Below are 230,686 nucleotides of genomic sequence, written 5' to 3' on the forward strand. Positions count from 1 at the left end.
CTTCTTAAGATCGAACCGATAGCGAGGCGGTCAAGCTTCGCTAACAGAGCCGTTTACAACAACACGAAAGCTTCACAGCTTCCGTCTTGCGCCGAAACGGCCCGGAGATAGTGAAGGTCACGCACAGTTTAATGCCGAAAGCTCCCGCTCGATTGCTCGAGTGAATGCCCTCAGCCTGCACGATCCCAACTCGGATCGATCTCCTCTTCACGATGTCAGATAACACGCAGCCTCAAGTCCTGGTGAGGACAATGAGATGCGAATTGGTGTCTCGCGGACGATGTCGAACCTGCGCTCTCTCAAGCTGCCGACCGGCAATCAAACCATCTGGTGGAGCCAGACGGGATCGAACCGACGACCTCATGCTTGCAAAGCACGCGCTCTCCCAGCTGAGCTATGGCCCCGTAACCAGAAGACGAATGCCATGCTGCGCCAGAAAAGTGGTGGGCCTGGGAAGACTTGAACTTCCGACCTCACGCTTATCAAGCGCGCGCTCTAACCAACTGAGCTACAAGCCCTTAACGCTTAACGAGGCTTGCGGTGCCGCGATCCACGACGCTGTCGCGCCCGATCGTTGCGCTCAGCCCCTGGCGCGTGTTCGTCCGCGAAGAAAGAGAAACGAAGACGGCGAAATCCCGCCAATGGAGCTCATCAGGATCTGGCGATCGTGATGGCCCCTGAATGTTTCTAAAACGATCCGATAGTGAACGTGATGTTCACTGAAGGATCATCCTTAGAAAGGAGGTGATCCAGCCGCAGGTTCCCCTACGGCTACCTTGTTACGACTTCACCCCAGTCGCTGACCCTACCGTGGTCGGCTGCCTCCATTGCTGGTTAGCGCACCGCCTTCAGGTAAAGCCAACTCCCATGGTGTGACGGGCGGTGTGTACAAGGCCCGGGAACGTATTCACCGTGGCGTGCTGATCCACGATTACTAGCGATTCCAACTTCATGGGCTCGAGTTGCAGAGCCCAATCCGAACTGAGACGGCTTTTTGAGATTTGCGAAGGGTTGCCCCTTAGCTTCCCACTGTCACCGCCATTGTAGCACGTGTGTAGCCCAGCCCGTAAGGGCCATGAGGACTTGACGTCATCCCCACCTTCCTCGCGGCTTATCACCGGCAGTCTCCTTAGAGTGCTCAACTAAATGGTAGCAACTAAGGACGGGGGTTGCGCTCGTTGCGGGACTTAACCCAACATCTCACGACACGAGCTGACGACAGCCATGCAGCACCTGTGTTCCGGGCTCCGAAGAGAAGGTCACATCTCTGCGACCGGTCCCAGACATGTCAAGGGCTGGTAAGGTTCTGCGCGTTGCGTCGAATTAAACCACATGCTCCACCGCTTGTGCGGGCCCCCGTCAATTCCTTTGAGTTTTAATCTTGCGACCGTACTCCCCAGGCGGAATGCTTAAAGCGTTAGCTGCGCCACTGGTGAGTAAACCCACCAACGGCTGGCATTCATCGTTTACGGCGTGGACTACCAGGGTATCTAATCCTGTTTGCTCCCCACGCTTTCGTGCCTCAGCGTCAGTATCGGGCCAGTGAGCCGCCTTCGCCACTGGTGTTCTTGCGAATATCTACGAATTTCACCTCTACACTCGCAGTTCCACTCACCTCTCCCGAACTCAAGATCTTCAGTATCAAAGGCAGTTCTGGAGTTGAGCTCCAGGATTTCACCCCTGACTTAAAGACCCGCCTACGCACCCTTTACGCCCAGTGATTCCGAGCAACGCTAGCCCCCTTCGTATTACCGCGGCTGCTGGCACGAAGTTAGCCGGGGCTTATTCTTGCGGTACCGTCATTATCTTCCCGCACAAAAGAGCTTTACAACCCTAGGGCCTTCATCACTCACGCGGCATGGCTGGATCAGGCTTGCGCCCATTGTCCAATATTCCCCACTGCTGCCTCCCGTAGGAGTTTGGGCCGTGTCTCAGTCCCAATGTGGCTGATCATCCTCTCAGACCAGCTACTGATCGTCGCCTTGGTGGGCCTTTACCCCACCAACTAGCTAATCAGACGCGGGCCGATCTTTCGGCGATAAATCTTTCCCCGTAAGGGCTTATCCGGTATTAGCACAAGTTTCCCTGTGTTGTTCCGAACCAAAAGGTACGTTCCCACGCGTTACTCACCCGTCTGCCGCTGACGTATTGCTACGCCCGCTCGACTTGCATGTGTTAAGCCTGCCGCCAGCGTTCGCTCTGAGCCAGGATCAAACTCTCAAGTTGAACTTGAAGCTTTGAACCGGCTGATCACAACGTTTGACGAGGTCCCACCTATCAATCACCCACGCTTCACAGCGCAAATGATCATGGTGTTACCTTTGAAACATTGTCCGCCGAAGTCTTCTCGTCCGATCTCAGAACCAAAAGCCGAAGCTCTCAACCCCAAGACCCGCAAGGACTCCGCCGTCCACGTTTCTCTTTCTTCATCTTCACTTGTCAAACAGCCTGGAACCGAAGTTCCACCTCCGCGAAGGAGGGTCGCTCAACCTTATTCGACGACGATGGGCAACCGGGTTCTACCGGTTGTGCACCACTCATCAAAAGTGAGGAGCAGAACGGGCGCGAGTGCTTGCCCCGGTCAGTTCCGAAGCAGCGCCGCGCTCAGTGGTCGTGCTTATAGGGGGGTCCGATCCGGGTGTCAACGACCAATGTCAACAAATCGTCGCATCGAATCATTTTTCTTCAGGCCGCCCGACGCCGTGTCGTTTTGCCGTGGTCTCCCGGCGCGGCGCCGCACTTGGGCCACAATCCTGCGACGATTTGTTAATATGTACTTGATTCACCGGCGCCAGCGGGGACTGCCGGTGGTCTATCTCAAGGAAATGGCGAGCCCTTCGCCTGATCCTGACGGCCGAGACAACATCGAGAGATCCTGAACAAGCCTCATGGTTCGTGTTTCCGGCTTCTGAAGCGCCAGAATCCCGGACCACCTGCAGCATGCCATCATCTTGAGCCGTTTCTGTTGAACGGTGCGGAGGCCGGCCGCTGCAGCTGACGAGGCTCAGCTTGGGATGTTCGGTGTCGGGCGGTGAATTTGGGGGACGAGCGGTTGAACCATCGGACGTCACGCGGGGGGCATGGGCGCGAGATCGGCATGATCGATCTCGGTCATGAACCGCCGCTGTCGGTCGACGGCTCCGAAGCAGCGGTGATCGATCGCCGCCGGGTTTCCGTCCAATGGTTTTCAGGCACGATCCTGACCGGGCTTTGCGGCGCGGCCCTGATCGGCGGCGCCGTTTTCGCCTCCCTTGATGGTGAGCTGACGTTCGCGCGCATGCCGGAACGGGTCGAAACCGCCTTGCGGGGCGCCTTTGGCGGCGGCGACCGGGTTACGACGCTGCGCAAGAGCGACCGGCTGCCGCCGCCGAGCGAGGCCGCCGCAGCCCGCAGCGTGGTCCGCGTCTCGACGGTGACCCGGGTCGGCGCCCGCGACGTCGTCAAGGTTCGGCCGTTCGTGCGCGTCTCCGGCAACCTCGCGATGGCGACCAGCGATCTGTCGGCCAAGATCCCGCCCTTCAACGCCCAGCGCCTGTTGAGCGATGCCGATTCGAACGCGAACGGAACCGCTGCGGATCCGAACAATCCGGAAGCGGTCGAGCCCGACGCCGAGGTCTCCTTCGTGACCAAGGATCTTGCCGCCGTCCTGCCGAAGGCCAAGATCGCCGCCGTCGTGCCGCTCGATGAAATCATGATGCGCGTCCGCGACACCGCCAATTGGCGCGGCAATGGCGGCGGCGTCCGCTACGCCGCCCTCGCCAATGCGGCGGCGGATGCGACCGGCGCCCAGGGTGACCTGAAATTGGCCTATGCCAGCGACGGCAGCGTTCCCGACCCCTATGCCGGCTTCGAGACCCGCATCGTGCCGGAAAACGTCACCCTGCTGCCGAAGACCAAGGAGCAGATCACCGGCGGTAATCCGATCGGCGAGCGCATCCATCTGGTCAAGAAGGGCGACACGGTCACATCGATCCTGCGCGACCAGGGAGCGACGCCCGACGAGGCGAAAACCATCGCCGCGACACTGGGGCCGCGTGGCCGCGACGGCGGTTTGAAGGAAGGCGAGAAGGTGCGGATCCTGATGGGTCCCTCCAGTCCCGCGCCTGGCGCCCGGCTGCAGCCGTTCCGCGTGATCGTCGCTAACGATACGGTGGTCGAGGCCGTGGCTGCGCTGTCCGACCTCGGCAAATATGTCGCCGTGGACGTGCAGAGCATGAACACGGTGACCGATACGGCCGAGAGCACCAATGACGAGGAGGACGACGGCTCGGGCGTCCGGCTCTATCAGAGCATTTATGAGACCGCGTTGCGCAACAAGGTGCCGAACCCGGTCATCGACGAGATGATCCGAATCTACTCCTACGACGTCGACTTCCAGCGCAAGGTCCAGCCCGGCGATTCCTTCGACGTGTTCTATTCCGGCGACGACGACGAAAAGACCCCTGACAAAGGCGACGTGCTCTTCGCCTCCCTCACCGTCGGGGGCGAGACCAAGAAGTATTACAAGTTCATCACCCCTGACGACGGCGTGGTCGACTACTATGACGAGACCGGCAAGAGCGCGAAGAAGTTCCTGGTGCGCAAGCCGGTCAACAACGCCATCATGCGCTCCGGCTTCGGCGGCCGCCGCCATCCGATCCTCGGCTATGTGAAGATGCACACCGGCGTCGACTGGGCCACCGCCTACGGCACGCCGATCTTCGCCGCCGGCAACGGCGTGATCGAGACGGCCGGCCTCGAGGGCGGCTACGGCAAATATATCCGCATCAAGCACAACAACGGCTATGAGACCGCCTATGGCCACATGTCGGCCTTCGCCAAGGGCATGGAGCAGGGCAAGCGGGTGCGCCAGGGCCAGGTAATCGGCTTCGTCGGATCCACCGGCATGTCGACCGGCCCGCACGTGCACTACGAGATCCTGGTCAACGGCCGCTTCGTCGACCCGATGCGGGTGAAGCTGCCGCGCGGCCGTTCGCTCGAAGGAACGCTGATGGCGAATTTCGAGAAGGAGCGCGACCGCGTCGACCAGATGATGGCCGGCCGCAACGGTGGCTCCCGCCTCTCGGATGCCGGCCCATTGCAGATGCAGCAGGTGAGCAACAGGTAGCGTCCATTGCCCTTCCGCACCGGTGGGTGCCGGGGCTCAGCCGCAATCACTGGCCATCCGGTCGACAGCACGCGGGATAGGCGGCTGATGAGGCCGAAATACCAACCGTAACGCGGTCGAGCCGGGCATTCATCGCCTCCCTCGTCGGCGACCTGCATACTTCCTCCACTCCAGGCCGCCGCAAATTCGCCAAACAATTTCCGCGATCTTTCCCCGATCACGTAAGTCTGACGAAAGCTGAGCTTTGTCTGTTCCGCGCCATCTTCAATGAAGAGCGAGCGGAAATGGAAACCGTGCATGTCGTCGAGCGCTGCGATCCTCAGCGGTCCGAGGCAGAAGCGTTCGTCCGGGACGTCTACCGTCGCGAGTACGGTGCCAAGGTCACCGATTTCGCCAACCGGTTGATCTGCCGGTTCGGGCCCGGCGGACAGATCTCATGCGTGGCCGGCCTTCGGCTCGCCGAGGAAGGTTTCTTCTCCGAGCGATATCTCTCCGATCCGGTCGAGACGGCCCTGTCGCGCGCCGCCGGGTGCAGCGTCAATCGCGGCGACATCTACGAGGTCACGACGCTGGCCAGTCGCTCGCCGCGCGAGATCGCTGCCTTCATCAACGACATCATCACGTTCGGAACGGAGCGCGGCCTCTCATGGTCGTTCTTCACGCTGACGCGCCGCCTCAACCTGCTGCTCACGCGGCTTCACCTCGCACCGATCTACCTGGCCGACGCCACCTCGGATCGCGTGGCCGATCCGTCGGCATGGGGCCGCTATTACGAGACCGAGCCGAAGGTCTACGGCGTATACGATGACGGCCTGCTCCGCACCCGTGCATCCAGCGCTGCGGAGGCTCACCATGCGCACCTTTTTTGAGACGGTCGTGGCCCATGCAGGGCGTGATCCAGCACGAATCGCGTGCAGCGATTCCGAGAGGATGCTGACGCGGTCCAACCTGCTGAGTGAGGCGGCGCGGCTCGCCGCCCGCCTCCCGAAGGCAGCGCGCACCGTTGGACTTCTGATGCCGAATAGCTGCGATCAGGCCATCGCGCAGCTGGCCTGCGTTGCGGCCGGCCGAATCACCGTGCCGCTGCCGACCTTCTTCAGCCCCCAGCAGCTCGAGCACATCGTGCGTGACGCAGGGATCGACTTGGTCCTCACCGGGGCAACCGACACCGATGCCTTGCCTGCAGGGCTGCCGCGAATGCAGGCCACCTCGAACGGCGCTGAGGCAGCTATTCCCGCCTTCGAGCCCGGCTTCGGCGCCATCATCTACACGTCGGGAAGCTCCGGCCAGCCGAAGGGGGTCCGGCACGAGAGCGGCCAGATCGGCTGGTCCGCAGCCGCACTTGCCCGAGCGATCGATGCAACCGAATCCGATTCGTATCTGTCCCTGCTGCCGCTATCGCTTCTGCTCGAGACCATCTGCGCCATCTTCGTTCCTGCACTGGTCGGCGGGCGCGTGCACTTCGACACCGCGGTCGCCGAGGCGATTGGACGCGGCGCTCCGTCCGGCATTGCCGAGTCGTTCGCGCAGCACCGCCCGACCACGGGCGTGCTGGTTCCGGAGCTGCTGCGACTTTGGGTCGCCGAGCTCGCAGCTCTCAGGCGCCGTGCACCAGACAGCCTGCGCTTCGTCGCCGTTGGCGGCGCCGCAGTGCCGGTCGCGGTGGCGGAGGCCGCTTGGCAGTTCGGGATTCCCGTCCACGAAGGATATGGGCTTTCGGAATGCTGCTCGGTGGTGGCCCTGAACCGACCCGGCCAGCGCGTCGGCGGCACCGTCGGACAACCGCTCCCCGGGCTCTCGGTCGCGATCCATGACGGCGAAGTCCATGTCGACGGTCCCTGCGTGACCGATGGCTATCTGAGCGGCGGCCCGTCGCCGCGGCCCTGGCCGACCGGCGATCTCGGCGCCCTGGACGATCAGGGGCGGCTGACCATTTTCGGTCGGCGCGACAATCTCATCGTCACCGCGCTCGGACGCAACATCAGTCCTGAATGGGTCGAAACCACGCTGCTCCAGGACCCGAGCATCGCCTTCTGTGCCGTTGCAGCGGCCGAAGCCGGTCTCGCCGCGCTCATCGTTGCCACACCCCAGGCGGCGGGATGGTTTGCGTCGGCCGGCACGGACGTCGTCCAGGCACGCATCGCCGGCCTCTGTGCCGCACTGCCCGCCTATGCGCGACCGCTACGCGTCGAGGTGATCAGCCTCGCTGACGCAAAGGATGCCGGGCTCCTCACCGACAACGGCCGGATCCGGCGGCGCGTCGCGCGCGACCTTCTGGCCACCCTGTCCACCCCCTCCCCCCTCAGCTCAGAAGAAAGGACCGAACCATGAGCTTTCATGAGCGTCTGACCAGCGCAACTGCCGCCGCACGTGAGCAGTTCCTCGCTATCCCCCTCATCCAGAACGCACCACGCTACGGTGCGCCCAAGAGCCTCTATGTCGCCTTCCTCGCGGAAGCCTATCATCACGTGAAGCACACCTTCCCGCTGCTCGCGCTCGCGGCTTCGCGGACCACCGACGAACGCTATCAGGACGCGCTCGTCGAATACATGGAAGAGGAGCGCGGCCACGAGAAATGGATCCTCGACGACATCAAAGCGATGGGCGGCGACGCCGAGGCTGTGCACAACGGCCAGCCGGGCGCGGCCTGTCGCGTGATGGTCGCCTTTGCCTATCACGCCATCGAGCATGTGAGCCCTTATGCGATGCTCGGCAGCGTCCACGTTCTCGAAGGAATCTCGGTGCTGCTCGCCGATCAGCTCGCCGCGACGCTGCGGCAAAGCTTCGCGGTGGAGGGCGGCGGTGCCGGCTTCTCCTATCTGACCTCGCACGGCAGTCTCGATCAGGAGCACGTGGCTTTCTTCCGAAAAGTCGTCGACCGCATCGAGGATCCGATCGCGCAGGCCATCATCATCGATCATTCGAAGATGTTCTATCGCCTCTATGGCGACATCTTCCGTGATCTTGGCGCCCGTCCGGAACTCAGCCATGCAGCTTGACGGCAAATGCGTCCTGATCACAGGGGGCGGGTCCGGCATCGGCCGGGCTCTCGCCGTCGAGGCGGCACGGCGCGGCATGAAGCTCGCCTTGTGCGGCCGCCGCTACGAGGCCCTGAAGGAGACCGCAACCTCATTGGTGAGCAGCTGCGACCCGCTGGTGATCGAAGCGGACCTCACCGTGCCGGCGCACCGGGCGCGGATCGTGACGCGGTTGAGCAGCGCCTGGGGTCACCTCGACGTGCTGGTCAATAATGCCGGGATCGTGGCTGGCGGAGCCGTCACTCATCTCGACGACCATGCCATGGAGCAGACGTTCCGCACCAACGTCATTGCGCCGATGGCACTGACGCGCGATCTCGCGGGGCTGTTGGCAAGGGCCCGACCGTCACGCGTGGTGAATGTCGGATCGATGTTCGGCGATATCGCCTATCCCGGGTTCGCCGCCTACTCGGCGTCGAAATTCGCACTGCGCGGCTTTTCCAGCGCCCTGCGCCGCGAATGGCGCCAGCTCGGCATCGGTGTGACCTATGCGGCTCCCCGTGCGACGCAGACGGACGCGGCCGCCGCCTTCCAGGACCTGATCACCGCGAACGGCATGCAGCTCGACGACCCGGCCCGCGTCGCAGCCGCGATCTGGCGCGGCGTGGAAGCCGGGCGGGACGACATCTATCCGCGCGGGGCTGAGCGCCTGTTCGTGCTGATCCAGCGCCTTGCCCCTCGGCTCATCGACCGCGCCCTTGCCCGCACCACGGCGCGCTCCGCCGTCTAATCTCCTGAACAACTACGAGAAGGCCAACTCATGCGTGCCCGACTGCACAACCTCGCTTATTGGATCATGCTCGCCACGTCGATCACCGCGGCGCCTGCCCACGCAGCCGAGGATCCATTGATGACATCGATCCGGCAGATCCAGACGCGATGGGAAACCATCAAGTTCACCGTGCCGGAAGGCGACGAGCAGACGCGCCAGATGGACGCGCTCGGGTCGGAGGTCGACGCGCTGGCGGCAAAATATCCCGACCGCGTCGAAGCGCAGATCTGGGACGGTATCGTCACCAGCGAACGAGCCTCCATGTACAGCGCCTTCTCGGCACTGTCGCTCGCCAACCGGGCTCGCGATACGCTGGAGAAGGCGTACAAGATGAGCCCAACCGCGCTCGATGGCGGCGCACCGACGAGCCTCGGCGTGCTGTACTACCGCGTACCCGGTTTTCCGGTCGGCTTCGGCGACAACAGCAAGGCGCGCACCCTTCTGGAGCAGGCGACCGCTTCGGCACCGAACGGGCTCGATGCCTGGTATTTCTATGGCGACTTCCTGGTGTCGCGGGGCGAATATGCGCGGGCGCGCGACGCTTTCATGCACGCTCTCTCGATTCCAGCGCATCCCGACCGGCCGCTCTGGGACAAGAACCGCCGGATCGTCATCAAGGAGAAGCTCGATGACATCAGGGCCAAGCAATGACCGCAGCAGAGAATGCGAGCCGGAGCGGCGGCGGACTGTGGCATCGCTTCGGCCGTCAGCTCGCCCGCCCCAAGGGCCTCACCGGGCTTCTGGTCGGCCGCTTGATGGCCCAGATCAACCGGGCGCCATACCGCTTGGCGCTCGAAGCCCTGGCTCCCCAGCGATCCGACCGGGTCCTTGAGATCGGCTTCGGCCCCGGCGAGGGCATTGCCGCCCTCGCAGTGCAAGTATCTGCCGGCCGCATCATCGGCCTCGACGCGGCGTCGGCGATGCTTGCGCAAGCGTCGCGGCGCAACCGAAAAGCCATCGCCGAGGGACGCGTCGCCCTTGGCATTGGCGAGGCCAGCGACCTGCCCTGGGCGGCGGCCAGCTTCGACCGCGTGCTCGCCGTCAACGTGGCCTACTTCTTCGATTCGCGTGGTGATGCCGCGTCCGAAATCCGTCGCGTGCTCGCGCCAGGCGGCCGGGCCGTTCTCTATGTGACCGATCGCGCGACCATGGCCCACTGGCCGTTCGCGGGACCGCAGACGCACAAGACCTATGATGCGTTCAGCCTCCAGCAGTTGCTCCGGGCCGGAGGCTTCGCGGCAGACAGGATCCGGATCGAGCGGCACCGCCTTCCATTCGGAGCATGGGGTCTGGTTGCGATTGCTTCGGCCTGACGACCCGTCAGCTCACGTGAGCAATCAGCTTCTTCGCTGGGGGAAATCGCATCTCGGCGCATCCACCGCCCGGTGCGTTCGACAGATTGAGTTCACCGCCATGGGCGAGCATGGTCCGCTCGACGATCGATAGGCCCAGGCCCGCACCGTCGCGCCGGTCGCTGCGCACGAGCCCGCTTCTACGCCATTCGGCGTCCAGCACCTGCGCCGGAAATCCCGGCCCGCAATCGCGGACGGCGATTGCCGGCACATTTGTAATCTCGACCGAGATCGTGCCGTTCGCCGGCGAATGCTCCAGCGCGTTCTCAATGAGATTGCGGACAGCGCGGAAGATGTCGTCGCGCCCCCCGGACACGATCACGGGCTGATCGCCGGCAACAACTTCGATCAGACGGCCGCGGGCGACGATCTGAGGGGCGAGAAAGGCCGCCGTCTCGCGCGCCACGTCGCGCAGATCGACCACGTCGCCAGGCTCGATACGGAAGCGGCCGAGCCGGGCGCGGTCGAGCATCTGCTCGACCAGGCGCTCCATGCCGCCCAAATCGGTCTCCAGCAGCCGGGCCTGGGGCACGTCAAGCGCCGCGAGCTGCGCCTTCATGACCGAGAGCGGGGTCCGCAATTCGTGCGCCACGTCGGCGACGAACTCCTCCTGCAACTGATAGGCCTGCCGCAGCCGGATGAACGCCTCGTTGACCGTCCGCACCAGCGCCAGAAGATCGTGCGGCAGGCCCTTCTCGCTGAGAAGCACCGCCACACCACCCGGCTGGATCGCCCTCGCCTGCTCCACCGCCTGGGCCAGCGGGCGCAACGCGAGGCGCGCGACGACGATGTTCGTCAGCAGGAACAGCCCCAGAAACGGAATCCAGAGCCAGGCGATCTTCTTCATGAATTCGTGCAGGACGGATTCGAAGATGATGTCGCCAGAGGGAAAGACGATCTGCAGGGCGGCGAATGACGAGATGTTCGGAATGCGTCCGGTGAGGCCAAACAATTCGGGCTGCGTACCGCTCGCAGGCAGGCGGAAATAGAAGTACGACAAGGACGTCGGATCGAAGGCAATGAATGGGTCGGTCACCTCCGGCGAACCGGCAAGCTTCTGGCCGTCGATATCGAGCAGGATGAACCGGCCACCCGCCTCCGCAATCCGGCGTCTCGTTTCCTCGCTGACCTGCGCCCTCAGCTTGCCATCGCCATCCGTGACGTCCTTGAGGATGTCCGCAGCGAAGCCTTGCAGCGTGCCTTCATAGAAGAGCGAGTGCGGGCCGTGGAAGCGCGTATAGAGGAATAGCGTCGCCACGCCGACGGCACACAGGCTCACCAATACGAGGCCAAGCACGAGACGGCCGAACAGGCCCTGGTGCAAATGTCTCAAGGTCGTCGCTCGGAGAGAAGATAGCCGATGCCGCGCAGGGTGAAGATCTCCCGCTCCGCGCCGGCCTCCGCGAGCTTCTTGCGCAGACGATGCATAAGCACCTCGATGGCGTTGGAGCTGACCTCTTCGCCATAACCATAGAGCGCCTCCTCCAGCGAGGATTTCGGCACGACACGGGGGCGACAGCGCATCAGGAGCTCCAGCGCGCCGACCTCGCGGCGGGTGAGATCCACCACGATACCGTTCACCTTGGCCCGGCGTTCGCCCGGGTCCAGCGCAATGTTGCCGTCGTGAAGGACGCTCTGGAACGTCGTGCCTGGCCGCCGCAGCAGTGCGCGGACCCGCGCGATCAGTTCGTCCGGGTTGAACGGTTTGCGCAGGTAGTCGTCAGCACCGCCATTGAGGCCGCTGATGACGGACGACGCGTCATCCCGAGCGGTCAGCAGCAGGATTGGCGTCGAGGCGCCACGACGCCGGAGCGAATCGAGCAGATCCATGCCATCGCCATCGGGCAGGCCGAGATCGAGCACGATGCAGTCGTAATCGGTCGTCCGCAATGCGACCTCGGCGTCGCCCAGCGTTACGAACGGATCGACGGCAAAGCCGGCGCTGCGCAGCGCGTTGGTCGTCAGCCCGCGCAAGCGTCGATTGTCTTCCAGAAATAAGATCCGCACGTCCGCTTTGACCCGCGTCGCGCATGCCGGGCATGCGCATGAAGTTCCGATGCGCAGGTCGCTAACACACATCCGAGGCGGCATCGACGGATGAGGGGAACACATTCAAATTTCCACGGGGATTTGATCGAGTGATTCATTTGCATATCAGTCGCATTTGCACCCATCATTCTAACGAAAACGCCCCTCACCGCGACACGCGGTAAGGGGCGCAGACTTGTTAGTATCGGGCTCTTCCTGGCGTCGGGTTCACCGACCTCCTGCTGTCGGCGTCCGCCGCGCCCGGATCAGTTCAGCTTGCGCTTCGGGATCGGCGCCTCGAAGGTTGCGATCTCGGCAGTGTGCGGCACCTTGCCGTTGAAGGTCAGCACATTGCCTTCGGCCGAGATCGTCATGTGATCGCCGTCCTTCACGTCGCCCGCCAGGATCATCTCGGCGAGCGGATCCTGCAGGTAACGCTGGATCACGCGCTTCAGGGGACGCGCACCATAGGCCGGATCCCAGCCTTTGACCGCGAGCCAATCGCGCGCCACCTCGTCGAGGGTGAGCTCGATCTTGCGCTCCTCCAGCAGCTTCTGCAGCCGAGTGAACTGAATCTCGACGATCCGCCCCATCTCGCTCTTCTGCAGCCGATGGAACAGGATGATCTCGTCGACGCGGTTCAGGAATTCGGGGCGGAAATGCGCCCGCACCGTACCCATCACCAGATCGCGCACCTCCGATGTATCCTCGCCCTCCGGCTGGTTGACCAGGAACTCGGAGCCGAGATTGCTGGTCATGATGATCAGCGTGTTGCGGAAGTCGACGGTGCGGCCCTGGCCATCGGTCAGGCGGCCGTCGTCGAGCACCTGCAGCAGCACGTTGAACACATCAGGATGCGCCTTCTCGATCTCGTCGAACAGCACGACCTGATAGGGCCGGCGCCGCACGGCTTCGGTCAGCGCCCCGCCCTCGTCATAGCCGACATAGCCGGGAGGCGCGCCGATCAGCCGCGACACCGAATGCTTCTCCATGTACTCGGACATGTCGAGGCGGACCATCGCAGTCTCGTCGTTGAAGAGATACTCCGCCAGCGCCTTGGTCAGCTCGGTCTTGCCGACTCCGGTCGGGCCTAGGAACATGAACGAGCCCATCGGCCGGTTCGGATCCTGCAGGCCTGCGCGCGAGCGGCGCACGGCGGTTGCCACCGCATGCACGGCCTCGGCCTGACCAACAACGCGCTTGGCCAGGCTCTCCTCCATCCGCAGCAGCTTGTCCTTCTCGCCTTCCAGCATCTTATCGACGGGAACGCCGGTCCAGCGCGAGACCACCTGCGCGATGTGGTTGGCGGTGACCGCCTCCTCCATCATCTCGCCGGCATTCTCCTTGGCCTCGATGTCCGCAAGCCGCTTCTCGAGTTCCGGAATGCTGCCATAGGCGAGTTCGCCCGCACGCTGATATTCGCCACGGCGCTGCGCATTGGCGAGTTCGATGCGCAGGGCATCCAGCTCGCTCTTCAGCTTCTGCGCATTCGAGAGCTTGTTCTTTTCCGCGCTCCAGCGCGCGGTCAGGCCTGCCGACTTCTCCGAGAGATCGGCGAGTTCCTTCTCCAGCGTCAGCAGCCGGCTCTTCGAACCGGGATCGGTTTCCTTCTTCAGCGCTTCCTGCTCGATCTTGAGCCGGATGATCTCACGATCCATCGAATCCAGCTCCTCCGGCTTGGAGTCGACCTGCATCTTCAGCCGCGCCGCCGCCTCGTCCATCAGGTCGATGGCCTTGTCGGGCAGGAAGCGGTCGGTGATGTAGCGGTTCGACAGCGTCGCCGACGCCACCAGCGCGGAGTCGGTGATGCGCACGCCGTGGTGCTGCTCGTATTTGTCCTTCAGGCCGCGCAGGATCGAAATCGTATCCTCGACCGAGGGCTCGGAGACGAAGATCGGCTGGAAACGCCGCGCCAGCGCCGCATCCTTCTCGACGTGCTTCTGATACTCGTCGAGCGTGGTGGCGCCGATGCAGTGCAGTTCGCCGCGCGCCAGCGCCGGCTTGAGCAGGTTCGACGCGTCCATCGCACCGTCGGCCTTGCCGGCGCCGATCAGCGTGTGCATCTCGTCGATGAACAGGATGAAGCTGCCTTCGGCCGCGGTGACTTCCTGCAGCACGGCCTTCAGCCGCTCTTCGAACTCGCCGCGATATTTCGCGCCCGCAATCAGCGCGCCGAGATCAAGCGCCAGCAGCCGCTTGTCCTTCAGACTCTCCGGCACGTCGCCGTTGATGATGCGCAGCGCCAGGCCTTCGACGATCGCGGTCTTGCCGACGCCGGGCTCACCGATCAGCACGGGATTGTTCTTGGTGCGGCGGGACAGCACTTGAATGGTGCGGCGGATCTCCTCGTCACGGCCGATCACCGGATCGAGCTTGCCGTCGCGCGCGGCCTGGGTCAGGTCGCGGGCATATTTCTTCAGGGCATCATAGGCGTTCTCGGCGGTCGCCGAATCGGCGGTGCGGCCCTTGCGCAAGGTCTCGATCGCAGCATTGAGGTTCTGCGCCGTCACCCCGCCCTTGCTCAGGATCGTGCCGGCCTCGCTGTTCTTCTCCAGCGCCAGCCCGAGCAGGAGCCGTTCGACCGTGACAAAACTGTCGCCGGCCTTCTCGGCCGCTTTCTCGGCCGCGTCGAAGGCGCGCGCCAGTTCGGGCGACAGGTACACCTGCCCGGCGCCACTGCCCGACACTTTCGGCAACTTGTTCAGGCCATCCTCGGTCGCCTTGAGGATCGCGCGCGAATTGCCGCCGGCGCGATCGATCAGACCAGCCGCCAAGCCTTCAGTGTCGTCGAGCAGAACCTTGAGGAGGTGCAGGGGCGAGAACTGCTGGTGCCCATCGCGCACGGCCAGCGACTGGGCGGATTGGATGAAGCCCCGAGCACGTTCGGTATATTTTTCGATATTCATAACTGGTTTCCCTCAGCCTGCCGCTCACGCCCCGAAAGCACGTTGTCGGCATCTTCACTGGGTTTCGCTCCTCGACGTTGACGCTCGTCAACCTCGCAAGCGGACGCGTCGCCGGCACGTCGCCGGCTTGACGGAAATGTGGGAAGCGAGGTCCGGATTCGGAAGAGGCAGCTTCACAAATTCGTGTGCGCTAGCGAACGGCTGGGGAATCTTTTATCAGGGCTGATGCCTGTGAACCCACCAGCCGAAATCGCCGGCCTCTACCGCTACCCGGTCAAAGGTCTCACCCCGGAACCACTGCAGCAGGCGCCGTTGCGCGTCGGCCAAACCCTGCCCGCCGACCGCCGCTACGCCATCGAGAACGGACCGAGCGGGTTCGACCCGGCGCAACCAGCGTGGAAGGTGAAGACGTTCTACCTGATGCTGATGCGCAATGAGCGCTTGGCGGCCCTGAAGGCTCGGTTCGACGATGCCACCAACCTGCTGACGATCCAGCGGGGTGGCGAGGTGGTCGCGCAGGGCGACCTGGAGACGTCGGAAGGACGCGCCGCGATCGAGGCATTCTTCGCCGCCAACTTCTCCGAGGAACTACGCGGCCCACCGAAGGTCCTGTCCGGCGGCGACCACAGCTTCTCCGACGTGGCGCGCAAGGTGGTCTCGATCATCAATCTGGCAAGCCTGAAAGAGATCGAAGCGATGGTCGGCGCAGCCGTGAACCCGCTGCGCTTCCGCGCCAATCTCTACGTCAAGGATTGGCCGGCCTGGTATGAGGCTGGCCTCGTCGGAGCGACACTGCGCATAGGCACGACCAGGCTGAAGGTGGTCAAGACCATCACCCGCTGCGCAGCCGTCAATGTCGACCCCGACACCGCCGCGCGCGACCTCGACATTCCGCCCGCGATCGTCCGCCATCGCAGCAATAATGAATGCGGCATCTATGCCGAAGTGATCGAGGCCGGTGACATCGCCGTCGGCGATACGCTTATGGTCGAGCAGCCGAGCTTGTTTTGAGGCAGTATTTGCCCGGCTCCCGATCTCGATTTTCGATCGTCATTCCGGGGCAGCCGCGTTCAGCGGCTGAACCCGGAATGACACGAGCGAGAGCCCGAAGCACTTATCAGTTCGGCATCACATAGGCATAGACCCGGCCGCGCGACACCGGCGCCTCGCGCACCCGGTTCCGGTTGTTGCCGGAGATCAGGATCGGATTACCCTGCGCGTCGATGCCGGAGACCACGCCGACATGACCGCCGCCGTGGCGGCTCATCACCGCGATGGCGCCGACCTGCGGCCCTGACACGCGCTGGCCGTAGCTGGCGAAGGAGCGGGCGAGGTCCGACCCGGTACCATGATGTCCGGTGCGCTCCAGCACCATGTTCATGAAGCGCGCGCACCACAGGCTCGCACGGCTGGTCGGGTTGCCGCCGAGATAGCGGCGCGCCTCGGCGACCACACTGCTGTCACCGAAGCCACCCGACGACCCCATGCCGCCGGATGCAGTGCCAGACATCATTTGGTTCGCCTGCACATCATCCACACCGCGCACCTCCAGCCGAGCCACGCGGCGCGACAGGCGAGCATACGATCTGCCGTGACGGATATGATGCTTGGCGTAGTGATGACCGCCATGACTGCGGTGGGCATGATGCCCGGAGCCATGATGGGAACGGGCCGAAGCCGGCGTCGCGGAAGCGGCAAAGGCCGCGGAACACACCGCCAGCGCAACAACGTGAAGCGACCGGCGAACGATAGACACAACCATACTCAATCCTTCTCTTAGTCCCCCTGGCAGTCTGACTTGACACCCCCTGTTCCCTGACTGGCCCCCGTGTGCACAGTCAGCAGCAGCGGCTCGTAAAACGGCAGGATGTGACGAAAACATGACGACATGCTGCACTGCAATGGCGACCAGAGGGAAATTCCGGGCAAGCCCGTTTGTGAATACCGGGGAACCCATCCGCATTGCTGCCCTCAGCATGAACTGCGATGGTCGATGCGCTGAAAGCTGAAACAAGAAGGAGCTCGGCAATGCCCCACGCGGCGACCAAGGATGGCGTACGTCTCTATTTCGAAGAGGCCGGGAGCGGTACGCCAATCCTGTTCCTGCATGAATTCGCGGCCGACTACACCAATTGGGAGCCGCAAATGCGCTACTTCTCGCGCGCGCATCGCTGCATCGTCTTTTCCGCGCGCGGCTATACGCCGTCGGACATCCCACCCTCGCCCGCCGCTTACACCTATGAACATTTTTATACCGATGCCTTGGCCGTGCTCGATCATCTCGGCATCGCGCAAGCGCATTTCGTCGGGCTGTCGATGGGTGCCTATTCCTCCCTGCAGGTCGCGCTGCATGCGCCGCAGCGACTACATTCGATGACGCTCGCCGGTGTCGGCTCCGGCTCGAGCCTCGAACAGTTGGAGAGCTTTCGCGCGCAATGCCGGGCCACAGCCGAGCAGTTCGACACGCTCGGCTCAGTGGAGGTCGCCAAGATCACGCGCGAGGCGCCGGGCCGGATTCCCTTCCTGGTGAAGGACCCGCGCGGCCACGCCGACTTCTATGCGGCGCTGGCGCGGCATGATGCCAAGGGCTCCGCCAACACGATGCGCAGCTTCCAGGGCGGGCGTCCTTCGATCTACACGATGGCGGAGGCGATCAGACAAGTGGCCACACCGGGGCTGATCATCTGCGGCGACGAGGACGACGCCTGCATCGAACCAAGCCTGTTCCTGAAGAAGCACCTGGGAGCGTCGGGACTGACATTCTTCCCGAAGTCGGGGCACGTCCTGAATCTGGAGGAGCCCGCGTTGTTCAACGCGACGGTGGAGCGCTTCATCACCATCGTCGAGGCCGGCCGCTGGAATCAGCGCGATCCAAGGTCGATTGCGGGTTGGTAAGACGCCGGGCACTCGTTCCGGCGTACGCATCTGACCGCCTGCGGGGGGCGGCGGCGCGGTTCGCCGGGACGACTTAGTGAGCCAAACATCGTCACATCGGGGACTGCGGGTCCGGCGCAGTCGTGAGGCTCAACCGCAGATCAGCCAGGGAGGGCGCCCCCTCAATTGAGAGCTTCGACCGGGCATGATTGGGCGCCAGGGCGGCCCACCCCGATACCCTGCCGTCAGGAACTTGCGAGCTGACATAGCGCATTGTGTAACACAGGAGGGATACACGAGTCTGATCGAAGTAACCGCTACCAACAGCTGAAATGGGCTTACGACGATGGAACGCCGCGAGAGCTGGCGCTTTCGCGGACGCTTTTCAGATTGAATTAATCTGCGCCTGCTACCGCTAGGCCCAGACTCCGAAGGGCTGGGTATCGGGCGACCAGGCGAACGCGTTGCAGCGATCGCCACAGCGGCCAGGCAGAACGCGGCATCTCGGAAGGAATGGGGATGCGGAATGGTCGACGTGGCAGCCGGCGACTTGCCTCGAAGCACGCCACGACCACCTTCGCCAGCGCGGCTCTTTCGAGGACCATCGGTGCAGGAGGTTCTCGATCTCAACGGCGGCGCATTTCCGGGGTTCGATACGCTTCGGCTTTGCCTGTCGCTTCTGGTCGTGCTCGTGCATTCGTTTATGCTGTCCTACGGCATGGCCGGCTCTCGCGTGCTGCTGAACGCGCCCTACATCGCCGTCATGCTTTCGCTGCTGCCGCTCTTCTTTGCCTTGAGCGGATTTCTCGTTGCCGGCAGCGCATTCCGATTGCGCGACACGGGCACCTTCCTGCTCTTCCGAAGCCTGCGAATAGTGCCTGCATTGGCTGTCGAAGTTACGATTTCAGCCTTGATCCTCGGCCCTCTGCTGACGACCCGACCGCCGCGAGACTACTTCACGAATGCGGATTTCTTCTCCTATTTCGGCAACATCATCGGTCGCGTTCGATTTGCATTGCCCGGCGTGTTCGAAGGGCTCCCGCTTGATCGCGTCGTCAACGGGAATGTATGGACGCTCAAACCGGAGTTCTTCTGCTACGCCCTCATGGCGCTCTTGATGGTAAGCCGGGCAGCCTACAGCCGGAAACTGACAACGCTGCTCTGGCTGGTCGTGACCGTCGCGATGATCGTGGTGAATCAGGCTACCGACGCGTTCGTGCCTGATGGCTATCTTGGACCAACGCTGCTGGTCTATTCCTTTGCCACCGGCGTCGTCGCCTTTCATTGGCGAGAGCACATCAAGCTGAACGCGTCACTCGCGCTGCTCTCGGCCGCAGCTGCCTATTTGCTGCTGTTGGGGCCGAAGAACGCGTTCTTCTCCATTCCTGCTCTCACCTACCTGATGATTTGGATCGGTGCCCAGCGGCTGCCATCGACGGGCGGAGATTATTCCTACGGCATCTATCTGTTTTCGTATCCGATCCAGCAAACGCTCGTTGCGACGTTCCTGCCGCTGCGCGAATGGTGGCTGCTCTTTCCCATATCTGCCCTGATTGCGATTCTGATCGCGGCGCTATCCTGGCATCTGATCGAGCTCCCTGCGCTCCGGTTGAAAAAGCCGGTCTTGGCGTTGTCCTCTCGCATGACGACCAAACTGATGGCCGCCATTGCCCGATGGCGGGCGGCGTTGCCCGTCCGCCGCATGAGTGGTTCGTGACTGACCTTTTTCGCGCGCCGACGGCCGTAACTGCTCGCTCTCGCCCATCCCGCACAGCCCCGGACGCGTGGCGAGACATTGCTGCCCGGCGGGCATTTTGCGCATGGTCGTCATGCCGCCATTGCCCGTCGTGCCAGGATGTCGCAGGCATCAAGGCTTGTGTCGTCGGGCAAATCAGGAGCACCTTTCTGCGCATCCCGCCTCCACAAGAGGGACGTATCGCGATCGTCACGGACGTCGGAAGCGGGATGCGATGGACGCGGCGTGTCGCAGTGTGTCTCTCACACGGACGAACGACATCGGCGCGGACGTGAAGTCGTGTGGTCCTGGCCTCCCGGTGCTGAGGCCCGTGCAACGCGCAAGCGTTGCGCGACGCGATGATGCTTCGCATCACGCGGACGGGGGCAAGAATGCCGGTCCCCGAGGAGAGCGCGTATAAGCGTTAACACCGTCGCGCAGGGAAGGCCGGATGTGCGGCTCGTACCTGTGGTGACTGCCGCCTGCTTTTTTTGATGCAGGCGGGCCATGGGTGTGAGCTAACACCCGGCCTTTCCTGCGCCCTCTTGCTTTTCGAGGGCGAATGCTTCGCAAAGCTCGGGCGTAACGCGCTGCGAGAATGCGAGCGCACGCCTCGCGCTGTTTGAGATGTGAAGAGCCAGATCGTGCCAACAGGCCGGTCATTCCGGGGCGCGCATGCAATGCGCGAACCCGGAATCTCGAAATGGGTGTGCGCGCCAGACAACTTCGAGATTCCGGGTTCGGGGCCTACGGCCTCGCCCCGGAATGGCAGCCGGAGGCTACCTTCCCTTCCCCGCCCGGCTCAGCAGGAAGATCCCCTGCTCGCCGAACATGTTCCAGAACCACCAGGGCATATTGACCCGCAGCGGCTGGCCGTCGGAATCGAGCGCCACCGCGCGCTCCATCTTGACGTTGATCTCGTCGCAGAGCTGCACGAAGTCCTTGATGGTGCAGAAATGGATGTTCGGCGTGTCGTACCAGGTGAACGGCAGATTCTCGGTACGCGGCATGTGACCGCCGATCAGAAGCTGCAGGCGCAGCCGCCAGAAGCCGAAATTCGGAAAGGCCACGATCGCGCGGCGGCCGATGCGCAGGAGATTTTCGAGCACCGTCCTCGGCTGCCGCGTCGCCTGCAGGGTCTGCGACAGGATCACGTAGTCGAACGCGTCGTCGGGATAATCGACGAGGTCGGTGTCGGCGTCGCCCTGCACCACCGCAAGCCCCTTCGCCACGCAGTGGTTGACGCCTTCGCGCGACAGCTCGATGCCGCGACCGTCGATGCCGCGGCTCTCAAGCAACTGCAGGAGATCGCCGTCGCCACAACCGATGTCGAGCACCTTGGAGCCGCGCTCGACCATCTTGGCAATCAGCAGATGGTCGGGGCGATAGGCGAGCCCTTCGCGCTCCGTAACGCCGTTCAGCGGCAGCACCTCTTGCAGCGCCATGGTCAGACTCCGGGTGTGGTCAGCCCGCGTGCCTTGCCGGCGGACTCGAGGAAGGCACGGGCGATGTCGAAGAACTCGGGGACATCGAGCAGGAAGGCATCATGACCTTTGTCGGTTTCGATCTCCGCGAAAGAGACCCGTGCGCTCGACGCGTTGAGCGCATGCACCAGCGCCCGCGACTCCGGCGTCGGAAACAGCCAGTCGCTGGTGAAGGACACGACGCAGAAACGGGTCTGAATGCCGCGGAAAGCTTCGGCCAGCACGCCATCATGATCGGCGGCGATATCGAAGTAGTCCATCGCGCGGGTCAGATAGAGATAGGCGTTGGCATCGAAGCGCTCCACGAAGGACGAGCCCTGGTAGCGCAGATAGCTCTCGACCTGGAAATCGGCATCGAAGGAAAAGGTCGGCAGGTCGCGGTCCTGCATGCGGCGACCGAACTTGCGATGCAGCGCCGCGTCCGACAAATAAGTGATGTGCGCGGCCATCCGCGCCACCGCGAGCCCGCGATGCGGATGAACGCCCTTGTCGGCATAGCGGCCGTGATCCCAATCCGGATCGGCCATCACCGCCTGCCGGCCGAGCTCATGGAAGGCGATATTCTGCGCCGAGTGACGCGTAGCGCAGGCGATCGCGAGCGCCGCGAACACGCGGGTCGGATAGGCCACAGTCCATTGCAGCACCTGCATGCCGCCCATGGAGCCGCCGACCACCGCAAACAGCGTCTCGATGCCGAGATGGTCGATCAGCATCGCCTGGGCGCGCACCATGTCCGGAATGGTGATGATCGGGAAATCCAGGCCCCAGGCCTTGCCCGTCGCCGGATTGAGCGAGGCGGGGCCGGTCGAACCCATGCAGCCGCCGATCACGTTCGAGCAGATGATGAAGTAACGGTTGGTATCGAGTGGACGGCCCGGGCCGACCAGCGTCTCCCACCAGCCCGGCTTGCCGGTCATCGGATGGCGATTGGCGACATGCTGATCGCCGGTCAGGGCGTGGCAGACCAGGATGGCGTTCGATCTGTCGGCATTGAGCTCGCCATAGGTCTGGTAGGCGATCTGGAACGGCGCGAGATCGACCCCGCAGTCGAGCCGGAGCGGCTGATCGGCGCCGAACTTTGCAACCGGCGAGTTCGGATGATCGACCTCGTGCGAGCGCTCCTCCGGCGGGATCACGCGTCGTGACTTCGGCGAGTTCGATTTGGGCGTCAGGCCTGTCATGTCTCTAGACCCCGGCGGTCGCCGGAGCTCCCGAACCACGTGACATATCAGGCCATAAAAAAACCCGGCCCGAAATTAGGTTCGGCCGGGATCAGAACTGTCCCCGGCCTGTTTAGCGAATTGTTTAACGTGGCTGCAAGCCGGCCGGCTCAAATGACCACGGAATGACCAACAACGTAGTCCGGCGGGCGGCCGACGTCAAGGCAAGCCGGAATCGACGGCACGCCGCCATGTTGCAACTGTAGCGCTTCCGGGCGCTCGATCGGGTAAACTTGATGTTGCACGCGCCTGATCTGTAGGACAGAACGACGCTCGCCTGCACCGCAGGACCAGCCAAGAGATGCCGCAAATGCCCGAGACGCCTCCCGCCCCGCCCTCGCTTGCCGATCTGCGCAAGGAGATCGACGCGATCGACGAGCAGATGCATCGGTTGTTGATGCAGCGCGGCGACATCATCGACCGCCTGATCCAGGTGAAGAAGACGCAGGAGGTCGGCTCGGCCTTCCGGCCGGCGCGCGAGGCCGACATGATGAAGCGCCTGGTGCAGCGCCATCGCGGCATCCTGCCGCTCGATACGGTCGAGAGCATCTGGCGCATCATCGTCTCCAGCTTCACCTACGTGCAGGCGCCGTTCTGCGCGCACGCCGACGTCTCGGTCGGCGAGGCTGCGATGCGGGATTCCGCGCGGTTCCATTTCGGCTTCATCGTGCCCTATGTGGCGCATTTCAGCGCCCAGGCCGCCGTCGAGGCGGCAGCGAAATCGAAGGGCGATCTGGCGCTGGTCTCGGCGACGTCAGGGCATACGCCGTGGTGGATCACGCTCGAGCCGGCCGGCGCGCCGAAGATCATCGCCCGGCTGCCTTTCCTGGAGCGCGCCGACCATCCGGCGGCGCTGCCGGTGTTTGCGATCTCCCGCGTGGCCGACGATGCCCTGCTGTTGGAGGTCGAGACCTGGAGCATCCGCGTGTCGGGCTGGAATGCGCAGGTGGCGCGAGCGCTGTCGCCGCTGGCGGACATCGTAGCGGTGCCGGATACCGCCTTCGACAGCGCGGCCCTGTTGGTCTCCATCGAGGCCCCCTCGAACCTCGAAAAAATCAGGGCAGCCCTGATCGCGGCGGGCGCCTCGGTACGCTCGACGGCCCTCGTCGGCGGCCATGCAAAGCGCTATACGGTGCCGAGCTAGGGTTGATGGCTCTGGCCTGATCCTGCGGTTTCCCGGAGTTGAATGATGTCCCGCCCCGTGCCGAATCCCGGCATCCTCGATATTGCGCCCTACACCCCCGGCAAGAGCCCGAAGCCGGAGCCGGGCCGCAAGGTGTTCAAGCTTTCGGCCAATGAGACCCCGTTTGGCCCCTCGCCGAAGGCGATCGCGGCCTTCACGCACGCGGCGACGCATCTGGAGGACTACCCGGAAGGCACCTCGCGGGTGCTGCGCCAGGCGATCGGCCGCGCCTACGGCCTCGATCCCGATCGGATCATCTGCGGCGCCGGCTCCGACGAGATCCTCAACCTGCTGGCACACACCTTTCTCGGCCACGGCGACGAGGCGATCTCCACCACGCACGGCTTTTTGGTTTATCCGATCGCCACCATGGGCCGCGGCGCCAAGAACGTGATCGCACCGGAGAAGAACCTGACCGCGGATGTCAACGCCATCCTGCAGGCGGTCACGCCGCGCACCAAGCTGGTCTGGCTCGCCAACCCGAACAATCCGACTGGCACCTACATCCCGTTCGACGAGGTCAAGCGGCTGCGCGCCGGCCTGCCCTCCAACGTCGTACTGGTTTTGGACGCGGCCTATTCCGACTACGTGTCGCGCAACGACTATGAGGTCGGCATCGAGCTGGTCGCCACGACCGAGAACACCGTGATGACCCACACTTTTTCCAAGATTCACGGGCTCGCCGCGCTACGCGTCGGCTGGATGTTCGGCCCGGCCCATATCGTCGATGCGGTCAACCGCATCCGTGGACCGTTCAACGTCTCCACGCCGGCCATGCTCGCCGCGGTCGCTGCGATCGAGGACAGTGCGCATGTGCAGACGTCCAAGACGTACACGGAAGAATGGCGCAACAGGCTCAGCGAGGAGATCGGCAAGCTCGGCCTGAAGGTGACGCCGAGCGTGACGAACTTCATCCTGATCCACTTCCCGACCGAGAAGGGCAAGACGGCCGCCGAGGCCGACGAATTCCTGACCCGGCGCGGCCTGGTGCTGCGCGCGCTCAACAACTATCAGCTGCCGCATGCGCTGCGGATGACGATCGGCTCCGAAGAGGCCAATCGCCTGGTGTTGGAGGGTTTGCGCGAATTCATGGGGACGAAGTGACGAGCGCGGCGAAATTCGAGCGCGTCGCGCTGATCGGATTCGGCCTGATCGGCGGCTCGATCGCGCGCGCCGCGCGCCTGCATGGGCTGGCCGGTGAGATCGTCACCACAGCGCGCTCGAAGGAGACGCGGGCTCGTGTCGCCGAGCTCGGCATCGTCGACCGCGTGGTGGAGAGCAATGCGGAGGCGGTGAAGGACGCCGACCTCGTCATCCTCTGCATTCCCGTCGGCGCCTGCGGGCCTGTGGCGCAGGAGATCGCGGGCTCACTGAAGGACGGCGCGATCATCTCCGATGTCGGCTCGGTCAAGGGCGCCATCGTGCGCGACATGGCTCCGCATTTGCCGGCAGGTGTGCATTTCGTGCCGGCGCATCCGGTTGCCGGCACCGAGAATTCCGGCCCCGACTCCGGGTTTGCGGAACTCTTCATCAATCGCTGGTGCATCCTGACGCCGCCGGTCGGCACCGATGCCGATGCGGTCGCGCGCCTCCGCGCGTTCTGGGCTGCGCTCGGCGCCAAGGTCGAGATCATGACACCGGACCATCATGATCTCGTGCTCGCCATCACCAGCCATCTGCCGCATCTGATCGCCTACACGATCGTCGGCACCGCCGAGGAGCTGGCGCAGGTGACGGAATCCGAGGTGATCAAATTTTCCGCGGGCGGCTTCCGCGACTTCACCCGCATCGCCGCGTCGGATCCGACGATGTGGCGCGACGTGTTCTTGAACAACAAGGATGCCGTCCTGGAAATGCTCGGCACCTTCAATGAGGATCTCGCCAAGCTGACACGCGCGATCCGACGCGGCGACGGGCAGGCGTTGTTCGAGCATTTCACCCGGACGCGCGCGATTCGCCGCGGCATCGTCGAGATCGGGCAGGATTCGGCAGCGCCCGATTTCGGCCGGCCGCTACCGCAGATCGAGCCGTCGTAACGGCGGACGGGCCGCGCGCTAGAACAGTGGCGGGATCTGCGCCACTTTGAACGGGCCGAGCACGACCGCCCCATCGGAGATGCGCAATGGAAAGCTGCGCGCCTTACGCCCTTCCAGCACGACTTCCTTGCCCAGTGCATTGATGCCGGCAGCGACGCCGGCATTGGCGTTCTGTTTCACCACCTTGCCAAGCCCTGGAATCGCGCGATCGAGCGCGCCGAAAAGGTTGTTGAGATCCTGCGACTTCACCCCGGGCGCAACGCGGTCGAGCGTCGACTGCGGCACGCCGTTGTCGAGCATCTTGTCGATCCCAAGCGCGGGGATCACCTTGTCGAGCCCAGCGACGGTCATCTGCAACTCGCCATCGATGTTGCCGCTGGCTGTCAGACTGAGCGTGCCGGAAGCGACCGCGAGCAGTTCGCCCTGCTGAATCCGCGATTGCACGATGTCGATGTGGCCGCCGGCAGCCTGGATCTCACGAAATCGCACCGGCCAGGGCTTGGGCCGAAAATCGCTCAATCCCGAAACGCGCGTCTGGATGTCGGCATTGAACGGCTCGGCGAGCAACGGATGACTCCCTTGAATGCTGCCGTTCGCGATCTGCAGCGCGGCTTCGATCACGGGATGATCGGTCGGCGAACCCTCGGCGAGGCGGCCGTGCAGTTCGATGTGATTGGCGCGCGCAAGCGGCGCGCGAGCCGCACCGTCGCTTCGATCGATCGTGGGAGCGTCGAACACCAATGCGCCGCGCTGTGGTGCCACGGGCAGGCCATAGACGCTGGCCTGGCCGAGCTGCCAGTTCACCGCAAACGAGGCGGGATCGCTGCCGTTCGAGATGGTTGCAGGCCCCTTGAATTCCGCGATCAGACGCTTGGGGTCATAGACCTGGGCCACGACCAGAATTTCGCCGAGCTTGGCCGTCATCAGCGGCGTGCCGACGGCTTGCGAGAACAGGGAAACGCTTGGGTCGCCGCAGCGAACCTCGAGGCGGAACGGGAAGCCGGCGACCGAGCGCCGCGCGCAATCATAGACGCGGCCGGACTTCGCCTCTCGCGCACGCCAGGCGTCGGCCTGGACATCGACCTGCGAAGCGGCAAAGAACCAGAACACGCTCCATGCCACCGCGGCGATCAGGAGCAGGACGGGAGCGATGAAGAGCCCCCATAGCGGGCGCCTGCGCGGCGCTGACGTCATATCGGACATGCGGGGACCCTTTGCGGAGCAATTTTGGCGATAAAGCGATCACGGAATGTGTATTTAAGTTAACAAATCGCGACCACCACCCTTATGGCCTCCAACCCGATGTCGGCAATGACTCTGTCTGTCAGTGAACTTCCCCACGGCGATCTCTGGGTCTTCGGCTACGGCTCGCTGATGTGGCGTCCGGGATTCGACTTTATCGAGCAGGTTCCGGCGCGCCTGATCGGTGAGCACCGCGCGCTCTGTGTGTATTCCTTCGTCCATCGTGGCACACCAGAGAAGCCCGGACTGGTGCTCGGGCTTGATCGCGGCGGCGCCTGCCGCGGGATCGCGTTTCGGGTTGCGGAACAGAACCGAGCGGCGGTGGTCGCCTATTTGCGCGCGCGCGAGCAGGTCACATCCGTCTATCGCGAGGTGATGCGATCGGTGTGGCTGGAGGACGAGGCGCGCCAGCGGGTCAGCGCCCTCACCTATGTGGTCGATCGCGGTCATGTGCAATATGCCGGCCGACTGTCGCTGGCCGAGCAGCTGAGCCATGTGAGCCAGGGCCACGGCCAGTCCGGCGCCAATCGCGACTACGTGCTCTCGACGGTGAAAGCAATCGAAGCCCAGGGGTTTCGCGACGCGCAGCTGCACCGGCTGGCGCTGATGCTGCACGGCGAGGGCCATGCGCTGCATTCGGTAGCAGACGACGGAACATAGCCTCAGGCCTTCGCCGCCTGCGGCACACGGCCGAACAGCTGCGCCTGCTCAGCCTGACCGGCGGCGACGAGGCGATCGGTCGCATCCTCGATCGTGGCCTGCATACGCGACAGAAATTCATCCCGCGGCAGGCCCGGCGGCAGCGGATCAAGGAACTCGACGACGAGCGTGCCGGGATAGCGCATGAAGGAATTGCGCGGCCAGAACAGGCCCGAATTGAGCGCGACCGGCAGGCAGGGCACGCCGCAATCGACATAGATCAGGCCGACGCCGGGCTTGTAGTGCGGCGGCGCGCCCGGAGGCCTGCGCGTGCCTTCCGGAAAGATCACGAACTGGCGGCCTCGCTTCACCTCTTCCGATGCGCGGCGCACGATCTTCATCAAGGCGCGCGTGCCGGCGCTGCGGTCGATCGCGACCATGTCGGCCTTGATCAGGAACAGGCCGAAAATCGGAATGCGCCTGAGCTCGCGCTTCAGCACGAAGAACGGCTCGTCGAAGAAGTGCAACAGCGAGATGGTCTCCCACATCGACTGGTGTTTGGCGGCGACGATCAATGGCCCCTTCGGAATCTTTTCGACGCCGCGATATTCGACCCTGATGTTGCAGATGAGGCGCATCAACAGAATGTTGGTCTGCGCCCACCAATTGGCGACCCGTAGCAACGCTTTCCGGGACATCAGAAGCGTCGGCAGCGCGACCAGCGCCCAGAAGACGAACACCGGATAGAACAGGATGTTGAACAGCAGCGAGCGCAGAAAGATCGAAACCATCGCGGATCCTGTTCAATTGGCCTGGGCCGTCGCCGGACGCCGGGATAGCGCGCCGCTCGGCGGCTCGGCCTCCGGCATGAGATCGAGGCCGAAATCGGCCAGACGTACCCTGAGCTCGGCGGCAACATATTTCGCATATTCGGAGAAGAGCAGCCGCAGGGTCGGGCCGCTGGTCCACCACGGCTCGTCCCGCCACCGCTCACCGACCACGGCATAGGGAATGAGATCGATGTCCGGCATCGCGTGCGAGAGCTCCACGATGGCGCGAGGCATGTGATAATTCGAGGTCACCACAATCAGCGACTTGAAGCCGCGCTCATGCGCCCAGCGCCGGGTCTGCGCAGCATTGCTGCGGGTGTTGACCGCGGAATAATCCAGATCGACGCAGCAGGCAATGAAGGACCGCGCCTCCGGCAGCGAGCGCGAGATGTCGTTGGCATCGTTGGTCGGATGCACGCCCGAGATCAACAGCCGCCTGCCATAGCCGCCGGCCAGGAGCTCGACGGCGTCGGACACGCGCGACGAACCGCCGGTGAGGACCACGATGCCGTCGGCCTGGCGCTCCGGCTTGATCTCGGCGCCGCGCAATTGCGAAAGGAAACCGACGAAACCGAACGCGGCCACCAGGAAGCCGAGCGCCAGCACGACCCCCATCCCCGCCACAGCGCAGCCTGCCACCCGATAGCGGGGAGGCTTGGGGCGCATATCGTCGGTCTCAGGCACCATGCGACGTCTGGCAATCCTCTCTTCAAGCGCCGCGACGTCCATTCCGCCGCGCGGCCCTCTGCCCGATGCAGGTGAGCACAGGCGCGATTTGCATCTCCGGCGCAGACGATTTTAAGCAGTTTTCGGTTCAAGTGAAATCCGCCAGCGGGAACTCCGTCCCCGATCAATCGATACTTGCGAGCGTTGTGAACAGGGTTCGACGTGCGGCCCAGCCGGTGACCGCCGCGATCACCACCGCCTGCACCGCGATCACGACATAGCCGAGCGGCCGCAGCGAAAAGGTGCCCAGCAATGCCGCGAACTGGTCGCCGACCGGCGTGCCCGAGAACCAGTTGGCAATCGACTCGGAGAAACCGAAGCCGAGCATGGCAATGCCGCCGCCGATCACGCCGCCCTCGAGACCGAGTTGCAGGAAATGGCGCAGGAAATGATTGGCAATGTAGCGGTCGCCCGCACCGACGAAATGCAGCACCTCCACGATCGGCCGATTCGCGGACATGGCGCCGCGCGTTGCGAAGGATACCGAGATGAAGGTCGCGACAATGACCAGCACGAGAATGCCGACGCCTGCGAGCAGAGTGGCACCGGTCATGGACCGCATCCGGTCGATCCAGGCGCGGTGATCGTCGACGCTGGCATTCGGCGCGATCGCGGTCACGCGGTCGCGCAGCCCGGCAAGGTCGAACGCCGTGCCGGGCTGAACCCGCGCGATGATCACGCGCGGGACCGGCAGTTCGTCGAAAGAAAGGCCGCTGCCGAGCCAAGGCTCCAGCAGCTTGCCGGATTCCTCCTTGGTGAACGGTTTCACCTCGACGATGCCCGGCTGCGCCTTCATCGCCTCCGCCACCGCCGCGGTGTCACGCTCGAGATCGCGGCCGGTCTTGGGGCGCACCTGCACGGTGATCTCGCTCGCAACCTCCGACTGCCATTCGGCGGCCGATTCGCTGATCAGCATCACCGTTCCGGTCGTGATGGAGGCGAGGAAGGTCATGATGGCCACCACCGCCACCAATGCGCGGCCGGCGATCGACGCCCGCGGCACGATGGGAGATACGATGCGCGCCTGCGCCGGCAGTTGCGGGCGGTCGTCGCCAAGGTCGACCAGAAGGCCGCGATCGTCCACGCTACTCATAGATGTGCAGCCGTCCCTGATGCAGCACCAGCCGGCGGGCCTCATACTGGTCCATCAGCGTGATGTCGTGGGTTGCAATGATAACCGCAGTCCCCGATCGGTTGAGCTCGATGAAGAGCCGCAATAGCCGGCGGCCCAAAGTCGGATCGACGTTGCCGGTCGGCTCGTCCGCCAGCAGAAGCTGCGGCCGCGAGATCACGGCGCGCGCGATCGCCGCACGCTGCTTCTCACCACCAGACAGAATGGGCGGAAGTGCGTCCATGCGCTCGCCCAGGCCCACCCATTTCAGGAGATCGATGACTTCCTTGCGGTAGCTCGACTCCTCGCGCCCGATGACACGGAACGGCAGCGCCACGTTTTCATAGGTCGTCATGTGATCGAGCAGGCGGAAATCCTGCAGCACAATGCCGATCCGCTTGCGCAAATCGGCGATCTCGTCCTTGCCGAGCAGCGAGACATCATAACCGAACAGATTGACCAATCCCCGGGTCGGCCGCAGGGACAGGAACAACAGCTTCAAGAGCGAGGTCTTGCCGGCGCCGGATGGTCCGGTCAGGAACTGGAAGGAATGCGCCGGAATCTGGAAGCTGAGGTCGCGGAGAATCTCCGGCCCAAGTCCATAGCGCAGTCCGACATTTTCGAACCGAACCAAGCGTCAGCTCCGTCCGAGGGCGTGCTCGCACAACTCGCGCGCAAGCAGACTTTTGGCAGCGTCAATCAATATGGCTCTCGTTATGGTTTCCGGTTCGTTAACGGTCACCTTGTACCATCCCGGCGGGTTGAGGTTCCGAAGTTCGTCATGCTGCCCTTCTGGTGTTCCAGGCGCGACTTTGCACTCCCTTTTTGGGGCGTTTGCGAATGTCCGCGCCATTGGAACACCAGATAACACATTGATGCCAGTGAAGCTTTGGATTCGACGTTCGCAACCGATTCTCACCCGTCGGGGCCGAACACGAAATCCACGTCCCTGGCCGCGAACTTCCGGACAGAGCGGTTAAGGCCGCTGGTTGGAGACAGGCTGGATGTTCATCGTTTGCCCTCATTGTACGACATCTTACGCCATCGATCTGGCAACATTGGGCGCAAGCGGCCGGACCGTCCGCTGCTCCCGCTGCAAGGAGGTCTGGCTGGCGCATCCTGAAGACGCTGTGGAGGCTCCCGCCCCCATCCCAGCCATGGCGGAAGACAGCCATTCCGGCGGCCTTCCCGATGAGACCGATTGGGAGACACTCGCCCGCAGCGATGCGGACGACCATCCTCCCATTGTCGCAAGCCCGTCCATCGCCGCCGACTGGCCGGAGGAAAGCGCCGCTGCCGGTACCGACTGGCCGACCACGGAGGCTGACGCCGAGACGGAGAACGATGGCAGGCGTCGGCCCTGGTTTCGCAGGGTCCTGAAGAAGCCAAGCTTCGCCGAGACGGGCGGCAAACCAGGCTTCAACCTGCCGGCGCTCACGCTCGCCATGGGCGCCCTTGTCATCGCGCTCGTCGTCTGGCGCGCCGACGTGGTGCGGCTGATGCCGCAGACCGCGGCGTTCTACAGGCTGGTCGGGCTGGATGTGAACCTTCGCGGCGCCATCTTCAAAGACCTGAAAGTCGTCACCGAGACAGTCGACGGCAAGCCGGTCCTGGTGATCGAAGGGGCCGTCGTCGCGACCGGCCGCAAGCCCGTCGATCTCCCCCGCCTGCGCTTCAGCGTCCGCGACGCCCAAGGCGCCGAAATCTACGCCTGGAATGCAGTGCTCGATCAAACCAGGCTCAAGCCCGGCGAGCGAGCGGCATTCAAGTCTCGGCTGGCTTCTCCGCCTCCCGAAGGGCGCAATATCGATATACGATTCTTCAACCGGCGCGATATTACCGCTGGAAATGCGTAGCAACGGATCTCGCGGGCCTCTCGCGAGAGCACGAGAGGAAAAGGCAAGATGATGTCGCGCGTGCTGATCGCCGACGACGAAGAGTCCATGCGGACCTTGGTTGCCCGGGCGATTGCAATGGATGGTCATGACACCGTCACGGCTCAGGACGGCGCCGAAGCGCTGGACATCCTCACGCGGGAAAATGGCGCGTTCGATCTCCTGCTCACCGACATCCAGATGCCGGTCATGGATGGAATTGCGCTGGCGCTGTCGGCGGCGCGCGATTTCCCGAACCTCACGATCCTTCTGATGACCGGCTTTGCACATCAGCGCGAGCGCGCCTCCAACCTGAGCGCGATCGCGCATGACGTGATCACCAAACCGTTCTCCGTGGCCGACATCCGCACCGCGGTGGCGGACGCGCTGGCCGCGAAGAGAGCGTGATTGCAAACTTTGGAAACGCTCGTCATGCACGTCCGCCTCCTCGGGGGCGTTGCGAGAGCAAGCGACCTCTCCGCAGAAGCGCAAACGGCGTAGGCGAAAAGCGATCCAGGAAGCCGTGAAGACTCTGCTTCGGCACATGCGCGCCTCGGAATGACGGAGACATACATCCTCGCTCTCGCGGCGCGATTTGCACCCGAGCTATGCATCTGCTTCACCCTCGAAGGCCGAGGGCGCAGGGAATGCCGGGCTGCTGGCCGCAACCCATGGCCCGCCTGCAAAAGAAAAAGCAGGCGGCAGTCACCACAGGTACAGCCGAACATCCGGCATTCCCTGCGCGATGGTGTTAACGATTATTTCGCGCTCTCCTCGGTGTGCCGGGCTTGTTAGCCACCGTCGTCAGCAGGATCATCACCTGCGGACTTAGCGCCAGCGTCGGGGCGCCAGGACCACGCGACTTCACGTCCGCAAGAGTATCGCTCGTCCGCATCTCCAAAGGACATGCTCCGACATCTCGCGGCCATCGCATCCCCGCCTCACGTGTCGTGACGATCGGCCGAAACGTCCCTCTGCTCGAGGCGGGATGCGCAGATGATCGTTCCGATTTGCCCGACACGGCAAGCGCACAAAGCTGCGGCCGATTGGCACGACGGGCAATTTGCGCATGACCTCATGCGCAAATTGCCCGTCGGGTCGAGACGCCCGGAGGACCGTGAGCTGATTCTAGACGAGCTCCGACCGGCCCCCCCGCGAGCAGCAGACGTTTGTCCAGCCCAAGGAGGAGTCACTCGATGAAGAAGCTGCCATTCGCGCTCGCGGCGTTTCTGTCGGCTCTGCCGTCATTCGGCCATGCGCAAGGCCATATGGGAACGCCGCAGGAGCAGAAGGCCTGCTCACGCGATGCGCGGCGCTTTTGTCGACACCAGCTCGGCGACGACAATGCGGTCGAGCAGTGCCTGATGCAGAACCGCAGCAGGCTGAGCAGGAGCTGTTCCTCCGTTTTCCAGAGTCACGGGATGTAGCTCACTGTGTGCCAGCGATCGAGCCATCGATCGCAAGGCCTGTGCGGCTGTTGAAGCGCCGCACAGACCGCAATTGACAAGGATCTTCTGACGAGGATCTTCGGTGCGCTGCGGAGCGAGCGCCTACCGGAACACATGCCGCGTTCGAAGTTGCGTTTGGCAACCTCTCGGAGCCAGCCTCAAGCCGTGAAGTAACCCGGCTGGCTAATGTCGGCGATCAAACCGATTCCCGTCGGGGACCAGCCCAACCGCTGCTGCGTCAAAGCGCTGGAAGCGGGCATATCCAAACCGGCGAACATCGCCAGTGGCCCGTAATAATCGCCTGCCTCCTCTTTCTTGATCGAAACGACCGGCACATTCAGCGCGCGCCCGACCACTTCGATCATCTCGCGCATGGGGACGCCTTCCTCGCCAACGGCGTGGTAGATTCCGTCGACTGCGCCCTTTTCCAATGCAAGTCGGTATAGGCGGGCGACATCCAGCCTGTGCCCCGCAGGCCAGCGCTCCGCGCCTTCGCCGACATAGGCCGCGGCGCCTTTTTGCCGCGCGAGCTCGACCAGATAACTGATCAACCCGGCCTTTCCGGGAGCGCCATGCACTTGCGGCAGGCGTATTGCCATTGCACGCACGCCACGCGACGCATAGGCCAAACCGGCCTGCTCCGACATGCGCGGAACATGCGGGCTGGCCTCGCGCCGCATATCTTCAGTGACCACCACACCTGGTGCGACGAGCCCCGTTCCCGAGGTGACGATGAAAGGCTTGTTCGTGCCGACCAGCACATCGCCCATTGCTTCGATGGCGGCCTTGTCGATCGCACCATTCTCCGCGAATTTCGTGAAATCGTGGATGAAGGCCAGATGGATCACGCCGTCCGCCTCCCTCGCACCGCGCTTCAGGCTTTCGAGGTCCTGCAGCGAACCGCGATGAACATCTGCGCCTAATTGCTTCAACGTCCTGACATTCTCATCCGAGCGTGCGAGGCCGGCGACCTGATGCCCGTTTGCGATGAGTTCCTTTGTAGTTTCGGTGCCGATAAAGCCCGCGGCGCCGGTGACGAATACCCGCATGAGAACGCTCCCTGTTCAGAACGCCGGGATACTGGTACGTTGCTCATTCAGGTAAAGTAGTGACATCATACTGGTATAATCGCTAACAGGATGACGGACGCGAACTCGCTCGGGACCTATCTTAAGGATCGCCGCGCCAAGCTCGATCCTACGGCATTCGGGTTTCCGCTGAAACGACGGCGCACGCCGGGACTTCGGCGCGAAGAAGTGGCGCAGCGCGCCAATGTCAGTGCCACCTGGTATACTTGGCTGGAACAAGGGCGCGGCGGCGCGCCCTCCGCAGACGTGCTGGATCGCATCGCTCGCGCCATGATGCTGACCGACGTGGAGCGCGAACATCTGTTTCTGCTCGGTCTTGGCCGGCCACCCGAAGTGCGTTATCGCGCGCCCGAGGGCATCTCTCCGCGTCTGCAACGCGTGCTCGACACGCTGGAATACAGTCCCGCCTTTGTGCGTACCGCAACCTGGGATGTGATCGCGTGGAACAGCGCTGCCGCAACGGTCCTGACCGACTACAGCACAGTGCCGGAAGGGCAGCGTAATGTCTTGCGCATGATGTTCCGCGACAGTCGCGTCCGCGCAGCGCAGCCCAACTGGCAAAGCGTTGCACGCTATGTGGTGGCGTCCTTCCGCGCGGATGTGGCGCGCGCCGGTGCAGCGCGCGACGTGCAATCGCTAGTCGATGAGCTCTGTACGACGAGCCCCGAATTCGCGGTGATGTGGCGTGACAACGATGTGCAAGGGTACGGCGATGGCGTGAAGGTCCTGCATCATCCCGTGGCCGGCCCGCTCTCGATGGAATTCTCCGCTTTCGCCGTCGATGGCCGGCCCGACCTCAACATGGTGATCTTCAATCCTGCAACGCCCGCCGATGCGGACAAGATCCGGGCGCTTCTGAATGCTCTTCCGAAGTAGGTGAGAGACGCCCCCGGTGCGCGCGTCGCCGCCGACCGAATCTCCGGACCAAACGATCCGGACCAACGATCCAGACTTGGCGCTGTCGCGATCGACTTCGAGCAGGCGAAATACTGGACGGATCCGGCGTCGGTTATGACTTATGCGTGGGCTTATGTCAGGGCACGCGTGCTCGCGACGGCCAAGCCCCGAAGAGGTGGCCGATACCGGCTCAGTACGGCTTGAGATCATGATGCGATTAGAAGGAATCGCATCATGATCTCATGTCTTTGATTGAGCATGATCTCCGCGCAAACGCCTATGGCGTTTGTCGCGAGGAAAACCGGTTTCCACTTTTCCGGATCATGCTCTAGACCAGACCTCTCCGGCTTCATCGATACGTGATCAGGCCCGCAAAGCCTTCGTCCATATGGTCCTGGTGATGGCAATGGAAGAAAGTCACGCCCGGATCATCGGCGATGAAATCCACTTCGGCGGTCGAAAAGCGTGGCAGGCTGATGGTGTCCTTGATAACGCCTGACGTCGACTTGTCGCCGACCTTGGTGATCTCGAACGAATGCCGGTGCAGATGCACCGGATGCTCGTCGCCGCTGTTGTTGTTGAGGAGCAGGCGGTAACGCCTGCCTTCGAGGACACTGAACAGAGGATTGGTGTCGGGCCAGGACTTGCCGTTGATGGTCCAGCGGTTGTAGCCGCCCCGTCCGCCCGGAACCTTCTCGAATTTGAGGCCGATGGTCTCGTCAGCTGCCGCCGCCTCACTCTGGCGGCCGAAGAGGGTGTAGTCCCATTTGGATTTGGCAGGCGCCGACCAGGCGGGCTCGCCGCTACGATTGGCATATTCGACGACCACGCCCATGCCCATATTGCGGTCCTCGTCGTCCGTGGAGCCGAACACCCAGACGCCGGGATTGTTCATCTCCACGATGACATCGGCCCGCTCGGCGACATCGAGTTTCAGCACGTCGACGGTCGCGGGCGTCGGCACGGGATTGCCGTCGAGCGCAAGTACCTTGAACCTGTGTCCCGGCAGCGCGAGCGAGATGCCCATGTTGCCGCTCGCATTGAGCAGCCGAAACAGCACGCGCTCGCCCTCACGCACCCGGATCGGCTCGCCATGGCCGAGCGTCCGCTCGCCCAGCGTAGCCGCGCGATACATGACTTCGAGGCCGTTGTCCGGCGGCGGTCCCTTCTTGATGTCCTGCAGACTGACCCAGTGGCCCTCCCAATGATGCGCGGCGAGCAGCACCTCGCGATCGTAACTTCCGGGATCGCTGGCAGCAGGCTCCACGATCAGAAAGCCGAACTCGCCGGAATAGGTGCTCTTGTTCAGATCGGTCATCGCCATGGCATGGCTGTGATACCAGCGCGTGCCGGACGGCTTCGGCGTGTAGGAATAGGTCAGCGTCTTGCCGGGTTCGATGATCGGCGAGCCTTCCTCCGTCGCCCCGTCCTGAGACGAGGGGATCATCAGGCCATGCGAATGGACCAGATTGGGATAGCCGGAATTGTTAGTAACCTCGATCCGGACCGGCCGCCCTTCCTTGAGGCGCAGTACAGGGCCAGGCACCGTCCCATTATATGCCGTGGTCCTGATCACCTTGCCGGGCGCGATCTCGAGCGAGAGCGGCGCGATCGTGATCCTGTAATCGGCGGCCTCATCCGGCGCCGTCTGAGCACGAAGGAAAGGCATGGTCCGGGCTGTCGCCACGGACACTGCGCCGGCCTGCGCGCCACGAAGCAGCGCTCTCCGGCTGAGGAGCGGCTGTATCCGGCGTCTCCCGTCGTCTCGATCATACGTCGTCATCGCCTGCTCCGCTCGAATTCGACAGTCGCACGCAATGATCTGATGCGCCAAGAAGCCGGGCAAAGGGGCCGCCGGCCACAAAACAATTTGATGCCGAACGAGCAGCTTTATCGGGAACCGATAATGAATAGAGTGACGGCGCTGCATTCGTGGAGATCCGTATGAAGACCGAAGGAGCCATCGTCGAGGCCGAGCCGGCAGCCGAGGCGCGAGACGATGGTCCCCGATCGGCGGCGGAGGTGCTCCTCATCTTCCTCAAGCTCGGGCTGACCTGTTTCGGCGGGCCGATCGCGCATATCGGCTACTTCCGCGATGAGTTCGTCGTGCGCCGGAGGTGGATCGACGAACATGCCTTCGCCGATCTGGTCGGGCTCTGCCAGTTCCTTCCGGGACCGGCCAGCAGCCAAGTCGGATTTTCGATCGGGCTGATGCGGGCCGGATATCTCGGCGCGCTCGCCGCATGGACCGGCTTCACCCTGCCGTCCGCCGCGGCGCTGATCCTGTTTGCCTACGGGGCCGGAGCGCTCACCGGACCGGTCGGGGCCGGATTGCTGCACGGCCTCAAGCTCACGGCGGTGGCGATCGTGGCGCAGGCGGTGTGGGGCATGGCGCGCACGCTTTGCCCGGATCGCGAGCGCGCATCGATTGCCGTCCTGGCCGCGCTGATCATCCTGTTCAGCGCGTCATCGCCGGCGCAGATCGGCGCAATCCTGCTGGGCGGGATTGCCGGGCTTTGGCTCTGCCGCAGCGGGGCGGCCACGCCGTCCGGACCTATCGAGATGCCGGTGTCGCGCACCGCGGGCGTCGCCGCGCTGGCCGCGTTCTTCCTGCTGCTGATCGGGCTTCCGCTGCTGCATCATCTGACCGGATCGTCCGGCGTGGCCTTGTTTGAAGCCTTCTACCGATCCGGCGCGCTGGTGTTCGGCGGCGGGCACGTGGTCCTGCCGCTGCTGCGCGAGGCCTTCGTCACGCCGGGCTGGCTGAACGACGATGCGTTTCTTGCCGGCTATGGCGCAGCCCAGGCGGTGCCGGGGCCGCTCTTCACCTTCGCGGCGTATCTCGGAACGGTGGTCGCTCCGGAGCCGCACGGACTGGCGGGGGCCGCGTTGGGACTCGTCGGCATCTTTCTGCCGGGAATCCTGATCCTGCTCGGCGTCCTGCCGTTCTGGGATTCGTTCCGCAGACGCTCCGGCGCGCAGGCGATGATGCGCGGCGTCAACGCCGCCGTGGTCGGCGTTCTGGGCGCGGCGCTCTACAGTCCAGTCTGGACCAGCACTGTCCAAGGCCCGCGGGATGTCGGCGTGGCGCTGGTCGGCTTCGTGCTGCTCACCATCTGGCGCGCGCCGCCGCTCATCGTCGTCACTATCAGCGCGCTTGCTGGCGTCCTGCTCGCCGCGGCGGGTTCGTAGATCAGGATACAGTCGCCTTTTGGCGTGTCGTCTCCGGCGGGGAAATATCGAACCGCGCATAGCGCAACGCAAGCGGCGGCAGTACCAGCAGGTTCAGCGCCATCGAGGTCACGAGTCCGCCGACAATGACGATCGCCATCGGCCCTTCGATTTCACGGCCGGGCTCGCCGGCACCGAGCGCCAGCGGCAGCAGGCCGAGGCCCGTCACGAGCGAGGTCATCAGGATCGGAACGAGGCGATCGGCCGCGCCCTCGATCGCCGTCTCGGCTCCCCACGCGCGGCGTTCGACCGTGACCAGATGCTCATAATGCGAGATCATCAGGATCGAGTTGCGGAGCGTGATCCCAAACAGAGTGACGAACCCGACCATCGAGCCGAGGGACAATAAGCTGCCCGTGAGTGCAACCGCGAACACTCCGCCGACGAAGGCAAACGGCAGATTGACGAGGACGAGCACCAGGTTGCGCCAGTGGCCCGTGACGAACGACAGCAGAAGGACGATGCCCACCGCCACCAGCAACGAATTGACCAGAAGATCGCGCCGCGACCGAGCCTGCGCCTCGGCCGCTCCCGCGAACTCGACATGGGCGCCGGGCGGAAGCTTGACGTCGCTGGCGATCTTTCGCCTTGCATCGGCGACGAAGGATTCCAGGTCGCGCCCGCTGACACCAGCGGTGACGGTTTGAACGCGCTGCCCATCGCGATGGAGGACCTGATAACGGCCGGAGGTCCCGTAGACGTCCGCGATCTGCCTCAGCAGAACATAAGCGCCGCTCGGTGTCCGCACCGGCATGTCGCCGATCTGAGACAGGCGGGCGTTCGCACGCGTGTCCATCTTGACGATCACGTTGAAGACCGTGTTGCCTTCATAGGCCTGACCGACGACGTCCCCCTGATACGCCGTCCGGATCAACTCCAGCACATCGACCGCGTCGAGTCCCCATCGCTGCAGATCGGTCGGGCGGAGCGTCACATCGACCTGCGGCATTCCCGGCGGAGCCTGCTGCTGAACCTCGATCGCGCCCCGAACTTCGCCGAGCTCACGTGCAACGTCGCGCGCGGCGCGCTGCAGCGAATCGAGATCGGGACCAAAGACGTTCACGACCACTGCCGCGGTGAAGCCGGACACCGTTTCTTCGATCCGCTCGGTCAAATAGGTCTTGATCGAAAAGACGACGCCGGGGAAATCGGCCAACGCTGCGCGAATGCGCTTCTCCGTTGTTTCCTGGTCCGCCCCGGAAAGCCCGGGCTGGAAGTCGATCTCGAACTCGCTGGAGTGCGGACCGACGGTGTCGATGCCGGCCTCGGCACGTCCGACATGCTGGGCCACGCTGCGCACGCCCGGCACGGTTCGAAGCGCAGAAGTGATCAGCTTGCCGATGCGCAGCGATTCATCGAGCGATGTCCCGGGAATCGCCGATACGTGCAGGATCAGATGGCCTTCCTTCAGATCGGGCAGGAAGGTGCCGCCAAAGAACGGCAACATCCCAGCTCCCAGCATCGTGAGAAGCACCGCGGTCGCGACGACCAGCCGAGGAAACCTCCCGATCCGCCAGAGCAGGCTTTCATAGTGACGGCGTGACCAGCGCACCAAGGGCGGAGGTCTGTGCTTTCGATTGCCAGCCGCCTTTCCGGCCAGCAGCACCATGGACAGGGCCGGCGTGACGGTGAGCGCGACAATGAGCGAAGCCGCGACGGCGAGGATATAAGCGATGCCGAGAGGCCCGAACAGGCGGCCGGCGACGCCCGGAAGGACCAGGATCGGCACGAAGACCAGGAGCGCCGCAAAGGTCGCGTAGACCACGGAGGAGCGGACCTCGAGCATGGCGCCGAGCACGACTTGCGTCTCGGCGCGAGGTGCCGCGGAATGGCGGTTCTCGCGCAAGCGCCGCACCACATTCTCGACGCCGATCACGGCATCGTCGACCACTTCGCCGATGGCGATGGCAAGCCCACCGAGCGTCATCGTATTGAGACTTTCGCCCATCCACTCCAGGGCAAGCACGGCGGCGAGCAGCGATAGCGGAATCGCGGTGCAACTGATGACGGAGGTGCGCCAATCGAACAGGAACAGCAGCAGCACGACGATCACCAGCGCGCCGCCGATCAGCAGCGCGTACAGGACGTTGCTGGTCGCCGCATCGATGAAACTCGCGGGGCGAAACAGGTCGGCATGAAGCTGGACCGCTTCGGCCTCCAGCGCCGGCCGCAAGTCCGTCAGCGCCGCCTCGACCCGCGTCGCGACCTCGCGCGTGTTGGCGCCATATTGCTGACTGATCATCAGCATGATTCCGGGCCGGCCGTTGATCAGCGCGGCGCCGATCGGCGGCTCGGGTGCGGTCGCAACGGTGGCGACATCGCCCAGCACCACGCTGGCGCCGTCATGGTGGAACAGAACCGTGCGCGCGAGCTGCTCGGCCGTCAGCGATTGGCCCTGCGTCTGCAGGACGACGCGCTGATTGGCCGTGTCGACAAACCCGGCGCCGCGGACTCCCGTGGCTTTCCGCGCCGCGGCCAGAACGTCGTTCATGCCGACCTTGAAGCGGACCAGATCATCGGGTCGGACCTGCACTTGCAGCGATCTCGTGTCCCCGCCGTAAGTCGATATTTGCGCGACGCCAGGCACCGCCAGCAGCCGTCTTCCGACCGTCCAGTCCGCAAGCGTGCGCAAATCCATCAGCGAGCGGCGATCGGAGGTCAGGCCGATCACAAGCACGGTCCCGGCCGACGACGTCAGCGGCGTCATGGACGGAGGCTGCACGCCTTGCGGAAGGCGGCTCGCCAGGACCGCGAGGCGCTCGGCAACCAGTTGGCGCGCCCGGTAGATGTCGCTGCCCGGCTGAAAGATCACCGTGAGGACCGACAATCCCTGAATCGAGGACGACCGCATGCTCTCGATGCCGGGCAGGCCGATGATCGATGTTTCGACCGGCTGGGTGACGAGCACCTCGACCTGCTCCGGGCCGAGGCCCGGCGCTTCGGTCTGGACCGAAACCTGCGGCGGGGCGAATTCGGGAAACACCCCGTAGCTCGCATTCCCCAGTGCGAACACGCCGTAACCCGCGACGGCGCATGCCAGCGCGAGCACGATCCCGCGGAAGCGGATGGCGAAGGAGACCAACGCCGCCTGCGGCCCGGTCGGCGTCGGGCCGGGGTCGTCAATCATTGTCGTCGTCGCCCCGAAGCTCGCTCCTCGCCTCCTCCGACAATAGGACCTGCGCGCCTCGCATCACGATCTCGGAGCCGGGCGGAATGTCCTGCACGACGTAGTCGTCGTCGGACACAGGCTGATCCGTGCTGATCGGATGACGCTTGAAGCTGGTAGGCCCGGAGCGGAGATACACCCACGACCGGCCCTGCCATTGAACGATCGCGGTGTCCTCGACGAACACGCCTTGATAGGTCTTGCCCGAGGGGACATAGACCGTGGTGTTCATGCCCGGCAGCAAGCCGCTGTCGCCGGACGCCGCAAAAAAGTAGCTCAGTCCCTGGATCCGCGGGTCCGTTCGCGTCGCCGGGGAGATGTAGGAGAGATCGATGTTGGCGCTCCGCGTCGGCGCTTGCGCCAGTGCGACCTGCGGCTCGCCGGCGAGGACCACGCCCGGCGGCAAGGTGACCTGGACGAGAAACTGGTCGCGCTCGATCAAGCGCACCACCTCTTGGGAGCGCTCGACGATCCACTTTCCGATCACGGAGCCCCATTCCTGCCGCGCCGTCGCGGCGAGGGTCTTGACCTGCGATTCCGCGGCGGCCAGGGAGGCCTGATCGGTTCGGAACGTCCCCTCGGCAGTCTCGACGTCTTTCTTCGGCATCGCCGCGGACTGGACGAGGTTCTGGACCCGCTCAAGTGCGCTCTTCGCCACGTCGAGCTTGGCCTGGGCGGTCTGTAGCTGCGCCTGCGCGTTGGTGTAGCTGTTGGCCAGCTCGGTCACCCGGGCGACGTCCAGGACCGCGCCATAGGCTCGGAATTGCTCGGGATGCGGCGCCGCCTCCAGGACGGCGGTCTGCAGTCCGATCTGCCGCTGCTGCGCGGCGGAAAGCGTCACGGTGCCGGGCGCAGCATGTCCGGCGGAAGATGACGCCGGACTGTCCGGACCGTCATCGCTCGCCTGCAACGGCGCAGCGGCCGCTGGGGCGGCGCCCCAGATCGGAGAACCCGCCGCCAGCATACAAACAGCAGCGGCGAGCACTCGCAGCAATCCGCCATCTCTGGGCAAGAGGACACCTGAAGCTTGTCAGTCCTCAACGATTATCGTCCTGAACCCCGGGCTTCAAGGGGCGACATCAGCACCGGCCCGATGGCCGCCCCCCCAAACGAGCGGGAAGGTATCCCGTGGCTTTCAACCTCCGAGGCAGGCGGCCGCGACGGCCGGACTAATAATCCTTCAACAGCCGCTCGATGTAGTCGAGCTCGATCTGCGGACGGGACGGATCGGCCAGCCGGCGGCGCAGCTCTTCGAGGATGCGGCGAACCCGCTGCACGTCGATCTCGCCGGGGACCTTCTGCGAGAAATCGTCGATATCGGTGCTGGGGTGCATCGGCCGTCCGAGCGGATCGGTCTGGCCGTTGCCCTGCCGACGGCCGGCCCGCGACCCCGGACCATCGCCCTGCTGCTCGCCGTCACCGTCCTTTTGCATCGCCTCGGCAAGCTTCTGCGCGCCCTTGCGGAGCGCGTCGAGCGCCTTGCCCTGGCTCTCCACGGCGGCATCGGCATTGCCGTCGCCGAGCCGGCTGCCGGCATCGCCCATCGCGTTGTCGGCCTGGTCGAGGCCGTCGCCCTGATCGCCATCGTCGCCTTGATCGGCCTGCTCGCCTTGCCCGCCCTGTTGGCCACCCTGGCCTTGCTGGCCCTTTTGGCCCTGCTGCCCCTTCTGGCCGCGCTGCCCCTCGCCCATGCCGCGCTTGGCGAGCTGCTCCTGCAGCTGCTTCAGCCGATCGCGGAGCGCCTGCTGATCCTGCTGCAGATCGCCGAAGCTCTGGTCCTGGTCGCCCTGCTGGCGGCCGCGCATGCGGTCGCGGCGGGAGTCCTGACCCTGCTTGAAGGTCTTGTCGCGCAATTGCTGCTGCTTGCGGATCATGTCGCCGAGCTCGTTCAGCGACTGCTGCATGTCGTTGTCGCCCTGGCCGGGCTGCGCCATCTGCAGATTTTCCAGCATCTGCTGCAGCTGCTCGAGCAGCTCGCGCGCGCCCTCCTTGTCGCCGGAGCGCGACAACCGCTCCATGCGATCGATCATGTTCTGCAGGTCCTGCTGGCGCAGGAATTTGGTGTTGGGATCGAGCGGCCGCTGGGCCATCTGCGGATTGTTGCGCAGCTGCTCGGCGAGCTGGCGCATGTAATTGTCCATGGCCTGGCGCAGGTCCTGCGTCAGCTTCTTGATCTCCTCGTCGCTGGCGCCGCGTTCCAGCGCCTGCTTGAGCGCGTCCTGCGCGGCGCGCAGCGCCTTGTCGACGTCGGTGATGTTGCCGTCCTCGATGGTGACGGCGAGCGCCCACAGGCTGGCGACCACCTCGCGCAGCGCATCGTCGGTGCGCGCAGCTTCGAGCTGGCTGGTGACCGAGCGCAGGCCGAGATACTGCCCCGCCTCCGGCGTGAACAGCTCCGGCGCGATCAGGAGCGCATCGAGCGCGGTGAACACGTCGCCGTTGCGATTGGCATCGAGCGCCAGGATGCGGCGCTGCTCGATCAGCGCCCGCGCCAGCGGCTTGGTGAAGAGACGCTCGGGCAGCCGCATCTCGAACGGCTCGCTCTTGCCCTCATTGCCGGCTTCGTCCTTGGCCGTCAGCGTCACCGTGACGTCGGCGCCGGCATAAGGATCCTCGCTGAGATCCTTGACCGTCTGGCCCACCCCGCTGCGGGTGCGGGCATTCGGCAGCACCAGCGGAAACTCCGGCGGCCGGAACAGCGGCCGCGGCGCCTGCGCGCCGGCGTCCTTGTCGGCAGCCCCCTTGTCGACGGGACGCACCGCCACATGGGCGTGCGCTTCGGTCACGCCGTAATCGTCTTCGAGCTTGTAGGACAGTTTGAGCGCGCCGCGGGCCTGCCGCTCCGGATCCTTCGCGAAGGCAATCGTCGGCGGATGGTCGGGCATCGCCGTGAACGTCCATTGCGGCTGCCCCGATGGCGCGCGGACATGGACCGTGCCGTCGCCGGCGATGGTGAAGTGCTTCTCGATGGCGCCTTGAGGCACCGGTTGGGGCGCCGGCTCGGTGGCGGCCGCCTCGGAGATGCCGCCGCCCGCGACCACGTCGAGATTGGCGCCGCTGGAGCGCACGATCAGGGTGCTGCCGGCCGGCACCGCAAGCACCCCGCTCGGCGGCAAGGCGGCCTCCTTGTTCGCCGCCGACAGGATGACCGGCGGCCGGCCCGTATAGACCGGCGGGTTCACCCAGGCATCGACCCGGACCGTGGCCGGCGCCAGCACGCCGTTCCAGTCGAAGGCCGAGGACACGCGCATGGCGCGCTCGTCGCCGGCCGCGACATAGGTCGCGACCATCAGCACCACGACCAGCGCGCGCAACGCCCAGGGATCATGCAGCGACAGCCGCGGGTGCGGACGCCCGGCGCGGATCCGGTTGATCGAGGCGAGCGTGCGCTCGCGCTGAGCCTGCCACAGGGCCCGCGCGATCGGGTCCTGCGTCGCCAGGGTATCGGTGAGCGCCGTGGCGGGACGATGCGCGATTCCGGAGCTGCGATCGAGCCGGGCCAAGCCCTCTTCGCGGCTCGGCCAGCGGAACCGGAGCGCCGGCACCAGCGCCCCGAGCGCGAACAGAGCGAACAGTCCGACCCCGATGGCGCGCGCGGCAAACGGCAGGGACAGCCACAGGCCGGCCCATGACACCACCAGGAACAGGCCGATGACGAGGAGAACGCGGGCCAGATGCGGCCAGCCGCGCTCCCAGGCGATCGCGAGACGCGCCTGTTGCAGCGCCTGCGTCAGCTTCAGCCGTGCGAGCGCATCGGGGGTGTTTCCCGGCTGGGCCGGGTCAGGAATGGCACCGCTCAACAAACTCTCCAGGTTGCCCAGGCACACAAGCTAGCACAAAAGGCGGCAGTGAGGCATCCGTTCCTGAGGGCCGGGCCCTCCGGCAGCCGCCGATCACACGCGAGTGTGACCGGGCGGGTTCCAGACCATTTCCAGAAACCCCGCGCCCTCGCCTATCGCCGTGATCCCGGCACTGCTCTTTTGTATGTCGCATGGAAATCCGTTCTCGCGGCGTGTTTTCGCCCGAGTTTTCCGAGAACGCGTCACCCTCTGGAAAGTGAGGGCGCAGGGAAGACCGGGCGCCGGCCGGCGCCCATGGTCCGCGTGCAGCAAAAAAGCACGCGGCAGAACCACAGGCTCAGCCGAGATCGCCCGGCCTTCCCTGCGCGATGGTGTTACGATTTATACGCGCTCTTCCCGGGGACCGGCTGTGTTGCCCCCGTCCGCGTGATGCCTTTGGCATCATCGCGTTGCGACAATGCGCTGTCAGCGCATTGCGCAGGCATCAGCACCGGGATGCCAGAACCACGCGACTTCACCGTCGCATCGGGATCGTTCGTCCGCATGGAGACCATGCTGCGACCCGACACGCCCACCGCATCCCGCACCCGACGTCCGTGACGATCGCGAAGCGCCCCCTCAGTGGGACGGGATAAGCAGATTGAACCACGATTTCGGAAAAAACGCAATAGAAGATTTTTGAGTGACGGGCTCAGCAGGGGTGTATCGCGCTGGCAATAGTCCTGAACTTGGCCGCGCCACGCGGCAAAGGGGGCAGGCATTACGATGCTGCGGGGTTGATTTTTCCGAACGGCGCACCACAACATGCACGCAGCAGAGGAGCACGCCGACATGTCAACGATCGTGGTTCGCGCGACCTGGGACCCGGAAGCCAGCTATTGGATCGCCGAAAGCCCTGACGTGCCGGGCCTCGCCACTGGTGCCGCCACCCTCAACGAGCTGGCCGCCAAGATCCCCGGGATCATCCAGGACCTGCTCGAAGGCACCGAGGCTTCCAAGGTCACCGAGACCGAAATTCCCATTGAGATCATCGCCTCGATCTCGACCAAGGTGCGCGCCCACGTGGCCGCATGAAAAGCTTCACGCCCGAGCTGAAGAAAATCTTGCGCGAGGCAGGATGCGAGTTTGTGCGGCATGGGCGCGGCGCGCCATGAGATCTGGCAAAGTCCGATCAACGGCCACCGCTTCGTTGTCGACAATGCGATTCCCTCACGCCATCTTGCCAACGCCGTTCTGAAACAGGCCGGTCTGCCCAAGGCGTTCTGATGCCCAATCAGCACCCTGATCCGCAGGCCGCTGGACCTAATAGCCACGGCGCCGACTGGTCCAGTGCACCAATTGTCGCGTCGCGCCGATTTCACGGCATGAATAGTTAAGTGCACTGTCACCGAAATTGGGCACGCGTGGCCTCGCCGAACGGACCTCACAGACTGACTTGAACACCAGCGGGCCGCAGGCAACAATATCCGGCCGCTCGGGCCAAAGGGCTGAGGGGAAGCCAGCCATAGGAATGTCAGGTGCAAGAACTGTTCAACCGGCAAAGGGTCCTGGAGCACGGTACCCGAAATGTAATGGTGGCGCGCCTGACAGTGCAGTCAATAAATCTCCTGCAATATTGCGGCGCAGATAAGAAGCTATCGGAGCCGATCATAGAGCTTTACACGCGATCGATGATCAAGCGGCTGCTACGTTGCTGGGAGATCGAACAGCGTATTCGCGCCGATATTGAAAAGGCCAAGGCTTCGTTTAAGCCAGGAAGCGGCGAAATTCCTCATGTTCCCAGGCTGAAAGAGGATTGCGAGAATTTCCTCGTCGAATTCAAGGATTTTCTCCGCGAATTGCTGGATGTATTCAATCGCCTCTACGGCACAGATTATGTCGAGGCGAGTGAATGGATATGGCCAACGCGAAAGCATCCGCAGCCTGTCATGGATTTCGCAACGACGACCTTTGGAGCGGATAACCTCAAGACAAGATTCCTGAGTCAGATGAAGCGATGCAATGGACCATTTATCTCGATGCGAAACGCCGCCCAACATCCGGGGAAGAACGCCGGCACGCTAACGATAACTGACTTTACGATCGGAGCCGACGGCAAGCTCGTCGAGCCCACGTGGTCGCGTGAGAAAGATGGGAGCGTTGAGTACGGGCCTGAGCCGATTCAGGTAGACCTCGCAATAGGCGTACATAACCTGCTTATTTCTGGCGAAGACGTGCTGGCGATGTGGGCCATGGATAACCTTGTGCCGCCAGGAGTGACCGCGATTGGTGTCATACCGGAAAAGGATCGCGAGCCCAGTTGTCCGCTAAAATACAGGCTTGTCGAAAGCCCAGTCTGTGCGCCGCGATAGATGCGTTCCTTCAGGGAATTACGGTGAAAGTGCACTTAACCTCTGCATCCCACTGCCATGACATGAATTAAGTGCACCGTAATCCGAATGGCGGTTGAGGCCGGCACCGACTTGCCGGAACATGTCGATCCGAAGGATTGGAAGCCAACGACGGTCGACAAAACCGAACTCGCGGCGTTTGTTCGGCAGAGCTTATGGCCTCTAGGCCGCCGCAATCCTTGCTCTTAGTGCCAAGTGATTTCTTGGCCTTTTGCAGTAAAGGCGCGGGAGGCAACTTCCAGATCGTCAGCGTGGGCAACCCATTCCGGCTTGACATCGATGTCTTTGACGACCTCGTTTCCGGAGAAGTCGATAGCGACGACTTGAAACCGCTTCAGTTGCTTCAGATCCTGAAGGGTAATGCCATCCAGCACAAATACTGCGCTGCCACTGAGCACCGCGCCCGGCGATAGGGTTTTGAATTCGCCAAGCACAGGCCGGAAGTTCTTCCAGTTCATAAGCATTATATTCGCGCCCCGCGAACGCGAATGGATCATTATGCTCTCAACGTTACCCTTAGGGGTCACAACCTCGCCGGGGTCGATTACCGTTGAATCAACTGTCCGCTCACCCGACGCTGTGTGGTAGCGCACCAATATTTGCTTTACCGTGAGGTTGTCATCGGACGAGTTGACGAACTGGAACGTGTAAAACACGAAAGACGGTCTGCCATTGCACTGCGCGCCGAGTATCTGCTGGTAATCTAAGTCAAGCCGCGCCTCCTTGTTGAACGTGATGAACGAAAACGGCTTCAGCAGCGTCTTGCCGACATCGACCTTGCTCGTCCAAAAGAAATAGAGTGCGACGATTGCCCCGACCGTAATGACGGACTTAAACGCAATTTCCAGCATAGTTTGCCCCCTCGGCCGCAACCCCATGAGTTCTTGATCCTCCTCGGGCATCCGAGTGAATCCGCAATTTCGCTGACTTGAGGGTACCGCTAGAAGACCGGAACGACTTCGACCGTCGCCTGTGGCAGCACCTCGCTGTTAGATCGGACCCAACGCAGGGCCTCTTGCTCGTCGGTCGTGAGCACCTTGAAGTGCCAGATCAACGGCTCGCGATCCGGCGGCATTGGAGTCGTCACACGGACTAGGGTCGTTAGCATAGCGGGGTCTCTACCTTTGAGCTACACGCTCAATTTTCGGACTTGTCGCCTTTCAGCAGTTTGACATGTCTCATTGAGCTCCTTGCCACGGATCAGCGTAGCGACGGTTATCGCAGGGAGCCGGAGTTACGGTGATGCCGCACAAAACTCGCCCATCCCGCTTGCATGTGTATGCTTGCATTTCTCTGGATGCAAGCATATTCTTGCATCGTCGGAATGCAAGCATGAGGTTAGGGTGAACGAACCTAAGGACGAATCCAAACAGGCGGGCGGATTTGCCCGCGCTAACGCTCTTTCAAAAGAAGAGCGGTCTGCAATTGCTCGGAGGGCTGCGCTCGCTCGTTTCGGTAAAGACCTGCCGAAGGCGGTTGCCGAAGGCGTGCTCCAGATCGGCGATGTACGGTTGGCGTGCGCTGTTCTGGACGACAAGGACAATACCCGCGTGTTCTCGCAAGAGGGTTTCCTGACTGCGATCGGACGCGCGGGAAAGGCTAAGGGCGGGGAAGGCGCTTCGGTCGACGGAAAGCCTGCATTCTTGCGTGCCAAGAACCTAGAGCCATTTATTTCCAATGACCTAGTTGAGGCGACGGTTCCGCTTGAATTCGTGCCATTCAAGGGCCCAGGCTACCAAGGGCGTGCATTCGGCTACAAAGCCAAGCTCCTACCCGGTGTTTGCTGGGTCTACCAGGATGCGCTTGTGGCAGGGAAGTTGACGGCGCAACAGCGCCATATTGGCCTGGCGTGCCAAGCCCTCCTAAAGGCTCTCACGGACCACGCCATTGAGGACCTAGTCGACAGAGCAACCGGTTTTGATGATGTTCGCAAGCGCGACGCCATCATGCGGATGCTAGAGGCTTACGTAGCGAAGGATCGGCTGCCTTGGGTCCAGATGTTCGATACCGACTTCTATCGTGAAGTATTCAGGCTCAATAAGTGGGCTTTTGATCCTGAAAAAACTGCACGTCCCAGCGTACTCGGGCACTGGACGAACAATATCTATGATCGGTTGGCCCCAGGGATCAGACCGACGTTGCACGCCAAGGTGAGACGCAATGCCGCTGGCCGGCCAACGGAGAAGTTGACGCAATACCTGACCCCCGAGGAGGGCAAGCCACGTTTGAAGGAAATGCTAGAGGGCGTTAAGGCCATTATGCGCCTGTCCAAAGACAAGTACGACTTTTGGGAAAAGATGGATATTGCCTATCCCAAGCTGAACGATGCCAATTTGCTTTTGCCGTTCGATGATCTGCCAAGGCTAGGGAAACCAAAATGAAAGAGGCCGCCAACTGAGGCGGCCTCTTAGATGCTCCTCTCACACCTTCTTAAACGGCTGACCGCCCTGGTTTCGGGGGTAGCCGTGCCAGCAATCACCGTGCGCATCGACAATCACGGATTACGGTGACGCTGGGATTACGGTGACGCTGCACAAAACTGCCCAGCTGCTGGCGCAAACCTCCGTGACGAATAAAGCTCACCACGCAGCAGTGCCCAGCGGGAGCAGCAGGGCAAGGATGGACGCACGAGATATCACGGATAGCCTCCGCTGACAGATTCTCAGCCCGACGACACCACCACTCAGACGCCACACTCCGATGTCATCGACCGGATTAGCTTACTGACGGCCATCTCATGGTTCCGCAGAGACTCTCGCCATGTCTCGGCCGTCCAGGTCAGCTGACCCAGCGGCCCCGAGAGGATGATCGTGGTGAAGGACATCAGGCCCGTCGCCTGCGCATTGGGATGGGCAATGTCGGACCGGCTGACCACCGTCAGGACCCGGCCGCGATAGTCGATCGCCGTGACCGCCATCACGCGCTGCTCGGCGGAACGCTCCTCGCCGGGCGGCGTCTCGTTCCCATCCACGCCAGACGCGGAACCTTCAGGGTCGTTGCGACCGTCCATTGGTCTATCTCCGGATTCTGGGCGGCGCTCCCCTTCCTCGCCCTCGAAAGAATGAGGGACGCCTTACGCCGCAGGACTCTCGCTCTTGCCGATACCGCACCGCATATTCCCTGCCGACCGATTCATGCAGCCATCAGCACGAAACTGAATGTATCTTATAGTCGACATTTTGTTTCTGATATCAGGTCGCCTTAAAGTCGTCAATCGGTTGGATATGCGTTCGTGGACAAGCGAACCCATAGACGGCGAACACGGGAGATCCTGGCGCGCAACATGCGCATGTTGCGTGCGGCCCAAAGCATGAGCCAGGAAGCGCTGTCGCATGAGGCCGGGATCAACCGGACCTATGTCAGCTCGGTCGAGCGGTGCGAACGGAACGTCTCGATCGACAACATCGAGAAGATCGCCAAAGCGTTGAAAACCGAGGCCTGGAAGTTGTTGAAGCCGGATCTGCTGGACGCATAGGCGCCATTGCGCGCCTCGTCGCCGCGCGGCGATAGGCCCAAGCAAAATCAGCAAGCGTAGCCCGCATGAGCGTCAGCGACATGCGGGAGCAGGACCCGGATATCGCTTCGCTCATCCGGACTACGCCTGGCCGCTGCCGTTCAAGGGGGCAGCCGAATTAAGTTGACGTTTCAGGTGCGATGCAGATGCCGCATCAGCTCGAGATTCCGGGTTCAGCCCTGACGGGCTGCCCCGGAATGACGGGGCTCATGGAGAGGTCGGACCAATTCGAGCGTCCGGCCACGTCAACTCACAACCACGGCGCCGGCGTGTCCATGGCAATCAGCGCATCCACGTCGAGCCGCGGCCTAATCACCGCGGCCTGGTCGTCCTTCACCAGCACCTCCGGCACCAGCGGCCGCGTGTTGTAGGTGCCGGCCTGCACCGCGCCATAGGCGCCGGATGTCATGATCGCCAGGAGGTCGCCCGGCTTCGGCTCCGGCAGGGCGCGGTCGAGCGCGAGGTAATCGCCGCTCTCGCAGACCGGGCCGACCACGTCGGCGATCATCTGCGGCGTGCCGGGCGCGGGCGCAACGACCGGCAGGATGTCGTGATGGGCTTCGTACAGCGTCGGGCGGATCAAATCGTTCATCGCGGCATCGATGATGACGAAGTTCTTGGCTTCGCCATGCTTCACATAGATGACCTTGGCGACGAGGATGCCGGCATTGCCGACGATCATCCGCCCCGGCTCGAACAGCAGGGTGCAGCCGAGATTGTGGCTGACGCGCTTGACCATCGCGGCATAGGCGTCCGGCTCCGGCGGCGCGCCGCGGTCCATGTGATAGGGAATGCCGAGGCCACCGCCGAAATCGACGTGGCTGATGGTGTGGCCGTCGGCGCGCAGCGTCTGCACGAACTCGGTGAGGATGCGGAAGGCCGTCTCCATCGGGCCGAGATCGGTGATCTGGCTGCCGATATGCACGTCGACGCCCGAGACCTTGATGCCCGGCAGCGTGGCGGCGCGGGCATAGACCCTGCGCGCGTGCTCCAGCGGAATGCCGAACTTGTTCTCGGACTTGCCGGTCGAGATCTTGGCGTGGGTGCCGGCATCGACGTCCGGGTTCACGCGCACAGAAATGTGCGCCGTATGCCCGGTCTCGGCGGCAAGCTGCGACAGCAGCTCCAGCTCCGGCTCGGACTCGATGTTGATGCAGCGGATGCCGGCCGCGAGCGCCGAGCGCAGCTCGGCCTCGGTCTTGCCGACGCCGGAGAACACGATCTTGCTGCCGGGGATGCCGACGGCCAGCGCGCGCTTCAGCTCGCCGCCCGAGACCACGTCGGCGCCGGCGCCGAGCTTGGCGAGGGTCCGCAGCACCGACTGGTTGGAATTGGCCTTCATCGCGTAGCAGATCAGGACGTCCTCGCCTTTGAAGGCATCGGCGAAGACGCGGTAATGCCGCTCCAGCGTCGCGGTCGAATAGCAATAGAACGGCGTGCCGACCTGGGCGGCGAGGTCGGCGAGGTTGACCGCCTCGGCGTGCAGCACGCCGGAGCGATAGTCGAAATGGTTCATGGGCTGTGATCCGCGCAGCCCTTCGCAAAGGGCTTAGAGTGTCTCGGCGCGACTTGCCGAGAAACCGGAGGGAATGTCAATTCGCGCTGCCACCCTCCCCAGCAGGGGGAGGGTCGACGCTCGTCGCATCAGCGACGGGCTGCGGGGTGGGGTGGGCCAAGGAAACCGGCGCGGGTGGAGAGATCACCCCCCGCCTCACGGCTCGCTTCGCTCACGGTGAGGCGACCCTCCCCCTCCAGGGGGGTGAAGCATCGACCACCCGTCGAGCTTCAGCTCAACCCTATTTATTGCTGTCCAGGAGCGGATCCAGGATGAAGGGCTTCTTGTTGCCGCGCGGCGCAGCCGGGGCAGCGTCGGCGCCGTAGCTGGAGCCGAACACGCTCGGCTTGGCCGCGTTCTCCTGGGCGGTGTCGGTGGGGGCCGACGACAATTGGGGCTGCGGCGGCGAGTTCGGCGGCAGGTCCAGCGGGCCCTTGCGCCCGCAGGACGCGAGCAGCAGCGCGGCAGCACCCACGGCCACAATGGCCCAGCCGGACGAGGTCGGACGACGGCTACGATTCACGTTTCGATATCCCCAATGCGGGCGGCACCATACAGAGAAAGCCCAGCCCTGGCGAGTGCCGGAGTGCCACGCAAGCACGGCGAAATTTGGCGCCGAGACCCTACTTTCGCTGCTTTTCCAACCGCTTCAGCCAGCTCTTGGCCTGCGCGGTCACGTTCTTGGGCGCGGTGCCGCCGAAGCTCGTGCGGCTCTTCACCGAGGATTCGACCGAGAGCACGCCGAACACCTCGGCCGTGATCTTCCGCTCGACCTCCTGCATGGCCTTGAGCGGCAGCTCGTGCAGCGCGACGCCCTGCTTGGCGGCGAGCGCCACGATGCGCCCGGTGACGTGATGGGCCTCGCGGAACGGCATCTTCAGGGTCCGCACCAGCCAGTCGGCGAGATCGGTCGCAGTGGCATAGCCCTCGCCGGCGGCCGCCTTCATCCGCTCCGTCTCGGGCACGAGATCGATCGCCATGCCGGTCATGGCGCGGATCGCCAGCGACAGCGCCGCGAAGGCCTCCATGGCGCCCTGCTTGTCCTCCTGCATGTCCTTTTGATAGGCGAGCGGCAGACCCTTCATGACGATCAAGAGCCCGTTCAGCGCGCCGATCACCCGGCCGGTCTTGGCGCGCACCAGCTCGGCGGCGTCGGGGTTGCGCTTCTGCGGCATGATCGAGGAGCCGGTGGTGAACTTGTCCGACAGCTTGACCAGCCCGACCAGCGGCGAGGTCCAGATCACGATCTCCTCGGCGAAGCGCGACAGGTGCACCGCGCAGATCGAGGCCGCCGACAGCGTCTCCAGCACGAAATCGCGGTCGGACACCGCATCCAGCGAATTGGCCATCGGCCGGTCGAAGCCGAGCGCCTCGGCGGTGGCGTGGCGGTCGATCGGGAACGAGGTGCCGGCGAGCGCGGCCGCCCCCAGCGGCGATTCGTTGAGCCGCTTGCGGGCGTCGGCGAAGCGGCCGCGGTCGCGCGCCGCCATCTCGACATAGGCCAGGAGGTGATGGCCGAAGGTGACGGGCTGGGCGGTCTGCAGATGGGTGAAGCCGGGCATCACAGTGCCGGCATGCTCCAGCGCCCGCTCCGCCAGCGCCTGCTGATAGGCGACAAGCGCGGCATCGACCTCGTCGATGGTGTCGCGCACGAACAGGCGGAAATCGGTCGCCACCTGGTCGTTGCGGGAGCGTGCGGTATGCAGGCGGCCGGCGGCGGGGCCGATCAGCTCGCTCAAACGGCTCTCGACATTCATATGAATGTCTTCGAGCGCGCGCTTGAATTCGAACGAACCCTTAGTGATCTCTGACAAAATCGTGTCTAGACCCTTAGCCAGATTTTTCGCATCACTGGCGGTGATGATGCCCTGCGCGGCAAGCATGGCGGCGTGCGCCTTGGACGCGGCGATGTCCTGGGCGTAGAGGTGGCGGTCGACGTCGATGGAGACGTTGATCTCCTCCATGATCTCATCGGGACGCTCCGAGAACCGGCCGCCCCACATCTTGTTGCTCATGCCTTGTTGCTCTTAAAAACCTTGCCTGATCACCGCCGGGAGACGCCATGTTCGGGCGTGCCCCAATTGGCGCCTCTGATAGCCGCAACCGACCCGAAATGACAAACGATAAGCCCGATCCCTCCCCCGCCCGACCGACCGCCTTGCCGACCGCCTCGCGCCGGATGCCGGCCGTCATCGGCGCGGTGGTCGCCGTCGCTGCGCTCGGTGTGCTCGGCCTTTACGCCGGCGGATGGCTGCACGGGCGTCCGGCCGGCGACCAGTCTTGCCAGCCGGCCGTCGATACCGCCAGGAAGATCGCGCCGCTCGCCCATGGCGAGGTGGCGGCCCTGACCATGGCGACGACGCCGCTCAAGCTGCCGGACCTCGCCTTCGAGGACGCGAACGGCGCACCGAAAAAGCTCTCCGACTTCCGCGGCAAGACGGTGCTGCTGAACCTGTGGGCGACCTGGTGCGTGCCCTGCCGCAAGGAGATGCCGGCGCTGGACCGGCTGCAGGCCAGGCTCGGCGGCCCGAATTTCCAGGTGGTCGCGGTCAATATCGACACCCGCGATCCCGAGAAGCCGAAAGCGTTCCTGGCCGACGCCAAGCTGACACAGCTGGATTATTTCAGCGATGCCAAGGCCAAGGTGTTCCAGGATCTGAAATCGATCGGCCGCGCGCTGGGCATGCCGACGTCGGTGCTGGTGGACAGCACCGGCTGCGAGATCGCGACCATCGCCGGTCCCGCTGAATGGGACAGCGACGATGCAGTCAAGCTGATCAAGGCTGCGACCGCGTCGGCCGCGGCGGGGCTGTAACCCCGGCGGCTTGCGCTCGGCCCGGACAATGCAATCAGGCGGCGATGTTGAGATTGCCGCCGACGCCGGGACCGACATTGGCGAGCGAGAGCGTCTGCTGCGCGCCGCCGAGCAGGGTCAGGACCGCTGATTTCTGAGAATCGAGATTCTGCTTCAGCATCGACGTGGCGACCTGCTGCTGCACCGCGCCCTGCTGCTGCGCCATCACGGCGGCGACGAGACTCATATCCATACGCAAACACCCCTCTTACCCGACGTTAACCGGCAGATCTTAACGAAGGGTGGAGGTAAGCGGCGGTGGCTTATCGCGTCGGGACCGGCTTCGGCCCGCGATAGTCGTAGAAGCCGCGCTGGGTCTTCCGTCCGAGCCAGCCGGCCTCGACATATTTCACCAGCAGCGGACAGGGCCGGTACTTGGAGTCGGCCAGCCCCTCATGCAGCACCTGCATGATGGACAGACAGATATCCAGGCCGATGAAATCGGCGAGCTCCAACGGCCCCATCGGGTGATGGGCGCCGAGCTTCATCGCGGCGTCGATCGCCTCGACATTCCCCACGCCCTCATAGAGCGTGTAGATCGCCTCGTTGATCATCGGCAGCAGGATGCGGTTGACGATGAAGGCGGGAAAATCCTCGGAGACCGCGACCTGCTTGCCCAGCCGCGTGACGAACTCCTTCGAGGCCTCGAAGGTCCTATCGTCGGTGGCGATGCCGCGGATCAGCTCCACCAGTTCCATCAGCGGAACCGGATTCATGAAATGAATGCCGATGAAGTGCTCGGGCCGGTCGGTGCAGGCGGCGAGCCGCGTGATCGAGATCGAGGAGGTGTTGGAGGCGATCAGCGCCTCCGGCTTCAGGACGGCGCAGAGATCGTGGAAGATCTTGCGCTTGACCTCCTCCTTCTCCGTCGCGGTCTCGATCACGAGATCGCAATCGGCGAGCCCATCCAGCGTCTCGGCCAAGGTGATCCGGCCCAAGGCCTGGCTGCGGGCTTCGTCGGTGATCATCTTCTTGGCGATCTGTCGCGACAGATTGCCGTTGATCGTCGCCATGCCCGACTTCAACCGGTCGGAGGAGACGTCGTTGAGCACCACGTCGAGCCCGGCGAGCGCGGCCACATGCGCAATGCCGTTGCCCATCTGTCCCGCGCCGATCACGCCGACCTTGTTGATCTGAGCCATCTTTTTGTCCACCGGACGGCGCGCATGTCGCGCCTGTCCATGCTCCTTACAACGTTCCAGCACCGGCTGGGATCATCCCCTCCGGCCGGTGTCCACCAGTTTATTTGCCGAGCTTGCCAAGCGCCTCGGTCAATTCGGGGACCGCCTGGTAAAGATCGGCGACCAGACCGTAATCGGCAACCTGGAAAATCGGCGCGTCCTCGTCCTTGTTGATCGCGACGATCACCTTGGAGTCCTTCATGCCGGCCAGATGCTGGATCGCGCCGGAAATGCCGACCGCGACATAGAGCTCCGGCGCCACCACCTTGCCGGTCTGGCCGACCTGCCAATCGTTCGGGGCGTAGCCGGCATCGACCGCCGCGCGCGAGGCGCCGACACCGGCGCCGAGCTTGTCTGCCAGCGGCTCGATATATTTGGCGAAATTCTCGCGGCTCTGCATCGCGCGGCCGCCCGAGACGATGATCTTGGCCGAGGTCAGCTCGGGACGGTCGCTCTTGGCGACCTCCTCGCCGACGAAGCTCGACAGCGCGGGATCGCCGGCCGCGGCGACCGTCTCCACCGGCGCGCTGCCGCCTTCGCCGCTAGCTGCGAAGGTCGAGGTGCGCACCGTGATCACCTTCTTGGCGTCCTTGGACTTCACGGTCTGGATGGCGTTGCCGGCATAGATCGGCCGCTCGAACGTATCCGGCGAGACCACCTTGATGATCTCGGAGACCTGCATGACATCGAGGAGCGCGGCGACGCGCGGCATCACGTTCTTGTAGCGCGAGGTCGCGGGCGCGACGATCGCGTCATAGCCCGCAGCGAGTTGGACGATCAGCGCCGCCAGCGGCTCGGCGAGGTCGTGCGCGTAAGACCCGTCGTCGGCCAGCAGCACCTTCCTCACGCCCGCAAGCTTGGCCGCCGCGTCCGCGGCAGCCTTGGCGTTCTGGCCGGCGACCAGCACGTCGACCTCGGCGCCCAGCGCGCTCGCTGCAGTCAGCGTCTTGTTGGTCGCATCCTTGACGGAGGCGTTGTCGTGTTCGGCAATCAGCAGCGTGGCCATCAGAGCACCCCGGCTTCGGTCTTGAGTTTGGAGACGAGCTCGGCGACGTCCTTGACCTTGACGCCGGCCTTGCGTCCCGCCGGTTCCGCGGTCTTGAGCACATCGAGACGCGGGGTGATATCGACGCCGGTGTCGGCAGCGTTCTTCTCGGCGATCGGTTTCTTCTTCGCCTTCATGATGTTCGGCAGCGACGCATAGCGCGGCTCGTTGAGGCGCAGGTCGGTGGTGACGATCGCCGGCCCCTTCAGCTTGACGGTCTGCAGGCCGCCATCGACCTCGCGCGTGACCTTGAAGTCGGCCCCGTCCACCTCGAGCTTGGAGGCGAAGGTCGCCTGCGACCAGCCAAGCAAGGCGGCCAGCATCTGGCCGGTCTGATTGCTGTCGTCATCGATCGCCTGCTTGCCGAGGATGATCAGGCCCGGCTGCTCCTCCTGGGCGACGACCTTGAGGATCTTGGCCACCGCCAGCGGCTCGACATTGCCTTCGGCCTTGACCAGGATGCCGCGGTCGGCGCCCATCGCCAGCGCGGTGCGGATCGTTTCTGACGCCTGGGCGGGCCCGATCGAGACGATCACGACCTCGGTGGCCTTGCCGGCTTCCTTCAGCCGCAGCGCTTCCTCGACCGCGATCTCATCGAACGGATTCATCGACATCTTGACGTTGGCGAGTTCAACGCCCGACCCGTCGCTCTTAACGCGGACCTTGACGTTGTAATCGACCACCCGCTTGACCGGCACCAGAACCTTCATCGATCCTCTTTCGTGTAAATCTTTCGGGTTGACTGTTCGGGCGCGGAACCTAAAGCGGCCGTACCCCCCGGTCAACGCGCGAGAAGCGAAAAATCACGCATCGCAACGGCAGGGTCTTTGCTCCCGACGCGCGTCTCGCCGCGACCATCATCTTAGCCGCTTCCGCCCCGCTCCGGTACTGGCAAATCCATGATTTGCTATCGCTTTTCGATCTTGCGTCAATCCGCTGAACGGGCGCGAAAGGACGTCGTTCGGCACACGCAGCGCCTCAGCGGTTCTGCCCCGGCACCCACAAGACATCGCCCGCCCCGTTTCCGTTCACAGCCCGGCTGGCGACGAACAGGAAATCCGAAAGCCGGTTCATGTAGCGCAGGGCCGCCTCGCTGACCGGCTCATCCGGCTTGACGGCCAGTTCCGCCATCAGCCGTTCCGCCCTGCGGCAAATCGTGCGGGCCACATGCAGATGGGCGGCGGCCGGCGTGCCGCCGGGCAGCACGAACGAGGTCAGCGGCGCGAGCTGCGCATTCAGCGTGTCGATGTCGTGCTCGAGACGCTCGACCTGGCTTGCGACGACGCGCAAGCGCTCCGCCTTGCCCTCGCGCTGGGGAACCGCGAGATCGGCGCCGAGATCGAACAGATCGTTCTGGATCAGCGAGAGCATCGCATCGACATCGGCGCGATCTGCAAGGTGCAGCCGCGCGACGCCGATCGCCGCATTGGTCTCATCGACGGTCCCATAAGCCGCGACACGCAGATCGAATTTCGGCCGTCGCTCACCATTGCCCAGCGCCGTCGTACCGTCGTCGCCGGTGCGCGTATAGATGCGATTGAGGACGACCATATGTGCTCCTTAGTGCCGCAAATGAGTGGCCCAAATTGGCGCCAAGTTGGCGGTCGAGTTAGCGGCCCATCGCCCAGATCGCGGCCATCGCAATGACGATGGCGACGAACTGCAGGATGACGCGCCAGCGCATCAGCTTCTGCGACAGGTTCGGCGAACCGCCACGCATCATGTTGACGAGGCCGAGGAACAGAACGAACGCGACGGCGCCGACTGCGATGGGAAGAAGGAATATGCTCAAAACGGACGTCATCGGCGTTAGATAACATTGGAATACGGTGGGCGCCATGGCGGATCAGGCGCTGCGGCGATCCACGATCTGGCTTTTCGCGGAAGAATGTCCGATGTTCGCCGGGACCGGGCGAGCGTCGCGGGTGCAGGTGCAAGGTGAAGCTGCTTCGCTATATCATCCACGTCAGCCTGGATGCGTTCTACACGTTCCTTGCCGATGACGGCTGGGCGATCGCAAGCCACATCGCGCTGTCGACCCTGATGGCGCTGTTTCCGTTCCTGATCGTGCTGACGTCGCTGGCCGGCTTTATCGGCTCCAAGGACCTTGCCGACCAAGCGGCCACATTGCTGCTGCAGACCTGGCCGACCCAGGTCGCCGACGCGCTCGCCACCCAGATCCACGACGTGCTCACCACCACCCGCACCGATGCGCTGACCATCGGCGCCGTGCTCTCGGTCTATTTCGCCTCCAACGGCGTCGAGGCGCTCCGTGTCGGGCTCAACCGGGCCTATAACGTCGTCGAGCAGCGGCGCTGGTACTGGCTGCGGCTCGAATCGATCGCCTACACGCTGCTCGCCGCCTTCACCGCGCTTGCCATGTCGTTCCTGATCGTGCTCGGACCCTTGATCATGGCGACCGCGCGCCCCTACCTTCCGGTTGCGGTGGAGGCCAATGAGCGCTTCGTCCACCTGTCGCGCTACGGCATCACGATCACGGCCCTGACCGTCGCGCTGTTCGTCCTTCATGCCTGGGTGCCGTTCGGCCGCCGCAGCTTCCTGCAGATCCTGCCCGGCATCGTCTTCACCTTGGTCGCCTCGCTGGTCTCCGGCATCGTGTTCGGCCAATACCTGGCGCGCTTCGCCAACAACTACGTCACGATGTATGCGGGGCTGGCCTCGGTGATCATCGCGCTGGTGTTTCTGTATTTCATCGCCGCGATCTTCATCTACGGCGGCGAGCTGAACGCCGCGATCATCAAGTCGCGGCTGCCGCGCGGCTCGTCACTTCGAGCAGCGCACTCGCGAGCGCCCGCGGAGCGACAGGCTTGAGCAGGAAAGCGTCGGCCCCGGCCGCGCGGGCAGCCGCCTCGTCTTCGCCGCGGCCTGACACGCCTATAATCGGTATGCTGCCGTAAGGCGGCTCGAGCTTGCGGATGCGCGCGATCGCCTCGACGCCGTTGATGCCGGGCAGCACCATGTCCATCAACACCGCGTCCAATCCGCCTTTTTGGATCCTATCCGGCGCCGCTTCGCCGCTGCCGATAAACTCGGCCTGATGGCCAAGCTCGTTCAGGATGGTGTTGAGCACGACACGCCCGAACGGATTGTCCTCGACCCCGAGCAGCCGCAGCGACCGTGTCGGCGCAAGGAAGATTGCCCCCTCCGGCCCGCCGGCTTGGGATTGAGGCGCCTCGGCGATCGTAACGCCGACCGTCAGGGTGAAGCTGGTGCCGCCATTCGGGCGCGGCGCAACCGACACGTCCCCACCCATCGCACGTGCCAGCTGCCGGACCGACGAAAGCCCGAGCCCGGCGCCCCCGAAACGGGAGGCGATCGATACGTTGGCCTGCGTGAACGGACGGAACAGCCGCTTGATCTCCTGCAAGGTCAGCCCGATGCCGCTGTCCGACACCTCGAAGGCGATCGTGACTTTGCCCTTTGCCACCTTGCCTCTGGCGCGTCCGGCCCGCCGTGCCACTGTGACCTTGAGCGCAACCCCGCCCTGCTCGGTGAACTTGACCGCATTGTCGATCAGATTTTCCAGCGCAGCGCGCAGGCGAACGGGATCGCCGACCACCAGCGCCGGCAATTCGTCGGAGAGATCGACCTTGGCGGCCAGTCCCTTGGCGGCGGCGCGCCCGGCCAGGGAATCACCGGCTGCGCGGGCCAGCACGCCCAGATCGAACAGGTCGGTCCGCGGCGCGGCCCCCGTGGTCCCGTTCCTGGTCCCGTTCTTGGCGGCGTCGACGAACAAGGTCGCGAGGCTGGAGAGGTGCTCGGCGCCTGCCTTGATCGTCTCGACCCAGCGACGCTCGCGCTCGCCAAGCTCGGAGGTCGCCAGGAGGTCGCTGATGGCCAGGATGCCGGTCAGCGGCGTGCGGACCTCGTGGGCGAACACCGCCAAGGCCGCCTCGACGACCCCACGGGTGGACGTTCGCGCAACCGGCTCGCGAGCTGCACGCGGCACGCCTCGCGCCACCGAGGTCACCCGAGGGGTGCGCTTGGTCGAATTGGTTTTGGTCGAATTGGGCGAATTGGGCTTGGTCGAACTCGCCTTGCTCGAATTCGTGCTGGTCGAACTTCTCTTGGCCAACCCCGCTGCGGCAACCTTCAGGCTGGCCGAGGTCGCGGCCGTCGCATTCGCTCTGGGCGAACCCGACCTCGACTTACCAGGCTTGGCCGACCGGGCTTGGCGCCCCGCACCCCGCTTCCGAACGCGTTTCATCATGGCCCTTCTGACATGAACTCCGGAAACGAAGGGGCACTTGCATGGTCATGTCGTCTCGTGCCGCTTTCGATTGAAGCTCCTGATTAACCCGCGCTATTAGCAGCATGGCACGGCTGCCCCCCGGGTGTCACGACAGGCTTTGGGTTGTCCCCGCAGGAAAAACGATCGAAAACACCCGGAAACGATCCGGAGGTCACAGCAGCCCAACAAGCCGGCGAATGTCCGATGGCGACGCGCCTTGGGCGCGCAGCGCCCGCAGTCCAACCGCCCGACTGGATTTGGAGAGCTTGTCGCCCCTGTCATCGCGAATCAGCCGATGATGGCGGTAGCGCGGCTCAGGCAGACCGAGCAGGGTTTGCAGCAGGCGGTGGACGCTGGTGGCCTGGAACAGGTCCTGGCCACGCACCACCTCGGTGACGCCCTGCAGCGCATCGTCGACGACCACCGACAGGTGATAGCTGGTCGGCGTTTCCTTGCGCGCCAGGATCACGTCGCCCCAGAGGCCCGGCCGCGCGCCGATGCCCCCCGTCTCTCCCGCCGGCCCTTCGCCTTGCTCCACCCAGGTCAGCGCGCCGACCTCGGCGATCGCAGCCGCCATGTCCAATCGCAGCGCATGCGGCAGACCGCGCGCGATGCGCTCGGCCCGTTCGCCGGCCTCGAGCTGCTTGGCCGTGCCTGGATAGAGAGGCGCGCCATCGGGATCGCGCGGCCACCGGCCCTCCGCCTCGCGCTGGGCGACCAGCCTCGCGATCTCGGCGCGGCTCTCGAAGCTCGGATAGACCAGCCCGCACGCGGTCAGCCGCGCCAGCGCGGCGCGATACTCATCCAGATGCACCGACTGCCGCCGCACCGGCTCCTCCCAGGCGAGACCGAGCCAAGCGAGGTCCTCATAGATCGCCTGCTCGAATTCGGGCCTGCAGCGGGTCGGATCGATGTCCTCGATCCGCAGCAGGAAACGTCCGCCGCACGCCTGCGCCAGGTCGAAATTGAGCAGCGCCGAATAGGCGTGACCGAGATGCAGATAGCCGTTCGGACTCGGCGCAAATCGGAAAACGGGTGGCATATGATCGCATCATTGCCGGACTTGATCCGGCGATCCATCCTTTGGAAGCTTGTTTCCATAGGAGATGGATGCGCGGGTCAAGCCCGCTCACGACGATCACAAGGGCAGTCCGACATGACCCTCCACCTCGACAACCAGGACATTCTCGACGACGCGATCCACGCCTTGGTCAAGCAGGACCCGCGACTGAAGCCCGTTCTCGAAGCCGCGGGCATGCCGGGCCTGCGCCGCCGCGAGCCGGGCTTTGTGGGGCTCGCGCATATCGTCTGCGGCCAGCAGCTCTCGACCGCAAGCGCGGCCGCGATCTGGGGCCGCCTTTCCGCCGCATTCGATCCGTTCGATCACGACGCGATCCGTCGCGCCCGCGCCGACCGCTTGGGCCGGCTCGGGCTATCGGCCGCGAAGATCAAGACGCTGAAGCACATCGCACGCGAACTATCCGCCGAGCGGTTGAACCTCGACGTGCTCGCCAACGAAGACGCCGATGCCGCGCACAACACGCTCACCGCCCTGCCCGGCATCGGGCCATGGACCGCAGACGTCTACCTCCTGTTCTGCCTCGGCCATGGCGATGCCTGGCCCGCGGGCGACCTCGCGGTGCAGGAGGCGATCAGGGCCGGGCTGGGCTTGAGCAAGCGCCCCACCGCGAAGGAGATGATGCCGCTGGCGGAAGCATGGCGCCCGCTGCGCGGCGCGGCGGCGCATCTGTGGTGGAGCTATTACCGCGCGATCAAGAAGCGCGAGGGCGTCATCGGCGCAGACCAAGCAGCAGCGAAAGCGAACGGCGTTTCAAACAAAGTTGCGGTTGCAAAACGGTCATCGTCGTCGAAGACAATCGCGGGAGACAAGCCAGCAAAGTAGCTTGAGGAGGTCACGCCATGAGATCCACCGACTTCGTCGTCGCGCGCCACGATCTCACGCAGTGCAAGACGATCGAGACCGAACTGCCCGATGTGGATGCGCTGCCGCCCGAAGCATTGCTGGTCAAGGTCGATCGCTTCGCCTTCACCGCCAACAACATCACCTACGCGCTGCTCGGCGATCAGCTGAAATATTGGCAGCTGTTCCCGGCCCCCGCAGGCTTCGGCATCGTTCCGGTGTGGGGCTTCGGCGAGGTGATCGCCTCCATCAATCCGTCCATCGCCGAAGGCGAACGGCTGTTCGGCTACTTTCCGATGGCGAGCCACCTCGTCATCGAGGCGAGCCATGTCAGCAAGTGGGGCCTACGCGATGCGGCAGCGCATCGGCAAGGCGCGGCGGCGGTCTACAACGCCTATGCGCGCGTCAGCGACGATCCGGCCTTCGGCGGGCGCCAGGGCGACTACCAGGCCTTGCTGCGCCCGCTGTTCATGCTGTCGTTCCTGGTCGATGACTATCTCGCCGAAAACGCGCTGTTCGGCGCATCGCAGGTGATCCTGTCCTCCGCGTCCAGCAAAACGGCCTTCGGGCTTGCGCATCTCTTGCACACGCAGCGGCCTGGCATCCGCGTGATCGGCCTCACCTCGCCGGCCAACGCGGCCTTCGTCCAGTCGCTTGGCTGCTATCACGAGGTCGTCAGCTACGACGAGGTGGAGCGGCTCGATGCCGCCGCGCCCGCGGTCTTCGTCGACATGGCCGGCAATGCGGCCTTGCGGGCGAGGCTGCATCAGCACCTCAGCGACAACCTCAAATATTCCGGCCGCGTCGGCCTGACCCATCAGGACGGCAACGACGGCCCCGCCGATCTGCCCGGCGCCAGGCCGAACTGGTTCTTCGCACCCGACCAGATCCGGAAGCGGGCCAAGGACTGGGGTCCGGGCGGCGTCGAAAGCCGATTGGGCGCAGCGTGGCGCGGCTTCGCGCCGAAGCTCGACGGATGGCTCACCGTCGTCGAGGGCTGCGGACCCGCGGCGATACAGCGGGTCTATCTCGATACGCTCGGCGGGCGGGTTCCGCCGCATCACGGACACATGCTGGCGGTGGCGGAGTAGGCGGCCCGCTGCGGACCTGCCCGGAACGGCGAATCAGCCGCGGGCTCTTCTCGCAAAGGTGATCGTGGCTGATGCAAGCGGGTTGCAGCAGACGCGCCAAAAGGTCATTGTCCATGGTTCCGGCCCACTTTCGGCCCGGACTGGCATGCAGGATAAGCTGTTCTCGGGGCTTCACAATCCCGTCACGCTGCATGTAGTATGTGGGTGCATGCTGCTTTGCAGCCGTATGGAGGCCAGGAGCGTTACTTGAACGCACATGTCTCACAAGGCGGTTGGCCGGTGTTGGTGCTGAACGCGGACTTCCGGCCGCTGAGTTATTACCCGCTGTCGCTTTGGTCCTGGCAGGACGCGATTAAGGCGGTGTTCCTCGATCGTGTGAACATCGTCGAATATTACGACCGGGCGATCCGAAGTCCTTCCTTCGAGATCCGATTGCCCAGCGTGGTCTCGCTGAAATCGTTCGTCAAACCGACCACGCATCCTGCCTTCACCCGCTTCAACGTTTTCCTTCGCGACCGTTTCGTCTGCCAATATTGCCTCTCCGGCGACGACTTGACCTTCGATCACATCATCCCGCGCAGCAAGGGTGGCCAGACCACCTGGGAAAACGTCGTCGCCGCCTGCTCGCCCTGCAATCTGAAGAAGGGCAACATGACCACGCAGCAGGCCAAGATGTTCCCGAGACAGACGCCCTATGCCCCGACGGTGCACCAGCTGCACCGCAACGGTCGCCTCTTCCCACCGAACTATCTGCACGAAAGCTGGCTGGACTATCTCTATTGGGACACCGAGCTCGATCCGTAGCGGTGCGGCGAGTGTTGTGCTGCGACTCATAAGAGCGCCAAAAGACACAAAAGAGTGTCACGTTTTCCAACGCCTGTTGACGCTTAGTCGGCCACGGTCCGCAATCTTAGATTGCGGTGCGGACACTTTGAAAACGACCCGAAAAGGGGAACAAAATGGACCCGCATGTCGCGTTCGATTTGCGCAAATTCGTTGCGCCGGAGTTCGTCTACGGCGTCGGAGCCCTGACGCTGATCGGACGCTACGCGAAGAATTTCGGCGCCGGGAAGGCGCTGGTGGTGACTGATCCCGGTGTGATCCGCCCCGGATGGGTAGACAAAGCGTTCGCCTCGCTCGACGCCGAGCACATTCCCTGGGCTACGTTCCAAAGCATCACGCCCAATCCCAAAGATCATGAGGTGGCCGCCGGAGTGAGGTTCTATCGGGAGCAGGGATGCGACGTCATCGTAGCGGTGGGGGGCGGCAGCCCGATGGATTGCGCCAAGGGGATCGGGATCGCGTCCGCCAACAACAAAGACGTTCTGGAATTCGAAGGGGTGGACGAGGTGCCAACGCCCGGCCCACCCCTGATTTGCGTTCCAACCACCGCCGGGACCTCGGCGGATATCTCTCAGTTTGCGATCATACTCGACACGCTCCGCAAGCTGAAGATTTCCATCGTCAGCAAGACGGTGGTGCCCGACGTTTCGCTGATAGATCCGGAAACCACCACGACCATGCCGGCCGATCTGACCGCCGCCACGGGTCTGGACGCATTGGTCCACGCCATTGAGGCCTATGCGTCCAACGCCAGTTCGCCCGTTACCGACATTAACGCTCTGGCGGCCATACCGCTGCTCGCACAAAATCTGGCTCCAGCAATCGCCTCGCCAAAAAACCTGGAATACCGAAACAATATGATGTTGGGCAGCCTGTTGGCGGGCTTGGCGTTTTCCAACGCCGGCCTCGGCCTGGTCCATTCCATGGCCCACAGCATGGGTGGACTGCTCGACGCGCCGCATGGATTGTGCAACGCGCTGTTGCTGGATCATGTCATCGACTTCAACTACCCTGCAGCACCTGAGCGCTACGACAGAATTCTATCGGCGATCGGCGGCGAGACCGCGGGCGCGCCCGGCCGCAAGGCTGCGCTGTTGAAATGCATCGCGAAGCTGCGCGAGAATGCCGGCATCACCACGACGATCGGCGCGTTGGGCGTCACTGCGGCCGATATTCCCCAGCTTTCCATCAATGCCTTCAACGATCCTTGTTCCGCCACCAATCCCCGGCAGGCGAGCATTCAGGAAATAGAGAAGTTATATGAACGAGCGCTCTCGATCTGAGTCTGTTGGACCGCCCCTACGCGAGAAGATCATCGGGCTGGGAGAGCGCTCGATCCGAAAAAGCTATTATCCGCAGCTTCGACAGCAATTGGAGGAGCTGGAGACGGCGCGCAAGAAACTGACCGAGAGTGAGGCTCGCTACCGTTCGCTCGTAGAAAACATCAACGAAGTCATCATCAGTTTGGACAGCGAGGGGAGAGTTACTTATGCCAGCCCCGTCTTACAGAATTCGTATGGGCTGGCACCCGAACAGATTGTCGGCCAAAAGCTCACACAATTCATCCACTCCGATGATCAGCCCGTTCTAACGAACAGCCTCGAAAGCGCCTTGGCCGGGCGGCAGAAATTCGTTGAGTTTCGATTGCTCGGCAAGGAGGGCGTTCCTCGCTATATGCGCATATCCAGTCGACCGCTCATGGAACAGGGGCGCGCGGTCGGTCTGACCTGCATCTTGAGCGACATCACCGAGAGCAAGCTGGCCGAGGATGCTCTGCACAAGCTCAACGAAGAGCTGGAGCGGCGAGTAGCCGAGCGTACGGCCGACCTGGAACGCTCCAACAAGAATCTGGAGGCGTTCTCCTATTCCCTCTCCCACGACCTTCGGACGCCGCTGCGGGCCATCGATGGATTCTCGGGAATTCTAATGGAAGATTACCACGACCGGCTCGACAAGGAAGGTCTGCACAATTTGGAGGTCATTCGTAGCAGTTCTGCCCGAATGGCCCGTCTGATTGACGACGTCCTCGAATTTTCTCGCGTCTCCCGCCGGGAGTTGGCAACGGCACCAGTGGATATGGCCGCATTGGTGCGCGAGGTCTTCGAGGAAGCGCGGAGCGCAGCGCCGCAGCGCAAGATCGCCCTGCTGCTGGGAGCAGTCCCTCCGGCCAGGGGGGATTGCACCATGATCCGCCAAGTGCTGGCAAACCTGTTTTCGAACGCCATCAAATTCACGGCTCGCCGCGCCGAGGCAGTGATCGAGGTGGACGGCGCTGTCGAGGGCGACGAAGTCGTCTACCGGATGAAAGACAATGGCACCGGCTTCGACATGCGATACGTGGACAAACTGTTTGGCGTCTTCCAGCGGCTCCACCGAGCCGATGAATTCGAGGGCACCGGCGTTGGCCTGGCCATCGTCAAGAACGTCGTCGTGCGCCATGGCGGGCGGGTGTGGGCCGAGGGTAAAGTGGACGAAGGCGCGAGCTTCTACTTCACGCTGCCTGCGGCTCTTTCCGCTGAAACGCCACAGAATACTCCCTAGCGCTACTCTGACATATTTTTAGTGGCGGGCGAGCTTTGGGTATTCGTAAGAGAGGGTTTGCGTGATTCACGTGAGGTCGGCTTTTGGAGGACCGATCAATGGACGTGGACTGGCAAGCTGACCTCGACCTCTGGCTTGTGCGGTTTGTCGGGGCGCTACGGCACAAGACGCGGGCGCTTCATTACTGGCACGCCAGCATTTAGACGGAGGCCGCCGGGGATGCACTCATTGAATCATTCCAGGCGATGACGCGATTCCTTCCCATCGCCTTGGCGACGTAAAGAGCGTTGTCGGCGCGATCGATGGATTGCTCTACTGGTATATCCGGGTCCAAAAGGGTCAACCCGAACGAGACGGTGACTTGAAATATTTCCTTGCCATTCGCGTCAAATCGCAACGACCCGAGCTCCTCCCGCAACCGGTCAACGATGTCGTGGCCCGCCTTCAGGTCGGCGTCTGGCATAAAAATCAGAAACTCCTCGCCGCCAAATCGAAATATCTTGTCGTAGGGGCGCAGGTGCATGATGATGTGGCGCGCAAAACCAATCAGCACCTTGTCCCCGGTGGCGTGTCCATATTTGTCGTTGATGGCCTTGAAGTGATCCAGATCCATCATCGCCAGGGCGCACGGTTGCACGCCGCGCTTTACCAGCTCCCGTTGCTCGCGGAGGCTGGTCAGCATCGATGTTCGGCTCCGCGTCCCCGTCAACGGATCAAGGTTAAAGAGCGCATCCGCGAGTTCACGCTGGACGGTCGCGAGTTCCAGGCGCAGGCGTTTCACTGCGGTCACGAAACGTTCGAAATCTCCGATCTCGATCCGGTCGCCGCTCACGGACGCCCGCAGGAGTCTCGCCGCATGCTGATGCATCCGCTCATGCTCAAGTCCGATCTCTGCGACGCCGGGATGGTGTTCAAGCTCGGTCATCCCATCCTTGTAGTACCATTGGCCAAACCGGCACATGCGATGAGCGTCGTCGCTGATATCCCGTTGATCCGGCGTCAGGCGACAGATCAAGGTGCCGTAAATCATCTCGGCCCATTGCTCGTGATTGTAAGCGGCCTGCTCCAGTTCCTTCAGCGCCTTGCGCATTTTCTCGTCGGGCATGGTGGGAATGGGCATGTCACGAGTCCTCATGTCTTGCCTACGATTGACTTGTTATCGCGCAACGGCACACTGGATCATGGTCTCATCTGTTTAGCATGATCTCTTCGGAAAGCCGGTTCTCACCGTTCCGGATCGTGCTCTAACGTTGAAAGAACTCCATGGCGGAGTAAATGATGACGCCGCCCAGCACGGCCACGGCGTAAGGCATGGGATATCCTCCACCGATCCTGATGCGCTCCGCCTTGATCGCCCGGACAAACCCGCTCGTCCTCGCCGACGGAGCAGCTTCCGCCGCGGCGGGTCGGGGCGCGGGCAGACGCTTAAGCCCGTAACGCGCCGCGAGATAGACGCAGCTGAGCCCCCCGCCGGCCAGGACGATGTCGATCAAGAGCTGTCCAACGCGATCGGGCGGAACAAGAAGTGTTGCGGCGCTAATGAGCTTCAGGTCGCCGCCCCCGATGATCTTGAAGTGAGCAAAGATCCAGAGCCCAAAAAATACAATGATGGCGACGAGCAGGCTAAGCCAAAACGCCCCGGGTCTCAAAGCCAAGCCCTGAACAACTCCGATCACGGCGATCGCGACAACAAGCTCATTAGGAATGACCCTGTCCTTCAGATCGATGGCGGCGCCGACTCCGAACACAATCAGACTCGCCGGCTGACAGATAGCGTGGATGAAAAACGAGAGGCTCATGTTTTCTGTTCACCCCAATTGCTTTGCGTCCTGGTAAGCGACGCATCGCGATGGCTCCAGCGTCGCCGGCGGAAATTTTTCGGTACAGGGTGCTTTTGTCTTGCCTCCGATGTAGTTAAATATGGCTTCGAGGTTGGTGCCGATGAGCGTCACACCCACGATGATCACGACGGCGATCAGTGCGGCGAGAAGCCCATATTCGATCGCGGTGACACCCGACTCAGATTTGACCGAAAGCCAGCCGGCCACCTTTGTAGCGAACTTGCGCATCGTACGCTCCTCCACCGAAAACCGACGAGATCAGAATACGCTCATAACGTCCTGATGCGGCCCAACGCCGCAGCGAGCTTCAATCGAGAGCCGATCCGCATCCTGGCAAGCGACGCATGGCGATGGCGCCCGCGTCGCTGACGGAGACTACTAGGTGGGTACCTTTAGCTTGCTGGCGATGTAGTTGAATACAGCCTCGAGGTTGGTGCCGACGAGCGTCACGCTCGTGATAATCACGACAGCGATCAGTGCGGCGAGAAGCCCATATTCGATCGCGGTGACACCCGACTCAGATTCGATCGAAAGCCAGCCGGCGACTTTTGTAGCGAACCTGCGCATCGCATGCCTCGTTGTTCAAAACAAATAGTACCATGACCAGCTAACGGAAATAAGTTATTGACATAGCTCAACAATCGCAAACGAATATGATTCTCGAGCCTGCGTGTCTTTTTCGGGCAGCACATGCTGCGATGCACCAAGAGGCATGAACAACGGCATGCCCGGGAGCAAGGGCATGCCCCGCATCCCCCCGAGCGACCTTTCGATTTTGCTCCGGAGAAATCCGGGAGTTCCGGCGTTATGGTTCATGATGTTGCACGTTATCGATCGCCGCTCGGCGGCGGAACATTTTGCATCACGGACCGTTCTAATTTCGGGCTGGGCCATGTCAGATGAGCGTGCACGAGGCGAGCCGGCATTGAGCCATTCTGCAGCTGACCCGTTTTGCGGCTCCGTCTTGTGGCCGCATCGCCGGACAGCATCTGCAGGGGGTATATTGGGATGCGTATTTGGATCGGCGCCCTGGCGCGAAAACTTCGCCGGTCCCGGCAGGGCAGCGTCGCCATACAGATGGGCCTCGTAGCGGCCGTGTTGATCGGCATGGCCGCGTTGGCTGTCGACATCGGTTTCGCCATCTACAAGCATCGTCAAATGCAGTCGGCCGCAGACGCGGCGGCGTTCGGCGCCGCAACCGCACTGGCAACAGGCCATCCTGCCGATTTCAGGACCGAGGCGTATGCGCTCGCGGCCGCCGTCGGCTATGTCAACGGCGTCGATGGCGTCGTGATCACCGTCAATCATCCGCCGGTCAGTCCGCCGGCCAGCGCCGCGCATGCCGCGGATCCAGCCGCGGTCCAGGTGATCATTACCCAGCCTCAGACTCTCACTCTTGTCGGATTATTCGGCTCGGACCTCTTCACTCTGGGCGTGAGCGCGGTGGCGCTCCAGGGCAGTTCGTGCGTGCTGGCCCTTTCGCGTAGCGCCAACAAAGCAGTATCGGCATCCGGCGGCGCAATCGTGGACCTTACCAAGTGTGGGCTTGCGGTCTACTCAACGTCCGATTCATCGATCGACGTGTCCGGCGGCGGCACTCGAATCAATGCACAAACGGTATCAACTGCCGGCGACTACAGGACGAGCGGCGGTGGCTCGATTAATCCTGTCCAGCCGCCTATCAATACGAACGCGACCAACCTGCCAACCGACCCCTACAGCGGTCACACCGTGCCGACGCCTGGAACGTGCTTGAAGACCAACTACAAACTGACCGGAGCCGATAGCGACACGCTGATCCCCGGAACCTATTGCGGCGGGATTTCCGACAAGAGCAGCGGCGAACTCACGCTAATGCCGGGGGTCTACATCATCAATGGCGGCGATCTCACGTTGGGCCGCGGCGCCACGCTGAACGGGAAGAACGGCGTCTCCATCGTGCTCACGGGCGCCACGAGCAAACTGGTCGGGACGGCCCAAATTTCCGGCGGCTCGACTCTGAACATCTCTGCACCGACCGCCGGGCCGATGGCAGGAATTGCCTTGTTCCAGGACCCGAAGGCCAGCACAGGCAACGACAACAAGCTCTTGGGCGGCTCAACGATGACGATCACCGGCGCAGCATATTTTCCGAACGGTGCGGTCAACTACACCGGTGGCAGCGGAACCGTAACGACGTGCATGCAGCTTATCGCTTTGACGATAAATTTTAGCGGAAGTTCAACCTTGCAGCTCAATTGCTCCGGCGTACCGGTTCTTCCGATCGGTAGCAGCAGCGCGTCCCAGCTTGTCGAGTAGACGAGGCGCATTCATGTCCATGGCCAAGACGAAATCTGGAAAGCGGTCCGGACGCCGGAGTGAATCGGGCACGGCGGCCATCGAGTTCGCGCTGTTTCTCCCGTTCCTGTTCATTCTGCTGGTGGGAACGGTCGATCTCGGGTTCGCCATGTATGAGGCGATGCAGGTGAGCAATGCGGTCGAAGCCGGCATGCTGTATGCGGCCAAGAACGGCTGGGATTCTGCGGGCATTACCAACTCGGTGCTCAATGCCAGCAGCGTCTATCCGGACGGCACGCCGGCCCTGACAGCCACCCCCGCTCCACGGCGGTTTTGCGGCTGTCCGCAGGCAACCGGCATCACGGAGATGGCGTGCCTCTTCCCCATCCCCCCCAACCCCCCACCCACCTGCGCCGACGGGATCACCACGGCGGGCGTATATGTTCAGGTCAACGCGGCGCTCAATCACCTAATTATTCTGTCCCTTCCGGGACTGCCGGTGCCGTCCACATTTACCGCAAAAGCGGTGGTGAGGGTGAACTAGGCGATGGCGCCGATCCGGAAATCGCAAACCCGGTTTCGGCTTCGCGGTGCCGTCGCCATTGAATATGGCTTCGTCCTGCCGGTGCTGCTGCTGTTCACTTTCGGAATCATCGACATCGGCCGCCTGCTGTGGACATTTACGACCCTGAGCCGGGCGACCGAAGCCGCCGCGCGATGCGCCGCCGTCAACAGCACGGCGTGCGCCAACACCGGCCTGATCCAAAACTATGCCGTAGGCGAGGCATGGGGGCTCGATGTCACGGCTGCGGCGTTCACGGTCACGCAACCTGCCTGCGGCAAGCAGGTGAGCGCAACCTATACGTTCCAGTTTGTCATCCCGTGGTTTTATGGGACTTCAACGCTTGGCGGCGCCAACACCATGACGCTAAGCGCGACGGCGTGCTATCCGCCGCAATATCCGTAGCGGGCGTTGCGCAAGATCGAGCACCAGCGGCGTATCTCGCCCTTTCCAGGCCGGGATCGGCAGGTTGATCTGGATCAAGCCGATCAGCGCCCGAAAACGTACGTCTAGCATATCGTATCATGGCAGGATGCAGGCGCGGCATCGTCGTTTCGCGGCGTTGTGCTTTCGAAGCGGAAGTCGACACGTCGAAAGTTACCGGGACGAGCGTTCGATCGAGATCTTGAAGCTGAGGTTCTGCAATGTCGCGAACGGTCAAGGCCCCGCCGCCGATCGAGGCCCTCTTCGACAAGGCGGAAGAACAGGTCAGCAGATTTTTTCGGGACCGGCGGGATGACCCCACCAAGGGCACCATTGAAATCTCGGATGAGCGGTTCGTCCTTGTTCGAGGAGCGTCGCTGTCCGTCGAATTCTTTGATGTCCTCAAACGCCTCTTCGCGCATTCGGAGCATGAGGCCGCCGGCATTGCCAGCCAAATGCTGTTCGACATTGCTCATGCACTTGGGAAAGCGGACGCCCGCCACTTCCACAAAGCGATGGGATTGAGCGATCCGATCAGCAAACTCGCCCCCGGTCCCATTTTCTTTTCTCATGCCGGCTGGGCTTTCGTGGACATATCGGAAGAATCGAAACCCGAGCCCAGCGAAGACTATTTCCTTCTCTACGACCACCCTTACTCATTCGAGGCGGATGCCTGGATGCGTGCCGGCAAGCACAGCGATTTCCCAGTCTGCCACATGAACGCTGGGTATTCCTCGGGGTGGTGCGAGGAAAGTTTCGGACTGCCCCTGGTCGCCACGGAGGTTTCCTGCCGGGCCAGAGGCGACGCGGCTTGCCGCTTCATCATGGCACCGCCGGCCCGGATCGAGGCGCATTTGGCGCGCCATCTCGGGCATGCTCCGAAGCAGCCAAAAAAGATCCCGTATGGAGAGCTCGGGAAGTCCTTCAATCGCGATTGGACCAAGGAGGCGCTGCTCGAAAAATCGCTACAGAAAAGCGAGAGGGACTATCGCGCTCTGTTCGATCTTTCACCCGACGCCATCCTCGTCTGGAACGCGGACGGCACTGTCGACGCAGCCAACAAGTCCGCCGCAAAGCTTCTCGGATATGAGAAGGCCGAGGAGTTGATCGGCAGGAACTGGCAAGATTTTCTGGCGCCGGAAGAGCGCCAGGCCGCGGTTAAACGCATCCAAAGCCTCGAAAAGCCCAGCCTTATAAGCGAATCCGAATTCAAAATGCGACGGAAGGACGGGAGCCATGTGCTTGTTGAGGGGCGGGTATTCGTGGTTCTCGACAGTACGGGAAAGCCTGTCCAGGGTATCGCCTCGGCCCGCGACATCACCGGCCGCAAGGCGGCGGAACAGGCGATATACTTGAGTGAGGCGCGCTTCCGCAGCGCCTTCGAGTCCGCCGGGCACGGGATGGCATTGGTCGACCTGAACGGCCGCTTCATCAAGGTCAATGCCGCGTATTGCCGAATCACGGGCTACAGCGAGGACGAATTGCTGACCCGCAGCTTCGCGGATATCACTCACCCGGACGATCGCGCCGAAAACGTCAAAAACGCCCGTCGATTGCATGCCGGTGAAATCCCCGTTTACGAAACGGAAAAGCGCTATATCCGCAAGGACGGCAAAGTTGTCTGGGTCCAGCTCAACGCCGCCGTGGTCTTCGACGCATCAGGTGCGCCCTTTCACCATATCACCCAGGTGCAGGACATCACGGCGCGCAAAGCGGCGGAAGCCGCGTTACTCGCGCAAGCGCTGCATGACCCGCTCACAGGCCTGCCCAATCGCCCAGCGTTCATACGTCGGCTCCACGAAGCTCTCGCATCGAACAGGCGCGGAGGCGGAGCCTTTGCGGTCCACTACCTTGATCTGGATCGCTTCAAGGACATCAACGATACGCTGGGCCATATGGAGGGCGATCGCCTGTTGCAGGCGGTCGCGATCCGTCTCAAGGATGAAGTGCGCGAAAGCGATTTCATCGCGCGGTTCGGCGGTGACGAGTTTGCGGTTCTCCAAACCGACATGGACGAAGCGTCGGACGCCGGGGTGTTAGCCGCAAAGCTGACGAAATCGATGGCAGCTCCATATCGACTAGACGGCAACGAGATTCACATCACGGTAAGCATCGGAATCTCATTCTGCGATCCGACAATTACGGAACCTGAAACGATGCTGACCCAGGCCGATCTCGCACTCTATCGGGCAAAGGAAGAAGGCCGCGACCGCTATTGCTTCCACGCCGAAGAACTCGACCGGGAAGTGCGTGAACGCGTCGTGCTGACCAATGAGCTGCGCGCCGCGTTCGATAACCATGAGCTCGAACTCTACTACCAGCCACAGGTCGAGCTTACTTCAGGCCGGATCGTCGGGATGGAAGCGCTGGTTCGCTGGAACCACCCCCGACGCGGACTGCTATTGCCCGACCTCTTTATTCCCCTTGCGGAGAAGACTGGGACCATCTGCCCCCTCGGTCGCTGGGTGTTGGATCAGACATGCCGGCAGTTCAAGGCTTGGCGGGACCAGGGAATCGCGCCGCCTCGCTTGGCGGTCAACGTCTCCGCGGCGGAGTTGTGCGTTTGCACGGACTTCGAGGAGGATTTGGCCGAGAACCTGAAACGGTGGAGCATTGCTCCCGGCGAAATCGAAATCGAGCTTACCGAGTCCGTCTTGATGGAAACCACGCAGATGCATAGCGACGCCCTGGCACGGATCGAGCGACTCGGAGCGACTATTGCGATCGACGACTTCGGAACCGGGTACTCCTCTCTCGCCTATTTGAGCGCCTACCCGGTGGGCCGTCTCAAGCTGGCGCAGCGCTTCATCCTCGGCATCCCGGAAAACGCCGACGATATCGCGATTACCAAGGTGACGCTGAGTCTGGCGCGAGAACTCGGCATCAAGGTCATTGCGGAGGGCGTTCAGACCAAGGCCCAGCTCGATTTCCTTGTGTCTGCCGGCTGCCTGGTGGGGCAAGGCTTTTACTTCAGCAAGGCCGTGCCAGCCGAACGCGCCACCGAATTCCTGCGCCGGGGTGTCATCGAACCGGCTGCCTGCTGACTCCGATCGAAGCGTCCGTCATGGCAAGATGATCGTGTTCGATGCAACGCAACGATGCCCCGCGACGCCAACCCCGGCTCAATACGGAATGCACTCTACTGCGGAGGCAGCTCTCGCTCGATGAATCGATAGCTTGAATTCAGCAGATTGATGTTGTTGAGGATCGTCGGGTTGTCAGGTTCACGCCGGTAAGCTTCCATGAATTTTGCCCGAGCCGCGGTCAGTTTTCCGCGCAGCATGTAGGAATAACCAAGGTTATTGAGAATTTGCGTGGTTTCTCCACCCAGCTTGATGGCTTTGCCATACGCGCGGTCTGCCAGGTCGAAACGCCCAAGGCGGTCGTAGCTGGCGGCGAGCCCGATCCATGCACTCACGTCCTTCGGAGCCTTTTCGACCGCACTCTGGAAATACTGCTCGGCTGTTCCGTAAATCCCGCGATTGAAATATTCCTCGCCCAACCGCAAGGGTTCATCTGAAGGATAATATTTGACGTCCCCGGGCTCTGAGATCGTCACGGTGGTTCCTGCATCGTCGACGGCCGCAACCGGGCCCGCTACGGTTTCGCACCCTCCCAGCGCGATTGTGAGCAGTCCGGCCGACAACAAATGAAAAATGCGCGCCATTTCGATTCGAAATGCCCCTAGTACCGCCGACCCGAAGTGAAGTCCCTGCATCACCTGCCGCGAATTCGTCTCAGGGACTTCAGATCGAAAAGCGGTACTAGAATCATAAGCTTGCTAATACCCATGACTTTCCGAAGCTCGTGCAAGAATATAGCAGCAGTGACTCACGAACTTCGGAAAGTGGGTGCTAGAGTCTGTAACTGATGCTCTGGCGCTTCAAGTCGGGAGATTCCCGGCACGAGTTGTATCCAGGTGATCGCCCCGCGCGCCCTTATTGCCCGCCGCCATAGCCTTCCCCACCGCCACTACTGCTCGCGGTTGGAATAATGATCGGGGCGAGGGTCGGCGCAGCCGTGGTCTTACCCAGCCCACCTGGATTCCTGTAGCGTGTGATTGCACCGACCATGCGCTCGCCATTTGCGGGAATGCGCCGGTTGCGGACATGGCGCGGCCAAGGGTCGATGATGTGGGTGACCGCATTCACCTCTCTGGCGTCGCCGGAGGTCACCGAGATCGTATCGATCCGCTGAAAATACCGCGCCATTTCATCCCAAAACGGGTAGTCCGCCGCCCGCGCATCGCCAGAGACGATCAGGATCAGGAGTGCGACCAAGCCGGTCATTTTCGTCATTCGAACCTTCCTTCCCATCGGTCGCGCCATCATTTCGGTTCGAGGGGCATCATGTGACCATAGGGTCCTTCATGCGCTCCACCCGAGGTCAGGTAGTCGGTATATTGCTTGCGGACTTCCGGCCGGCCCATCAGGAACAGGTCGACATCGTTGCCGGGAAGCTGTTTGTCAAATGGCGTCGCCAGGGCCTGGCCAGGAGCCGCGGGCGCGACAAGATGAGGCGTGACGATCACCACGAGATCGGTCTCTTTCTGCTGGTACGACGTGCTGCGGAACAGCGCCCCGAGAACGGGCACCGAACCAAGCCAGGGCAGTTGTCCGACATCCCGCAAATTATCCGACTGAAGAAGACCGGCAATCGCGAAGCTCTGCCCGTCGCGCAGTTCGATCGCCGTCCGCGCCTCCCGTTTGCTCAGCGCCGGAACAAGAGTACCGGAGATCGAAACGGCGTTGGTGTAATCGAGTTCGCTGACCGAAGGCGTCAGGCGCAGATTGATGATTCCGCTGGCGAGGACGGTCGGAACGAACGTCAATTGCACGCCGAATGGCTTGTACAACACGGTAATGACAGGGGTGGTGCCCGACGAGGACTGCACGGAAGGCACAGGATATTCTCCACCCGCGAGAAAGCTCGCCGTGTCGCCGGAAAGAGCGACGAGATCCGGCTCCGCGAGCCGCCGTGCGAGTCCCTTCTTCTCCAGCGCAGTGATCAGAACGTCGACGCTGCCGCCCTTGTTGGCAAGGTTGAAAAGCCCAACGCCGAAGGGCGCACTCAAGGTGCTTCCAGCGAATGTTCCGATCGTGTTGAACACGGGAACTCCAGCGCTCGTGGCCGTGGGGCCAGCCTGGGTGATGGCGCCCGTTCCGGTATTGATGCCACGCGTTCCGCTGGCATTGGCACCAAACCAGTTCACACCGATTTCCCGCTCCGCTTGGCGGCTCACTTCGATGAAACGGACTCTCAGCATCACCTGCTGCGACGCGGCAACGCGCATCGCGTTGATGACGTATTTTTCGGGGTCCTTTCCTTCCGGCGGCGTCGCCATTCCCCTAGCGATCGCGACCGCCTTTTCCGCATCCACGGCATCCCTCGCCTCGCCGCTCAACACAATCTGGTTGTTGCTGCTGGAGACGCGGATGCCGGGGCTGTTCGTTCCGGAGCGAATCTTGCTCGCGATATTCTGGACATCGATCGTGACTTCCAGTCCGATCACGCCGATCACATTCTTGCCTTGATCGAACAGGGTAACATTGGTGGTTCCGATTTTCTTGCCCTGAATATAAACTATGCGATCGGACATCGGCAGGACATCGGCAATATCCGGAGCTCCAACGACCGCCGAGGCAAATGGCTTATCCAGCTTGATCGTGCGCGACTTGTCGCGCGTCACCGAAATCTGCCGCGCTGGTATGGGGTCATCCTGAACCACGTGCACCTGCGACCTCGCCGGGCCGGTGCCGTAGATTCCGACGCTGATGGCCGCAGCCATCAGTGCCACGGCCGCTCCCATGCGGCCCATCACGAGGCGGCCCAGCAACTGTCCTCGAATTGCCGATGCTGTCCCACTTTGTAGGGACTGGCTGATGCCGCCTGCCAACCTAAGGAACATGCCCGCCCCATCTGGAACCAAGCCATCATTTTTTTGGCGCGGCCAGCTAGGCTCCATGCGTCGCGGCGATTGGCGGCTTCATGGAACTCGTAACCAGCACACCTTCAATTTGATTGAAGCGCACCCAAACAACAGCCATGCCCGCCCTCAGCTGTCATCGAATTCAAGTGAAACTCATTCGCCCCAACCATCGAGACGAATCAAAGCCTGCCAACACAACCACCGGTGATTATTTGATTGTTTTAACTCGCGAATGTCAATGGCGGACAGGGGCTTGCTTGACATGATCACATGAAACCGCCCGACTGTTGTCCAAAAGCGCGGTCGCGCATCGAGCGGCGATTCGATCTCGGCAGCATGGTCCGACGCTCCGGCTTTGCATTGCAACAGCCGCTTCAGTGCAATCCAGATCGGAACATATCGATCAATCTTAGGGCGGCCGGTCCACCAACGAGCAGAAAGACCGTAGGCATGATGAACAGCATCACCGGAATGGTTAGCATCGCCGGCAACCGGCTTGCCCGCTCTTCCAACAGCGCCATCTGGTCATTGCGCATTTCCACTGCCCCCACCCGCAGCGATTGGGCAAGTGGCGTTCCGAATTGTAGACTCTGGGACAGCATGCTCACGACTGACCGCACGCTCGGAACGTCGATCCGATCAGCCAAGTTGGTGAGCGCCTGCGCGCGACTGGGCAGGACATTGATTTCAGCCCAGGTCAGAACGAGTTCATCGGCGAGCGCCGGTTGCGCCTCCCTGAGTTCGCGAGCGACCCTTTGAAGCCCGTCCTCGAGAGACAAACCGGCCTCGACGCAGACCACCAGCAATTCGAGTGCATCAGGCAGCCCTGACGCGACGGCCTCGGCCTGCTGCTTCACGACGCGATCGATATAGAAGAGCGGTGAAATCCAGCCCAGGATCGCGGCCACGATCGCAGCCATGATCGGCAGCCACCAGTGCGCCGCAAAGAGGGCAAAACGCATGGCCGCCCCCAACGCCAATGCGGCAAAGCTCAAGGCCACAACAACCCTGGCGAAGACAAAATATGACACTGCCCGATCGGCCGGCACACGGAGGTACGAAAGCAGCCGGATGATCTGCTGCTGCTCCGCCTTCGAGACGCCGACCGCGAGCGAAGGAAGCTGCCGCACGATCGTTGGATGCGCCTCTCCCGGCGCTCCAGCCCCTGCCATCGCGGGTCGCGGCAGGGCCAGATTGACGCGCCGCGCCAGCGCGTCGGCATGCACCAGAATGCTGGAAGCAATCAGAACCGTGCCACCTGCGACCAGCGCAATTATGCCAAACAGCCCCATCAAGTCGGCGAAAGTCAGGGCATTCCAGAGCTGCCACGCATTCATGGCTTCGCCTCTATTTCCGTCACGCGTCGGTCACACTGCGCATCATCCTCCGCATCGTAAGGAACGATAGCAGAAGCAGAGCGCCAGCCAGCGCGAGAATCAAATGGCCGCGCGGGTCCGTCCATAAGGGGATGAGATAGCGCGGTTGAACGACGAGCAACGCTCCGGTGGTCAGAATCGGTATCGCACCGAGAGTATAAGCGGTGATGCGAATTTCGCCGGTGGCGGCCTTGGCCTTGAGGCGGGCCGCGCGGCGCTTGCGTATGATGTCGGAAAGAATTTCCAGCGTCGCCGTGAGGTTGCCTCCGGTCACATACTGCAGCGTCATGGCTACGGTGAAAAAGCGAAACTCCGGCAGCCCTATTTCCCGGCTGCTTGTCTCCAGGGTTTCCTCGAGCGGAACGCCAATTCGCAGGTCATCAGCGATCAAGCCGAATACCGTGCTGACGGGTGGCGATCCATCGACGGCGACAGTCCGCATCGCCGCAGTGATCGGCAGGCCGGCCCGGAGCGTGCGAGCGACGGTGTCGACCGCGTCCGGAAACAGGTCGACGAACTTGCGTTCGGTCTGCTTCTGCTCCCGGGAAAGAAGAAAGCGCGGCGCAAAGAACGACGCAGCCGCGCTCACCGCCACCGCGAGCAATGGCGAGAAACCGAGGAGCTGGCGAGTCAGGAGCCACATCCCGCCGGCCGATAGCGCGGCTATCAGCAGGAGCTTGAGCGAGCCGGACCGCATTGCCCAGGTGTATTTGATTCCGATCGTGAATATGCGGCGCACCTGCGCATCAAATTTTCTGGTTCGGACCTTCAGCAGTTCGCCGAGCGCGCTGCCCCCCCCGGACGTCTCCCTTTCGCCGGTGATAAGGTTCACGCGCCTCTCCGTCTCCAGGCGTGTTCTTCGACTCATCAGCAGCGCCGCCGTCAGTGCGACCATGCCGATCAGCAGCAGAACAAGCGCCAGCCCGATGACGGACGACATGAGTTATTCCTCGGTTTCTTTCTCCGGAACGCCAAGCGACCGCAAGAACGCACGGGCTAATCCGAAATACTCCAGCCGCGGAATAAATTGTGGTCGGACCTGTGTCGGTTCGAAACCTCCGCGGAGGGTGCCATCCGGGTTTTCGCCCTGGTATTTGTAGGTGAACAACGAACCAAGGGTGATGACCTCTCCTTCCAGCCCGACAATCTCCGCAACTTCGGTCACCCGACGAACACCGTCGCGCATGCGCTCGGTATGCACCACAAGGTCGAGTGCGCTGACGATCTGGGTGCGAATCGCCCGCATCGGCAAGTTGCCGGTCCCCATCAAGATCATGTTCTCGATACGTCCCAACGCGTCGCGCGCGGAGTTGGCATGAACCGTCGACATGGAGCCGTTATGCCCCGTGTTCATCGCCTGCATCATGTCGAACGCCTCTGCTCCACGAACCTCCCCCACGATGATCCGGTCCGGCCGCATTCGAAGGGCGTTGCGCATCAAATCACGCTGGCTGATTTCGCCGTGCCCTTCGACATTGGGCGGACGCGTCTCCAGTTGAATGACGTGAGCCTGCTGAAGCTGGAGTTCGGCGGCATCTTCGATCGTGACGATGCGCTCGCCCGGATCGATCATGCGCGAAAGAGAGTTGAGCAGGGTCGTTTTACCGGAGCCGGTGCCACCGGAGATGATAATATTCAGACGACAACGCGCGGCGATCTCGAGCGCGCTTGCGAGCTGCGGCGAAAGCGTGCCGCCTGTGACAAAGCTTGCGAAATCCATCATGGACTTGGAAAATTTGCGGATCGAAATACAAGGTCCTCTGAGGCTGAGCGGCGGAATGATCACGTTAACACGACTGCCATCCGCCAATCTTGCGTCCAGCATGGGACTTGATTCATCGATGCGCCTGCCGATCGATGATGCGATGCGTTGCGCCACATGCAGGACGTGCGCATCGCTGCGGAACTGCAGCTTGGTCAGCTCCAGCTTGCCCCGCCGCTCTACATAGATCATGCGCGGTCCGTTGACGAGGATATCGGCTACCGACGAATCCCGTAGCAGCGGCTCGATCGGTCCGAGTCCGACCATTTCGTCGACGATGCTGGTGCTGAGAACGCGCTGTTCATCCTGATTCAGGAGAATTTTTCGCTCATTCGCGATCTCGGCCACCAGTTTATTGACGGAGACCATCAGGTCCTGCTGGCTGATCCGCACCGCAACCAATGGCTCGATACGCAGAAAGATCTGGTCGCGGATGTAGTCCTTCGCCACGGAGACCGTCGACGTTGTCGAGGCCTTCATCAGAGCATCGCCGACCGCCGTCCCCCCGGCTTGCCGCAGGTTCGTCGGAGCCTGCTCCGCGGCAGGCGTCTCGCTGGCGGTTTTTCTGCCGAACTGGCCCATGTCAACCAAAGACCCGACTGAATATCGAACGCGTCGGCGCGTCAGTCTCTCCCGTCAAGTCGCGGAGCAACTGCGTCAAACCACGGTTGAGCACAGCGCATTTCCGTGTGGCCTTCACACCAAATTTTGAGGCCATCGCGATGTCCCGATCATAGGGGATGATGATATCGGGGGCCCGGCCAACCGCACGAATGAACTCGGATTCCGGCAGCGCTCCGTCGGCCCCGTTCATGTTGAGAACATGCAGCGTCCTGCGCTCGGCAGAATTGGGCCCGATCCATTCGCGCCAGCGCGACAGTTCTCGCGCCGACGCCAGACTGGCATCACTGACCAGGACACAGACGCTCGGCTGGTGCAGCACTTGAGCCAGCCCCAACGCAACGATCGACGGCAAGTCGACAAAGACGAAACGATACCGATGCAGCAATTTTCCCAGTAGCGAGAGCACGGCGTCTTCGGCCAGCGTCGTGCTCTCGCTCAGCGGTTCAAGAGCCGCCAGCAAATCGAGACGCTCGCGCACATGTATCGTTCCGCGTTCGAGAAAGAGCCTGTCGACGCGCTCGGGCTTTTCGAACGCTTCGCGGAGCGCATGGCCCGGCGTCGAATCAAATTGCAGCGCGGCGTCGCCGTTGTGCAGGTCGAGATCGACAACCATGACCCAGCGTTGCCTTTTCTCGGCCAAATACCAGGCCGCGTTGGCCGCGATCGTGGTGGCTCCGACGCCGCCGCGCACGCCGATCACGAAGACGAGCTTGCCGGTGCGTTGATTCGGCGAATGTTCGCCTCCGTCACGCAGAATCCCGCGGCAGATCGCTTTAACCACGTCAATGATCAAAGGCTTGAAGAAATATTCGCTGACACCGGCGTTTTTCAGGTCGCGGTAGAGAACGATGTCGTTCCTGTCGCCGATCGCCACGACGCTGACGCTCGGTTCGCATCGTTCCGCAAGCTCATAAATACGTGCGAGCGGGTCATCGACGCCGCTCAGGTCCACAAAGAGAAGACGCGGCGACGGCTGCATGGCGAGGTAGGCTGTTGCGGTTTCGACCGTACCTTTCTTGAACTCGGCGTCGTCGACGCCGAGATCGCTGAGCGATTGACGGATGACTCCCTCGGAGTCCTGATCGGATACAAAGACCGTCGCAACCGGCGCCGCTTCCTGGGCGCGGGTCCGGCCGGGATCATGTCCGGGCGTATCCATCACTTTGGGCCTCTCTCGACGTTACCGGGCGCGATGACTTGCCGGGACAAAAAGGGCGCGCTGCCGCCAGACGAGTTGGGCGGACGGCGGACCAGACATTCGAGCGAACTCCCGGAAAGCGACTCGTCCGGATTGCATTTCCGCAGTACCTGTGCCCCGATCTCCCTGAGAGCTGGCGAAACATCCGACGCCCAGACCGGCCCGGCCTCCGTCTGTCCTTCAGGTCGCTCGACGGCTACGCGCTCGAGAGGCCGAACCGCAAGCTGAAACTTACCCAGCTGCGCGGCAACCATGAGCGCCTCCGCTTGCCGTTCAAGCAGCTCAAGCGTGACCGTCTTCGGAATACGGGCCTCGGCGCTCATCGCAGTCGCTACGTTGGTCGACTGAGTCAGTGACTGATCGATGGCGATCACTCGCACGTCGCGCAGCATAGTCTCGCTGACTGTCCTGCGCCCGGGATCAGTTGCTTGTTCGCCGAAGCTTTGCGTCAAAATCACATCCACACGATCGCCGGGCAAAACCATCCCTGCCGCGCTTTGTGCCGCATCAACGAAAATCGATACGGCACGGTTCCCCGGCTTGAGCACTGCGGCGAGAAATTGCCGATCGCCGGGCTTGACGAACTCGCTCGCGATCAGCGGCTCGCCCTCGGCGAAATTGCGCCGACTGATCGCGCCCAAGAATTCCGCTTCCGAAATCTGGCCACGCATGAGATATCCTGGGCGAACCTCACCCGGCCCCACGTCCTTCCAGGCAATATCCTCTTTTCGCAATAATGTGCCGAGGTCGATTGTACGGGCCGCCGCCAGGACCGCCGGTCGGCTTTCGACCGGTTTTTCGACTACAGCGACAGGGCGGTTTCTCATCTGGCCGAACCACACGATGAAGAGGCCAACTCCGACGAGCACGAAAACACCGCCTATGGCGAGCAGGATGTTGCGCAAAAACATTGAAAGGACTTTCTGGCGGCGATGTCGGTACGCCGCCCAGTATCAATGCAACCCGGCGGTCAAACCGGAATCCAGCTTGTTGTACTCATACTTGCTGCTAAGCTGATGATTTTGATTTGAATCAATGGTTCCAGCCCCTCGACGACCGCCTCGCGAGAACAACGAGACGGTTCGTCCCGGCCTCCGCCAATGCCGATTGCAGCGTGCAGTTCAGTCGAACTTGAATCAACTGAACTTGAAGCCCTTCTGGCGGAAGAGGGCAACGCAGGCGTCGACAGCCGCCGGATCGTAAATACGGTTTTTCCCAGCCTCGATCTCGGCCAGAGCCGCATCGAGACCAAGCCCGGCCCGATAGGGGCGATGCGACACCATCGCGTCAACTACATCGGCGACCGCCAGGATCTTGGCCTCGATCAGGATGTCCTCGCCTTTGAGGTGGTTCGGGTAGCCCGAACCGTCGAGCCGCTCGTGATGCTGCAGGATGGCTTGGGCGACGGGCCAGGGAAATTTGATGCCCTTTACGATGTCATATCCGGTTTGCGCGTGGGTCTGGACCATCTGGAATTCGAGCGGCGTCAACTTGCCGGGCTTGCTCAGGATCTCGGCCGGCACATTGATCTTGCCGACATCGTGAATCAGGCCTGCAAGGAAGACGCCCTCGATCTGCTCCTCTGTCAGACCGATCGCGCGCGCGATTGCGACCGCGAGATCGGCCACCCGGCGCTGATGGCCTGCCGTGTAAACGTCGCGCATTTCGACTGCGGCGGCGATCGCCTGGACGGTCGATTTCAGGTTTTCCTGCACGACCGAGAGCGCCGCCTCGTGCCCGGCACGGTCGCGCCGCGCTGAAATGCCAAACGCAAGATCTCCAGCCAGCTCCTTCAGCAGGACGACCTCCTCCGGGCCGAAGGCATCCTGTTCGCTCGCGTAGAATGCGACGCTGCCGAACACTTCCGATTTATTCTTGAGAGGCAGTGTGATGCAGGCGTTGAAACCGTATCTGAGCATGTCGGCCCGCCAAGGCAGCATATTCGGATTGGTCGCGACGTCCTGGTTGATCTGCACTTCACCGGTCCGGATCGCGGTCCCGGTCGGGCCCCGTCCCCGCTCGGTGTCCGCCCAGGTGATATTCGCCGTTTGAACAAATTCGGGATGCTCGCCAGCCCATGCCACCGGCCGTATCGACTTGGCCTCGTCGTGTTCGACAAAACCGATCCAGGCCAGGCGATAGCCACCGAATTCCACGCCGATCCGACACATTTCGTCGAGCAATTCCTGCTCGGTTGTTGCGCGCACGACTGCTGCGTCGGCGGCGCTGAGGGTTCTGAGCGTCCGGTTGAGTCGATGAAGTGCGCGTTCCGCCTGCTTCCGCCCGGTGATGTCGTGAAAAGTCGTGACGACCGCATGTGGAGCCGTCTCCCCCGCGAACAGCAAGGGCTGCGAATTGATGGAAATCCAGGTCGGCGCCCTGTCGGGTTGGCACAGGCCCATCACCACATCCTGTTGCGGCTGGCCGGTGCGCAAGGTGACCATGGAAGGGTGAGATTCTGCGGGGAACGGAGTTCCGTCTTCACGAATGCAGGGCCAGGGGACGGTGTCCGATTTCAACCCAAACAGCCGCCGTTCGGAAGGCCCCCCAAGGATTCTCGCGGCGGCCGGGTTGGTTGCAATGACGTCTCCGCTGGCTGCCTGAAACACAACGCCTTCGGCCATTGCCGCGACCAGCGAACGATACATCGCTTCGCTCTCGCGCAGCTTCACCTCGCTTTCACGCAGCGCCTCTTCCGCGCGTTTGCGTTCGCGCCGCCCTTCCGTCTCGGCCATGGCCCGCTGCACGGCGGAGGGCAACCGCGCCAGACGGTCCTTGAGCACGTAATCGTTGGCGCCTGCCCTGATCAGTTCGACCGCAGCCTGGTCGCCAATGAAACCCGAGACCGCGATCACAGGCAGCTCCGGATCCTTCTTTCGAACGAGCTTGACCGCTGCAAGCCCATCGAAATCGGGCAACTTGTAATCCGCCAATATGATGTCCGGCTTGAACTTGTCTAGCGCCTCGGCAAAGCCTCGCCCGGTCGCGGTCCGCTCCACGACGATTTTGAGGCCGGCCTTGCGCAGCGTGCGCTCGACCAGCTCCGCGTCGGTCGGCTCGTCCTCCAGGATCAGGATCTTGAGAGATCTATCCGGTGCCGGATCCATGCGCGTGCGTCCGATCTAAAGCGGCGGCTTGTTGACAAGCAGCCAAAAGAGGCCGAGCTGCGCGACCTTGGTGGCGAACTCATCGAACTCCACCGGTTTGCTGACGAAGGCGTTGGCGCCGAGCTTGTAGGCTTCCACAACGTCGCGATCCTCCTTCGACGATGTCAGAACGACGATAGGAAGTACCTTCAACACAGCGTCGGCCCGGACCTTGCGGATGACCTCGAGCCCATCGACCTTGGGCAGCCTGAGATCGAGCAGGACGACCTTCGGCTGGATCGAGGCCGCATGGCCGGCGGAGGCCGCGCGGTCGGCGAAGGCGCCCCTGGCGAACAGGAAGTCGAGCGCCTCGGCGCCGTCCTTCACCCATACAAGCCGGTTGGCCAGATTGTGCTTCTTGAGCGCGCGGATACAAAGTTCCGCATCGGTTGCATTGTCCTCGACCAGAAGAATTTCGACCACTGCGTTTGCGTCAGACATGAGAGTCCTCCTGGACAGGCAGGGCAAAATAAATCGTCGCGCCCTCGTTCACCTTGCCATCGGCCCACACCCGCCCATCGTGCCGCGCGACGATGCGCTTGACGATGGCGAGCCCGATGCCGGCGCCGGTGAATTCGGCGCCATGCAGCCGCTGGAACGCGTCGAACAGTTTACTGGCATATTGCATGTCGAAGCCCACGCCATTGTCCTTGACATAGTAGATTGTTTCCTTTTCGCCAGTGGTCGAGCCGATCTCGATGACGGCGTCGGGCTTGGGTCCGGTGAACTTGATGGCGTTCTCGATCAGATTGGTCCAGACCTGCCGGATCATGGCCGCGTCGCCCTGCGCCGGCGCCAGCGGCTTGATGTCGAAGGTCAGCTTGCGCCCCGCGACCGTCGGCTCGAATACCCTGAGCAGGTGGCGGACCAATCCATCCATGTCGATCTGCACCGAAATCAACTCACTGCGGCCGACCCCCGAAAACGCAAGGATGTCGTCGATCAGCTCGGCCATTTTGAGCGTGCTGTCGCGCACGACGTTCAGCACCCGCTGGCCCTCGGCGTCGAGCTTGCTGGAATAATCTTCCAGCAGGAGACGGGAGAAGCCGTCGATCGCCCGGAGCGGCACTCTGAGGTCGTGCGAGATCGAATAGGAAAATGCCTCCAACTCCTTGTTGGACGCTTCGAGCCTTGCGTTGGCCTTCGTCAGATCCGCTGTCCGGAGTGTCACCAGCTCTTCGAGGTGTTGATGTTCCCTGCGCAGTTCCTCTTCAATGGCCCGAACACGCAAGGCGTTTTCCTTGAAGACCTGAACCGCGCCAGCCATCGCGCCGACCTCGTCCTTTCGGCCGAGGGAGGGAATTTCGCTTTCCAATTCTCCACTGGCGAGGCGCTGCATGACATCGGTCATCTTGACGATCGGATGGATAACGCCCTTTACGACACCGGCGATTCCGGCACCAACAATAACAAGGACGAGTGCGAAAATGCCCGAGGGAACCCAAGTGAAAAATCTAACTCGCCTGGCGGCTTCGGCTTCAGTGGCAGCATTATCATCCTTGGTCTGTTTGACGATCTCTTCGATCACTGCGCGATGCGCAGTATAGGCCGCCGTTATGTCCGCATATGATTTGGCCGCCGCAGCGGCATCGGCCGTGGCCAGCGCGGGCAAAAAAGACTGTTCAACCAAGGTCCAGAAGCGCTGGACATCACGGTGCGATTTTTCGAGCAGCTTCTTCTTGATCGCGGGATCAAGGCCGGAATTCGACCAGAAGCTGTGTCTCTCATCATAGTCCTTCTTCAACTGAACCAGCCGATCGCGGTGCATCGCGAACGATGGGGGATCATGGAGGGCTAGTGTCGCTTCGAGATAGGCCTCGATGACGTATTCTGGCGGAGGCAGAATGTCCGAGACAAGATCGTTCCCAAGTACGATCCTGTTGTAAATAGGGCCGCCGACCTTGAGTTGGGAGAGCGCATAATTGCTCGCGACGATCACCACAACGAGACCGACCACCGTGAGCATGCCAAATGCAAAAATGGCGCGTGAAATCGTGATTCGAATTCTCATAGCCGCCATCGTTTAGGGTCGGCCAAGCGTGAAATGGCACTGCAAACGTACTCGGTGACGTCGCGCGCCGCGGCGAAGACGCCGGCTACTTTGCCCCTCTCCTCTTGGTAGACGCTCGCGTTGCGCGAAATTTGCTGCAGTGCCGTCAATGCGTGAACGGAGAATGCGATCAATATCACAGCCAGAAAGATCGCCAGTCCATGACCGACAAAGACTGCGATTATTTGCTTGTTCTCCGGCTGTTTCACTCGTCTCTCCGGATGCAAGGCTCCGCATCGATTGCCTTATCCCCGACGACCAGAAAGATTTCGACCACGGCGTGCGCTTCAGGCATGAGAGTCCTCCCGAACCGGCAGGGTAAAGTAAAACGTCGCGCCCTCGTTCACCTTGCCTTCGGCCCACACCCGCCCGCCATGCCGCACGACGATGCGCTTGACGATAGCGAGCCCGATGCCGGTGCCGGCGAATTCGGAACCATGCAGCCGCTGGAACACGCCGAACAGTTTTGTGGCGTATTGCATGTCGAAGCCCGCGCCGTTGTCCTTGACGTAGTAGGTAGTTTCGTCCTTGCCGGCGGTCGACCCGATCTCGATGACGGCGTCGGGCTTGGGCGCGGTGAACTTGACGGCGTTATCGATCAGATTGGTCCAAACCCGCCTAATCATGGCGGCGTCGCCTTGCGCCGGCGCCAGCGGCTTGATGTCGAAGGTCAGTTTGCGCCCCGCGACGGCCGGCGCCAATTCCTCGATCACGGCGCGGACCGCCTCATCCATATCGATCCGCGCCGGCGCGATCTCGCTGCGGCCTGCCCGCGAAAACGCAAGGATGTCGTCGATCAGCCGGGCCATCTTGATCGCGTTGTCGCGCACGACGTTCAGCACCCGCTGGCCCTCGGCGTCGAGCTTGCCGGAATAATCCTCCAGCAGGATGCGGGAGAACCCGTCGATCGCCCGGAGCGGCACTCTGAGGTCGTGCGAGACCGAATAGGCAAATGCCTCCAGCTCCCCGTTGGTCGCTTCGAGATCACCGTTCGCCGTGGTCAGTTCCGCCGTGCGCATCGCGACCAGTTCTTCGAGATGTTCGCGCTCTTTGCGCAATTCCCTTTCCGTCCGCCTCAGCGCGGTGACGTTGCGCGCCGCGGCGAAGACGCCGGCCACGTTTCCTTTCTCGTCGCGGTAGACGCTCGCATTAAAGAGAACGTCGGTCACATTGCCCGAGACGTGACGAATCGCGAGCGGATAATCGGTCACGAACCCCTTCGCGTAGACCTCCTGGTATCCGGCGCGCGCCTTGTCCGGCTCGGTGAAATAGGCGGAGACATCACTCCCGATGAGCGCCTCGCGCGCGATCCCGGTAGCCAGGATCGTCGCTTCATTCACGTCGGTGATCCTCCCGTCCGGGTCGATCGTCATAAGCGGATCGAGGCTAGCCTCGATCAGACTGCGGGTGTAGAGCGAGGCCACACGCAGGTCCGCCTCTCGTTGCCGCAGCGCGTCCCCCGCCTGCTTCAGCTCGGTGACGTCGCGCTCGATCGCCGATGCGCCGATGATGTGCCCCGCGTCATCCTTCACCGGAGACATCGTCAGCGACACGTAAATTTCCTTCCCGTCTTTCCTGCGCCGCGGTGTCTCGAAATGCACGATATGGCGTCCTTCCCGGATCAAGGCGAGATTGCTTGACATCTCCTGCCTGCGCCCGGGCGGCATCAGGACCGAGACCGACCTGCCGACCACTTCCTGCGCGGTGTAGCCGTAAATCAGCTCTGCGCCCTTGTTCCAGCTGGTGATGACGCCCTCCAGCGTCTTGCCGAAGATCGCATCGTCGCTGGACTCCACGATCGCCGCGAGCTGCGCGTTCCGCTCCTCGCTCCGCTTGCGCTCCGTGATGTCGCGCGCCGCGGCAAAGACTCCGGCCACGTCGCCCCTCTCGTCGCGGTAAAGGCTCGCATTATAGAGAACGTCGATTGCAGCGCCAGAGACGTGACGAATCGCCAGGGGATACTCGGTCACGAAACCCTTCGCGTAGACTTCCCGGTAGCCGGCGCGTGCCTTATCCGGCTCGGTGAAGTAATTGGAGAAATCGCTTCCAACCAACACTTCGCGCGCGACCCCGGTGGCCCGGATCGTGGCTTCGTTCACGTCGGTGATCTTGCCATCCGGGTTGATGGTCACCAATGGATCGAGGCTCGCCTCGATCAGACTGCGGGTATAGCGCGCGGCCGCCCGTAGGCTCCCTTCATTCCTCGCCAGCGCATCCAGCATGTGATTCAAGCTGGAAGCCAGCCTGGTGATTTCGTCCTCGCTACCCGGAATATTCGCTCGCGTCGCGTAATTCCCGGCCTGCACTTCCTCAGCCACCCTCACCAGCAATCCGATCCGATGCCCAAGCCGGTTCGCGATAAGGAGGGCTGCGAGCAACGCTGAGATCGTGGCGAGCAGCACGAAGAGCGCACTTCCCAACGTCAAGCGTCGCAGCTCGCCGGAATTTTTCTCTCGCCCCAGCCCGATCCTTGCCCAGCCGACATGCCTTTGACCGACACTGACGGGCACGGCGACCTCGGCTACGGACGCGTCGTCTCTCATGACCCGGTTCTCGGGTGGCGCCTCGAGGAGAGCCAGGCTCTTCTCGTCGGAGAGGAACTGCCCCACCTTCGCCAGGTCGCTGTGCGCCAGCACACGGCCCGAGGGAGAAATGACCATGGCATAACGAAACTCCGGATACCTCTGCAAGGAAAGAACGACTTCCTCCAAGCCCTCCACGTCGTTTGCCAGCACCCAGGGAACGGAGTTGGCCGCAAGTGACTGCGCCAAGCCTGTCGTTTCATTGATGCTGTTGAGATGACGCTGGGTCCTTTCGGACTCCACCAAATAGATCGAAAAGGCCGAAATCAGGAAAAAGAAGCCGACCACGAAAGTCAGAATGATCTGCCGCCTGAACGACCTTCGCGATGCAATTTCCGAAGGACCCATTTGCTCTCTCGCTATTGGTTATCGAGCGGACGCACGGTCTGGCTGAATTTTTTCAGAAAATCGTCGATCACGCGGTAGCGCCGGTCATCCGCAAGTTCGAAGCGGGATAACGGCATGCGCGCCAGGATCTTCTTCCCTTCCTCACTGGTGTGCAAGGTGTCGAGCAGTTGCGCTACGCGCTTCACGAGTTGTTCGGGGAGATCATCCCTGGCCACGACCCCGTTGTTGATGAGCGGTTCGGTTTCCCATTTGAGTTCCAGCTCGCTTGCCTTGTCAGGGTGTTCTTTCTGAAACGCCTCCCACGGCAACGGCCAGGTCACACCGGCGGCGACATTGCCGAGATACACGTTCATGATGGATGATTCCTGCGAACCGACATAAATGTTCTCAATGTCGCGGTTCACGTCCAGGCCGTGGGACTGGAAATAGTATTGCGGCATCATGGCGGCGGCGAGCGCAGTGCCGGCGGGATACGACACCTTCTTGCCCTTGAGGTCTGACAGGTTCTTGATGCCACTGTCGCGCCTGACAAGAACGACGCCGGTGAACTTGTAGTCGTCCCCCATCTTGGCGATGACGTGGTAGCCGTGGCTCAGCGAAATCAGCGTCTGGTATGGATTGGGGAGAGCGAACTCAAGCTCCCGTGCGTACAGCTTTTTCTCGAAGGCCTCGTAATTGCGCGAGGCTTCCAACCGGAACGAGGCGCCCTGAATGTTGCGATTGAGATAATCGATCAACGGGCCATAGATTTCGAACATGCGTACCGGATTGTGCAGGGGATGGATGGCGAAAGCATATTCCTTGCCGGCCGCCGCCGGCGCCTGCTGCGTGAACTTGGGTTCGGCCGTTTTGTCCTCCTCGCTCTGACCGCATCCCACAAGCACGAGCGCAACAACTCCAAGCAACAGGATTCTCCTCGCCTCACTCATACGAGGCGGTTCGAAAACCAGGTGGCAGAAGGCTACAATCCGCCGACACAATACCGCCGGGGACATCGCTCCATTTTGGATTTCGAGCCCGGCGTGCGCTTCAGACATGAGAGTCCTCCCGTACCGAAAAGGTAAAATAGAGCGTCGCCCCTCGTTCACCTTACCTTCGGCCCACACCCGCCCATCATACCGCGCCACGATGCACCCGCCGATAGCTAGCCCGATGCCCGTGCCGGCTAACTCGGAACCATGCGCCCGCCGGAACACGCCGAACAATTTGCTGGCGCACAAGGGACAAGAGCCATTACTTTGGAGTCGCAATGCCGCTGCAACAGAGAAAGCCGCTCAAACGGCACCTGTATCTCTACGAGGCGTTCTTCGCCGTCCTGGTGACGCCTTCGACAGACCCGACGTTCGGCGGAAGCCGTGCGGTACCGCGTTTCCGTGGTTGCTAATTGCATCGCACGTGTTTGCAGCGCCCGGTCGAGACGCCGATCTTGATCTTCCAATTCTTTGCGACGTCCGGAACGCTTGCGTATCTGAGCGTGCTGTTCAGCGATGAGCTGATCCGACAGATCGAGTTGCCCGATGCGAGACTGCTCCGCCAAAGTCGAACGTGTCGATGAAGCCAGAGAGGACTCATGCCCTCCCCCACAGCTCTTTCTTTGAGAGTATTTCTTCATTGTTTCCTTGGGCCCGTTCATGTCGGACATTCGACAGAAAATGCCCGCTCGACAAAGCTTGTACTTATGACTTCCCAGAAGGCATACGGCTGAGAGCCGAACGGCTCCACTTGCTGACCAACGGCTAACGCTGCATGCATGCGGCGTCGCTTCGTTGATGCAGATCAACCTCTGGAAGATGTTTGCGTCAGATTCTCTTTCAGAGCGACAAGGCCGCGACAAATAAGACGCGCCCACAATGTCCCAGATGCCATCTGAGCAATGTCGTGTCTACAATGTATGGGGCGCTCCGACGCGGCGGTTCAACATCGCGCTCGGCGGCCGGCGAGCCGTGGATAAGCCGAAACCTTCGAGCAGAAAGGAAGTCGAGATGAAGTTCAGAACTACGTAGCTCATGGCGAACATGACCGCCTACCCGGTCCCGCTCAGAAATCAGGCATAGATCATCGATTCCGCGATGCTCGACCTGGACCTCAGGCCGTTCGTGACGACGGTGATCGACGTCCACGCGCGTTGTCCCCTGAGCGCGACCGTATCGCTCACGGCCGCCATTGATATCGCCGCGACGCTGGACCGGCGAGTCCTTCGGTCGGGACTTCCTGAAGAGGTCTGGATCGACAACAACTTCGAATACCGCCGCCATTCGGCGCTTCGCTCCTGGGCTGAGCGACATGACATCTCGATCATCTATGGCCCCATGCTGCGGACGAGGGCACTCACCGAAAGGCCTCTGCGCGAGCTGAGCGAACTCCTCCGCAACAAGCGTTTCACGACGCTGACGGAGCTCTGCGACGACATCGAACGCTGGCGCCAGTCCTACGCCGGAGCCGCCCGCACCATCCCCAACGTCAACGAGCAGTACACGATGATCATCGTGACGGCCGACGACCGCATGAAGGGCATGACGCAACGGCTGCGCAGGGTGTCAAGCTCAAGCATGCATTCTGCCTCGATCTCGCCGCCCGATCGTGTGGCTTCAAAGATTTGCACAACTACCTTCGGCGCGACCTCGAAGAGCCGCTCAGCCTGCTCGATGACGACCTCTCGGAGGATGACTTCGCCGCTCGCGACGCATTCCAGATGGCCGCGTTGCAGACCGCCGGACTGGGCGCCGTTGCCGGCGAGTTGTTGGACCGCGCGAACCCGACGGGGTCGTGGGCCAAGCAGCCAGCCGAGGAGCCGGTCTGGGAAGCGGTCGCCGACAACGACCCGCTCTAGCACGACATCTGACTGCCTCACACCATCAAAAGCCGAGAGGAGCGGCTTCCGAAAAGTTGGCACACCCAACCGGCTGCAAATAATGAAAATCACAATATATTGTTGTAATTCTATTGCCCAGCGCCGTGCGGCGGTTTCACCATCGAACGGGCCTTAGGTCACATCCAACCAGACCGTTTGGCAAACGGATCCCCCTGTAAACGGCGCGAAAAGTCGGTCGCCGGATATTTCCGATCCGCCACGCTCGCCGCAACCACCCTACCAGCATGCGCTCTGTCGCAGGCGGTCCGCGCGGTTTCGCAAATTTTTCGATACGCTCTTATGTGTCGCGTGCGACAATCTTATGCGTCGCACCGCCAACGGAATCATTGGATTTTTGGTTAATTTCACCGCTTTATGCGGTGCGGCACACAGTGTGTGACCTTTGACGGTCTCTCAGGGCCAGATAGGAGGAGGTTGGCCGCTTGCGATCGAGGCTTCACTTTCGCAGCCGCCACGCCGCGATTTTGTTTGTGGATCCGAGGCCTATCGGCTCAAGAAATTCAGGCGTTTCGCCGCGGACCAGGGCTGCCTCCAAACCATCTGGGGCGCGTTCAATGACGCTTCGATCTGGGGACGTGCGGCAGATCACCACGTAATCGATCTGGCGATCCAACAGCATTCGATGCGCAACCGGCGCTGGCGCCATCATCAGCTGGAGCATTGCGAGATTGCCGTCATTGTTGCGATGGTACGGCGCGGCGAACACGTCGTGGTCCGTTTCCGCCAGTATGGCCGGTCCAAAATCGATCGGCGCCATCACGCGCCCCTTGGGAAGCTGTCTCATGGAAGCGGCGTCCGAAACGCTCTGGCACCTCAACGCATCGGGGTCGAAGATCATCGGCTGCGACTTGAAGATCAGCTCGATCAGCGGCTTCGCGGAAGGCCCCAATATTGCAAACATCATCGGTGAAACGGCGAATGCCAGCAGCACCAGGTTGCTTCCAATGGCGAGCGACGGCCAGAGCGTCACGGCGCCCGCGGCGAAAATCGGGGCTGCCACCATGTTTGCGCCGGCTGCGCCTCGCACCTCCCAAGCGCTAATTCCGATCAACGAGGCGAGCGTCACGACGCCAAGCACCCAACGGAAGCGATCCTGCGGATTCGACCGGAGAAGCGCCGCAACAGCTATCCCCAACGCAACGAAAGGAAAGGCGTAAAAGCCGAGAACCACCTCCGCACCAAGCCGGAGCATCCTCGCAAGTGAGACAGTCTCTTGAACGTTATCGAGCCATATCGACACCACAAGCGGATCAAGCTGTGCGTAAGGCAACGCAAGTGATCCCGCAAACAGCACGATCAACGCGCCCATCAAGCCAACCGCCACTGCGCTTGCAGTGACAACGCGGAGCCATAGAGCAGAGCGGACATGATCAATTCCGACCATGAAGACCAAGCCGACGCCACCGCCGACGGTCAGCAGCAGTAGCGGACCGCCCAACGCGTCACAGACGGGCGCCGCCAGCGCTTGCGGCGAAAGCAAAGCCAATGCGAGTAGCAGCGACGAGGCCGCCAGCGCGATCGCAAAGGCTGCAACTTGGCGCGCGACGGGAGCGCCCCGCCATATGAATAGCCCGACCACAGCAACGCTTATCGTGGCGATCGCAGGCAGCATCTCGACGCCGATGGCCAGCGATAACGACGCAGCGAGGCCCGCCAACGCGGCCTTGATCGCACTCCGCTCGATCTGCAACGTGAACAGGACCATGGAAAGCAACAGATCGATCTGGGCGTTGTGATGATCGATCCCGCCTGGCCGGAAATGAACGAGCGCCGGCACCGCCAGCATAGCCAGCACGGCGGCGCCGATCTGTGACGTTACGGCGCCGTCGCTCATCTGCCGGGCAATCGCGACGGCAAGCGCGATAGCAATGGCGAACAGCAGCAGAGGCCAGATAAACAGCGTCACCGCCTCGGCGTGGTGCATTCCGATCAGAGGCTTCAACAGCAGGATCGAGACGGCCAAGGGCAGATCGATAAGGCGCGACCAGTGCATCGGCACGCCAGGCGGGTCCAGTCGATATTGCCGGAGGTCAAACCACCCTTGCCCGTTGATCAGGTCGCGCACTTCGACCAAACGCATGGCATCGTCGGTGGACATGGCATTGAAGACGCCGGTCTTGATCGACAACAGTTTGATCGCGAGCACAACCGCGAGTCCGAGCCCCGTTATCAGGACCCCGGCACTCACCCTTCGCGGCTCCGTCGGAGAAAGGCTCGAGATTGAAACGAGATCCGACATCGGTCGTCCATCAATACCAGCCGCGACAACGACCGGTTTCCACATCAAAATCAAGAACGCGAGGCGCCTGCGATCCCTCCCACACGCCGGCGGCCGGAGCGCCTCAGATCGCCCGAGCGCTCCAAGTTATCATCACATGTTAAAGAAACTACTATGCACGGACTGCTCGTCCTGGATTCGCGTCGATCCGTCATGACAAGCGGAGAGATCGCACGAAGCGATTTGGCGACTACTTGAGGCTGAAGCGGAGCTCGGGCTGATTCACGTCCACCAGGGACGCTTTTCGACGCCTGGATCCGAGAAGCAAGGATCTGAAGAGATGTTTGGTCAGAAGAACGGCTCCGGCAGCCACGACGGCGCCGCCCACGACGTCGATGATATAGTGCGCGCCGATCAAGGGCGTTGCCGCAATCATCCATGTGTTGAGCGCAATCGTTGCCCACCGGAAAGCTCGGACCGGCCACACCGCCCACATATAGAGAACCGCCGACGCCGTATGGAAACTTGGAAAGGAGACGATGCCCGACAACCTGAGCAGTTCAAGATGACGGAGCGACCCATCGCGTAGCGCCAGGATATCACGAAGCTGCGCCGCATAATTGGTCGAATCAATCAACGGAAATTGCTCTGCCGGCGACAAGCCAAGACCATAGTAGGTCCCGACGGCCGGAACGAACACTGAAATGACGATCGTCACGGCGAGCGCAAGGTTCAACGCAAGTACGAACTGCTGAAGCCTCGTGAATCGCAGCGTCATCGTCAAAATGATGGGGATGCCCAGCAGCGGCCATTTGATGAAGCCATAACCGACGTTCAGGTACTTCACGAGCCAACTGTGCTCGTTGAAAAAGGCTGCGATCGGTTGAGGGTCCATCCCGATGGCACGGTCAATTACCAATAGCGTCTGGTCCTGCAGCGGCCAGTTCAACGCGTTTGCGACGTAGCTCAGCGGTCCAACAATCGCCGTGACCACTATGATCTGGGCCGTCGCGCCAAACCAGAAGACGAGCTTAGGATCTGCAACATCCGGCTTTATGAGCGCGGAACCATAGGCGACAGCCGCAAGTAGAAGAGCAATTGCAACGGCAACGCCGAAGGCCATCGGTTCCAGGGAAAAGTTCGTGCACAGTGTGACGCAGAACAGCACAGCCCCGAGAATCGCGACGGGTATCCAATTCAAGTTGAATGTGCGCCAAGCAAGACCGGCCTCGTCGCTGTTCATTTCCGACCAAATTGCAATTGCTCTTGGCGGCGACTATTATCGGCATTTGCTAATGTAGACTAAAGACGCCCCCCTACATTGTATTCCGATCGTCCGGCAGTCCTCGTCGGGGGCTGCCTTTACGTTTCCGGTCGGCTTGACGCTCTTTTGTATCCCGAGACGCACGCTTGGCGCCAGGACCGGCCAATGAATTGCTGCTGCAATGGCAGGCTATCGCAACCCAGCAGCGACCTTCGGAAGCAACCAGGCTGCGATCGCCGCATGGCCCGCTTTGTTGAAGTGCTGACCGTCGACCTCAAGATTGCTCTTGCCGGCAATGCTTCCCAGGCGAACGAGCAGGATCGACTTGATGCCGCGTGCCCGAAGTTGTTGCTGCATCTCAGCCACATTCTTCGCTGTGTCGAACCTGCAAGTGCCTTTCCAGGCGTCGTTGCCGCCGGGTTGAATGATGACCACCTTCGTGTCGGACCCGATTTCGCTGTCCAATCGAGATAGCATGTTGCAAGTCGTGTCTCCGGCAATACCGGCGTTCTTCACCTCGACGCCGATGCCGCGGGCATGGAGCAGCTGTTCAAGTTGAGCGGGCCAAGCGTCCGAAGGCACCACCCCGCCATGGTGGCTACCCCGTCCTGCGCCGATCGTATTGCTCGCACCGATAGCGACGACTTGGGCGGCCGAGGCCGGTCGGCCCGCTTCCATCGTCAACAAGAGCAACGCCGCAGAAAAGGCGGCAAGTCTTCGGTTCAAAATCATATAAAATCCCCTTCGGTTTTATGTCCGCTTGTATTCCGGCTCTTTGCTCGCCCAAGCCCCGGTTCAGTAGCTAACGTAACCTAAATTCGATCACCCATTTCAATCGAAAAGTTTAGTGTGCGTTGCTCCTGCGAGAGACCGGCTGCGCCACGACGTGAGCGCGTTTGGTGTGCGGCGACCGGACCTGACCCGAACGCCCATCGGATGAGCCGACCCTGCGAACATCCGCGCTCGGCCGCAGCGCGAGTTCGGCGCGGCTCTGCGCCGGACCATCAGTCGCAAGGGCGGCATCCGCGGTGCCAACGATTCGTGCTTCGCTGAGAGCGCCGGGATTCATCAGCATAGGCACCATGCCTGCCGATCTCGGCTGGGCCGCCGGGAGCTGGGTCTCGACGCCCCGGATCGATCCGGTGGTCCACAGCTCCTCTTGCTCCGGCACAGAACCGAACGGCACCAGCGCGGCGCCAAACAGCAGCGTTGCCGCCAGCCCTTTCGCAAGCGGAGGCGCAGCGCGAGGCGACATTGCGAGCGTCGCGAAGGACCGTATCGCGCGCCAAGCCGGCATCCCCGCCGACGAGCCTCGGCCAGCGCCGGGTCCCCGAACGCCGCTATCGCACTCTCCCGCAACGATCGCAGAGGTCGCCGAGCGGAGGACGCGGCGCGAGGTGTCCAACACCAGCACAGTCAGGCATGCGAGAAAGCCGAGGCTGCCGCCGACGGCGGGCAGGATCGGACAGGTCTCGGCAAGAAGGACGGTCAATACCAACGACACCAACACCGGCCGGATCGGACCTGCCAACCGCTCCGGCGACGACATGCCGAGAAAGCACCCCGCATAGAATGCGTCTTGCAGACATGGATCATTCGGCTGCATTTCATGGAGCGCGACGAGGCCGACGAACGCAACGGTCGCGGCGGCGAAGATCCTGATCACGCGGCGCGACGCGGCCACCCGCGGTTGCCGCAGCACCAACAGGGTGGCGAGCATGCCGGTCGCGCACACCGCGAAGATCCGTGCCACCGCGCCGGGATCGCTGTCGAAGGCGTCGACACGAGCAACGCGAAACAACTCGCCATCCGAACCGAGCAAGGGCCCGAGGCCGACGAAGAGAAAGGACGCGATGGCCGCGAGCCCACCGAGCCGCCCGCCATAGCCGCGCAAGATCCCCCTCCGCAGCCGCAGGTCCATTGCGCAGGCGAGACAGAACACCAGCCCGCAAAAGATCGACAGCAAAGAGAACGACGCACTGACCGGCAGGCCCGATCGGGCCACGCTCTCGCTGAGGACCGCAACCGGCGTCATCCCGCCGAAGCTTCCTCCATAGGCCGAGGAAAAGAAAGCGCTCGGCACCAGTTCGGCCCACCCCGACAAGATCAGTGAGGCGCACAAGAGGATCGTGACGGTTGCCGATGCAATTGCGGGAGGCACCCCGGAACTGCTCAGATCCAGGGTAAGAAGGCAGCCCAGGAAAGCCCCCACGAAGGAAGCGACCGGCGGGCAGCAGAGCTGCAGCGCGTTCCCGGCGCCGCCGGGATGGATCGTGGGGCCGTTCACCTCCCGCCACGACCGGGGGTCAAAGGTCCGCGGCACTTCTTCAGGGAGAGAATGGAAATCTTCCATCCGGTTACTCAACTCACAACGCCACACACTGCATCACGCCGATGACGCCGAGCTGCACCCGATCCGGGTCGACCTCAGCACCAGCTGGCTACGGCGACGAGCATCGAGCACGACAGCCGCACCAACTGACGCGTCAAGAATGTCTCAAATTTGCCGCGACCTGGAAGTATCCGGTTCCAGATTGAGAAAAATACGTTCGGAAAATGCACCGATCGTTAATTTTACAACCTGTGTGTGTAGCTCGCCCCCGCCGGGCTCGAGCAGCCAGCACCAGGGCGACGCCGGTCCGCGCCCTTGATATGATGGTTAACAGACATTGATAGACCGTGACGTGCCGACATTCGGCGCGAAGAGCGCGGCGCGACGGAAGTCCGTCGTAAGGCGCCCAAGCTGATCCCGGGATGGCGCCAAACGTCGGCCTCTCATTCGACGGGCCTGCCGCCGCCGTCCGATGCGCGTTCTGCCGGTGCTTGCCGCGGCCGACGCCGACATCGCACGATCGTTCGTAAAGCCGCATGGCGCGAACCGCATTCGCCGCAGGGCGATCGCATATGGCGCAAACTGGATCGGGCCTCATGGTTCTCCCGGCGATGCGTAGCATCGTCCGGAGACGCGCCGCATGCGGCGCTCCTCACCATGAGGGTCTGCCATTTTGCCGCAAACCAGCCCTCGTCCCGAGGAGCTCGCCGGAGGCGAGCGTCTCGAAGGACGGCCGCGGAAGAGATCCGTCGGCCGAGTTTTTCCCCATATGCAGTAGCCCTGGCATTCGCCGGATGACACGACGCCGCCGAGCGGGTAAGCCGTCGCCCCGGACTGACACGAGCAAGACGAGCATGGTTGCGGCCTATTGCGGCATAGACTTCGGCACTTCGAACACCACCATCGGCATCAGCGATCCAGAGAAAGCCCGCCTGCTCCCGCTCGAAGACCGCCACCTGACGCTCCCGAGCGCGATGTTCTTCGATTTCGAGGATCACCGCACCCATTTCGGACGCAGCGCGGTCGATCATTACCTGAAGGGCCATGACGGGCGCTTCATGCGCGCGCTGAAGAGCATCCTGGGCACGGCGCTGATCCACGAGAAGACCTATATTCGCCAGAAGGCGGTGCCGTTCTCAGGGATTCTCGGACTCTATTTCGCGCATCTGAAGTCGCAGATGGAACGCCAGCTCGACCGAGAGATCACGGAGGTCGTGCTCGGCCGCCCGGTGCGCTTCGTCGACAAGGACGATGCGGCCGACGCTGAGGCGCAACATGCGCTGGAGAACATCGCCCGTGCGCAGGGCTTCCGGACCATCGCCTTCCAATACGAGCCGATCGCCGCCGCGCTCGATTATGAGCAGCATGTCCGTGGCGAAGAACTGGTCCTGATCGCGGACATCGGCGGCGGCACCTCCGACTTCTCGATCGTGCGCGTCTCGCCCGAGCGGCGCAAGCGGGCCGAGCGCGCCGGCGACATCCTGGCCAATGGCGGCATCCATATCGGCGGCACCGATTTCGACCGGCTGCTGAGCCTTAAAAGCGTGATGCCCGAGCTCGGCTACGGCAGCCCGACCGCCGACGGCAAGCGCAGCCTGCCCTCGCTCTATTATCATGAGCTCGCGACCTGGCACCGCATCAACCAGCTCTACAAGAAGAACGTGATGTCGGAGCTGCGGCAAATCCGCTACGAGGCCGCGCGACGCGACCTCGTCGATCGCTTCATCGCGCTGGTCGAGGCGCGCCAGGGCCATGCGGTCGCCATCGGGGTCGAGGAGGCCAAGATTGCCCTGACGCGCGCGGAGACGGCGGTCTCGGCGCCCGCCGATCATGGCGCATGGGCGAAGTTCTCCTTCACGCGGCCCGCGTTCGACGCCGCCATCGCTGACGCCGTCGAACGCATCGTCGCAACGGTGCAGCGGCTGTTGAAAGACGCACGCGTCGCGGCGACCGATGTCACCACGATCTTCCTAACCGGCGGATCGAGCATGGTGCCGTTGCTGCGCCAGGCAATTCTGGCCCCCTTCCCCGGTGCACGCGTCGCCGAAACCGACCTGCTCGGCAGCGTCGGCATCGGGCTCGCGCTCGACGCCCGACGGAAATTCGGCTGACGGCCGTCGAACGTGCGTTTCCTGCAACAGGTCAGTCCGATCCGATCGGCATACCCAGACGTGGGAATTGCCATACCGTCACCGATGTGATTAGTAGCGCTCTGCGTCGAGCACTTCCGCTCCGCATTCAAGACCGAGGAGACAGACGATGATCGCGATCGTTCGTTGCTCCATCCGGAGCCACCGAGCCTGATCCTCGCGTGAGGCGGGGGGGCTGAGCCGGACTCTTCGCGCGCTTAGAGCGCGCGGCTCTCTCTGTTTCTTCCAAGGTTTCTCACATGGGCAATTCCCATCTCGTGGACGGCCGCGTGCCAGTCCACGGCTTCTACTCGTCCAGTTCCTGGATCGAGGGCGCCGCCGTGCGCCAACTCCAGTCGGTTGCGGACATCGAAGGCATCATCGCTGTCGCCGGCATGCCGGATCTGCATCCCGGCAAGTTCGGTCCGGTCGGCTGCGCGATCCTCGCGGACAAGATCCACCCGGCCTTCGTCGGCTCCGACGCCGGTTGCGGCATGGCGCTATTTGCGCTCGACCTCGCCGTGCGGAGAATCCGCCTGGACAAGGCCGCCGAACGGCTGCGCGACGTTGCCCGGCCCTATGACGGCGATATTGCCGGCGAACTCGCAGCGGAGGAGTTGGCATCCTGCGATTTCGACGAATCGCTCGGCACCATCGGCGGCGGCAATCATTTCTGCGAGCTGCAGGCGGTCGAGGAGGTGTTTGATACCTCTTTCGGCATCGATCGCGATCGCGCGCATCTGCTGGTGCATTCGGGCTCACGCGGTCTCGGCCACGCGCTGCTCGAAACGCACATCGTGGACGGACTGCGACCGCTCGATCCCGAGAGCGAAAGCGGCCGTGCGTACTTGCAGGCGCACGACCACGCGCTGCGCTGGGCCGCACTCAACCGCCGGCTGATCGCAAGGCGCGCCGCCGGGGCGCTGCGCTGCGAGCCAGCACCGGTTTGCGAGTGTTCGCACAATTGCGTCGAGCATCGCAGCGACGGTCTGCTCCACCGCAAAGGGGCAGCGCCTGCCGACAAGGGCCTGGTCGTCGTCCCGGGATCACGCGGCGCGCTGTCCTATCTGGTCGAGCCGCTTGCCACGGCTCCGCCCGAGGCGCTGTCCTCGCTCGCCCATGGCGCCGGCCGCAAGTACGACCGTTCGTCGATGATCGGACGTGTTGGCGCAACGAAATCGGAGCGTGAGCGACTGGCACGCAACCCGTTCGGGGGCCGCGTGATCTGCGAGGATCGCGCTCTCCTCGCCGAGGAAGCGCCCGAAGCCTACAAGCCGATCGGAGGCGTGATCGCCGATCTCGAAGCGCTTGGCCTCGCCCGGGTGGTTGCCTCGTTCCGACCGCTGGTGACCGTCAAGAAGATCGCAGCCGAGCGCCCGCGCAGCGAGGACCGGCGATGATCCGCCTGCTGTTCACTTCAGGACGCGGTCCAGCCGAGTGCCGGATCGCTGTCGCGCATGCGTTGCGGCGGCTGGCACGCGAGGCCGCGACACTCGACTGCGGCTGCACCATTGCCGAGCAGCATGCCGACCAGCACGGTCCGGCCTGCGCCATCGTCGTGCTCGATGGCGAGCCGGCCCCCGCGCTTGCGGCGCGATGGACGTCCGGCACCGTGCTATGGGTGTGCAAAAGCCCGTTGCGGCCGAACCACGGCCGCAAGAACTGGTTCATCGGCGTGGTCACACTGCCGGCACCCGAGGCTCTCGGCGTTCCTGCACACGCGGACATCCGGTTCGAAAGCTTCCGCGCAGGTGGTCCGGGCGGCCAGCACCAGAACACGACCGAAAGCGCGGTACGCGCGGTGCATGCGCTGACCGGGCTCACTGCAATCGCGCGCGACGGCCGCTCCCAACATCGCAACAAAGCGCTCGCCCTCAGGCGCCTCGAAGCACTGCTTGATGCGCAGGCGCGTCTCGTCCGCGACGGAGAGGAGCGCTTGATCCAGGCTGCACATCACGGGGTGGAACGTGGCTCCGGCGGCCTTCGCTTCGAGGGCCCTGACTTCGAGCCTGCTGGGCGTTGAAGCGGGAACAGGCGGCGACCAGGCTCCTCACGGTCCCTGGTCGCCGACATTCCTCATAACGCGTCCAGTGTGCCGCGCCATGTCATATGAAGCAGGTCCAATCGCCTCGCTTTGCGCTTGAGCCACAGACAAGCTCTGCAGCATGCGCACGCCCTGCTGCAAACCGCGCGCATGTTTCTGCAACCGTTGCTGTGCGGACGCACCGCCATTCAGCGTCATTTCAACGACTGGAGCATCATTTGAAAACTGGCGCGGAATTCGTCGGCTTTATCGACCTCCCACATCACACAACGGCGAGGCCAGATCCGAACAATGGATCGTGACGCGCGCCAATGGGTTGGGGCCGCCAACCATTGAAGCTGCGATGATGACCTGCATTAAGAGGCGCCCGTCATCGACCGTACCGCGTGAAGACGAAGTCGTGATCCTTCGCATGCGCCTGATGACAGGCGAAGCAGGTCCGATGCTGCGCCTCGTCGGCCGGCCTGCCGCCGACGAACCGGCCGAAGCCCCAACCGCCCGTCGATCCATATTTCGCGGCGTCCTTGACCATCACCTGGATCGTGGTCGGCGTGTCAGAGGTGAAGGCGCCCTCGAGGCCTGCGATCGGCACCTGCTTCCAGGCCAGCTTGACCAGCACGCTGCCATCGGGAAACGGCAGCTTGCCGTTCCGATAAGCCTGGAGCGCGATGGCATTGCCAACCACGCCGCGCAATTCTCCGAGACTGTCCTCGCGCCCTACCCCGATCAACGGCCAGTCGCGATAACCTTGCGGAATCGTGACGCCGAAGATCGGCGAGGCGCCGTCATCGGCTACTCCCGCCAGAGGCAGAAGCAGCACGGCTGCTGTTGCCACCGCGGCGGCGATGGCCATCTTGGCGAGTTCATTCATTTGCTTAGCCTGACATCCGTCACTTCACCTTGGATCCTTCGGTCTCTCACCGTCATTGCGAGCGATAGCGAAGCAATCCAGAGTCTCGCCTGTCGCTCTGGATTGCTTCGGAGCTCACGCTCCTCGCAATGACGGCTGCAAGAACTGAGACAACACCATTCTCAGCCAGCCGCCACGTCGAGTACGGCCTGCGCAAAGGCCTGCGGCGCTTCCTGCGGCAGATTGTGGCCGATGCCTCCCTTGATCAGCCGGTGCTCGTAGCGACCTGCAAACTTCGTGGCGTAGGCCTCTGGCTCCGGATGCGGCGCGCCATTGGCATCGCCCTCCAGGGTGATGGTCGGCACCGCGATGATCGGGAATGTCGCGAGCTTCTTCTCCAGCGCGTCATATTTCGCTTCCCCCTCTGCAAGGGCGAGCCGCCAGCGATAATTGTGCACGACGATGTCGACATGGTCGGGGTTATCGAAAGCGGCTGCGCTGCGGTCGAAGGTGGTGTCGTCGAATTTCCATTGCGGCGAGGCGATCTGCCAGATCAGCTTGGAAAAGTCGTGCCGATACTTCGCATAGCCCTCGCGGCCGCGCTCGGTCGCGAAGTAGAACTGGTACCACCATTGCAGCTCGGCCTTGGGCGGCAGCGGCATTCTGCCGGCGTCCTGGCTGCCGATCAGATAGCCCGACACCGAGACCATCGCCTTGCAGCGCTCCGGCCACAGCGCGGCGATGATGTTGGCGGTGCGCGCGCCCCAATCATAGCCGGCGAGCGTCGCGCTCTGGATCTTCAACGCATCCATCAGCGCGACGATGTCGGCCGCGACCGCCACCGGCTGACCGCTCCGCATCGTCGCAGGCGACAGGAAGCGCGTTGAGCCATAGCCGCGCAGATACGGAACGATGACGCGATAGCCTGCGGAGGCGAGTGCCGGAGCCACGTCGGCATAGCTGTGGATGTCATAGGGCCAGCCATGCAGCAGGATCACCGCGGGGCCGTCGGCGGGCCCGGCTTCGGCATAGCCGGTGTTGAGCACGCCGGCGTCGATCTGCTTGAGCGGGCCGAACGTGGTCGTCATTCCCGGCCTGATCGCCGGCAGCGCGGCCTTGGCCTTGAAGGTCTCGGCCCTGGCCGGGTTGATCACACCGAACTGGGCGGCTGCGACGCCCGCGGCGGCAACGCCGAGGAAACGACGGCGACGATTGTCGATGGTCTCTGACATGACGATCTCCTTGATCTGTTGGCCACCTTGTGCCCGAACCCCGATCACTCTGCTTGGAGATGGCTTGGAGACGCCTTGGAGTTTTCCTTGAGATCGTCCTGATTTCAGCGTCCCCGAAGCGTGCTAGATCTGGCTCCGCCCCAACAGCAAGTCGGCGGGTATTGACGTTTGTCCTATCATTTCAAAGATTTCGCCCTGGATCCAGAGCGGCGCGAGCTCCGCCATGACGACGCTCTCGTCGCCATGGAGCCGCAGGTCTTCGATCTCTTGGAGTTCCTGATCCGCAACCGCGACCGCGTGGTGAGCCGGGACGATCTGCTGGCGGCGGTCTGGGGCGGCCGCATCGTCTCGGAGGCTACCCTGAGCAGCCGGATCAGTGCTGCGCGCGCCGCGATCGGCGACGATGGCGAGGCGCAGCGCCTGATCCGGACCATCCCTCGCAAGGGCTTTCGCTTCGTCGGCGAGGTGCGGGAGCCGGCGGCGGCAGAACCGAACGACCAAGGCGAGATCGCAGCTCCGCCGTTCGAAGGCCCGTCCATCGCCGTCCTCCCCTTCGCCAATATGAGCGGCGATCCCGAGCAGGACTATTTCGCCGACGGCATGGTCGAAGACATCATCACGGCGCTGTCCCGCTGCGGTGGGCTTGCCGTGATCGCGCGCAACACATCCTTCACCTACAAGAACAAGCCAGTCGACATCCGCCAGGTCGGACGCGATCTCGGCGTCGGCTATGTGCTGGAAGGCAGCGTTCGCCGTGACAGGTCCCGCCTGCGCATCACCGGTCAGCTGATCGACACCGCGACCGGAGCTCATCTCTGGGCCGACCGGTTCGATGGCGATGCCAGCGACGTGTTCGCGCTGCAGGACTCCATCACGGAATGCGTGGTGGCGGCGATCGAGCCGACATTGGAATTGGCGGAGGCTGAGCGGCGTCGATCGCTACCGGCGAACGCCCTTCACGCCTACGACCTGCTCCTGCGCGCCGCCAGCCTTCGCGACGCGTTCACGGCCGACAGCATGGCGGCTGCGATCGACTGCCTCGAACAGGCCCTGACGATCGATCCTCTCTACGCGCCGGCGATGGCGGCAGCCGCCTATTGCCACGCGCTGCGTCACTTCCAGGGCTGGATCAAGCCAGACGAGACCTATCGCGACGAGGCCGTCGCACGCGCCTGGCGCGCGACCGAGCTCGCGCCGAACGATCCGCAGGTGCTGTGGATGGCGGCCTTTGCAATCTGGAACATGGCCGACGAGATCGAGCCGGCCCGCGAGCTCTTCAGCCGCTCGCTAGCGATCAATCCAAATTCCGCGATGGCGCTGACGCTTGGCGGCTGGATCGAAGCCATGAGCGGCCATCAGGTCGCCGGCCGCACCATGATCGAACGCGCGATGCGGCTGAACCCGCGCGATCCGCGCGGCTGGTTCGCATCCGGCGCCATGGCGATCTGCGCGTTGGCTGACCGCGATTTTGCCCAAGCGATCGCTTGGGCGGAGAAGGCGCTGGCGCAGAACCGGCGCTTCGCGGTCGCCTTGCGTGCACTCCTGGTGGCGCTGGTGAACACGAACCGCCGCGACCGCGCCGCCCAAATCGCGCAGCAGCTGCTGATCGTGGAGCCCGACCTGACGGTCTCGGGCTTCCTGTCCCGAATTCCGTTCCCGGTGGGCACGATGGCGGCGACCTATGCTGAGGCCCTCAAGGCCGCGGGCGTGCCCGACTGAGGCCTGCGCGGCTTGCGCCGACCATCTGTCTTCAGGAAATCCCGGCGAGTGCGGAAAGTTGGCGGCATCATCTTTATACGACCTTAGGTTATCACCCGTAGTTTCCCGGCCCGTGAGATGGACAACGACGTTCGTCCGGGTGCGGAATGAAAAAGATTCTGAAAAGACTGGCGCTGAAGCTGCTGAAGGACGAGTCCGGCGCAACGGCGATCGAATACGGCCTGATTGCCTGTGGAATTGCGCTCGCGCTCATTACCATCATGAACAAGCTTGGCCTGACGCTGCTCGGCATTTTCACGTCGCTGACCAACCTGCTCGGCTGACCGGTCAAATAATCTGGAAAGCATCCTGAGCGGCCGGGCCGGGGCTGACACCCGGTCCGGCCACCGCGTTATCAATGTGCCATGCCGCGCCCGGCCTCCTCGCAAGCGCTCATGCAGCGCCGGCAAGCCTCGGCGCAGATCCGGCAATGCTCGTGCATCCGCGCGTGCTTCTCGCATTCCGCGGCGCAGAGGCGGCAGGCCGCGGCGCAAGTGTCGAGCATGCGCCGGATCACCTCCTGATCCGACCCGGTCCGTCGCGTCGCGATGCGCCCGGTAATGTTGCAGATGTCGGCGCAGTCGAGGTCGAGCCGGATGCATTGCGTGAGCGACTTGACCTTGTCCTCCGCGAGGCAGGCGTCAGCACAGGACGTGCAGGTCTGGGCGCAGGAATAGCACTCCTCGATGCAGCGGATGAGCGCGTCATTGGTCTGGCCGCGGACCTGCGGATGGCTGGAGATCATTTCTTGAGCGTGCATAGGGAACTCCCATCAGTTCGCCCCCTTCCGCCTCAATGATTGCTGACGCTAAAGGTTCGAGCTGATCTCGCAATAGGCCGCAACATGCAGCTCTATTTCGCGACGCGGCATTTCCAATCATGAGCAGTGTGCATATGGACGAACCAACATGAGTTGAGGCACAACGTCTCTCATCACGGGACGCGCGGCCGGCTCGACCTGCCGCGACGACAACGAGATGGCGATCTGAACGCCTGACAATGCGGAGGAACCTATGCTGATTCCCTTGGCGGATGTGCCGCGCTGGTATGCCGAGCGCAAGCCGAAGGACACGATCGCGATCCGTCACGGCAACGACACCTTGACGTGGGAGCAGCTTGAGCACGCAGCCAACCGCCGCGCCCACGCCTTCATGGCCAAGGGCGTCAAGCCCGGCGATTTCGTCGCCATCGGCCTGCCCAACGGCAATGCCTTTTTCGAGACCAGCTTCGCCGTGTGGAAGTGCGGCGCCACGCCGACGTCGCTGTCCTGGCGGCTGCCGCGCGGCGAAGCGGCTGCGGTGCTCGATATCCTGAAACCCTCGCTCGTGGTCGGCGGCGAGGCCGATTGGAACGCACCGAATTCGTTGCCCGCGAATTTCGTGCCCGAAGGCTTCTCCGACGAGCCGCTGACGGCACCGGTCGCGCGCTATTGGAAGGCCATGACCTCGGGCGGCTCGACGGGGCGGCCCAAGGTGATCCTCGACCATCTTCCCGCCGTGACCGACACCGCGGCCGAGCCGCCGCTCGGGATGCCGAAAGGCGCGTCGCTGCTCAACCCAGGGCCGCTCTATCACAACGCGCCCTTCATCGTGTCGCATTTCGCGCTGTTCGCCGGCGGCCGGGTCACCGGCATGGTGAAGTTCGACGCCGAGGAGACCTTGCGCCTGATCGAGGCGGAGCGCATCCAATGGGTCAATTTCGTGCCGACCATGATGCATCGGATCTGGGCGTTGCCGGAAGAGGTGCGCAATTCCTACGATGTCTCCAGCCTCAAAATCGTCTTCCACATGGCGGCGCCGATGCCGCCATGGCTGAAGGAGAAGTGGATCGAGTGGCTCGGTCCGGAGAAAATCTACGAACTCTATGGCGGCACCGAGCGGCAAGGGCGCACGGTGATCTCGGGCACCGAATGGCTCGAGCACAAAGGGTCGGTCGGCAAGATCGACGAGTCCTGCAAGCTGCGGATCATCGGTCCTGACGGCAACGACGTCGCGCCCGGCGAGAGCGGCGAGATCTATTTCCTGCCCGAGGACGGCCCAGGCACGACCTATCATTATCTTGGCGCCGAGCCCAAACGGCGGCCGGACGGCTGGGAGTCGCTCGGCGACATCGGCCGGTTCGACCAAGACGGTTACCTCTATCTCGGTGATCGGCTCGCCGACATGGTGCTGCGCGGCGGGGCCAACATCTATCCGGCCGAGGTCGAGGCGGCGCTGATGGCGCATCCGGAGATCCGCTCCTGCGTCGTGGTCGGGCTGCCCGATCCCGAACTCGGCCAGCGCGTGCATGCGATCGTCGAGATCGACGAGCGCAAGGATGTTCGTGCGATCGTCGATGGCATGAGCGATTTCCTCGCCGATCGGCTCATCCGCTACAAACATCCGGAAAGCTACGAGATCGTGAACACGATGCTGCGCGACGATTCGGGCAAAGTCCGCCGGACGCTGCTGCGCGACGAGCGTGCTGCCTGGCTGAAGGAAGGACGCGATTTCCGTATCCTGCCGGTGCGTGCCCAAGTGGAGGCCGGGTAGCTTCAACCCACGCGCCGTTCGCCGGCCACCGGGAGCGGGGTATCCGCGACGATGACGGCGCCGCCGACCCGCCGCGCGATCGTGAGCTTGCGGTCATGAAAGGCCTCGAGCTCCGGCCGATGCCCGACGGTAATGATAGTGGCCTCCGGCAACTCGCGCGCGAGGGTGGCCGTCAACTCCGCCTGGCCCTCGACATGCAGCGCCGAAGTCGCCTCGTCGAGCGCGACGATGTCGGGGCGGTGCAGCAGCAGCCGCGCGATCGCCAGCCACTGCTTCTCGCCTTCGGACAGCATCCTGTCCCAGGCCGCGACCTCGTCGAGCTTGGGCAGGAATGGACCGAGGCCAGCCGCTGCGAGGGCGGCGACGACCTGCTCACGGTCGAGATCGCTGCTCGCGCGCGGATAGCTCACGGCGTCGCGCAGGCTCCCGGCCGGCACATAAGGCCGCTGCGGGATCACCAGCACGCGCTGGCCGCCCGCGATCGCGATCCGGCCTCTGCCCCATGGCCAGCAGCCGGCGATGGCACGCACCAGCGAGCTCTTGCCGGAGCCGCTCGGGCCGACGATCGCGATGGTCTCACCGGGGGCGGCATGCAGGGTCACGCCATCGAGCCGCGGACGCTGCGGCTGCTCGTAACGGAAATGCACGTTCTCGAAACTGACATCGCCATTGACGTCGGTGAGCTCGACGGCATCCGGGCTGTCGCCGAGATGCTCCTGCACATTGAGGATACCGAAGATCTCGTCGAGCGAGACCGAGGCCTTGCGCAGGCTGGAGTAGACGCCGCTCAAGCCTTGCACCGGGCCGAACAGGCCGCCGATATAGCCGAGAAACGCAACCACGGTCCCGACTGTGATGTCGCTTTGCAGGACGAGGTACGCACCGAATGCGAGACCGCCGAGTAGCGCCAGCGCCACCGCCAGGTTGCTTGCAGAGGAATAGCCGGCGTCGATCCCAACGCCATGGATCACGACCTTGTTCGCCGCAGCGACATCGCGCAGGAAGCGCGCCTTCTCGGTATCTTCCATCGCGAAGCTGCGGACGATCATGATGCCCGAGAGCACCTCGTTGAAGCGCGAATAGATCTTCGCCCAGCGGTCGAGCAGCGTGCGCTCGCGCTGCATCTGTTCGGGGCCGGCGCGCGCGGCAATCAGCGCCGGCAACGGCGCAAACAGCAGCACCAGCAAAGCGAGCCGCCATTCCAGCCGCAGCATGATCACGACCGCGATCACCAGGAAGATGACGGATGGCATGATGCTGAACAGGATCGCGGTGACCGCGCTGGTAAAGCCCTGGATGCTGCGATCGAGCCGGGTCATGATGGCGCCGATCCCTTCGCTGCGCTGGATGCGCAGCGGCATCCGGTGCAGCTTGCCGATGGTCGCTTCGAGAAGCGCATATTGCAGGCCGATGCGGGTGCGCCAGGTCAGCCAGTTGGAAAAGCCAGCCATCGTCTCGCGGGCCAGCGCGAAGCCGAGCAGCAACAGGATGCCGGCGAGGATGGCCCCGGCATGTTCCGGTCGGTGAGCTGGTCGAACACACCCTTGAGCACCAAGGGCTCGAACGCATTGATGGCCGCAACCGCCAGCACCAACAACACGATCACCAGAATCGCATGTCGCTGCGGCAGCGCAAACCGCACCGCCGCGTGCAGCCGCCGTAGCCGCGCCAGCATCTCGCCGGCGGCCTCGGAGTTGGAGTTGGAGGTCCTTGCCTGGGCCATCAATGCCACCTCGCCTGATGCGCCGGTCACCGCTCAGGCGCGGCACGCGCGATCGTGCCGCGCCGATGCCGTCTCACCGGCGGCAGATCTCAGCCTGCCCGCCGCTGCAACGTCCGTCTCCCAGTGCGCGCGCCATTGCGACAATCGCAAGTTAAAAGAGCGGTTCCAGGGGAACGCACTGGGCGGAGACGGTCGCGCCGATGGCCATCATGGCGCTGAATCCCGGTACCGATGACATTGCGGCCCTGGCGTTGGCCGGTGCGGCTTCTCACGGAGCCATATCCGACGACGAGCGTTTCCATTCTGCGGACACCGCTCGAGCGAGCATATCCGTCACGTTCCACGTGGCCGGCGATCAAGCCGTCATCGCCAAGACACCACGGCTCAGAACTGGAACGACTGGCAGCAATGGTGTTAAACTGAAGTCGTAGCTCGGCCGCGCCCATCGAAGCCGTGGATCGCAGACGTATCGGCGCAAGCCGCGCGCCGACGGAGTGGGAGATTGAAGAATGCCCTCTTTGACCGAATGGAAGGTGCCGTTCGCATTCCAGCCTCGTCCGAGCGATTACAAATTCGATCTCGACCACGTGCTGGCCTCGGTGGTCGGCCTGCATGCAATCATTCCCTCAGATGCCTTCAGCGCGGAGACGCTCGGCACCGAACGCGCCGGCAATGCGGTCGTGATCGATGACGGGCTGGTGCTGACGATCGGCTATCTGATCACCGAAGCAGAAAGCGTATGGCTGCACCTCAACGATGGCCGCGTCATCGAGGGCCATGTTCTCGGCTTCGACTTCGCCACCGGCTTCGGACTGGTGCAGGCGCTGGGCCGCCTCGACCTCGAGCCGCTGCCGTTGGGCTCCTCCGCCGCGACCCGGGTCGGCGAGCAGGTCGTGCTCGGAGGCGCCGGCGGCCGCACCCGCTCGGTGGCGAGCCAGATCGTCGCCAAGCAGGAATTCGCGGGCTATTGGGAATATCTCCTGGACGAAGCCATTTTCACCCTTCCGGCTCATCCCAATTGGGGCGGCACCGGCTTGATCTCGGCCAAAGGCGAGTTGATCGGCATCGGCTCGCTGCAACTCGAACGTGAGCGCGATGGCCGGTCCGAGCATGTCAACATGGTGGTGCCGATCGATCTGTTGAAGCCTGTCATGGACGACCTGCGCCGCTTCGGGCGCGTCAACAAGCCGGCGCGTCCTTGGCTTGGCATGTATTCGACCGAGATCGACGACCGCGTGGTCATCATCGGCGTCTCCAGCAACGGCCCGGCCGCGCGCGCCGAGCTGAAGGCCGGTGACGTGATCCTCGGCATCAACGGCGACAAGGTGACCGGGCAGAGCGACTTTTACCGCAAGCTCTGGGCGCTCGGTTCCGCCGGCGTCGACGTGCCGCTGACGGTGCACCACGAGGGCGTGACCTTTGACGTCACGGTGGCTTCGACCGACCGCGCCAAGCTGTTGAAGGGTCCACGCCTGCACTGAAGCCGGCAGTCGAAGACGGCGGCACGTCACATCCGCGCCGCACCAGCTTTGCGTCAGGCGTTGATATGCCAGGCGCCAGCGATGATCTCGTGCAACTGTGCATCCGAAGGCATCTGCGAGGCAACCGTCGGATCGAAGCCTGGATGGCTCTGCGCATAGGCCGACATCGCCTGCGCCAGCTGCGCAGCAGCATTGGCATCGATTTCGAGACCGCCGGCCTTGATCTCCTGCAACTGATAGGAGCCGCCCAGGAACCAATCGGCCACCGTCACCTGCTGATGGGTACCCAGGAGATCGATCTGCAGGTCATTGCCCGATTTGACGAACCAGAGCGAGCCGGCCGTGGCGGCATTGCTGAAGTCCAGGGTACCGGTCGGAGTCGAGACCGACGCGGTGCCATTGATGATGACATCGCTGCCGTCGCCGCTCTGGTAGAAATAGAAGGCGTTGGCGCCGCCCACCAGGATGTTGTTGCCGGCGCCGCCATCGAGCTTGTCGCTCCCGCCGCCCCCGATCAGCAGATCGTTGTTGCCGGTGCCGAGCAGCGTATCGTTGCCGGCACCGGCCACCAGCAGCGCCCCGGCGGACGCCGCGACCGTGACGCCCGGCAGCGCATCGAGCGCAACGGTGGTGGCCGCATCGCTCAATGCCGCGCTGAGCCAGTCGAGATTGCCGGTCTGCCCGCCCCACAGCGTCGTGATCGCGCTGTCGATCAGACCTGCGTTCTCGCCATCTCCGGTCGCGATGGCGTCGATCAGTGCCATCTTGCCGATGACATCGACGGTCGTTCCGGTGTCGGCGCGCAGCCAGAGATCCGGCGAAAAATCCGCGACCAGCAGATTCGCCGCGGTATCGTTATAGATCACGCCATGTTCGTGGCCGATGACGCCCGGCGTTGCACCCGGCACCTCGTCATGGTTCTGCGCGAGCAGCGCCGAATATTCGACGACGACATCGGCAAAGGCCGCTTGCACACCGCTGGCTTTCAGATAGCCGGCGGCCGAGCTCGCCCCGACCGCGTCACCGAGCACATCGCCGCCATGGAACAGGGCCTGCACCGCGCTGTTGCCGTAGCCGCTGGCATCGGTCACCGTCGAATAGGCGATCATGTCCTTCATCTTGGCCGACGGCGAGCCTTCGCCGGCGGTGGCGCTGGCTCCGGGAATGCCGACCGCGGACGCGATGGCATCGTCCTGGAGCGGCGCCAACAGCGCGGCGGCCGCCTGCTTCCAGTCTGAAAGGCCGTTGTCGCTCGCCCACTGCATCATGGTCAGCAGCGCGATCGAGTGGAGGCTGACCGGATCGAGGCCGAGATTGGTTCCAGAGCCGAGCACGCTGTCGCTTTCAGAGGCGATGCCGACCGCCGCGTGGGCGATCGCGATAGCACCGTCGACCGGGCCGAGCTGCAGCAGCGCCAGCGGCGCCTCTACGATGGGCGCGGCATCGCGCACATATTGCAGCACCTCGCCGGAGACCGACACCATGTGAATATCGGAATAGCGGGGAATCGGGTTCGAGGTGAGCGCGCCCCAAAAACCGTGAAGCTGATCGTAGCGGACTTCGGCGGCGAATTCGAACGGCATCGCATCGAACGCATAGGCCGGCTTGTCGTTGAGGGCGGCGATGTAGCCCGCAAGACCTCCACCCAGAGAATGTCCGGTCAGCGACACGTTCGACGTGGTCGCCCAGGTCTTGTAGTAGGCCTCCGCGTCCGGAAATTGCGTCGGCCAGCCGGTGAGACCGGCGCCGCCAAGCCACGCCGGAACATCGGCTACGCTGTCGGTGCCGCGAAAGGAGATGATCCGAGTGGAGGGATCGCCGGCGAGTTGGTAGGTTGCGGCCTCGAAATTGTCGGCAGTGGACGTCACGCTTCCCGCAATCAGCTCGTAGTTACCGATCCGTTCGAAGTTGACGACCAGCGCAGGGTTGACGCCCCTGTTGTACACGTCCATGGCCAGGACTGCGTTGATCAATGCGGCCGATGGCTGCTGCGTCATGATCCGATCCCCCCTTTTGGCGGCAGGTTTTTCCGCAAGGCTTATGCCCTCGAGGCATGGCGCTCCTTGCCGGAACCTCGCCCTGCGGCTGCTTCTCTAAGCAGCCTATCTCGTCTATTCTTTGTCAATCGGAATGACCCGAGCCAACGGCAGAGAACGAGACTGCGTGACATCGTTGCAAACACGGCCACACGCGACGATTGCAAACCATCATCCACCTGGCTGGTCGCGCGATCGTATGGTCGTTCCGCAGCACCGATGACACTGAAAAGTTAGCGTTCCGCTCGCCGCATGCGTGCGCTTCGATCCAGACAGCTTCATAGAAATGCGAGGAAGGCGCCATGACCGATGCAGTGGTGGACGATATCATGGCCGTGCTGCCGCCGCTGCTGCAGTCGCTCGAGGCGCTGTCCTACGTCGCGCGTTATCTGAATCCGCCGGACTTCGACCGTATCATGTCCGATGTCGGCACGCCGGATCAGGCCCTGCAGGCGGCGTGTGCGCAGCTCACGGCTTGGCCTGAGGAGTTTTCCGACGCGCGCGTTGCGTTCGATGGCGCGAGCGAAGCCGCACTTGCGGCCTTCGCCGGCCTGCGCACTGTCCAGCACGGAGACGGGGATCTGGTCGATGTCTTCCGCGCACTTCGGCACGGCCCGCGCGCGTTGGAGGCACTTTATCCGCTCGCTGGCAAGCTGCCGCCCGTGAGCGAGTTCTTCCTCGCCCAAGCTGCGCGCGACGATGACACGCTGAAGGAGCGCTTGAGCGGTCCGGCGGCCAAGAACACCGGCGTCTTTCACGATCATAATGACCGTGGCGAACGCGCCGGCTTCTCGCTCTACGTCCCGGAATACTACACGCCCGATCGACGCTGGCCGCTGGTGATGGCGCTGCATGGCGGCAGCGGCCATGGACGGGACTTCCTCTGGACCTGGCTGCGCGACGCCAGGAGCCTGGGCGCCATCGTAGCGGCTCCAACCGCTACAGGGCGAACCTGGGCCTTGATGGGCGAAGACACCGACAGCCCCAACCTCGCGCGCATTCTCGATCTCGTCCGCAGCCGCTTCAATGTCGATTTCAGCCGCATGCTGCTGACCGGCATGAGCGATGGCGGCACCTTCTGCTATGTCAGTGGGCTGGAACGCGCATCTCCCTTCACGCATCTGGCGCCGATCGCCACCACGTTTCATCCGCTGATGGCCGAACTCGCCGATCATGATCGCCTGCGCGGACTGCCCATTCGCATCACCCACGGCCGGCTCGATTGGATGTTTCCGGTCGAGGTCGCGCGGCATACCAGCGCTGCGTTGGCCAAGGCCGGCGCCGACGTCAGCTATCGCGAGATCGACGATCTCAGCCATTGCTATCCGCGCGAGATCAACAGTGAGCTTCTGGCGTGGCTCACCAAAGGGTGATCTTCACGTAGTGCCCGCTCACTTGGCCGATCGACAGTCAATAGCGACATAATCTCGGCGGATTTTTTCCGCATTGATGACCATTGAGCCGAACAGCGGGGGCGCCGCTTGACGCGGCCACGATGCCGCCAAGGAACGCCTATGCCCTCGCCGTCCGCACCCGTTTCCCAGCTCTCGCTGGCCCGCTCGCCCACCTCCGTCGTGCTCGTCAGCGGGGTGCAGCGCCTCGAAGTCACCCTCAAACTCACCACCGCCATTCTGGCGCTTGCGGCCGGCGTTTACACCTATCTCGGCGTCCGCGAGCTGTTGAACGGCAGCCCGACGACGGTCTTCTTCGCGGCCGTGATCTATTCAGTTGCCGTCTCGGTCGGCATCTACGCGTTCTGGGTGTTCATGATGCAGTTCATGCCGCACGTGACCAACGGGATCGGCCGCGGGCTGATGGCGGGCTGCATGCTGCTCGGCGCGCTGATGATCGTCGCAATGTCGTCGTGGCTGAATGCGTCCGCACTCGCCGGCGCCGCCGCGATCCAGCAGCATCTTTCGATCACCGTGCAGAACTACACGCGCGACCTCGATCAGGCCAACACCAATGCGATCGCGGCGCAAGGGCTGTTGCCGGACATTCAGCTCGCCTCCTCCCGGTTCGCCAAGCTCGCGGAGGCCGAGCGCGCGGGATCGCTGACGGGCACCGCCGGGTCGGGAACGGTGGTGCAGCTCCTGACCCAGATGTCGACCCAGCTCGATGGCCTCGGCCAGCAGGTCCAGGATTCGGCCAAGCGCGTCTCAGCGCTTTATGACCAGGGCAGCAAGAGCCTCGCCAAGATGCGCGAGCTGATCTCGGATCGCGGACCGATCGCCGCACGCAGTGACGCATTCTCGGCGGAGTCGCTGAACCTGATGGGCGTGATCGCCAACCTGCAACAGACCTCAGTGGCACCGGCGGTCAAACGCGCAGCGACATCGCTGTCATCGGGCTTCATTGCGCCGGCTGCCGGCGGCCGCAGCGGCGATCTCGCCGAGCGCCAGACCGCCGTCGTCGGCAAGGTCGAGAGCTCGATCGCCAGCCAAGCCGCCTCGCTGGCCGGCGCCGCCGACAAGATCCTGGCGATGCCGCGGGTCGAGACGGCGAGATTCCAGACGTTGTCTCCGGCCGAAGCCGTGCTCCGCTATGCCGGCGATTTCATCCCGAGTTGGGCCGGCGCGATCTCGATCGACCTGATGCCGGCGGTGCTGGTGCTCATCCTCTGTGTTGTACATGCCGCCATCCGCCGCGAGGGATTGCCGGCCGTCAACGCCTCCAACCTTACCGCCGGAGATCTGCTGGCAGCGCTGCAGGTAGCGCGCGAGGTCGAGGATGCGCGGCGCGCGGCTGCACCACGCAGCCCGGCGGCCGCATCGCAGGCGGAGCCTGGCGCGGAGGCATCTCCAGCCACGCCGGCCGCGGACGAGAACGTGACCTCCTTGTCATCGGCGCGCGGCGGGAAATAGGCGATGCGTGCGGCCGTCTCAGACCGGGTTCAGACCTGGCTTGCAGGCAATCTGGACGAGAGCATCCTGCGCTGGATCTTTCGTTTGGTGCTCGTTGTCGCCATCAGCGCGCTCGCAGCTGATCTCGCCGAACGCGCCGGCTGGGTCGCCAGCTCAGATCCATTGTCGCAGACGGAGGTCCGAGAGGATACGCCCATCACGGGCTCGCCGTCCGATTCACCGTCGATTTTGGCGCCGCTGATCAAGCGGCTGATCCCGCTACCGCAGCCTGATCCCGCGCTGGCGCGACCGATTACGTTCGAGCTGGGCGGCGGCGGGCGGCTGCTGGCCACCGGCACGATCACCGCCGGCAGTTCGCAGGCCTTCGCCGCTGAAGTCGAACGGCACGGCGAATACATCAAGACGGTGGTCCTGAACTCGCCCGGCGGCTCGGTCGCCGATGCGCTGGCGATGGGACGGCTGATCCGCGGGCGAAATTTCGCAACCGAGGTCGAAGCCGGAAAGTATTGCGCCTCGTCCTGCCCGCTCGTGCTTGCCGGCGGGACCGAGCGTCGGGCGGGCGAACGCGCCGTGATCGGCGTGCAACAGGTCGCCGCTGTGCGGTCCGCGAACGCAGCGACACGCGACGAGATGAGCGTGGCGCAAAATATTTCCGCGCGAGTCGAGCGCTATCTGGCCGATATGGGCGTGAAGCTCGACGTATGGATGCACGCGATGGAGACGCCGCATGACAAGCTGTTCATCTTCAAGCCGGAGGAGCTGAAAGCGCTCAATCTGGTCACGTCAGGGCCGAATTCGGCACCCGAAAAAGCGCGCACTTAGCGCCTTAGCTGAGGACGAGGTCGACGCGGCGCGGAACCATCATCCGATGTCGGCGTTATTGGCCGTCACTGGAGGAGTTCCGTCATGCAGACCTTCTTGGGGATGATCCTGGGTGCGCTGCTCTTGGGCTTTGGCGTCTATATCTACGATTCCATGCAGACGTCGGGGGTCGCCAACGGTCAGACCGCGGAGACGCATCGCACGATCGTAAACTGGGACGTCGCCGCTGCGAACTGGCATGCACTCAAAGAGCGCGCGCACGATGACTGGGTTCGCATCTCGTCCAAATAGCTCGGCAGAGTAACTCAGCAGGGCAACTTGGCAGCGTAAATTAGCGAAGTAACGTTGCAAGGCTTCTCAAGACGCAAGGCGCCATCGCGGAATGCGATGGCGCCTTCGTTATGTGCAATCCTCACTTTGCGCCCTTTGCCTGACGCGCATCGGCGATCACCTGCTCGAACTGCGCCATGGTGAGAACGCCCGGCACCCTGAATTTCCCGACAATGAAGGACGGCGTCCCGCGGAAGCGCAAGCCGCGAGCTTGTGCGTCGTTGCGCGCCAGCATGGCGTCGATCGCCTTGGCCTTGTCGGCAAGATCGCGCTTCGCGCGATCGATGTCGATCCCGGCACCGGCGAGGATCTCGTCGATCCTGGATTCCGTCAGCTTCGAATTGGTGCCGATCAGCGCATCGTGCGCCTGGACATACTTGTCCTGATATTTGCAGGCGAGCGCCATGCGCGCAGCCGCCACCGAAGCCGGCCCCAGAATCGGCCACTCCTTCAACACCCAACGCACCTTGCCGTCATCGTGCACCACCTGCTGCAGTTCCGGCTCCAGCTTGCGGCAATACGGGCAGTTGTAGTCGAACCATTCGACGATGGCGATGTCGCCATCGGGATTGCCCACCACCGGGGCCTCGGGATCGCGCAGCACCGAGGCTTCGTCCGGCTCGTCAGCGTCCTGCGCCATGGCGATGCGCGGTCTGAACGGCAGGGTGAAAGTACCGGCCGCCAGCAAGGCCAGCACGCTGCGCCGGCTGGTGGCAGGGACGATGCGATCGGAAACCTGTCTCACAGCCGTCTCCATTTCGCCTAGCCCCAGATCTGCAGCAGGCTGTGCGTCAGCATATAGAGCGCAACGGCCGTGATCACGACAGAAAAGACGATGTTCAAGGCGCCGCGCCGCTCCGACAGCCGGCGCGCCGACCACGTGCCGGCTATGCCGCCGAGAATGCCGCCCGCAATGAACAGCCCGGCGAGATCCCAGGCGACCAAGCCCGACCAGGCATAGCTCGCCGCGGTGGTCAGCCCGAACGTGGTCACCGCGACCAGCGAAGAGCTGACCGCGTTCATGATCGGCATGCCGGTTGCCGCCATCAGCGCCGGCACAATCAGAAAGCCGCCACCGATACCGAAAAATCCGGACAGCGAACCGGTCGCGAGACCGAAACCGATCACGGCCGGAAGGTTGGCCATGCTCATCTTGACGTCGGGGATGCCGACCCGGGCGCGGGTCTTCAGCATCAGCATCGAGATCACGAGCATCACCAGCGCGAACAGCGCGAGCAGCTTCTGGCCGTCGATCATCTTGCCGAGCAACGAGCCGAAGAACGCGCCGATGATGCCGGCCACGGCAAAGACCGCAGCAATCGGCCAGATCACGGTGCCACCGCGGGCGTGATTGAACAGGTTGACCGCCGCATTGGTCGCGACCGCAATTGCGCTCGAGCCGATCGCGATGTGCGGCTCGGGCACGCCGACCACATAGACCATCAGCGGCACGGCCAGCACGGAGCCGCCGCCGCCGACCAGCCCGAGCGAGAAGCCGACCATCGCGCCGCAGATGAGTCCCAGGATGCCTTGTGTCGTCGAGATCATCGCAGCAGCAGGCTCATGTCTTGAAATGAAAGGCAAGTCTGCATCAGCGGAGCAGCAATGTGACCGCGAGCGGAGCGAGAAAGGAGGTGACCAGCGCGTTGAGGGCCATGGCGATGCCGGAAAAGGTGCCGGCCAGTTGATCGACCTGAAAGGCGCGTGCGGTGCCGATGCCGTGCGCGGCGAGACCGGCCGCGAAGCCGCGGGCCCGGAAATCGGTGATGCCGGTCCGGTTCATCAACGGCGTGACGATGATCGCGCCGATGATACCGGTGAACACCACCGCCACCGCTGTCAGCGACGGGTCGGCATGCAGCGATTCGCTGATGCCCATCGCGACGCCCGCCGTTACCGATTTCGGCGCCAGCGACAGCACCACCTCGCGCGGCAGGCCGAAGGCTTCGGCCAGCCACACCGCCGAGACGATCGCGGTGATCGCGCCGACGATCAATGCGGCCAGCATCGGCAGAATCGCCTGCGCGACCAGTTTGCGGTTCTGGTAGAGCGGCACGGCCAACGCCACGGTCGCAGGCCCGAGCAGGAAGTGGACGAACTGCGCACCGGCGAAATAGGCCGTATAGGGCGTGCCGGTCAGCAGCAGGAATGCGGCGATGATCCACATCGCATGCAGCACGGGATTGGCGAGCGGATGCCGCCGCGTGCGCAGCGAAATCGCATCCGTGAACGCGTAGACGACGAGCGTCACCGTCAGCCAGAGCAGAGGCGACTGCGAAAGATAGACCCAGAGCGAGAACGGGCTGCTGCTCGTCATGGCTTGGCTCGGCCCCGCGCCAGCCACCGGCTCGTCGCCACGAACACCGCGACGGTGGCGAGCAGCGTAATCACGACCGACAGCAGGAGCACCGCCGCGATCGCGAGGCCATGGGCCGCGATGATATCGAGCCTCTGCACCACGCCGACCCCGGCCGGCACGAACAGCAGCGACAGATTGGCAAGCAGCACCCGGCTAACGTCCTCGACGCCGTCCTTGGCGCTCGTGGGGTCCCGGACGAGCGGCCCGATCGCCAGCCACTTGCTGCGGTCGCGCAGCAACAACAACCCGAGCAGCAACGCCAGCCCGAGCACCGGTCCCGGCAGTGGCAGCGCGACGGAGCGGACCACGGCTTCGCCAATCAGCTGGCACAGCAGAATAAGACTGAGACTCGCAATCATCGTCGATCTGTCGGACGCGCCGCCGATCGCAGCGCGCCCGCTCAAGAAATTCACTCAAGACGTTCACATGACCGCAGCCGGCTGTCACGATCCGGCCGCTTGGTCAATGGGCCGATCAGGCCGCTCCTTTCAGGCGCTTGGTGCATTCGCTGTAGTAGCCGCCGCCCTTCTGGATCCACTTCAGCCCGCCATTGCCGTTGCTGGCCTTGTTGGCGTTGTACTGGTCGACGCAGGTATGCATGCGCGCTTTGCCAGGAGTCTCCTTGGCATATTTCGGATCGACAGCCGAGGGGAATACGGCGTTGCCGACTGCAGCCGGCGCCGCAGGAGCAGCGGCAGGGGCGGCCTCCTTCGCTTGCTTCGCCGGCTTGGCCTCGGCGGCAGGCGCCGCCGCCGGAGCGGCAGCAGGCGCAGCTGCGGGAGCCGCCGCCGCGGCATCGGCACCGCACTGCGCCTTGCGGAAGTCATTCCATTTCTGGCCGTTGAGCGTGCCCGCCTCCTTGGCCTGCTTATACTTGGCGCTGCATTCCTGCATCGTGAGCGCCTGTGCTGGCGCGACGACGGCGAAAGCCGCCAAGCTCGAAACGGCGGCAATCAATAATTTGGCTTGAAAGGTCATCCTTGGTCTCCCTGAAGGGCATGACGAATGAGATCCCGATTGTAGCCACGGGCAAGGGGGGTGACCAAGCCGCGGCGGTATCCCGCGGCGAAAATATAGTCGGGCGGAATCCATATCCCGCATTGCGTCATTCATGTACCGTTCAGTATCGAAAGCTGAGCCTTCACGCTTTCGCCACACAAGGGTTTCGACATGACTCTCACCACCCGTCTGGCTATCGCCGCTTTTGCCTCGCTCCTGCTCGCCGGCCCCGTCTTGGCGCAATCGACCACGACGGCTCCGGCCAAGACCGAGGCTCCCGCCTCGGACAAGGCTGCGCCAGTGGAGAAGAAGGCGCGCAGCGCCGCCTCGCTCGAATGCTCGAAGGAAGCCGACGAGAAGGGCCTGAAGGGCAAGGAGCGCCGGAAATTCCGCTCCGCCTGCAAGAAAGAAAAGGCCGCGGGCGGCGCCGCCGAGACCAAGACCGACGCCAAATCCAAGTGATCAGCTGATCAAGTGAGCCTGGGGCGGCGGATCTGACGTTCTCCACTGATGACCCCGCCGCCCGAGCGTCCTCCAAGCACGATCCCGGAGCGCGGCCACCCGTCTCCGGGGCGGATTCATGTTGCCGGCTGCAACGGCCTGCATTGCTGCTCCGCAGCCGCGATAATTGTTCGCAAACGCGGGATTTGGCATAAGGCGGCGTGCGCCAAATCATCTCCTCCCTCCCGATCGATCTGCCCAGCCGCGCCAAGACCTTGAGCGCGATCGAGACGCTCGCCATCGGCACCGCCGGCGGCCTTGTTTTTCTCTTTGCCCACCTGCCGGGCGGCCTGATCTCGGGCGCGATGGTCGCGACGGGAATCGCAGCGATTGCCGGCCGGCCGCTCGCGGTGCCGGCGATCGTCACCCAGACCTTGCTCCTCCTGCTCGGCATCTCCATCGGCTCGGTCGTGTCGCGCGACCTGATCAATCATGTCAGCGCCTATCCCGTCACCATCGGCCTGCTCGCGCTCGCGACGTTCTGCTCGACCTTCGCTTCCAGCCTGTATCTGCAGCGCATTCACGGCTGGGACCGCACCTCGGCCTTCCTCGCCGGCAGCCCGGGAGCGCTGTCGCAGATCACCATCCTCGCGGTGGAGCGCGGCGCCGACCTGCCGGCGATCGCGGTGGTGCAGACCCTGCGCGTCATCATCCTGACCGCCGCGCTGCCGCTGGTCTTGGCGATCGCCGGCGTCACGCCCTCGTCCTCGCCGGCCATGGCCATGCCGGTTGCGTCGGCGCTCGGGCTCGCCGCCATGCTGGTCGGCTCGCTTGCCGTCTCGGTGCTGCTGCAGCTGATCAAATTTCCGGCCAGCTGGCTGTTCGGCGCGATGCTCGGCGCCGGCCTCCTGCACGGCCTTGGCTGGGTCGACGGCGGCCTGCCGCCCTGGATGCGCGGCGTGGCACTGATCGGCATCGGCGCCCTGATCGGCAGCCGCTTCGCCCGCATGCGGGTCAAGACGCTGCTCGGCCACGTCCATGCCGCGCTCGGCTCGTTCGCCGTCGCCGTGATGATCTCGGCGCTATTCGTGGTCCTGATCGTGCTGACCACGCATGTGCGGTTCTCCGACGCCATCGTCGCCTTCGCGCCCGGCGCCATGGACGCCATGATGGCGCTGGCGCTGACCTTGCACATCGACCCGATCTTCGTCGGCGCGCACCATCTGTCGCGCTTCGTGTTCGTCACCATCGCCACCCCCGGCATCGTCCATCTGTTCGGACGGCCGCAGGACGATGTGGACGACTAAGCCCTGAGCGCGGTGCCGCGAATGCCCCAGGCCGCGATCGCGGCGATCAGCAGCGAGATCAGCACGCTGTAGCCGGCGAGCGACAGGCCGAGGAAGCGAAACTGCACCTCGTCGCAGCGCACCACTTTCACGCTATCGAGCCGCTCCAACAGGCTGCTGGCGCTGCCGAGATTGCCGACCGGCCCGGTGCATTCGGTCGGGCCCGGCCAGAAGCCCCATTCGACGCCGGCGTGGTACACGCCGAGCCCGGCATTGCCGAGCGCAGCCAGCGCGATGAGCACGATCCCCGCCACCAGCAGTCCGCGCGGCGCGACGCTTCCCGCCAGCGCCAGCAGCAGCCCGAGCGGCACGATCGCGTAATAGGCATAGCGCTGCTTCAGGCAGAGTTCGCAGGGCTGCAGGCCCCAGACCAGCTGCATGTACCAGGCGCCGGCCAGGGCCGCGGCGGCAATGCCGGCGGCGAGCAGCGCCGCGGTTACGGCCGGGTTCAGCACACGGGAGGCCGGGCGCGCCAGCGCTGAGGTCTCGGTCACCACCTTCGTCTCCTTCGGCTGCGGTCCATTGCCCGCGTCCTAACTCTGCGGCGCGATCCTGTCGAGATCGGGAACAATCACGTCCGCGCGGGTTGACCCTGCCCGGCCGCCCGCTATAGTCCGCCCGCTTCGCCACCCCCGGCCACGGGGAGCCGCGAATGCCCCTGTGGCGGAACTGGTAGACGCGCTCGACTCAAAATCGAGTTCCGCAAGGAGTGCTGGTTCGATTCCGGCCAGGGGCACCAACTAGGCTGTTCAAGCCCGTTCCAAAACGTCCGCAATCGTTCGCGCAGTGCTTGGAAGCCCTTGAAAAATAGGCACTTCCGCGTACATTCTGGTTCGTCACCGTTTGTTCTCCTCCGATCGCAGCCGCCCGATTTGCTGGTATTTTTGCTGGTATCGGGAGAACAAACGTTCACGGCGACTTTCGCTTTTCCGGATGAAGGAATTGAGCAAATGGCCGGCAAGAACGACGGCGCGTGCGCCAATCCCAAGCAGATCAGGACCGACGTCGACTGCCGCGCCGCCCGACCCAAATTCGACAATGGCGCGTGGAGTCCCGCCAAGCTTTCCGACGTGACCGGCGGCTGGCTCTATCTCTTCGTCACGCCGGACGTGAGCAGGCCCGGCAACGCTGCCTCCAAGCTCTGGCGGATGGACTACCGTTTCCACGGTCGCCAGAAAACATACTCCATCGGACCTTACGGCAACGGCAAGGATGGCACGTTCTCGCTCGCCGATGCGCGGCGCGAGCGCGACAAAGCCAAAGACCTGCTGAAGGACGGCAAGGACCCGAGCACCGAGAAGCAGCTCGATAAGCACAGGCAGGCGGCTGCCCGGCCTTTCGGGCAATGGGCCGACGAGTGGCTCGCGAAGAAGAAGTTGGAGAAAGTCAAACGCGGCAGGATCGTCGCGGTGCGCGATCCCAAGACCATCGAGGTGCTTGAGCTGCGCGTCGGCTACGTCAAGTCTCGCTTCGGCAAGCTGTGCAGGCAGGACATCAAGCGTCCGGACGTGCTCGCTTTCATGCGTTCATACGAAGCCGAGGGAAAGCTGGAAACCCGCGACCGCGTGCGCAGCATCGGCGAGCAAATCTGTGACTACGCCGATGTCGAAGGCGACGGCTACAATCCATTCCGCAACCTGAATGGGCAGATGATTGCCAACATTTCGACGCCGCGTCCCGGCGTCACTGAACCACGCGACGTGACGCGCGTCTTCAAGCTCATCAACGCACCGTGGACGAGAGCGAGGTTTAGTGACGTTGTCGGCCTTGCCTTGCGCTTCGACGCGCTGACCATTCCCCGCCCCGGGATGGTCAATGAAATGGAGTGGAGCGAGGTCGATTGGGATACAGAACGTTGGACTGTTCCAGCCGCCAAGATGAAGACCGGTTGGGACCATGTCGTGCCTTTGTCACGGCAAGCACTTGCAATCCTGCGCAGCGTTCAGAAGCTGACCGGCCATCGCCGGTACGCGTTTTCCTGCTCGAAGGACGCGCCACTTTCAAACAACACGCTCAACAAGCGCTTGCGGCTGCTTGGCATTGACACCAAGTCTGACCATTGTGCGCATGGATTCCGGACCACCTTCTCGACCTTGTCTCACCACGAAGAGATCAAGGACGCCAAGGCATGGGATGGCGATGTCATCGAGCTGCAGCTTGCGCACCTCGATAACTCGACTGTGGAAGGCCTCTACAAGAAGCACGGACCGCTTGCGCTGATCGGTTCGCGCACGAAGCTGATGCAGCATTGGGCTGATCGGATCGACTACTGGCTCGATCCCAAGAAGGTGACGCCGATCAAGGGAGGCGCGCTTGCTTGAGTCACCTAAAGGCGACCATTCCGGGTCGCCTGCATCGATATCGCAAGAACCGGTGGTTGCGGGGAGGCGCAACCACCGGTACCAACATTCAGTTCGGGTTGCGATCTGACCAAAACCACCTCTTGCGTCCCGAACGCAGTGAGTATCTTCTAAGTAATTGATTTTTCTCGTTGTGACGGCCCCTCTGTCCCGTTTTGTTCACGCTCGTTTCACCCAATTCGTTGCGATTTCGTTGCGGCGTCTCGAGCGAGAACGGCGGACATCATCCCGATAGCAAAGATGGGTTTGCGGACCCATAGCTGAAAAGATCGATCGTCGCGCCGTCGACCGCTATATCGACCACTGTCGGCCCTCTTGCCGCGAGGGCCTCGCTGAGGATGGCGTCAACTTGGTCGACTTGCGTAACGCGCTTGCCCGGACAACCAAATCCGCTGGCGAGAGCGACAAAGTCGAGGCCGGGCAGGTCGATCCCGGGCGGACGATGCGTCTGCATCAGCTGACTGAAGGCCCGCATCGCCCCATAGCCGGAATTGTTCATGATCACGAAGGTGATCAGCAACTTGTGTTGCGCGGCGGTCCAGATCGCCTGGATACAATACATCGCCGACCCGTCGCCGATCAGAGCGACGATGCGACGGCCCGGCCGCGCCAGCGCCACGCCGATTGAGGCCGGCAGGCTGTAACCGAGCCCGCCGCTTGCCATGGTGTAGAAGCTGTCCGCCCCGCGCATCGGCAGGAATTGCTGGATGGCTGGACGATGCGACGGCGCTTCCTCGACCACGATCGCATCCGGCGGCATCAGCGCCGACAGCCGGCTCAACGCATAGGCTGGAGGAATCGGGTTTTGCGCGGCGGGAGCGGCAGGCCGCGTCCGTGCGGCCGGCACCTCGCGCGTCGCGATGTCGGGCAGCGCCAAGCGAAGCGCAGTGAGCGCTTTCGGGAGCGTGCTGATGATGGTGTCGCCGACAGCCGCGGAGGCAGCCTCGGTCGGGTCGTCGGTGATCTGCCAGACCGGCGTTCCGTCGTCGAGCAATTCGCATTGGCCCTCAACGTGAAAGGTGAACACCGGCGCGCCGACCACCACGATCAGATCGGCGCTGCGCAAGGCGCGGGCGAGCCCTCCTGGCGCAGCCGGAAGGAAGCCGGCGAATTGCGGATGCAACTCCGGAAAGCTCGAACGGCTCGACATCGGACTAGCCCAAACGGTCGCCCTCGCCTGTTCGGCGAGCACGACCATCGCATCGACGCAGCCGTTGCGATCGATCTCGGGGCCGACAACAAAGGCAGGCTTGCTGGCCGCTGCAATGGCTGCGCCGAGCCGGGCGATCGCCGCCGGATCGGGCGCAAACTCCGTTGCGATGTGGCGCACCGGCGGCGCGACGGCTGGCCGCGCCCAATCATCCGACGGCACCGACACGAATGTCGGACCGCGCGGATGCTGCATGGCGGTGAGGAAGGCCTGCGCAATGGCCGCGGGCACATCTTCCGCCCGCGCAGGTTCCGAACTCCACTTCACATAGGGCTTCGGAAACTGCTCGGCGTCCTCGGCGAAGAGATAGGGCCGCATCCGCAGCAGGCTGCGCGCCTGCTGGCCCGCTGTGACCACCATCGGCGTCTTGTTGCGAAACGCGGTGAAGAGATTGCCGAGGGCATGGCCGAGCCCGGCCGCCGAGTGCAGGTTGACGAAGGCCGGACGCCCCGTCGCCTGAGCATAGCCATCGGCCATGCCGACGACGCAGCCTTCCTGCAAGCCGAGCACGTAATCGATGTCGTCAGGCCAATCGCCGAGAAAGGCAAGCTCGGTCGAGCCCGGATTGCCGAAGACACGATCGACACCGAAGGAACGAAGCACGCCGAGGGTTGCTTCCCGAACCGTCAGGACTTTTGAATTCATGGGTTGATTTCCTGGCATGCTTCGCCGTGTCGTGACGCGATCAGAAGGGATAGTGCTGCGCCTGGGTCTCGATGGTGATCCAGCGCAGATCGGTGAACTCGGCGATCCCGGCCTGGCCGCCGAAGCGGCCGTAGCCAGATCCCTTCACGCCGCCGAATGGCATCTGGGCCTCGTCATGCACGGTCGGTCCGTTGACGTGGCAAATGCCGCTTTCGATGCGCTGCGCCACAGTCAATGCCCGCGCGACGTCGCGGCCGAAGACGGCCGCCGAGAGGCCATACTCGGTGTCGTTGGCAAGACGCACCGCATCATCCACGCCGCGCGCGCGGATCACCGAGACGACGGGACCGAAACTCTCCTCGGTGTAGATGCGCATGCCCGGGACGACGCGGTCGAGCACGGTCGCCGGCACGACCGTTCCGGCCCGCTCTCCGCCCGCAAGCTTGACGGCGCCCTTGCCGATGGCGTCATCGATCAGCGCAACGACGTGCCTGGCCGGCGCCTCGTCGATCATCGAGCCGATGACCACCGGACCGGAGCGCGGGTCGCCGGCCGGAAGCGCGCTGGCCTTCTTTGCGAGCTTTTCGACAAAGGACGCGGCCACCGCCTCGTCGACGATCACGCGCTCCGTCGACATGCAGACCTGGCCCTGGTTGATGAAGGCCCCGAACGCCGCGGCGGCGACCGCGGCATCGAGATCGGCATCATCGAGCACGACCAGGGGCGCCTTGCCGCCGAGCTCGAGCAGCACCGGCTTGAGGTGGCGGCCGGCGAGTTCGGCGATGACGCGGCCGACCCGGGTCGAGCCGGTGAAGTTGATCCGCCGCACCGCCGGATTGGCGATGAGACGTTCCACCACCGCCGGCGCATCGGCCGGCGCGTTGGTCAATACATTGACGACGCCGGGCGGAAAGCCTGCGTCCCTGAACACCTCTCCGATCAGCCGGTCCGTTCCCGGACAGATCTCGGACGCCTTGAGCACCACCGTGTTGCCGCGGGCGAGCGGCGTCGCCACGGCGCGCACGCCGAGAATGATCGGCGCATTCCACGGCGCGATGCCGAGGCACACGCCGGCCGGCTGACGGACGGCCATCGCGAGACATCCCGGCTTGTCGGACGGGATCACTTCGCCCGCGACCTGCGTCGTCAGCGACGCCGCCTCACGCAGCATGCCGGTTGCGAGCTTGACGTTGAAGGCCGACCAGACCTCGGTGGTGCCGATCTCGGCCATCTTGTTCCGGATGAAGGCATCGCGCTTGGCCTCGAGCGCATCGGCGGCCTTCAGGAGCAGACCGCGCCGTTCGTTCGGCCCGAGCGCCGACCACGCGGCAAGCGCGGCGGACGCCGCCGCCACCACAGCGTCGGCGTCGGAAACCGTCGCAGCGGCCGCGCGGCTCGCGACCTCCTGCGAGAGCGGATTGCGCCGCTCGAACACCTTGCCGGTCGAACCGACCTGGTCCTGCCCGTTGATGAGAAGATTGACGTCCATGATAACATCCCTGATGTTTGTGGCTGGGCTCAGCCAAGCAGCCGCGATTTGCTGGTTTCGTGCGCGAAGCCGAGCGCGATCATCGCCGCCAGCGCGAGCGCGACGTAATATGCTGCGATCGCGTAGGTGGAGCCCGTCTGCGCGAACAGGCTGGTGGCGACGAGCGGGGCGATACCGCCCCCGAGCACCGTGCCGAGCTGCTTTCCGATCGACACGCCGGTGAAGCGGATGCGGGTCGGAAACAGTTCCGGGAAGTAACTCCCCTCGGTGCCGAACATCAGCGGATGGATCACGCCCGCGGCCAATATCACCGCAGCGGTCACCAGCAAGGCGTCACGGCTCGCGATCGCACCGTAGAACGCAAACATCGAGATGGCTGCGAGCACAACGCCGGCCAGGAACAGCCGCTTGCGGCCGATCCGGTCAGACCAGGCGCCGATCAGCGGCATGGTCACGAGCCCGACGAGATTGGCGAACAGCACGGCTTGCGTGATCACGTCCTTCGGAACGCCGAGCTGGCGCGTTGCAAACGAGATGGTGAAGATGGCCGTCAGGTAGAAATAGGAGGTCTGCGCCATCTCGGCGAAGAACACGATGAGGATCGCCCGCCAATGCTCCTTCACCGCCTCGACGACAGGGGCGGATTCAACCGCCTTCGCCTCACGGAAGGTTGCGCTCTCCTCGATGTGCAGGCGCATGTAGACGCCAAGCGCGACGAGCACCGCGCTGATCAGGAACGGAACGCGCCAGCCCCATGACAGCAGATCCGCCTCCGGCAGCCGCGAGATCGCGAGCGCGGCGAACGAGGCCAGCACGACGCCGACGGGGCCCGCGGCCTGGATCACCGCGGCAGAGAAGCCGCGCCGGTGGCCGGGCGCCGTCTCGATGGCCATGAGGATCGCCGCGGTCGATTCGCCGCCGAGCGCAAAGCCCTGGAGAAAACGCAGCACGACGAGCGCGATCGTCGCGGCCACGCCTGCACTGGCGTAGGTCGGCAGCAATCCGATCGACATGGTCGCAAGGCCCATCATGAGCAGCGTGCACAGCAGGACGGATTTGCGGCCCAGGCGATCACCGAAATGTCCGAACACGATCCCGCCGAGCGGACGCGCCAGAAATCCGACGGCGAACGTCGCGAACACGGCGATGGTCGCGGTAATCTGATTGAACTTCGGGAAGAACAACTTCCTCGAATGCTCCTGTCGTCACGTTTTCCTCCTCCGTTGTCGTTGTTTGTTGTTCTTGTGTTTGTTGTTCTTGCCCGTGCGGCCACGGATTGGATGTGGCCGCGGAAAGAGATCAGCTTGCCAGCCGTGCACCGTCGCTCGCGCCGTGCCCGAGCGCGTGGGCGAGAACGCGTCCGATCGTCCCGGCCTGTGCTGCGCTGCCCCGCCAGGCCACGATCTGGTCTGGACGGATCAGGGCGAGGTCCGCCTCGTAGAGATCGCGCAGCGACTTCGGCAGCGTGACCAGTTTGACGTCGACGCCGAGCATGCGGACAGCATCCGTAACCGCAGCATGGGCCGACACGACGTCACCGAACTGGAGCAGCGTCCACTCGAATCCGAACAGGTCGTACAAGGACACGCCGTCCTCCAGCCACGCATGCGGTGCACGGCCGCCGGGACAGGCGCTCGGAACGTAGACGTTTGCGGCATCCGGCGGCGGCTGGCTGCCATCGGAGACGATGATCGGCGAGCCGTCGTAACGTCCGCCGAAGGTGACGCCGGGAATGTTGAACTCGGCACGGGCGTGCCGCTCGAGATAGACGCCGGCGGTCCGCCGCGCCTCGCCGCCCGCGTCCGTGGCGTCCTCGATCTCCGGCGCAGGCGCGAACAGGCCCAGGGAGTCGGCGAAGCGGCGCGCATAATCGGTGTTGCGAAGCGCCACCGGACGCCGCTCGGTCTCATAGCTGTCGAGCAGCCCGGCCGGGCTCACGCCCTTGACGACGCTCGCGAGCTTCCAGCCGAGATTGACCGCATCCTCGATCGCGGTGTTGTAGCCGAGACCTCCGGTCGGCGTGAACAGATGCGCCGCATCGCCGCCAAGGAACACCCTGCCCCGTTGCATGGCAGTCGCGACCAGCGCGTGGCCGGCGGTCCAGGTCAGGAACGACAGCACTTCGCAATCGATCGGCGCGCCGCAGGCGCGCTGGAACGCCGCCTTGGCCTCGTTGGCCGTGATCGCGCTCTCGTCTTCGCCGGGCCGGAGCTGCGTGTGGAACGCGAATTCGTCGCGCCCGTTCACGGAGGCCATGAAGGCGCGGCGATCACCGTTGAAGCAATTGTACATCCACGCCTTGGCGTGCGGGACGCTGGCGTAGAACTCCGGCGAACGGAGATAGACGGCCAGCATGCGGCCGCCCATGAAATCGCGCTGTGTCCCGGTCTCGCCGCCATAGGCGATGCCGAGCGACTGCCGCACCATCGAGCGCGGCCCGTCGGCGCCGACCAGGAAATCGGCCCGAACCCGCATGCGGCTGTTATCATCGAGACATTCGATCTCGCCGACAATGCTGTCGTCGCTTTCGACGTAGCTGACGAGCCGGTGGCCGTAATTGAGCTTTATTCCAGGGAGCCGTTCGGCGTGGCGGCGCAGCACCGCCTCCACATATTTCTGCGAGACGCGATGCGGCAGCTCCGCGGCACTCCAGGAGCCGGACAGACCCTTGACGAGCTCACTCGCGCGTGACGACGACGGCAATGCAAACCGCGCCAACTCATAACCGGTGTAGCGGGTGAAATACGCGACGTCGGTCGGATAGTCGGCGGGCAGGCCTTCGCGCCTGATCTCGTCGGCAAAGCCCAGCCGGCGATAATGCTCCATCGAGCGCGCCTGCGTTGCATTGGCTTGCGGATTGAAGGCGGTGCCCGGCTTTTCATCGACCAGCAACGCGGACACGCCGCGGCGGCCGAGTTCGTTGGCCAGCATCAGCCCGCAAGGGCCCCCGCCCACGATAAGCACCGCGGCCGTCAGACGTGTTTCCAAGACGCTTCTCCCTACCAGCATTATCTTGCATGGTAAGGTCGCCTGACGATATCGTCAAGTAACCTGACTATTCGACGTCGTCGAGCGTGTCGAACTGCGCGCCATAGACGGCCAGTCCTTTCAGGATCGCATCCATCGCGGCCTTGCCGAGCTCGGCACGCATCTCCTGCTCGGCGATGTCGACGGCATCGCGGAACGAGTCGAGCCATTTGCGTCCGGCCGGCGTGAACATGACGATGCGCGCGCGCCGGTCGGTCGGATCGGCGATGCGGTCCACCAATCCGAGCTCGGCGCATTGATCGACCAGTTCGCCCATCGCCTGCTTGCTCATCGACGCGCGGCGGGCGAGCTCCGTGAGCCGCGTCCCCTCCACATCGAGATTGCGGGTGAGACTGACGTGGGCGATGCGCGTCTTGTCATGCCCCCGCTCGCTCATCAATTCGAGTACGCGGCCTTCGAAGCGCCGCACCGCGTTGTTGAGCAGGCGGCCGACATTGGCATGCCGCCACGCCGTCCCGGATGTCCTGGATTTCAATGGATATGCCTTCTAGGTCCGAATGCCGGGACTGTATGACCTATTTCAGCGTATGCATCCAGATCCGCCCTCCCCGAATGTTCGGCTACTCTCCGAAGGCGAAGGCCACACGTTCGAACCGTGTCGGGTGCGCCAGCCAATAGATAGCTCTCTCGGAAGCCGGGCTGAGCCCGGAGCACGTCCCCTAGCTACTCCAGAGTTGCGTTCAGCGCGAAAGGCGCCATCGCCCGGTTGCGTTTGGTCGTTAGAAGCCAATTGATTTGCTTGAGTAGCGAACCTGGGTTCCTGACGCCGTCGATCGAGGCAAGTGCGGCGCGTAGATTTCGGGCTGGTTAGGCCTTGGGGCTCTTGAGCCTCACGCCCTCGCCTTTTTGGTCCGCATCGAGAAATTCTATGCCGGCTTTGACCAAAGCTTCCTGAACGGCCTGCACTGTACTTATCCGCGAATCCACAACACCGCCCTCAAGCCTTGCAACGGCGTTCAGGGACACGATCGCCTTGTCCGCGAGTTGCTGCTGGGACCAGCCAAGCAACGCCCTAGCAGCCCGAATTTGTCGAGAGGTGATCATGAGATCACCATCGACCCCTCAGCAAAAGCGCCACTATAAGGTTATAAATGCACCTCTTAAGGGTATTATATACCCGTATAGGAATGAAATCTCATGTGGATAGCTGTGAGATGTTCGAACTGAGCCGACCGCGCAATTTCCGGGTGCATATGTTGCCGTCCATTGAGGATGCCTGAGCAATGAAGACCCCATCGTCTCAACCGTCTTACAAGACTCAGACCAAAGTCGGTTCTCACTCTGGCCGCTGCGATGGCGACAATCCTAACAAGGCTTCTAGACGCTCAACTTCAGACCTCGCCAACATACGGTTCAAGGCAACCGATGACGATTTAGGCTTGATCGTGTTGGGCAGGCAATTCGAAGAGGCTATTGCCAAGATACAAGCGTTAGACGATCCGGCATCACCAGACCATCTCGAACGAATTGAAACCATGCTCGCTAGTCTAGCGCCCATTGAGCAGGCCATTATGGCCACACCGGCACGAACTATAGCCGGTCTGGGCGTAAAAGCTCGTCATGCAGCCTACGTCAATTCTGAACACTGGAATGCGCCGATTGACGAGATCGACTGGGATGCTCAGGCCGTTCGCTCCTTGATTGATGCGGTGTGCGACGTGGCCTCCATACCATTCTCCTTGGGGTCGAACTCCGAGGAAGAAAAATAGTCGGGCCGTCCAGATCTTTCTGCCGTTCAAATTTCGATGGAAGGAATGGAGCGAATGAGCATCGTGTCGATCATGGCCGCGATCCTAGAAGAGGAGTTACGAGAACATGGTATCCGCGGACTAACCCAACGCGACCTTGAAACGATCGTCCACAGCATGATCGAGCGCACCGCCGAACTCGAAACACACATCCAGCAGCGTCATCTGGGATTACGCCTGGATGATCAGAACTGAGGGACCGTTAATGTGTTGCGGACCGCTTTCGAGCCGTGGAGGAGAGAGAGTGTCCGCAAATCGGCACAGAATATCTGTTTTTGAATAGTTAGATTAGTTGCGCTTTGGCAGTTCCACGGAGCTACTCCCAAGCCAATTGGCGGACTGGGCGGAAGCAGCCGGACGACCGGAGCCATGCCAGAATGGAGGTTGCGAGGCCGATAGTCGCAATACGCTCGGCTCGGGCGACGAGAAGGATGGTGGTCATTTGAGGAAAATGACGAAACAATTGGCTCATCAACCTCTCACAATCGCGGGTTCGCATTCCCTGGCAAACTCATACCATCAAGCGGAAGCGCAGGGGGACGGCGCGCGGCGAGGTCGGCTATGATTTGTGCTGAACCCATGGCGAGGGTGAAGCCCAAGGCGCCTTGCCCGACATTCAGCAGCAGATTGGAGAGCGGGGTCGGCCCGAGTATCGGCAAGCCGGTCGGGGTGGCAGGCCGCAGCCCGCTCCAAGGTTCGATCTGAAGATAGTCGGAGATGGCGGGGAAGGCGTGCCGCGCCTCCCGCACTAAAAGCGACAGCCGAGACGGATCAATCGCATCGTCCCAACCGACCAGGTCGGCCATGCCAGCGATGCGCAGGCGCTCGCCTAAACGCGCGTAAACAACCTTGCGGGCGCTATCCGTTACACTTATCCGGGGTGCCGCCTGGGGGTTCTGGATCGGTACCGTCAGGCTGTAGCCTTTCAGCGGATAGATCGGCAGGCGGATGCCGACCGACGCCGCCAGTGCAGGACTGCCACTGCCAAGCGCCAGTACATAGGTATCGGCCTCCAGTACGCCGGTATCGGTCTCGACGCCCAACACCCGATTATCCGCAGCCATCAGCCGCTCCACGCGGCGACCATAGAGAAAGCTCACCTTGGCCGCCTCTCTGAGCCGCTTCTCGAGTGCGGCACAGAACAGACGGCAATCGCCGGCCTGATCGCTGGGCGTGAAGATGCCGCCGACCAGACGATACCTGATGGCCGCCAGGGCCGGCTCTACCTCCAGGCAGGCTTCAGCGTCGAGCACCGATTGCTCGCAGCCAAACTGCCGCTGAAACTCCATCTGGCGCTGCGCAGCGTCCAGGCTGGCGACACTTGAATAGACCACGAGCTTGCCAGTTCGACTGTGGTCGAACGCCAGCGGCGCGATTTCTTGCAGCGCGTCCAATTTATCCCGGCTGTACATCGCCAATCGCAACAGCCGTTCTGTGCCGGTCCTGCTCTGCGCGCCGGTACAAGCGGCAAGAAAACGCAGGCACCAGAGCCATTGCCGTGGGTCCGGTTGCAACTGGAAGCGCAAGGGCGCGTCGCGCCGCACGAGCCACCCTGGGAGGTCGCGAAGTGCGGACGGCCCTGCTAGCGGCGCCACGTAGCTGTAACTGAGTTGACCTCCATTGGCGAAGCTGGCGCTGAGACCCGGTCCACGAGCGCTATCGACGACGGTCACCCGGTGTCCGTCGCTGGCCAAGCAGTACGCGGTGGTCAGGCCGGTGACCCCAGCCCCGAGGACGATGATATGCATCTTGGTATCCGTGATCGTCGCCGTGCTTACGAGACGATGCGTGATTTTGGATTGCCGCGTCAGTAGGAACGGAACATCCTGCCGATCTCGACGATATCGGCGGTTCGCGTCAGGGCGAGTGAAAGCAGGATGCGCGCCTTCAGCGGCGTCAGATCGTCCGCGCTCACGAATCCGGACTCGACGAGCTCCGTAGTCCGCGGAACGCGACCACTTCCCGCGCGCGACGACTGAACGACGATCGTGCCTGACGCAGCGGCTTCGCGCAGAACGGCAGCCTCTAAAGCATTGGGCGAGCCGGGCGCAAAGCCCGCAGATACGATCCCCTTGGCTCCGGCGGCGAGCGCAGCCCGCGCCAGGACATCGTCGCCGCCGGCATAGGCATAGAGAATGTCCACCCGAGGCAACGCATCGAGCGTTCCGATTTTGAATTCGGTATCGGGCGCATGACGGCGTGTAGGCTTTCTATAGAATACGATCGTGTCTGGATCGGCCTGCCCAAGCAGCCCATGGACCGGGGATTGGAAGGCATGAACGCGCAAGGTCGAACCTTTCGTCACGTCCCTCGCTGAATGAATTTCATCATTCAGGAGAACCAGGACACCCAGCCCCCGCGCCTCGGGGCAGGCAGCCACGCGGATCGCATTGCGCAGATTGAGTGCGGCATCACTCGACAGGCCGTTCCAGGGCCGCTGAGCACCGACCAAGACCACTGCGACATCGACCTTGAGCGTCAAATGCAGGAAGAACGCGGTCTCCTCGAGAGTAGCCGTACCATGCAAAATAACGATACCAGACACTTCGGAGTTGCGCCTGACGATCTCATCGCAAAGCAAGCCCAGTTCGCGCCAATCCAGGAAATCCATGCGCGTGCTCGACTTCGATGGAAGCGGCACGGGGTAGCATTCCGGATCGTCCTTGGCACGAGGACAACAAGTCAGCATCTCGGCTACATCGAGCATCGTAGCATTAGCGTCGTAATCACAGAGATCGAAGACATCACGCCCGATCGCACTGATCGTTCCCCCCGTGCCGATGACAGCAACGCGGTCTCTCTTCATACGCAGGCTCCTATATGAGCGGCGACGTCCTGCAGACCTATCGTACCACCGACGCGGCCTTAGCCGACGTTCCGACTCGCTGCGCCACAATGGCAGCGAAGCGATCGACATCCTCGAATGTATTGAACAGGCCGAACGACACGCGAATGCCATCGCGCTCTGGCGAAACCCGCACCTGTTGGCTGGCCAAATAGTCGAGCCAAGTGTCGGCCGGCAAGTCCAGGACGTAGATGTGAGGAGCGCGGTCGGCGCGGGCGCGTGGCCCAACCAAGCGGATGCGTTGCTCGTCGAGCCGTTCGATCAAGCGGTCACCGAGGTCATACATGTGGGCCTCGATGGCGTCGACGCCAATACCTTCTATGATATCAAGCGACGCATCGAGAGCATGGATATCGGGAAGATTGAGGTTGCCGATCTCGAACCGTCCAGCCCCGTGCTTCAGAGCCATATTGTCTAGCCGCGCGATGTAATCGCCGGGCGGATGTGCCAGACTGGACATGGCGAGATAGGCAGGCTGCAACTCGTCCAGACCTTCATTGCAATAAAGGATGCCGAGACCCTGAGGCACCAGCAGCCCTTTGTGACAGCCTGATCCGACGATACTCGCCTGGATCGCTTTCACGTCGAGCCGCAACGCACCAGTCGATTGCATGGCGTCGACGACGAAGTACAAACGCCGCTGCGTGCAGAATGTCCCTATCGAGGCCAAATCGAAGCGATGCCCCGCGTGAAAGGTGACATGTGAGAGCGAAATCGCGCGAGTTCGGTCATCGATATGAGGCGCAAACATGTCTGCGCGTGCCGTTTCGCCGGTCATCGGAACGAAACGCACCTCGATGCCTTTGCGTCGAAGGTTGAGAAAAGCATAGGCGTTGTTGGGATGGTCGCCTTCGACGAGAAGCACATTGTCTCCCGCCGCCAGCGGTAGGGCGTTCGCGGCGATGTTCATGCCCTCGGAGGTATTCTTGGTGAACGCGATCTCCGCCGGCGCGGCGTTGAGGAACTTCGCCACCCGGGCACGAACCTGCTCAACCCGGTCGAGCCAAACGGGCTTGGGGCCCGCCATTTCGCTGCCTTCCCGGTAAAACTCGAGCAGGGCCTCGCGAACGCTGCTGGCGAGAGGCGCTTGATGCGCGGAATCCAGATAGAGAAAACGGTCGGTGACGGGGAACTGACGGCGGACCGCGGCAACGTCGTAATGGCGGCTCATGAGTGCTCCTGGTGTCTTTGTCGAGCAGCGGCCGACGATTGGAGACGCCCGGGGGTACCCGGGCGCTCGCGCCGACCGCGGCTTGGCATCAATCGACAAACGACGGAATGGGATGGGCGCTGGCCAGGTCTTTCAGTCTGCGAAGTCGTTCCTGATCCATGGCAGCGGCCGGGCCGGCGCGCAGAATCCCCGCGACCTCGCGGCCAAGCTTAGTTGCTTCCGCTGTATCGAAGCCGCGGATCGTCAACCCGATGCTGCCAAATCGAAAAGCAGTCAGCGGTTCGCCGGCCTCGCCCGGCGCACGCATCGCGTTGCCGATGACCCCGTAGGCGCCGAGCCCAGTGATCAAGTCCGGCTGGGTCCAGCTTTCGCCGGTGTAAGCCATGATCATGTGTGAGTCCGTGCCGCCGGTGTAGAGCTCGATTCCGCCTTCCTTCAGGCCCGCCGCGAAGGCCTTTGCATTTGCGACGACTTTGCGCATCAACTGCGCGAAAGCCGGACGGGTAATCATCTCCATCTGCACGGCCCGCGCGGCGATCATGTTCGAGGCGGCCGGGCCCTGCAGCCCGGGGTAGACCGCTGCGTCGATGGCTGCGCCGAAACGCTCCCTGGCGAAGACAAAGGCCCCGTTGCGCGGTCCGCACAACGTCTTCTGCGTCGAGGTCGTGGACACGTCGGAGAACGGAACGGGATTGGCATGAAGGCCGGCCGCGATCAGCCCGGCAACATGGGCGATATCGGTGAAGAGGAGCGCGCCGACCTCGTCAGCGATCGTCTTCAATCCAGCGAAATCGATCTCGCGCGGATACGAAGACGGGCCGGCGAGCAGGACGTGCGGCTTGAGCTTACGCGCGAGATCGCGGGCCTGATCCAGATCCACCGCACCAGTGCGCGTGACGCCGAAGGAGACGACTTCGCGGTTGGCGCCCGTGATATGACGCATCGCGCCGTGGCTGACATGACCGCCGGCGAGTTCGTCGAAAGTAAGCAGTCGCGCGCCCTCAGCGGGCAGGATCGCGCGCAGGACGGCAACGTTGGCGATGGTCGACGACAGCGCCTGCACGTTGACGTATTCGGCTCCGAAGATCGCCTTCGCCCGGTCGATGGCGAGAGTCTCGATCGCGTCGAGCTCTTCGCAATTGGCGACACTGCGACGGCCCGGCAGGCCCATCGGCGCGCGGTTCACGAGGTGAGTACCTTCGATCTGCCGCAAGCCCAGTGGGGCGTACGAAGCGGAAGCGATCATGTTGAGGGACAGCGTCTCCCGCTTGCGGTCCTGGTTGATCAGCGCGACCACGTCGGCACCGATCTGATGGGCGTCTGCCCCGAATATCTCTTGCCAGTTGACGTCAGTTGAATGGGCCTGAGCCGTGCCCGCCGAAAGTGACATGTGTCGTCCTCTTTTCCAGGTGATCAGAGCTCTGCGTCCGTTGGACGAGAGCGTCGATTGTGCTTGTCAGTGACGGAGCACGCGCGAAAGGAAGGTTCGCGTTCGTTCATGGGTCGGCCGGTCGAAGATCTCCGCTGGCGTGCCGATTTCGAGAATGCGGCCGTGATCGATGTAGACGACGCGGTCGGCGACCTCTCGGGCGAAACCCATCTCGTGAGTCACGATCATCATGGTCATGCCTTCGCGCGCGAGCTCGCGCATGACGTCAAGCACCTCCCCGACCATCTCGGGGTCGAGCGCCGAGGTGGGCTCGTCGAACAGCATGATATGCGGCTCCATGGCCAGCGACCGGGCGATCGCGACGCGCTGTTGCTGACCGCCGGAAAGCTGGCTTGGAAATTTGTGGGCGTGGTCACGCAGCCCGACCCTTTCGAGCAGGCGCAACGCGGCCGCTCTAGCTTCCTCGGGCTTGCGGCCACGAACACGGATCGGCGCGATTGCGACGTTGTCCGTCGCGCTCATATGCGGGAAGAGATTGAACTGCTGGAACACCATGCCGACGCCCTTGCGAATTCTGGCCAGTTCCTTCTCGCCGCCGATCGCGCGATCGGCTTCCGTCGGCATGTTGAAGCCGTCGACGGTCAGGCGCCCGCTCTGGTAAGCTTCGAGACCATTGACACAGCGGATCAAGGTCGACTTCCCCGAGCCGCTGGCGCCGATGATGACGACCACCTCACCGCGTCCGACGTCGAGATCGACATCTTTCAAGACATGGAACGGGCCGAAGGACTTGTTGAGGCGGACGATGTTGACGATGACTTCACGTGAAGTCGCGGCTGCTGGAATCTGGATGGCGTTCATCGTGATCCCCTTGCGAGATGGGCTTCAAGTCGGCGCGACGCGAAGGTGATCGCCCCGCCGATGGCGAGATAGACTGCGAACAAAAAGACATAGATCTCGTAGGTTCGACCGCTGTTTTGCGGATCGGCGAGGACCATTTGCCCGGCGCGCAGGAAGTCGGTCAGGCCGATGATGAAGACCAGGGTCGCGCCATTGAAGATGTCGAGAATCTGTCCGACCAGCGATGGGACGACAACGCGTAGCGCCTGCGGGAGGACGATCTCGACATTGAGCGTCCAGGTATTCATTGCCAACGAGCGTGCCGCCTCGATCTGGCCTCTGGGGACGGCCTGCAGTCCACTGCGGACGTATTCAGCGACATAGGCCGCGAAGAAGAGCGCAAACCCCGCCATGCCGCGCAGCAGGCTCGGAACGGGCGTCCCTGGAGCCAGCAGCGGCACGATGATCCAGACCCAGTAGACGACCAGGATCAGCGGCACCGACCGCATCGTCTCGATATAGGCGGTCGCGATCACGCGCAGGCTCACGATGCGGCTCTGCCGGCCAAGCGCGAGCAATATCCCGAAGGGCAGGGTCAGGATCGAGACGGCGATCGTTACGACGATGCTGAGCAGAAGACCACCCCAGACCTCGAAGCCCGGCGGCGAGAGAACGACGAAGATGGCGACCACGCCGGCGAGCAATGCTGATAGGACGATCCGTTGGTCCAGGGCCGAATGATGCACGCCAGTCCATGCGGCGATGCCGAGCAGAGCGCCGGCGCCGGCGAGCATGCCGGAAGGCATGTCGATGACCGCGGAGAGGATCGCGGCCATCAAGATTATGGCCGGTACGGCGACAACCAAGGCGGCTCTTCCGGGACGCAGCGATAGGCCGAGGCCCGCACCGAACATCGCGCAGAGCGTCGCGACGGAGAACCATGCCCGCCACAATTGATCGGCGGGATAGATACCGGTCATCAGCACTTTGAGGCTGCCAGTCACGACCTCCCAATGCGCCTCAATCAGCACCCAGTGCGCAAGGGCATACGCCGCCCAGGCCAATGCCGGGATGCTGACGAGCGACAACGCGGCATCGAACGGCTTGGCAAAGAGATTGCGGTGCAGCCACTGCAGCATGACGGCGATCATCGCGGCCCCCGTCCGTTCACACGCGCATTGGCGGCGTTCACGCCGGCGCTGATGATCCAGCTCAAAGCGAGGTAGGTCAGCATCACGATCACGACGCCTTCGAGGTTTCGTCCGGTTTGGTTCGAGACGGTGCCGTAAACGTTGAACAAGTCTGGAAAACCGATCGCGATTCCGAGCGAAGTATCCTTCGTCAGGCTGATGTACCGGTTGGCAAGCGACGGCAGAACGATCCGGAAGACCTGGGGGAGGATGATGTCGCGAAGCGTGTGGGAACGCGACAATCCGAGTGAGGCGGATGCCTCCCACTGCCCCTTCGGCAGGGACTCGATCGCACCGCGGACGATCTCGGCGACATAGGCGGAGCTGTTGACGACGATCGCGAGGAGGAGCGCAGTCATTTCCGGCGAGATGACGAAGCCTCCGCGGGCGCCAAACCTGGTCGCGACCGGCGTATCGAGGCCGATGGGGAAGCCAACCAGGGCCGTTGCGATCAGGGCCAAGATCGTCAACGCCAGAAGGATCAGCCGGGGTCGCGTGCCTCGCAGGAAAAGGCAGCCGACGACTGATGCCAGGGCGGAGGCGAGCAACGCCCAGGAGGCCAATCCGACGCTCTCGGAGATGACGAGGCCGGGCAAGAATATGCCCCCGCGACTGACAAGCAGGCCGCCGAACCAGTTGGCGGCCGCATTGGCCGGAGGAAAATGCAAGACGACCGCGAAGTACCAGAATACGATCTGGATCAGCAGCGGCGTGTCGCGGATGACCTCGACGAGTCCGAAGCAGAGGTTGCGCACCAGCCAGTTCGTCGACAATCGGCCGATCCCGACCAGCGTACCGAAGATGGTGCAGAGGACGATCGCCGAAAGCGCAACCTTCAATGAGTTCCACAGGCCCGCCAGGAGAGCCTGCAGGTTGCTGTGTGAGGAAGAGAAGGGCTCAAGAACCGGCCAGCCGCCGGCGAACGAGGGGACGAGCCCCTCGCTGAGGCTGAAATTCGCGACGTTGCCGAGATAGCCGAACGAGAACTGGATGCCCTTGTGCGCGAGCGCCGCCCGTACGGCGTGGCCCAGCCAGACCACGAGTCCGGCCGCCAAGACGACGATCGCAGCCTGCAACAACCACCTGGACACGACGAGCAGGCGGCGACGTGCCGGCGGGATGCTATGGTATTCGGCGATCTGGTCGGTCACGACGGCCTCTTGAGATCGAGCGAACCTGTCGATTCGCTTTTGACCATCCGGCTTAATTCCACGGAGGCGAATATTCGGCACCGCCCTTGGTCCACATCGCGTTGGGAGTGCCTGCCCGATCGATGAAATAAGGCGTCTTGGGCCCGAGATTGCGGTCGTAGATCTCGCCGTAATTGCCGACGGACTTGATCATGTTGGCGACGAAATCGTCGGAGACGCCGAAGTCCTTGCCGAAGCCATCCTTCACACCAAGGAATTTCTGAACAAAGGCGCTGTCGTCCTTCAGCCTGTCGGCAAGATTGGCCGATGTGATGTCCCACTCTTCCGCCTGGAACAGGGCAAAGGTCGCCCATCGCAGGACGTTGCGCCATTTGGAATCGTTGGCAACGACGAAGCCGGCGAAAGGTGACTTGTTGAGCGTCTCGGGCAAGATCGTGTAGTCGTCGGGCTTGGCGGAGTTGCCGCGCCAGGCCGCAAGGGCGGATTTGTCTGTCGACATCGCGTTGCAGCGATCGCTCTGCAGCGCACCGAAGAGCTTCTCGAGATTTTCGAAAGTCAGCACTTTGGTTGTCTTGAAGCCGCGCTGGCGGATGAAGGCAGCAAGCGTGGCTTCGGTCCCGGATCCTTGCGTCGTACAGATCGTCGCACCGTCCAGCTCTGCGACAGATTTCACGCCGGCCGCCGACTTCACCATCATCCCGGTGCCGTCGTAGAAATTGATCGGCAGGAAATCGATACCGATTGCGGATTCCCGTACCGGCTTGACCGTCGTGTGCGCAAACACCACGTCGACTTGACCGGTCTGCAGGGCATTGAAGCGGCTCTTGTCGGTGACGACGACGAAGTTGACCTTGCCGGCGTCGCCGAGAACAGCGGCGGCCATGGCCCGGCAGAAATCGGCATCGAGCCCTTCGATCTTGCCGGTCTTCGTGTTGAGATAGCCGAAGCCAGGGGCCGTGTTGTCGGTCCCGCAATTCAGCACACCGCGCTGCTTGACGCTGTCGAGGACAGTCGCGGATGCCCCGGACGCCCACAGTGATGCTGCGGCGAGCGCGGCGAGGAGAATTTTCGAACCAGCCATCTTGAGAACCCCTCTCTGTTTGTCGTTGTCGCTACTCCACCGTGCCGGTGCGGACGAACTCGTCGTTCCCTCCGAACGGATCGCAAAGCCACGTTGGCAGCATCGCATTGCGCCTCGCGTCGTCCTCGACACGCCTTCCAAGAGAGCTTCAGCCGGGCTCGAAAAGTGTTTCCTCCGAGTTTGCGAAAGGCCGAACAGCTCACAGGACCAACGCTACAATTGCCGAATAATGCTGGTCTACTTAATTAAATTTGGGCTATACGTTAGAAAATATGCATGATGCCCTTCTGGGCAATTGTTGAGGCTTCCTCATGGATTTCGCCCGGCTTCGCACGCTTCGTGAGCTTTCGCTGCGAAAAACAATGGCAGCGGTGGCCGAAGCCTTGCTGATTTCCCCGTCAGCCGTGTCGCAGCAGATCGCGCAGCTTGAGGACGAGACGGGAATTGAATTGGTTGAGCGCCGCGGCCGCGGCGTGCGGCTTACGCCGGCGGGACAGCGGCTCGTCGACCACGCCGGACGGGTGATCGGCATTCTGGAGGAAGCCAAGACCGACCTCGCGGAGCTGAAGAAGACTGTCGCCGGCGAACTGCGAGTCTCGGCATTTCCTTCTGTCGCTGCCTCTCTCATTCCGCCGGCGATTCGGGCGCTGTCGGCCCGCTTCCCGGATCTCGTGGCAATATTCGAGGAGATGGAGCCGGATGACAGCCTGGCCGCGCTACGCGCCTGGCAGGCGGATGTCGTAATCGTCGACGATCTGACCGCATCGGCAGGCCTTTCGGAGACGCAGGTCGAGATGCAGCATCTGTTGGACGACCACCTGTACGTTCTGCTGCCGCCCGACCATCCGCTGGCCGAGCGTCCGCATCTCACGTTGCCGGAGTTAGCGACCGAACGATGGGTTTTGGATACGACATCGGCGACTTATTCGGCAGTCATCGTCCGTGCGTGTCGCGACGCCGGATACGATCCGATCATCAATGGCCGCTGCCATAGCTTCGAGGTCGTCCGGGCGATGGTCGAGGCGGGTTGCTCGATTTCAATCAACCCCGGGCTGCGCGGGCGCGACTATATCGGCGCTTTGCGCCTCAAGGAAATCCGGCCAATCATCACACGGCGGATATTCGTCGCGTTTCGCACCGGTGAAAGGCGCAATCCAGCGGTCGCTGAATTTGTCAATGAGCTACGCAACGTGGTGACGTCGATGACGGCTCCTCGATGAGGGATCAGATAACTTGCGGTCTGGAGTTCACCCCTTCCGGCGAACCACAGCGCTAGAGTGAACCAAGGCGCCGTTTCTGGAGTCCGCAAGTCAACCGTGATGCAAAGGCGCTATTCGAGGAATTCCGCAACGAGCTTCGCACGCGAAATGAACCGCTGCGAATGGAAGTTTTAGCCCACCTTAAGACTGCAGCCTCTGAGCTGAAAAGGATTGAGCGAGAATTCGACAGCCTACTCAACGAAATCCTAGGGGGTGGCCCGGCTGAAAGTATCAACGTCGACATGGTCCAGCTTGATTGTTGAAAGGCAATCTAAGGAGGTAGCTAGCCGAGATCCTGGCGCCCCTACTCCATCCCGCGATTGCAACGTTCTACCGCGAACGAGTGAACGCTCCTCGCGAGACGTTTCAGGATGATACCGAGACCCGACGCAAGGCCACCAGCCAGCGAGTAGTCCAACGTTCCGTCAGCCGACGCATCTATGGCCAGCGCAATCTCGTTGAGCGGTTCTTCTGCAAGCTTAAGCATTTCAGGCGCATCGCTACCCGCTTCGATAAGCTCGCGCGCAACTTCCTCGCCGCGATAGCTCTCGCCTCAGCACGCCTCTGGACAAGAGTTTATGAATCCACGCCCTAATCCGGCTCCGTTCGATCGCCTGACGGAGCAGGTAGGCCAGGTTACCCAATGTTCGATGATGATTCCACTTCTACATCGCCGATCCAGCGGAATCCCTCGGTTAGTCCCCCTGTGATCTGTCGCACGACATGCCTAGCGCTAAACGAATCGACCCCAATGACTGGGCGATCCGTGAAGGTCGCATTTGAGCGATCTCACAGAGCCGTTTCTGCTTGACTGCGCAAACTTGAAAGCGGTCTGCGGACGCTGAAATTTACTTACGATTAAGATTTTGGTATCTAATTACCATGACAAGCATTATAGTCATACCAGAGTTTTCAGTTCTCCGACTTGCGCCTACGGCGCACCGGGCGGCAATCGCGAAAACTCATGGTGCAATTGTTTCGGTTTCACTACGCACCGACGTGATTTTTTATGCCCTATTCCAATGTTAGGCCGCACAGCAGCAGCGAACTTTCGGGCATTGACCTTCGGCAGCTTAGACATGCGGTGTTAGCGGCGGATTACGGCAGCATCCGGCAAGCTGCGGAAGCATTGCTGATGAAGCAATCCACTATTAGCCGCTCCATTCGTCAACTCGAAGACAGGCTCGGGGTAGCGGTGTTTGCTCGAACGAGCGGCGGCGTTCAAGTCACCGATGCGGGACACCAATTTCTCCGCATGGCGCGATCCGTGCTTGATCAGATGGATATGATCGTAGCGGTGACCAAAGCAAATGGACGGGGTGAATCTGGGCGACTCACAGTCGGATTCTGCACGTCACTGACGACTGGCAACCTTCGTGCGACGTTGCTCGAATTTCGGAAGAGATTTCCGCATGTGCGCCTTGGCACCATCGAACGATCGAGAGCGCGGCTTGTGACCGCGCTTCGCAATGGAGCCATCGACATTCACATTGTAACAGGTGACGCACCATCCTTTTACAGCAAGGTGTTGCCACTTTGGAGTGAGCGCATCCTGGTCGTCCTGTCGGAGGATCATACCCTTGCTGCGCAGGATGTCGTCTACTGGACGGACCTGCAAGACCAAACGATCTTGCTAAGTCAGTATGATCCGGGCCGTGAGTTGGAGGGACTTTTGACCACAAAGCTTACGTCAACAGGCGATCGCCTGCGGATCGAACGGCACGACGTCAGCCGTGGCGTCATCAAGAGCCTGGTCTCCATGGGGCTCGGCTTAAGTCTTGTGCTCGAATCCGACATCGGCGCCAATTTCTCCGGGTTAACATATCGAGAGGTCCGGGATGGAGCTGGACCAAGCCGCCTGGAGTTCGCCGCAGCATGGAGGGAGGATAACCAAAGTCCTCCGCTAAGGGATTTCGTCAAGCTATTGGCTGAACGCTATCCAACATCCTTTCCTTTCTGAAGCTGCTTTCTTCTGGCTCGCGCGAACGCCCGATCAGTTGCCATGAACCGTGTCAGCATGGGCACGATCAGCGACGTCGGTTCGACCGACTTTCCGCTTTCGAGCTTGAGAATTTCGGCATAGGCGATCAGATCGCGATGAGTACTGGCTGGCATCCTGACCGTCAGACTGACCGGCCTGTCCTCTTCAATCGCCACGATCTTGAGCTTAGTCATTTGTATCGTTCGCTTCATGGTTCAATCACCAGGTCACGATTGACGATAACTCGTATCGGGAAACCCGGTCTGATTGTCAGAGTTGGTTGAATATTGAGATTCCTTCGAACAACTTGTTGTCCAGTCTGGTTCAAGGAATTCGCCCCGCTCAGGCGGAGCGCTTGAATAATGTCGGTGTTGCTGCCACTATCCGCACCAGAGCCAAGCTCTGCTCCGACGCCAAGAGTGGTTGACAGCAGCGCTGCCTTGAACAGCTCTGCCCAATGGTTATCGACCTCATCCTCGAGACCGGAAGATCCGCCTGCATCCGCGCCCTGTTGCCGTTCCAGCACGATCGAGCGACCGTCCGGCATGATCAGACGCGTCCACACCAATAGCACCCGCGACTGGCCAAATGCGACCTGGCTATCATAGACGCCGATGAGCCTCGCGCCCTGCGGGATAAGTTTTGCACGGCCGGAAGGAGTATCATAGACCGCCTCTGTCACCTGTGCAGTGATTTGGCCGGGGAGATCAGAGCGAATCCCGGTAAGGAGCGCCGCCGGAATGATGGTCCCCGCTTGCACGACATACGGAGATGCAGGACGTGAAAGTCTATCGGGCGCTGTGGTCCGCCGATCGACGGGAGCATTGACGAACAGCAGTTTGCGATCCTGCCCGTTCTGCGTGAGGGTTTCGTCGGAGGATGATGCCGTGGCGTTGGTGGCGGCTTCCTGAGATGCGGCATGCGGCGACATCGTCGGCGCGATTGTCGATGCAAATACTTTGCTGGTCCGAGCCGCCTCGGTTTCCTGGTTGGCACGTTGTTGCTCAGCATCAAGGCCGATTGCTGACAGCGCCGTTACGCTGGCGCGGCCCGTGTCGTTCGGCAATGGCGGTACAGGTCGGGTGGCCTCGTGGGAAACGGTGCCATAGTCCTGCGGCAACCTCGTCAGACCGTCTGCAACGTTGTGATGATCTATGCTGTAGAGTTCCTCCGGTGCAGGATTGTGCGGCCGGTTGCCCAAGGCCCATAGCACCGCGCCAGCGATGAGCAACAAAGCCAGCGCGCTGCCGCTGGCAAGAACTTTGCGGGAGAGCCGCGTGATCTTTGGGAACTCTGCACCCAGTCGTACGGCCTTCGTGTGATCGGTCGATGACGATCTTGGTCCGGATGCCCGACCGACGGTCTCGCTTGAGCCATTGTCCGTCACGATCGGCTCCCGTCGTTCCTTACAATTCGGACTATCTGCTGCTTCTCTCCGCCGAGGCGCAGTTCGGCCGCGGCGAACAGACGGTCGGCAATCAAGATATTTTTGTAGACGCGATAGTTGACGAGCTCAGGTTTACCGTCCTGGCCGACGACGAACAGCGGCGGCATTTCACCCTGTGCGATCCCGGGTGAGAATTCGATATAGATCTTTCGGCCATCATCATACGCGTTGACTGGCCGCCAGGGCGGGCTGTCGCCCTCAATGACGTAGCGGTAGCGGCGCTGCTCCATCTCCGGGATGAACGGGGTCAACGGCAAAGTCTTGAAGCGACCGGGCCTATCTTCCGGGTAAAACCAGGCGACCGACGGCATGTATGGCTTTTCGCGGGAGCGCAGCTCAATAAGGTAAGTCCGTCGGTCGGTATTGACGACGAGATTGGTCTCGATGGCAGTCCGCGTCGGCTTGACCATGATGTGGACGCGCCTGGTATCTCCGTTGCCACTCTCGGTATCACCGACGATCCAGCGCACGGTGTCACCGGCCGCAAGTGGTCCAGAACCGGTCAGTTGCTCGCCCGGCTCGAGCGCGATATCGGTAATCTGGCCCGGCGAGGCATAGATTTGATAGAGCGCACCGGGGCTGTAAGGAAACACCTGGACGGCGTTGAAGTACCCTCCCCGCCGCGGCTCGACCCGCGCGGCATCATTGGCCGTCGCGATCCGCTCCGCTGGCTCGTTCGCTTCTTTGTTCCCCATCTTGCCGCCGCGGGTTGGTGTCCAGGGCGGTGGGACGTGCAGGGGACGCGCATGTTCGCCAGCCGGCATTGGTAGATCAGGAGATGGTGGTACATTGTCGTCATAACTGATCTCCGGGGGCTTAAACGTCGTGCAGCCGGAAAGCGCGGCCGTTACGAGAACGGCGAGGCCCATGGGAGCGCACTTGCGCTTTAGACCGACCGATAAAGGTGCAGGCTTTCTCACTAGCCGAGCTCCTTCGACCAGTTGATGGAATTGACATAGACGCCGAGCGGGTTCTTGCGCAGCCGATCGGTGTCGTGTGGGGTTTCGATGATCACGGAAAGGATCGCGGTCCAGCGCTCGGTCGCGGCGAGCTGACCGCTATCGTAGCGACGCTCAGTCCATGCCACCCGAAAGCTTTGCGGCGAGGCGCGGATAACGCTGGAGATCTCGACCGCAACCTGTGTATTGCCTAGCTTGGCAAAGGGGTCATTCATTCGCGCGTAATCGTTCAACGCGGCTGCGCCACGATCGGTCGTGAAATCGTAGGCTCGCAGCCAGTCCTGCCGCAGCACGATGGCGTCGGTCGGCAGGCTTCGCACATCCTCGATAAATCGCGCGAGATGAAACGCGATCTGCGGATCAGTCGGCTGATAGAAAGAACTTGCCGGTGCAACCGCCTGGGCTTGGCCGAGACGATCAACCTGCACCACCCACGGCGTGATCGTGCCTTGGGCGGATTGCCAGACGAGATCGGCGGCGAACCCACCGGACAACAACAGGCATCCAAATGCCATCAGCCGCCAATTCCTGGCTTGGACCCGGGCCGAGCCAATGCGCTCGTCCCAGACTTGCGCTGCCTTCTGGTAGGGCGTCACCGGCTGCGGCGTGCTGCCGTAGTGCACGGATGGCCGCTTGAACATCAGTGCCCTCCCTCGGACAGATCAACCGAGGCTCCGCTACCTGCGCTATCACCACTGCGGACAGCATGACTGGCAGCGGACACGCCTTGATTTACGGTCTGTGCGCGCTTCATGCGACGCGCCCAGGCCGGTGCTGCGTCACTCGTTGACGAGCCGCTTGCGAACCCGGCAGCCATACGGCGCAATGGACTGACAATCGCCGAGCCGCCTGCGCTGGCGACCCCCGACAGTCCTCCGGCTCGGTAGGCACTGGTTGCCCCGCTCGCAACCGAGGCGACCCCACGGGCTCCGCCCAGCAGCGCGCCACCAGCGATTCCGACACCACCGGCGGCAAGGCCCGCGCCTGCAACGACGGCGCCCCCTGCGGCCAAGCTGGTGCCGACCGCGGCGCCGGCACCGAGCTGCGGTCCGCCCGACACGATGCCGTTGGCAATTCCCGGTCCAAAGATGCCGAGGCCGAGAAGCGCAAGCGCGCCGAGCACGAGTGCCATGGCGTTATCGATGGTCGGCTGATTGCCGCCAAAGCCGGCCGTAAACTGCGCAAACAGCGTCGACCCAATACCGACGATGACGGCCAGCACCAGAACCTTGACGCCCGACGAAATCACGTTGCCTAGCACGCGCTCGGCGGCAAAGGCGGTCTTACTGAACAGGGCGAAGGGGATCAGCACGAAGCCCGCCAGCGTCGTCAGCTTGAACTCGATCAGGGTGATGAAGAGCTGGATGGCCAGAATAAAGAAGGCCAGCAGCACCACAACCCAGGCAAACAGCAGAACCGAGATCTGGATGAAGTTTTCGAAGAAACTGACATAGCCCATCAGCCCCGAGATCGAATCGAGGATGGGCCGACCAGCATCGAGCCCGACCTGGGCAATCTTTCCCGGCCGCAAGAAGTCGGCCGAGGAAAGGCCGGTGCCGGACGCTTTCAGCCCCAAGCCGGCAAAGCTCTCGAAGACGATGCGTGCGAGCTTGCTCCAATTGCCGATCAGAAACGCAAAGACACCGACAAACAAGGTCTTTTTGACGAGCCGAGCCAGAATGTCCTCGTCGGCCCCCCATGCCCAGAACAGGCCTGCCAGCGTCACATCGATTGCCGCGAGCGTTGTGGCAAGATATCCGACTTCGCCCCCGAGCAGTCCAAACCCTGAATCGATGTACCGGGTGAACGTTTCTAGAAACTGATCAATGATTCCCGTACCTCCCATAGGTCACTCCTTCCCCGCTTCTTGGATCGAAGGCTCGTCAAACGGCGGACGACTCTCATCCTTGGGCGCAACGAACAACGAGGAGCCTGCTTGGGCAGCCGCAGCATCGGACGGTATGGGAGCTCTCTGTCCAAGAACCGGGCCACGTATGTCTGCCCGGGCTTTCCGACACTCGGGCAGAGCGTCATCCTTCTCGCTGGTTACGGAGCGGCACCCTGCAAGCTTTGGCGGCAATGGAACCAATGTCAGGTCGGCGGACGCGGGTGGGTTTGTCTGCTCGTCGTCGCCACGTAGCCGAATCGCACAGGCAGCAACGACGAGGACAACAACCACGATGGCTGCGAAGGTTGGAATTCGTTCGAACATTTTCGCTTTCATCAGTGAAACATCTGCACGGTTGTGGGTTGATAGCCGGCGCCTTGGGTCAGGAAACGCCGCAGTTGCTCCCTGCCCTGGTCCTGGGCGGCCGCATGCTGCGCGGACTCCAGATTTTGTGCGCGCGAATGAGCCGCGATGACCGCCGTGAGATCGGTAAGTTGCTGGGCCTGCAGCGCCAAAAGCTGATTGCCGGCCTGGGTCGCTTGCAGCGCACCGGTCGCCCCTTGGCTCGCGGTGACAAGAGCGGACATCTGGGTGCGGTTTGTGTCGAGGTTGCCGACGACCGAGGCCTGCGTCCGCAATGCATCCTGCAAGCCTGCCATTGCATTCTGCCACCGGCTTTGCGCGTTCGTGATCAACGCCTGGTCGGAAACGCTCGATGATGCGAACGCATAGGTCGTGGAGAAAGCACGATCGATCTGCTGGATGTCGTAGGCGATCCGCTGAGCCTGGCTAAGAAGCTGCTGGGTTCGCAGGATCGATTGCTCCAGCTGCAACAATGACGAAAACGGCAGCGTCGCCAGATTCTTCGCCTGGTTGATCAGGATCTGCGCTTGATTTTGCAGCGACACGATCTGGTTGTTGATCTGTTGCAGGGTACGAGCTGCAGTCAGTACGTTCTGCGCATAATTGTTGGGGTCGAACACAACCAACTGCGCCGAGGATGGCTTGACTCCGATAGCGAGGGTGACCGCTATGATTCCGGCAAAGGCAAGACGGCACACGCGATTCATCTAGACGCCTCCAATTGAGCAAGATGAGGAATGAGGTCCGTCGCCCAGGCGATATCGCGTGCTTTCAACCAGCCGGACACAAAACCATCACGGCCGTATTCGGCAACGACTTGTTCGATCAGCGCCTGATCGGCCTTTGAGGAAGCCGCGGTGAAGGCAAGCGCAACCTCGCCGAGACCAAGTTCGAACAGGCGATTGCCGCGACGCGACTGGCAGTAGTAGTCGCGCTTGGGTATGGCGCGAGCCAGGATCTCGATCTGGCGGTCATTCAACCCAAAGCGCCGATAGATATCCATGATCTGTGGCTCGATGGCGCGATCGTTCGGGAGCAAGATCCGTGTCGGACAGCTCTCGATAATAGCCGGTGCGATCGCTGAGCCGTCGATATCCGCCAGCGATTGGGTGGCGAAGATGACCGAGGCATTCCTCTTGCGCAGGGTCTTCAGCCACTCGCGCAGGCGCCCGGCAAAGTCCGCGTCGTCGAGGGCGAGCCACCCTTCGTCGATGATGAGCAGGGTCGGCCGACCATCAAAGCGGCTCTCGATCCGGTGAAACAGATAAGCTAGAACAGCGGGCGCAACGGCGGTCCCGATGAGGCCATCGGTTTCGAAAACCTGCACGGACGTCTGGCCCAGGCGTTCGCTTTCGGCATCGAGCAAACGATCGTAGGGCCCGCCAATGCAATAGGGCTGCAAGGCCCGCTTCAGGACGTTCGACTGCAGCAGAACGGAGAAACCGGTCAGCGTGCGCTCTTCGGTCGGCGCGGAGGCTAGCGAGCTCAAAGCCGACCAGATATGCTCCTTGGCTTCTGGCGTGACCTCAATGCGTTCACGGCTTAGGACCGAACTGATCCAGTCAGTCGCCCAAGCGCGCTCGCCGACATCGTCGATCCCTGCAAGCGGCTGCAAGGAGACGAACTCCGAAGTCTCCCCGCTGACAGCACCGCCGAGATCATGCCAGTCGCCGCCCATGGCGATCGCGGCAGCGCGGATGGATCCCCCGAAATCGAAGGCAAAGATCTGCGATTCTGGGTAGCGGCGAAACTGCAGCGCCATCAGCGCCAGCAGCACCGATTTGCCGGCACCGGTCGGTCCAACCACCAGCGTGTGTCCGACGTCCCCGACATGGAGTGAAAAGCGAAACGGAGTCGAGCCCTCCGTCTTGGCCAAGAACAACGGCGGAGCCTTGAAATGATGGTCCCTCGCCTCTCCGGCCCACACCGCGGACAGCGGAATCATGTGCGCCAGATTCAAAGTCGAGATTGGCGGCTGCCTGACGTTGGCATAGACATGGCCCGGGAGGCTGCCGAGCCAGGCCTCGACGGCATTGACCGTCTCGATCGTGCAGGTGAAATCACGCCCCTGAATGACCTTTTCGACGAGGCGGAGCTTCTCGTCGGCGGTGGCCGGATCGTCATCCCAGACCGAGATGGTCGCCGTGACGAACGCTTCTCCAATCTGGTCAGACCCCAATTCCTGGAGCGCTGCATCGGCATCCAACGCCTTGTTGTGGGCATCGGTATCAAGAAGGGCGGAAGCCTCGTTGGTCATGACCTCCTTGAGGATCGCGGCCACCGATTTTCGTTTAGCAAACCACTGCCGCCTGATCCTGGTCAGGAGTTTCGTCGCATCCGTCTTGTCGAGCATGATGGCGCGGGTCGACCAACGATAGGCGAACGGCAGGCGGTTCAGGTCATCGAGGATTCCGGGCGTCGTTGCCGTCGGAAACCCAACCACCGTCAGGACGCGCAGATGCGCCGACCCAAGCATCGGTTCGAGACCACCGGTTAGCGACTGATCGGCGAGCAGCGCATCGAGATACATGGGGATTTCGGGCACCCTGACCCGATGCCGCTTGGTCGAGATCGTCGAATGCAGGTAGGTCAGCGTCGCCTCGTCATCGAGCCAGGCGCACTCCGGCATGAAGCCTTCCACGAGCTGCAGCACACGATTGGTCCTGTCCACAAAGCCACGGAGGATCTCGTGCGCATCGGCATCGACGGTACGGTTGCTGCCCTCGTAGAGCAGCCGTTCGGCTTTCGCCGTCACTTCGGCCGGCGGCAGATAGAGGAAGGTCAGAAAATAGCTCGACTCGTAGTGTCCGCCAGCTTCCTCGAATTGCGCCCTTCGCTCTGCGTCGACCAGCGCAGATGCGGCATCTGGAAACGTGTCGGGCGGGTAGGCACCTGCCGAATGACGTTGCGCCTCGACAAAGATCGCCCAGCCTGATTCCAAGCGCCGCAGCGCATTGTTGAGACGGCCGGCGACAGCAACGAGCTCGGCCGGCACCGCACTATCGAGGTCCGGTCCCCGAAATCTCGCCGTGCGCTGAAACGACCCATCCTTGTTCAGGACGATTCCTTCATCGACAAGAGCGGCCCACGGCAGGAAGTCAGCGAGGCGGGTATTGGATCGGCGGTATTCGGCGAGATTCATCATAGGAGACCTCATGTGTTGAGATAACCGGGGATCCGGAGATGCCGGCGGACGACCTCGACAAAGGCAGGGTCGCGCTTGGTCACCCAGACAGCGACCATGTGACCAACGAACCAAAGCAGGAGGCCCGCGACCCAGAGGCGCAGACCAATGCCAAGGGCAGCCGCGAGCGTGCCGTTGACGATGGCGATCGAGCGTGGCGCCCCGCCCATCAGGATCGGCTCGGTGAGCGCGCGATGGACCGGTGCTTCAAATCCTGGGATCTGTCCGTCCATCAGATCACAACTCCCCCGCCGAATGAAAAAAACGACAGGAAGAAACTCGAGGCCGCAAACGCGATCGACAGGCCGAACACAATCTGGATCAACTTGCGGAAGCCCCCGGACGTATCGCCTAGCGCGAGCGAGAGTCCGGTGACGATGATGATGATGACACCGACGATCTTGGCGACGGGGCCCTCAACCGATTGCAGGATCTGGTTGAGCGGTTGCTCCCATGGCATGTTGGAGCCGGCAGCCGATGCTGAAGTGATGGTAAGGCAGGTGATTGCGAACGTGGCCGCCCCTACAATCCCTCGCATGCCCGATTGATCGAACTTCATTGTGGGTCCCCTATGGCTGAAAGAACGTAGTCGCCCGAAGCTCCGAGACCTTCGACACTGGCGAGCTCGGCGAGCCGGCGTTCGTTGCCGCGGCCGGAAAGCACAGCGATGACGTTGATGGTTTCCGCAATCAGGACGCGCGGCACGGTGACGACCGCTTCCTGAATGAGTTGCTCGAGCCGGCGCAAAGCACCGATCGCGCTGCCGGCGTGTATGGTGCCGATGCCCCCGGGATGGCCTGTGCCCCAGGCCTTGAGCAAATCGAGAGCCTCCGGACCGCGCACTTCGCCGATCGGAATCCGATCCGGGCGCAGGCGCAGCGACGATCGGACAAGCTCCGATAACGAGATCACGCCGTCCTTGGTGCGCAAGGCGACAAGGTTTGGTGCCTTGCACTGAAGTTCACGGGTGTCTTCGATGAGAACAACCCGGTCCGAGGTCTTGGCGACTTCGACCAACAGTGCATTGGTCAGCGTCGTCTTACCACTTGAGGTGCCGCCCGCCACGAGGATGTTCTTGCGTGCGCCAACCGCGCGCCGCAAAGCGTCGGCTTGGCACGAGATCATGACTCCTTTGGCGACATAGTCGTCCAGCGCGAAAACGGCGACGGCTGGTTTGCGAATAGCGAAGGCTGGGGCCGCGACCACCGGCGGCAATAGTCCCTCGAAGCGCTCCCCAGTCTCCGGTAATTCAGCCGAGACGCGCGGGCTCCCTGCGTGGACCTCGACACCCACGTGATGAGCGACCAATCGGACAATGCGCTCTCCGTCCTGCGCCGACACGAATTGTCCGGTGTCTGCCAAGCCGTCTGACAGGCGATCAATCCACAATCGCCCGTCGGGGTTGAGCATCACCTCAACGACAGTTGAATCTTCAAGAAAGCGGGCGATAGCTGAACCAAACGCAGTGCGCAGCATGCGCGCCCCACGCGAAACGACTTCCGATTGTATCGGATGATTTTCCACTGCCGTCCCCGCCAACGAGGCCGTCCCGAGCGGCCTCAGATGGGGATGATCAGAGAAGGCAAGCAGCGAGCTACTGCAACGAGGCAATTAGCGCGTTAGTATCCTGGCGTATGAAAAGAAATGACGAGGAGTGTTCGGGATCGTTAACTGGCAACGGAAAAACGGGGACGCCGGGGCTAGGAAGAGTCTTTCACGGCTGCTTAGGTTGCTGCCCGCAGATCGTTCTGTCCGGAGATGGATCGGAGATACTAAACATCAGGCTTTCTCTCGGTCGTTTGCTTCAGCACGAATGGACTTTGTGGGAATAGTCAAACCTCCACTTCGGGTCAAAACCGCCGGTTCGAGGCAAGCTTTAGATCGATGTCGTCGTCGCAAAAGGCGCGTGCGGCCTTGTCAGGTTCTGAGCAGACTATCAGGTTCCGTCGTTCGGTTTTGGCTCCAGCAAACACTGTTTGATGTCTACCGCAAGCTCGGCCGTACGCTCGATCATGTTTTGGACCATTATCTCACAATCGAGCTGGGTCAGCTTGAGAACGCCGTGCGCTCGCAATTCATCTTCGAGGATTGCGGCCATGATCGATACGATGCTCATTCGCCTTCTTCCATTCCCGGCGCGTCTTGCAGAGACACTCGCTGCGTCGCGCAATAATCATTGTCTCTCGCATGGCGAAATGGCAGCGGTGTCCGTGCAACACCACAGACCGCTTCGATGAGTAGGCGGACCGCCTGCGCATCCCAATCGATCTGGTCAAGAGGGTCTTTCCAGTACTGGGACATCGCCCAAGCCGGCGATTGTGCGCGCTTGCGTCTGCATGATCGCTCGTTCAGCTGCTGACCAGGAGTGGTCTCGGCGGAGTCGTTGCACATTGGAAGCTCACTATTGCTCACTCGGCTACGAGACCACCTTGGCTGATGTTGCAGCCAAATTGGCGGCATACGCCGTCGGCGCGACCACAGATATCTGTGGGGCGGACATGCGCCATTGTTTGCCCGCAAAGGCATCGATGTTACGCTATTAGAGTAATCCTTTGCCCCTGACGTGTCAACACCTCAGGTGCATAAATTTGCACTTGGAGCGTAATGTTGACCAGCGAACAAATCAGAGCGGCGCGTGCGATGCTTCGAATCGAACAACGCGACCTCGCGGAGAAATCCGGCGTCTCGGTGGAAACAATCAAACGGATCGAACGCACTCCAGGACCGATATCGGCCTATACCGGGACCGTCGACAAGCTGCGTCGAGCTTTGGAGTCGGCAGGAATCGAGTTCAGCAATGGTGATCGGCCTGGCGTCCGTTTGACGTCAACAGCAGCAAAGCAAATCGATCGCTCTGAATGACCGATCTTGGTCGAGTAGCTCGGCCATTTGGCTTCGCCCTCACAGATCCGGGCATGCGGCTTTCCCGCACCCGGCTCTTCCCAGAAGTTACCCGCAAGGGGCACCTGGTGGCGTCCAGGGGTGAGTGATGCGCGGAAGCGGTAGGGACAGACGCGCGGTTACCTCCTCGAACCAGTCCCAGCCCATGCGACGGTTCTTCTGGCTGCGCCGTTTCAGGCACTTGAACCAGATTCGCCGAATGTCTTGCTGGAACGCGTTGAGAGACCGCCAGTTGTGCCGCATACCGATGTAGCCGTAATGGCCGAGCAGAACGCTGGCGATCCAGCGGTGCCGAAGAGCCAAGGGCTGATGCATGCGTTGCCGCGCCTCCTGCCGGATCGCCGTCAGCTTGCGCGTGAGGCGAGTGCTCTGCGTCTTGTGCTTCACCATGAAGCGGCCGTCTCGTGTCCACCCGCAGTAATGGGTGAACCCGAGGAAGGCAAATGTTTCAGGTCGCTGGTCGCCACGAGCCTTTCGAGTCGAGGACGCGAAGCGTCCGAACTCGATCAACCGCGTTTTCTCCTCGTGGAGTTGCAGGCCGATCCTAGCCGTCCGCTCCTTGGGGTCACTCATCATTCGCTGCGCGTCGGCTGCCTTCGAAGCCCATCACGAAGTCGTCGGCGTAGCGCATGATCGTTACCTGACCGCGCGCATGCCGCCGACGCCACTGATGATCCCAAAGATCGAGGACGTAGTGCAGGAAGATGTTGGCCAGCAACGGACTGATTCCCGCACCTTGCAGCGTACCCCTGTCCGTCTCGTACCATTCACCGCTCTCTAAGATACCGGCTTGGAGCCATGACCGGATCAACCGGAGCACCCGAGGATCCGCAATCCTATGCGCCACCATCCGCAACAACCATTCGTGGTCAACCAAATCGAAGAAGCTGCGAATGTCGGCATCGAGCACCCAGTTCACACGCTGGCTCATGATCGCCGTGTGCGGCGACCTCAGCGCGTGGTGCGGATTTCGCCCCGGCCGAAAGCCGTAGGAGAACCCGAGGAAGTCGGCTTCATAGATGGCGCTCAGCACCTCAGCAACCGCACCCTGGACAATTTTATGCTTCCAGAGCCGGGACACCAAGCGGCCGACGCCCTCCATCGGCTCTCGGGATGAAGACGCGTCGAACCGGATGTGGTCGGTAGCGCCCGGTGTGGATTTTGGCGCATAGGTCCCGGAGGTTGCTCTCCAGATTGCGCTCGTAGTCCTCCACCGTGATCCCATCGACTCCCGCACTCGCCCGCCGCTTTTGATGCCAGAACGCTCGTTCGAGCGCATCGACATCAATGTGATGCAGCAGGGCGTCGAACTGGGTCTGGACGGCCCCGTGGGCCGCCGCGTTCACCCGTGCGAGCCCGGATGGAAGAGTGATCCGGCTCTGTGTCCGGCCCCTCCCGCGCTCGCCAGGGTTCCTTCCGGGCTGGCCCCTTCCCTCGGCGCGCCTCGTTTTCTTCGACGGCGTCATTGGTACTACGTACCAGTCCGACTCCCGACCTCGGCTCGGATAACAGCTCCGGCATTTGGGTCTGAGTGGTCCCGCCAAGACCGAGGATTCCGCCCGCGACCGTAGTTGATCCGCTATCCGCACCGAGCGTACCGCTGCCCGAAAGCCTCAAGGTACTCGCATTGACAACCGTACACCGACAACAAGTCTGCATCCCGAATCAGTCCGCCAGTAGAAATGCGGTAAAATCTTTGCCATAGTTCAGGTCTGGCTGTAGTCAAATAACTGCACAAACCGAACCGATGACCGTCAGTGCGCGAGGAGCTGCGATGCCGAATTCCAAGCTTGAGATCGTCGAACTCGATAACAGCGAAGACATCCGTGAACAGCTTGCCGATATGCTCATGGAGACTGTAGCCGGCGGCGCAACATTGAACTTCATGCATCCCCTTGCGAAATCGGCCGCCCTGGCATTCTGGCAGAAATCGTTCGAGTCGGTCGCTTCCGGTAATCGCATTATCCTGGGAGCACTCGATGGGACGCGTCTTGTCGGAACGCTTTCGATATTGCTCGACTGCGGCGACAATCAATCTCATCGATGCGAAATCGGAAAAGTCATGACCAGCCTCTCGCACCGCGGGAAGGGCATCGGCAGCCAACTGGTTGCCGCAGCCGAGCGCACGGCGCGGGCACGGCAGCGCTCGTTGATGGTGGTAACGACCGCGACGGGGGGCACCGCGCACAACCTCTACGAGAGGATGGGATTCGTACACGCGGGCACGATCCCGTATTTCGGTTCCGATCCGTATGGAAAGATGGAAGGCTGCATGTTTTATTGGAAACAGATCGAGGCGCAATCCCAGGCGGCAGCGACCTAGTCCGACCAAGCCGCATAGCGGCACGACGTCCCATCCAGATCGAGCCCGCACCGTCGCGACGCCCTCACCGGGATCAATGTCATCCCGCAGCCCTTAGCGCCGATACCACCGCAGGAGTGCCGGTATTCGACCGTCGACGACGAGCAGACCGGTCGCGATGCAGGCTACTCCGAGCGCTTGGGTCCCGGTCAGCCCTTCGTCCAGGACTGCCCATGAAAGAAGGATCGCGCTTGCAGGGACGAGAAGTGTCACAAGGGAGATATTTGTGCCCCCGGCGCGATCGAGCACGCGAAAGAAGATCATGTAGCCGATTGCGGTCGATAGGCATGACAGGCCGAAGATCGCAAGCCATACCCTCACTGATGGAATTTGCAGGTGCCAGGGCTGCTCCATGGCCAACGCGAACGGCATGATCATGACGGACGTTGCGGCAATCTGGCCGAACGCGCCCACGGCAGGCGAGATCCCAAGTCGCCGGAATCGCTGGCCGAAAATATTGGCGAACCCGTAGGAAATCGCGGCCGCGAGGCACGCCAGCACGGCAACGATCGCACGTTCCGAATAAGTCGGCGCCTCAATGCCGACCAGGATCATGACGCCGAGCAGACCCATTGTGACGCCGAGAATCTTGGCCTTCGACAACGTCTCGCGGTTGTTGCCGATCTTGTAGGCCAGCAAGATTGAGAAGATCGGGGTTGTCGCAACGAGAACCGAGGCTAGGCCGCTCGAGATCGCAGTTTGTCCCCAGGTGATGAGAACGCCGGGGATCAGATTGTTGAGAAGCCCCATGCCCGCGAAGTTCAGCCAAACCGCAGGTCCATGCGGCAGCTCGATCCGGCGCCACTGTATGTAGCCGAGCAGAACGACAGCCCCGAGAAAGAAACGAAAGAAGACAATCGTGAGCGGCGGGACCTCCCGAACGATGATCTTGGCAAAAAAATACGATCCGCCCCACAGCACCGAGAGCATCACAAGGAGCGCCCAGTCGCCGATGGTCATCCGATCTTGCATGTCATCAAGGCTCCAGGCCGGGAATGGCTACAGCATTAATGTACCTTGCGAATCGCTCGGACCGCTATGCGTAAGCTGCAACACATGGCCGAAATATGGGGCGGAGCGAGGGACATTACGATCGATTACAACCCTCGCCTTCATTCTGGCAGTTCTGCCTATTGCCTAGGTCCAGTCTCAGCAATCGATCAAGGCCGTCCGCTCCCAGGTGCTCAGATGGGAGTGGAAGCAGTCCCATTCCGCGGTCTTGATTTTCGCATAGGCCTCGACGAACGCCCCGCCGCAGTATTTACGCAGCACGTCCGACCGCTCGAAGGCGCGGATTGCATCGAGCAGATTGCGTGGAAACGAAAGCGTCTGCGCCTGCCGAGACCCGTCTTCGGACGGCAAATGAGCCGCCTGGTCATCGAGCTCAAGCAAACACGCCAGCAATGCCGACTGGAGAAGGTAGGGATTGGCACTGCCGTCTCCCAGCCTGTACTCGACCCGGCCGGGGGCCGGCACGCGCACCGTCTTTGTACGATCATTGCCACCCCAATTCAGCTCGGTCGGCGCCCACGTCGCTCCCGACGTCGTGCTGCGCGCGTTCAAACGCTTGTAGCTGTTCACGGTAGGGTTGGTCAAAAGAGCCATCGGCGAAGCGTACCGCAGCAGTAGCTTGATGAACTCGTAGCACGTGTCCGACAATCCAAGACGATCCGTGGGGTCCAAGAAGATATTGCGCCCCTCCCGCCAAGCTGACGCGTGCACATGACACCCAGAGCCCGTCAGTTCCTCGAACGGCTTCGGCATGAAGGTCGCGCGCATCCCGTGCCGCTCGGCTATAGTGCGAACCATAAACTTGAAGAACGAGTGGCGATCAGCCGTCTGCAGGCTCGATGAATACTTCCAGTTCAGTTCATACTGGCCGGATCCGTCCTCGTGGTCACACTGATACGGCTCCCAGCCGAGCGTCTCGATCGCATCGAAAATCGTGCGGATGATCTCGTAATTGCGCATGATTGTCACTTGATCGTAGCAGGGCTTGCTCTGACGGTCTGCGCTATCCGCCACGTCTGCACCATCCGGACTCAACAGAAAGAATTCCGGCTCGACGCCTGTCATCAGTTGCAGTCCGCGCTGCCCTGCGCCTCGCACCAGCCGCCTGAGGACGTTGCGCGGCGACTGTTCGAACGGCTCTCCGTCCAGGTAGAGATCGGCCGGCACCCAGGCAACTTCGGGCTTCCAAGGAAGCCGTACCGTCCCGCTGGGGTCCGGTCGGGCGATAATATCAGGATGCGCCGCGCTCAAATCGAAGCAGGCCGCGAAGCCGGCGAACCCAGCTCCGCCCTCTTCTGCCTCGCTTATCGCGCCCGCAGGAACCAGCTTCGCCCGCAGGACACCCGCGAGATCGGTGAACGCAACCAAAAAATATCGTATCCCCTGCTCAGCCGCGAATTGCGATAAGGCGCTCATGTGGTCTCCCGATAACGTGGTGCGATCAGGCCCTAAGTCCCCTGTCAGCCACGGATGGCGCGGCATTACTGGACCAAGCCCTGGGCCTCCCGTGCGGCCATCTCGACCGGAGCGATCCGGACACCGTCGAGATAGAGCACGTCTGCATAACCATTGCCGATGAATTGCAGAGCTTGCTCCGGCGTCTCGACGATGGGCTCCCCCGGTCCGTTGAGCGAGGTATTCATCACCACGGGACAATTTGTCAGCTTGTGAAACTCCGACAGCGCCGTATGAAACAGGCCGTTCTCACGCGTCACAGTCTGGATGCGTGATGTCCCGTCGACATGCGTCACCGCAGGCAGATCCTTGCGCTTCAGGCGAGCGTTGAACAACATGTAGGGAGAATTTGGCGGCGCGCCCTCGAAATAGTCCGACGCATGTTCCTTGAGAACCGCCGGCGCGAACGGTCGCCAAGTTGCCCTCTGCTTGGCGAGGTTCACCCTTCGCCAATTATCAGCGATCCGGGCGTCTGCCAGGATCGATCGATGACCGAGCGCACGCGGCCCAATCTCGCTTCGTCCCTCGTACCACGCCACGATCTTGTTCGACGCAATGTCTCTCGCGCATGCAATTGCGGCCGCCTCGACATGCTCGATCGAAAGCGCTCTTGACGAGGGCCTCCCTGCCAGCCTGCTTTCCGCCGCCCACAGATTGCCGAGATACGGGTCAGCAGGCAATATCGCCGACCGCTCCACCAGCGAAAAGCCCAGCAGGTTGTGATAGACCCAAAGAGCCGCACCGATCGCACAGCCGCTGTCGTCGGTGAACGGTGGAACGAACAAGTCGCCAAACAGTCCAGACTGATAAATCAGCGTGTTGGTCGGACAATTCAGCATGCTGCCTCCGGCCAGGCAGAGACCGTCCACGCGAAGTCCACGCCGCTCGAACAGATCGGCCGTGGCCCGGGCCGCCTTCATGAGAGTTGCCTCGAAAATCCGCTGCACACTCGCAGCAAGATCGGCATTGACGGCATCCAGGGGACTGTCGGGATCACCGAACGTGCTCAAGTCGTAGCCCAGCGTCGGAATCCGTTCGCGCACGAACCTCTCCCATGCGTAACGCTTTTCCTCTGCAAACGGAAACTCTCCGTTCTTTGCGAGAACATCGTAATCAAATGCGTTACCGACGAGTTTCTCATCGAACAACGAAGGCGAGCCATATGGCGCCAAGCCCATCATCTTACCGTCGGCGGACGAGCCGAGCCTCAATACGGCCTTCGCCGTCTGCGCATATATCCCACCGACCTCCAGATAGTGTGGCGCGATCGGATACAGCTGGTTACCACTTCCGTAGCTCCACCAGCCCCCACGCTCCAAACCCGAGCCGCCATCCGTGGTCATGACTGCTGCGGAACGCATTCCTGATAGATAATACGTGCACGCCGCATGGGTCGCATGATGATGAATGATGTAACATGGCATCGACTTGCCAAATATCGTGACCGACGCTGGAAAATGGAATCCGAACTTATTCCCGCTGTAGTCGATACCGAGCTCGCCGGCCTGCTCCGCAATACGTTCCATCGTGTCGTAGGGTGTCGGCGTCGCGACCGAGAAATAGTCCATCCACGGGAAGAACGTGAACGACGTCGAGGACGTCCGGAACACCGGATTGATGGCATGCGGCACGACGACGCGCGCAAGCCGCCGCGCACGCTGCTCGACTGTCTTACCCAGGAACGCATCAATCGGCGGCAGATCGAGCTTCTTCAGTTCGGCCTCGATCGCCGAATGCACGACGTCATCCTCGTGGCGTGCAAACCTCAGCTGAAAGTAGCCGCTGTTCTCGATATACAGATCTTCCCGCTGGGTCGAAGTCAGCGCGCAGCAGTCGATCTCGTCGACCGAGATGCCGTTGCGCGAAAGAAACAGCTCGATCAGCTCGTCGCTGATACCAATGAAGTGCTTCCGACGTTTTATCCGCTCTGAGAGCTGGCATGCCACCACAACTCCGTCACGGATCAACGCAATCGCCGAGTCGTGTCCGAAATGGAATGACAGAATATTCACTGGAGCACCTCGCTTTTGTCGGATACTACACTGTCGACATATTGACTATCTTCGGGCTGCCGCTATCGAGCAGGATCGGCTACGTTCGCAAGAATCCCACGAAGCTTGCCGGCCATATTATCAAGTTCCGTTCTCGACTCTGTTTCCGTCGGCTCGAACAGCAGTGCGTCCTTTAGCTCGTTCGGAAAGTAGACGCAGCCGGCGCCCACTATGCTCGGCGGATGCAGCCCGTCCTCGATAATCCGCTCCGCGATCTCGGTCACGGACAAGCGGCGTTCGCGGGCATAGAGCAGGCATTCGTGCAGACTTGGCTCCGGGAACACGGACGGGCACACGTCGCGCAACTTGAACTTCAGATAATTCGCATTCAGAACAGCGTCTTCGCTGGCTCTTCTCAGCCCCTCGGCTCCCATTGCCCGGATATATTGAAAGGCGCGCAGAAGAATTTCGACATGACCGAGGTAACATTTGATACGGCCGATACTCGCCCCGTTTCCGGCCGACAAGTGGAACGTCCCCTCAGGATTTCGCTCGATGCGGGGCACCGGAAGAAGTTCGGTCAGGAACGATTTCACCCCGAGCGGGCCGGATCCGGGACCGCCCCCTCCATGCGGCGTGGCAAGAGATTTATGCGTATTGACGTGAACGATGTCGAAGCCCATGTCGCCCGGACGGCATATCCCCATCAAGGCGTTGAGATTGGCTCCGTCGTAATACATGAGGGCGCCGTGATCATGCGCCATTTCGCCGATTTGTCGAATGTTCTCCTCGAACAGCCCATATGTCGAAGGGTTCGTGAGCATCAATGCGGCAACGGCAGGCGACAGTGCCCGTTCGAGCGCACGCATATCCATCATCCCCCTGTTGGTCGTCGGGATCATCTTGACGTCGAATCCGGCCATCGCGGCAGATGATGGATTGGTTCCGTGCGCGGAATCGGCAACCAGCACCACAGGTCGGGACTGCCCCTTGGTCTCGAAGTGCTTGCGAACCACGAACATGCCGGCGAGCTCGGCGTGCGCACCTGCGGCTGGCGCCAAGCTGACGCCGTCCATTCCCGTCAACGTGCAGAGCAGCCCCTCGAGCTCGTGGAGAATGGTCAGAAGACCCTGCATGCTCTCTGCCGGCTGTCCGGGATGCAGATAGCGAAAGCCGTCCAATCCGGCGAGCGCGTCGTGAAGCTTTGGATTGTACTTCATCGTACATGATCCGAGCGGATACGGCCCGACATCAACGCCGTAGTTGTCGTGCGTGAGGCGGGTGAAGTACCTGACAACCTCGAATTCAGACAGCGACGGAAGACCGAGCGCGCTGCGCGTGGGCGCGACCGTGGATGCGGACATCACCGCCGGATCAATCTCGAACGGCCTGAAATTCATCTCCGGAGCCGCGACGGCCACGCGATCAGACGGATCATACAGCTCATACATGGCTCATTTTCCCGGCGATGATTTCTGCGAGCTTCTCCGCATAGAAACTCAGATCGTCTTCGGTCTTTGTCTCGGTAACGGCGACGAGAATATCGGTGTCGACACCAGTCCAGCTCATCTCCAGGCCGCCGAATATTCCCTCCTTCCGCAGGGCAGCCAACACCGGCCCGGCAGGACAAGGCAGACGAAGCGTAAACTCGTTGAAAAACGGACCCGAATATGGTCGCGTAACACCGGGCAGGTCGGTCAGCAGACCCATCAGACGCTGCGCAAGCCGCATATTGGTCCGCGCAAGAGCGGCATACCCTGTCTCCCCGAGAAGGGTCAGATGAACCGCTACACGAACCGCGCACAGCGCCTGGTTTGAGCAGATGTTGCTTAAGGCGCGCTCCCGCGCGACGTGCTGCTCGCGCTCCTGCCGGACCAGTTCATACCGGCCCGATTCAATCCGCTCGGACGCCGCAACAATCCGCCCGGTCATGTAAGGCGCTAGAGACGCGCTACACGCCAGCATGCCAAGCCCTGGCCCGCCACCGTTCAAGTAAAGTCCAAGTGGCTGCCCCTCTGCGCAGACGATGTCTGCTCCGAGCCTGCCCGGCGGCTCGGCGACGCCACTCAAAAGGGGGTTGAATGCGGCGATCGCCAGACTCCCTCGTGAATGAGATGTTGCGGCGATGGCAGAGATGTCTTCGATGACACCGAGAGCATTGGGACACTGGCAAATCACCGCGGCAACATCGTCTGCGTCACATTCGTTCATTTTCATTCGTCCGGTGCCGTTGTCGTGACCGGCGATGGCGGTCCGCACACCTCGTCCTGACAGATAAAGGGTGACGATGTCGCGCCATTCGGGCCAGACGGTTCGCGCAAGCACGACCGTTCGTCGACCCGTCGCCGTGCACGCCATCCACGCCGCATCCGCCATCGCGGTAGCCCCGTCGTAACAGGACGAATTTACGACCGGCAGACCGGCAATCCGGGAAGTCAGCGCCTGATAATCATGGAGCGCGCCAAGCATCCCCTGGCTGATAGTTGGCTGGTACGGCGTATATGACGTCAGGAATTCGCCGCGGCTGACGATCGCATCGACCACCGGGTGCACGAAGTGATCATAGAAGCCACCTCCCAGAAAGTTGAGATGCGACAACGTCGTCTCACAATCGGCCGCTGCTCGCCGCATTGCGCGCTGCAACTCGATTGCAGTCAGTGGCGCAGGTAGATCAAGAGGCCGCGAAAGACGCAGGTCGTCAGGTATCGTGGCAAACAGCTCATCGATACCAGATAGGCCCATGGTATTGAGCATCTGACGTCGGTCGGTATCGGAGTGGACCAGATACGCATAAGCGAATGACATACCCACTCGAGTCCCTACCTACGAACAAGCCAGATACATACACCCAACTTCCGGTCCCGCTGCCGCCATGCGGCCGCTCGGCCAGTTCATGTCGCGCCGACATCGACCATGGCGAGCTTAGCTCGCGCCGCTCGGAGTGTCGGGTCCAGCGTATTGCGTGGCTCCCCAAGATATTTCCCGCCGGCGATACGGGCCGATGAAGGGCGAGCAATAGCCATCCTCTCGCCAAATAATCGGAAAGTGCGTTTCATCCATTATATCGTCTCCAAACCGCTTATAACGGCTGTAGATGTAGCCGACGAATGAAGGATGAAATCGCGCCTCCGAACTCATACAATGAGCGACAAGCGCACGCCTTGGCCGATCGCTGCGGTTTACATCCGACCCGTGCCATGTCCAGCCAGAATGAAACACGCCCGCGCCAGCCGGAACCTCGATCGGGACTAGATCCAGGCGATTAACCCCGGCGCGCTGAGCGGCAACTTTCAGATCCTCGTGCGGATCATCAGGCGCATGAAACTGCCTGATCATGCCCGACTCCTCCCATCGGTGAGATCCTCGGACATATTCGACTGTCCCGCCGTGAGCTGTGGTGTCGTCGAGCGCAATCCAACAACTGACCCAATCACTCGGAATGCACCATCGCTCGTACGAGCTGTCCTGATGGAAACCCAGCGGCTTGCCGCCGGACGGTTTCCAAATGAGGTTATCCTGACTCAGTCGAGCCCCTGGCCACCCTCCGAGCGTCGCGCAGGCACGTCCGATTTCCGGACGCAACACGACGTCTGCGATATAGCGATCCGACTTCCAGCCATTGCAGATCTGCCTCGTTCGATCCTCTGCATCACGCCCCTGCAACCAGTTCAACTCGTCCGGCACCAGACTCGTCTCGAATTCACCACGGAACAGTTTTTCATAGCGCCCTTTGATGAGTTCAACTTCATCCGGGGCCAGAATCTGCTCGACCACGACGAAGCCGTCCTCTGCAAACGCCTCGATCTTCGAGCGCGTCATATTGAGACCCGGACGATCTGACATTTGCTCAGCAACTTGCCCCAACTCGACGCAACGTCCCTCGCCATCATGCATGATCTATATCCTCGCCCACGCGCGCGATCCACAATATCGCCCCGATATTTGCCTCGATCTCAGAAACATCGATCGCGTAGCCCCTAGCCGCTGCATAGACAGCTATAGCTTCGGCATCTGGCGGCCCGCTCGCGACCTCCTCCTGCATCGAACGATTTTCTTTGAGGTCAAGGAAAAATCGCCGGTGTTCGCGGCTCATGCGCCCTCCCAAAACAGCCACTCTATCTTCGGATGCATCACTTGTACTACTTCCTTACCGCGATAGGATCATGCGCGCCCATCAATGTCAATGGACATCACGCACAAAGCAATGTCCTACACGATTTGCGACGGCCGACTCGTTGTTTGCATCTATTAGCAAGTACCCTGACGCCACCACGCCAGCGACATTCGAAGAATGTATGCCGCGCAACTCCGCCGCGACGCAGCTACAAACTTCTATGGATCACACATGAGCTTCAACTCAATCTGCGCGTTGGACCCGCCGCAACGATCAATATTTAGGCATCCATTCAGAGATCACGCCCCGCAATAGCCAGAATCGGTACAGCTCATCCGAAACGACACGCGGTCGGCGAGCCGAGACACAAGACCGCTTTTTTTATTGGTCGTAACCAACTCAAACGCAGCCGCTCGCAAGATTCGGCATTGACGCAAAAGTAGCCTTAAGATTACTATTAAATCTTAGATCGCAGCCGACCACGTCAATGGACGTCGATATCAGCTCCAGCGATCGGCGATCGTGAAGCAACTGAACTCCGATGTGCCCATGCCCGAAGACCACAAATTCCATGTTATTTCGGGTGAGACAATCAAGACGCTGCTCGCGGCAGCGCACACCGAGATAGTCGACCTCATGAAGTCTACCTATGTCCTGCACAAACAGGGCCACGTCGTAAACCCCGATAGCTATTTTCTTCGTTTTCCGGATAACCAGACAGCACGGGCAAATACCCTGCCTGCGGCAATCATGGGCCCTATTCAAACATTCAGGATCAAGTGGATTTCCAGCTTCCCCCGCAACAACGCAGCGAACGTCCAAAGAGCCTCAGTTGCAATCATTCGCAGGCAGCGCAACAGACTAATCTGTAGGGGGTCAATATTGCAGGCGGAATGACACTTTTGCTGCAAACGCGTCGAGCGCCGCCGGCGGCACGCCTCCCGGAATGCTGTAGCAACTAGGTATCGGCTGGAGCTGCACGTAGATTCTGGCATTGGAAGCCATAGAGAATTCGACGAGCAGCGCCGGTTCCATGGCCCATTGCCGTTTTAAGAGCCGCTATCGGTCAACCGGCCCGGATCTTAGGGGTGCGGATCGTCGGCAAATATATACGCCTGCAAGAACAAGCCCGACCGAAACAAGCATCAGCAGTGAAAAATGCTCGCCGAGAAACATCGTCGCGATCACAAGCGACACGATGGGCTGGCCGAACTGAAGAGGTGCGATCGCTGACACGCCACCTTTGTCCAAAGCCCAGAACCATGCGGCAAAGCCGATCAGGGTACAGAAAACGGCGAGGAAAATCAGGGCTCCGCCGCTCACCGCCGTCAAGGCCCCGAGAGAATCCAGGAGAGTCGGCGCCAGAGGCAGCATAAAGAGGGCACCGAACACGATCGACCACGCCGTGGCGCCAAACAACCCAATTCGTGCCGATAACCTGGCGCCCGCGACATATCCGATGCTCACCGTCACAGTGCCAATCAGAACGATGATGTCTCCGACGACGGTCCCACTGCTGACGGCATCCGCGCTGAACCGAGCGAAGATCAACAATGTTTCGCCGCATAACGCGATCGCGCTGCCGACAAGCCAGAGAGGGCGCGGAAATGTTCGCGACAGTATGTTTTGTATGATTGCCGTCATCACGGGGGCGCAGGCCAGGATCAGGGCGGCGTGAGACGTTGATGTTCGCGAGAAGCCGAGGCCTTGCAGGAAAAAAGAACCGCCGAATCCGACCACGCCGTTGATTGCCAAAGCAATCCAGCCTCCTTTATCGGTCGGGAGTGGTGGCCGGAAAATGATGGTGATCGGCAGGAGAAACGCTGCTGCCAGCAGGAGCCGAGACGGTCCGATCAAGGACGAGGCGAGGTCGTGGGCGACCAGCACGGTCGCAGCCGGCGTCGTCCCCCAGAACAGAACCGCAATCAGCCCGGACAAATAGGGAAGGGATCGTCCGGCTCGGTCGCCGGCCGCCGGCAAAGGGGTGTCCAGCACGTCGGACCCGGTCTCGTTGGGACGAACCAACGTCAGTTTATCGACGACCATGCTTCTCGTCTCATCATGCCGATGGAATGAATCTCATGCAGGTTGCACTGTCGCGCTGCAAGGCAATCTCGTCGCCGGCAAGCTTGATGGCCTGGACGTCATTCCAAAGCGAAGTGAGATTTCCATAGAAGCGGGAGAAGATGTGACCCGACTGGCCGGTGGCGATCATAAACCGGGACTGATCCGGATCGGCGAGATCATACAGGCCTCGAAAAGTGGGGACGTGTTTTCGCTCGAACGGGCGGTCTTGGCGCGGTTGAAACGCACTTCCGCTGTTAAGCGTGTACAGGTCTCCGTCACTTCCGATGCTCAGGTCGCTCAGCCATCTCAAGATCGGGATCCGCGAATAGAAGCCGTGGGAAAGGGTCGAGACATGTTCGTCGCCCCATCTCCATCTCGTGATGTCAGATCCACGGCGCTTCGAGAGAAAAACAACTGCTTCTTCGAGCGCTCGGGTCAGGCAGGCGCGACACTCCGGATCTGCATCCTCATCTGATCTGCACCATTTCGGGTGTTCCAGGACAAGCTTCTTGAGGAGCGAAGCCGCGCAGGGGCCGAGATGCTCGAGCCTCAGCGTCGTCTTCTCGTCGATCAGGATCCGGCGGAGAGCCTGCACCCACGCTGTAAAAATGAGCGGCTCCGGCCGGTCCTTATCCATCTTGCCGTCCCACTTCGATATGAGCGCAATTGCCTGCCGTCCCATCGAACTGGACGGGGTGGCGCGGAGCAACAGCGGCAGGAGATCGCGGGCAGCAAGCGACAGGTGATCGGCTTGCATGTCTGCGGACGTGTCCAAAGAGTGCAACTTGATGGTGTCGAAAAAATGCTGAATCCGTTGCGCGCGATACGGCTCCTCCCAGTCGCATCCCATGAACATATCCTGCCGACAAGGCTCAACCGATCGATTCGCGTTGTGGATGTATCCCACGTCAGGGTTGAACAGATGTGGCATGTGCTCGAACGGGATGTAACCGGACCAGTCCGCCTCGCCGGATGATCCGGGCGCGGGATGCAGACCATGTCCCGACTTCCGCGTGGGAACCAGACCGAGGCCGATCAAGCCGATGTTGCCGGATGCGTCGGCATAGAACATGTTTTGCGCAGGCGTCTCGTAAACCTGCAGACAGTCCTGGAATTCCTTCCAATTCCGCGCACGATTGAGTTTAAGGAACGCCTCGGCCGTACGGTCGCGATCTCCCAGGCCGCTAAACGACAGGGCGACGGCGCTGGTGCTGCCCGCAAGTGAGGCAACACGTGGCACGACGTCGGACAGCACTGGCCCATGCCGCGATGTGCGCACGGTGATCTTGAGGTCGGGAGCTCCCCGGACCCGAATTGTCTCCTCGCGTGACTCGAATGCGAGCGAGATGTCCTGGGCGAGATATCTTGTCGGGTCGGCCGGATCCAAGGTTTCAACAAACAGGTCCTGGACATCGGACATCGCCGCCGTGGTCCCCCATGCGATGTGCTCATTCTGCCCAAGCAGGATCATGGGGATGCCGGGTACGCCTGCTCCCTTCACCCACCCGTCGGGAGTCACAATGCGACACAGGAACCAGAGCACCGGGCAAGAGACGTCGAGATGCGGGTCATTGGCGAGGAGCGGCTTGCGGCTGACGGTATGCTTACCAGATACAACCCAGGCGTTTGACGCGCCGTTCGCCGCTCCGATCAACGAATCGAGCCTGTCCGGAGCAAGGGATCGATCGGCGTGAGCGGGACCACTCATTGCCGGCGCCGGCTCATCGCGCATGGAATCGGGGTAGAAGAGCCGGGCATCCTGGGCGCCGATCGTCCGGCTCAACTCCGCGCGATTCAATTCGGCGAGGTAGTTCCGGCTCATCTGCCAAGCCATGAGCTTGCCCCAGACGATCGTATCGACCGGCGACCACGGCTCCGGCCGGATTCTCAAGGCGACCATTTCAAAAGGGAGCTTGCGCCGGTGGGCGGACAAGAACGCATTGACGCCATCGGCGTAGGCCGTGAGCGTGGCGCGTGTTTCGTCGGAGAGCGCTGCCAGGCTGCTCTCGGCGAGCCTGTAAAGACCCAAGACGCGAACGACCTTGTCCGTGTCGACGAATTCAGATCCAAAGATCTCGGAAAGGCGTCCCTGACCTGCGCGTCGGTGGATTTCCATCTGGAACAGGCGGTCGCTGGCGTGCAAATAGCCGAGCACTCGCGCGGCATCCAGGAAATCATTGGAAAATATGTGGGGGACGCCATGCTTGTCGTAGTAGACCCTGACCTCCTGCGACAATCCAGGCAATCCGCAGCGTCCGCCGCGACGTGGCATCGCGCGAGCGAAAATCGCCGCCATCACGATCAATCCCGCCAGACAGCATGACAAGAGGGCGTATAGCGCCCATTCTGCCAGGATCGCTGCCGACGCCAGAACCGCACTCGCGCTGTTCACGCTGCCATCAACCCGAGACGACGGTTAACTGACGCATATCCTCGACGCTGGTCTCCGGCGTGGCGACGTTCAAGCGCAGAATGGGGTCGCCGATGAGCAGCATCGGTGCGTCGCGGTTCAATCCGAGTTCGATGCCCGCGTCTCGGACGGATTGCCCGATTGTGCAACCCGCGCGCAGCGATGCCGAGATCGCCCCGGCCGCAGCCCGGCAGACCTCCGCCGGGACAATCACCGAGTGGTGAGGGCTCAAGACGATGGATACCCGGTCTGAGCCGCACGCGGTAACGGGTAGAACCTGATCAATGGCACGTGAGTGGGCCTCGACCGCTCCGGCGCCATTTCCGTGATCCAGCCGACGTATCGCAATCGCGCTTTGTGTTGGGCCGATAAAATGGAAATACGAACCTAGAAGTGCGGAAGAAAGGGAGGGCAGGTCAGGGGCGGTCAGCAGCCCGACGCTGCAATCGCGTTGGAGCGCCGACAGAACGGCAGCCGGCGGCAGCGCATCCGCGGGTCCGATGATCGCGGTCAGGCTTCCGGTTGTCAGCTGGCACAAATGCGGCGCCTCGTCCCAGCTCGCCAATTCGATCAGGTACTTACAGGTCAGGATTGCGTATAACCTAGCCAACGGCGCCGCATCAGAGCCTGCCAAAACCATCAGCAGGTGCTTGCGCGGGAGCGTGGAATTCAGATCCGAAAATCGATCATTCCGCCACTCCGTCGATTGATCAGAGCACGAGAGCGGGGCTGGAGTTATCGATATGTCGTCTGATCGGAAATCGATTTCGTGAGATGATGCCTCGGTCGTATTCAACCGAGAGATGAATGCGCGATCGTACGGCAACTGGGCGAATTGGCGCGAAAGACTCAGATGTGGAACATGTCCAGGGACGAGATTCTTTTCGAGCAGAGCGTCAAAGGTTCTCCGAAATCCTGCCATCGTGCCGCATAGGTGAAACACGGCGTCGAACTCCCAGGCGAGATTGTTTTCCATCCCGCGTTCGAAATGGCCGGTCGTACGTTCTGCGAGATTCTGCTCGGCTGCTGCATTGATACCGAGCCTGTATCTCATCGGTGTCCACTCGCAGACAAAGCCGGACTTCCTGAAGCGGGGCCCGATGGCGACACAGCCCATCGCCCTGTACATCGGCAAATTCACATCGGACGAATCGGCTCTGATGGAATTTATTCCATTGTGTCTCATCAAAAGGATGACCGCGCCGAACAACAATCGCAGCAGGGCCTTCTTGCGATACTGCTTTCTCAGGCAGAGATAACTGACATAGTACTCCTGCCATTCGCGCATGTAAGCCAAGCGGACAGCGCCGATCAGGCGATTGCTCGACAACAGGAGGACATTCTTGGAGTGCCAGTCGGATATCACGTCGTGATATGATCGCTCCTGTATGCCAAGCTCATCGCAGAACACCTCCTCCCGAAGCGCCTGAAGCGAGGCGAAGTCATCGGGGTTTCCAAGGCGCAATTTGATGTCGTTCAAAATGTCGTCGTGGTCGGTCATGGCGTTGTCCCCGTCGGAACCAGCAGATCGATGTGATCGTCGGAGACGCTCTGCTGGTCATGCACGCTGCTCTTGCTAGCGCAAGCCGCGACTCGACGGTCCACCCACGGAATGGTCGGCATCTCGGCCGAGTTCCGTTCGACGGAGCCGTAATGCTTGTGCGAGGTATAGACCCGAAGGAAATAGAGCCAGAAAGAGGGCACGTTCCAAAGGAATTTCCAGAAGCCGATTCGCCGTATCTGCTCCAGCGGCGGACGTTGAACCTTGAGCAGCATCTTGCCGTAGAGGCGGCAGTATTCCTTGATGTCCAGTTTGGTCGGAAGAACGGCGTGCTGGAAATCGTAATACGTCGGGTTTCTGTAGGTGAGCGAAGCTTCGCTCCTGGTGAAATCGGTCGTGCCCGGCATCGGTGTCGCGACGGTGATATTCGGGATATCGATCTTACGGCTCCGGATGTAGTTCGTCAGATTTGCAAACTGGTCCGCGGTATAGTCGACCCCAACGATGAAAAGCCCCTCGATCAGGACTTGATGCTTCTTGAGGATCTCGATGGCCTTGTCGTTGTGCGCAACGGAGCTGCCTTTTTCCATCGCGCCCAATTCGGAATCGGAGTAGCTTTCCAGGCCCATTCGGAGACGCTTGAGGCCGACCCGCGACCACAATTCAACAAGACTCGGGTCTCTGACGATTGCGTCGGCGCGGCTGTAGAACAGGTACTGCTTCTTGATGCCGGATCGAAGAATAGCCTCACCGATGGCATGGGCACGGCGCCCATCGCCAAAAAAATGATCGTCCGTGAATATGACATACGGCTCGTCGATCGTCTTGAGATAATCGACGATGTACTCCGGACTCCAGGTCAGAAACTTTCCGAGATTTGGGCGCCATAAGTTACAGAACGAACACCGCGCGGGACATCCCATTGACGTTCGAAGAGCCGCAACGGGTTTCCACCAGAGGTGATAGTACTGCCCCTTATAGTCGCCGAGAATGCTCCGATCCGGAATAGGGAGGCTGTCAAGATCGAATGTCCTCGGAACGGCAGCCGTACCGTTCGAAAAAAACACACCGTCCTCCTGCCATGCGACGCCGGCGAGGTCGGAGACGTCGCGCTCGCTGTCGCGGCAGCGCTGGATGAGGTCCCGGAAGGACTGGTAGGCCTCTCCCATCATCACATAGTCGATGTTCGGATCGGCAAAGTCGGCAGGGCTCAAGCCGGCGTGATGGCCGCCGACCGCGACCGTGATCGAGGGGTCGAACTGTTTGACCAGGGCTGCCTGCGCGCGAACGAGGCTGACATGCATGGTCCAGGATGTAAATCCGACGAAGTCGGGGCGCACCCGCTTAAGCGTATCCAACAACGCTGATGGGCGTCGATCGAGGCGCTGGTCGAGCAGCGATATCGCAACTTCATCCCGGTCCAGCAACGAGGCAAGAACCTCGTACTGAATCGGTTCGACGATATAGATGCGGTCATCGGCCAGATGGATCGGGTGATAGTGCTGGGTGACGAGCAGGACCTTGTACTTGGGACGGGTCATGACAGTGCTCTCCATAACTGACGGCACGTCGCATCGGGACGTTCGATCACCCCGCGAGAATAGATTGAAGATCGGCCTTGTCCCTCACCGTTTGGGCGGCATGCGTCCGGTGATGGCGATCGGAGCTTGGGCTTGCGAGGTCGTCGAAGGGAAGGTCGAGAGCTGTCCAGACATCCGTGAGCGCGGCGGCCAGCAGTTGGATATGCATGTCGTCATGGGCCGGCGTAGGCGTCAGACGGAGACGCTCGGTGCCCTTATTGACGGTCGGGTAGTTGATGGGCTGAACATATATCGCGTGTTTGTCCATCAGCATCTTGCTTGCGGCGGTGCACTTCTGCGCATCGCCGACCAGCACTGGGACGATATGGGACGGGTTGTCCATGACCGGCAGGCGTGCATCCTGGAGCGCCTGCTTCACCTTGCGCGCCGTGCGTTGCTGCGCGTCGCGCTCGTCGCTCGACTGTCGCAGATGACGGATTGCTGCCGTGGCGCTGGCGGCGACACTGGGCGGGATGGTGGACGTGAAGATGAAGGACGGCGCATAGCTACGGATCGCATCGACGATCGCCGCGCTGGCGGCGATGTAGCCGCCCAGGGAGCCAAACCCTTTGGCGAGCGTGCCTTCGATCACGTCGATCCGATCGGCCAAACCGTCTCGCTCGGAGATGCCGCCTCCTTGAGCGCCATAGAGGCCCACGGCATGAACTTCGTCGATGTAAGTCATGGCGCCGTAGCGTTCGGCCAGCCCCACAATCTGGCCTAACGGCGCAATACTGCCGCTCATGGAATAAAGGCTTTCAAATACGATGAGTTTGGCGCGCTCGCGAGGTTCCGCGGCGAGAAGCTGTTCGAGATGGCCGAGATCGTTATGGTTCCAGATCTTCTTCTCGCAACCGGACCGCCGGACGCCTTCGATCATCGAGTTATGATTGTCCGCGTCGGACAGGATCAGGCAGTTCGGCAGGAGAGTTGCGATCGTCGAGATCGCGGCGAAGTTCGAAATCCATCCGGATGTGAAGACGAGCGCCGCTTCCTTGCCATGCAAGCTGGCGAGTTCGTGCTCCAGCTCGATCACCTTCTGATGGGTCCCCGAGATGTTTCGGGTGCCTCCCGCACCAGTACCGAAGACGCGGGCCGCTTCCACCGACGCCCCGATCACGTCCGGGTGCATACTCATGCAGAGATAGTCGTTTGAGCACCAGACGGTGACACTCTTCGATCGCGCGCCACCTAGCGGACGCCAGAGCGCGGTTGGAGGCGCACTAGGACTTCGCGCCAGATTGACGAAAGTCCGATATCGACCTTCGGCCTTTAGCGTCTCAAGCGCATCGACGAAAGCGCCGCTATAGTTCGCCATCCACTCCTCCTCGACAAACGTCACCTTGACCAGTCCTACTCTTGCGATGGCCCACACCCGACTTTCTGACTTCAGGCCCGCGTTTCCCAGCCTGACGGGATCACCGCCGCCCATTTATCCAGCATCACACTGGAAGGCCGAAATGAAACGGGCATTCTCACTACTTCTCCTCAAGACGGTCCGACATCGCGCCCCCCCCCCTCACACAAGCTAACGGACGAACCGCAAATGGTAACATTTGTGCCTTAAGCGGATCGATCGGCGCGACAGATGCGTTTCGACCGCTTTTTTCCCGGCGGGCGCGTCAAGCACGCAATCTATGTCTGCCGATCTGCGTCAATTCTTGTCACGAATCGCACAAAGTCACCCACCGTGGCGAACTGCGCATCAGCCACCGCCGCATCGTCGATCCTGACGCAGAGCTTATCCTCAACAATGATGAATGCGCGCAACAACGCCAGCGAACTGATTGCAAGCCCTGCTTCTCCGAGCGGCATGTCATCGGCCAGAATTGGAACGCTATCAGCTGCTCTGCTTCGTCCATCCAGCAGCGCAGAAATCGCGATTTCTCGGACATTTCTCTCGACCATACGCCGTCTCCAGCAGCGCAAGCGCGCAGTTCAGATTGCCGGCAGCGCCGCGAGTGATGATGCAATCGTACTGTCAGGCACTTCGACGTCCTCCAGCCGCCCCTCCAGGTAGTCCGCGTATGACGCCATATCAAACAACCCGTGACCGCTCAGGCAGAATACGATGACGGTCTCCGCCCCCCTCTTACGGGCCACGTCTGCCTGTTGGATTGCCGCGTGTACGGCGTGCGCCGCTTCCGGCGCTGGCACAATTCCTTCCGTACGCGCAAAGAGAACGGCGCTCTCGAATACATCGCTTTGCGGATACGCCAACGCTTCGATGAGTCCCCGGTGATACAGCGCGCTCACCAACTTCGAACAGGCATGATACCGGAGGCCGCCGGCGTGGAGCGCCGGCGTCCGATAGAGGTGCCCCAAGGTGTACATCTGCTGGAGCGGCGTAATTCCCGATGTATCCGTGAAATCATATCGATAGACCCCGCGCGTCAGCTTGGCGCACGCGGTCGACTCGACTGAGATGCAGCGAATCGATGACTCTCCGCGGAGACGCTCCTCCAAGAACGGAAAAGCGAGCCCGCCGAAATTGCTTCCGGCGCCGAGGCAACCGATAACGATATCCGCTTTTTCACCCAGTCCGGCCAACTGCCGCCGCGCCTCAATTCCGATGACCGTCTGGTGCAATATGGAATATGATTCGCCACTCCCTACGCACAGCTGCGTATCTTTCGTCGAAAGTGCGTCTTCCAGCGCCTCTTCGATGGCGAAAGCGATGTTCCCACTGTCCGTCCAACCTTCGTGCAGCAATCGGGCACCGGCCTTGGTTCCTGGAGACGGACTGGATACGATCTCAGCTCCGTAAAGCTGCATGATCGTCTTGCGATGCGGCTTCTGCTTGAAGCTGGTTCCAACCATATAGACCTTGCAAGACAGCCCGAACGACTGGCACGCAATCGCGAGCGCAGTGCCCCACTGCCCGGCTCCCGTTCCAGTGGTCAGTCTGCGTGTACCAGCAGCTCGGTAGTAGTACGCCTGCGCCAAGGCGGTATTGAGCTTGTGACTCCCACTTCCGTTTCCGCCCTCGTATTTATAGTAGATCCGAGCAGTTGTCTCCAACCGCTCCTCCAGCCGGCGCGCACGGATGAGCGGGGTCGGTCGCCACAAGCGGTACTGGTCGCGCACCGCCGTGGGGATCTCGATGTCACGCTCCTTGCTGAGGCTCTGGCGCATGAGCTCCAGCGGCAATTGCGGCTTTAGATCGGCTTTCTGAAGGTCGCTTGGGTGAGATGAGCTCGGCGCCGGGAGATCAGGCGGCAACTCGAAGCCAAGGTCGGCGTTGATATTGTACCAGCCGGTCGGGATTCCTGCTGCTTCGACGCACTGTTCCATGACCATCTTCCTCTGCTTCCGATATCCGGCAACCCAATTTGTGGCGCTGGCCCATCCGGCACGTTACTTTCGCCATCGATCGCCGGACATGGATGCGTGCCGCGAATATCAGCGCCCCAATGCACACCGGCACAAGAGTAACCTGTCATCCGCTCCGCAGGGACGTTTGTTAACCTGGCACGCGATGTCTGCCTCTGGCATTTGCCGTGACATCCGCCCCTTGGCGATCGCCACCAATTCGGCTTCTCTTGATGCTCGCGCACTGACGCACTGGAACAGTCGATGCCGAATTCACCTGAGATCGTCCGCACCAGCGAGCAATCGTCCCAACCCTTACGGTGGGACCGCGTCGACATCGATGCCCTTGATTGCATCGCGGCAAACTTGGCCGTTCTTCTCGACTTTGCCGGTGTGCACGACCTGCGTACGCCATTCGCGGCTGAATGGCACTTCTCGTTCTGCAGGAGCGGACGACACCCATCGCCGATCCTTGCGCGCTCCTCGATCTCTCAAATGATCGCGCGATACGCTGGCTGCACCATAGAGAGCCACTCATTGACACGCGCGGCAGATCTTCACGTCGGCCTGTCCGGCTCTCTACCCGCGCTTCCATTTCTGGTGTTCGGCGACGCCTATTATATGCCGTGGCTGCCCTATTGCGGCAACCAGCATATCGACCACTCAGCGATCGTCACCGCGATCGACGGCTCGTCGGCGGCGATCGTCGACGCTTATCTTGTCAAGACCGAATGGGGTGACGCGCACCCGATCTCGACCTCTGTCTCGCTCGATGCGCTATCGGCATCCATGAACGCACTTTCATCCGAGCATCGCGGCATCGCGTGGACGATTCGTCGCACGACGACTCCCGCGCTCGACATCAATTCCACGCTGCATGATAATGCAAATGCAATTCTGCATAATGTCGGCCATCATCAGGCGCTGCATTCCTTCGCAGATCACTTTGGATCTGTCGGTAGCGAACTGGATTCGCAGCGTGCCTTTGCCCTCCATTGCTGGCTTGCGATGCGAACGCGGCTCCTGCACCGCCGCTGGCTGTTAGACCTTGCCACCACGCATCCTGATCGATTGCCGATCTCGTTCGTCAACGATTTCCAGGAGAACGTCGTGGAGCCCTGGCTCAAGGCAAGCGGGTTTGCATATATTGCGCTGCGCAGATTGCGGGACGGCCGGTCCCCAACCGACGCCGCCTTTCGGTTGATCGTCGAGCAGATCGCGCCCGCAGAACTCGCTGCTGCGGAGCGGCTCTGCGACGCCATTGTCGCCGCGCCTGGCCTGACGGATGAGAGCGCTCGGAGATCCGGATGCTGATCCATCACCGCATCATTTCGGCCGCCGTCAACAGCCCCGACGCCCCCGCCATCGTCCAAGATTCCCTCAATTTGACCTATGGCGAACTTCTCGCATGGGCGGAACAGCTCGCCGAGCTGTTCGTTGCTCGACTCCCACCAAATGCACGAATCGCACTATGCCTTGAGAAGTCTCCCGCAGCGATCGCTGCAATGCTCGCGGCTCTGCTCGCCGGCTGCACCTACGTGCCACTCGATCCAAAGAGTCCGATGGCTCGCAAGATCTCCATACTCCGCGATTCTCAAGCAGCAGCCATCGTTATTGACAGCGCTAATGGCCGCGATTGGGAACAACACCCACGGATATTGTCCGAGCTTGCGCTGGTGATTGGTCCATTGGATACCGCAGCGGCAGCGCACCGAGCTCCCCTGGATCCGAACAAAGATCGCAAGCCGCTATTCCGATCGTATCGTCCCGTCTCGGATGAGGATTTAGCCTACATCCTGTACACCTCCGGATCCACCGGCGTTCCGAAGGGTGTCATGATTACTCACGGCAATGCAGCCGGCTTCGTCAATTGGGCATTGACCTATTTCGATCTAGCCTACGCCGACCGCCTTGCCGTGCATGCGCCTCTGCATTTCGACTTGCCGGTGTTCGATATCTATGTCGGATTGGCGCGGGGGGCTTGCATTTATCCTGTGACCGATACGGTTGCGCGCTTCCCCGAAGCCCTGCTGCAATTTCTGCGGACGCATAGCATCACGGTGTTGTACGCTGTCCCGTCCGCGCTTATCGCGCTGCTATCGCGCAGCACCTTGCTGCGCTCCGGCCTTCCGTCGCTGAGATTGCTTCTTTATGCAGGAGAAGTGTTTCACGCTGCACAGTTGGCGAAACTCATGACCGCCTTGCCCGGGATCAAGGTCTTCAACCTTTACGGTCCCATCGAGACGAATGTCGTTACCGCCTACCAGCTGGAACATGCTCCCGCGCCAGACACCCGCGTTCCCATCGGCACACCGATAGCAGATACGCATGTCTTCGTGATCGATACAGACGGATCCATCATCACGACACAGGGGGCTGAAGGCGAGATTGCAATCTCTGGCCCAACCGTATCGCCTGGCTATCTCAACAGCCCCGAACTCACGGCCAGCAGCCGACTCATGGTCAAGCTCAACGAAAGGACCTTTCCCGCCTATCGGACCGGTGATTGGGGCTTTTGGGACGAAACCGGCATTCTTCATTTTCAGGGTCGACGTGACGACGTGATCAAGGTCCGCGGATTCCGCGTAGATCTCTGCGAAGTCGAAGCAACACTCTCAGCACACCCGGACGTCACGGAATCCGCAGTTGTTACGATAGCCGATCTTCACTATACGAACCGATTGCTCGGGTTTGTTACGCCAGCACCGGGTTGCTCGCCGACGGCCCTCGCGCTTGTCGCTTGGTGTCGAGATCGGCTTCCGGCCTACATGATTCCCGAGCGGATCCTGATCCGCGAACTCCTGCCAAAAACGAGCACTGGCAAGATCGCGCGACGTGCCCTTCTGGCCGAAGAGGGGCTCTGCGACCCATGAGCCACGATCGGGACCTCCGGCAGATCGCCCTCGTAATTGAGACTCTTCGACAGGTGCTTCCACATGCCGATCAGCCGTTGACGGGAGATACCCCGCTGACCGCCATATGGACATACGATTCGCTCTCGCTCTATCGCATGATTACGGAACTCGAGAGCGTCTTCAATGTCGAACTCGACGCCGCGCTCATCGTTCCAGACACGTTTGCTACACCAGCCACGATAGCAAGGGCTTTCACAGCGCAAGACGGTAAATTGCTTTCCATCTCGGGCAAGGAGACGAAGCGGTGAACTGTGCCGGACCCGTGCATCGACTATTGGACGACATCATCGCCGTGACCCCGGAGAAGCCGGCCATACTGACGGCCTCCGACCAGATGACATATCGCCAGTTCGGGGAGAAAACCCGACGCGTTGCTTCCTGGCTTCGATCCAAGGGTCTCGAGCGCGGTGATCGCCTTCTAATCATCTTACCCAATACTCCCGAGGTCGCGATCCTGATCATGGCCGCCAGCCGGGTCGGTGCGATTTTCTGCGTTCTCAACGATGCAATAAGGGAGCCGCATCTCAAGCACATTTTGAACGATGCGAAGCCCCGGCTGACCGTTACCGCGGCAGATCTCGTAACCAGGATCTGCTCCGAACTACCCTATACCGTCGTGTCGCTCGCCGACGAATGGGCGGACATATTGAGCACGCCGCCGCTCGTAGATGGCAGCCACGCGATCTCCCAGGACGTCGCTTGTCTGATTTACACATCGGGAAGTACGGCCCTTCCCAAAGCGGTGGTATCAACCCATCGCAACATACGCTTCGCGGCAGCAGCCATTCAAGCTCGCCTCGATCTACTTTCGTCCGACATCATCGGGACGGTGATTCCTCTCTCCTTTGACTATGGCCTTTACCAGATCTTTCTTGCGCTCCAGGTTGGAGCAACGCTTGCGCTCGGTCGAGATGTAGACGCGGGTCCTGGCCTACTGCCACTCCTTCGCAAATGGCACGTTTCCGTGCTTCCAGTGGTTCCGTCGCTCGCAGTCTCACTGAATAAGTTGGCTGCCAGAGACACCGCCGGTCTTCCCGATCTCAGAATGATGACAAACACCGGCGCCCGCCTGCCTGCCAAGACGATCGAGACTCTCCGCGCACAGTTTCCGCAAGCAAAGCTCTTTCTCATGTTCGGGCTCACGGAATGCAAGCGGACCTCGATCCTGGATCCACGGGACTATTCGGCCAAGCCGGACTCCGTTGGAGTTCCACTGCCGGATACCGAGTGTATGATCGTCGACGAATTCGGTCGGCTGCTTCCTGCTGGAACCGTTGGCGAACTCGTTGTTCGCGGACCACACGTAATGGCTGGCTACTGGGAGGCGCCCGAACTGACCGCCGTTCGCTTTCGCCGATGGGGCCCTGGGCTCGAATACGCGCTGTTCACCGGCGACCGGTGTCATCTCGACGCCGATGGATTTCTGTACTTTCACGGACGGCAGGATGACATTTTCAAAGTAAGCGGCTTTCGCGTGAGCTCGACCGAAATTGAAGCAGTCGCATGCGGTGTCAGCGGAGTCGACCTAGCCGCTCTGCTCCTGCCGACCGATGGCTCGCCGTCGATACTCGTTGTCTCCGGCTCGGCCACGACGAGTGACATACTGGGCGCCCTTCGCGACAACCTTGAGCCGTACAAAATTCCTGAGCGCATCGTCGTTACCGAACATATTCCGCTGTCAACCAATGGCAAAATCGACAAGCACACGCTTTCACAGATCATCGCTGCCATGGCCGCACCATGAAGTCCGTTGAATTGATCTCACGTTTTGGTAGCCCCGCCTATGTTTATGAGCTTGCTCGTGTGCGCGAGGCGCATTCGGCCTTGAGGGCTGCTCTTCCACAGTCCAGCGATCTCTACTACTCCCTGAAGGCTAATCCACACCCTGCCATCGCTTCAGAACTTGCCCGGGTCGGTTGTTGGGCTGAAGTGTCGTCGCTCGGCGAGATGAAGACTGCACTCAACGCCGGCTTCGTCCCCAGTCGATGTCTCTACACAGGGCCAGGCAAGACCGAAGCTGAAATGCGAGCCGCCCTGGGTCTCGGGCGACCGCTGTTTTCGGTCGACTCCCCGTGGGACCTTGCCAAACTTGCATCCGCTTCGAAAGCAGCCGGCGTGCAAGTGGACGCTCTGCTGCGAATTAACCCCGATACGGCGGTGCCCGGAATGGGTCTTTCGATGTGCGGTGCTCCATCGCCGTTCGGGGCCGACACTCGCTGGGTGCTGGATAATCCGGCTGCGTTCCGCACTGACTCGTGCGTTAGTGTTGTGGGTCTCCACTTTTACATGGGCACCAACCTGCCCACTACTGATCTCATATGCCGCGCGACGAGCGTCGCCCTCGTCACGGCGCGCGAGCTGATCGCCCGTGGGTTTGCTTTTGACATAATCGACCTGGGAGGGGGTTTCGGCCACCCATTCGGACACGCCTCACGACGTCCCGACTTCCCCGGCCTGCGAACCGCCATGGAAGCAATGCTTGACGATTTTCTGCCGATGTGGCGGTCCGGCTGTCCCAAGATTATGTTTGAGTCCGGCCGCTATCTCACAGCCTCGGCTGGACACCTCCTGGCTACCGTACAGGATATCAAGCAAAGCAAAGGGACGACCTTTGTCGTTCTTGATTCTGGCGTCAATCACCTGGGCGGCATGGCGGGGCTCCGGCGCGTCCCCAATGTCGGCCTTGACTTTGCCTCGATCGAGACGTCCGACGAGCGCCTCCTCAACGCAAATCTGGTCGGACCACTTTGCACTCCCCTCGACGTGTTGGCACGGGGCGCAATATTACCCGACCTCACACCTGGAGATGTCATCGAAATTCCGAACGTCGGTGCGTACGGCCTCACCGCGAGCCTACTGGCATTTCTAAGCCATGACGCACCGGTCGAAATTGTCCTGGATGCGGGAGCGATCGTCGACGTCTCACGCCTCGCAATACACCGCCAATCCACGGCATATCTGGATGGAGACAGCACATGACACCAGAGCGGCGCTTTGCAAGCCTAATCATACCACATCTGAAATATCATGCCGCCGATCTTGAACTCGATCCAAATTCGCTACTGAGCGAATACGGCCTCGACTCTGCCGCATCAATCGATCTCTTGCTCGATATCGAGGACACTTATGGCATCACGATGCCTGATCGTTATCTCACGGAGGAGACGTTTTCGACTGCGAGCAGCCTCTGGTCTGCCGTTTCCCAACTAATTCGAGACGCCAGAGCGACGCCGGATGTGTCATGAAACCCATGCCGTCTTGTTCTTCTGCCGATAGGTCGGACCGCGTATTGGCCATTGCGAGCGAGCTTCGTTCGACATTAGCGGCACATGCTGCCGAAACGGATACGCTCGGCGCTTTCCCAACCAAGAGCCTTCAGGATATTCGCGGCAGTGGCCTCATGGGTTTGACGGTCGATCGCCGTTACGACGGACTTGGCGCCTCATTCTCGACCATGTCGAAAGTTGCACAGCTTCTGGGCGAGGGCTGCGCCTCCACAGCAATGATCTGGGCTATGCATTGTCAGCAGGTCGCCACAATAGCGGACCATGCGTCTCAGTCGCTCTGCGACGCGGTATTGCCTCGGATCGCTTCGAATGGCCTTTATATTGCGTCGGTTACCTCCGAGCAGGGAAAAGGCGGCGAATTGCTGACGGCGATGGCTCCGCTTCAACGGCACGGCGACAACTACCTGCTTGTCCGTGATGCACCCGTTGTCACCGGCGGTGCGCAGGCGGACGCCTTCCTGGCCACGATGCGTCTCTCCCAGGATGCCTCCCCATCCAGCGTCGTGCTGGCGTTCGCTGATCGCGCAAGCATGGACGTCGCGCTTCGCTCCGCCTGGACCTCGATGGGAATGCGCGGGACGCAGAGCGCCGCGTTGTCTCTGCGGGGACAGATACCGTCAGACCATATCATCAGCCATCCGAAAGGATTTAAGCATATCGTGGTCTCGACGATGGCACCCGTAGGCCATATCGCATGGGCGGCAACCTGGACCGGCGCAGCACGCGGCGCATTCCGTCGCTTCATCGCGCTACTTCGTGATCCAAGGCAACGCGCATCATTTCCCGTGCGTTCAGACTTGTTTGCCGAACGACTTTCCCAAATTCGTCTTCAACTCGACACGATGAGCGCCCTTCTTGGCCGTGTCACGGACAGGTACGATCAGTTGCGCCAGGAGCACGGCGTTGGCAGTCCAGTTTTTTCTGCTCCTTCATTCAATCTCCAGATCAACAATCTGAAGTTATATGCTTCCGAGACATCCTTCTCGGTGCTGGATAACTTGATCCAGCTCGCGGGCCTGAGGCACGGGTATCTCACTGGCTCCGCCCTCGGTCTTGAGCGTACATTTCGCGACCTACGATCCGCCGCATTAATGTACTCGAATGACAAGCTTCACGTCGTGAATGGCAAGCTTGCACTGTTGGATTCCGATGTCTCACTCGCTTGAACTTCCCAACGGCAACGACCCTGCCGGCGATGGACCACGCATCGCCTTTGACGCCGCGACCCTGCGCATAGTGCTGGATCGCATATTGCCACCATCAATCGTAGCGGACCTTCAATCATCGGATAAGCCCAGGCGCGAACTCATCGCCGCGCTCGGCAGCGAGGATATTTTCCGTCCGTGCATCCGGGGAATATCCGAGGATGACGATCCGCGTTCGGCGCACGTCAACGTCCGCGCTCTTGCCACGCTCATTGAGCAACTCGCCTTACAGAATTGCTGGGGCCTCACATTATCGGTCGCGCTTCACGTCGGTGTCTTTCTTCCGCTCATCGCGCGCCTCGCCCACCCCGTTCAACGTCAAATGATCATCGCGTCCGCCGCTGCGGGCCGTTTGCTCGGTGCTGTCGCCGCGACGGATCTGATGGCGGCCGGCTCCGATTTCATGGGTATGGAGACGACAGCCACCTTCGACGGGCCCTCGATCATACTGCGCGGCACAAAGACGTTCATTACGAGCGCAACAATCGCCGATTATGCCGTCGTGTTCGCCCGCTGGCGCCCAGGTCGCCATTTTTCGAACTTCTGTTCGCTTCTCGTCCCTCTTGACCAACAAGGCGTCCTTCGTCGCGCCATTCCGATGGAGGTGATGCGCGGCGCCGGCGTTGGTTCTCTGACATTCAACGACGTTCGGCTCCCGGAGCACGCCTTGCTCGGTCGACGAGAGCTCGGCATGCGCTACTTCCTTGACCATATCGGCATGGAACGCCTGATCGCTGGCGTGTGGGCCCTTGCTATCGGTGAACGCGAACTTCGTGATACCCAGAAGCACCTTTTACGCCGCCAGATTGGCGCCGCCAGCCTGTGGCAGCGCGACGCGGTTCGCCAGCGTCTTGCCGAGTCCATTGCGCAACTTGCGCTGCTCCGGTCTCTCGTTTCCGAGACCCTGATCGAAGCCGACGCGAACGGGTTTGTTGATCCACTGCGATCGGCCATCATCAAGGCTACGGCTCCAGCCACGCTGGAGCGCATCATTGGTACCTGTCTGCAATTCCATGGTGCCGCCGGCCTCTCGCAAGGCAATCATTTGCTTCGATCCTTGACAGAGCTTCGCGCATTCGCGATCGGCGGCGGGTCGACCGAAACCATGCTTGAGTTGATCGCGAATTCGTGGCCGTTCACGAAATCGCCCGGCGGCTGGCTGAACGCATGATGTTTGGAGTTCCTGGAAGCATAGACCGAGGGACGCTGATCGCAGCGCTGAACGGCATGATCGTCGTCGTCTTTGCTTCCTATGATAAGGCGCCTTCAGATCTCGCCGACCCGCTCATGTTGTCGGCACTCACGCAAGAGGAACGTACGCGACTTTCCTCGATCATCGACGGATGCCGGAAGACGGAGTTCCTAGTCGGGCGGCTTATGGTCCGCTGCATACTCTCCTTGCTTCTCGATACTCCTCCTCCAACCGTCCCAATCCGGCTCAACAGCCGCGGCCGACCAATTCTACGATTGCCGTCACTCGTCGACTACGACTTCAATCTGTCGCACAGCCACGGTCATCTCATGCTTGGGATAAGTCGGCTCGGACACGTCGGCGTCGACGTTGAGTTAGGCGCCTGCCACGACTTGACCTTGGCACGGCGTTTCATGACCACGATCGAGCTTACGCGCCTGATGCAAATGCCTTCTGGCGACCGCGGCGCACGCGTCGCGCGAATCTGGACCATCAAAGAGGCCTGGTCTAAGGCGCTCGGCAACGGGTTGAGGGTTCCGCTGCGGCACCTCTGTACCGGCCTCATGCTGGAGACTCAGACTACGACGACTCAGTGGTGCACGATCCGGGATATCGCCGTTCCAGCAGCGGTCTCGCGCGTCTGTGATCATCCGATTGCAGATCAACTCCGCTACAGGCCGTTTTTCGTCACACTCTCGCAACTCCGCGAATTCATCACCCGGTTCGATCGCTAGTCATGGTCTCTTCTCCGCCGACTTCCCCGCTAGCACAAAGCTCTCCGCGCGGAGACCTGTTGTCGTGCTATACGACGAGCATAGCCACTTACCTCGCCCGGGCGAATGTTGACACCGACGTCGCGCTCGGATTGCAACTCTTTCTCGCCACCCGCCCGGTCACCGATGACCCACCTGTTTGCGCGTTCTCGCATTACCACACCCCACTCCTCGGCGTTACACCGACGCATACCCTTCATCTCCGTCGCAAATGGACAGATTCATTCGAAGAAGCACGAACATCCATCATGCGAGAGTGCCGTCATCGAAGCGCAGTCATCATCTCCCGCGACGCCTACATATTGCCATGGTCGCAGTCATATCAAAAGAAGCACGCACAGCATTGGTTCATCGTTGCGAAAACGTCGGCCGATGGTCGCGTTTTGCACGTTGTTGATCGGTTCCAATACGCCGACGAACTCGGCGTTCAACAACCGTTCGAAGGTCAGATCGCCTGCGATGCACTATTCGACCATCGCGCTTGTTCGCCTTTCGACCCGGTCTCGTACTGGCGAAGCAGGCTCGCGTTCGGCCAGGACGACCAGGCTCAACCCACGCCTTCGAATGCCTTCGAATGGTTCGAGGCGGAGGCGCCGATCGACGTCCGCCCGAGCGCTCCGCACGCAGCTCTGGAGCTTCTCGCCATGGGCACCGAGCTCTACTTGTCACGACGCCTGCGCCCAGATCTGGACGGCTGGATGGTGGGAGCGGCGGCGCTCGATCAGCTCGCAGCATACGCACAGGCTCACCTCAATGACCCCCGCTTCTACAGCCTAAGCGACGATTTCTGGGTCATCGCGCGAAATCGCGCCTATTTCTGTCACGCCTTGCGTCGCGTTTCGGACCTGTTATCTCGCCGAGATCTTCACTCCCTTTCGCTCCGCCTGCATGACACCGTCATGCGCGCCTGGTCTGCAATACCTCGCATCATGCATTACAACGCGATGTCCATCGAGCGTAATCGAGAGCCTCGCCGGCTCGTCGTCGCTCTACTTCAACAGCTGGCTTCCGAGGAGCCGGCCCTTATCGAGGAGCTTGATCACCTGCTGTCATCCCGTTGATGCATCGGCACGATCAGACTCATTCTCTGACCGGCCGATCCCGATTGATTCTTTCTGCGCGAAATTGACGGACTGGCGGTCTCGTCAGCTGGTGCGGGTTCGATGCACCTGCGTTGCGCAGAGTCTCGACGTCCACGACGGAGCCCGCTTCATGGCATATTTGAGCTGCATCGGCACAAGCACTGGCGTATCCCATCCATTGATCGACGCCGCGCAGAACGAGCAAGATCGACATGCCGTGGAGCGGCTTGTCGAAGATGGGTTCGATCAATTCGTCACCGATGATCGGCCGATATGCCGCTTGCTGGCGGAGGCAGCTCATCACACGCTGTCCATCGCATGCCTCGACTCTGCTTCGGTCGAGGCAATCTATCTCGCAACAGAGAGCTTCTGGGACATCGACCCGCAACTCGTGTCCGACGAAAGCCAGCCACATTATCATTTTCGCGCAACGCTGTATCGATCGCTTCGAGACCTCGGCCTTCGGCACGCGGTTTTATATGGGCAATGGCTTTCATCATGCGCGAACCTCTTGCCGACAATCGGCGCAGCCGCGGACGCGGTAGACCGAGGCACATACGATACGGCAATGGTGTTGGTCGGCGATCGGCATCCTCGTGAGGCCCCCCGACTTCTAGCGAGCGGCGCTGCGGTTTATAGCGATATTGCGGTCGGCTGCCTGGTGACGCGTGAGCATCGACCGCACTCATGGCTCATCGGGCCGGTCGCTTCCTATTCATCGCTGCTCACGGGCGCGGACCATAACAGAACGCTCTCTCAACTCATAGGCGACATAAGACACGCCGCACGCGAACTTGAACGTCGATACAATCGACTATCAGGCTTTGCGCTCGCCGATGCCGACGGCATTGTGGTCGGAAATCTGGATATGCTTTCAACGCGCGTCATGACCGACGCGCTCAAAATCGAGCCGGGCAAGATTAGAGCGGACAGCAAGCCGATCATCGCCCACGGCTACGCCGCCGACAATTTGTACTCACTCAACGTTATTGCTAAGAAAGATCAATACGATCCAGGGTCTCGGCTCCTCGTGCTGAATACCGCCGTCCGAAACTGGAATCTGTGCAGCCTAACGACGAGCTAATCCATGCCTCCTGAGCTAAGAACGAGAACGAGGGACCAATCGGGAATACAAGGACAAGGACCTCAATGGGTCGCCAGACTCCCGCGCGAGCACATAGGCTTCATCCTCGGCATGCTTGGTGTCGTGATGTTTTCGGGCACGCTGCCGGCCATGCGGATCGCGGTCGATGGCATAGATCCTACGTTCGTGACCGCAGCACGAGCGGCGTTGGCCGGAATAGTGGCAGCCGCTTGCCTTATCGTACTGCGCCGACCGTACCCGAAAAGGTCCATGTGGAAGCGGCTCGCCACGATCGCAGCGTGCCTGATTGTCGGATTTCCACTGCTGTCCGCCTTTGCCATGAAGATCATTCCAGCGATTCATGCCAGCGTAATATTCGGAATACTGCCGATTGCCACCGCCACCGCCGCGGTTGCGATCGCCGGTGAACGACCCAGTTCGAGTTTCTGGATCGCAAGTGCAGTCGGCACTTGCGCGACGATCGTTTTTGCTCTCCGAAACGGGGGATTTGGAGCACTGGCCCTTGGCGACCTGTTGCTGCTTGCATCGATTGTCATCGTTGCGATCGGATATGCACTAGCCGGTCGGTTATCAATCGATTTACCAGGGTGGGAGGTCATTTGCTGGGCCCTGGTGATGATGCTGCCATTATCCGTGCCTGCAGCATTTATACTTCTGCCTACAAATGTGACGGCTATTCCTATGAGCTCATGGGGTGGATTTCTCTATGTTTCCTTGATCAGTCAATTATTTGCATTCTTCGCCTGGAATACCGGTCTCGGACTCGGCGGCATTGCGCGTGTCGGTCAGATTCAGCTCCTGCAAACATTCTTGAGTATTTGGCTGGCGAGCTGGGTCAATCGTGAGCCGATTGACAGTGACGTGATGTTCTTCTCGGTTATTGTCGTTGCATCGGTTCTGGTCGGAACCCGGATGCGGGTGACACGGCAAACTCTCCCAGTGCAATCGTCGACCTAGACTGCGAAATAAGCCGTCGCTCGATATGCCTAAGATGCCTCACTCGGTTCGAGCTGCGCCAGGGCCTGCTCCAAATCTTCAAGGAGAAGCCGGGGATCTTCAAGGCCAACACTAACGCGAAATAGCCACGTACCATGCTCGCTTTTCGGCTCCGGCGAATTCAAGTCAATTCGCGTTGGGAAAATGACGCTTTCCACGCCGCCCCAGCTGACACCCAGCCTGATGAGCTTAAGCGATCTGGCGAACTTGGACACCGATGCGTGCGACATTGCTGCAGCTGTGAACGACAGCAGTCCATTTGCGCCCGAGAAGTATTTCTTCCATCTCTCATGATTCTCAGAAGTCGGGAGCGCCGGGTAAAGCACCTCTCTGAGTTTCGCATTTCGTGACAACGCGGTGGCAATCTGCATCGCGGATTTGGCTTGCCGATCGAGGCGTACCCACACGCTTTGGATACCCCTCCAAACCAGATACGCGACATCCGGAGCAAGTGCCGGCCCAAGAGCGGTCAGCGCGCTTTCCAGCACTTTGCGATGCCTCGTGCTGGATGAGATGAATCCCGCAATCGCGTCAGCATGTCCGGACAGATATTTTGTTGCAGACACAATTGAAACATCGATTCCGTGATCAAGCGGCTTGAACAAGCACGATGACGACCAGGTATTGTCAGCTATCGTAACGATCCCTCGTGACTGGGCGAAGGCGACGATTTCGCTGATTTCCGCTATGTCATATGTGAGCGAACACGGCGCCTCGATCCAAATGACGCGTGTTTGTGGCTTGCAATACGAGACAATGTCTTGCGCAGCCCGCGCGGAATAAAAATCGACGGAAATGCCAAATCGACCCAGAAATTCCGTCGCCAAATGCTTGGTTGGCGCGTAGGCGGAGGTCGGCACGAGCAAGCCATCGCCCGCGGACAAGAAGGCCAGTGCTGCAGCCGCAATTGCAGCGTGCCCCGATGAAACCGCGTAGGCCTTATCGGCATTTTCCATGCTCGAGATTACTTTCTCCAACTCAAACGTGGTCTCCGTTCCATATCGGCCATAGTACGGAACGTCGAATCTACGCTGCCCGGCGGCCTCGAGCGCGTCCAGATCGTTGAAAAAGATCGTCGACGCGCGCTGAACGGACGGGCCAAGAACGCGACCATCGCTGAGAGCTGATCCGGGCAACGTCATTCCACTTCGGTCTGTCACAATAACGCTCCGCTCGTTGTAGGAAACGCTAGCTTCCTTAGCGCCACACAGAGATGCATCACCTCGCGGCGGCCCGCGACCGCGCGGACTATCAGTCGCGCCTGCTGCGTCCCGTTTACTTGAAGCACTAAGGCACGCTTTGGGTTGCCAGCCTTTTCTACGGCCGGACCGAGCACTCTGCCGAACGCCGGAGAGGCGTCCGGTTCAGGGCATGGCCCTTGCCCTGGTAAGCTCCGGCCACACCCCTCTGACGGACTGGACACTTTTGAGACTGCGCCCGGTGGGACATCCACATGAAGGGCGAAACAAGCCTCCGCCCGAACTCTTGATGGCAAAAGCCCGGGCCCATCGGCGCCCGAGCGCCAATCAAGGCATGGTTCCAGTGGAACAATCACAAAACTGCGCCCCCTTTCAATGATTCAAGCTGTGGTTGCCAGCCGAAAATCCACCAAATGGCAGCCGATACTATGATCAACCGCTGTCTCAGCACAGAAGATTCGCGAGCGTCCGACCAGGGCATGCCTCGTGCAAGCTTTGCGCCGAGACGGCGAATGTTTCGTAGCCTGAATTTTGGACTGACGTACAGCCTGGTGAAGCCAAACAACACCTAATTGAAGCGATCGCGACGGCTGGCCCGATTAAACATCGAGCAACACCCGATGGCGTTTCTACTTCCGTCGGCAATTGCATGGAGCCGGCGTTGAATTGGGGACACGATCGATACGCAAGTTGCGCCAATGCCCCGGGACCACGGTGATCGCCTGCGTTCAACACCTGCTCTCGGAGCAATCGAAAGCCATGTGCGCTACTGCCTAACCGCCAGCCGCATCGATTGACAGCAATTAGACAGCGAAGGGGCGCGGAGCAGGCGCGACGCCGGCAACTGACCGTCTATATCATTGTTGGTACGCGGTCGTTGATTCGGAGGAAGGCAGCTCACCTAAGGGACGCCTGAAAAATTTAGACATAATCCCATGCAGCCGCCTGCCCGACAAATAGGCAGAACACCAAGGCACGTCGCTATCCGCTGCTGCTACGCTAATCGGACTCCTTCCCGGAGTTTTGCTTGTCAAAATCCACCAAACCAATGTAAGGTTGCATCTTACCGGCATCGGAGCCTGGTCATGTGGACGTCGCGCCTTGTACAATTGATACCCCGACAAGAACTGCTCCCATCAGAAGAAGTTGTTCCAGAGCGCGTAGCCGAGGTCATAAGTGCGATTGCCGATTGTGGCTTCTGGACAGATCCGATCCGGATAGAGCGCTCTACAAATGTTGTCATGGACGGTCATCACCGGCTCGCTGCTGCTGAACGCCTCTCCCTCTCGTGGATACCATGCGCCGAATACACGTACGATGAGGTAGACGTCCGCAGCCGGCGCGAAGGATATGATGTGAATGCTGCTTCCATTCGTGAACGAGCGCTCTCGCGCGCGCCATATCCCAGCAAGACAACCAAGCACCTCTTTCCGGATGCCCCAGCAATCCGGATCTCCCTTGAGATCCTTCGCGGTAAGCAGCATGCGGCGCTGGACAATCGATGGATACTCCCCCTGCAACAAGCCCAATGGCACATCAATGACACTTGCTGAGCAACCCGGCGCAGGGAGGCCCGCAAGCAATGAGGACGCGGCGTAGCCGGCAGGCGTTCATATGTATGACAAGGCCTCCATAACTTCCGCCTAACCAAATCCGCATGGCTCGCCTTGTGCGAATTTCGACCGATCCGGACCGTCCGGCGGACCGGCACATCACTTCAGGGCAACGCAATCTGTTGTCGCGAGACGAGGTCTGGAATGAGAGGCGCACGAGCGATCACAGACGTCCTCTGCAGGCAATGCACATTCGGCATCACCTACTTCCAGACCAGATGCATGCTTGACAGGCAGACTACTGGGGGTCGCACGCAACCTGCTCGTTTCGTCCTGCCCCATCTCCGTCAACCCGGCGCACCGAACGCTCTGGTTATCTTCAACGGCCGAAGCGCTGCCGCGCGAAATGCAAATGTGCTGGCCCACTCATCTTTAGCAAGGAACACACATCACGACGCAATGAACGCTCTCAGCGACGACGTCCATGCCCGCCAAGCATTCAAGTCGACTATGGAATAATCGTGCCGAAAGGTTGGAATAATGGCCTCGGACCATGCGCGCCGTGCACAACTTGCCATCGATGGTGGACGCGAAACATACACAACTGCGCCTGACACCAGGGCCGACTGCTATACGACGGAAGCGCCGTCGCCGGATTCGAGCGCCAGCTGCACTGAATGCAACCTGCGAACGGCAGCCAAGCGCATAATCATGCCATCCTGTCAGAGCGCGACCAGATCCGGCGCCAGCAACCCGCCTGCTGCGCCACCATTCATCGATAATGAATCTGAATTGCACACGGACTTGCCGGGCAAAAGGACAACGACCGTATCCATCTTTGAGCCCAACGAAGTTACCCGACGGGGTCTTCAATCAGTCATTTCATCCGTCACTGACTTTCAAATACTTCCGCACAGCGAGAATATATCAACTGCAATATCGCAGGTCGCACAACTGCAACCGGATGTCGTCGTCACCGAATTGATCGGCCTCGCAATACCGGGATCTGAATGGATTCGTAGACTTCGGTCCAGTTCGGCACAAACACGCTTTGTGGTATTTACTTCCTCGGACGATGAAGTGCATGTGATGTCGGCGCTTGCGGAGGGAGTAAACGCGTACATATTGAAGCGAAGCGAGACAAGACTCCTCATCCGTGCAATCAGAGCAGCTATCGATGACGATCTGGTGGTCGACTCTGCGGTCAAGGAGACAATGCTCCGTCATCTATCCGTCGCCTCCCCTCCCAGCATGGAGAAAGCGCTCAAGGACTTGACTTGGCGCGAACTCAACATTCTGGGCTTTATTGCGGAAGGCTGCTCAGATCGAGAGATCGCCTTGCAACTGCGTCTCTCCGTAAAAACGGTTCGAAATTATGTCAGCCGGCTGCTTGCCAAGCTCGATATGCATACGCGCACACAGGCCGCAGTTTATGCAACTCGCAACGGGCTTGCTCCACGCACCCTGGATAGCAAGCCCCGAATCACCCCGTTGACTACATGCAGCTCCGCTGTGGCTCCCGCGAACCGTCGCGGCCAAAAGAGCGGCCGAAAATGATATGCCCCACTTGCAGATCCACGACGATCGTGCCGGTTAGTATCTCGACGTTTCGCAAAGACATCGACGGCAACAGCTACTAATCCTCCCGGGCGTCTAGTTTAACAAGACGGAGCGATGACCATGACTCGTAATGCGGACCCAACGGATATCAAGTGCGCCACGGGGAAAATTGGTAGCGTCAACCATCTTCGATTGACCGTAACCAGTATCGAGCGCGCGAAGGACTTTTACTCGCCAATTCTTCGATTTATGGGCTATCACCTCGTCGAATGCAGCAATACGCGACTCGCATGGACGGGCTGGGCGGAACACGGCAATCTGCGCTGGTTTATTCTCAGTTCCGCCTCCGGAGAACAAATGGGCTTGCCACATAATCGGTACGCTCCCGGCTTTCATCACCTGGCGTTCAATGCAAGAAGTAGAACTGAGGTTGACGATTTCTACGATCTGCTTGTCCAGAACGGGGTGAATATCCTCGACGCTCCAAGAGAGTATGATTACGAGACCGGCTACTATGCGGTCTTTTTTACTGACCCAGACGGGTTCAAGCTCGAGCTGGTGCATGTGCCCGAAGCGAGCAGTCGGAACTACTGGCAAGCATTCGTGGACCGTGGAACGCCGCTGATCACCTGACCGAACAGCTAAGAGTCCATGCAAAATTCAGGTCACGGACTTAAACTGGATTCCTGAGTGGTTCGTGGCAGAAGCAATCGCGGCAAGAAATTACGAGTATCGAGAAGGCAACGCGGCATTGGCTTTCCGGGAGTTGTCCATTCCGCACCGAGCGCAGCAGCCGGAAAACCAAGCTTTGGAACGACACCACGATATGCGGCCATCTCAAGCGCTGCACTGGAGCGATTAACAACGAGCTCTATCTAGATCGCCTTGCCTGGAATCGCCTGCACTAAAGGATCCTTCGACGGCACTTCGAGAATCGACAGGTCGACCTCATCTCGGAGGGATATGATGCCGCTATCGGCGGCGATTTCGAACTGGCCTCTAGCCTTGTCTCGCGCCCACCGGCGCCCGTTCATATCATAGCGGTTGCTTCTCCGACCTACATGGCTGGTCGTACGCAGCTGCGATCCCGGTGACCTGGCGCACCTCAGCGGTGTCGTGACGCCCACCACAGATGAACCCGAAGCGGTTGGTCAACCAAAATACCAGTATCGCATGCGTCAATTCGGTCGAGGATGGAGAACCAGGCCCGTATCCATCAAGCAGCCAGCGCTCCGGCGACAACAGGGCATCGTGGTTTTCGCACAGCTCGTCGTCAAGGACCCGCACCTAGTTCGGGTGCCACAAAATACTGTCAATAGCAAAGTAAGGCAACGAGTACGCACGGCATAGTGCCTTGCAGATCGTTGACTTGCCGCCCCGCGTTGTCGGTCACCATTACGCGCGTCATCGTGCGTTCTCAAATATTGCGATTGGCCACACGAGGAAACGCCTTTGGGCTTAACTGAGATTGTCGGTCTGATATCACAAATGTACGCCTTGGATCATAAGCGACAACACTCAAGTGACATAATGGGGGCGCTTTCGGGCGCTTACCGGGCATCGTATTTAAGCAGCCGATATTTCGCTTACCAATCGCCCCCTGCGCGCGCCTCAAGGACCGGCTCGTCAACAAAAGAACCACCGGATCCAACGAGGCTTCCAGGGGGATCTCCGAAGGCACTCTTGCCCAGCATCCGAAACCATGGCATCGCAAACCACACCAGCGCCGCCACCTGAAATACAACGCAAAGACCGAACGCGGCCTGATAGGCCACGACTGGATAGTGTCCGCCCTGAGACGGCCATTGCCCGACCACGAACCCGATGCCGTATTGAACCATGAACGCCCAGCCGAAGTGCAGGAGGTTCAAGGCGCCATTGCTGCGCGCAGCAAATTCCCCTGGGAAATAATCGGCCACCGCCGCGAAGCTCAGGACAGTTGCGGCGCCGGCCATGGACACGGTGAACCAAGGCAAAAGCGATGGCAGAGGAATGCGCAGGACCAGAGCGAGTTCGGCCAGCGTGAACAGCACGCCCACGGCAGCCAAAATGACTTCGGTCCTGATGTTGAGCTTGCGCAAGCGATCAGCCATCGCACCCAACAAGAGGGCTCCGAAACTTAGGCCAACGGCCATGAAGAGCATCTGAGAGACCCGGCTCTGCCCGTCGAGCCCTTCTACGTCCGTGAGCCAGGCCGAAGCCCACAATGACTGCAGCGCCCAAGCCGATACAATGCATGTCGCCGAAAGCGGAGCGACTCTCAGGAAGCGCGGATCCGAATAGACAGACCACAAGGTCAGCGGCTTTCGGGTGACGGTGGCCATCTGCGGCTCGGCGACGCGCTCCGGAACAGCCATGTAAATGAGCCCGCTCACCGCAAAAGTCGCGATCGTCAGGATTTCAAAGAGGCTGCGCCAACCAACGTAATTCAGCAACCAATCGGTTGGCGCGGTCGCTGTCACTGCGCCAAGCGAGCCCAACATGATCATCCAGCCGTTGGCAAGCGCGACACGCTCTTTAGGAAACCAGGTGACAATGGACTTGAGTCCGGCCATCAACGAGCCGGCGACGCCAAGTCCAATCGTGGCGCGCGCAACGAGCAGTTCCGGGAAGCTCGAGGCGTTGCCGAACAGCGTGGCGCCGCCAGCCGCAATGACCAGTAGCACGCCTTGGACCCGACGCGGCCCAAGGCGATCCAAAAAGACGCCTATAGGAATCTGTGCCACCCCGAACACCAGGAAATAGACCGATGCGAGCAGCCCGGTCTCTGCGGCGTCGAGGCCAAACTCAGAGGCCAATGCCGGCGAGATCGCGGCATTGATCGTCCGAAACAGGTAAGCGAGGTAATAGCCCGCGGCAAAGGGAAGAAACACTGAGACGACTATGCGCCATGTAGAAAGGGGTGCCTTTCTCGGCACATCAGACTCCCCTCTCGGGTTCGGAATGGAATTTTGCGGAATCGGGCGTGCGTCTTGCCGTGCGTCTCTCGCGGCGTCCGGCGAACTGGCGCAATGATCGCGGTCGCCGCGCGAGCGCCTCCCCCCTTCTTCTGGGTTTGAGCCCTGGGCAACATCGGAGCGTTCAGAGCCAGCTTCCTGACCGTGTCGGCGCGGCTCCGCCGTCTGGGTGGCGGCGTCCTCGCCCGTCTCGTACTCCACTCGTCCCTGACTTTGGGAATGGAGAGTGTCGATTGTCTCCTGCATGAGAGGCCGGCGTTGCCGGACGCGGCGATCGACCTGCTGTGCCAAAACTCTGAAGCGCTCGTCACCAAGGCGGATCGCCTCTTGTTGCCGCTCTTGCGATACAGCCGGCGTCACTGCCAACTGGTATCGAGCGTGCAGCGCGACGGTCTCGGCAATCATCCGCATATCGCGCTCGAGGTGCTCGAACCTGGCGTGCATATTGTCTAGTCGCTCGCACAGCAGAGCTTCGACCGATGGCGCGGGGTTCATAAAATGCTCGAGAGCAGCTTCAACCAGCATGCTCTTGCCGACGCCTGGCCGGTCTGTTGCGACGTCGAGCCGACCACAGACTCCTTCGCTGAGCCGAACCGTTACTTTGCGACGCGCGGAGGTTCTGCGCTTGCGCGACGATCGCACCTCAATGCGATCTTGTGCCTCAAGTCCGGCCAGTTGCTGCATGTGCTGCTATTTCCCCAACGCCCCATCTCGAGGCCGCGGCTTCGCGGACGATTGATGAGGTACCAATTCTGACGGGAACTACAGAAAAGGCAGCCTGAGCTCTGGCTCAACAGAGCAGAACTGCCGATCATGCCCTGGCGTAAAAAAAGAAAGGAGATACGGCACCGTGTTGATCGGCAACGGAGTGTCAGCGAAAGGGAAGATCTGTTTGGCGCATTGCGCGCTAGGCGATTACCAGAGCTGAAGGCGATCGTTTCTCAAAATAGCTGCACAATCGTTTTCGCGAATGAAGCCATCTGGATGCGCACCTCTGCTTCAGGATGAAACGGCGTCATCCTGGCGAAGAGCCGGCCCTGACCTTTGGTTCGCGCCGCTTCACTTTTCAGGCGATTCGATACTGACTTCCTTGAGCACCGTCGACCCGCTGGAGAGGCGCCGACCGAGCGCTTCGACAAAGCGGTCGTAGCGCTCGGCACCTTTCGCACGCGCTGCCGGGCTCGACTGCTCCGGGAGAGCTGGCGTAGACGTCAGCCAGAAACGGATGAACAGGGCTATGGTCTCGAGCGTGATGCCATCGTTGCGCTCGAGCCGCTCGAGCACCCGCACGATCCGGTCCAGCCGCTTGGCGATCGCAGCCTCGCGCCGGTCGGAATCGTCGGGGGAAAGAAACGACCCGATCGCGGCCTCCGCAACCAACGACTTCGGCTTGCCCTGACGCTTGGCGTAAGCCTCCAAGCTCGCGAAGATCTCCGGATCGAGGTAAATGCTGAGCTGGATCTTTTTCATCTTGCCCGCTTACAGGCCCATCTTGTCGTCAGGATCGAGGCTGACAGCGCGTGCGAGGCCCTGCATTGATCGGTTTAACGCTGATGCTTGCACCGCTTCAGCGTCACTCTCGTCCGGCGCAGCATCAAATTCGTTCTCGGCGAGTGGCGCTTTCACAACGACCTCTTCTTGCTGCGGCAGCTCCGGTTCGCGGCGGATGCCGCCATTCTGGTCGCGGGCCTTGTTCTTGAGAGCGTCAAGTAATTTGACCGAAGTAGGAATTGGCGCACGTCCTGACCACTCGTCCGCTCGCGGGAGCCGGTCGATAGGCATCGCATCTGATGGTTTTAGGATCCGGCGCTGGAATTGAGGATCTTCATAGTACCGGACCTTACCCGCGCGGATCGGATGCAGCCCGGAGACCATCACAATTGCCTCGTTCGGTGAGAGTTGCATAATCTCTCCGGGCGTTAGCAACGGACGCGACGTCTCCTGGCGGCTCACCATCAAATGGCCGAGCCATGGCGAGAGGCGATGGCCGGCATAGTTCTTCATCGCGCGCATCTCGGTTGCTGTCCCGAGCGCGTCCGATACGCGCTTGGCGGTGCGCTCGTCATTGGTGGAGAACGCGATGCGGATATGGCAATTGTCGAGAATCGCGTGGTTCGGGCCATAGGCGCGTTCAAGCTGGTTCAGGCTCTGCGTGATCAGGAAGCTTCGGATCCCGTAGCCTGCCATGAAGGTTAGCTGACTTTCGAAAAAGTCCAGCCGGCCGAGGGCCGCGAATTCGTCGAGCATCAGCAGGAGCTTTTGCCGCCGTCGGTCGGTATCCAGACTTTCGGTCAGCCGCCGTCCAATCTGATTGAGGATGAGGCGCATCAGCGGTTTTGTGCGGGCGATGTCGGAGGGCGGTATCACCAGATACAGAGATATCGGTTGATCCCCATCAACCAGGTCACGGATGCGGCAGTCGCTTCGGCCCGTCACCTTGGCGACCACGGGGTCGCGGTAAAGTCCCAGGAAGCTCATGGTCGTCGACAACACGCCTGATCGCTCATTCTCACTCTTGTTGAGCAACTCGCGTGCCGCCGAGGCCACCACCGGATGAGCGCGCTCGCCGAGGTGCGGCGTCGCCAACATGGCGTTCAGGGTTGCCTCGATTGGGCGTGACGGGTCCGACAGGAAGCTCGCGACCCCTGCTAGCGTTTTGTCGGCCTCGGCGTAGAGGACGTGCAGGATGGCACCGACAAGCAGAGAATGGCTGGTTTTCTCCCAATGATTGCGCCGCTCCAGTGCGCCTTCGGGGTCAACGAGAATGTCAGCGATATTCTGCGCGTCGCGAACCTCATTGTCTCCTTTGCGGATCTCGAGCAATGGATTGTAGGCGGCGCTCGCGGGATTGGTCGGGTCAAACAGAAGCACCGACCCGAACTGAGCGCGAAAGCCGGAGGTCAATTGGAAGTTTTCGCCCTTGATATCGTGAACGATCGTGGAATACGGCCACGTCAGAAGGGTCGGAATGACGAGACCAACGCCCTTTCCCGACCTGGTCGGCGCAAAGCACAGCACGTGCTCGGGACCGTTGTGTCGCAGGTAGCGGTCGCCCAAACGACCGAGCACGACGCCATCGGGTCCAAGAAGGCCGGCACGACGCACCTCTCTTGGATCGGCCCAACACGCTGATCCATACGTCGTGACATGCTGGGCTTCCTTTGCCCTCCAGACCGAGAGGATAACGGTAACGACCACGGCTGCGATCCCGCCGCTTGCGGCGATGCACCCACCCTGAAGGAAAATCGTTGGCGCATAAGCGTCGAATTTGAACCACCAGATGAAGAGGGCCAGTGGTTGATACATGGGCCAGGGCCCGATCATGAACCAGGCCGGCCCGAGCTGCGGCTGAAAGCCGAGCCGCCAAGCGGTCCACTCGGTGGCGGTCCAGAGAAAGGCAAGCACGAGCAGCGACGCAAAGAAAAGCTGCCCCCAGAGGATTCTAGTTGCTGACATGCACAGAGGTGATGCGCAAGCCCAACTGACATTCAACGGCAATCCGCGCGCCGTCGTGATCATGCGCACCGTGGCGTAGAAATCGGATGGTCAGAGCGAGAGGTCGCGCTTGCGCCCAAAACTCCATTCAACGCCACCGGGGCCAGCAATGCCGTTCACATGCCTGCCAAGCTCACGTTCCAAGGACGGTATCCAGGGTACGAGCTGAAAACCCAAGCCATTGTCGATCATCGCGAAGCGACCGGAAGCAAGCGATAGCCGTTGGCGATAAACTCCGGTGACGGCCTCCCCTGCCTCAGCGGGCAAATGCGACAGTCCCGTTTCCGAGGCAAGACGCCGTCCGACCATTTCGAGTTCGCGACTGCGCAACGTACCGACCAAGTTACGTCCGATCGTGACCTTGTCCCCGTCGCGGCGGGCAAGCCCCTGCTCGGCCAAAGTATCGATCCGCCGATCGAGCGCGTTGCGAACCTCGGCGCCGAAACCGGCGCGCGAAAGCTCGGCACCTTCTCGGTCGACGAGCCGGCGGTCGAGCCAGGTCGCCCCCTCCGCTGCCACCTGCTGGTCGAGATTGAGATCCGAGCGGACCGCGAGTGCGATACGCTGACGGCCTCTTGCATCCTCGAAACGGCGCAGCTCCACGATACCGCCGATCGGCCCGTCACCGGCGGATTCGATGTCGGGGAGCTTGAGATGATGAACGCGGCCGTCGATGCCGTCGACGACAGCGAATGCTGAAGCCCTCAGTTCGTCATCCAGCCCGCGGGCGATGAGGCGGCCGATCACAGGCTCGCCATGGCGTTCGCCTTCGAGCGCCCAGGATGACGGGGCGCGTGTAGCGCCATCCTTCGTGAGGCTCTTGTGCAACCGCTTGATGATGTCGCCGCGCTCGCCGAGCTCCTGCAAGCGCTGCTCTGCGTCAGGCGCGAGTACCCAGCGTGCGGGCCCCGCGGGTTCAGCCAGACCCAGCCGTTCCAAGGTTCGCATCCGACCAATTCTAAACTCCCGCAGCGGGTCGGGCGTGGCATCTAGGCCCAGCCTGACATCAATGACCCCATCCGCCGCTCCCGCTTCCCGGGCAAGCACCCGATCGATCCGTGTCCAGCGTTCGGCCGTCGTCTCATTCTCAAGACCACGACGAACCTCGAGCTCCGATCGCGGGCCGAGCTCGCGGGTGACGAGATCGCCGGCGCGGGCACGCAAGCCCGTTGAAATATAATCCCGGCTGATGACGAGGTCGTTGCCGTCATCAGCGCGGCCTCTCACGAGGATGTGGACGTGTGGGTGCTCGGTGTTCCAATGGTCGATGGCGACCCAATCGAGTCGCGTGCCGAGGTCACGCGAGGCCTGATCCATGAGCTCGCGGGTGAAGGTTCGCAAGCTCGAGAGCTCGCTCGCCTCATCGGGCGAGACGATGAACCGGAAATGATGCCGGTCGTCCTTGCAGCGCTCAGTGAATGCTCGGCCGTCCGCCTCGTCTCCGGCGGCATCGAACAGCTTGCCCTGCGCGCCATCGCGGGTGACCCCGTCGCGCTGGAGATATCCGATATGAGCGCGCAGGGCGCCCGGCGAACGTGAACGGCGCACGACCCGCGCCTTGACGACGGCGCCACGGGCGCGGCTGCCCAGGAGCCGCGACGCAGCTAGGCTCGCGGCGCGGCCACGCCCAAACGTGCTACCCCGCCTCCGGCCGGTCCGCGAGAGACCGCCGGCCTTGTGCGCGGCCTGGAGCGCCTGCGCCAGGAACGGTTTGGTGCGAGCCGCGCGCGTCGAGCGGATGCGGCCTGGACGGATGCGAAAATCGTGGTTTCCGGTCATCTCGGGCTCATGGGGTGTCAAAAGTTGAGCGGCGATAACGCGTTGTCAGAAATCGCAAGGTGCGCTTGATATCGCGCAATGTTTGCTGGATCGCTGGAATTTTCAGGTGGTAGCCATCCCGACCGACCGTGCGCACCTTGTGCGCTTTATCCTGCCCTCCTCGGTCGCTCGTTCCCAGCGTCCAACTTCCAAGCCAACAGACTCTCGATGCTGGCGGCGATTTGCGAGATGCGCCCCACTGTTTGCGAGCAAAGCGAGCGCTTGCGATAGCGATCGCTACCCGAAGGGCCGAGACACCCGTAGGGTGGCTCGGTAAGGAGCGAAGCGACGAGTAGAGCGCGGGCCGAAGGCATCGCCCGTGCAGCGTTTCGAATGCAAACCGAACGTCCGTCATGGTGCGCCCGCCCGCTCAACAAACAAGGGCGCCTGCCGCCAAGGAAGTGCACGCCTGTCGTCAGCTGCGGTATGTTCACGTTGCTCGTTGTCCAGCAATGGTGTGACCGCCGCGACGTAGGCCGTAGTTTCGGGTGGAAGCGGCTTTCCTGTTACGAGATGCTGCTCATATCGCGTCGGACCAGCATGATAGGCTGCAAGAAAACCCGCTTGCCCGAAGCGATCGTGCAACTCTTTGAGGTACGCGGTGCCTGCTAAGATGTTGTCACGGGGCTCGAATGGATCGAGGCCCAACCGATAGCGAGCGCTGAGCTCAACCCAAGTTCCTGGCATCAGCTGCATCAAGCCCATCGCCCCCCGAGACGACGTCGCACGTTGGTCGCCTGAGCTCTCCACCTGCATCACAGCGCGGATCCAGCTTACCGGCACGGCGAAGCGAACGGATGCTTCCGCGATGCATCCCGCGAACCGATCGATGCCACCCGGACGCGGCGAGGTTTGCGCGTGTACGGTCACGCCGAAGGCCACCGCGACGGCCACATGGCACAGAAATGGCGCGATGGCGACGATGACGTGGGCCGTTAACCGGCGCGAGCGGAGCAGCCCAATCGCGCCCGTCAACGCACGGGAATGGCTCTTCCGTTGCGAGGCGAGCGCCGATTTTTCATCATCGAGACTGCTCCGGTAAGGAAGGATTAGAGCGAGTTCGGACGAACCCAAACCAGTCGAAAGGGTGATGCCGCCCCGCACGGTCACTCCTCCTCGGTCCACAACGGCACGGCCCTGCCGATGACTGAGGATGCGGGAATCGGTCCAAAGTATCGACCATCTAGCGAGTCTGCGGACTGCCAGTTCATGACAAAGACATCGCCATCGGCAATGACACGGCAGCCCTGCCAGGCTGGGAGCGGCCGGCCACGCCTGTCACGCTCCTGTGCATCTCCGACATTGATGCCATCGACGGCGATCGTTAGGCCGTTTCTGCAGACGGTCTGTCCAGGCAGCGCCAACACACGCTTGAGCATGGGGACGCCGATCGGCAGATAGCCATTGAGATCAAGGAAGGTGGCAAGAAGCTCAGGTGGCTGGATGGCAACCAGTTCGGAGACGATCAACTTCGTTGCTGGCTGAACGCGATAAAGGCCGATCGGAACGCTGTTTGATGCGTTCCAAATGAATTTGGACGTCCCTCCACCGAGCGTCGCGAGGAGAAGACCTGTTGCTGCAATAGTCGTGACAATCGTCGCACACCGAGCCTTCATGACGACACCCTTCGCCGATGGAGCCAGGCCTGGTGACGGGACCGGGTGTATGGCCGGGGTGCTTCGTTGACCGACACTCGATTATGAACGTGGTGCCAATACTCAGGTGCTGCGTCAGCAGGATCGATGTCGAGCGCTTCGACTGTGTCGATCATTTGCAGCACCCGCTCGACCTTCGGCCAGCCGGAAAGTCGCAACAGGCTCTCCCCGCCCGGTGTGATCCAGGGCACGGTGGAATAACGCTGTCCCGGCGTCGCTGCGCGCAGGATATCGATGCGGGATAGCATCGTCCCAAAGTCGTTGGACGTCCAACGCACAAACGCGAAGATGCTGCCAGGGGCGAATGACAGCACGCGTCGATTGCGGTCGATGATCTTCTCAGAAACGGATCGACCAAATCGAACGCGGTTCTCGATGCGTTTTTCGAGCCACAGGATTTCAACAGTCGTGAGGTCGCCGACTCTGACCTCTTTCGTTGAATGGCTCTCGAGATTCTGAGCTTGTTTCTTCATGAGTCAGCGCCGCTCTTTTCCTGCATAAGGGATGGGAGCGTGCCGCTTGGCCGGCAGTACGGTGCCGGTGCCTGGATCGCTGGTTGACGTTCTGGTGCCGACGTCTGCCCAGGCTTTGAGGTCGGCGATGGCGTAGATGACGCGACCGCCAATTTTCCGGTAAGCAGGACCAGTACCGTAGATCCGGTGTTTCTCCAGCGTGCGGGGTGAAAGGCTGAGATATCGCGCTGCTTCGGACGTTCGTAGATATCGTGGCGATGTAATGAGGTTCAGATCGGACATCTGAAAGGCTCCGTGGCCGTGTGGAGCGCCAGCGAGTTTGGTGGCGCGCTGACGGCGACAATGACCGAGAAGAACCGCGAAGGGGGATGCCGAACATGAGGGGGTGTATTTTCGATACCCCCGAAGGACTGCTTTTACTTCTTTCGCGAGGGTGGTCGTAACAGGGCGCGGTAGCCACCCTGCACCAGGGCAAAGCCAGTCTTGACCAGGCGGACGATCTGACTGCGCACGTCGTGCGTGCGCCAGTCCCGCTTGCCAATGCGGTGAGCGGGCAGCAGGACTTCAGCGATCTCGCGATACGTGGCGCCGTCCGTCCGGGCGTCGAGCGCGCGCAAGGCAAGCGCGAGCCGCCGGCGGCGGTAGACTGAGAGCGCATGGAGCGGTGCTCCCTGCGGTCTGCCGTTGAGGCCTCGCCACAAGCGCCTGCCCGCATCGACCCGAAATTCGAAGTCACGGTCGAACGGATATTCAACAGTGTAGGCAGCAGAGACGATCGGCGCCTCTTTGAACCAGATTCGGTGCTCCACGCCATGCAGATGCATCACGGCGTACCAGCCGTCAGGGCCTTGACGCAACTGACCGTCGTCCAGCTTGCCAAGATCCAGGCGAACGGGCGAATTCGGGCCTGCGAACAGCGCAGGATGTACTGGCGCGGGACGCACGGGTATGACCGTCACCAGCACTTCTGGCGCCCAGAAGATCGTCTGGTCGAGATAGGACTGACCGGGATCAGCTGCGAAAAACCAACCCCCATTGCTGTCGAAACGCAATGCTCGCGCCGACACCAGGCGGCGGGGCGCCCTGCTGAGCTCGCTGGAAGGCAGGATTGCGACGCAGGCACTCCCAGGCCAAGCCGGTCATTTCCGCTCCCTCAACACGCTTGTAAAACTCGGATGACGATCTCCAGTTGAATCTTGACATATACTCGTCCCACAGCACACGCGATTGCGGCGCGATAATCGTGACGAGCGGCAGTTGCAGGTAGTCCCCGATCATGCATCGCGTGATGCAACAGATCGAACCCAGTGGCAGAAAGCAAATTATTCTATGCAAGGCTTCAAAGGTTTGGATTTGAAGCACCACCTCGGAGCAGATGGCGATATCCATGCTCCGTCATCCACTTTGCGCGGGTCAGGTGGCTGTCGAACGCACGTCTGGCGCGGTCGTGCTCCAGCTCGGGATCGATGTGGAGAACGATTTGCGCAACCTCGCGCCAGTCGGCGCCCTCCGCGTCCGCATCGAGCATGCGCAAATAGGTGACGATATGCTCTTCGTCGTAGACCGTGAGCACAGGATCCGTTGGCGCAAGGTCGGCAACGTCCGGATCTGCAGGCGGTGTCTTCATGAGCGCGTCATAGAGCGAATGATTCTAATTCCTGCTGACCTGGAGGACTTACTTTAGCCTCAATTGAACCAATACCGCCCGCAGGAATTGGGTAGCCCCTTCTACACCGATAAGGGCGGGCCATCCCACCGCGTAATAAGTAGAATAACATGTCCTGCGACGAATAGGAACGATCGTTCCTGGAACGATCGTTCTAGCTCGGCTCGCATGCCGCCATGGATCTCAAGGAGATCATGGCAGCGAATCTGCGTCGTAAGCGCCATGATCTGGGCATGACGCAAGAGGAGCTGGCTGAGCGCGCAGGCTTAAGCGCCCGTTACGTCGGCGCGATCGAGCGCGGCGACGTGTCGGCAAGCGTCACGGTGCTAGGGCAGATTGCGGACGCATTGGGAGTCGAGCCGGGAGACCTGCTCAGGCGCGTTGGGCGCGCGACCAAGTCGTAGACACCGGTCGGCCTGCCCTTATTCTCCAACCAGCACGGCCATTGTTGGGCTGAAAATCGTGTGATGCCGCAAGAAGCCCCGCCCGGTGACCGGGCGGGGCTTGGCGCTGCCGGCCTTACTCAGCGTTCTTGCGCGGCCGCGACCACAGCAGGGTGAAGCCTTCACCACCCTCTTCGTTGAACAGGTTCGCGTAGATCGGCGCCGTGAAGGAGGGATCGTCGAGCTTGAGCGAGAGGTAGTCGCGACCTTCCTCGGAGCGCTTCGACCAGGCTGCGCCGATCTCGGCTCGCCCCACAAAGACGCGGTGGCTGGGTGCGTTCTCGTTGGAGGAGCGGTTCTGCTCGGCGACGATGCGAACGCCTTTGGCCTTCAGGCTGAGGGTGGCGATTTCGCCCTGGTAATCGTTTCCGACCTTCTTGAACGAACCGATGGTAGCCATGTCTCTTCTCCTGATTGTGTTTCGAGCCCGCGACCACCGCGGCCTCGATGGCGATCTTTGAGGCCGGGGACGATCGGCGATGCACCCGAAGGGCCGGAGCGCAGCGGAGGATGCTGTCGCAGCGACTTTCTTGGCTCCCGCGAGGAATGGGCGAAGCCCAGGGGAAGAAAGTCGCTGTGACAGCGTTGCGGCTCAGACGATCGAGGCGCAGCCGGTCTTCGGCCAGATCGAGCCATCACGGAGGCCCGGTGCGTCGCGTGCTGAAACACAACCTCGGGAGAAGTGACATGGCTAATCTCGGTTCTGCCGTACAATAGGTCGAAACGGTTGGGCGTAGAGAAAGAAAAAGAAGCGGGAAATAGCGCCATCGTTGCCGAAAGAGACCTCCGGGAGAAAGGCCCTTCACGTCGAGATGGAGCGGGACTAACCGCCAGCCTTTCGAGGTGCTCTGGAAAGACCCGATGTTCTTTCGCTCACGCTCGACGATCCCTCCTTCAACGCGCTGATCTACATTGACCTGTTCGACGAGGAGGGTGAGGAGATCATCCCTCGCGCGTGGCGGCCGTGAGAACTGGGCAAAGGCCGTCGCTGACCGCCCTGCCCGGTTCGAGCGGACGGGGCTCTGTAACCACGATCAAACGGGTCCAGGCCGTGCCGCCGATGAAGACCGCGCCGAGGTAAGCAAAGACTCCCTGCCATATAGGCGAAGGCACTCCGATTTGCGCCATGGCAAGAACGACATGATAGCCAGCAAGTGTCGCCGGCAAAGCGAACGCGGCCGCAATGAGAGCGCGCAACATCAGAGACCGGGTCATGGCGAAAGCGATTTGAGCGATGGCCAGCGTCATGCCGCCGACGGCGACAGCAACAAGCGATGTGCCGAGCAAGCCCGCACCATTGTGGAATGCCCAGATGCCGGCATTAATCGCCACAAAGAACGGCAAAGCGTACACGGCCAGCGTGAAGATCAGCCAGCAGAACAAGCCAATTCCAGCGATGTTAAGGAGAAAGCCAAAGGCGAGCATGGCGGTGGCTCCATGTGCATAGATGTCATGGTCGCGCCTTCCACCACCACCGCGGCGCAGGTTTGGATATGAGAGCGAAACGAGGCGGAGTCGCGGCGGTGCAACTTCGCCTGGGTGGTAGGTCGGCGTGTAAGGTCGGCGCTCACGCGCCGCCGAATTTCCAAACAGGGATGCCGAGCCGCTTTGCCTTGTCGGCAAGGTTGTCCTGGATTCCCGTGCCAGGGAAATGCATGACGCCGATCGGCAGCAGTTCGAGCATGGCGTCATTGCGCTTGAACGGTGCTGCCTTGGCGTGCTTGGTCCAGTCCGGCTTGAACGCGATCTGTGGCACCGTCCGGGTGGTCGCCCATTTGGAGGCGATCAGTTCGGCACCCTTTGGCGAGCCGCCATGGATCAGGACCATGTCGGGATGCTTGGCGTGAGCCTTGTCGAGGCGATCCCAGATCAGGCGGTGATCATTGAAGTCGAGACCCCCGGTAAGTGCGATCTTCGGCCCCGGTGGGAACATGACCTCGGTTTCGGACCGGCGTTTGGCTGCGATGAAGTCCCGGGAGTCGATCATTGCCGCGGTCAGCGTGCGGTGGTTGACAAGTGATCCCGATCGAGGGCGCCAGGCCGAGCCGGTGTAGTGCTCAAAGCGTTCGATGGCCTGGTCGCGGAAGAGTTCCAGGCAATTGCGCCGTTCAATCAGTGTGATGCCTTCGGCCGTCAAGCGCTCCAGTTCGACCGATCGCACTTCCGAGCCGTCCTGTTCGCGCTGGCTCCTGCGTTGCGCCTGTTCGTTGTCGTCGAGCTGACGGTTGGTTCGATCTGCGGCGCGGTGGAAAAGATTGACCGTCGACCAGAGCAGATCCGGAAGGTCGGGCTCGAGCCGGGTGTCGTTCAGCGTGGCGACCAGCGCGTCGAAGATATCGGCGACGGCGCCCGCGATCATCTTGCCTTCGGGCAGCGGTCTCGGATCGGGCTGGTCGTCGAATGGACGGTAGCCAAAGAGCTGTAATTCGTTGAGGACAAGGTCGGTGGCAGATGAAGCGTGCGGCGGTTCGATGTCGTCACGATCGGTCATGGAGAGGTGTCCTTTTGCCGGATCGGCCGCGCCCATCGCGGCCTTCGTGGCGATCACTCAGACGGCGGGCGGAACGGGCATGCACCCGGAGCAACGCGGAGGGCCGCAGCGCCAGCGGAGGATGGCTGTGGGGCGGCTATTTTGCTTCGCGATGCAAAGGCCCGCGGTCGGGGTCCCCACGCGACTTGTCGCGTGGGGTGGCAAGGGCCGGCGGAAAATAGCCGCCCCTCAGCCATTGCCGGCCCGAGGCGCCTGCCGTCCGATCGCCCTCTAGAAGGCCGTGGTCGCGGCTCTCCGGCATTGGGCCGCCGCGACCAAGCCGTCGACGCCGAGAGAGGCCGCTCGTGCCTATCGGACGGCGTCAGCCGGCGGCAGAAAGCGCACGATGTCCTCCGGGACGAGTTGAACCATGATCGATGCGCGAAGGGCATCGAGTCCGAAGGTGTGCAGATCCTCGTTGAAGTCGCCCAACCGCGGGGACAACGCGATCGCTTCAATACCGGCATCTTTTGCGCGCTGGATCAGGACTGTTTGCACCATATCGCCGGCGGCGTCGGCATCGCGAGCAATATAGAGCCGAAGCAAATTCGACGGCAGCGCCATGGCTGCGAGGTGATTGGCCGACAGTGCGGCGGCCATCGGCAAGGTCGGAAGCACGTAACGTAGCGACAGCATGGTCTCGATGCCTTCGCCAGCTGCGAGCACGTCATCCGCCATGCCGAAGCGAACCGCATTGCCGAGAAGATCACCCATCGCACGGCGGGGCGTATCGATCGGCGCCTTGCCCAACCGATGAGGATCGAAGCCATCGGGGTCGAGCCAAGTACGGTGTACGCCCGTGATCGTCCCATCGAGATCCGTCACGCGAGCAATCATCGCCGGCCAGATCTCTGGCGTATCCTGGTTGGGCGGATGATAGTAGCAACGCGGCTGATAACGCAGACTGCCGCCGTGATGCACATCATCAATGCCGCGACGGCGCAGATATAGCTGCACGAGAGTACTCTCGATCGGATGCGATATCGCAAAGAGCCGCCTTGCCGCCTCGCGCGATCCACGCTGCACCGCTGGGAGAGCGACTTTGGGCGCGACCTCCCGGTTCGGACGCGGCAGTTTCAGGAATCGCCTCGCTTCCTCAGCAACTTCACGGAAATTGCTAAAACCGCAGCGCTCCCGGATAATATCCAACAGGTCGCCGTGCTCGCCCGTCGCAGCGTCGGTCCATTTGCCTGCCGGGCCCTTTGGAGATTCGTACAGCCGCACAAACAGAGAGCGACCCGGAGTGTTCTGGACGTCGCCAACCAGCCAGTACCGTCCCTCGCGCTTGCCATTGGAAAGGTAGTGACGGCATACCGCCTCGGCCTCACGCGCGAGACGGCGTGCCAGTTCGGAAGCATCGCGGGGCATCATGCGGCCTCCCGCTCACTGATGCGCGCAACCGGATAGTGATCAAGCACTTTCGACAGGCTCTCGATGCCGCTTTCGTCCGTTGGCACGAACATGCGCAGCTTCCACGAGATGATCTCGGCGAAGAGCCCGTAGGTGCGAAGTCGATCGCGCATCGTGTCGGTGAAGCCAGCGAGCTCGATACGGTATGCGCCCATGACCCGAACGCGGCGCAGTTGCAGGCCTTCTGCGAGCTCGAGGACCGTTCGGCCCTCGATCAGAGCGGCAAAGGCAAGGTCCGATGCCAGCTTGGGCGCGTCGCCCTCAAGGACGCTCGCGACCCAGGTGGCGGAAACCTTGCGACCGATGACTCTTTCGCCGGCATCGGTCTGAAGGCGGTAGACCCGCGTCGACTCATTCGGCAGCCGCTTCCAGATCGGCAGCAGCAAGCCCGCCACGATATGGATCGTGCTTTCTGAGAATTCAGGGATGTCTGCGAGCTCCGCCCGCCAGGCTGCGGAGAAGCGTTCGCGGTCGGCTTCGACCCAATGGCTTTCCGCCATCGTCTTCAAGGGAACGCTGTGCTGCTCCATCGGGCGGATCAGCCGAACGCGGGTTTCGATCTCACCATCGTCGAGCATGAAGTTCGGCGCCGGTACCTGCACGGCGGACCGACCCGACCGTTCATTGATCAGCGGGACGGCACGATGATCGGAAAGCCGTCCGAGAGCATCATCCAGGCTCAAAGGACGATTGCGCTCGCGCTGGGTAATCGTGAGAAGCCTGGTCTCGGCACCGGTCGCTGGATGAACGTAAATCGCGCGACGACCAGTCACCACAAAGCTTTCGGCGCGAAGCGTTTCCAGCCCCACGTCGTAGGTGCCGGACGCAATAGCGCCCTCGATGCGGGCCGACAGTAGCTGCTCGAATGCCGTGAAGAGAATGTTCTGCAGCTCGATCGTGAGGGCGAGCAGCCTGTTGAGAAACGTCGTGATGGGCGGAAGCTCGTCCTTCAGCCCATTGGAGTCCACCAGCTTCAGCCCAGTGGCGTCTTCAAACGTCTCGAGCGAGCAGCCCTCGACCTTGCCCCGCGCAAGCAGCATGTAGAGCTGGCGCAGCGCATCACGACCATACTGGCTTTCGAGATTGTCTTCGGGCCGGAAAAGGCCCTGCCCGCCCGTCTGGCGCTGACCGCGGGTGATGGCGCCTAATGTGTCGAGCCGGCGAGCGATGGTGGAGAGGAAACGCTTCTCCGCCTTCACGTCAGTAGCGATCGGTCGAAACAGCGGCGGCTGCGCCTGGTTGGTCCGGTTGGTGCGGCCGAGCCCTTGGATGGCGGCATCCGCTTTCCATCCGGGCTCGAGCAGATAGTGAACCCGCAAGCGGCGATTCCGTGCCGATAATTCGGCATGGTAGCTCCTGCCGGTGCCGCCGGCGTCGGAGAACACGAGGATGCGCTTGGCGTCATCCATGAACGCCGCGGTCTCGGCGAGGTTCGCCGACGCGGCACGACTCTCGACAACAAGGCGACTGCCCCTGCGGATGACACGGCGGGAGCGGCCGGTGACTTCGGCGACCATCTCCGTCCCAAACCGCTGGACGATTTGATCGAGTGCGCCGGGCACCGGTGACAGCGATGCGAGCTTTTCGACGAGGCGGTCACGTCGTGCGACAGCTTCGCGGCTCTCGACCGGCTGGCCGTCGCGATAGACCGGCCTGGAACAGAGGTTGCCCTCCGAGTCGGTAAATGGCTCGTAGAGTTGGACCGGGAAGGAATGGGCGAGATAGTCGAGCACATACTCGCGTGGCGTAATATCAACCTGAACGTCGCCCCACTCTTCGGTCGGGATCTCGGCAAGCCGGCGCTCCATCAGCGCTTCCCCGGTCGAGACGATCTGGATGACGGCGGCATGGCCGGCGTCGAGATCGCACTCGATCGAGCGGATCAAGGATGGCGTCTTCATCGAGGTCAGCAGGTGCCCGAAGAAGCGCTGCTTGGCGCTTTCAAAGGCGGATCGTGCGGCGGATTTTGCCTGGGCGTTCAGGGTACCGGTTGCGCCGGTGATGTTGGCGGCCCGCATGGCTGCGTCGAGGTTGTTATGGATGATGCCGAATGCATCTGCATAGGCGTCGTAGATGCGGACCTGCTCGGGCGTGAGCTGGTGTTCGACCAGCTCGTATTCGACGCTCTCGTAGGAGAGCGAGCGCGCGGCGTAGAGGCCGAGCGCCTTGAGGTCTCGCGCCAACACCTCCATGGCGGCGACACCGCCCGCCTCGATCGCCTCGACGAATTCGGCTCGGGTGGCAAACGGGAAATCGGCACCACCCCAAAATCCGAGGCGCTGGGCGTAGGCGAGGTTATGAACCGTGGTGGCGCCGGTCGCCGAGACATAGACGACGCGGGCATTTGGCAAGGCATGCTGGAGCCGTAGGCCCGCGCGCCCCTGCTGAGAGGCCGCCTGATCACCGCGCTCGCCTTTCCCACCCGCTGCGCTTTGCATGGCGTGGCTCTCGTCGAAGACGATGACTCCGTCGAAATCGGAGCCCAACCATTCGACGATCTGCGCAACGCGCGAAAGCTTCTCTCCGCGCTCGTCGGTCCGCAGCGTAGCGTAGGTGGTAAATAGGACACCTTCCCCAAGCCGGATCGGCGTGCCCTGCCGGAAACGCGAAAGCGGCGTGACCAGCAGGCGCTCCATGCCGAGCGCCGACCAGTCGCGCTGCGCATCCTCGATCAGCTTGTCGGATTTGCTGATCCAGACCGCACGACGGCGCCCCTTGAGCCAGTTGTCGAGCAGGATACCAGCGACTTGGCGCCCCTTACCCGCGCCGGTGCCGTCGCCTAAGAACCAGCCGCGGCGAAAACGAACAGCATTCTCCGAGTCATCACGCGCGGCTGCAACGACGTCAAATGTCGCATCGACCGTCCATGAACCGCTAAGAAACTCCGAATGCGCTTCGCCAGCATAGATGACGCTCTCGAGCTGCGCATCCGATAGGATACCGTCAGCTACGACGTTGGCTGGTAGGTGCGGTCGGTACAACGGCTTTGGCGGGGCCACCGAAGCCATTGCTGCTGATTGCACAAGCTTGGTCGGATGCGCCTGCGCGCCGGGTATGCGGATCGATTGAAGCGCATAGGCCTCATACAGCGTGTCGCTGATCTGGCTCGCATCCGTGGGCGCCCGATCGACTGGCTCGTAGGCGACTTCGGTCGCCACGGGCTCGATCGTCGGCGCCGCCGCTGGCTGACGCTGGCCGGCGTAGGCGCGCACGGTTCGAGAGGGGCTGGCAATTGCCGGCACCGTCGATGCCGCTTTGCCGACAAGTGGGTGCCGTGCTGGCACTTGCTGTGTGACCCAGGCGAGCAGCGTCGGCAGGTCAGGTGCACGCCCAGGGAACGGCGGGAATGACGCAACGTTGTCGACCGGCACTCTATCGATGACGGTCAGACGGGTGTCGATGGTGGTGCCGTGCTTAGCATAGACCGCGCCGTCGATCGCCGCCGAGAATACGACCCGGCCCAGTTCCTGCAGCCACTTGAAGGACTCAGTCCACACCGGGTCGCCAGGTGCCAAGTCGGCGCCTGTAATGGCGACCAGCCGCCCGCCTTCGGGGAGACGCGCGAGCGCTGAGGCGACATGCCGTAGCGCTGCATCGGCCATCTTTCGATCAACATGAACCGCGGCCGAGAATGGCGGGTTCATCAGCACAACACTCGGCACTATGCCGGAGTCGAGATGGTCGTTGATGTGGGCAGCATCAAACTGGGTCGTGGCAACGCCGGGAAAGAGCTGGCCGAGAATACCCGCGCGGCCGTCGGCAAACTCGTTGAGAACAAGGGATGCCCCGGCCAGTTCAGCTGGGATGGCAAGAAGGCCCGTGCCGGCTGATGGTTCCAGCACGACGTCCGCCGGAGTGATTGCGGCTGCGACACCGGCGACGAATGCCAACCCTATCGGTGTCGAGAACTGTTGGAGCGCTTGGCTTTCCTCGGACCTGCGCGTGTGGGTGGGAAGGAGATTTGTGATCCTCGCCAACATCGGCAGCATGGCGGCAGGCGACGTGGCCTTGGCGCGCATGGCGACGCCATACCGGCGCAAGAACAGGACGGTCGCCGCCTCGCAGGCGTCATAGGCGGTCTTCCAATTCCAGGCACCACTCGTATCGGAGGCGCCAAACGCTGCTTCCATGGCGGAGCGTAGAGCGGTGGCGTCGATGCGGCGGCTGCGCTCGAGGTCGTTGCAGAGCTGTCGTGCAGCCCTGACAACTGCGGAGGTAGCAACCGCGGTGGCACGCATGGAGGCCGGCGCGGCGCTGGCGCCGCCGAGGAGAGATTCGGTCATGGGAGGATTTCTCTGGGAGAGCGGGAATGGGCTGAACCGCCCGGCGCTCTCTCAAGACCGTGGCGACTCAAACCCTTCCCGGCCTGGCTCTTCCTCTAGAGTCCTCGCCAACAAAAATGGGGGCCGACGCCGCACGCCGGTCCCCATCCGCTGCCATGAAGGCGGGACCAACGGAGCCGTCCCGCGTCACGATGCTATTCGGCGGCATCAAGTTCTTGCGGCCGGTCCTCATCGGCCGCGGGCTCGCGCTCCTCATCATGGGAGAGGAATTCAGGCAGCGGTCCCGCTTCACTCTCCTGCTCGACCGGCTCTGAGGCAGTTTCAACCAGGCGCAGCGGCTCCGGCAGCCAGCCGGAGCCATCGAGCAGACGCTCGGCCTCCTTGGCCATATCGCCCTTCTTCAGATGGCGGATGAGTTGAGCCGACGGCTCGCCCCTTGCTTCCCGAACCGCCTCGAGAATACGGGGCTTGGTGACACGGCCAAGATAGTTGTCGACCGTGGGCTTCCAGCCGACCTGGACCATGTCGAGCCCGACGGCGCGAGCCAGCACATCGGCCTGGTCAAGACGCGAGCGGACGCCGTGGGCGGAGACCCGTCCCATGTTGTAGCGGTTTGTGGGTTCATAGACGGCGTTGACGGCAAACGACGCACAGTGGGCGAAGAGGGACGCCTGAGCCGTGCCGTCGAGGGCGGTGAGCGCGTCCCAGAGGTCCTTCTCCTCCTTGGGCAATCGTGCTTTCCAGGACTGATGCCGCGCCTCGATGGCTTTCGCCGACGCGCTTTCCCTTAAGCCAGGAGCAGAAGCGGGAAACGTCGGTGTACGAAGTCCGATCTCAAGACAGCTCCCGGAGCTAGCGAACCGGTAAAAGGCCGTCAGCACGAAGTTGTGCAACACGGCCTGGAAAGCGATCGCGGGGCATTCTGCCAGGGCGTCACGCAATGCCAGCGTACGGTGCGCCGTCAGTTCAGTGATGAGGCGGTCCGGGAGCGGACGCGCGGCATCCTCGTCATCATCCTCGGTATCGGTGGCAGTCCCTGCAACAGAGATGGCGGTTCGTTGCACGCCGGGACCACCGGATTCTTGGCCATCGCTCGACGATGTATCGACGCCCTGCCCGACGGCCGGATCTTCTCGTGGCGCTTCATCCTCGGGGCGGACATAACCGCGGTCCACGGAGAGCCGTCCTTCAGAATCAATGCTGATGAAGACGCCGGCTCGGGCGATGTCAACGGGATCATAGATGATCGAGCGCTCTTCGAACGCCATCAGGGCAGCTTCGATTTCGCCAAGACGCTGATCGACGTCGTCAGGCAGTTCGTCCGCGTCCTGATAGTCGAGCTCCAGCTTGGCCTGCTCGGCATTGAGCGCATCGATGGTCGCCTGCTCTTCGGCGGTAAGATCGGCAGGTTTGCCCTCCAGTTCGCGCAGGCCCGTAGCGTGACCGTAGGGAAACTCCAGGGCGACGGATATCCATTTCCAGCCTTCCCTGGCGATCGTCTCAGCCTCTGCCGTCAGTTTCTCGGTGACGAGACGATCAACCAAGGCGACATCTTGAAGCCAGCCGCCGTCGTCGTGCTCGAACAAATCTCGCATGACACCGCCACCCGCTTGCTCGTATGCGTGAAGTCCGACGAAGCGCGCACGGCGATCGGATGCGCGGACGGTCGCTTCCGTCAACATGCGCCGGATCTGGTAGGGCTCATCATAGCCCGAGCGGCTCACGTTTTCCCAGACTTGCTCCTGCCTCGGGTGATCGGCAGTCACGGAAAAGGCGATGAGCTGCTCGAGGGTCATGCCGTCCTCGGCATAGACCTCGTGCAGCTTCGGCGAGACTGACGCCAGCCGCAGCCGTTGCTTGACAATCGCCGGCGTCACGAAGTGTCGCGCGGCGATGTCCTCCTCGCTCAGCCCGGCGTCGCTCAAGGCCTTGAATGCTCGGAACTGGTCGAGCGGATGCAGACCGACCCGCTCGTCGTTTTCCGCAAGCGAATCATCTTCGGCGATACCGCCCTCTCGCACGACGCAAGGAACAGCCTGCGTCCTGGACATGCGCTTCTGCTTCACAAGAAGCTCGAGGGCGCGATAACGCCTGCCGCCGGCCGGCACCTCGAACATGCCGGTCTCGTTGCCTTCGCCATCGACAACGGCCCGAACGTTCAGGCTTTGCAGCAGAGTGCGCTGCGCGATGCTTTCGGCGAGCTGCTCGATCGAAACGCCAGCCTTTACGCGGCGCACGTTGGACTGGCTCAGGACCAGCTTGTTGAACGGAATGTCGCGCGAGGGCGACAGCATAATCTTCTGAACGGCCTTTGCCATGTCAGTTTCTCCGAGAACGGGCGGCCGAGACCTGCTCTCGACCTCCAACCCATTCAAGGAGCGAAGCGCCGCCCTCTTGCTCTAAGAGGGCAGCGCCAAGTAGGGACAAACTGGAAGCGTAAAGAAAGAAGCCCAGGCACGAAAGATCGTCCTGGCTTGGCCGGGCTCAGGCGACGCGGTCCAAGAGCTTCTTCGCCTTTGCCTCCATGTCGAGGCGAGCATCCTGATGCGGCTTGTCGCGCGCGACGGCCGTGATGCCCTGCACGAAATCGAAGATGCTTTCAGGCGGGCGGCCCTCCTCCGCCAGCACCGTTTCTATTACCTTGGCTGTCTCGGCTTTGGAGAAGCCGCGGCGACGCAGAAATTCGGTCCGATCCTGGTCGCTATACGCCACGACCCGCTCGCGCGCGGCCTTGATGCCCTTGACGAAGGGCATGGGCGACGAATTGGCAAAATTCAGTAGCGCTGGGGCCGCTTCGTGAGCAAAGCGGGAGGCGGCGTATTTGGAATGACGAATGATGATCTCCTCGAAATCTTCCACGCCCCACAGGTTCCGATTTTGGCAGACTGCGCGGAGATAGAAGCTCGCCATGCCAAGGGTCTTTGCCCCGACCTCCGAATTCCAGCAATAGAAACCGCGGAAATAAAGATCGGGCGAGCCGTCCGGCAGACGGCCAGCTTCGATCGGATTCAGGTCATCGACCAGGAAAAGGAAAACATCTCTGTCTGACGCATAGAGGGTCGTCGTGTCCTTGGAGACGTCGACACGGGGATTGTAGATCCCGTTCGCCCAGTCGAGCACCCCCGGCACCTTCCAACGTGTGTCACCTGTGCCATTGCCGGCGATGCGCTGAACGGCCTCGACGAGTTCATGGTCAAAGATCCGGCCATAGTCCGGGCTGGTCACGGCACGAAGCTCAACGCGGTCATCGTCGGTCTTGAGCGTCTTGATTTGTTCGGCGCGATTGGCGGTCAGGCCATGTTGCAGGTTGATACCCGCGAGTGCCGCGGGGAGTTGCCGAAGGTACGCGGCGGGAGCGCCGACCTGGCTTGCAAGCTGGCCGAAGCTCCAGTGGGTTGGCGCGACTGGCGTGTCCGAGCCGGGCAGCATCAGGGCCAACCGCTCAGGATCGCTGCGGCTCGCCTCGACTTGAATGAGCGCACTTTCGACCACGCGCGTGCGGCTGCGGTCCGTGCGATCACGCACCGTGCTTGCCAGTTCGTCGAGCGACAGATAGCGCTGATCGGCCGGACGGGAAAACCACTCGGAGGATACCCGGCCGACGCGCTCGCCGCGGCTCACGTCCACCCTGTAACCGCCGCTGGCGTCACGCCGGGCATCAAGAATCTGCATGTTCATGGGAGCAATCTCCATGACGGGCGCCGGAAGACTCTCCTCCGGCCCACGACCCGTCATGAGCAGCTCGGCCTGCACTCTTCCTCTCGCTTGACGTTGCCTCAGCGTCCATCACGGGTACGAAGCGATCAAGGGCAGCCGCAAAAATCCGCGTCAGGGATGGAGCCCGAAGGGTGAAAACCCGGCGTAAGCCGGGGCTTCAGCGAAGCCGACAGCCCGGTCCCGAAGGGGAGACGCCCGTTCTTAAATCGCGCGAGCGTTTGCCCTGGTCACGCCAGAAGACTCTGGTTTAGTTTCGCCAATAGTCCGTTGGCGATCTCGGCAAGCGAGGCGTCGAGATATCGCCGGGATCGTTCAGCGTGATCGAGCCGTTGGGATGAAAGGGATCTGCGATCTCCGCAACAACACGGCCGCCTTCCAAACGCCCTACCGCGCTCACGGCACTGAATGACAGCCACTTAGATTGCAAATCAGCGTCGTTCTCACTCTTCACGCTGCAGAGCCTCGCTTCAAGATTTCAATCGACGATGCGATTTCCTCGATTGGCAATACCCCTGCGACCCGCCGTGGTCACACACCTCGTCCAGCCGGCCTTTGCATGCTTTTGCAAGGCCTCCGGGTGGGGATGCCTGTAGACGTAGCGGCATCCATAAGAAATCAGAAGCGTACAATCCCGGCTGTTCGGCGTTGGTACGGTAGCCACCCCCGCGCTAAAGCGCTGGCCATGATGGGTGGCGACTAGGTGATCGACAGCTTTTGCATTGGCGTGCACGAGATGAACATAGTCCGCATCGCCGGTCAGCAAGGCGGATCGTCCACTTGCGAGCGTAACAAGCACCGTCAGCCCGCTGTCATTAAGATCGCCGGCAGGCCCCCTGCTCTGTACCAACTCGCCAAAAGGAAAGCGAAGTCGTGCAGTAACCGACCGCACCAGCAGATTGCCTTTTCCCAAAAGGATTCGCGGCAGCCTCGCGGCGCCAGGTCCAAGCGGCTGATTGGGGACAATCCACGGGCACCCGAGCAAATGAGGGAGGTGAAAGGCCCCGTGAAGATGATCCCAGTCCCAATGCGAGAGAATGACCGGCGGTTTCTCCCTCCAATCGATGTCGAAATCGGCCGGAAACATGTGACGATTGAAGGATATCGGAAATCCAACATCGAAATGCAGGATGGCGCAGCCGGCACTGTCGCATAGCGTGATGAAACTGGCCTGACCGACGTCCCTCACCAGCACGGATGCCGGCCGTACGACGCGTTTGAGGATTGTTGATATTTCGCTGCGTCTCGCTGGCTTCGGCAACGCCGCGCAAGCGCTGGCAAGCGAGCTCGGTAACACCGGTCGCGGGGCAACGGCGGCGCCAAGAGGCTGGGCCCGCGATCGCCGCCCCGGGGTATGATCTGGCCCATCGAGTCGCTGCGCATAGGTCATCGAACCGCGCGCATGTGTTGAGTAGCCATTGGCCTCCAGTTGCGAGTGCCAGGTTGGCGGACCAGTGACGCCAGGCTCGATTTCGATATAAAACCAATCGCCCGGTACTGGTGTTGAGCCTGCGAAGTCGGCAAATCGGGGCGGCGTCGTCACCACGCGCAACAACGCGAATGGCTTCGTCTGTTCAGCCCGGAAGCCCTCCAAAAGCTGCGCTCCAACGCCGTCGACATAGTCGGCGTCACTGCAATCAAATTCGAAGGATGCGCGACGGTGCGGGCTCGTGCTCGAAGAATCGACCCGAGAGACACGGGCGTACAATCCCCTGCGAGGAAATTCTGTTGGGGTATCGAAGAATTAAAAAAAGAAAGCAGCCTCCCGCGATCCGAATCATGCGCAGCGCCCCCACGCAACCGCGAGCATGCGCGCTCAGCTAAATAGTGGCGCGAGCGCGGCGATCCAGGCTATTCGTAAGGCAATTCGCCGAACAGACCGATCATAAGGTCGCCATCGAGTTGCGCGAACGGAACATCAACGTACTGATCGGGATGCCGCGGTTTGGCTCTTCCGTCATTCGGTCCATTCCTGGTGTGCCCGCGCACCTGCTCGCCGTTTTCCTTAATATAGGGCAAAATGACCAATCGGCCGTGGTTGATCGAGCGGATTGTGCCTTCCTTCCACAAGGTGCTTCCCTCCGACTCTTTGGTGGACGTGGTCTGTTTGACCTGCCAACCGATGCCTCCGTCCTCTTCGTACCAGAAGACGATGCCGTTCGAGACCAGCACCTTTTGACCATTGACCAACGCTTCCGCCAGCAAACGCTGCACGCTTGCGAGTTGCAGCAGCTGGTTCGCGCGGGGCAACAAGATCTGACGAATCTTGGCCTTGGTCTTTCCCCAATGGTCGTCGGCGCTGTAGCCAAAGCCGTTGGCGATTCGTGCTCGCACGGCCTTTGCCGCGGATCGTTCACCGGCGACGTAAGGCTTGGACCATTTATTGTCATGCGAGAGGTAAAGAATGGAACGGTGCCAACTGCGATTCGTCTCCCGGACCGTCACTATCACGACCCTCAGATAGGGCATGTCTGAAAGCTGTTCGCTCAATTGCTGACGGAAAGCGGCCGATTCCGCAGGCAGCGCGATTGCGGAAGGGTCCGGTCGCGGATCATTGGCGTGCCGGCGGCGTGCCTCGGCGAGCATAAGCTCCTCTTCGTCGCGAAGGCGTTCTTTGGATTGCAAGTTCTTCGCGACTTTAAGCTGGAGCGAACGTTTCCTCTCGGCGTCCATCTCGCGCGCTGCGAGCGCGTCGTGGAGCGTCTGATTGAGCTTGGCGGCGGCCGATAGTGCGGTCTCGCGATCTGGATAGACGTCGCCGCGCACGTGTCCATTCTCGGTCGGCACCCTGCGGTCACGCCAGATGGGAGCCTTCTCGCCCTGCTCTACCAGTTCCTGCATCAGCCAGTTATCGAACAGCGGGCGATAGTGCGGCCATACCGCCAGGGGGGTATCAAAATCTCGGGCGTTGTCTCCCCATTTCATCGCATACCCTCAAAATCGATCAGCTATAGTTTGCCCGGCTCGGTCGGGTCTACGACACGGCGTTGGTGGAAGTGAAGCGTGGCCCGGAGAAATAGGATCGAGCCGACGTCCGTGTCGAATTAGGATCCGTGACGGAAGCAGCGAGCAACTCATTCCACTCGCTGTTCAACTTTGGAGCCGGACACGAGCGCGCAACCGCTCATACAATTGCACTTCTGCTTGATGGATCAACTCCACCACGATTGCAAAGCGTTGTTGCGTTTCGAACGTTCCCGCCCAACCACTATCGCAACGCACGACTAGATAATAATTGTCGCCATAGGCTTCGGTGCCACGCGTAAACGTTACGCTGGCAGTTTGCAGAGTTCCGCGTTCACGGTCGCGCGGGCCCGGCTTCAGGTCGCAGTCGAAACGATTGTCGATATCCGGCTGACGCCCCTCTTCTTGGGTTCTCCGTCGGAAGTGCTCGAAGATCAGATCGGGACCGCATCCTCGCACGAGACGAAAACTCATGCCAATTCCGGCATAGTCGGCGCGGGTGTGACGAACTGGAGGATCGAAGGCAAGCGTCACGCGGATGCTGCGACGACCGCCGCTCTGGAACAGCTCGGGAATCGGCAATTGATAGACCGCAAAGTGGTCGAGCGCCAATTCATCCTCCGCGTACAGCACGACGCGATGATCATCCGAATATGCTGCTCGCGCCGAATCGACGGCGCCATGCCCGCAGATTGCACGCATCGCACCGTCACCGAGGGTTTGAAGCCTGAGCAGGGCCTCATCCGGGATGCTCGCCGCGCCTGCGAGCAGCGCACGGACGAGGTTTGCAGATGCGTTGGGAAAGCGCGCAAGAATCTGAGCGGCTTTGTGGGCAACGCGAGGGGCGGCATAGGACGTGCCGGAGCCCGCTGTAAATAAGCGGTCAAGAAAGAGATGATGGAGGGTGAGAACACCGGCCGTCGGCAAGTCTTCGCCCAGCCGCAGCCGCCCTACTGCGGGATCGAATACCATTGTGCCACCGACATCGACTAGATCCGGCTTGATGGAACCGCCGATGCCGGGCCCTATCCTCGTAAAGGGCGCAGGCTCGAACGCACGCGTAATGGGTCGGATATGAACGTGCTCGACAAGGTCGGGCCCAAGACCCTCGCCGTGCGCCAACGCGCCGACCGTGAGAACGTTCATGGCGCCCGCAGGCTCACACAGACGGTTGGCCGGCTCGAGCAGATAGCCGGGATACTCTGTGACGGCTTGTTCCAGGCGGTTGCCGCTGCGGGGCGCGCGATTGCCGGCCGACACGATGATAACGGAATCGAGTTCGCGCGCGAGTTCGTCGAGCGTCGCGGCCCAGGGCCCAACCTTGCCTCCATCATAGGTGCGCTTGGGATCACCGAGCGCGACGACAAAGAGCCGACAACCGAAACGCTGATTGAGAGCGGTCAGGGCTTCGCGCATCTGGGAGGGAACAAGACGACGCTCGTCGAACTGACCACGTTCGTTCACGACCTTGGCCGAAGCAATGCGCCCCACCCGTACCAGCGCGCCAGCAGCAATCTGATCGCGCAGATCGCCAAATAGCGACACACCGGCAACGCGCGTGCCGTGTCCCCAATCGTCGGCCGTGCCGAGTCTTTCCGGCACGCCGATCGCACCGACGATGGCGCCCGCCAGCAACGGATGATCGTTGACGCCGCTGTCGATAATACCAATGACTGGCGCGTCGTTGCCAAGGTCGTCCATCTCCGGCAAATCGGCGATCGTCAGCTCAAACGCCTCGCCGGTGGCAACATCAGGTTCAGGCGGCAGATCGACATCAGCAACGTCTTCGACCGTGAGAAGCGTTTGTATCGTGCTGCCCGACATGCGCGCGCGCAGCATCGTAATCGACGGGCCAACATAGCGGTCAAGCACTTCGCCTCCCCGCGCATCAATGTAATCGGCGATTTGCTCAAGCTTTCGAGTGCGGAGTTCGCGCCGGCCAATGTCCCATAGCTCGAGATCGAGGACGAATATTCGGTCCGCACCGAAGTCCTCGGGCACCGTCAGGCCGTCTTCGCGCAATCGGAGCCCAATACGGTCGCGGGGCTCAACGGCGCCGATCTCTTCGATGCGGGTGATGAAGCCGTTGTAGGATGGGGCAGCTTGTCCTGGCGGTGTTCCCTGCGCATAGGCTTGCAGCCGATCACGGAAACCCTGCAGATCGTCATTCGATGCGAAGAGAATCAGGGTTTTGTCTTCATCGCTGGCGAGAAGTGTCAGTCCAAGCCGCTCCCAGTCTTCCTCCATCGTCATTCCGGTCATGCGAACGCGCAGAATGAGCGACGGGTCGATGAACTCCGGACGGCGACGGCGTTGCTGCACTGCGATCGCGGTGTCGAGCTCGGCACGAAGCTTGCGGCTATGTCCGCTGACGTCTCGTTGAGGGGCAGCGCCTCCTCCCCCATGCTTCCGCCGTTCGAGACGCTCGGGAAGCCGCAGGAGCTGGAGGTGGTCGTAGCGCGGCACGCCGGATTAGTCTTCCAAATGCTGCAGGCGTGCGGTGCCGGATCGCCGTCGGATCTCATCGGCGACCGCGTGACGGAAGTCCGGTTCACGGACTTCTTTGCGGCGCTCGATCACTGCGGCCTTGATCGCCTGCACACAAATGCGTTCGATCTCGGCGAAAGAGTAGCCCTCTAGCGAACCGACGTGGGACATCGGATCGAAAGCTGTTTTGATATTTTTGAATTTCAGCGCCAAGAAATGCTCGATCATCTCCCGGTCCGGCTTTTCGAACCAGATGACCTCGTCGAAGCGACGCCAGACCGCAGGATCGAGAGACTGGTCGAGATTGGTCGCCGCGACCAAAAAACCCTTCGGCTTGATCCGGTCGATGAAGATCAAAAGGCTGTTGACCACGCGCCGCAGTTCGTTGTGCTCGCTCGTATCGTCACGAGAGCGCGCCAGGGCATCAAATTCGTCGAGAAAAAGGACGCAGGGCTGCTTGCGCGCGAACTCGAAAATCTTGCGAACGTTGGTTGCGGTTTCGCCGAGATAAGACGAGATCAGGCGGTCGATCTTGACCACGAACAACGGAAGCCCGAGCTCGCCCGCGAAGATCTCGGTGCAAAGAGTCTTTCCGCAGCCCGGAGGTCCACAGAACAGGAGCTTCGATCGCACCGGCAGTCCGCTGCGGCGGATGTCATCGGCGCGGCGAAATTCCTGGATTAGTCCGGAAAAGATCCGGATATTGGCCTTGCTGAGAACAATGTCGCCTTTGGTGTGCTCCGGCTCGACGCGCTCGACGAAATCGTTGGCGGCGTCCGGGAACGGAATGAGCGGTGCTAGCGCCCGTGGGGGAGCTGCGCGGTTCGAGTTATGGTCGAGGGTTTGGCGGAGCGACCGCGCCAGAACGCGGTTGTTCTTCTGCTCCTCCTCAAGAATGATCTGTTCGGCAACCGCTCGGAACTCGTCGTCCCGGCCGTAACTCGCCAACAGCTTTTTCATCAACTCGCCGCGAGCCATTAGCGGTCCACTTATCTAGCTTGGCATCAACATAGTTTGGATCGTCCAGTCCTACCATGCCTTTCGGCCGTTAAAGCCACGTCAACCACAGCCAGATGCGGGCTGAGAGCAGCGGCTCAGCAGGCAGGCCCCGACCGATCCGGCGAGCATGGGCCGGCGCATGCAGGTGCATATGCACCAAACCATACAGATAGCGAACAAAACGAGAATCTGCAATAGTCGGCTTGCGCCCAGGGATCGGGAATTTGTGCGCCACCTCCAATAGCTCCG

Annotated in this window: 202 protein-coding genes, 3 tRNA genes, 1 rRNA gene, 6 pseudogenes and 1 riboswitch; of the genes and pseudogenes, 77 read left to right on the top strand and 135 right to left on the bottom strand. The window is 61.9% G+C overall.

The window, feature by feature from the left end:
* Window positions 1-328 precede the first annotated feature (328 nt).
* From QX034_RS07255 to QX034_RS07265, 3 genes are all read right to left on the bottom strand, one after another.
* Window positions 329-404 (bottom strand) — tRNA-Ala (locus tag QX034_RS07255).
* A gap of 37 nt (window positions 405-441) precedes the next feature.
* A tRNA-Ile gene (locus QX034_RS07260) sits at window positions 442-518 on the bottom strand.
* A gap of 219 nt (window positions 519-737) precedes the next feature.
* Window positions 738-2,226, bottom strand: a 16S ribosomal RNA gene (locus QX034_RS07265).
* Between the two features lie 871 nt (window positions 2,227-3,097).
* Between QX034_RS07265 and QX034_RS07270 the strand changes: the two genes are divergently transcribed.
* The 7 genes from QX034_RS07270 (at window position 3,098) to QX034_RS07300 (ending at window position 10,230) form a co-directional block, all read left to right on the top strand.
* Window positions 3,098-5,107 carry a M23 family metallopeptidase gene (locus QX034_RS07270; RefSeq protein ID WP_315706390.1) on the top strand — a complete coding sequence of 670 codons (2,010 nt, stop codon included), beginning with the start codon at window positions 3,098-3,100 and terminating at the stop codon, window positions 5,105-5,107.
* A 284-nt stretch (window positions 5,108-5,391) separates the two neighbouring features.
* Window positions 5,392-5,976, top strand: a complete 585-nt coding sequence (locus QX034_RS07275; RefSeq protein ID WP_315706391.1) for a thermostable hemolysin — start codon at window positions 5,392-5,394, stop codon at window positions 5,974-5,976.
* Window positions 5,960-7,438: an AMP-binding protein gene (locus QX034_RS07280; RefSeq protein ID WP_315706392.1), complete on the top strand. Its 1,479-nt coding sequence runs from the start codon at window positions 5,960-5,962 to the stop codon at window positions 7,436-7,438. The genes QX034_RS07275 and QX034_RS07280 overlap by 17 nt, the downstream gene beginning before the upstream one ends.
* Window positions 7,435-8,106: an iron-containing redox enzyme family protein gene (locus tag QX034_RS07285; protein WP_315706393.1), complete on the top strand. Its 672-nt coding sequence runs from the start codon at window positions 7,435-7,437 to the stop codon at window positions 8,104-8,106. The genes QX034_RS07280 and QX034_RS07285 overlap by 4 nt, the downstream gene beginning before the upstream one ends.
* Window positions 8,096-8,875, top strand: a complete 780-nt coding sequence (locus QX034_RS07290) for an SDR family NAD(P)-dependent oxidoreductase (protein ID WP_315706394.1) — start codon at window positions 8,096-8,098, stop codon at window positions 8,873-8,875. Before QX034_RS07285 ends, QX034_RS07290 begins: the two co-directional genes overlap by 11 nt.
* Before the next feature lie 30 nt (window positions 8,876-8,905).
* A complete protein-coding gene (locus tag QX034_RS07295; RefSeq protein WP_315706395.1) occupies window positions 8,906-9,568 on the top strand; it encodes a tetratricopeptide repeat protein in 663 nt (220 codons plus the stop codon).
* 104 nt (window positions 9,569-9,672) lie between these two features.
* Entirely contained in the window at window positions 9,673-10,230 is a 558-nt protein-coding gene (locus QX034_RS07300; protein ID WP_315706396.1) for a methyltransferase domain-containing protein, read from the top strand.
* Window positions 10,231-10,237: 7 nt separating this feature from the next.
* On the opposite strand, the gene QX034_RS07305 is transcribed toward QX034_RS07300, so the two are convergent.
* From QX034_RS07305 to clpB, 3 genes are all read right to left on the bottom strand, one after another.
* Window positions 10,238-11,602, bottom strand: coding sequence for a HAMP domain-containing sensor histidine kinase (locus tag QX034_RS07305; protein ID WP_315706397.1), 1,365 nt, complete (start codon window positions 11,600-11,602; stop codon window positions 10,238-10,240).
* Window positions 11,599-12,276: a response regulator transcription factor gene (locus QX034_RS07310; RefSeq protein ID WP_315706398.1), complete on the bottom strand. Its 678-nt coding sequence runs from the start codon at window positions 12,274-12,276 to the stop codon at window positions 11,599-11,601. The genes QX034_RS07305 and QX034_RS07310 overlap by 4 nt, the downstream gene beginning before the upstream one ends.
* Before the next feature lie 287 nt (window positions 12,277-12,563).
* Complete coding sequence (gene clpB / locus QX034_RS07315) at window positions 12,564-15,203, bottom strand: ATP-dependent chaperone ClpB (protein ID WP_315743800.1); 2,640 nt, start codon at window positions 15,201-15,203, stop codon at window positions 12,564-12,566.
* 225 nt (window positions 15,204-15,428) lie between these two features.
* Between clpB and QX034_RS07320 the strand changes: the two genes are divergently transcribed.
* Entirely contained in the window at window positions 15,429-16,214 is a 786-nt protein-coding gene (locus QX034_RS07320) for an MOSC domain-containing protein (protein ID WP_315743802.1), read from the top strand.
* Between the two features lie 106 nt (window positions 16,215-16,320).
* On the opposite strand, the gene QX034_RS07325 is transcribed toward QX034_RS07320, so the two are convergent.
* Entirely contained in the window at window positions 16,321-16,965 is a 645-nt protein-coding gene (locus QX034_RS07325) for a TIGR02594 family protein (RefSeq protein ID WP_315706401.1), read from the bottom strand.
* Between the two features lie 266 nt (window positions 16,966-17,231).
* On the opposite strand from QX034_RS07325, the gene QX034_RS07330 reads away from it, so the two are divergent.
* Window positions 17,232-18,098 carry an alpha/beta hydrolase gene (locus QX034_RS07330; RefSeq protein ID WP_315727543.1) on the top strand — a complete coding sequence of 289 codons (867 nt, stop codon included), beginning with the start codon at window positions 17,232-17,234 and terminating at the stop codon, window positions 18,096-18,098.
* A gap of 505 nt (window positions 18,099-18,603) precedes the next feature.
* Window positions 18,604-19,644 (top strand): annotated as a pseudogene (locus QX034_RS07335) (acyltransferase family protein); the annotation flags it as partial.
* A gap of 947 nt (window positions 19,645-20,591) precedes the next feature.
* Here QX034_RS07335 and metW read toward each other — a convergent pair.
* Both metW and QX034_RS07345 read right to left on the bottom strand, forming a co-directional pair.
* A complete protein-coding gene (metW, locus tag QX034_RS07340) occupies window positions 20,592-21,257 on the bottom strand; it encodes a methionine biosynthesis protein MetW (protein WP_315706404.1) in 666 nt (221 codons plus the stop codon).
* 2 nt (window positions 21,258-21,259) lie between these two features.
* Entirely contained in the window at window positions 21,260-22,477 is a 1,218-nt protein-coding gene (locus tag QX034_RS07345; protein ID WP_315706405.1) for a homoserine O-acetyltransferase, read from the bottom strand.
* Window positions 22,478-22,568: 91 nt separating this feature from the next.
* A riboswitch (SAM riboswitch) is annotated at window positions 22,569-22,648 on the bottom strand.
* Between the two features lie 178 nt (window positions 22,649-22,826).
* On the opposite strand from QX034_RS07345, the gene QX034_RS07350 reads away from it, so the two are divergent.
* From QX034_RS07350 to QX034_RS07360, 3 genes are read left to right on the top strand one after another with little or no spacing between them, the layout of a single operon-like run.
* On the top strand, window positions 22,827-23,660 hold the full coding sequence (locus tag QX034_RS07350; RefSeq protein ID WP_315727538.1) for a chorismate mutase: 834 nt from the start codon (window positions 22,827-22,829) through the stop codon (window positions 23,658-23,660).
* A 45-nt stretch (window positions 23,661-23,705) separates the two neighbouring features.
* Window positions 23,706-24,803: a histidinol-phosphate transaminase gene (gene hisC, locus QX034_RS07355; RefSeq protein ID WP_315706407.1), complete on the top strand. Its 1,098-nt coding sequence runs from the start codon at window positions 23,706-23,708 to the stop codon at window positions 24,801-24,803.
* Window positions 24,800-25,735 carry a prephenate/arogenate dehydrogenase family protein gene (locus tag QX034_RS07360; RefSeq protein ID WP_315706408.1) on the top strand — a complete coding sequence of 312 codons (936 nt, stop codon included), beginning with the start codon at window positions 24,800-24,802 and terminating at the stop codon, window positions 25,733-25,735. The genes hisC and QX034_RS07360 overlap by 4 nt, the downstream gene beginning before the upstream one ends.
* A gap of 18 nt (window positions 25,736-25,753) precedes the next feature.
* Here QX034_RS07360 and QX034_RS07365 read toward each other — a convergent pair whose 3' ends face one another.
* A complete protein-coding gene (locus tag QX034_RS07365) occupies window positions 25,754-26,938 on the bottom strand; it encodes a DUF2125 domain-containing protein (protein ID WP_316195137.1) in 1,185 nt (394 codons plus the stop codon).
* 99 nt (window positions 26,939-27,037) lie between these two features.
* On the opposite strand from QX034_RS07365, the gene QX034_RS07370 reads away from it, so the two are divergent.
* Window positions 27,038-27,637, top strand: coding sequence for a gamma-glutamylcyclotransferase (locus QX034_RS07370; RefSeq protein ID WP_409977782.1), 600 nt, complete (start codon window positions 27,038-27,040; stop codon window positions 27,635-27,637).
* Window positions 27,638-27,639: 2 nt separating this feature from the next.
* On the opposite strand, the gene QX034_RS07375 is transcribed toward QX034_RS07370, so the two are convergent.
* The 4 genes from QX034_RS07375 to ftsE all read right to left on the bottom strand — a co-directional run bounded on the left by QX034_RS07375 (window position 27,640) and on the right by ftsE (window position 30,917).
* On the bottom strand, window positions 27,640-28,407 hold the full coding sequence (locus QX034_RS07375) for a lysophospholipid acyltransferase family protein (RefSeq protein ID WP_316195139.1): 768 nt from the start codon (window positions 28,405-28,407) through the stop codon (window positions 27,640-27,642).
* A 12-nt stretch (window positions 28,408-28,419) separates the two neighbouring features.
* Window positions 28,420-29,133 (bottom strand): YdcF family protein, encoded by a 714-nt coding sequence (locus tag QX034_RS07380; protein WP_315706412.1) that lies wholly within the window; start codon window positions 29,131-29,133, stop codon window positions 28,420-28,422.
* A 163-nt stretch (window positions 29,134-29,296) separates the two neighbouring features.
* Entirely contained in the window at window positions 29,297-30,265 is a 969-nt protein-coding gene (locus tag QX034_RS07385; RefSeq protein WP_315706413.1) for an ABC transporter permease, read from the bottom strand.
* Window positions 30,258-30,917, bottom strand: coding sequence for a cell division ATP-binding protein FtsE (gene ftsE, locus QX034_RS07390; protein ID WP_315706414.1), 660 nt, complete (start codon window positions 30,915-30,917; stop codon window positions 30,258-30,260). The genes QX034_RS07385 and ftsE overlap by 8 nt, the downstream gene beginning before the upstream one ends.
* Window positions 30,918-31,287: 370 nt before the next feature.
* On the opposite strand from ftsE, the gene QX034_RS07395 reads away from it, so the two are divergent.
* From QX034_RS07395 to QX034_RS07405, 3 genes are all read left to right on the top strand, one after another.
* Window positions 31,288-32,139 (top strand): MJ0042-type zinc finger domain-containing protein, encoded by an 852-nt coding sequence (locus tag QX034_RS07395; protein ID WP_315706415.1) that lies wholly within the window; start codon window positions 31,288-31,290, stop codon window positions 32,137-32,139.
* 51 nt (window positions 32,140-32,190) lie between these two features.
* On the top strand, window positions 32,191-32,565 hold the full coding sequence (locus QX034_RS07400) for a response regulator (protein ID WP_315706520.1): 375 nt from the start codon (window positions 32,191-32,193) through the stop codon (window positions 32,563-32,565).
* A gap of 788 nt (window positions 32,566-33,353) precedes the next feature.
* Complete coding sequence (locus tag QX034_RS07405; protein ID WP_315706416.1) at window positions 33,354-33,584, top strand: cysteine rich repeat-containing protein; 231 nt, start codon at window positions 33,354-33,356, stop codon at window positions 33,582-33,584.
* A gap of 179 nt (window positions 33,585-33,763) precedes the next feature.
* Here the strand turns inward: QX034_RS07405 and QX034_RS07410 are convergent, their stop codons facing one another.
* The gene (locus tag QX034_RS07410; protein WP_315706417.1) at window positions 33,764-34,654 is read right to left on the bottom strand and encodes an SDR family oxidoreductase; all 891 of its coding nucleotides are present in this window, start codon (window positions 34,652-34,654) and stop codon (window positions 33,764-33,766) included.
* 90 nt (window positions 34,655-34,744) lie between these two features.
* Here QX034_RS07410 and QX034_RS07415 point away from each other — a divergent pair, with 90 nt between their 5' ends.
* On the top strand, window positions 34,745-35,569 hold the full coding sequence (locus QX034_RS07415; RefSeq protein ID WP_315706418.1) for a helix-turn-helix transcriptional regulator: 825 nt from the start codon (window positions 34,745-34,747) through the stop codon (window positions 35,567-35,569).
* Between the two features lie 370 nt (window positions 35,570-35,939).
* Here the strand turns inward: QX034_RS07415 and QX034_RS07420 are convergent, their stop codons facing one another.
* On the bottom strand, window positions 35,940-37,259 hold the full coding sequence (locus QX034_RS07420) for a multicopper oxidase family protein (RefSeq protein ID WP_315764119.1): 1,320 nt from the start codon (window positions 37,257-37,259) through the stop codon (window positions 35,940-35,942).
* A 275-nt stretch (window positions 37,260-37,534) separates the two neighbouring features.
* Between QX034_RS07420 and chrA the strand changes: the two genes are divergently transcribed.
* A complete protein-coding gene (gene chrA, locus QX034_RS07425; RefSeq protein WP_316195141.1) occupies window positions 37,535-38,782 on the top strand; it encodes a chromate efflux transporter in 1,248 nt (415 codons plus the stop codon).
* A gap of 1 nt (window position 38,783) precedes the next feature.
* On the opposite strand, the gene QX034_RS07430 is transcribed toward chrA, so the two are convergent.
* From QX034_RS07430 to QX034_RS07440, 3 genes are all read right to left on the bottom strand, one after another.
* The gene (locus tag QX034_RS07430) at window positions 38,784-41,948 is read right to left on the bottom strand and encodes an efflux RND transporter permease subunit (protein ID WP_316195143.1); all 3,165 of its coding nucleotides are present in this window, start codon (window positions 41,946-41,948) and stop codon (window positions 38,784-38,786) included.
* Entirely contained in the window at window positions 41,941-42,978 is a 1,038-nt protein-coding gene (locus QX034_RS07435; RefSeq protein WP_315706521.1) for an efflux RND transporter periplasmic adaptor subunit, read from the bottom strand. Before QX034_RS07435 ends, QX034_RS07430 begins: the two co-directional genes overlap by 8 nt.
* A gap of 178 nt (window positions 42,979-43,156) precedes the next feature.
* Window positions 43,157-45,787, bottom strand: a complete 2,631-nt coding sequence (locus QX034_RS07440; RefSeq protein ID WP_315706422.1) for a TIGR02302 family protein — start codon at window positions 45,785-45,787, stop codon at window positions 43,157-43,159.
* Between the two features lie 831 nt (window positions 45,788-46,618).
* Between QX034_RS07440 and QX034_RS07445 the strand changes: the two genes are divergently transcribed.
* The 3 genes and pseudogenes from QX034_RS07445 to QX034_RS07455 all read left to right on the top strand — a co-directional run bounded on the left by QX034_RS07445 (window position 46,619) and on the right by QX034_RS07455 (window position 48,138).
* On the top strand, window positions 46,619-46,861 hold the full coding sequence (locus QX034_RS07445; RefSeq protein WP_315743812.1) for a DUF1902 domain-containing protein: 243 nt from the start codon (window positions 46,619-46,621) through the stop codon (window positions 46,859-46,861).
* Window positions 46,858-47,053 (top strand): annotated as a pseudogene (locus tag QX034_RS07450) (type II toxin-antitoxin system HicA family toxin). The gene QX034_RS07445 and the pseudogene QX034_RS07450 overlap by 4 nt, the downstream one beginning before the upstream one ends.
* A gap of 251 nt (window positions 47,054-47,304) precedes the next feature.
* Complete coding sequence (locus QX034_RS07455) at window positions 47,305-48,138, top strand: hypothetical protein (RefSeq protein ID WP_315743814.1); 834 nt, start codon at window positions 47,305-47,307, stop codon at window positions 48,136-48,138.
* A 224-nt stretch (window positions 48,139-48,362) separates the two neighbouring features.
* Here QX034_RS07455 and QX034_RS07460 read toward each other — a convergent pair whose 3' ends face one another.
* Both QX034_RS07460 and QX034_RS07465 read right to left on the bottom strand, forming a co-directional pair.
* Window positions 48,363-49,079, bottom strand: a complete 717-nt coding sequence (locus QX034_RS07460) for a hypothetical protein (RefSeq protein WP_315743816.1) — start codon at window positions 49,077-49,079, stop codon at window positions 48,363-48,365.
* A 38-nt stretch (window positions 49,080-49,117) separates the two neighbouring features.
* The gene (locus QX034_RS07465; RefSeq protein WP_315807268.1) at window positions 49,118-49,252 is read right to left on the bottom strand and encodes a hypothetical protein; all 135 of its coding nucleotides are present in this window, start codon (window positions 49,250-49,252) and stop codon (window positions 49,118-49,120) included.
* A 268-nt stretch (window positions 49,253-49,520) separates the two neighbouring features.
* Here QX034_RS07465 and QX034_RS07470 point away from each other — a divergent pair, with 268 nt between their 5' ends.
* Complete coding sequence (locus QX034_RS07470) at window positions 49,521-50,558, top strand: P63C domain-containing protein (protein ID WP_315743820.1); 1,038 nt, start codon at window positions 49,521-49,523, stop codon at window positions 50,556-50,558.
* A gap of 302 nt (window positions 50,559-50,860) precedes the next feature.
* Here the strand turns inward: QX034_RS07470 and QX034_RS07475 are convergent, their stop codons facing one another.
* The gene (locus QX034_RS07475) at window positions 50,861-51,187 is read right to left on the bottom strand and encodes a hypothetical protein (protein ID WP_315743821.1); all 327 of its coding nucleotides are present in this window, start codon (window positions 51,185-51,187) and stop codon (window positions 50,861-50,863) included.
* A 273-nt stretch (window positions 51,188-51,460) separates the two neighbouring features.
* Between QX034_RS07475 and QX034_RS07480 the strand changes: the two genes are divergently transcribed.
* Window positions 51,461-51,652: a helix-turn-helix transcriptional regulator gene (locus QX034_RS07480; RefSeq protein WP_315743822.1), complete on the top strand. Its 192-nt coding sequence runs from the start codon at window positions 51,461-51,463 to the stop codon at window positions 51,650-51,652.
* 289 nt (window positions 51,653-51,941) lie between these two features.
* On the opposite strand, the gene lysA is transcribed toward QX034_RS07480, so the two are convergent.
* From lysA to argH, 3 genes are all read right to left on the bottom strand, one after another.
* Window positions 51,942-53,207, bottom strand: coding sequence for a diaminopimelate decarboxylase (lysA, locus tag QX034_RS07485; RefSeq protein WP_315743823.1), 1,266 nt, complete (start codon window positions 53,205-53,207; stop codon window positions 51,942-51,944).
* A gap of 280 nt (window positions 53,208-53,487) precedes the next feature.
* Window positions 53,488-53,769 carry an LPS translocon maturation chaperone LptM gene (lptM, locus tag QX034_RS07490; RefSeq protein ID WP_315706426.1) on the bottom strand — a complete coding sequence of 94 codons (282 nt, stop codon included), beginning with the start codon at window positions 53,767-53,769 and terminating at the stop codon, window positions 53,488-53,490.
* Window positions 53,770-53,869: 100 nt separating this feature from the next.
* Window positions 53,870-55,261 carry an argininosuccinate lyase gene (gene argH / locus QX034_RS07495; RefSeq protein ID WP_315743824.1) on the bottom strand — a complete coding sequence of 464 codons (1,392 nt, stop codon included), beginning with the start codon at window positions 55,259-55,261 and terminating at the stop codon, window positions 53,870-53,872.
* A 98-nt stretch (window positions 55,262-55,359) separates the two neighbouring features.
* Between argH and tlpA the strand changes: the two genes are divergently transcribed.
* Window positions 55,360-56,061, top strand: coding sequence for a thiol:disulfide interchange protein TlpA (tlpA, locus tag QX034_RS07500; protein ID WP_316195147.1), 702 nt, complete (start codon window positions 55,360-55,362; stop codon window positions 56,059-56,061).
* 34 nt (window positions 56,062-56,095) lie between these two features.
* Here the strand turns inward: tlpA and QX034_RS07505 are convergent, their stop codons facing one another.
* The 6 genes from QX034_RS07505 to QX034_RS07530 form a co-directional block, all read right to left on the bottom strand.
* Complete coding sequence (locus tag QX034_RS07505) at window positions 56,096-56,293, bottom strand: putative motility protein (protein WP_315706429.1); 198 nt, start codon at window positions 56,291-56,293, stop codon at window positions 56,096-56,098.
* 70 nt (window positions 56,294-56,363) lie between these two features.
* Window positions 56,364-57,242 carry a 3-hydroxybutyryl-CoA dehydrogenase gene (locus QX034_RS07510; RefSeq protein ID WP_315706430.1) on the bottom strand — a complete coding sequence of 293 codons (879 nt, stop codon included), beginning with the start codon at window positions 57,240-57,242 and terminating at the stop codon, window positions 56,364-56,366.
* Window positions 57,243-57,342: 100 nt separating this feature from the next.
* A complete protein-coding gene (locus QX034_RS07515; RefSeq protein ID WP_315706431.1) occupies window positions 57,343-58,287 on the bottom strand; it encodes an electron transfer flavoprotein subunit alpha/FixB family protein in 945 nt (314 codons plus the stop codon).
* Window positions 58,287-59,036 carry an electron transfer flavoprotein subunit beta/FixA family protein gene (locus QX034_RS07520; protein ID WP_315706432.1) on the bottom strand — a complete coding sequence of 250 codons (750 nt, stop codon included), beginning with the start codon at window positions 59,034-59,036 and terminating at the stop codon, window positions 58,287-58,289. Before QX034_RS07520 ends, QX034_RS07515 begins: the two co-directional genes overlap by 1 nt.
* A 268-nt stretch (window positions 59,037-59,304) precedes the next feature.
* On the bottom strand, window positions 59,305-59,877 hold the full coding sequence (locus QX034_RS07525) for a cob(I)yrinic acid a,c-diamide adenosyltransferase (protein WP_315706433.1): 573 nt from the start codon (window positions 59,875-59,877) through the stop codon (window positions 59,305-59,307).
* Window positions 59,878-59,935: 58 nt separating this feature from the next.
* Window positions 59,936-60,130, bottom strand: coding sequence for a twin transmembrane helix small protein (locus tag QX034_RS07530; RefSeq protein ID WP_315706434.1), 195 nt, complete (start codon window positions 60,128-60,130; stop codon window positions 59,936-59,938).
* Window positions 60,131-60,264: 134 nt separating this feature from the next.
* Here QX034_RS07530 and QX034_RS07535 point away from each other — a divergent pair, with 134 nt between their 5' ends.
* Window positions 60,265-61,158: a YihY/virulence factor BrkB family protein gene (locus QX034_RS07535; RefSeq protein WP_315706435.1), complete on the top strand. Its 894-nt coding sequence runs from the start codon at window positions 60,265-60,267 to the stop codon at window positions 61,156-61,158.
* Here QX034_RS07535 and QX034_RS07540 read toward each other — a convergent pair.
* Together QX034_RS07540 and gluQRS are read right to left on the bottom strand one after the other, a co-directional pair.
* Window positions 61,085-62,557 carry an ATP-binding protein gene (locus tag QX034_RS07540; RefSeq protein WP_316169128.1) on the bottom strand — a complete coding sequence of 491 codons (1,473 nt, stop codon included), beginning with the start codon at window positions 62,555-62,557 and terminating at the stop codon, window positions 61,085-61,087. The genes QX034_RS07535 and QX034_RS07540 overlap by 74 nt on opposite strands.
* Window positions 62,558-62,750: 193 nt before the next feature.
* A complete protein-coding gene (gene gluQRS, locus QX034_RS07545; RefSeq protein ID WP_315706437.1) occupies window positions 62,751-63,620 on the bottom strand; it encodes a tRNA glutamyl-Q(34) synthetase GluQRS in 870 nt (289 codons plus the stop codon).
* A 114-nt stretch (window positions 63,621-63,734) separates the two neighbouring features.
* On the opposite strand from gluQRS, the gene QX034_RS07550 reads away from it, so the two are divergent.
* The 5 genes from QX034_RS07550 to QX034_RS07570 all read left to right on the top strand — a co-directional run bounded on the left by QX034_RS07550 (window position 63,735) and on the right by QX034_RS07570 (window position 68,974).
* On the top strand, window positions 63,735-64,481 hold the full coding sequence (locus QX034_RS07550) for a DNA-3-methyladenine glycosylase 2 family protein (protein ID WP_315706438.1): 747 nt from the start codon (window positions 63,735-63,737) through the stop codon (window positions 64,479-64,481).
* A gap of 17 nt (window positions 64,482-64,498) precedes the next feature.
* The gene (locus tag QX034_RS07555) at window positions 64,499-65,590 is read left to right on the top strand and encodes a DUF2855 family protein (RefSeq protein ID WP_315706439.1); all 1,092 of its coding nucleotides are present in this window, start codon (window positions 64,499-64,501) and stop codon (window positions 65,588-65,590) included.
* A gap of 246 nt (window positions 65,591-65,836) precedes the next feature.
* On the top strand, window positions 65,837-66,394 hold the full coding sequence (locus tag QX034_RS07560; protein WP_315706440.1) for an HNH endonuclease: 558 nt from the start codon (window positions 65,837-65,839) through the stop codon (window positions 66,392-66,394).
* A 155-nt stretch (window positions 66,395-66,549) separates the two neighbouring features.
* The gene (ercA, locus tag QX034_RS07565; RefSeq protein WP_315706441.1) at window positions 66,550-67,716 is read left to right on the top strand and encodes an alcohol dehydrogenase-like regulatory protein ErcA; all 1,167 of its coding nucleotides are present in this window, start codon (window positions 66,550-66,552) and stop codon (window positions 67,714-67,716) included.
* On the top strand, window positions 67,694-68,974 hold the full coding sequence (locus QX034_RS07570) for a sensor histidine kinase (RefSeq protein WP_315743832.1): 1,281 nt from the start codon (window positions 67,694-67,696) through the stop codon (window positions 68,972-68,974). Before ercA ends, QX034_RS07570 begins: the two co-directional genes overlap by 23 nt.
* Window positions 68,975-69,173: 199 nt before the next feature.
* On the opposite strand, the gene QX034_RS07575 is transcribed toward QX034_RS07570, so the two are convergent.
* The 4 genes from QX034_RS07575 to QX034_RS07590 form a co-directional block, all read right to left on the bottom strand.
* Window positions 69,174-70,094 carry a diguanylate cyclase gene (locus QX034_RS07575; RefSeq protein ID WP_315706443.1) on the bottom strand — a complete coding sequence of 307 codons (921 nt, stop codon included), beginning with the start codon at window positions 70,092-70,094 and terminating at the stop codon, window positions 69,174-69,176.
* Window positions 70,095-70,218: 124 nt separating this feature from the next.
* Complete coding sequence (locus QX034_RS07580; RefSeq protein ID WP_315766962.1) at window positions 70,219-70,773, bottom strand: A24 family peptidase; 555 nt, start codon at window positions 70,771-70,773, stop codon at window positions 70,219-70,221.
* A gap of 9 nt (window positions 70,774-70,782) precedes the next feature.
* Window positions 70,783-71,043, bottom strand: coding sequence for a Flp family type IVb pilin (locus tag QX034_RS33995; RefSeq protein ID WP_409977553.1), 261 nt, complete (start codon window positions 71,041-71,043; stop codon window positions 70,783-70,785).
* 150 nt (window positions 71,044-71,193) lie between these two features.
* The gene (locus QX034_RS07590) at window positions 71,194-71,382 is read right to left on the bottom strand and encodes a Flp family type IVb pilin (protein ID WP_315706445.1); all 189 of its coding nucleotides are present in this window, start codon (window positions 71,380-71,382) and stop codon (window positions 71,194-71,196) included.
* 441 nt (window positions 71,383-71,823) lie between these two features.
* Between QX034_RS07590 and QX034_RS07595 the strand changes: the two genes are divergently transcribed.
* The 4 genes from QX034_RS07595 to QX034_RS07610 all read left to right on the top strand — a co-directional run bounded on the left by QX034_RS07595 (window position 71,824) and on the right by QX034_RS07610 (window position 77,121).
* Window positions 71,824-73,113, top strand: coding sequence for a TadE/TadG family type IV pilus assembly protein (locus QX034_RS07595; protein WP_315743836.1), 1,290 nt, complete (start codon window positions 71,824-71,826; stop codon window positions 73,111-73,113).
* A gap of 13 nt (window positions 73,114-73,126) precedes the next feature.
* Complete coding sequence (locus tag QX034_RS07600) at window positions 73,127-73,636, top strand: TadE/TadG family type IV pilus assembly protein (RefSeq protein ID WP_315706447.1); 510 nt, start codon at window positions 73,127-73,129, stop codon at window positions 73,634-73,636.
* 3 nt (window positions 73,637-73,639) lie between these two features.
* Window positions 73,640-74,059 (top strand): pilus assembly protein, encoded by a 420-nt coding sequence (locus tag QX034_RS07605; RefSeq protein ID WP_315706448.1) that lies wholly within the window; start codon window positions 73,640-73,642, stop codon window positions 74,057-74,059.
* 239 nt (window positions 74,060-74,298) lie between these two features.
* Window positions 74,299-77,121 carry an EAL domain-containing protein gene (locus QX034_RS07610; RefSeq protein ID WP_315706449.1) on the top strand — a complete coding sequence of 941 codons (2,823 nt, stop codon included), beginning with the start codon at window positions 74,299-74,301 and terminating at the stop codon, window positions 77,119-77,121.
* A 95-nt stretch (window positions 77,122-77,216) separates the two neighbouring features.
* On the opposite strand, the gene QX034_RS07615 is transcribed toward QX034_RS07610, so the two are convergent.
* The 15 genes and pseudogenes from QX034_RS07615 to QX034_RS07680 form a co-directional block, all read right to left on the bottom strand.
* Window positions 77,217-77,744 (bottom strand): tetratricopeptide repeat protein, encoded by a 528-nt coding sequence (locus tag QX034_RS07615; RefSeq protein WP_315706450.1) that lies wholly within the window; start codon window positions 77,742-77,744, stop codon window positions 77,217-77,219.
* Between the two features lie 271 nt (window positions 77,745-78,015).
* Complete coding sequence (locus QX034_RS07620; protein ID WP_316192461.1) at window positions 78,016-78,375, bottom strand: hypothetical protein; 360 nt, start codon at window positions 78,373-78,375, stop codon at window positions 78,016-78,018.
* A 29-nt stretch (window positions 78,376-78,404) separates the two neighbouring features.
* A complete protein-coding gene (locus tag QX034_RS07625; protein WP_315706452.1) occupies window positions 78,405-79,913 on the bottom strand; it encodes a type II and III secretion system protein family protein in 1,509 nt (502 codons plus the stop codon).
* A gap of 467 nt (window positions 79,914-80,380) precedes the next feature.
* A complete protein-coding gene (locus QX034_RS07630; RefSeq protein ID WP_316195151.1) occupies window positions 80,381-81,343 on the bottom strand; it encodes a type II secretion system F family protein in 963 nt (320 codons plus the stop codon).
* 19 nt (window positions 81,344-81,362) lie between these two features.
* Entirely contained in the window at window positions 81,363-82,322 is a 960-nt protein-coding gene (locus QX034_RS07635) for a type II secretion system F family protein (RefSeq protein ID WP_316195153.1), read from the bottom strand.
* A gap of 3 nt (window positions 82,323-82,325) precedes the next feature.
* A complete protein-coding gene (locus QX034_RS07640) occupies window positions 82,326-83,726 on the bottom strand; it encodes a CpaF family protein (RefSeq protein ID WP_315706455.1) in 1,401 nt (466 codons plus the stop codon).
* A 1-nt stretch (window position 83,727) separates the two neighbouring features.
* Window positions 83,728-84,927, bottom strand: coding sequence for a CpaE family protein (locus tag QX034_RS07645; RefSeq protein WP_315706456.1), 1,200 nt, complete (start codon window positions 84,925-84,927; stop codon window positions 83,728-83,730).
* On the bottom strand, window positions 84,927-85,877 hold the full coding sequence (gene cpaB / locus QX034_RS07650; RefSeq protein ID WP_315743849.1) for a Flp pilus assembly protein CpaB: 951 nt from the start codon (window positions 85,875-85,877) through the stop codon (window positions 84,927-84,929). Before cpaB ends, QX034_RS07645 begins: the two co-directional genes overlap by 1 nt.
* A gap of 225 nt (window positions 85,878-86,102) precedes the next feature.
* Window positions 86,103-87,701 carry an HD domain-containing phosphohydrolase gene (locus QX034_RS07655; RefSeq protein WP_315706458.1) on the bottom strand — a complete coding sequence of 533 codons (1,599 nt, stop codon included), beginning with the start codon at window positions 87,699-87,701 and terminating at the stop codon, window positions 86,103-86,105.
* Window positions 87,702-87,728: 27 nt separating this feature from the next.
* A pseudogene (locus QX034_RS34000) lies at window positions 87,729-88,073 on the bottom strand (response regulator); the annotation flags it as partial.
* Between the two features lie 15 nt (window positions 88,074-88,088).
* Window positions 88,089-88,553 (bottom strand): response regulator, encoded by a 465-nt coding sequence (locus QX034_RS07660; protein WP_315706459.1) that lies wholly within the window; start codon window positions 88,551-88,553, stop codon window positions 88,089-88,091.
* Entirely contained in the window at window positions 88,546-90,123 is a 1,578-nt protein-coding gene (locus tag QX034_RS07665; RefSeq protein ID WP_315807276.1) for a sensor histidine kinase, read from the bottom strand. The genes QX034_RS07660 and QX034_RS07665 overlap by 8 nt, the downstream gene beginning before the upstream one ends.
* A complete protein-coding gene (locus QX034_RS07670; RefSeq protein WP_315706461.1) occupies window positions 90,120-90,371 on the bottom strand; it encodes a hypothetical protein in 252 nt (83 codons plus the stop codon). Before QX034_RS07670 ends, QX034_RS07665 begins: the two co-directional genes overlap by 4 nt.
* A gap of 78 nt (window positions 90,372-90,449) precedes the next feature.
* Window positions 90,450-93,032, bottom strand: coding sequence for a PAS domain S-box protein (locus QX034_RS07675; RefSeq protein ID WP_315750838.1), 2,583 nt, complete (start codon window positions 93,030-93,032; stop codon window positions 90,450-90,452).
* 71 nt (window positions 93,033-93,103) lie between these two features.
* Window positions 93,104-94,129: a phosphate/phosphite/phosphonate ABC transporter substrate-binding protein gene (locus tag QX034_RS07680; protein WP_315727529.1), complete on the bottom strand. Its 1,026-nt coding sequence runs from the start codon at window positions 94,127-94,129 to the stop codon at window positions 93,104-93,106.
* Between the two features lie 1,559 nt (window positions 94,130-95,688).
* Between QX034_RS07680 and QX034_RS07685 the strand changes: the two genes are divergently transcribed.
* A complete protein-coding gene (locus tag QX034_RS07685) occupies window positions 95,689-95,922 on the top strand; it encodes a hypothetical protein (RefSeq protein ID WP_315706464.1) in 234 nt (77 codons plus the stop codon).
* A 478-nt stretch (window positions 95,923-96,400) separates the two neighbouring features.
* Here QX034_RS07685 and QX034_RS07690 read toward each other — a convergent pair whose 3' ends face one another.
* From QX034_RS07690 to QX034_RS07705, 4 genes are all read right to left on the bottom strand, one after another.
* Complete coding sequence (locus tag QX034_RS07690) at window positions 96,401-98,152, bottom strand: hypothetical protein (protein ID WP_315807278.1); 1,752 nt, start codon at window positions 98,150-98,152, stop codon at window positions 96,401-96,403.
* A gap of 280 nt (window positions 98,153-98,432) precedes the next feature.
* Window positions 98,433-99,425 carry a phosphatase PAP2 family protein gene (locus tag QX034_RS07695; protein WP_315706466.1) on the bottom strand — a complete coding sequence of 331 codons (993 nt, stop codon included), beginning with the start codon at window positions 99,423-99,425 and terminating at the stop codon, window positions 98,433-98,435.
* Window positions 99,426-99,635: 210 nt separating this feature from the next.
* A complete protein-coding gene (locus QX034_RS07700; RefSeq protein ID WP_315706467.1) occupies window positions 99,636-100,178 on the bottom strand; it encodes a GDSL-type esterase/lipase family protein in 543 nt (180 codons plus the stop codon).
* A 112-nt stretch (window positions 100,179-100,290) separates the two neighbouring features.
* Window positions 100,291-101,607, bottom strand: a complete 1,317-nt coding sequence (locus QX034_RS07705; protein ID WP_315807279.1) for a hypothetical protein — start codon at window positions 101,605-101,607, stop codon at window positions 100,291-100,293.
* 1,025 nt (window positions 101,608-102,632) lie between these two features.
* Here QX034_RS07705 and QX034_RS07710 point away from each other — a divergent pair.
* The 3 genes from QX034_RS07710 to prfH all read left to right on the top strand — a co-directional run bounded on the left by QX034_RS07710 (window position 102,633) and on the right by prfH (window position 105,930).
* Window positions 102,633-103,889 carry an Hsp70 family protein gene (locus tag QX034_RS07710; protein WP_315807280.1) on the top strand — a complete coding sequence of 419 codons (1,257 nt, stop codon included), beginning with the start codon at window positions 102,633-102,635 and terminating at the stop codon, window positions 103,887-103,889.
* 278 nt (window positions 103,890-104,167) lie between these two features.
* Entirely contained in the window at window positions 104,168-105,307 is a 1,140-nt protein-coding gene (locus QX034_RS07715; protein ID WP_316190209.1) for an RNA ligase RtcB family protein, read from the top strand.
* Window positions 105,304-105,930: a peptide chain release factor H gene (prfH, locus tag QX034_RS07720; protein ID WP_315706471.1), complete on the top strand. Its 627-nt coding sequence runs from the start codon at window positions 105,304-105,306 to the stop codon at window positions 105,928-105,930. The genes QX034_RS07715 and prfH overlap by 4 nt, the downstream gene beginning before the upstream one ends.
* Before the next feature lie 391 nt (window positions 105,931-106,321).
* Here the strand turns inward: prfH and QX034_RS07725 are convergent, their stop codons facing one another.
* Together QX034_RS07725 and QX034_RS07730 are read right to left on the bottom strand one after the other, a co-directional pair.
* The gene (locus QX034_RS07725; protein ID WP_315706472.1) at window positions 106,322-106,822 is read right to left on the bottom strand and encodes a cytochrome P460 family protein; all 501 of its coding nucleotides are present in this window, start codon (window positions 106,820-106,822) and stop codon (window positions 106,322-106,324) included.
* A gap of 161 nt (window positions 106,823-106,983) precedes the next feature.
* Window positions 106,984-108,033 (bottom strand): alpha/beta hydrolase, encoded by a 1,050-nt coding sequence (locus QX034_RS07730; RefSeq protein WP_316185237.1) that lies wholly within the window; start codon window positions 108,031-108,033, stop codon window positions 106,984-106,986.
* A gap of 168 nt (window positions 108,034-108,201) precedes the next feature.
* Here QX034_RS07730 and QX034_RS07735 point away from each other — a divergent pair, with 168 nt between their 5' ends.
* Both QX034_RS07735 and QX034_RS07740 read left to right on the top strand, forming a co-directional pair.
* Complete coding sequence (locus QX034_RS07735; RefSeq protein WP_316195155.1) at window positions 108,202-109,752, top strand: winged helix-turn-helix domain-containing tetratricopeptide repeat protein; 1,551 nt, start codon at window positions 108,202-108,204, stop codon at window positions 109,750-109,752.
* A gap of 146 nt (window positions 109,753-109,898) precedes the next feature.
* Window positions 109,899-110,075 (top strand): Flp family type IVb pilin, encoded by a 177-nt coding sequence (locus tag QX034_RS07740; RefSeq protein ID WP_315706475.1) that lies wholly within the window; start codon window positions 109,899-109,901, stop codon window positions 110,073-110,075.
* A 71-nt stretch (window positions 110,076-110,146) separates the two neighbouring features.
* On the opposite strand, the gene QX034_RS07745 is transcribed toward QX034_RS07740, so the two are convergent.
* Window positions 110,147-110,551, bottom strand: a complete 405-nt coding sequence (locus QX034_RS07745) for a four-helix bundle copper-binding protein (protein ID WP_315706476.1) — start codon at window positions 110,549-110,551, stop codon at window positions 110,147-110,149.
* A 253-nt stretch (window positions 110,552-110,804) separates the two neighbouring features.
* Between QX034_RS07745 and QX034_RS07750 the strand changes: the two genes are divergently transcribed.
* Entirely contained in the window at window positions 110,805-112,322 is a 1,518-nt protein-coding gene (locus tag QX034_RS07750; RefSeq protein WP_315706477.1) for an AMP-binding protein, read from the top strand.
* A 2-nt stretch (window positions 112,323-112,324) separates the two neighbouring features.
* On the opposite strand, the gene QX034_RS07755 is transcribed toward QX034_RS07750, so the two are convergent.
* Both QX034_RS07755 and QX034_RS07760 read right to left on the bottom strand, forming a co-directional pair.
* The gene (locus tag QX034_RS07755) at window positions 112,325-113,773 is read right to left on the bottom strand and encodes an ABC transporter ATP-binding protein (protein WP_315706478.1); all 1,449 of its coding nucleotides are present in this window, start codon (window positions 113,771-113,773) and stop codon (window positions 112,325-112,327) included.
* Window positions 113,749-114,045: a hypothetical protein gene (locus QX034_RS07760; RefSeq protein WP_315706479.1), complete on the bottom strand. Its 297-nt coding sequence runs from the start codon at window positions 114,043-114,045 to the stop codon at window positions 113,749-113,751. The genes QX034_RS07755 and QX034_RS07760 overlap by 25 nt, the downstream gene beginning before the upstream one ends.
* 200 nt (window positions 114,046-114,245) lie before the next feature.
* Here QX034_RS07760 and QX034_RS07765 point away from each other — a divergent pair, with 200 nt between their 5' ends.
* Together QX034_RS07765 and QX034_RS07770 are read left to right on the top strand one after the other, a co-directional pair.
* Window positions 114,246-114,476, top strand: coding sequence for a hypothetical protein (locus QX034_RS07765; RefSeq protein ID WP_315706480.1), 231 nt, complete (start codon window positions 114,246-114,248; stop codon window positions 114,474-114,476).
* A 78-nt stretch (window positions 114,477-114,554) separates the two neighbouring features.
* Complete coding sequence (locus QX034_RS07770) at window positions 114,555-115,526, top strand: S1C family serine protease (RefSeq protein WP_315706481.1); 972 nt, start codon at window positions 114,555-114,557, stop codon at window positions 115,524-115,526.
* A 53-nt stretch (window positions 115,527-115,579) separates the two neighbouring features.
* Here the strand turns inward: QX034_RS07770 and QX034_RS07775 are convergent, their stop codons facing one another.
* On the bottom strand, window positions 115,580-117,523 hold the full coding sequence (locus tag QX034_RS07775) for an Mbeg1-like protein (RefSeq protein ID WP_315706482.1): 1,944 nt from the start codon (window positions 117,521-117,523) through the stop codon (window positions 115,580-115,582).
* Window positions 117,524-117,864: 341 nt separating this feature from the next.
* On the opposite strand from QX034_RS07775, the gene QX034_RS07780 reads away from it, so the two are divergent.
* The 4 genes from QX034_RS07780 to QX034_RS07795 all read left to right on the top strand — a co-directional run bounded on the left by QX034_RS07780 (window position 117,865) and on the right by QX034_RS07795 (window position 121,539).
* Entirely contained in the window at window positions 117,865-118,935 is a 1,071-nt protein-coding gene (locus QX034_RS07780; RefSeq protein ID WP_315706483.1) for a phospholipase, read from the top strand.
* 141 nt (window positions 118,936-119,076) lie between these two features.
* A complete protein-coding gene (locus QX034_RS07785; RefSeq protein ID WP_315706484.1) occupies window positions 119,077-120,426 on the top strand; it encodes a hypothetical protein in 1,350 nt (449 codons plus the stop codon).
* Window positions 120,427-120,429: 3 nt separating this feature from the next.
* Window positions 120,430-121,248, top strand: coding sequence for a hypothetical protein (locus QX034_RS07790; protein ID WP_315706485.1), 819 nt, complete (start codon window positions 120,430-120,432; stop codon window positions 121,246-121,248).
* An 84-nt stretch (window positions 121,249-121,332) separates the two neighbouring features.
* Window positions 121,333-121,539, top strand: a complete 207-nt coding sequence (locus QX034_RS07795) for a hypothetical protein (RefSeq protein WP_315706486.1) — start codon at window positions 121,333-121,335, stop codon at window positions 121,537-121,539.
* Window positions 121,540-121,660: 121 nt separating this feature from the next.
* Here the strand turns inward: QX034_RS07795 and QX034_RS07800 are convergent, their stop codons facing one another.
* The 5 genes from QX034_RS07800 to QX034_RS07820 all read right to left on the bottom strand — a co-directional run bounded on the left by QX034_RS07800 (window position 121,661) and on the right by QX034_RS07820 (window position 124,915).
* Window positions 121,661-122,323, bottom strand: a complete 663-nt coding sequence (locus tag QX034_RS07800) for a DsbA family protein (RefSeq protein ID WP_315706487.1) — start codon at window positions 122,321-122,323, stop codon at window positions 121,661-121,663.
* 17 nt (window positions 122,324-122,340) lie between these two features.
* On the bottom strand, window positions 122,341-123,126 hold the full coding sequence (locus QX034_RS07805; RefSeq protein WP_315706488.1) for a sulfite exporter TauE/SafE family protein: 786 nt from the start codon (window positions 123,124-123,126) through the stop codon (window positions 122,341-122,343).
* Between the two features lie 43 nt (window positions 123,127-123,169).
* Complete coding sequence (locus QX034_RS07810; protein WP_315706489.1) at window positions 123,170-123,895, bottom strand: LrgB family protein; 726 nt, start codon at window positions 123,893-123,895, stop codon at window positions 123,170-123,172.
* Window positions 123,892-124,296: a CidA/LrgA family protein gene (locus tag QX034_RS07815; RefSeq protein WP_315706522.1), complete on the bottom strand. Its 405-nt coding sequence runs from the start codon at window positions 124,294-124,296 to the stop codon at window positions 123,892-123,894. The genes QX034_RS07810 and QX034_RS07815 overlap by 4 nt, the downstream gene beginning before the upstream one ends.
* 115 nt (window positions 124,297-124,411) lie before the next feature.
* A complete protein-coding gene (locus tag QX034_RS07820; RefSeq protein ID WP_315706490.1) occupies window positions 124,412-124,915 on the bottom strand; it encodes a hypothetical protein in 504 nt (167 codons plus the stop codon).
* Window positions 124,916-125,107: 192 nt separating this feature from the next.
* On the opposite strand from QX034_RS07820, the gene QX034_RS07825 reads away from it, so the two are divergent.
* Both QX034_RS07825 and QX034_RS07830 read left to right on the top strand, forming a co-directional pair.
* Complete coding sequence (locus tag QX034_RS07825) at window positions 125,108-125,398, top strand: PsiF family protein (RefSeq protein ID WP_315706491.1); 291 nt, start codon at window positions 125,108-125,110, stop codon at window positions 125,396-125,398.
* 200 nt (window positions 125,399-125,598) lie between these two features.
* Window positions 125,599-126,684 (top strand): AbrB family transcriptional regulator, encoded by a 1,086-nt coding sequence (locus tag QX034_RS07830; RefSeq protein ID WP_315706492.1) that lies wholly within the window; start codon window positions 125,599-125,601, stop codon window positions 126,682-126,684.
* On the opposite strand, the gene QX034_RS07835 is transcribed toward QX034_RS07830, so the two are convergent.
* Complete coding sequence (locus QX034_RS07835; protein WP_409977563.1) at window positions 126,681-127,175, bottom strand: disulfide bond formation protein B; 495 nt, start codon at window positions 127,173-127,175, stop codon at window positions 126,681-126,683. The two genes, QX034_RS07830 and QX034_RS07835, sit on opposite strands and share 4 nt — an antisense overlap.
* 202 nt (window positions 127,176-127,377) lie before the next feature.
* Here QX034_RS07835 and QX034_RS07840 point away from each other — a divergent pair.
* Window positions 127,378-127,462: transfer RNA gene (locus QX034_RS07840), tRNA-Leu, on the top strand.
* Window positions 127,463-127,523: 61 nt separating this feature from the next.
* Window positions 127,524-129,044, top strand: a complete 1,521-nt coding sequence (locus tag QX034_RS07845) for a tyrosine-type recombinase/integrase (protein ID WP_316195157.1) — start codon at window positions 127,524-127,526, stop codon at window positions 129,042-129,044.
* Window positions 129,045-129,306: 262 nt separating this feature from the next.
* On the opposite strand, the gene mdlC is transcribed toward QX034_RS07845, so the two are convergent.
* The 6 genes from mdlC to QX034_RS07875 form a co-directional block, all read right to left on the bottom strand.
* Window positions 129,307-130,938: a benzoylformate decarboxylase gene (mdlC, locus tag QX034_RS07850; protein ID WP_316195159.1), complete on the bottom strand. Its 1,632-nt coding sequence runs from the start codon at window positions 130,936-130,938 to the stop codon at window positions 129,307-129,309.
* Window positions 130,939-130,978: 40 nt separating this feature from the next.
* A complete protein-coding gene (locus QX034_RS07855) occupies window positions 130,979-132,427 on the bottom strand; it encodes an aldehyde dehydrogenase (protein WP_316195161.1) in 1,449 nt (482 codons plus the stop codon).
* A 29-nt stretch (window positions 132,428-132,456) separates the two neighbouring features.
* On the bottom strand, window positions 132,457-133,611 hold the full coding sequence (locus tag QX034_RS07860; RefSeq protein WP_316195163.1) for an MFS transporter: 1,155 nt from the start codon (window positions 133,609-133,611) through the stop codon (window positions 132,457-132,459).
* Window positions 133,612-133,726: 115 nt separating this feature from the next.
* The gene (locus tag QX034_RS07865; RefSeq protein WP_316195165.1) at window positions 133,727-135,436 is read right to left on the bottom strand and encodes an FAD-dependent oxidoreductase; all 1,710 of its coding nucleotides are present in this window, start codon (window positions 135,434-135,436) and stop codon (window positions 133,727-133,729) included.
* Window positions 135,437-135,482: 46 nt separating this feature from the next.
* Window positions 135,483-135,950, bottom strand: a complete 468-nt coding sequence (locus QX034_RS07870; RefSeq protein WP_316195166.1) for a MarR family winged helix-turn-helix transcriptional regulator — start codon at window positions 135,948-135,950, stop codon at window positions 135,483-135,485.
* Window positions 135,951-136,282: 332 nt separating this feature from the next.
* A complete protein-coding gene (locus QX034_RS07875; protein WP_172110469.1) occupies window positions 136,283-136,519 on the bottom strand; it encodes a multiprotein-bridging factor 1 family protein in 237 nt (78 codons plus the stop codon).
* A 179-nt stretch (window positions 136,520-136,698) separates the two neighbouring features.
* Between QX034_RS07875 and QX034_RS07880 the strand changes: the two genes are divergently transcribed.
* Both QX034_RS07880 and QX034_RS07885 read left to right on the top strand, forming a co-directional pair.
* Window positions 136,699-137,184 carry a hypothetical protein gene (locus tag QX034_RS07880; RefSeq protein WP_316195168.1) on the top strand — a complete coding sequence of 162 codons (486 nt, stop codon included), beginning with the start codon at window positions 136,699-136,701 and terminating at the stop codon, window positions 137,182-137,184.
* A 54-nt stretch (window positions 137,185-137,238) separates the two neighbouring features.
* The gene (locus QX034_RS07885; protein ID WP_316195169.1) at window positions 137,239-137,418 is read left to right on the top strand and encodes a hypothetical protein; all 180 of its coding nucleotides are present in this window, start codon (window positions 137,239-137,241) and stop codon (window positions 137,416-137,418) included.
* 284 nt (window positions 137,419-137,702) lie between these two features.
* Here the strand turns inward: QX034_RS07885 and QX034_RS07890 are convergent, their stop codons facing one another.
* The 8 genes from QX034_RS07890 to QX034_RS07925 all read right to left on the bottom strand — a co-directional run bounded on the left by QX034_RS07890 (window position 137,703) and on the right by QX034_RS07925 (window position 146,891).
* On the bottom strand, window positions 137,703-138,971 hold the full coding sequence (locus QX034_RS07890) for a D-amino acid dehydrogenase (RefSeq protein ID WP_316195171.1): 1,269 nt from the start codon (window positions 138,969-138,971) through the stop codon (window positions 137,703-137,705).
* Window positions 138,972-139,030: 59 nt separating this feature from the next.
* On the bottom strand, window positions 139,031-140,140 hold the full coding sequence (locus QX034_RS07895; protein WP_316195172.1) for an asparaginase: 1,110 nt from the start codon (window positions 140,138-140,140) through the stop codon (window positions 139,031-139,033).
* Window positions 140,067-141,239: an aminotransferase class V-fold PLP-dependent enzyme gene (locus QX034_RS07900; RefSeq protein WP_316195173.1), complete on the bottom strand. Its 1,173-nt coding sequence runs from the start codon at window positions 141,237-141,239 to the stop codon at window positions 140,067-140,069. Before QX034_RS07900 ends, QX034_RS07895 begins: the two co-directional genes overlap by 74 nt.
* An 88-nt stretch (window positions 141,240-141,327) precedes the next feature.
* A complete protein-coding gene (glyA, locus tag QX034_RS07905; protein ID WP_316195174.1) occupies window positions 141,328-142,536 on the bottom strand; it encodes a hypothetical protein in 1,209 nt (402 codons plus the stop codon).
* Window positions 142,537-142,695: 159 nt separating this feature from the next.
* Window positions 142,696-143,490, bottom strand: coding sequence for an amino acid ABC transporter ATP-binding protein (locus QX034_RS07910; RefSeq protein ID WP_316195175.1), 795 nt, complete (start codon window positions 143,488-143,490; stop codon window positions 142,696-142,698).
* On the bottom strand, window positions 143,487-144,620 hold the full coding sequence (locus tag QX034_RS07915) for an amino acid ABC transporter permease (RefSeq protein ID WP_316195177.1): 1,134 nt from the start codon (window positions 144,618-144,620) through the stop codon (window positions 143,487-143,489). The genes QX034_RS07910 and QX034_RS07915 overlap by 4 nt, the downstream gene beginning before the upstream one ends.
* A complete protein-coding gene (locus QX034_RS07920) occupies window positions 144,617-145,810 on the bottom strand; it encodes an ABC transporter permease subunit (protein ID WP_316195178.1) in 1,194 nt (397 codons plus the stop codon). The genes QX034_RS07915 and QX034_RS07920 overlap by 4 nt, the downstream gene beginning before the upstream one ends.
* Before the next feature lie 52 nt (window positions 145,811-145,862).
* Window positions 145,863-146,891: a transporter substrate-binding domain-containing protein gene (locus QX034_RS07925; protein WP_316195180.1), complete on the bottom strand. Its 1,029-nt coding sequence runs from the start codon at window positions 146,889-146,891 to the stop codon at window positions 145,863-145,865.
* 311 nt (window positions 146,892-147,202) lie between these two features.
* Between QX034_RS07925 and QX034_RS07930 the strand changes: the two genes are divergently transcribed.
* The 3 genes and pseudogenes from QX034_RS07930 to QX034_RS07940 all read left to right on the top strand — a co-directional run bounded on the left by QX034_RS07930 (window position 147,203) and on the right by QX034_RS07940 (window position 150,110).
* A complete protein-coding gene (locus QX034_RS07930; RefSeq protein ID WP_316195182.1) occupies window positions 147,203-148,111 on the top strand; it encodes a LysR family transcriptional regulator in 909 nt (302 codons plus the stop codon).
* Window positions 148,112-148,550: 439 nt separating this feature from the next.
* Window positions 148,551-148,745: pseudogene (locus tag QX034_RS07935) on the top strand (transposase); the annotation flags it as partial.
* 414 nt (window positions 148,746-149,159) lie between these two features.
* Entirely contained in the window at window positions 149,160-150,110 is a 951-nt protein-coding gene (locus tag QX034_RS07940) for a LysR family transcriptional regulator (protein ID WP_316195185.1), read from the top strand.
* Here QX034_RS07940 and QX034_RS07945 read toward each other — a convergent pair.
* From QX034_RS07945 to QX034_RS07995, 12 genes are all read right to left on the bottom strand, one after another.
* Window positions 150,086-150,325 carry a DUF2274 domain-containing protein gene (locus QX034_RS07945; protein WP_316195186.1) on the bottom strand — a complete coding sequence of 80 codons (240 nt, stop codon included), beginning with the start codon at window positions 150,323-150,325 and terminating at the stop codon, window positions 150,086-150,088. The genes QX034_RS07940 and QX034_RS07945 overlap by 25 nt on opposite strands.
* 14 nt (window positions 150,326-150,339) lie before the next feature.
* Window positions 150,340-151,518 carry a TrbI/VirB10 family protein gene (locus QX034_RS07950; protein WP_316195188.1) on the bottom strand — a complete coding sequence of 393 codons (1,179 nt, stop codon included), beginning with the start codon at window positions 151,516-151,518 and terminating at the stop codon, window positions 150,340-150,342.
* On the bottom strand, window positions 151,515-152,447 hold the full coding sequence (gene trbG, locus QX034_RS07955; protein ID WP_316195190.1) for a P-type conjugative transfer protein TrbG: 933 nt from the start codon (window positions 152,445-152,447) through the stop codon (window positions 151,515-151,517). The genes QX034_RS07950 and trbG overlap by 4 nt, the downstream gene beginning before the upstream one ends.
* Before the next feature lie 50 nt (window positions 152,448-152,497).
* Complete coding sequence (gene trbF / locus QX034_RS07960; protein WP_316195192.1) at window positions 152,498-153,178, bottom strand: conjugal transfer protein TrbF; 681 nt, start codon at window positions 153,176-153,178, stop codon at window positions 152,498-152,500.
* Entirely contained in the window at window positions 153,178-154,383 is a 1,206-nt protein-coding gene (gene trbL, locus QX034_RS07965; RefSeq protein ID WP_316195194.1) for a P-type conjugative transfer protein TrbL, read from the bottom strand. The genes trbF and trbL overlap by 1 nt, the downstream gene beginning before the upstream one ends.
* A gap of 3 nt (window positions 154,384-154,386) precedes the next feature.
* On the bottom strand, window positions 154,387-154,761 hold the full coding sequence (trbK-alt, locus tag QX034_RS34005; RefSeq protein ID WP_410050920.1) for a putative entry exclusion protein TrbK-alt: 375 nt from the start codon (window positions 154,759-154,761) through the stop codon (window positions 154,387-154,389).
* Window positions 154,761-155,495 (bottom strand): P-type conjugative transfer protein TrbJ, encoded by a 735-nt coding sequence (gene trbJ / locus QX034_RS07970; RefSeq protein WP_316195196.1) that lies wholly within the window; start codon window positions 155,493-155,495, stop codon window positions 154,761-154,763. Before trbJ ends, trbK-alt begins: the two co-directional genes overlap by 1 nt.
* Window positions 155,492-157,933, bottom strand: coding sequence for a conjugal transfer protein TrbE (gene trbE / locus QX034_RS07975; RefSeq protein ID WP_316195197.1), 2,442 nt, complete (start codon window positions 157,931-157,933; stop codon window positions 155,492-155,494). Before trbE ends, trbJ begins: the two co-directional genes overlap by 4 nt.
* 8 nt (window positions 157,934-157,941) lie before the next feature.
* Window positions 157,942-158,205 carry a VirB3 family type IV secretion system protein gene (locus QX034_RS07980; RefSeq protein ID WP_012041758.1) on the bottom strand — a complete coding sequence of 88 codons (264 nt, stop codon included), beginning with the start codon at window positions 158,203-158,205 and terminating at the stop codon, window positions 157,942-157,944.
* Entirely contained in the window at window positions 158,205-158,510 is a 306-nt protein-coding gene (locus QX034_RS07985; RefSeq protein ID WP_316196051.1) for a TrbC/VirB2 family protein, read from the bottom strand. The genes QX034_RS07980 and QX034_RS07985 overlap by 1 nt, the downstream gene beginning before the upstream one ends.
* 17 nt (window positions 158,511-158,527) lie before the next feature.
* The gene (gene trbB / locus QX034_RS07990; protein WP_316195198.1) at window positions 158,528-159,448 is read right to left on the bottom strand and encodes a P-type conjugative transfer ATPase TrbB; all 921 of its coding nucleotides are present in this window, start codon (window positions 159,446-159,448) and stop codon (window positions 158,528-158,530) included.
* A gap of 460 nt (window positions 159,449-159,908) precedes the next feature.
* Window positions 159,909-160,088: a hypothetical protein gene (locus tag QX034_RS07995; RefSeq protein ID WP_316195199.1), complete on the bottom strand. Its 180-nt coding sequence runs from the start codon at window positions 160,086-160,088 to the stop codon at window positions 159,909-159,911.
* Between the two features lie 488 nt (window positions 160,089-160,576).
* Between QX034_RS07995 and QX034_RS08000 the strand changes: the two genes are divergently transcribed.
* Window positions 160,577-160,834, top strand: coding sequence for a multiprotein-bridging factor 1 family protein (locus QX034_RS08000; RefSeq protein ID WP_316195201.1), 258 nt, complete (start codon window positions 160,577-160,579; stop codon window positions 160,832-160,834).
* Between the two features lie 87 nt (window positions 160,835-160,921).
* Here QX034_RS08000 and QX034_RS08005 read toward each other — a convergent pair whose 3' ends face one another.
* Together QX034_RS08005 and QX034_RS08010 are read right to left on the bottom strand one after the other, a co-directional pair.
* On the bottom strand, window positions 160,922-161,446 hold the full coding sequence (locus QX034_RS08005) for a maturase (RefSeq protein ID WP_316195202.1): 525 nt from the start codon (window positions 161,444-161,446) through the stop codon (window positions 160,922-160,924).
* Entirely contained in the window at window positions 161,439-161,975 is a 537-nt protein-coding gene (locus QX034_RS08010; RefSeq protein WP_316195204.1) for a reverse transcriptase domain-containing protein, read from the bottom strand. The genes QX034_RS08005 and QX034_RS08010 overlap by 8 nt, the downstream gene beginning before the upstream one ends.
* Window positions 161,976-162,647: 672 nt before the next feature.
* On the opposite strand from QX034_RS08010, the gene QX034_RS08015 reads away from it, so the two are divergent.
* A complete protein-coding gene (locus tag QX034_RS08015; protein ID WP_316195205.1) occupies window positions 162,648-163,196 on the top strand; it encodes a GNAT family N-acetyltransferase in 549 nt (182 codons plus the stop codon).
* A 93-nt stretch (window positions 163,197-163,289) separates the two neighbouring features.
* Here the strand turns inward: QX034_RS08015 and QX034_RS08020 are convergent, their stop codons facing one another.
* The 3 genes from QX034_RS08020 to QX034_RS08030 all read right to left on the bottom strand — a co-directional run bounded on the left by QX034_RS08020 (window position 163,290) and on the right by QX034_RS08030 (window position 167,332).
* Window positions 163,290-164,207, bottom strand: a complete 918-nt coding sequence (locus QX034_RS08020; RefSeq protein ID WP_316195206.1) for a DMT family transporter — start codon at window positions 164,205-164,207, stop codon at window positions 163,290-163,292.
* A gap of 177 nt (window positions 164,208-164,384) precedes the next feature.
* Entirely contained in the window at window positions 164,385-165,662 is a 1,278-nt protein-coding gene (glnT, locus tag QX034_RS08025) for a type III glutamate--ammonia ligase (protein ID WP_316195208.1), read from the bottom strand.
* A 65-nt stretch (window positions 165,663-165,727) separates the two neighbouring features.
* Entirely contained in the window at window positions 165,728-167,332 is a 1,605-nt protein-coding gene (locus QX034_RS08030; protein ID WP_410050923.1) for a carbamoyltransferase C-terminal domain-containing protein, read from the bottom strand.
* Here QX034_RS08030 and QX034_RS34010 point away from each other — a divergent pair.
* The gene (locus QX034_RS34010) at window positions 167,324-167,632 is read left to right on the top strand and encodes a hypothetical protein (protein ID WP_410050924.1); all 309 of its coding nucleotides are present in this window, start codon (window positions 167,324-167,326) and stop codon (window positions 167,630-167,632) included. The genes QX034_RS08030 and QX034_RS34010 overlap by 9 nt on opposite strands.
* Here QX034_RS34010 and QX034_RS34015 read toward each other — a convergent pair.
* The 5 genes and pseudogenes from QX034_RS34015 to QX034_RS08050 form a co-directional block, all read right to left on the bottom strand.
* A pseudogene (locus tag QX034_RS34015) lies at window positions 167,576-167,713 on the bottom strand (hypothetical protein); the annotation flags it as partial. The gene QX034_RS34010 and the pseudogene QX034_RS34015 sit on opposite strands and share 57 nt — an antisense overlap.
* A 62-nt stretch (window positions 167,714-167,775) precedes the next feature.
* On the bottom strand, window positions 167,776-169,143 hold the full coding sequence (gene gcvPB / locus QX034_RS08035; RefSeq protein ID WP_316195212.1) for an aminomethyl-transferring glycine dehydrogenase subunit GcvPB: 1,368 nt from the start codon (window positions 169,141-169,143) through the stop codon (window positions 167,776-167,778).
* Window positions 169,136-170,497, bottom strand: a complete 1,362-nt coding sequence (gcvPA, locus tag QX034_RS08040) for an aminomethyl-transferring glycine dehydrogenase subunit GcvPA (protein WP_316195214.1) — start codon at window positions 170,495-170,497, stop codon at window positions 169,136-169,138. Before gcvPA ends, gcvPB begins: the two co-directional genes overlap by 8 nt.
* Before the next feature lie 117 nt (window positions 170,498-170,614).
* The gene (locus QX034_RS08045) at window positions 170,615-171,586 is read right to left on the bottom strand and encodes a phytanoyl-CoA dioxygenase family protein (RefSeq protein WP_316195216.1); all 972 of its coding nucleotides are present in this window, start codon (window positions 171,584-171,586) and stop codon (window positions 170,615-170,617) included.
* A complete protein-coding gene (locus QX034_RS08050) occupies window positions 171,579-171,785 on the bottom strand; it encodes a hypothetical protein (RefSeq protein WP_316195217.1) in 207 nt (68 codons plus the stop codon). The genes QX034_RS08045 and QX034_RS08050 overlap by 8 nt, the downstream gene beginning before the upstream one ends.
* A gap of 543 nt (window positions 171,786-172,328) precedes the next feature.
* Between QX034_RS08050 and QX034_RS08055 the strand changes: the two genes are divergently transcribed.
* Complete coding sequence (locus QX034_RS08055) at window positions 172,329-172,703, top strand: hypothetical protein (RefSeq protein ID WP_316195219.1); 375 nt, start codon at window positions 172,329-172,331, stop codon at window positions 172,701-172,703.
* A 162-nt stretch (window positions 172,704-172,865) separates the two neighbouring features.
* Here the strand turns inward: QX034_RS08055 and QX034_RS08060 are convergent, their stop codons facing one another.
* The 7 genes from QX034_RS08060 to QX034_RS08090 form a co-directional block, all read right to left on the bottom strand.
* A complete protein-coding gene (locus tag QX034_RS08060; RefSeq protein ID WP_316195221.1) occupies window positions 172,866-173,852 on the bottom strand; it encodes a DMT family transporter in 987 nt (328 codons plus the stop codon).
* A 13-nt stretch (window positions 173,853-173,865) separates the two neighbouring features.
* The gene (locus QX034_RS08065; RefSeq protein ID WP_316195222.1) at window positions 173,866-176,265 is read right to left on the bottom strand and encodes a penicillin acylase family protein; all 2,400 of its coding nucleotides are present in this window, start codon (window positions 176,263-176,265) and stop codon (window positions 173,866-173,868) included.
* A 7-nt stretch (window positions 176,266-176,272) separates the two neighbouring features.
* Window positions 176,273-177,784 (bottom strand): GNAT family N-acetyltransferase, encoded by a 1,512-nt coding sequence (locus QX034_RS08070; protein WP_316195225.1) that lies wholly within the window; start codon window positions 177,782-177,784, stop codon window positions 176,273-176,275.
* The gene (locus QX034_RS08075; RefSeq protein WP_316195226.1) at window positions 177,781-179,325 is read right to left on the bottom strand and encodes a B12-binding domain-containing radical SAM protein; all 1,545 of its coding nucleotides are present in this window, start codon (window positions 179,323-179,325) and stop codon (window positions 177,781-177,783) included. The genes QX034_RS08070 and QX034_RS08075 overlap by 4 nt, the downstream gene beginning before the upstream one ends.
* A 46-nt stretch (window positions 179,326-179,371) precedes the next feature.
* Window positions 179,372-180,682 carry a 5-aminolevulinate synthase gene (gene hemA / locus QX034_RS08080; RefSeq protein WP_316195228.1) on the bottom strand — a complete coding sequence of 437 codons (1,311 nt, stop codon included), beginning with the start codon at window positions 180,680-180,682 and terminating at the stop codon, window positions 179,372-179,374.
* Between the two features lie 317 nt (window positions 180,683-180,999).
* A complete protein-coding gene (locus QX034_RS08085) occupies window positions 181,000-181,272 on the bottom strand; it encodes a hypothetical protein (RefSeq protein WP_316195229.1) in 273 nt (90 codons plus the stop codon).
* A gap of 30 nt (window positions 181,273-181,302) precedes the next feature.
* A complete protein-coding gene (locus QX034_RS08090) occupies window positions 181,303-182,664 on the bottom strand; it encodes a TrpB-like pyridoxal phosphate-dependent enzyme (protein ID WP_316195230.1) in 1,362 nt (453 codons plus the stop codon).
* 378 nt (window positions 182,665-183,042) lie between these two features.
* Between QX034_RS08090 and QX034_RS08095 the strand changes: the two genes are divergently transcribed.
* The 12 genes from QX034_RS08095 to QX034_RS08150 all read left to right on the top strand — a co-directional run bounded on the left by QX034_RS08095 (window position 183,043) and on the right by QX034_RS08150 (window position 195,192).
* Entirely contained in the window at window positions 183,043-183,990 is a 948-nt protein-coding gene (locus QX034_RS08095) for a hypothetical protein (protein ID WP_316195232.1), read from the top strand.
* On the top strand, window positions 183,984-185,549 hold the full coding sequence (locus tag QX034_RS08100; protein ID WP_316195233.1) for an amino acid adenylation domain-containing protein: 1,566 nt from the start codon (window positions 183,984-183,986) through the stop codon (window positions 185,547-185,549). Before QX034_RS08095 ends, QX034_RS08100 begins: the two co-directional genes overlap by 7 nt.
* Window positions 185,546-185,839, top strand: coding sequence for an acyl carrier protein (locus QX034_RS08105; protein WP_316195234.1), 294 nt, complete (start codon window positions 185,546-185,548; stop codon window positions 185,837-185,839). The genes QX034_RS08100 and QX034_RS08105 overlap by 4 nt, the downstream gene beginning before the upstream one ends.
* A 26-nt stretch (window positions 185,840-185,865) precedes the next feature.
* On the top strand, window positions 185,866-187,335 hold the full coding sequence (locus QX034_RS08110) for a class I adenylate-forming enzyme family protein (protein WP_316195236.1): 1,470 nt from the start codon (window positions 185,866-185,868) through the stop codon (window positions 187,333-187,335).
* On the top strand, window positions 187,332-188,570 hold the full coding sequence (locus tag QX034_RS08115; RefSeq protein ID WP_316195238.1) for a hypothetical protein: 1,239 nt from the start codon (window positions 187,332-187,334) through the stop codon (window positions 188,568-188,570). The genes QX034_RS08110 and QX034_RS08115 overlap by 4 nt, the downstream gene beginning before the upstream one ends.
* Window positions 188,567-188,836, top strand: coding sequence for a phosphopantetheine-binding protein (locus tag QX034_RS08120; protein WP_316195240.1), 270 nt, complete (start codon window positions 188,567-188,569; stop codon window positions 188,834-188,836). The genes QX034_RS08115 and QX034_RS08120 overlap by 4 nt, the downstream gene beginning before the upstream one ends.
* A complete protein-coding gene (locus tag QX034_RS08125) occupies window positions 188,833-190,044 on the top strand; it encodes an acyl-CoA dehydrogenase family protein (RefSeq protein ID WP_316195242.1) in 1,212 nt (403 codons plus the stop codon). Before QX034_RS08120 ends, QX034_RS08125 begins: the two co-directional genes overlap by 4 nt.
* Window positions 190,028-191,254, top strand: a complete 1,227-nt coding sequence (locus QX034_RS08130; RefSeq protein WP_316195244.1) for an acyl-CoA dehydrogenase family protein — start codon at window positions 190,028-190,030, stop codon at window positions 191,252-191,254. Before QX034_RS08125 ends, QX034_RS08130 begins: the two co-directional genes overlap by 17 nt.
* Window positions 191,212-192,009 (top strand): 4'-phosphopantetheinyl transferase family protein, encoded by a 798-nt coding sequence (locus QX034_RS08135; protein ID WP_316195246.1) that lies wholly within the window; start codon window positions 191,212-191,214, stop codon window positions 192,007-192,009. Before QX034_RS08130 ends, QX034_RS08135 begins: the two co-directional genes overlap by 43 nt.
* 59 nt (window positions 192,010-192,068) lie before the next feature.
* On the top strand, window positions 192,069-193,109 hold the full coding sequence (locus tag QX034_RS08140; RefSeq protein WP_316195247.1) for a BtrH N-terminal domain-containing protein: 1,041 nt from the start codon (window positions 192,069-192,071) through the stop codon (window positions 193,107-193,109).
* Between the two features lie 151 nt (window positions 193,110-193,260).
* Window positions 193,261-194,214 carry a hypothetical protein gene (locus QX034_RS08145; protein ID WP_316195249.1) on the top strand — a complete coding sequence of 318 codons (954 nt, stop codon included), beginning with the start codon at window positions 193,261-193,263 and terminating at the stop codon, window positions 194,212-194,214.
* A gap of 3 nt (window positions 194,215-194,217) precedes the next feature.
* Complete coding sequence (locus QX034_RS08150) at window positions 194,218-195,192, top strand: DMT family transporter (protein WP_316195251.1); 975 nt, start codon at window positions 194,218-194,220, stop codon at window positions 195,190-195,192.
* 29 nt (window positions 195,193-195,221) lie between these two features.
* Here QX034_RS08150 and QX034_RS08155 read toward each other — a convergent pair whose 3' ends face one another.
* Window positions 195,222-196,373 carry a PLP-dependent aspartate aminotransferase family protein gene (locus tag QX034_RS08155; protein WP_316195253.1) on the bottom strand — a complete coding sequence of 384 codons (1,152 nt, stop codon included), beginning with the start codon at window positions 196,371-196,373 and terminating at the stop codon, window positions 195,222-195,224.
* A gap of 1,193 nt (window positions 196,374-197,566) precedes the next feature.
* Entirely contained in the window at window positions 197,567-197,959 is a 393-nt protein-coding gene (locus QX034_RS08160; RefSeq protein ID WP_316195255.1) for a hypothetical protein, read from the bottom strand.
* Between the two features lie 564 nt (window positions 197,960-198,523).
* Here QX034_RS08160 and QX034_RS08165 point away from each other — a divergent pair.
* The 3 genes and pseudogenes from QX034_RS08165 to QX034_RS08175 all read left to right on the top strand — a co-directional run.
* Window positions 198,524-199,540 (top strand): response regulator transcription factor, encoded by a 1,017-nt coding sequence (locus tag QX034_RS08165; protein ID WP_316195257.1) that lies wholly within the window; start codon window positions 198,524-198,526, stop codon window positions 199,538-199,540.
* 117 nt (window positions 199,541-199,657) lie between these two features.
* Window positions 199,658-200,176 (top strand): VOC family protein, encoded by a 519-nt coding sequence (locus QX034_RS08170; RefSeq protein ID WP_316195258.1) that lies wholly within the window; start codon window positions 199,658-199,660, stop codon window positions 200,174-200,176.
* A gap of 293 nt (window positions 200,177-200,469) precedes the next feature.
* A pseudogene (locus tag QX034_RS08175) lies at window positions 200,470-200,662 on the top strand (LysR family transcriptional regulator); the annotation flags it as partial.
* 467 nt (window positions 200,663-201,129) lie between these two features.
* On the opposite strand, the gene QX034_RS08180 reads toward QX034_RS08175, so the two are convergent.
* The 11 genes from QX034_RS08180 to QX034_RS08230 all read right to left on the bottom strand — a co-directional run bounded on the left by QX034_RS08180 (window position 201,130) and on the right by QX034_RS08230 (window position 211,568).
* On the bottom strand, window positions 201,130-203,184 hold the full coding sequence (locus QX034_RS08180; RefSeq protein ID WP_316195259.1) for an MFS transporter: 2,055 nt from the start codon (window positions 203,182-203,184) through the stop codon (window positions 201,130-201,132).
* 375 nt (window positions 203,185-203,559) lie between these two features.
* Entirely contained in the window at window positions 203,560-203,970 is a 411-nt protein-coding gene (locus QX034_RS08185) for a CopG family transcriptional regulator (protein ID WP_316195260.1), read from the bottom strand.
* Between the two features lie 9 nt (window positions 203,971-203,979).
* Entirely contained in the window at window positions 203,980-205,956 is a 1,977-nt protein-coding gene (locus QX034_RS08190) for a conjugal transfer protein TraG (protein ID WP_316196053.1), read from the bottom strand.
* A gap of 90 nt (window positions 205,957-206,046) precedes the next feature.
* Entirely contained in the window at window positions 206,047-207,774 is a 1,728-nt protein-coding gene (locus QX034_RS08195; protein WP_316195262.1) for a relaxase/mobilization nuclease domain-containing protein, read from the bottom strand.
* A gap of 390 nt (window positions 207,775-208,164) precedes the next feature.
* Window positions 208,165-208,917 (bottom strand): lytic transglycosylase domain-containing protein, encoded by a 753-nt coding sequence (locus QX034_RS08200; RefSeq protein WP_316195263.1) that lies wholly within the window; start codon window positions 208,915-208,917, stop codon window positions 208,165-208,167.
* 2 nt (window positions 208,918-208,919) lie between these two features.
* A complete protein-coding gene (locus QX034_RS08205) occupies window positions 208,920-209,429 on the bottom strand; it encodes a S26 family signal peptidase (protein ID WP_316195265.1) in 510 nt (169 codons plus the stop codon).
* Entirely contained in the window at window positions 209,426-209,941 is a 516-nt protein-coding gene (locus tag QX034_RS08210; RefSeq protein WP_316195266.1) for a DUF2840 domain-containing protein, read from the bottom strand. Before QX034_RS08210 ends, QX034_RS08205 begins: the two co-directional genes overlap by 4 nt.
* A gap of 3 nt (window positions 209,942-209,944) precedes the next feature.
* Window positions 209,945-210,223, bottom strand: a complete 279-nt coding sequence (locus QX034_RS08215; RefSeq protein ID WP_316195267.1) for a helix-turn-helix domain-containing protein — start codon at window positions 210,221-210,223, stop codon at window positions 209,945-209,947.
* Between the two features lie 134 nt (window positions 210,224-210,357).
* Window positions 210,358-210,993: a DUF2285 domain-containing protein gene (locus QX034_RS08220; RefSeq protein ID WP_316195269.1), complete on the bottom strand. Its 636-nt coding sequence runs from the start codon at window positions 210,991-210,993 to the stop codon at window positions 210,358-210,360.
* Window positions 210,953-211,330 (bottom strand): transcriptional regulator domain-containing protein, encoded by a 378-nt coding sequence (locus tag QX034_RS08225; RefSeq protein WP_316195270.1) that lies wholly within the window; start codon window positions 211,328-211,330, stop codon window positions 210,953-210,955. The genes QX034_RS08220 and QX034_RS08225 overlap by 41 nt, the downstream gene beginning before the upstream one ends.
* A complete protein-coding gene (locus QX034_RS08230; RefSeq protein WP_316195271.1) occupies window positions 211,281-211,568 on the bottom strand; it encodes a DNA -binding domain-containing protein in 288 nt (95 codons plus the stop codon). The genes QX034_RS08225 and QX034_RS08230 overlap by 50 nt, the downstream gene beginning before the upstream one ends.
* A 215-nt stretch (window positions 211,569-211,783) precedes the next feature.
* Here QX034_RS08230 and QX034_RS08235 point away from each other — a divergent pair, with 215 nt between their 5' ends.
* A complete protein-coding gene (locus QX034_RS08235; protein ID WP_316195272.1) occupies window positions 211,784-212,011 on the top strand; it encodes a helix-turn-helix transcriptional regulator in 228 nt (75 codons plus the stop codon).
* Between the two features lie 115 nt (window positions 212,012-212,126).
* On the opposite strand, the gene QX034_RS08240 is transcribed toward QX034_RS08235, so the two are convergent.
* From QX034_RS08240 to QX034_RS08295, 11 genes are all read right to left on the bottom strand, one after another.
* Complete coding sequence (locus tag QX034_RS08240; protein WP_316195273.1) at window positions 212,127-212,450, bottom strand: DUF736 domain-containing protein; 324 nt, start codon at window positions 212,448-212,450, stop codon at window positions 212,127-212,129.
* Between the two features lie 542 nt (window positions 212,451-212,992).
* Window positions 212,993-213,475 (bottom strand): hypothetical protein, encoded by a 483-nt coding sequence (locus QX034_RS08250; RefSeq protein WP_316195274.1) that lies wholly within the window; start codon window positions 213,473-213,475, stop codon window positions 212,993-212,995.
* Window positions 213,476-213,617: 142 nt separating this feature from the next.
* Complete coding sequence (locus QX034_RS08255) at window positions 213,618-214,541, bottom strand: DUF2493 domain-containing protein (protein WP_316196055.1); 924 nt, start codon at window positions 214,539-214,541, stop codon at window positions 213,618-213,620.
* 348 nt (window positions 214,542-214,889) lie between these two features.
* Window positions 214,890-215,948 carry a toprim domain-containing protein gene (locus tag QX034_RS08260; RefSeq protein ID WP_316196057.1) on the bottom strand — a complete coding sequence of 353 codons (1,059 nt, stop codon included), beginning with the start codon at window positions 215,946-215,948 and terminating at the stop codon, window positions 214,890-214,892.
* The gene (locus tag QX034_RS08265) at window positions 215,948-220,273 is read right to left on the bottom strand and encodes a strawberry notch-like NTP hydrolase domain-containing protein (protein ID WP_316195275.1); all 4,326 of its coding nucleotides are present in this window, start codon (window positions 220,271-220,273) and stop codon (window positions 215,948-215,950) included. The genes QX034_RS08260 and QX034_RS08265 overlap by 1 nt, the downstream gene beginning before the upstream one ends.
* Window positions 220,274-220,467: 194 nt before the next feature.
* Window positions 220,468-222,591, bottom strand: a complete 2,124-nt coding sequence (locus QX034_RS08270; RefSeq protein WP_316195277.1) for a ParB/RepB/Spo0J family partition protein — start codon at window positions 222,589-222,591, stop codon at window positions 220,468-220,470.
* 166 nt (window positions 222,592-222,757) lie between these two features.
* A complete protein-coding gene (locus QX034_RS08275; RefSeq protein ID WP_316195279.1) occupies window positions 222,758-223,951 on the bottom strand; it encodes a DUF932 domain-containing protein in 1,194 nt (397 codons plus the stop codon).
* A 514-nt stretch (window positions 223,952-224,465) separates the two neighbouring features.
* Window positions 224,466-225,581: a metallo-hydrolase/oxidoreductase gene (locus QX034_RS08280; RefSeq protein WP_316195280.1), complete on the bottom strand. Its 1,116-nt coding sequence runs from the start codon at window positions 225,579-225,581 to the stop codon at window positions 224,466-224,468.
* Between the two features lie 257 nt (window positions 225,582-225,838).
* The gene (locus tag QX034_RS08285) at window positions 225,839-226,912 is read right to left on the bottom strand and encodes a hypothetical protein (protein WP_316195282.1); all 1,074 of its coding nucleotides are present in this window, start codon (window positions 226,910-226,912) and stop codon (window positions 225,839-225,841) included.
* A gap of 165 nt (window positions 226,913-227,077) precedes the next feature.
* Window positions 227,078-229,417, bottom strand: coding sequence for a S8 family peptidase (locus QX034_RS08290; RefSeq protein WP_316195284.1), 2,340 nt, complete (start codon window positions 229,415-229,417; stop codon window positions 227,078-227,080).
* A gap of 6 nt (window positions 229,418-229,423) precedes the next feature.
* Complete coding sequence (locus QX034_RS08295) at window positions 229,424-230,416, bottom strand: ATP-binding protein (RefSeq protein WP_316195286.1); 993 nt, start codon at window positions 230,414-230,416, stop codon at window positions 229,424-229,426.
* Between the last annotated feature and the right edge of the window lie 270 nt (window positions 230,417-230,686).

Origin of the sequence: Bradyrhizobium sp. SZCCHNR3119 (assembly GCF_032487775.1) — a bacterium.
In the GTDB taxonomy this organism is placed as follows: Bacteria; Pseudomonadota; Alphaproteobacteria; order Rhizobiales; family Xanthobacteraceae; genus Bradyrhizobium.

Bases quoted from the DNA above. Each gene is read 5' to 3' on its own strand.
- QX034_RS07270 (WP_315706390.1), top strand. From the start codon at position 3,098: ATGATCGATCTCGGTCATGAACCGCCGCTGTCGGTCGACGGCTCCGAA.
- QX034_RS07275 (WP_315706391.1), top strand. From the start codon at position 5,392: ATGGAAACCGTGCATGTCGTCGAGCGCTGCGATCCTCAGCGGTCCGAG.
- QX034_RS07280 (WP_315706392.1), top strand. From the start codon at position 5,960: ATGCGCACCTTTTTTGAGACGGTCGTGGCCCATGCAGGGCGTGATCCA.
- QX034_RS07285 (WP_315706393.1), top strand. From the start codon at position 7,435: ATGAGCTTTCATGAGCGTCTGACCAGCGCAACTGCCGCCGCACGTGAG.
- QX034_RS07290 (WP_315706394.1), top strand. From the start codon at position 8,096: ATGCAGCTTGACGGCAAATGCGTCCTGATCACAGGGGGCGGGTCCGGC.
- QX034_RS07295 (WP_315706395.1), top strand. From the start codon at position 8,906: ATGCGTGCCCGACTGCACAACCTCGCTTATTGGATCATGCTCGCCACG.
- QX034_RS07300 (WP_315706396.1), top strand. From the start codon at position 9,673: ATGGCCCAGATCAACCGGGCGCCATACCGCTTGGCGCTCGAAGCCCTG.
- clpB (WP_315743800.1), bottom strand. From the start codon at position 15,203: ATGAATATCGAAAAATATACCGAACGTGCTCGGGGCTTCATCCAATCC.
- QX034_RS07320 (WP_315743802.1), top strand. From the start codon at position 15,429: ATGCCTGTGAACCCACCAGCCGAAATCGCCGGCCTCTACCGCTACCCG.
- QX034_RS07325 (WP_315706401.1), bottom strand. From the start codon at position 16,965: ATGGTTGTGTCTATCGTTCGCCGGTCGCTTCACGTTGTTGCGCTGGCG.
- QX034_RS07330 (WP_315727543.1), top strand. From the start codon at position 17,232: ATGCCCCACGCGGCGACCAAGGATGGCGTACGTCTCTATTTCGAAGAG.
- metW (WP_315706404.1), bottom strand. From the start codon at position 21,257: ATGGCGCTGCAAGAGGTGCTGCCGCTGAACGGCGTTACGGAGCGCGAA.
- QX034_RS07345 (WP_315706405.1), bottom strand. From the start codon at position 22,477: ATGACAGGCCTGACGCCCAAATCGAACTCGCCGAAGTCACGACGCGTG.
- QX034_RS07350 (WP_315727538.1), top strand. From the start codon at position 22,827: ATGCCCGAGACGCCTCCCGCCCCGCCCTCGCTTGCCGATCTGCGCAAG.
- hisC (WP_315706407.1), top strand. From the start codon at position 23,706: ATGTCCCGCCCCGTGCCGAATCCCGGCATCCTCGATATTGCGCCCTAC.
- QX034_RS07365 (WP_316195137.1), bottom strand. From the start codon at position 26,938: ATGTCCGATATGACGTCAGCGCCGCGCAGGCGCCCGCTATGGGGGCTC.
- QX034_RS07370 (WP_409977782.1), top strand. From the start codon at position 27,038: ATGTCGGCAATGACTCTGTCTGTCAGTGAACTTCCCCACGGCGATCTC.
- QX034_RS07375 (WP_316195139.1), bottom strand. From the start codon at position 28,407: ATGGTTTCGATCTTTCTGCGCTCGCTGCTGTTCAACATCCTGTTCTAT.
- QX034_RS07380 (WP_315706412.1), bottom strand. From the start codon at position 29,133: ATGGTGCCTGAGACCGACGATATGCGCCCCAAGCCTCCCCGCTATCGG.
- QX034_RS07385 (WP_315706413.1), bottom strand. From the start codon at position 30,265: ATGAGTAGCGTGGACGATCGCGGCCTTCTGGTCGACCTTGGCGACGAC.
- QX034_RS07395 (WP_315706415.1), top strand. From the start codon at position 31,288: ATGTTCATCGTTTGCCCTCATTGTACGACATCTTACGCCATCGATCTG.
- QX034_RS07400 (WP_315706520.1), top strand. From the start codon at position 32,191: ATGTCGCGCGTGCTGATCGCCGACGACGAAGAGTCCATGCGGACCTTG.
- QX034_RS07405 (WP_315706416.1), top strand. From the start codon at position 33,354: ATGAAGAAGCTGCCATTCGCGCTCGCGGCGTTTCTGTCGGCTCTGCCG.
- QX034_RS07410 (WP_315706417.1), bottom strand. From the start codon at position 34,654: ATGCGGGTATTCGTCACCGGCGCCGCGGGCTTTATCGGCACCGAAACT.
- QX034_RS07415 (WP_315706418.1), top strand. From the start codon at position 34,745: ATGACGGACGCGAACTCGCTCGGGACCTATCTTAAGGATCGCCGCGCC.
- QX034_RS07420 (WP_315764119.1), bottom strand. From the start codon at position 37,259: ATGCCTTTCCTTCGTGCTCAGACGGCGCCGGATGAGGCCGCCGATTAC.
- chrA (WP_316195141.1), top strand. From the start codon at position 37,535: ATGAAGACCGAAGGAGCCATCGTCGAGGCCGAGCCGGCAGCCGAGGCG.
- QX034_RS07430 (WP_316195143.1), bottom strand. From the start codon at position 41,948: ATGATTGACGACCCCGGCCCGACGCCGACCGGGCCGCAGGCGGCGTTG.
- QX034_RS07445 (WP_315743812.1), top strand. From the start codon at position 46,619: ATGTCAACGATCGTGGTTCGCGCGACCTGGGACCCGGAAGCCAGCTAT.
- QX034_RS07460 (WP_315743816.1), bottom strand. From the start codon at position 49,079: ATGCCCGAGGAGGATCAAGAACTCATGGGGTTGCGGCCGAGGGGGCAA.
- QX034_RS07465 (WP_315807268.1), bottom strand. From the start codon at position 49,252: ATGCCGCCGGATCGCGAGCCGTTGATCTGGCACTTCAAGGTGCTCACG.
- QX034_RS07475 (WP_315743821.1), bottom strand. From the start codon at position 51,187: ATGGACGGTCGCAACGACCCTGAAGGTTCCGCGTCTGGCGTGGATGGG.
- QX034_RS07480 (WP_315743822.1), top strand. From the start codon at position 51,461: ATGCGCATGTTGCGTGCGGCCCAAAGCATGAGCCAGGAAGCGCTGTCG.
- lysA (WP_315743823.1), bottom strand. From the start codon at position 53,207: ATGAACCATTTCGACTATCGCTCCGGCGTGCTGCACGCCGAGGCGGTC.
- argH (WP_315743824.1), bottom strand. From the start codon at position 55,261: ATGAGCAACAAGATGTGGGGCGGCCGGTTCTCGGAGCGTCCCGATGAG.
- tlpA (WP_316195147.1), top strand. From the start codon at position 55,360: ATGACAAACGATAAGCCCGATCCCTCCCCCGCCCGACCGACCGCCTTG.
- QX034_RS07505 (WP_315706429.1), bottom strand. From the start codon at position 56,293: ATGGATATGAGTCTCGTCGCCGCCGTGATGGCGCAGCAGCAGGGCGCG.
- QX034_RS07510 (WP_315706430.1), bottom strand. From the start codon at position 57,242: ATGGCTCAGATCAACAAGGTCGGCGTGATCGGCGCGGGACAGATGGGC.
- QX034_RS07515 (WP_315706431.1), bottom strand. From the start codon at position 58,287: ATGGCCACGCTGCTGATTGCCGAACACGACAACGCCTCCGTCAAGGAT.
- QX034_RS07520 (WP_315706432.1), bottom strand. From the start codon at position 59,036: ATGAAGGTTCTGGTGCCGGTCAAGCGGGTGGTCGATTACAACGTCAAG.
- QX034_RS07525 (WP_315706433.1), bottom strand. From the start codon at position 59,877: ATGGTCGTCCTCAATCGCATCTATACGCGCACCGGCGACGACGGTACG.
- QX034_RS07530 (WP_315706434.1), bottom strand. From the start codon at position 60,130: ATGACGTCCGTTTTGAGCATATTCCTTCTTCCCATCGCAGTCGGCGCC.
- QX034_RS07540 (WP_316169128.1), bottom strand. From the start codon at position 62,557: ATGATGAAACGCGTTCGGAAGCGGGGTGCGGGGCGCCAAGCCCGGTCG.
- gluQRS (WP_315706437.1), bottom strand. From the start codon at position 63,620: ATGCCACCCGTTTTCCGATTTGCGCCGAGTCCGAACGGCTATCTGCAT.
- QX034_RS07550 (WP_315706438.1), top strand. From the start codon at position 63,735: ATGACCCTCCACCTCGACAACCAGGACATTCTCGACGACGCGATCCAC.
- QX034_RS07555 (WP_315706439.1), top strand. From the start codon at position 64,499: ATGAGATCCACCGACTTCGTCGTCGCGCGCCACGATCTCACGCAGTGC.
- ercA (WP_315706441.1), top strand. From the start codon at position 66,550: ATGGACCCGCATGTCGCGTTCGATTTGCGCAAATTCGTTGCGCCGGAG.
- QX034_RS07570 (WP_315743832.1), top strand. From the start codon at position 67,694: ATGAACGAGCGCTCTCGATCTGAGTCTGTTGGACCGCCCCTACGCGAG.
- QX034_RS07575 (WP_315706443.1), bottom strand. From the start codon at position 70,094: ATGCCCATTCCCACCATGCCCGACGAGAAAATGCGCAAGGCGCTGAAG.
- QX034_RS07580 (WP_315766962.1), bottom strand. From the start codon at position 70,773: ATGAGCCTCTCGTTTTTCATCCACGCTATCTGTCAGCCGGCGAGTCTG.
- QX034_RS33995 (WP_409977553.1), bottom strand. From the start codon at position 71,043: ATGCGCAAGTTCGCTACAAAGGTGGCCGGCTGGCTTTCGGTCAAATCT.
- QX034_RS07590 (WP_315706445.1), bottom strand. From the start codon at position 71,382: ATGCGCAGGTTCGCTACAAAAGTCGCCGGCTGGCTTTCGATCGAATCT.
- QX034_RS07595 (WP_315743836.1), top strand. From the start codon at position 71,824: ATGCGTATTTGGATCGGCGCCCTGGCGCGAAAACTTCGCCGGTCCCGG.
- QX034_RS07600 (WP_315706447.1), top strand. From the start codon at position 73,127: ATGTCCATGGCCAAGACGAAATCTGGAAAGCGGTCCGGACGCCGGAGT.
- QX034_RS07605 (WP_315706448.1), top strand. From the start codon at position 73,640: ATGGCGCCGATCCGGAAATCGCAAACCCGGTTTCGGCTTCGCGGTGCC.
- QX034_RS07610 (WP_315706449.1), top strand. From the start codon at position 74,299: ATGTCGCGAACGGTCAAGGCCCCGCCGCCGATCGAGGCCCTCTTCGAC.
- QX034_RS07615 (WP_315706450.1), bottom strand. From the start codon at position 77,744: ATGGCGCGCATTTTTCATTTGTTGTCGGCCGGACTGCTCACAATCGCG.
- QX034_RS07620 (WP_316192461.1), bottom strand. From the start codon at position 78,375: ATGACGAAAATGACCGGCTTGGTCGCACTCCTGATCCTGATCGTCTCT.
- QX034_RS07630 (WP_316195151.1), bottom strand. From the start codon at position 81,343: ATGAATGCGTGGCAGCTCTGGAATGCCCTGACTTTCGCCGACTTGATG.
- QX034_RS07635 (WP_316195153.1), bottom strand. From the start codon at position 82,322: ATGTCGTCCGTCATCGGGCTGGCGCTTGTTCTGCTGCTGATCGGCATG.
- QX034_RS07640 (WP_315706455.1), bottom strand. From the start codon at position 83,726: ATGGGCCAGTTCGGCAGAAAAACCGCCAGCGAGACGCCTGCCGCGGAG.
- QX034_RS07645 (WP_315706456.1), bottom strand. From the start codon at position 84,927: ATGGATACGCCCGGACATGATCCCGGCCGGACCCGCGCCCAGGAAGCG.
- cpaB (WP_315743849.1), bottom strand. From the start codon at position 85,877: ATGTTTTTGCGCAACATCCTGCTCGCCATAGGCGGTGTTTTCGTGCTC.
- QX034_RS07655 (WP_315706458.1), bottom strand. From the start codon at position 87,701: ATGGCCGAGACGGAAGGGCGGCGCGAACGCAAACGCGCGGAAGAGGCG.
- QX034_RS07660 (WP_315706459.1), bottom strand. From the start codon at position 88,553: ATGTCTGACGCAAACGCAGTGGTCGAAATTCTTCTGGTCGAGGACAAT.
- QX034_RS07665 (WP_315807276.1), bottom strand. From the start codon at position 90,123: ATGAGAATTCGAATCACGATTTCACGCGCCATTTTTGCATTTGGCATG.
- QX034_RS07680 (WP_315727529.1), bottom strand. From the start codon at position 94,129: ATGTCTGAAGCGCACGCCGGGCTCGAAATCCAAAATGGAGCGATGTCC.
- QX034_RS07695 (WP_315706466.1), bottom strand. From the start codon at position 99,425: ATGAACAGCGACGAGGCCGGTCTTGCTTGGCGCACATTCAACTTGAAT.
- QX034_RS07700 (WP_315706467.1), bottom strand. From the start codon at position 100,178: ATGATTTTGAACCGAAGACTTGCCGCCTTTTCTGCGGCGTTGCTCTTG.
- QX034_RS07710 (WP_315807280.1), top strand. From the start codon at position 102,633: ATGGTTGCGGCCTATTGCGGCATAGACTTCGGCACTTCGAACACCACC.
- QX034_RS07715 (WP_316190209.1), top strand. From the start codon at position 104,168: ATGGGCAATTCCCATCTCGTGGACGGCCGCGTGCCAGTCCACGGCTTC.
- prfH (WP_315706471.1), top strand. From the start codon at position 105,304: ATGATCCGCCTGCTGTTCACTTCAGGACGCGGTCCAGCCGAGTGCCGG.
- QX034_RS07725 (WP_315706472.1), bottom strand. From the start codon at position 106,822: ATGAATGAACTCGCCAAGATGGCCATCGCCGCCGCGGTGGCAACAGCA.
- QX034_RS07730 (WP_316185237.1), bottom strand. From the start codon at position 108,033: ATGTCAGAGACCATCGACAATCGTCGCCGTCGTTTCCTCGGCGTTGCC.
- QX034_RS07740 (WP_315706475.1), top strand. From the start codon at position 109,899: ATGAAAAAGATTCTGAAAAGACTGGCGCTGAAGCTGCTGAAGGACGAG.
- QX034_RS07745 (WP_315706476.1), bottom strand. From the start codon at position 110,551: ATGCACGCTCAAGAAATGATCTCCAGCCATCCGCAGGTCCGCGGCCAG.
- QX034_RS07750 (WP_315706477.1), top strand. From the start codon at position 110,805: ATGCTGATTCCCTTGGCGGATGTGCCGCGCTGGTATGCCGAGCGCAAG.
- QX034_RS07755 (WP_315706478.1), bottom strand. From the start codon at position 113,773: ATGGCTGGCTTTTCCAACTGGCTGACCTGGCGCACCCGCATCGGCCTG.
- QX034_RS07760 (WP_315706479.1), bottom strand. From the start codon at position 114,045: ATGGCCCAGGCAAGGACCTCCAACTCCAACTCCGAGGCCGCCGGCGAG.
- QX034_RS07765 (WP_315706480.1), top strand. From the start codon at position 114,246: ATGGCCATCATGGCGCTGAATCCCGGTACCGATGACATTGCGGCCCTG.
- QX034_RS07770 (WP_315706481.1), top strand. From the start codon at position 114,555: ATGCCCTCTTTGACCGAATGGAAGGTGCCGTTCGCATTCCAGCCTCGT.
- QX034_RS07775 (WP_315706482.1), bottom strand. From the start codon at position 117,523: ATGACGCAGCAGCCATCGGCCGCATTGATCAACGCAGTCCTGGCCATG.
- QX034_RS07780 (WP_315706483.1), top strand. From the start codon at position 117,865: ATGACCGATGCAGTGGTGGACGATATCATGGCCGTGCTGCCGCCGCTG.
- QX034_RS07785 (WP_315706484.1), top strand. From the start codon at position 119,077: ATGCCCTCGCCGTCCGCACCCGTTTCCCAGCTCTCGCTGGCCCGCTCG.
- QX034_RS07790 (WP_315706485.1), top strand. From the start codon at position 120,430: ATGCGTGCGGCCGTCTCAGACCGGGTTCAGACCTGGCTTGCAGGCAAT.
- QX034_RS07795 (WP_315706486.1), top strand. From the start codon at position 121,333: ATGCAGACCTTCTTGGGGATGATCCTGGGTGCGCTGCTCTTGGGCTTT.
- QX034_RS07805 (WP_315706488.1), bottom strand. From the start codon at position 123,126: ATGATCTCGACGACACAAGGCATCCTGGGACTCATCTGCGGCGCGATG.
- QX034_RS07810 (WP_315706489.1), bottom strand. From the start codon at position 123,895: ATGACGAGCAGCAGCCCGTTCTCGCTCTGGGTCTATCTTTCGCAGTCG.
- QX034_RS07815 (WP_315706522.1), bottom strand. From the start codon at position 124,296: ATGATTGCGAGTCTCAGTCTTATTCTGCTGTGCCAGCTGATTGGCGAA.
- QX034_RS07820 (WP_315706490.1), bottom strand. From the start codon at position 124,915: ATGACCTTTCAAGCCAAATTATTGATTGCCGCCGTTTCGAGCTTGGCG.
- QX034_RS07825 (WP_315706491.1), top strand. From the start codon at position 125,108: ATGACTCTCACCACCCGTCTGGCTATCGCCGCTTTTGCCTCGCTCCTG.
- mdlC (WP_316195159.1), bottom strand. From the start codon at position 130,938: ATGAATTCAAAAGTCCTGACGGTTCGGGAAGCAACCCTCGGCGTGCTT.
- QX034_RS07855 (WP_316195161.1), bottom strand. From the start codon at position 132,427: ATGGACGTCAATCTTCTCATCAACGGGCAGGACCAGGTCGGTTCGACC.
- QX034_RS07865 (WP_316195165.1), bottom strand. From the start codon at position 135,436: ATGCTGGTAGGGAGAAGCGTCTTGGAAACACGTCTGACGGCCGCGGTG.
- QX034_RS07875 (WP_172110469.1), bottom strand. From the start codon at position 136,519: ATGATCACCTCTCGACAAATTCGGGCTGCTAGGGCGTTGCTTGGCTGG.
- QX034_RS07880 (WP_316195168.1), top strand. From the start codon at position 136,699: ATGAAGACCCCATCGTCTCAACCGTCTTACAAGACTCAGACCAAAGTC.
- QX034_RS07885 (WP_316195169.1), top strand. From the start codon at position 137,239: ATGAGCATCGTGTCGATCATGGCCGCGATCCTAGAAGAGGAGTTACGA.
- QX034_RS07890 (WP_316195171.1), bottom strand. From the start codon at position 138,971: ATGCATATCATCGTCCTCGGGGCTGGGGTCACCGGCCTGACCACCGCG.
- QX034_RS07895 (WP_316195172.1), bottom strand. From the start codon at position 140,140: ATGTCGATCGCTTCGCTGCCATTGTGGCGCAGCGAGTCGGAACGTCGG.
- QX034_RS07900 (WP_316195173.1), bottom strand. From the start codon at position 141,239: ATGAGCCGCCATTACGACGTTGCCGCGGTCCGCCGTCAGTTCCCCGTC.
- QX034_RS07910 (WP_316195175.1), bottom strand. From the start codon at position 143,490: ATGAACGCCATCCAGATTCCAGCAGCCGCGACTTCACGTGAAGTCATC.
- QX034_RS07915 (WP_316195177.1), bottom strand. From the start codon at position 144,620: ATGATCGCCGTCATGCTGCAGTGGCTGCACCGCAATCTCTTTGCCAAG.
- QX034_RS07925 (WP_316195180.1), bottom strand. From the start codon at position 146,891: ATGGCTGGTTCGAAAATTCTCCTCGCCGCGCTCGCCGCAGCATCACTG.
- QX034_RS07930 (WP_316195182.1), top strand. From the start codon at position 147,203: ATGGATTTCGCCCGGCTTCGCACGCTTCGTGAGCTTTCGCTGCGAAAA.
- QX034_RS07940 (WP_316195185.1), top strand. From the start codon at position 149,160: ATGCCCTATTCCAATGTTAGGCCGCACAGCAGCAGCGAACTTTCGGGC.
- QX034_RS07945 (WP_316195186.1), bottom strand. From the start codon at position 150,325: ATGACTAAGCTCAAGATCGTGGCGATTGAAGAGGACAGGCCGGTCAGT.
- trbG (WP_316195190.1), bottom strand. From the start codon at position 152,447: ATGGGCCTCGCCGTTCTCGTAACGGCCGCGCTTTCCGGCTGCACGACG.
- trbF (WP_316195192.1), bottom strand. From the start codon at position 153,178: ATGTTCAAGCGGCCATCCGTGCACTACGGCAGCACGCCGCAGCCGGTG.
- trbL (WP_316195194.1), bottom strand. From the start codon at position 154,383: ATGGGAGGTACGGGAATCATTGATCAGTTTCTAGAAACGTTCACCCGG.
- trbK-alt (WP_410050920.1), bottom strand. From the start codon at position 154,761: ATGAAAGCGAAAATGTTCGAACGAATTCCAACCTTCGCAGCCATCGTG.
- trbJ (WP_316195196.1), bottom strand. From the start codon at position 155,495: ATGAATCGCGTGTGCCGTCTTGCCTTTGCCGGAATCATAGCGGTCACC.
- trbE (WP_316195197.1), bottom strand. From the start codon at position 157,933: ATGATGAATCTCGCCGAATACCGCCGATCCAATACCCGCCTCGCTGAC.
- QX034_RS07980 (WP_012041758.1), bottom strand. From the start codon at position 158,205: ATGGACGGACAGATCCCAGGATTTGAAGCACCGGTCCATCGCGCGCTC.
- QX034_RS07985 (WP_316196051.1), bottom strand. From the start codon at position 158,510: ATGCGAGGGATTGTAGGGGCGGCCACGTTCGCAATCACCTGCCTTACC.
- trbB (WP_316195198.1), bottom strand. From the start codon at position 159,448: ATGCTGCGCACTGCGTTTGGTTCAGCTATCGCCCGCTTTCTTGAAGAT.
- QX034_RS07995 (WP_316195199.1), bottom strand. From the start codon at position 160,088: ATGAGCATCGTATCGATCATGGCCGCAATCCTCGAAGATGAATTGCGA.
- QX034_RS08000 (WP_316195201.1), top strand. From the start codon at position 160,577: ATGTTGACCAGCGAACAAATCAGAGCGGCGCGTGCGATGCTTCGAATC.
- QX034_RS08005 (WP_316195202.1), bottom strand. From the start codon at position 161,446: ATGAGTGACCCCAAGGAGCGGACGGCTAGGATCGGCCTGCAACTCCAC.
- QX034_RS08010 (WP_316195204.1), bottom strand. From the start codon at position 161,975: ATGGAGGGCGTCGGCCGCTTGGTGTCCCGGCTCTGGAAGCATAAAATT.
- QX034_RS08015 (WP_316195205.1), top strand. From the start codon at position 162,648: ATGCCGAATTCCAAGCTTGAGATCGTCGAACTCGATAACAGCGAAGAC.
- QX034_RS08020 (WP_316195206.1), bottom strand. From the start codon at position 164,207: ATGCAAGATCGGATGACCATCGGCGACTGGGCGCTCCTTGTGATGCTC.
- glnT (WP_316195208.1), bottom strand. From the start codon at position 165,662: ATGAGCGCCTTATCGCAATTCGCGGCTGAGCAGGGGATACGATATTTT.
- QX034_RS34010 (WP_410050924.1), top strand. From the start codon at position 167,324: ATGCGGCACGACGACGCGCGCAAGCCGCCGCGCACGCTGCTCGACTGT.
- gcvPB (WP_316195212.1), bottom strand. From the start codon at position 169,143: ATGTATGAGCTGTATGATCCGTCTGATCGCGTGGCCGTCGCGGCTCCG.
- gcvPA (WP_316195214.1), bottom strand. From the start codon at position 170,497: ATGTCATTCGCTTATGCGTATCTGGTCCACTCCGATACCGACCGACGT.
- QX034_RS08045 (WP_316195216.1), bottom strand. From the start codon at position 171,586: ATGCATGATGGCGAGGGACGTTGCGTCGAGTTGGGGCAAGTTGCTGAG.
- QX034_RS08050 (WP_316195217.1), bottom strand. From the start codon at position 171,785: ATGAGCCGCGAACACCGGCGATTTTTCCTTGACCTCAAAGAAAATCGT.
- QX034_RS08060 (WP_316195221.1), bottom strand. From the start codon at position 173,852: ATGGTCGTCGATAAACTGACGTTGGTTCGTCCCAACGAGACCGGGTCC.
- QX034_RS08070 (WP_316195225.1), bottom strand. From the start codon at position 177,784: ATGACCGACCACGACGACATTTTGAACGACATCAAATTGCGCCTTGGA.
- QX034_RS08075 (WP_316195226.1), bottom strand. From the start codon at position 179,325: ATGACCCGTCCCAAGTACAAGGTCCTGCTCGTCACCCAGCACTATCAC.
- hemA (WP_316195228.1), bottom strand. From the start codon at position 180,682: ATGGCGAACTATAGCGGCGCTTTCGTCGATGCGCTTGAGACGCTAAAG.
- QX034_RS08085 (WP_316195229.1), bottom strand. From the start codon at position 181,272: ATGGTCGAGAGAAATGTCCGAGAAATCGCGATTTCTGCGCTGCTGGAT.
- QX034_RS08090 (WP_316195230.1), bottom strand. From the start codon at position 182,664: ATGGTCATGGAACAGTGCGTCGAAGCAGCAGGAATCCCGACCGGCTGG.
- QX034_RS08100 (WP_316195233.1), top strand. From the start codon at position 183,984: ATGCTGATCCATCACCGCATCATTTCGGCCGCCGTCAACAGCCCCGAC.
- QX034_RS08105 (WP_316195234.1), top strand. From the start codon at position 185,546: ATGAGCCACGATCGGGACCTCCGGCAGATCGCCCTCGTAATTGAGACT.
- QX034_RS08115 (WP_316195238.1), top strand. From the start codon at position 187,332: ATGAAGTCCGTTGAATTGATCTCACGTTTTGGTAGCCCCGCCTATGTT.
- QX034_RS08120 (WP_316195240.1), top strand. From the start codon at position 188,567: ATGACACCAGAGCGGCGCTTTGCAAGCCTAATCATACCACATCTGAAA.
- QX034_RS08125 (WP_316195242.1), top strand. From the start codon at position 188,833: ATGAAACCCATGCCGTCTTGTTCTTCTGCCGATAGGTCGGACCGCGTA.
- QX034_RS08130 (WP_316195244.1), top strand. From the start codon at position 190,028: ATGTCTCACTCGCTTGAACTTCCCAACGGCAACGACCCTGCCGGCGAT.
- QX034_RS08145 (WP_316195249.1), top strand. From the start codon at position 193,261: ATGGCATATTTGAGCTGCATCGGCACAAGCACTGGCGTATCCCATCCA.
- QX034_RS08150 (WP_316195251.1), top strand. From the start codon at position 194,218: ATGCCTCCTGAGCTAAGAACGAGAACGAGGGACCAATCGGGAATACAA.
- QX034_RS08155 (WP_316195253.1), bottom strand. From the start codon at position 196,373: ATGACGTTGCCCGGATCAGCTCTCAGCGATGGTCGCGTTCTTGGCCCG.
- QX034_RS08165 (WP_316195257.1), top strand. From the start codon at position 198,524: ATGGCCTCGGACCATGCGCGCCGTGCACAACTTGCCATCGATGGTGGA.
- QX034_RS08170 (WP_316195258.1), top strand. From the start codon at position 199,658: ATGACCATGACTCGTAATGCGGACCCAACGGATATCAAGTGCGCCACG.
- QX034_RS08180 (WP_316195259.1), bottom strand. From the start codon at position 203,184: ATGCAGCAACTGGCCGGACTTGAGGCACAAGATCGCATTGAGGTGCGA.
- QX034_RS08185 (WP_316195260.1), bottom strand. From the start codon at position 203,970: ATGAAAAAGATCCAGCTCAGCATTTACCTCGATCCGGAGATCTTCGCG.
- QX034_RS08190 (WP_316196053.1), bottom strand. From the start codon at position 205,956: ATGTCAGCAACTAGAATCCTCTGGGGGCAGCTTTTCTTTGCGTCGCTG.
- QX034_RS08195 (WP_316195262.1), bottom strand. From the start codon at position 207,774: ATGACCGGAAACCACGATTTTCGCATCCGTCCAGGCCGCATCCGCTCG.
- QX034_RS08205 (WP_316195265.1), bottom strand. From the start codon at position 209,429: ATGAAGGCTCGGTGTGCGACGATTGTCACGACTATTGCAGCAACAGGT.
- QX034_RS08210 (WP_316195266.1), bottom strand. From the start codon at position 209,941: ATGAAGAAACAAGCTCAGAATCTCGAGAGCCATTCAACGAAAGAGGTC.
- QX034_RS08215 (WP_316195267.1), bottom strand. From the start codon at position 210,223: ATGTCCGATCTGAACCTCATTACATCGCCACGATATCTACGAACGTCC.
- QX034_RS08225 (WP_316195270.1), bottom strand. From the start codon at position 211,330: ATGGATATCGCCATCTGCTCCGAGGTGGTGCTTCAAATCCAAACCTTT.
- QX034_RS08230 (WP_316195271.1), bottom strand. From the start codon at position 211,568: ATGAAGACACCGCCTGCAGATCCGGACGTTGCCGACCTTGCGCCAACG.
- QX034_RS08235 (WP_316195272.1), top strand. From the start codon at position 211,784: ATGGATCTCAAGGAGATCATGGCAGCGAATCTGCGTCGTAAGCGCCAT.
- QX034_RS08240 (WP_316195273.1), bottom strand. From the start codon at position 212,450: ATGGCTACCATCGGTTCGTTCAAGAAGGTCGGAAACGATTACCAGGGC.
- QX034_RS08250 (WP_316195274.1), bottom strand. From the start codon at position 213,475: ATGCTCGCCTTTGGCTTTCTCCTTAACATCGCTGGAATTGGCTTGTTC.
- QX034_RS08255 (WP_316196055.1), bottom strand. From the start codon at position 214,541: ATGACCGATCGTGACGACATCGAACCGCCGCACGCTTCATCTGCCACC.
- QX034_RS08260 (WP_316196057.1), bottom strand. From the start codon at position 215,948: ATGCCCCGCGATGCTTCCGAACTGGCACGCCGTCTCGCGCGTGAGGCC.
- QX034_RS08265 (WP_316195275.1), bottom strand. From the start codon at position 220,273: ATGACCGAATCTCTCCTCGGCGGCGCCAGCGCCGCGCCGGCCTCCATG.
- QX034_RS08270 (WP_316195277.1), bottom strand. From the start codon at position 222,591: ATGGCAAAGGCCGTTCAGAAGATTATGCTGTCGCCCTCGCGCGACATT.
- QX034_RS08275 (WP_316195279.1), bottom strand. From the start codon at position 223,951: ATGAACATGCAGATTCTTGATGCCCGGCGTGACGCCAGCGGCGGTTAC.
- QX034_RS08285 (WP_316195282.1), bottom strand. From the start codon at position 226,912: ATGAAATGGGGAGACAACGCCCGAGATTTTGATACCCCCCTGGCGGTA.
- QX034_RS08295 (WP_316195286.1), bottom strand. From the start codon at position 230,416: ATGGCTCGCGGCGAGTTGATGAAAAAGCTGTTGGCGAGTTACGGCCGG.